The organism is Paraburkholderia sp. CI3, assembly GCF_050436505.1.
In the GTDB taxonomy this organism is placed as follows: Bacteria; Pseudomonadota; Gammaproteobacteria; order Burkholderiales; family Burkholderiaceae; genus Paraburkholderia; species Paraburkholderia tuberum.
This window is the reverse complement of sequence record NZ_JBNDMI010000003.1, coordinates 1,093,486-1,324,171: the sequence shown is the minus strand read 5'-3', so window position 1 is coordinate 1,324,171 and position 230,686 is coordinate 1,093,486. Positions and strand designations below refer to the sequence as shown.

177 protein-coding genes, 1 tRNA gene and 28 pseudogenes (2 of these 206 running past the window's edge) are annotated in these 230,686 nt (G+C 62.1%); 116 read left to right on the top strand and 90 right to left on the bottom strand.

Translation table 11 applies throughout. The features are described from left to right. On the top strand, positions 1 to 2,349 hold the final stretch of the coding sequence (locus OKW29_RS14725) for an NAD-glutamate dehydrogenase (RefSeq protein WP_429291565.1). The gene continues 2,490 nt to the left of window position 1, outside the view; the window shows 2,349 of its 4,839 coding nt (coding positions 2,491-4,839); the start codon falls outside the window, past its left edge; the stop codon is at positions 2,347 to 2,349. A gap of 172 nt (positions 2,350 to 2,521) precedes the next feature. Continuing rightward, positions 2,522 to 3,427 carry a cation diffusion facilitator family transporter gene (locus OKW29_RS14720; RefSeq protein ID WP_429291564.1) on the top strand — a complete coding sequence of 302 codons (906 nt, stop codon included), beginning with the start codon at positions 2,522 to 2,524 and terminating at the stop codon, positions 3,425 to 3,427. A gap of 139 nt (positions 3,428 to 3,566) precedes the next feature. On the opposite strand, the gene OKW29_RS14715 is transcribed toward OKW29_RS14720, so the two are convergent. The 3 genes from OKW29_RS14715 to OKW29_RS14705 form a co-directional block, all read right to left on the bottom strand. Further along, entirely contained in the window at positions 3,567 to 4,547 is a 981-nt protein-coding gene (locus tag OKW29_RS14715; RefSeq protein ID WP_018423448.1) for an aldo/keto reductase, read from the bottom strand. A gap of 326 nt (positions 4,548 to 4,873) precedes the next feature. Continuing rightward, positions 4,874 to 5,179: a DUF4148 domain-containing protein gene (locus OKW29_RS14710; protein WP_429291563.1), complete on the bottom strand. Its 306-nt coding sequence runs from the start codon at positions 5,177 to 5,179 to the stop codon at positions 4,874 to 4,876. Positions 5,180 to 5,390: 211 nt separating this feature from the next. After that, positions 5,391 to 6,395: a LysR family transcriptional regulator gene (locus OKW29_RS14705; protein WP_018423444.1), complete on the bottom strand. Its 1,005-nt coding sequence runs from the start codon at positions 6,393 to 6,395 to the stop codon at positions 5,391 to 5,393. A 175-nt stretch (positions 6,396 to 6,570) separates the two neighbouring features. Between OKW29_RS14705 and OKW29_RS14700 the strand changes: the two genes are divergently transcribed. From OKW29_RS14700 to OKW29_RS14680, 5 genes are read left to right on the top strand one after another with little or no spacing between them, the layout of a single operon-like run. Further along, positions 6,571 to 7,437 (top strand): alpha/beta hydrolase, encoded by an 867-nt coding sequence (locus OKW29_RS14700; protein WP_184025307.1) that lies wholly within the window; start codon positions 6,571 to 6,573, stop codon positions 7,435 to 7,437. A gap of 34 nt (positions 7,438 to 7,471) precedes the next feature. Beyond that, positions 7,472 to 8,692 carry an efflux RND transporter periplasmic adaptor subunit gene (locus OKW29_RS14695; RefSeq protein WP_429291562.1) on the top strand — a complete coding sequence of 407 codons (1,221 nt, stop codon included), beginning with the start codon at positions 7,472 to 7,474 and terminating at the stop codon, positions 8,690 to 8,692. Between the two features lie 43 nt (positions 8,693 to 8,735). Next, positions 8,736 to 11,921, top strand: coding sequence for an efflux RND transporter permease subunit (locus OKW29_RS14690; RefSeq protein WP_429291561.1), 3,186 nt, complete (start codon positions 8,736 to 8,738; stop codon positions 11,919 to 11,921). 13 nt (positions 11,922 to 11,934) lie between these two features. After that, on the top strand, positions 11,935 to 13,596 hold the full coding sequence (locus tag OKW29_RS14685) for an efflux transporter outer membrane subunit (RefSeq protein ID WP_429291560.1): 1,662 nt from the start codon (positions 11,935 to 11,937) through the stop codon (positions 13,594 to 13,596). Further along, complete coding sequence (locus OKW29_RS14680) at positions 13,499 to 14,215, top strand: Nramp family divalent metal transporter (RefSeq protein ID WP_311539297.1); 717 nt, start codon at positions 13,499 to 13,501, stop codon at positions 14,213 to 14,215. The genes OKW29_RS14685 and OKW29_RS14680 overlap by 98 nt, the downstream gene beginning before the upstream one ends. A 139-nt stretch (positions 14,216 to 14,354) precedes the next feature. Here the strand turns inward: OKW29_RS14680 and flhC are convergent, their stop codons facing one another. The 6 genes from flhC to OKW29_RS14650 form a co-directional block, all read right to left on the bottom strand. Next, complete coding sequence (gene flhC / locus OKW29_RS14675) at positions 14,355 to 14,924, bottom strand: flagellar transcriptional regulator FlhC (RefSeq protein ID WP_018423439.1); 570 nt, start codon at positions 14,922 to 14,924, stop codon at positions 14,355 to 14,357. 14 nt (positions 14,925 to 14,938) lie between these two features. Next, positions 14,939 to 15,259: a flagellar transcriptional regulator FlhD gene (gene flhD / locus OKW29_RS14670; RefSeq protein ID WP_184007179.1), complete on the bottom strand. Its 321-nt coding sequence runs from the start codon at positions 15,257 to 15,259 to the stop codon at positions 14,939 to 14,941. A gap of 743 nt (positions 15,260 to 16,002) precedes the next feature. Next, the gene (locus OKW29_RS14665) at positions 16,003 to 16,539 is read right to left on the bottom strand and encodes a GNAT family N-acetyltransferase (protein WP_429291559.1); all 537 of its coding nucleotides are present in this window, start codon (positions 16,537 to 16,539) and stop codon (positions 16,003 to 16,005) included. 41 nt (positions 16,540 to 16,580) lie between these two features. Further along, positions 16,581 to 17,429 carry a helix-turn-helix domain-containing protein gene (locus OKW29_RS14660; protein WP_187626409.1) on the bottom strand — a complete coding sequence of 283 codons (849 nt, stop codon included), beginning with the start codon at positions 17,427 to 17,429 and terminating at the stop codon, positions 16,581 to 16,583. Between the two features lie 88 nt (positions 17,430 to 17,517). Beyond that, positions 17,518 to 17,820 carry an addiction module antidote protein gene (locus tag OKW29_RS14655; protein WP_429291558.1) on the bottom strand — a complete coding sequence of 101 codons (303 nt, stop codon included), beginning with the start codon at positions 17,818 to 17,820 and terminating at the stop codon, positions 17,518 to 17,520. Then, positions 17,817 to 18,206: a type II toxin-antitoxin system RelE/ParE family toxin gene (locus OKW29_RS14650; RefSeq protein WP_221307591.1), complete on the bottom strand. Its 390-nt coding sequence runs from the start codon at positions 18,204 to 18,206 to the stop codon at positions 17,817 to 17,819. Before OKW29_RS14650 ends, OKW29_RS14655 begins: the two co-directional genes overlap by 4 nt. A gap of 285 nt (positions 18,207 to 18,491) precedes the next feature. Here OKW29_RS14650 and OKW29_RS14645 point away from each other — a divergent pair, with 285 nt between their 5' ends. From OKW29_RS14645 to OKW29_RS14620, 6 genes are all read left to right on the top strand, one after another. Then, complete coding sequence (locus OKW29_RS14645) at positions 18,492 to 18,860, top strand: nuclear transport factor 2 family protein (protein ID WP_176379337.1); 369 nt, start codon at positions 18,492 to 18,494, stop codon at positions 18,858 to 18,860. Between the two features lie 22 nt (positions 18,861 to 18,882). Further along, complete coding sequence (locus OKW29_RS14640) at positions 18,883 to 19,164, top strand: hypothetical protein (protein ID WP_429291557.1); 282 nt, start codon at positions 18,883 to 18,885, stop codon at positions 19,162 to 19,164. Positions 19,165 to 19,244: 80 nt separating this feature from the next. Further along, positions 19,245 to 19,709 carry an RbsD/FucU family protein gene (locus tag OKW29_RS14635; RefSeq protein ID WP_429291556.1) on the top strand — a complete coding sequence of 155 codons (465 nt, stop codon included), beginning with the start codon at positions 19,245 to 19,247 and terminating at the stop codon, positions 19,707 to 19,709. 36 nt (positions 19,710 to 19,745) lie between these two features. Continuing rightward, positions 19,746 to 20,153 (top strand): VOC family protein, encoded by a 408-nt coding sequence (locus tag OKW29_RS14630; RefSeq protein WP_090806942.1) that lies wholly within the window; start codon positions 19,746 to 19,748, stop codon positions 20,151 to 20,153. 110 nt (positions 20,154 to 20,263) lie between these two features. Then, entirely contained in the window at positions 20,264 to 20,698 is a 435-nt protein-coding gene (locus OKW29_RS14625) for a DoxX family protein (RefSeq protein ID WP_429291555.1), read from the top strand. An 82-nt stretch (positions 20,699 to 20,780) separates the two neighbouring features. Further along, positions 20,781 to 21,053, top strand: a complete 273-nt coding sequence (locus tag OKW29_RS14620) for a hypothetical protein (RefSeq protein ID WP_184025334.1) — start codon at positions 20,781 to 20,783, stop codon at positions 21,051 to 21,053. A gap of 20 nt (positions 21,054 to 21,073) precedes the next feature. Here the strand turns inward: OKW29_RS14620 and OKW29_RS14615 are convergent, their stop codons facing one another. Together OKW29_RS14615 and OKW29_RS14610 are read right to left on the bottom strand one after the other, a co-directional pair. Next, positions 21,074 to 22,534, bottom strand: coding sequence for an MFS transporter (locus tag OKW29_RS14615; protein ID WP_429291554.1), 1,461 nt, complete (start codon positions 22,532 to 22,534; stop codon positions 21,074 to 21,076). 154 nt (positions 22,535 to 22,688) lie between these two features. Next, on the bottom strand, positions 22,689 to 23,990 hold the full coding sequence (locus OKW29_RS14610) for an MFS transporter (RefSeq protein ID WP_429291553.1): 1,302 nt from the start codon (positions 23,988 to 23,990) through the stop codon (positions 22,689 to 22,691). A 293-nt stretch (positions 23,991 to 24,283) separates the two neighbouring features. Between OKW29_RS14610 and OKW29_RS14605 the strand changes: the two genes are divergently transcribed. From OKW29_RS14605 to OKW29_RS14575, 7 genes and pseudogenes are all read left to right on the top strand, one after another. After that, positions 24,284 to 24,991 carry a response regulator transcription factor gene (locus tag OKW29_RS14605; RefSeq protein ID WP_429291552.1) on the top strand — a complete coding sequence of 236 codons (708 nt, stop codon included), beginning with the start codon at positions 24,284 to 24,286 and terminating at the stop codon, positions 24,989 to 24,991. 282 nt (positions 24,992 to 25,273) lie between these two features. Continuing rightward, a complete protein-coding gene (locus tag OKW29_RS14600; RefSeq protein ID WP_429291551.1) occupies positions 25,274 to 26,230 on the top strand; it encodes a 4-hydroxyproline epimerase in 957 nt (318 codons plus the stop codon). Further along, positions 26,227 to 27,384, top strand: a complete 1,158-nt coding sequence (locus OKW29_RS14595) for an NAD(P)/FAD-dependent oxidoreductase (protein ID WP_429291550.1) — start codon at positions 26,227 to 26,229, stop codon at positions 27,382 to 27,384. Before OKW29_RS14600 ends, OKW29_RS14595 begins: the two co-directional genes overlap by 4 nt. Then, on the top strand, positions 27,371 to 27,646 hold the full coding sequence (locus tag OKW29_RS14590; protein WP_184063018.1) for a 2Fe-2S iron-sulfur cluster-binding protein: 276 nt from the start codon (positions 27,371 to 27,373) through the stop codon (positions 27,644 to 27,646). The genes OKW29_RS14595 and OKW29_RS14590 overlap by 14 nt, the downstream gene beginning before the upstream one ends. After that, positions 27,643 to 28,936: pseudogene (locus OKW29_RS14585) on the top strand (NAD(P)/FAD-dependent oxidoreductase). The gene OKW29_RS14590 and the pseudogene OKW29_RS14585 overlap by 4 nt, the downstream one beginning before the upstream one ends. Positions 28,937 to 29,094: 158 nt before the next feature. Further along, positions 29,095 to 29,862: an AraC family transcriptional regulator gene (locus tag OKW29_RS14580; RefSeq protein WP_090806925.1), complete on the top strand. Its 768-nt coding sequence runs from the start codon at positions 29,095 to 29,097 to the stop codon at positions 29,860 to 29,862. 17 nt (positions 29,863 to 29,879) lie between these two features. Next, positions 29,880 to 30,209, top strand: a complete 330-nt coding sequence (locus tag OKW29_RS14575; RefSeq protein ID WP_184025367.1) for a hypothetical protein — start codon at positions 29,880 to 29,882, stop codon at positions 30,207 to 30,209. Between the two features lie 328 nt (positions 30,210 to 30,537). Here the strand turns inward: OKW29_RS14575 and OKW29_RS14570 are convergent, their stop codons facing one another. The 4 genes from OKW29_RS14570 to OKW29_RS14555 all read right to left on the bottom strand — a co-directional run bounded on the left by OKW29_RS14570 (position 30,538) and on the right by OKW29_RS14555 (position 33,869). Next, a complete protein-coding gene (locus OKW29_RS14570; RefSeq protein ID WP_429292507.1) occupies positions 30,538 to 30,717 on the bottom strand; it encodes a tlde1 domain-containing protein in 180 nt (59 codons plus the stop codon). 349 nt (positions 30,718 to 31,066) lie between these two features. Next, on the bottom strand, positions 31,067 to 31,321 hold the full coding sequence (locus OKW29_RS14565) for a hypothetical protein (protein ID WP_090810191.1): 255 nt from the start codon (positions 31,319 to 31,321) through the stop codon (positions 31,067 to 31,069). A gap of 154 nt (positions 31,322 to 31,475) precedes the next feature. Further along, complete coding sequence (locus tag OKW29_RS14560; protein WP_090806920.1) at positions 31,476 to 31,808, bottom strand: hypothetical protein; 333 nt, start codon at positions 31,806 to 31,808, stop codon at positions 31,476 to 31,478. Positions 31,809 to 31,976: 168 nt separating this feature from the next. Beyond that, the gene (locus OKW29_RS14555; RefSeq protein WP_429291549.1) at positions 31,977 to 33,869 is read right to left on the bottom strand and encodes a bifunctional sugar phosphate isomerase/epimerase/4-hydroxyphenylpyruvate dioxygenase family protein; all 1,893 of its coding nucleotides are present in this window, start codon (positions 33,867 to 33,869) and stop codon (positions 31,977 to 31,979) included. 319 nt (positions 33,870 to 34,188) lie between these two features. Here OKW29_RS14555 and aroQ point away from each other — a divergent pair, with 319 nt between their 5' ends. The 3 genes from aroQ to OKW29_RS14540 are packed head-to-tail and all read left to right on the top strand — an operon-like array spanning position 34,189 to position 37,009. Next, positions 34,189 to 34,644 carry a type II 3-dehydroquinate dehydratase gene (gene aroQ, locus OKW29_RS14550; RefSeq protein ID WP_184063010.1) on the top strand — a complete coding sequence of 152 codons (456 nt, stop codon included), beginning with the start codon at positions 34,189 to 34,191 and terminating at the stop codon, positions 34,642 to 34,644. Next, complete coding sequence (locus OKW29_RS14545) at positions 34,641 to 35,591, top strand: shikimate dehydrogenase (protein ID WP_429291548.1); 951 nt, start codon at positions 34,641 to 34,643, stop codon at positions 35,589 to 35,591. Before aroQ ends, OKW29_RS14545 begins: the two co-directional genes overlap by 4 nt. Before the next feature lie 50 nt (positions 35,592 to 35,641). Then, positions 35,642 to 37,009 (top strand): MFS transporter, encoded by a 1,368-nt coding sequence (locus tag OKW29_RS14540; RefSeq protein WP_429291547.1) that lies wholly within the window; start codon positions 35,642 to 35,644, stop codon positions 37,007 to 37,009. A gap of 215 nt (positions 37,010 to 37,224) precedes the next feature. On the opposite strand, the gene OKW29_RS14535 is transcribed toward OKW29_RS14540, so the two are convergent. From OKW29_RS14535 to OKW29_RS14525, 3 genes are all read right to left on the bottom strand, one after another. Next, a complete protein-coding gene (locus OKW29_RS14535; protein ID WP_090806910.1) occupies positions 37,225 to 37,965 on the bottom strand; it encodes a TetR/AcrR family transcriptional regulator in 741 nt (246 codons plus the stop codon). A 105-nt stretch (positions 37,966 to 38,070) separates the two neighbouring features. Next, a complete protein-coding gene (locus OKW29_RS14530) occupies positions 38,071 to 39,360 on the bottom strand; it encodes an NAD(P)/FAD-dependent oxidoreductase (protein WP_429291546.1) in 1,290 nt (429 codons plus the stop codon). Positions 39,361 to 39,479: 119 nt separating this feature from the next. Next, positions 39,480 to 40,412, bottom strand: coding sequence for a dihydrodipicolinate synthase family protein (locus OKW29_RS14525; RefSeq protein ID WP_184025420.1), 933 nt, complete (start codon positions 40,410 to 40,412; stop codon positions 39,480 to 39,482). Between the two features lie 159 nt (positions 40,413 to 40,571). Here OKW29_RS14525 and OKW29_RS14520 point away from each other — a divergent pair, with 159 nt between their 5' ends. Together OKW29_RS14520 and OKW29_RS14515 are read left to right on the top strand one after the other, a co-directional pair. Then, the gene (locus OKW29_RS14520) at positions 40,572 to 41,510 is read left to right on the top strand and encodes a LysR family transcriptional regulator (protein ID WP_187626426.1); all 939 of its coding nucleotides are present in this window, start codon (positions 40,572 to 40,574) and stop codon (positions 41,508 to 41,510) included. Between the two features lie 309 nt (positions 41,511 to 41,819). Next, entirely contained in the window at positions 41,820 to 44,933 is a 3,114-nt protein-coding gene (locus OKW29_RS14515) for a transglycosylase domain-containing protein (protein ID WP_429291545.1), read from the top strand. A gap of 5 nt (positions 44,934 to 44,938) precedes the next feature. Here OKW29_RS14515 and OKW29_RS14510 read toward each other — a convergent pair whose 3' ends face one another. The 5 genes from OKW29_RS14510 to OKW29_RS14490 all read right to left on the bottom strand — a co-directional run bounded on the left by OKW29_RS14510 (position 44,939) and on the right by OKW29_RS14490 (position 50,813). Beyond that, positions 44,939 to 46,183, bottom strand: coding sequence for an ROK family transcriptional regulator (locus OKW29_RS14510; RefSeq protein ID WP_429291544.1), 1,245 nt, complete (start codon positions 46,181 to 46,183; stop codon positions 44,939 to 44,941). 42 nt (positions 46,184 to 46,225) lie between these two features. Then, the gene (locus tag OKW29_RS14505; RefSeq protein WP_184062996.1) at positions 46,226 to 47,029 is read right to left on the bottom strand and encodes an ATP-binding cassette domain-containing protein; all 804 of its coding nucleotides are present in this window, start codon (positions 47,027 to 47,029) and stop codon (positions 46,226 to 46,228) included. 20 nt (positions 47,030 to 47,049) lie between these two features. Next, positions 47,050 to 48,039: an ABC transporter permease gene (locus OKW29_RS14500; protein ID WP_018423405.1), complete on the bottom strand. Its 990-nt coding sequence runs from the start codon at positions 48,037 to 48,039 to the stop codon at positions 47,050 to 47,052. A 97-nt stretch (positions 48,040 to 48,136) separates the two neighbouring features. Then, positions 48,137 to 49,141 (bottom strand): sugar ABC transporter substrate-binding protein, encoded by a 1,005-nt coding sequence (locus tag OKW29_RS14495; protein ID WP_429291543.1) that lies wholly within the window; start codon positions 49,139 to 49,141, stop codon positions 48,137 to 48,139. 628 nt (positions 49,142 to 49,769) lie between these two features. Beyond that, the gene (locus tag OKW29_RS14490; protein ID WP_184062991.1) at positions 49,770 to 50,813 is read right to left on the bottom strand and encodes a LacI family DNA-binding transcriptional regulator; all 1,044 of its coding nucleotides are present in this window, start codon (positions 50,811 to 50,813) and stop codon (positions 49,770 to 49,772) included. A 193-nt stretch (positions 50,814 to 51,006) separates the two neighbouring features. Between OKW29_RS14490 and OKW29_RS14485 the strand changes: the two genes are divergently transcribed. From OKW29_RS14485 to OKW29_RS14465, 5 genes are all read left to right on the top strand, one after another. Next, positions 51,007 to 52,173, top strand: a complete 1,167-nt coding sequence (locus OKW29_RS14485; protein WP_429291542.1) for an ABC transporter ATP-binding protein — start codon at positions 51,007 to 51,009, stop codon at positions 52,171 to 52,173. Between the two features lie 20 nt (positions 52,174 to 52,193). Continuing rightward, positions 52,194 to 54,173: a beta-galactosidase gene (locus OKW29_RS14480; protein WP_429291541.1), complete on the top strand. Its 1,980-nt coding sequence runs from the start codon at positions 52,194 to 52,196 to the stop codon at positions 54,171 to 54,173. Positions 54,174 to 54,258: 85 nt separating this feature from the next. After that, positions 54,259 to 55,512, top strand: coding sequence for an ABC transporter substrate-binding protein (locus tag OKW29_RS14475; protein ID WP_429291540.1), 1,254 nt, complete (start codon positions 54,259 to 54,261; stop codon positions 55,510 to 55,512). Between the two features lie 57 nt (positions 55,513 to 55,569). After that, on the top strand, positions 55,570 to 56,544 hold the full coding sequence (locus OKW29_RS14470) for a carbohydrate ABC transporter permease (protein WP_187626433.1): 975 nt from the start codon (positions 55,570 to 55,572) through the stop codon (positions 56,542 to 56,544). A 10-nt stretch (positions 56,545 to 56,554) separates the two neighbouring features. Continuing rightward, positions 56,555 to 57,406, top strand: coding sequence for a carbohydrate ABC transporter permease (locus OKW29_RS14465; RefSeq protein ID WP_018423397.1), 852 nt, complete (start codon positions 56,555 to 56,557; stop codon positions 57,404 to 57,406). A gap of 297 nt (positions 57,407 to 57,703) precedes the next feature. Here the strand turns inward: OKW29_RS14465 and OKW29_RS14460 are convergent. Beyond that, a pseudogene (locus OKW29_RS14460) lies at positions 57,704 to 58,459 on the bottom strand (hypothetical protein); the annotation flags it as partial. A 232-nt stretch (positions 58,460 to 58,691) separates the two neighbouring features. Here OKW29_RS14460 and OKW29_RS14455 point away from each other — a divergent pair. From OKW29_RS14455 to OKW29_RS14430, 6 genes and pseudogenes are all read left to right on the top strand, one after another. Further along, positions 58,692 to 59,024, top strand: coding sequence for a DUF2322 family protein (locus OKW29_RS14455; protein ID WP_429291539.1), 333 nt, complete (start codon positions 58,692 to 58,694; stop codon positions 59,022 to 59,024). Between the two features lie 246 nt (positions 59,025 to 59,270). Next, a complete protein-coding gene (locus OKW29_RS14450; protein ID WP_429291538.1) occupies positions 59,271 to 59,561 on the top strand; it encodes a hypothetical protein in 291 nt (96 codons plus the stop codon). Between the two features lie 50 nt (positions 59,562 to 59,611). Continuing rightward, the gene (locus OKW29_RS14445; protein WP_429291537.1) at positions 59,612 to 59,755 is read left to right on the top strand and encodes a hypothetical protein; all 144 of its coding nucleotides are present in this window, start codon (positions 59,612 to 59,614) and stop codon (positions 59,753 to 59,755) included. 97 nt (positions 59,756 to 59,852) lie between these two features. Further along, on the top strand, positions 59,853 to 60,080 hold the full coding sequence (locus tag OKW29_RS14440; RefSeq protein WP_018423381.1) for a hypothetical protein: 228 nt from the start codon (positions 59,853 to 59,855) through the stop codon (positions 60,078 to 60,080). 353 nt (positions 60,081 to 60,433) lie between these two features. Beyond that, on the top strand, positions 60,434 to 61,378 hold the full coding sequence (locus tag OKW29_RS14435; RefSeq protein WP_429291536.1) for a M23 family metallopeptidase: 945 nt from the start codon (positions 60,434 to 60,436) through the stop codon (positions 61,376 to 61,378). Positions 61,379 to 61,995: 617 nt separating this feature from the next. Beyond that, positions 61,996 to 62,715: pseudogene (locus OKW29_RS14430) on the top strand (sterol desaturase family protein); the annotation flags it as partial. Positions 62,716 to 62,898: 183 nt separating this feature from the next. Here the strand turns inward: OKW29_RS14430 and OKW29_RS14425 are convergent. From OKW29_RS14425 to OKW29_RS14405, 5 genes are all read right to left on the bottom strand, one after another. After that, entirely contained in the window at positions 62,899 to 64,044 is a 1,146-nt protein-coding gene (locus OKW29_RS14425; RefSeq protein WP_429291535.1) for an MFS transporter, read from the bottom strand. Then, complete coding sequence (locus OKW29_RS14420) at positions 64,041 to 64,835, bottom strand: DeoR/GlpR family DNA-binding transcription regulator (RefSeq protein ID WP_429291534.1); 795 nt, start codon at positions 64,833 to 64,835, stop codon at positions 64,041 to 64,043. Before OKW29_RS14420 ends, OKW29_RS14425 begins: the two co-directional genes overlap by 4 nt. Before the next feature lie 99 nt (positions 64,836 to 64,934). Beyond that, the gene (locus OKW29_RS14415) at positions 64,935 to 66,437 is read right to left on the bottom strand and encodes a PepSY-associated TM helix domain-containing protein (RefSeq protein ID WP_429291533.1); all 1,503 of its coding nucleotides are present in this window, start codon (positions 66,435 to 66,437) and stop codon (positions 64,935 to 64,937) included. A 70-nt stretch (positions 66,438 to 66,507) separates the two neighbouring features. Further along, positions 66,508 to 68,781 carry a TonB-dependent receptor gene (locus OKW29_RS14410; protein ID WP_429291532.1) on the bottom strand — a complete coding sequence of 758 codons (2,274 nt, stop codon included), beginning with the start codon at positions 68,779 to 68,781 and terminating at the stop codon, positions 66,508 to 66,510. Between the two features lie 184 nt (positions 68,782 to 68,965). Further along, entirely contained in the window at positions 68,966 to 69,376 is a 411-nt protein-coding gene (locus tag OKW29_RS14405; RefSeq protein WP_429291531.1) for a DUF2946 domain-containing protein, read from the bottom strand. Here OKW29_RS14405 and OKW29_RS14400 point away from each other — a divergent pair. Continuing rightward, a complete protein-coding gene (locus OKW29_RS14400; protein WP_429292548.1) occupies positions 69,375 to 69,602 on the top strand; it encodes a hypothetical protein in 228 nt (75 codons plus the stop codon). The two genes, OKW29_RS14405 and OKW29_RS14400, sit on opposite strands and share 2 nt — an antisense overlap. Here OKW29_RS14400 and OKW29_RS14395 read toward each other — a convergent pair. The 3 genes from OKW29_RS14395 to OKW29_RS14385 all read right to left on the bottom strand — a co-directional run bounded on the left by OKW29_RS14395 (position 69,597) and on the right by OKW29_RS14385 (position 72,520). After that, positions 69,597 to 70,193, bottom strand: coding sequence for a molybdopterin-dependent oxidoreductase (locus tag OKW29_RS14395; RefSeq protein WP_429291530.1), 597 nt, complete (start codon positions 70,191 to 70,193; stop codon positions 69,597 to 69,599). The genes OKW29_RS14400 and OKW29_RS14395 overlap by 6 nt on opposite strands. Before the next feature lie 321 nt (positions 70,194 to 70,514). After that, positions 70,515 to 71,822 (bottom strand): LysR family transcriptional regulator, encoded by a 1,308-nt coding sequence (locus OKW29_RS14390; RefSeq protein WP_429291529.1) that lies wholly within the window; start codon positions 71,820 to 71,822, stop codon positions 70,515 to 70,517. Beyond that, a complete protein-coding gene (locus OKW29_RS14385; protein ID WP_429291528.1) occupies positions 71,819 to 72,520 on the bottom strand; it encodes a GntR family transcriptional regulator in 702 nt (233 codons plus the stop codon). Before OKW29_RS14385 ends, OKW29_RS14390 begins: the two co-directional genes overlap by 4 nt. A gap of 391 nt (positions 72,521 to 72,911) precedes the next feature. On the opposite strand from OKW29_RS14385, the gene OKW29_RS14380 reads away from it, so the two are divergent. From OKW29_RS14380 to OKW29_RS14370, 3 genes and pseudogenes are all read left to right on the top strand, one after another. Beyond that, positions 72,912 to 73,754: a gallate dioxygenase gene (locus OKW29_RS14380; protein WP_184007389.1), complete on the top strand. Its 843-nt coding sequence runs from the start codon at positions 72,912 to 72,914 to the stop codon at positions 73,752 to 73,754. Next, positions 73,754 to 74,113 (top strand): protocatechuate 3,4-dioxygenase, encoded by a 360-nt coding sequence (locus OKW29_RS14375; RefSeq protein WP_090806862.1) that lies wholly within the window; start codon positions 73,754 to 73,756, stop codon positions 74,111 to 74,113. Before OKW29_RS14380 ends, OKW29_RS14375 begins: the two co-directional genes overlap by 1 nt. A gap of 47 nt (positions 74,114 to 74,160) precedes the next feature. Continuing rightward, a pseudogene (locus OKW29_RS14370) lies at positions 74,161 to 74,367 on the top strand (MarR family transcriptional regulator); the annotation flags it as partial. Positions 74,368 to 74,532: 165 nt separating this feature from the next. On the opposite strand, the gene OKW29_RS14365 reads toward OKW29_RS14370, so the two are convergent. From OKW29_RS14365 to OKW29_RS14350, 4 genes are all read right to left on the bottom strand, one after another. Next, the gene (locus tag OKW29_RS14365; protein WP_429291527.1) at positions 74,533 to 75,168 is read right to left on the bottom strand and encodes a PqiC family protein; all 636 of its coding nucleotides are present in this window, start codon (positions 75,166 to 75,168) and stop codon (positions 74,533 to 74,535) included. Then, complete coding sequence (locus OKW29_RS14360) at positions 75,165 to 76,460, bottom strand: MlaD family protein (RefSeq protein WP_429291526.1); 1,296 nt, start codon at positions 76,458 to 76,460, stop codon at positions 75,165 to 75,167. The genes OKW29_RS14365 and OKW29_RS14360 overlap by 4 nt, the downstream gene beginning before the upstream one ends. Further along, positions 76,457 to 77,662, bottom strand: coding sequence for a paraquat-inducible protein A (locus OKW29_RS14355; RefSeq protein WP_429291525.1), 1,206 nt, complete (start codon positions 77,660 to 77,662; stop codon positions 76,457 to 76,459). The genes OKW29_RS14360 and OKW29_RS14355 overlap by 4 nt, the downstream gene beginning before the upstream one ends. 210 nt (positions 77,663 to 77,872) lie before the next feature. Continuing rightward, positions 77,873 to 79,063: an L-dopachrome tautomerase-related protein gene (locus OKW29_RS14350; RefSeq protein ID WP_429291524.1), complete on the bottom strand. Its 1,191-nt coding sequence runs from the start codon at positions 79,061 to 79,063 to the stop codon at positions 77,873 to 77,875. 518 nt (positions 79,064 to 79,581) lie between these two features. On the opposite strand from OKW29_RS14350, the gene OKW29_RS14345 reads away from it, so the two are divergent. Continuing rightward, positions 79,582 to 80,358, top strand: coding sequence for a hypothetical protein (locus OKW29_RS14345; protein ID WP_187617359.1), 777 nt, complete (start codon positions 79,582 to 79,584; stop codon positions 80,356 to 80,358). A gap of 142 nt (positions 80,359 to 80,500) precedes the next feature. Here OKW29_RS14345 and OKW29_RS14340 read toward each other — a convergent pair whose 3' ends face one another. Both OKW29_RS14340 and OKW29_RS14335 read right to left on the bottom strand, forming a co-directional pair. Next, on the bottom strand, positions 80,501 to 80,887 hold the full coding sequence (locus tag OKW29_RS14340) for a BON domain-containing protein (RefSeq protein WP_429291523.1): 387 nt from the start codon (positions 80,885 to 80,887) through the stop codon (positions 80,501 to 80,503). A gap of 55 nt (positions 80,888 to 80,942) precedes the next feature. Beyond that, complete coding sequence (locus tag OKW29_RS14335; protein ID WP_429291522.1) at positions 80,943 to 81,485, bottom strand: cysteine hydrolase family protein; 543 nt, start codon at positions 81,483 to 81,485, stop codon at positions 80,943 to 80,945. 229 nt (positions 81,486 to 81,714) lie between these two features. Here OKW29_RS14335 and OKW29_RS14330 point away from each other — a divergent pair, with 229 nt between their 5' ends. Next, positions 81,715 to 82,035 (top strand): pyrimidine/purine nucleoside phosphorylase, encoded by a 321-nt coding sequence (locus OKW29_RS14330; RefSeq protein ID WP_008917257.1) that lies wholly within the window; start codon positions 81,715 to 81,717, stop codon positions 82,033 to 82,035. A 188-nt stretch (positions 82,036 to 82,223) separates the two neighbouring features. Here the strand turns inward: OKW29_RS14330 and OKW29_RS14325 are convergent, their stop codons facing one another. After that, positions 82,224 to 82,871 (bottom strand): DsbA family oxidoreductase, encoded by a 648-nt coding sequence (locus tag OKW29_RS14325; protein WP_184025548.1) that lies wholly within the window; start codon positions 82,869 to 82,871, stop codon positions 82,224 to 82,226. 214 nt (positions 82,872 to 83,085) lie between these two features. Between OKW29_RS14325 and OKW29_RS14320 the strand changes: the two genes are divergently transcribed. The 4 genes and pseudogenes from OKW29_RS14320 to OKW29_RS14305 all read left to right on the top strand — a co-directional run. Further along, positions 83,086 to 83,814, top strand: a complete 729-nt coding sequence (locus tag OKW29_RS14320) for a 2OG-Fe(II) oxygenase (protein ID WP_429291521.1) — start codon at positions 83,086 to 83,088, stop codon at positions 83,812 to 83,814. A gap of 103 nt (positions 83,815 to 83,917) precedes the next feature. After that, a complete protein-coding gene (locus tag OKW29_RS14315) occupies positions 83,918 to 84,820 on the top strand; it encodes a LysR family transcriptional regulator (RefSeq protein WP_429291520.1) in 903 nt (300 codons plus the stop codon). A 133-nt stretch (positions 84,821 to 84,953) separates the two neighbouring features. Beyond that, complete coding sequence (locus OKW29_RS14310; protein WP_429291519.1) at positions 84,954 to 86,909, top strand: aconitase family protein; 1,956 nt, start codon at positions 84,954 to 84,956, stop codon at positions 86,907 to 86,909. A 31-nt stretch (positions 86,910 to 86,940) separates the two neighbouring features. Further along, a pseudogene (locus OKW29_RS14305) lies at positions 86,941 to 87,171 on the top strand (MFS transporter); the annotation flags it as partial. 111 nt (positions 87,172 to 87,282) lie between these two features. Here OKW29_RS14305 and OKW29_RS14300 read toward each other — a convergent pair. The 6 genes and pseudogenes from OKW29_RS14300 to OKW29_RS14275 form a co-directional block, all read right to left on the bottom strand. Continuing rightward, a complete protein-coding gene (locus tag OKW29_RS14300) occupies positions 87,283 to 87,654 on the bottom strand; it encodes a BON domain-containing protein (RefSeq protein WP_184064654.1) in 372 nt (123 codons plus the stop codon). A 492-nt stretch (positions 87,655 to 88,146) separates the two neighbouring features. Continuing rightward, a complete protein-coding gene (locus OKW29_RS14295; RefSeq protein ID WP_429291518.1) occupies positions 88,147 to 90,540 on the bottom strand; it encodes a DNA polymerase II in 2,394 nt (797 codons plus the stop codon). Positions 90,541 to 90,694: 154 nt separating this feature from the next. Then, complete coding sequence (locus tag OKW29_RS14290; protein ID WP_429291517.1) at positions 90,695 to 91,705, bottom strand: DUF2891 domain-containing protein; 1,011 nt, start codon at positions 91,703 to 91,705, stop codon at positions 90,695 to 90,697. Between the two features lie 10 nt (positions 91,706 to 91,715). Beyond that, positions 91,716 to 91,880: pseudogene (locus OKW29_RS14285) on the bottom strand (5-oxoproline transporter, DUF979 family subunit); the annotation flags it as partial. Positions 91,881 to 91,938: 58 nt separating this feature from the next. Next, positions 91,939 to 92,218, bottom strand: a pseudogene (locus OKW29_RS14280) (5-oxoproline transporter, DUF969 family subunit); the annotation flags it as partial. 129 nt (positions 92,219 to 92,347) lie between these two features. Next, positions 92,348 to 92,863, bottom strand: a pseudogene (locus OKW29_RS14275) (LysR substrate-binding domain-containing protein); the annotation flags it as partial. On the opposite strand from OKW29_RS14275, the pseudogene OKW29_RS14270 reads away from it, so the two are divergent. Then, positions 92,798 to 93,606, top strand: a pseudogene (locus OKW29_RS14270) (MFS transporter); the annotation flags it as partial. The pseudogenes OKW29_RS14275 and OKW29_RS14270 overlap by 66 nt on opposite strands. Before the next feature lie 132 nt (positions 93,607 to 93,738). Here the strand turns inward: OKW29_RS14270 and OKW29_RS14265 are convergent. Further along, positions 93,739 to 94,470, bottom strand: coding sequence for a DUF2278 family protein (locus OKW29_RS14265; RefSeq protein ID WP_429291516.1), 732 nt, complete (start codon positions 94,468 to 94,470; stop codon positions 93,739 to 93,741). 141 nt (positions 94,471 to 94,611) lie between these two features. Next, entirely contained in the window at positions 94,612 to 95,289 is a 678-nt protein-coding gene (locus OKW29_RS14260; RefSeq protein ID WP_429291515.1) for an alpha/beta fold hydrolase, read from the bottom strand. Positions 95,290 to 95,347: 58 nt separating this feature from the next. Here OKW29_RS14260 and OKW29_RS14255 point away from each other — a divergent pair, with 58 nt between their 5' ends. Beyond that, the gene (locus OKW29_RS14255; protein ID WP_429291514.1) at positions 95,348 to 97,213 is read left to right on the top strand and encodes an alkaline phosphatase family protein; all 1,866 of its coding nucleotides are present in this window, start codon (positions 95,348 to 95,350) and stop codon (positions 97,211 to 97,213) included. Positions 97,214 to 97,383: 170 nt separating this feature from the next. Here the strand turns inward: OKW29_RS14255 and OKW29_RS14250 are convergent, their stop codons facing one another. The 5 genes and pseudogenes from OKW29_RS14250 to OKW29_RS14230 form a co-directional block, all read right to left on the bottom strand. Next, complete coding sequence (locus tag OKW29_RS14250; RefSeq protein ID WP_429291513.1) at positions 97,384 to 98,838, bottom strand: aspartate aminotransferase family protein; 1,455 nt, start codon at positions 98,836 to 98,838, stop codon at positions 97,384 to 97,386. Positions 98,839 to 98,888: 50 nt separating this feature from the next. Continuing rightward, positions 98,889 to 100,223: a glutamine synthetase family protein gene (locus OKW29_RS14245; RefSeq protein ID WP_184032116.1), complete on the bottom strand. Its 1,335-nt coding sequence runs from the start codon at positions 100,221 to 100,223 to the stop codon at positions 98,889 to 98,891. Positions 100,224 to 100,283: 60 nt separating this feature from the next. Beyond that, positions 100,284 to 100,532, bottom strand: a pseudogene (locus tag OKW29_RS14240) (gamma-glutamyl-gamma-aminobutyrate hydrolase family protein); the annotation flags it as partial. 331 nt (positions 100,533 to 100,863) lie between these two features. Next, a complete protein-coding gene (locus OKW29_RS14235; protein ID WP_316251772.1) occupies positions 100,864 to 101,085 on the bottom strand; it encodes a hypothetical protein in 222 nt (73 codons plus the stop codon). 247 nt (positions 101,086 to 101,332) lie between these two features. Continuing rightward, positions 101,333 to 101,899 (bottom strand): annotated as a pseudogene (locus tag OKW29_RS14230) (rhodanese-like domain-containing protein); the annotation flags it as partial. On the opposite strand from OKW29_RS14230, the gene OKW29_RS14225 reads away from it, so the two are divergent. Beyond that, entirely contained in the window at positions 101,861 to 101,983 is a 123-nt protein-coding gene (locus tag OKW29_RS14225; protein ID WP_429292547.1) for a hypothetical protein, read from the top strand. The pseudogene OKW29_RS14230 and the gene OKW29_RS14225 sit on opposite strands and share 39 nt — an antisense overlap. Positions 101,984 to 102,037: 54 nt before the next feature. Here the strand turns inward: OKW29_RS14225 and OKW29_RS14220 are convergent, their stop codons facing one another. Beyond that, a complete protein-coding gene (locus OKW29_RS14220; RefSeq protein WP_429291512.1) occupies positions 102,038 to 102,454 on the bottom strand; it encodes a cupin domain-containing protein in 417 nt (138 codons plus the stop codon). 177 nt (positions 102,455 to 102,631) lie between these two features. Here OKW29_RS14220 and OKW29_RS14215 point away from each other — a divergent pair, with 177 nt between their 5' ends. Continuing rightward, on the top strand, positions 102,632 to 103,237 hold the full coding sequence (locus tag OKW29_RS14215; protein WP_090806810.1) for a peroxidase-related enzyme: 606 nt from the start codon (positions 102,632 to 102,634) through the stop codon (positions 103,235 to 103,237). 42 nt (positions 103,238 to 103,279) lie between these two features. Here OKW29_RS14215 and OKW29_RS14210 read toward each other — a convergent pair whose 3' ends face one another. After that, on the bottom strand, positions 103,280 to 104,554 hold the full coding sequence (locus OKW29_RS14210) for an MFS transporter (RefSeq protein WP_429291511.1): 1,275 nt from the start codon (positions 104,552 to 104,554) through the stop codon (positions 103,280 to 103,282). Positions 104,555 to 104,650: 96 nt separating this feature from the next. Next, entirely contained in the window at positions 104,651 to 105,583 is a 933-nt protein-coding gene (locus OKW29_RS14205; RefSeq protein ID WP_429291510.1) for a LysR substrate-binding domain-containing protein, read from the bottom strand. A 286-nt stretch (positions 105,584 to 105,869) separates the two neighbouring features. On the opposite strand from OKW29_RS14205, the pseudogene OKW29_RS14200 reads away from it, so the two are divergent. Beyond that, positions 105,870 to 106,124, top strand: a pseudogene (locus OKW29_RS14200) (DUF899 family protein); the annotation flags it as partial. Between the two features lie 629 nt (positions 106,125 to 106,753). On the opposite strand, the gene OKW29_RS14195 reads toward OKW29_RS14200, so the two are convergent. Beyond that, positions 106,754 to 106,838 (bottom strand) — tRNA-Ile (locus tag OKW29_RS14195). A 176-nt stretch (positions 106,839 to 107,014) separates the two neighbouring features. On the opposite strand from OKW29_RS14195, the gene OKW29_RS14190 reads away from it, so the two are divergent. The 4 genes from OKW29_RS14190 to OKW29_RS14175 all read left to right on the top strand — a co-directional run bounded on the left by OKW29_RS14190 (position 107,015) and on the right by OKW29_RS14175 (position 112,094). After that, a complete protein-coding gene (locus OKW29_RS14190) occupies positions 107,015 to 107,557 on the top strand; it encodes a hypothetical protein (protein ID WP_429291509.1) in 543 nt (180 codons plus the stop codon). Beyond that, on the top strand, positions 107,550 to 107,936 hold the full coding sequence (locus tag OKW29_RS14185) for a hypothetical protein (protein WP_429291508.1): 387 nt from the start codon (positions 107,550 to 107,552) through the stop codon (positions 107,934 to 107,936). The genes OKW29_RS14190 and OKW29_RS14185 overlap by 8 nt, the downstream gene beginning before the upstream one ends. A 1,059-nt stretch (positions 107,937 to 108,995) precedes the next feature. After that, a complete protein-coding gene (locus OKW29_RS14180; RefSeq protein WP_429291507.1) occupies positions 108,996 to 109,427 on the top strand; it encodes a hypothetical protein in 432 nt (143 codons plus the stop codon). 432 nt (positions 109,428 to 109,859) lie between these two features. Continuing rightward, positions 109,860 to 112,094, top strand: coding sequence for a LamG-like jellyroll fold domain-containing protein (locus tag OKW29_RS14175; RefSeq protein ID WP_429291506.1), 2,235 nt, complete (start codon positions 109,860 to 109,862; stop codon positions 112,092 to 112,094). A 459-nt stretch (positions 112,095 to 112,553) separates the two neighbouring features. Here OKW29_RS14175 and OKW29_RS14170 read toward each other — a convergent pair. Both OKW29_RS14170 and OKW29_RS14165 read right to left on the bottom strand, forming a co-directional pair. Next, positions 112,554 to 112,739, bottom strand: a pseudogene (locus OKW29_RS14170) (IS5/IS1182 family transposase); the annotation flags it as partial. Positions 112,740 to 113,089: 350 nt separating this feature from the next. Further along, on the bottom strand, positions 113,090 to 114,112 hold the full coding sequence (locus tag OKW29_RS14165) for an IS110 family transposase (RefSeq protein ID WP_429291505.1): 1,023 nt from the start codon (positions 114,110 to 114,112) through the stop codon (positions 113,090 to 113,092). Between the two features lie 815 nt (positions 114,113 to 114,927). Between OKW29_RS14165 and OKW29_RS14160 the strand changes: the two genes are divergently transcribed. Beyond that, complete coding sequence (locus OKW29_RS14160) at positions 114,928 to 115,725, top strand: hypothetical protein (RefSeq protein ID WP_429291504.1); 798 nt, start codon at positions 114,928 to 114,930, stop codon at positions 115,723 to 115,725. 653 nt (positions 115,726 to 116,378) lie between these two features. Then, a complete protein-coding gene (locus tag OKW29_RS14155) occupies positions 116,379 to 116,735 on the top strand; it encodes an STAS/SEC14 domain-containing protein (RefSeq protein WP_429291503.1) in 357 nt (118 codons plus the stop codon). A 200-nt stretch (positions 116,736 to 116,935) separates the two neighbouring features. On the opposite strand, the pseudogene OKW29_RS14150 reads toward OKW29_RS14155, so the two are convergent. Then, positions 116,936 to 117,409 (bottom strand): annotated as a pseudogene (locus tag OKW29_RS14150) (methyl-accepting chemotaxis protein); the annotation flags it as partial. 472 nt (positions 117,410 to 117,881) lie between these two features. Between OKW29_RS14150 and OKW29_RS14145 the strand changes: the two are divergent. Together OKW29_RS14145 and OKW29_RS14140 are read left to right on the top strand one after the other, a co-directional pair. Further along, positions 117,882 to 118,427, top strand: coding sequence for a hypothetical protein (locus OKW29_RS14145; protein WP_429291502.1), 546 nt, complete (start codon positions 117,882 to 117,884; stop codon positions 118,425 to 118,427). A 451-nt stretch (positions 118,428 to 118,878) separates the two neighbouring features. Then, positions 118,879 to 119,061 (top strand): hypothetical protein, encoded by a 183-nt coding sequence (locus tag OKW29_RS14140; RefSeq protein WP_429291501.1) that lies wholly within the window; start codon positions 118,879 to 118,881, stop codon positions 119,059 to 119,061. Positions 119,062 to 119,480: 419 nt separating this feature from the next. Here the strand turns inward: OKW29_RS14140 and OKW29_RS14135 are convergent, their stop codons facing one another. Then, on the bottom strand, positions 119,481 to 124,991 hold the full coding sequence (locus OKW29_RS14135) for a trifunctional serine/threonine-protein kinase/ATP-binding protein/sensor histidine kinase (RefSeq protein ID WP_429291500.1): 5,511 nt from the start codon (positions 124,989 to 124,991) through the stop codon (positions 119,481 to 119,483). A 981-nt stretch (positions 124,992 to 125,972) separates the two neighbouring features. On the opposite strand from OKW29_RS14135, the gene OKW29_RS14130 reads away from it, so the two are divergent. From OKW29_RS14130 to OKW29_RS14120, 3 genes are all read left to right on the top strand, one after another. Continuing rightward, positions 125,973 to 126,350 carry a RidA family protein gene (locus tag OKW29_RS14130; RefSeq protein ID WP_429291499.1) on the top strand — a complete coding sequence of 126 codons (378 nt, stop codon included), beginning with the start codon at positions 125,973 to 125,975 and terminating at the stop codon, positions 126,348 to 126,350. 477 nt (positions 126,351 to 126,827) lie between these two features. Continuing rightward, complete coding sequence (locus OKW29_RS14125) at positions 126,828 to 127,679, top strand: helix-turn-helix domain-containing protein (protein ID WP_429291498.1); 852 nt, start codon at positions 126,828 to 126,830, stop codon at positions 127,677 to 127,679. A 64-nt stretch (positions 127,680 to 127,743) separates the two neighbouring features. Continuing rightward, on the top strand, positions 127,744 to 128,559 hold the full coding sequence (locus OKW29_RS14120; protein ID WP_429291497.1) for a methyltransferase domain-containing protein: 816 nt from the start codon (positions 127,744 to 127,746) through the stop codon (positions 128,557 to 128,559). 341 nt (positions 128,560 to 128,900) lie between these two features. Here the strand turns inward: OKW29_RS14120 and OKW29_RS14115 are convergent, their stop codons facing one another. Next, entirely contained in the window at positions 128,901 to 129,719 is an 819-nt protein-coding gene (locus OKW29_RS14115; RefSeq protein WP_429291496.1) for a tyrosine-type recombinase/integrase, read from the bottom strand. 118 nt (positions 129,720 to 129,837) lie between these two features. On the opposite strand from OKW29_RS14115, the pseudogene istA (OKW29_RS14110) reads away from it, so the two are divergent. Further along, positions 129,838 to 130,695: pseudogene (istA, locus tag OKW29_RS14110) on the top strand (IS21 family transposase); the annotation flags it as partial. Here istA (OKW29_RS14110) and OKW29_RS14105 read toward each other — a convergent pair. Further along, positions 130,690 to 131,142 (bottom strand): annotated as a pseudogene (locus OKW29_RS14105) (IS5 family transposase); the annotation flags it as partial. The pseudogenes istA (OKW29_RS14110) and OKW29_RS14105 overlap by 6 nt on opposite strands. Here OKW29_RS14105 and OKW29_RS14100 point away from each other — a divergent pair. The 19 genes from OKW29_RS14100 (at position 131,041) to OKW29_RS14010 (ending at position 160,227) form a co-directional block, all read left to right on the top strand. Beyond that, positions 131,041 to 133,254, top strand: coding sequence for a DUF4157 domain-containing protein (locus OKW29_RS14100; protein WP_429292506.1), 2,214 nt, complete (start codon positions 131,041 to 131,043; stop codon positions 133,252 to 133,254). The pseudogene OKW29_RS14105 and the gene OKW29_RS14100 overlap by 102 nt on opposite strands. A 1,081-nt stretch (positions 133,255 to 134,335) precedes the next feature. Continuing rightward, positions 134,336 to 137,278 carry an Ig-like domain-containing protein gene (locus OKW29_RS14095; protein WP_429291495.1) on the top strand — a complete coding sequence of 981 codons (2,943 nt, stop codon included), beginning with the start codon at positions 134,336 to 134,338 and terminating at the stop codon, positions 137,276 to 137,278. Positions 137,279 to 137,299: 21 nt separating this feature from the next. After that, positions 137,300 to 137,827, top strand: coding sequence for a phage tail protein (locus tag OKW29_RS14090; RefSeq protein WP_429291494.1), 528 nt, complete (start codon positions 137,300 to 137,302; stop codon positions 137,825 to 137,827). Next, a complete protein-coding gene (locus OKW29_RS14085) occupies positions 137,828 to 138,577 on the top strand; it encodes a hypothetical protein (RefSeq protein ID WP_429291493.1) in 750 nt (249 codons plus the stop codon). A gap of 769 nt (positions 138,578 to 139,346) precedes the next feature. After that, entirely contained in the window at positions 139,347 to 140,612 is a 1,266-nt protein-coding gene (locus tag OKW29_RS14080; RefSeq protein WP_429291492.1) for a Pvc16 family protein, read from the top strand. Next, positions 140,609 to 142,648, top strand: a complete 2,040-nt coding sequence (locus OKW29_RS14075) for an ATP-binding protein (protein ID WP_429291491.1) — start codon at positions 140,609 to 140,611, stop codon at positions 142,646 to 142,648. The genes OKW29_RS14080 and OKW29_RS14075 overlap by 4 nt, the downstream gene beginning before the upstream one ends. Further along, positions 142,645 to 142,902 (top strand): hypothetical protein, encoded by a 258-nt coding sequence (locus OKW29_RS14070; RefSeq protein WP_429291490.1) that lies wholly within the window; start codon positions 142,645 to 142,647, stop codon positions 142,900 to 142,902. The genes OKW29_RS14075 and OKW29_RS14070 overlap by 4 nt, the downstream gene beginning before the upstream one ends. Positions 142,903 to 143,326: 424 nt before the next feature. After that, complete coding sequence (locus OKW29_RS14065; RefSeq protein ID WP_429291489.1) at positions 143,327 to 143,998, top strand: hypothetical protein; 672 nt, start codon at positions 143,327 to 143,329, stop codon at positions 143,996 to 143,998. Beyond that, the gene (locus tag OKW29_RS14060) at positions 143,995 to 144,366 is read left to right on the top strand and encodes a LysM peptidoglycan-binding domain-containing protein (RefSeq protein ID WP_429291488.1); all 372 of its coding nucleotides are present in this window, start codon (positions 143,995 to 143,997) and stop codon (positions 144,364 to 144,366) included. Before OKW29_RS14065 ends, OKW29_RS14060 begins: the two co-directional genes overlap by 4 nt. 1 nt (position 144,367) lies before the next feature. Beyond that, a complete protein-coding gene (locus tag OKW29_RS14055; protein WP_429291487.1) occupies positions 144,368 to 145,513 on the top strand; it encodes a hypothetical protein in 1,146 nt (381 codons plus the stop codon). Next, positions 145,510 to 146,067 (top strand): phage baseplate assembly protein V, encoded by a 558-nt coding sequence (locus OKW29_RS14050; protein WP_429291486.1) that lies wholly within the window; start codon positions 145,510 to 145,512, stop codon positions 146,065 to 146,067. Before OKW29_RS14055 ends, OKW29_RS14050 begins: the two co-directional genes overlap by 4 nt. A 75-nt stretch (positions 146,068 to 146,142) precedes the next feature. Next, the gene (locus OKW29_RS14045) at positions 146,143 to 146,403 is read left to right on the top strand and encodes a hypothetical protein (protein WP_429291485.1); all 261 of its coding nucleotides are present in this window, start codon (positions 146,143 to 146,145) and stop codon (positions 146,401 to 146,403) included. A gap of 29 nt (positions 146,404 to 146,432) precedes the next feature. Further along, entirely contained in the window at positions 146,433 to 146,798 is a 366-nt protein-coding gene (locus tag OKW29_RS14040) for a GPW/gp25 family protein (RefSeq protein ID WP_429291484.1), read from the top strand. Continuing rightward, positions 146,795 to 150,082 (top strand): putative baseplate assembly protein, encoded by a 3,288-nt coding sequence (locus tag OKW29_RS14035; protein ID WP_429291483.1) that lies wholly within the window; start codon positions 146,795 to 146,797, stop codon positions 150,080 to 150,082. The genes OKW29_RS14040 and OKW29_RS14035 overlap by 4 nt, the downstream gene beginning before the upstream one ends. Before the next feature lie 7 nt (positions 150,083 to 150,089). Beyond that, positions 150,090 to 152,999, top strand: coding sequence for a putative baseplate assembly protein (locus OKW29_RS14030; RefSeq protein ID WP_429291482.1), 2,910 nt, complete (start codon positions 150,090 to 150,092; stop codon positions 152,997 to 152,999). 8 nt (positions 153,000 to 153,007) lie between these two features. Continuing rightward, positions 153,008 to 155,323, top strand: coding sequence for a hypothetical protein (locus OKW29_RS14025; RefSeq protein WP_429291481.1), 2,316 nt, complete (start codon positions 153,008 to 153,010; stop codon positions 155,321 to 155,323). Positions 155,324 to 155,431: 108 nt separating this feature from the next. Beyond that, entirely contained in the window at positions 155,432 to 159,367 is a 3,936-nt protein-coding gene (locus OKW29_RS14020; RefSeq protein WP_429291480.1) for a DUF6519 domain-containing protein, read from the top strand. 51 nt (positions 159,368 to 159,418) lie between these two features. Beyond that, positions 159,419 to 160,087, top strand: a complete 669-nt coding sequence (locus OKW29_RS14015) for a hypothetical protein (RefSeq protein WP_429291479.1) — start codon at positions 159,419 to 159,421, stop codon at positions 160,085 to 160,087. Continuing rightward, positions 160,084 to 160,227 carry a hypothetical protein gene (locus tag OKW29_RS14010; protein WP_429291478.1) on the top strand — a complete coding sequence of 48 codons (144 nt, stop codon included), beginning with the start codon at positions 160,084 to 160,086 and terminating at the stop codon, positions 160,225 to 160,227. The genes OKW29_RS14015 and OKW29_RS14010 overlap by 4 nt, the downstream gene beginning before the upstream one ends. 490 nt (positions 160,228 to 160,717) lie before the next feature. Here OKW29_RS14010 and OKW29_RS14005 read toward each other — a convergent pair. Then, positions 160,718 to 160,945: pseudogene (locus tag OKW29_RS14005) on the bottom strand (transposase domain-containing protein); the annotation flags it as partial. Between the two features lie 66 nt (positions 160,946 to 161,011). Continuing rightward, entirely contained in the window at positions 161,012 to 161,224 is a 213-nt protein-coding gene (locus tag OKW29_RS14000; protein ID WP_429291477.1) for an ATP-binding protein, read from the bottom strand. A 22-nt stretch (positions 161,225 to 161,246) separates the two neighbouring features. Here OKW29_RS14000 and tnpA (OKW29_RS13995) point away from each other — a divergent pair, with 22 nt between their 5' ends. Next, complete coding sequence (tnpA, locus tag OKW29_RS13995; RefSeq protein WP_429291476.1) at positions 161,247 to 161,633, top strand: IS66-like element accessory protein TnpA; 387 nt, start codon at positions 161,247 to 161,249, stop codon at positions 161,631 to 161,633. Then, positions 161,630 to 161,821, top strand: a complete 192-nt coding sequence (gene tnpB, locus OKW29_RS13990) for an IS66 family insertion sequence element accessory protein TnpB (protein ID WP_081923009.1) — start codon at positions 161,630 to 161,632, stop codon at positions 161,819 to 161,821. Before tnpA (OKW29_RS13995) ends, tnpB (OKW29_RS13990) begins: the two co-directional genes overlap by 4 nt. A 12-nt stretch (positions 161,822 to 161,833) precedes the next feature. Here tnpB (OKW29_RS13990) and OKW29_RS13985 read toward each other — a convergent pair whose 3' ends face one another. The 3 genes and pseudogenes from OKW29_RS13985 to OKW29_RS13975 form a co-directional block, all read right to left on the bottom strand. Further along, positions 161,834 to 162,991 carry a zinc ribbon domain-containing protein gene (locus OKW29_RS13985; protein ID WP_429292505.1) on the bottom strand — a complete coding sequence of 386 codons (1,158 nt, stop codon included), beginning with the start codon at positions 162,989 to 162,991 and terminating at the stop codon, positions 161,834 to 161,836. An 18-nt stretch (positions 162,992 to 163,009) separates the two neighbouring features. Next, positions 163,010 to 163,720, bottom strand: a pseudogene (locus OKW29_RS13980) (recombinase family protein); the annotation flags it as partial. 174 nt (positions 163,721 to 163,894) lie between these two features. After that, a complete protein-coding gene (locus OKW29_RS13975; RefSeq protein ID WP_429291475.1) occupies positions 163,895 to 164,092 on the bottom strand; it encodes a hypothetical protein in 198 nt (65 codons plus the stop codon). Between the two features lie 300 nt (positions 164,093 to 164,392). On the opposite strand from OKW29_RS13975, the gene tnpB (OKW29_RS13970) reads away from it, so the two are divergent. From tnpB (OKW29_RS13970) to tnpC (OKW29_RS13950), 5 genes and pseudogenes are all read left to right on the top strand, one after another. Further along, positions 164,393 to 164,611, top strand: a complete 219-nt coding sequence (gene tnpB / locus OKW29_RS13970; protein ID WP_429291474.1) for an IS66 family insertion sequence element accessory protein TnpB — start codon at positions 164,393 to 164,395, stop codon at positions 164,609 to 164,611. A gap of 29 nt (positions 164,612 to 164,640) precedes the next feature. Then, positions 164,641 to 165,603: pseudogene (tnpC, locus tag OKW29_RS13965) on the top strand (IS66 family transposase); the annotation flags it as partial. A gap of 83 nt (positions 165,604 to 165,686) precedes the next feature. Then, positions 165,687 to 166,154, top strand: a complete 468-nt coding sequence (gene tnpA / locus OKW29_RS13960; RefSeq protein WP_429291473.1) for an IS66-like element accessory protein TnpA — start codon at positions 165,687 to 165,689, stop codon at positions 166,152 to 166,154. Next, positions 166,154 to 166,507: an IS66 family insertion sequence element accessory protein TnpB gene (gene tnpB / locus OKW29_RS13955; protein WP_166656338.1), complete on the top strand. Its 354-nt coding sequence runs from the start codon at positions 166,154 to 166,156 to the stop codon at positions 166,505 to 166,507. The genes tnpA (OKW29_RS13960) and tnpB (OKW29_RS13955) overlap by 1 nt, the downstream gene beginning before the upstream one ends. Positions 166,508 to 166,594: 87 nt before the next feature. Then, positions 166,595 to 167,533: pseudogene (gene tnpC, locus OKW29_RS13950) on the top strand (IS66 family transposase); the annotation flags it as partial. On the opposite strand, the gene tnpB (OKW29_RS13945) reads toward tnpC (OKW29_RS13950), so the two are convergent. Next, positions 167,524 to 167,874, bottom strand: coding sequence for an IS66 family insertion sequence element accessory protein TnpB (tnpB, locus tag OKW29_RS13945; protein WP_429291472.1), 351 nt, complete (start codon positions 167,872 to 167,874; stop codon positions 167,524 to 167,526). The pseudogene tnpC (OKW29_RS13950) and the gene tnpB (OKW29_RS13945) overlap by 10 nt on opposite strands. Continuing rightward, positions 167,874 to 168,341: an IS66-like element accessory protein TnpA gene (gene tnpA / locus OKW29_RS13940; RefSeq protein WP_429291471.1), complete on the bottom strand. Its 468-nt coding sequence runs from the start codon at positions 168,339 to 168,341 to the stop codon at positions 167,874 to 167,876. Before tnpA (OKW29_RS13940) ends, tnpB (OKW29_RS13945) begins: the two co-directional genes overlap by 1 nt. Before the next feature lie 85 nt (positions 168,342 to 168,426). On the opposite strand from tnpA (OKW29_RS13940), the pseudogene OKW29_RS13935 reads away from it, so the two are divergent. Continuing rightward, a pseudogene (locus OKW29_RS13935) lies at positions 168,427 to 168,687 on the top strand (transposase); the annotation flags it as partial. A gap of 893 nt (positions 168,688 to 169,580) precedes the next feature. On the opposite strand, the gene OKW29_RS13930 reads toward OKW29_RS13935, so the two are convergent. Next, on the bottom strand, positions 169,581 to 170,897 hold the full coding sequence (locus tag OKW29_RS13930) for an IS701 family transposase (RefSeq protein ID WP_429291470.1): 1,317 nt from the start codon (positions 170,895 to 170,897) through the stop codon (positions 169,581 to 169,583). Between the two features lie 113 nt (positions 170,898 to 171,010). Next, positions 171,011 to 172,912, bottom strand: a complete 1,902-nt coding sequence (locus OKW29_RS13925) for an eCIS core domain-containing protein (RefSeq protein ID WP_429291469.1) — start codon at positions 172,910 to 172,912, stop codon at positions 171,011 to 171,013. Between the two features lie 488 nt (positions 172,913 to 173,400). Here OKW29_RS13925 and OKW29_RS13920 point away from each other — a divergent pair. Next, positions 173,401 to 174,403 (top strand): annotated as a pseudogene (locus OKW29_RS13920) (IS110 family transposase). Between the two features lie 274 nt (positions 174,404 to 174,677). Here OKW29_RS13920 and OKW29_RS13915 read toward each other — a convergent pair. Next, positions 174,678 to 174,872: pseudogene (locus OKW29_RS13915) on the bottom strand (IS5/IS1182 family transposase); the annotation flags it as partial. Positions 174,873 to 175,543: 671 nt separating this feature from the next. Between OKW29_RS13915 and OKW29_RS13910 the strand changes: the two are divergent. Further along, entirely contained in the window at positions 175,544 to 176,932 is a 1,389-nt protein-coding gene (locus OKW29_RS13910) for a hypothetical protein (RefSeq protein WP_429291468.1), read from the top strand. A 71-nt stretch (positions 176,933 to 177,003) separates the two neighbouring features. Here the strand turns inward: OKW29_RS13910 and OKW29_RS13905 are convergent. The 3 genes and pseudogenes from OKW29_RS13905 to OKW29_RS13895 all read right to left on the bottom strand — a co-directional run. After that, positions 177,004 to 177,129 (bottom strand): annotated as a pseudogene (locus OKW29_RS13905) (TetR/AcrR family transcriptional regulator); the annotation flags it as partial. 98 nt (positions 177,130 to 177,227) lie between these two features. After that, a pseudogene (locus OKW29_RS13900) lies at positions 177,228 to 177,924 on the bottom strand (IS6 family transposase). Between the two features lie 64 nt (positions 177,925 to 177,988). After that, positions 177,989 to 179,956 carry an alpha amylase C-terminal domain-containing protein gene (locus tag OKW29_RS13895; RefSeq protein ID WP_429291467.1) on the bottom strand — a complete coding sequence of 656 codons (1,968 nt, stop codon included), beginning with the start codon at positions 179,954 to 179,956 and terminating at the stop codon, positions 177,989 to 177,991. A gap of 291 nt (positions 179,957 to 180,247) precedes the next feature. Between OKW29_RS13895 and OKW29_RS13890 the strand changes: the two genes are divergently transcribed. Further along, positions 180,248 to 181,783, top strand: a complete 1,536-nt coding sequence (locus tag OKW29_RS13890) for an extracellular catalytic domain type 2 short-chain-length polyhydroxyalkanoate depolymerase (RefSeq protein ID WP_429291466.1) — start codon at positions 180,248 to 180,250, stop codon at positions 181,781 to 181,783. A gap of 403 nt (positions 181,784 to 182,186) precedes the next feature. Here OKW29_RS13890 and OKW29_RS13885 read toward each other — a convergent pair whose 3' ends face one another. Then, positions 182,187 to 182,546: a helix-turn-helix domain-containing protein gene (locus OKW29_RS13885; protein WP_429292504.1), complete on the bottom strand. Its 360-nt coding sequence runs from the start codon at positions 182,544 to 182,546 to the stop codon at positions 182,187 to 182,189. A 320-nt stretch (positions 182,547 to 182,866) separates the two neighbouring features. Between OKW29_RS13885 and OKW29_RS13880 the strand changes: the two genes are divergently transcribed. The 8 genes from OKW29_RS13880 to OKW29_RS13845 all read left to right on the top strand — a co-directional run bounded on the left by OKW29_RS13880 (position 182,867) and on the right by OKW29_RS13845 (position 188,032). After that, positions 182,867 to 183,340 (top strand): hypothetical protein, encoded by a 474-nt coding sequence (locus OKW29_RS13880; protein WP_429290771.1) that lies wholly within the window; start codon positions 182,867 to 182,869, stop codon positions 183,338 to 183,340. A gap of 134 nt (positions 183,341 to 183,474) precedes the next feature. Next, entirely contained in the window at positions 183,475 to 183,876 is a 402-nt protein-coding gene (locus OKW29_RS13875; RefSeq protein WP_429291465.1) for an HAD domain-containing protein, read from the top strand. A 122-nt stretch (positions 183,877 to 183,998) separates the two neighbouring features. Beyond that, a complete protein-coding gene (locus OKW29_RS13870) occupies positions 183,999 to 184,250 on the top strand; it encodes a hypothetical protein (RefSeq protein ID WP_429290773.1) in 252 nt (83 codons plus the stop codon). A gap of 68 nt (positions 184,251 to 184,318) precedes the next feature. Further along, positions 184,319 to 184,843: a hypothetical protein gene (locus tag OKW29_RS13865; protein WP_429290774.1), complete on the top strand. Its 525-nt coding sequence runs from the start codon at positions 184,319 to 184,321 to the stop codon at positions 184,841 to 184,843. An 80-nt stretch (positions 184,844 to 184,923) separates the two neighbouring features. Further along, positions 184,924 to 186,063 (top strand): helix-turn-helix domain-containing protein, encoded by a 1,140-nt coding sequence (locus OKW29_RS13860; protein WP_429291464.1) that lies wholly within the window; start codon positions 184,924 to 184,926, stop codon positions 186,061 to 186,063. A gap of 266 nt (positions 186,064 to 186,329) precedes the next feature. Beyond that, positions 186,330 to 186,767, top strand: coding sequence for a hypothetical protein (locus tag OKW29_RS13855; protein WP_429290775.1), 438 nt, complete (start codon positions 186,330 to 186,332; stop codon positions 186,765 to 186,767). Positions 186,768 to 187,438: 671 nt separating this feature from the next. Then, complete coding sequence (locus tag OKW29_RS13850; protein WP_090806453.1) at positions 187,439 to 187,690, top strand: hypothetical protein; 252 nt, start codon at positions 187,439 to 187,441, stop codon at positions 187,688 to 187,690. Positions 187,691 to 187,693: 3 nt separating this feature from the next. After that, positions 187,694 to 188,032, top strand: a complete 339-nt coding sequence (locus OKW29_RS13845) for a hypothetical protein (RefSeq protein ID WP_429290776.1) — start codon at positions 187,694 to 187,696, stop codon at positions 188,030 to 188,032. Between the two features lie 402 nt (positions 188,033 to 188,434). On the opposite strand, the gene OKW29_RS13840 is transcribed toward OKW29_RS13845, so the two are convergent. Beyond that, positions 188,435 to 189,073: a hypothetical protein gene (locus OKW29_RS13840; protein ID WP_429291463.1), complete on the bottom strand. Its 639-nt coding sequence runs from the start codon at positions 189,071 to 189,073 to the stop codon at positions 188,435 to 188,437. Between the two features lie 920 nt (positions 189,074 to 189,993). Continuing rightward, a pseudogene (locus OKW29_RS13835) lies at positions 189,994 to 191,141 on the bottom strand (IS3 family transposase); the annotation flags it as partial. A 364-nt stretch (positions 191,142 to 191,505) separates the two neighbouring features. Here OKW29_RS13835 and OKW29_RS13830 point away from each other — a divergent pair. The 7 genes and pseudogenes from OKW29_RS13830 to OKW29_RS13800 all read left to right on the top strand — a co-directional run. Further along, positions 191,506 to 191,997: pseudogene (locus OKW29_RS13830) on the top strand (DEAD/DEAH box helicase); the annotation flags it as partial. Between the two features lie 517 nt (positions 191,998 to 192,514). Further along, positions 192,515 to 194,308: a hypothetical protein gene (locus tag OKW29_RS13825; RefSeq protein WP_429291462.1), complete on the top strand. Its 1,794-nt coding sequence runs from the start codon at positions 192,515 to 192,517 to the stop codon at positions 194,306 to 194,308. Between the two features lie 9 nt (positions 194,309 to 194,317). Further along, positions 194,318 to 195,001, top strand: a complete 684-nt coding sequence (locus OKW29_RS13820) for a hypothetical protein (protein ID WP_429291461.1) — start codon at positions 194,318 to 194,320, stop codon at positions 194,999 to 195,001. A gap of 639 nt (positions 195,002 to 195,640) precedes the next feature. Continuing rightward, on the top strand, positions 195,641 to 197,140 hold the full coding sequence (istA, locus tag OKW29_RS13815) for an IS21 family transposase (protein ID WP_429291460.1): 1,500 nt from the start codon (positions 195,641 to 195,643) through the stop codon (positions 197,138 to 197,140). Then, entirely contained in the window at positions 197,137 to 197,952 is an 816-nt protein-coding gene (istB, locus tag OKW29_RS13810; protein WP_429291459.1) for an IS21-like element helper ATPase IstB, read from the top strand. Before istA (OKW29_RS13815) ends, istB (OKW29_RS13810) begins: the two co-directional genes overlap by 4 nt. 61 nt (positions 197,953 to 198,013) lie before the next feature. Then, the gene (locus OKW29_RS13805) at positions 198,014 to 198,973 is read left to right on the top strand and encodes an MBL fold metallo-hydrolase (RefSeq protein ID WP_429291458.1); all 960 of its coding nucleotides are present in this window, start codon (positions 198,014 to 198,016) and stop codon (positions 198,971 to 198,973) included. An 18-nt stretch (positions 198,974 to 198,991) separates the two neighbouring features. Next, positions 198,992 to 199,414 carry an NUDIX domain-containing protein gene (locus OKW29_RS13800; RefSeq protein ID WP_429291457.1) on the top strand — a complete coding sequence of 141 codons (423 nt, stop codon included), beginning with the start codon at positions 198,992 to 198,994 and terminating at the stop codon, positions 199,412 to 199,414. 9 nt (positions 199,415 to 199,423) lie between these two features. On the opposite strand, the gene OKW29_RS13795 is transcribed toward OKW29_RS13800, so the two are convergent. Both OKW29_RS13795 and OKW29_RS13790 read right to left on the bottom strand, forming a co-directional pair. Beyond that, entirely contained in the window at positions 199,424 to 200,443 is a 1,020-nt protein-coding gene (locus OKW29_RS13795) for a radical SAM protein (RefSeq protein ID WP_429291456.1), read from the bottom strand. Continuing rightward, positions 200,424 to 200,822 (bottom strand): hypothetical protein, encoded by a 399-nt coding sequence (locus tag OKW29_RS13790; RefSeq protein ID WP_184039446.1) that lies wholly within the window; start codon positions 200,820 to 200,822, stop codon positions 200,424 to 200,426. Before OKW29_RS13790 ends, OKW29_RS13795 begins: the two co-directional genes overlap by 20 nt. A 737-nt stretch (positions 200,823 to 201,559) precedes the next feature. On the opposite strand from OKW29_RS13790, the gene OKW29_RS13785 reads away from it, so the two are divergent. Next, positions 201,560 to 202,543 (top strand): hypothetical protein, encoded by a 984-nt coding sequence (locus tag OKW29_RS13785; protein ID WP_429291455.1) that lies wholly within the window; start codon positions 201,560 to 201,562, stop codon positions 202,541 to 202,543. Between the two features lie 1,742 nt (positions 202,544 to 204,285). Here OKW29_RS13785 and OKW29_RS13780 read toward each other — a convergent pair. Continuing rightward, complete coding sequence (locus tag OKW29_RS13780) at positions 204,286 to 204,648, bottom strand: hypothetical protein (RefSeq protein ID WP_429291454.1); 363 nt, start codon at positions 204,646 to 204,648, stop codon at positions 204,286 to 204,288. Positions 204,649 to 204,893: 245 nt separating this feature from the next. Here OKW29_RS13780 and OKW29_RS13775 point away from each other — a divergent pair, with 245 nt between their 5' ends. Beyond that, a complete protein-coding gene (locus OKW29_RS13775; protein ID WP_429291453.1) occupies positions 204,894 to 205,046 on the top strand; it encodes a hypothetical protein in 153 nt (50 codons plus the stop codon). A 31-nt stretch (positions 205,047 to 205,077) separates the two neighbouring features. Here the strand turns inward: OKW29_RS13775 and OKW29_RS13770 are convergent, their stop codons facing one another. Next, positions 205,078 to 205,587, bottom strand: coding sequence for a hypothetical protein (locus tag OKW29_RS13770; RefSeq protein ID WP_429291452.1), 510 nt, complete (start codon positions 205,585 to 205,587; stop codon positions 205,078 to 205,080). Positions 205,588 to 206,579: 992 nt separating this feature from the next. On the opposite strand from OKW29_RS13770, the gene OKW29_RS13765 reads away from it, so the two are divergent. After that, positions 206,580 to 206,873: a hypothetical protein gene (locus OKW29_RS13765; RefSeq protein WP_429291451.1), complete on the top strand. Its 294-nt coding sequence runs from the start codon at positions 206,580 to 206,582 to the stop codon at positions 206,871 to 206,873. A 362-nt stretch (positions 206,874 to 207,235) separates the two neighbouring features. Here OKW29_RS13765 and OKW29_RS13760 read toward each other — a convergent pair. The 3 genes from OKW29_RS13760 to OKW29_RS13750 form a co-directional block, all read right to left on the bottom strand. After that, a protein-coding gene (locus OKW29_RS13760; RefSeq protein WP_429291450.1) for an IS5 family transposase occupies positions 207,236 to 208,188 on the bottom strand; the annotation gives its coding sequence in 2 pieces (ribosomal slippage) (positions 207,236 to 207,696 and positions 207,696 to 208,188; 954 coding nt in all). Positions 208,189 to 208,834: 646 nt separating this feature from the next. Continuing rightward, positions 208,835 to 214,246, bottom strand: coding sequence for a hypothetical protein (locus OKW29_RS13755; protein ID WP_429291449.1), 5,412 nt, complete (start codon positions 214,244 to 214,246; stop codon positions 208,835 to 208,837). A 7-nt stretch (positions 214,247 to 214,253) separates the two neighbouring features. After that, complete coding sequence (locus OKW29_RS13750) at positions 214,254 to 217,151, bottom strand: hypothetical protein (RefSeq protein WP_429291448.1); 2,898 nt, start codon at positions 217,149 to 217,151, stop codon at positions 214,254 to 214,256. Between the two features lie 912 nt (positions 217,152 to 218,063). On the opposite strand from OKW29_RS13750, the pseudogene OKW29_RS13745 reads away from it, so the two are divergent. Both OKW29_RS13745 and OKW29_RS13740 read left to right on the top strand, forming a co-directional pair. After that, positions 218,064 to 218,252, top strand: a pseudogene (locus OKW29_RS13745) (transposase); the annotation flags it as partial. Between the two features lie 731 nt (positions 218,253 to 218,983). Next, positions 218,984 to 220,108 (top strand): patatin-like phospholipase family protein, encoded by a 1,125-nt coding sequence (locus OKW29_RS13740; protein ID WP_429291447.1) that lies wholly within the window; start codon positions 218,984 to 218,986, stop codon positions 220,106 to 220,108. A gap of 680 nt (positions 220,109 to 220,788) precedes the next feature. Here the strand turns inward: OKW29_RS13740 and OKW29_RS13735 are convergent. The 4 genes from OKW29_RS13735 to OKW29_RS13720 all read right to left on the bottom strand — a co-directional run bounded on the left by OKW29_RS13735 (position 220,789) and on the right by OKW29_RS13720 (position 227,200). Then, positions 220,789 to 221,829 carry a GDSL-type esterase/lipase family protein gene (locus OKW29_RS13735; RefSeq protein WP_429291446.1) on the bottom strand — a complete coding sequence of 347 codons (1,041 nt, stop codon included), beginning with the start codon at positions 221,827 to 221,829 and terminating at the stop codon, positions 220,789 to 220,791. 833 nt (positions 221,830 to 222,662) lie between these two features. After that, entirely contained in the window at positions 222,663 to 223,451 is a 789-nt protein-coding gene (gene istB, locus OKW29_RS13730) for an IS21-like element helper ATPase IstB (RefSeq protein ID WP_429291445.1), read from the bottom strand. A gap of 6 nt (positions 223,452 to 223,457) precedes the next feature. Next, positions 223,458 to 224,981, bottom strand: coding sequence for an IS21 family transposase (gene istA, locus OKW29_RS13725; protein WP_429291444.1), 1,524 nt, complete (start codon positions 224,979 to 224,981; stop codon positions 223,458 to 223,460). A 455-nt stretch (positions 224,982 to 225,436) separates the two neighbouring features. Continuing rightward, a complete protein-coding gene (locus OKW29_RS13720) occupies positions 225,437 to 227,200 on the bottom strand; it encodes a tannase/feruloyl esterase family alpha/beta hydrolase (RefSeq protein ID WP_429291443.1) in 1,764 nt (587 codons plus the stop codon). Positions 227,201 to 227,375: 175 nt separating this feature from the next. On the opposite strand from OKW29_RS13720, the gene OKW29_RS13715 reads away from it, so the two are divergent. Next, positions 227,376 to 228,278, top strand: a complete 903-nt coding sequence (locus OKW29_RS13715; RefSeq protein WP_429291442.1) for a helix-turn-helix domain-containing protein — start codon at positions 227,376 to 227,378, stop codon at positions 228,276 to 228,278. A 765-nt stretch (positions 228,279 to 229,043) separates the two neighbouring features. Here the strand turns inward: OKW29_RS13715 and OKW29_RS13710 are convergent. After that, the gene (locus OKW29_RS13710) at positions 229,044 to 229,643 is read right to left on the bottom strand and encodes a papain-like cysteine protease family protein (protein WP_429291441.1); all 600 of its coding nucleotides are present in this window, start codon (positions 229,641 to 229,643) and stop codon (positions 229,044 to 229,046) included. A gap of 491 nt (positions 229,644 to 230,134) precedes the next feature. On the opposite strand from OKW29_RS13710, the gene OKW29_RS13705 reads away from it, so the two are divergent. After that, complete coding sequence (locus OKW29_RS13705) at positions 230,135 to 230,320, top strand: hypothetical protein (RefSeq protein WP_429291440.1); 186 nt, start codon at positions 230,135 to 230,137, stop codon at positions 230,318 to 230,320. Positions 230,321 to 230,547: 227 nt separating this feature from the next. Next, on the top strand, positions 230,548 to 230,686 hold the 5' portion of the coding sequence (locus tag OKW29_RS13700; RefSeq protein WP_429291439.1) for a sulfite exporter TauE/SafE family protein. 737 nt of this gene lie beyond the right edge of the window; only the first 139 of its 876 coding nucleotides appear in the window; the start codon lies at positions 230,548 to 230,550; its stop codon lies off the right edge, out of view.

The window sequence follows — 230,686 nt, the reverse complement described above, 5'->3', positions numbered from 1 at the left end:
CTGATGAAGGCGCAGATGGTGAAGAACGTGGTGATCGTGCCGGTCGGCTCGAAGGGCGGCTTCGTCGTCAAGAATCCGCCGCCGCAGAGCGAGCGCGATGCGTGGATGCGCGAAGGCGTCGCGTGCTATCAGACCTTTCTGCGCGGCTTGCTCGACGTGACCGACAATCTGGCGAGCACCGACGTCGTGCCACCGCCCGACGTGGTGCGCCACGATCCCGACGACCCGTATCTGGTCGTCGCCGCCGACAAGGGCACGGCCACGTTTTCCGACTACGCTAATGCGATCTCGCAGGAATACGGTTTCTGGCTCGACGACGCGTTCGCGTCGGGCGGCTCGGTCGGCTATGACCACAAGAAGATGGGCATCACCGCGCGCGGCGCGTGGGAGTCGGTCAAGCGGCACTTCCGCGAAATCGGCGTCGACACGCAGAGCGAGGACTTCACGGTGGTCGGTGTCGGCGACATGTCGGGCGACGTGTTCGGCAACGGCATGCTGCTGTCGCCCCATATCAAGCTGCTCGCCGCGTTCGATCACCGCCATATCTTTCTCGATCCGAATCCCGATCCCGCGGCGAGCATGGCGGAGCGCGCGCGGCTCTTCATGCTCGACCGTTCGAGCTGGGCCGATTACGATCCGTCGCTGATCTCGGCCGGCGGCGGCGTGTTCCCGCGCAGCGCGAAGACGATTCCGCTATCGACGGCGGTGCAGGCGGCGCTCGGGATCAGCGCGGCGGCGCTCTCGCCGGCCGAGCTGATGCGCGTGATTCTGCAGGCGCCGGTCGATCTGCTTTACAACGGCGGCATCGGCACCTATGCGAAGGCGAGCCGCGAGACCAATCAGCAGGCGGGCGATCGCGCGAACGACGCGATCCGCGTGAACGGCGCGGATCTGCGCTGCAAGGTCGTGGCCGAGGGCGGCAATCTCGGCTTGACGCAACTCGGGCGCATCGAGTTCGCGCAGCGCGGCGGCCGCATCAATACCGATGCGATCGATAATTCGGCCGGTGTCGATTGCTCGGATCACGAGGTCAACATCAAGATTCTGCTGGGCCTCGTCGTCGCCGACGGCGAGATGACGGAGAAGCAGCGCAATGCGTTGCTTGCCGAAATGACCGACGAAGTCGGTCTGCTCGTGCTGACGGACAACTACTATCAGACCCAGGCTTTGTCGATCGCGGGCCGTTTTGGCGTGGAGCTGCTCGATGCCGAAGCGCGCCTGATGCGCTATCTGGAGAAGGCGGGGCGGCTCAATCGCGTGATCGAGTTTCTGCCCACCGACGAGGACATCGCCGAGCGCGCGGCCGCGAAGCAGGGACTGACGACACCCGAGCGCGCGGTGCTGCTCGCGTACAGCAAGATGTGGCTCTATGACGCGCTGCTCGAATCGTCGATGCCGGAAGACCCGCTCGTCAGCGATATGTTGATCGAGTACTTTCCGAAACCTCTGCGGCAGCGTTTCCGCGAACCGATGCAGCGCCATCCGCTGCGCCGTGAAATCCTCGCGACGCATCTGACCAATGCGCTCGTGAATCGCGTCGGCTGCGAGTTCATGCATCGGCTGATGGAGGAGACCGATGCACAGCCCGGCGACATCGTGCGCGCGTGCATCATGGCGCGCGACGTGTTCGATCTCGATCAGATCTGGCGCAGCATCGACGCGCTCGACAACCGCGTTCCCGACGACGTGCAGGCACGCATGTTCGCGGAGGTCGCGCGGCTCGTCGAACGTTCGGCGCTGTGGTTCCTGCGGCATCTGCAAACGGGCGCGGCCGGCGACGACGTGACCGGCCTGCTCGCGCGCTGTCGCGACGCCGCGCAGCGTCTCGCGCCACAATGGCCGGCGCTGTTGCCTGGCGCGGACCTCGAAGCGTTGTCGGAGCGGCAACGGGTGTTCGTCGATGCGGGTGTCGATAGCGATCTCGCGGTGCGGATCGCGAGCGGCGAGGTGTCGGCCGCTCTGCTCGATATCGCCGAAGTCGCGTCGACGTGCGGGCGCAATCTCGAACAGGTCGCGGGCGTCTACTTCGCGCTCGGCACGCTGCTGAATTACAGCTGGATCAGCGAGCGCGCCGCCTCGTTGCCGGCGCCGACGCATTGGGACATGCTCGCGCGCGCATCGGCGCTCGCCGAACTCGCGCGGCTCAAGCGCGCGCTGACCACGAGCGCATTGGCCGGCGCGACCGATGCATCGACGCCCGATTCGCTGGTGCAAGCGTGGCGCGACAAACGCGCGGCACAGCTCGAGCGTTATACGCGTCTGCTCACCGATCTGCGCGCGACGGGCGGCGCGAGTCTTTCGGTGCTGCTGGTTGTCGTGCGGGAGATGGCGGCGCTAGAGAGGGCGTGAGCCGCACGAATGGTGCAAAGGACGCCTGGGGAACTGGCGGCACGACGGCACATCAGGTCCGATTCCTGCGACCGGGTGTGTCGTTGTCATCCATAATATCGAGTACTTGCCGATCACTGCGCTCGTGCAATACCCAACAATACCCAGCCCGCTCACCGACCCCCGCCAGCAGATGAAAGAAGAATCGCCGAAAGCCATTTTCTACGCACTCGCCGCCAACCTCGGCATCGCCGTCTGCAAGTTCGCCGCGGCGGCGTTCACCGGCTCCGGATCGATGTTCGCCGAAGCGATTCACTCCACCGCCGACTGCGGCAATCAACTGCTGCTGCTATTCGGACTGCGCGAAGCGCGCAAGCCGGTGAGCCCTTTGCATCCGATGGGCAGCGGCCGCGAAATCAACTTCTATTCGCTGCTGGTTGCGTTGCTGCTGTTTTTCGTCGGCGGTGCGTTTTCGGTGTATGAGGGCGTGCATCGACTGATTGCGCGCGAGCCGTTGCAATATGCGTTCGTCGCGTTGGCGGTGCTCGGTGTGTCGGTGGTGCTCGAATCGCTATCGTTGTGGGGCGCGGTCAAGGAGATCCGCAAGACGCATCCGGATAAAAATCTGTGGCACTGGTTTCGCGAGACGCGCGAATCGGATCTGCTGGTCGTGGCCGGCGAAGATATCGCCGCGCTATTCGGTCTCGCGATCGCCTTCGTCGCGGTGCTATCGACGATGGTGACTGGCAGCCCCGTGTATGACGCGCTCGGCTCGGTGGGGATCGGTTTTCTGCTGATGACGATCGCGTTGCTCGTCGCGCGGGAAGTGAAGTCGATGCTCGTCGGCGAATCGGCGAGCCCGGAAGTGCGCAGCGCCATCGACGCGCATCTGCGCGCGCGTCCCGAGATTCGCGGCATCATCAACCTGATCACGCTGCAGTGGGGGCGTCACGTGGTGGTGGCGGTGCAGGCGGAAATGATCGACTACGCGAGCGGCCGCGCGATGGTCGATGCGATCAACGTCATCGAGGCCGATCTGCAGGCCACGTTTCCTCAGGTGCGCTGGGTGTTCTTCGAACCGGATGTGCCGCGCAATTAAAGAAGACTTCTCCACTCGGGCATGAATCGGGTCCATGAACCCCGCGGACGAGAGGAGGCGAGCGGAGGCGAAGCGACGTGCGCTGCGATCGCGGGTCATTCCGCCCGTCCCGGCTGGATGCCAGTGCGCTTCACAGCGTTTATTTGAACCCCGCCACCGCATGCGGCACATACAGTTCTTCGAGCCGGCGAACTTCGTCGTCACTGAGCTTCAACGAGAGCGCCGCAACCGCATCGTCGAGATGATGCAGTTTGGTAGCACCGACAATCGGCGCGGTAATCGGCTTCTTCTGCAGCACCCACGCTAGCGCAACCTGCGCGCGCGGCACGCCGCGCTCTTTCGCGATCTCGCTGACCCGCTCGACGATACGCCGATCTGCTTCCTGCGTGTGCGCGTACAGCGTGCGGCCGAATTCATCGGTTTCCGAGCGCGCGCTTTCGGTGTCCCAGTCGCGCGTCAAGCGTCCGCGGGCAAGCGGACTCCACGGAATCACGCCGATGCCTTCGCTTTCGCACAGCGGCAGCATTTCGCGCTCTTCCTCGCGGTACAGCAGATTCACGTAGTTCTGCATCGTCACGAAGCGCGTCCAGCCATTGCGCTCGGCCACCTGCAGCGCCTTGGCAAACTGCCATGCGTACATCGACGACGCGCCGAGATAGCGCGCCTTGCCGGCTTTCACGACATCGTGCAGCGCTTCCATCGTTTCTTCGATTGGCGTGCCGTAGTCCCAGCGATGGATCTGATACAGGTCGACATAGTCGGTACCGAGCCGCCGCAGGCTGTTATCGATCTCCGCCATGATCGCCTTGCGCGACAGCCCCGCGCCGTTCGGGCCCGGATGCATGCGGCTATTGACCTTGGTGGCGAGCACGATCTCATCGCGCTTCGCAAAGTCCTTCAGCGCACGGCCGACGATTTCCTCGCTGGTGCCGTCCGAATAGACGTTGGCCGTGTCGAAGAAGTTGATGCCGTGATCGAGCGCCTGCTTGATGAAAGGCCGCGCGGCTTCGTCGTCGAGCGACCAGGGGTGCGTGCCGCGCGAGGGTACGCCATAACTCATACAGCCGAGACAGAGACGCGATACATCGAGGCCGGTGCGGCCGAGTTTCACATAATCCATCGTGTTGCTCCTATAGTGAAGCGCACAAACCCGCTGCGAGGGAAGGAAGTTCGATTATAGGGAAACGACGGCAAGCGAGTCGTCACGGGCCGCACCGCTTTCGATCGCTTCAATGCGAATGCGCCCGCGAAGCCACTTCGCGGGCGCATGACGGCGAGTGCCGTGAACCAACGCTCAATTCCGTACCGGGCGATACGGTGTCCACACGGGCGTGTCGGTATTCCAGTTGTCGAGTTCCGATGGTGTCATGATGTGCTCCTTGATGAAGAGGCGCGCAGTTTTGCGCCGCAAGCGCGCCGGGTTCTGAATCAACTACTTCTAACTCGTTACTGGCCCTTCGCAATGCGCGTCACTTCGCCGTTCGTTCCTTCCTGCAACGCGATGCGCGCGGCTTGCGTCTGGCCGATCAGGCCTTTGTCCGGATACGAGGTGCGATTCAGTGAGGGCAGCGAGCCGTCGCGATACGCTGCGACCAGTTCGGCCTTGACCTCGGCGCGTGTCTTCGTGCTCGCGGCCGGCGCCGGTTGCGTGTCATACGTTCCCGCGCGGCCGATACCGCCGCCGCCTTGCGCAAATGCCGGAACGCTGACGAGCAGCGACAGAGCGAGGCCCGCCAACAGATTGCGTTTCATGATTCACTCCTGTCGATTCATTGGCAGCGCGATGGCGCTGCGACAGGGTGAAATGTAGACGTCGACGCGGTGTGGATAAATCGCGGTTTTGCGAAATGAATTGTCGCGATTCAGGAACAATCGCGAGCGAGGCTTCACCGGGGCCGTGCGATTGCACGGTTGCCGCGGCATTGGCGCCGCGGCTGGAATTCACTGTTTCACTTCCCGTACTTCATGCGACCCATTCGGTCATCACCGGCGTGTCGAGCGCCGGCGCGGACTCGCGCTGCTCGAATGTGCGCTTCGTGCAGGTGGCGTCGAGAGTGCCGCGTCCGCTCAGCAATGGGCAACGATCGAACAGCTCCGCGATCCAGTCTACGAAAACGCGGACTTTCGGCGACAGATGACGACTGTGCGGATAGACTGCCGAAATCGGCATCGGCAAGGGTTTCAAGTCCGGCAGTACTTCGACGAGCTGACCCGAGCCCAGATGCGGCAGCACCATGAAGCGCGCCGGCTGAATCAGGCCGAAGCCTTCGAGTCCGCAGGTCACGTAGGCATCCGCGTCGTTGACCGACACGATGCTTTTCATCTTCACTTCCACTTCGTTGCCGTTCACCAGGAACGCCCAGTCGAGCGTGCGTCCCGTGCGGCTCGAGAAGTAGTTGACGGCTTTGTGATTGTCGAGATCTTCGAGCGAAGCGGGCACGCCCGCGCGCTTGATGTAGTCGGGCGACGCGCAGGTCACGCCCTCGAACAGACCGATGCGGCGCGCGACCAGCGACGAATCCTGCAACGCGCCGACACGCACCACGCAATCGACACCTTCTTGCAGCAGATCGACGGGCCGGTCGGTCAGGCCCAGTTGCAGATCGATGTCCGGATAGCGCGTGTGGAATTCGCACAGCGACGGAATGACGAGCAGACGGCCAATCGAGCCCGGCATGTCGATGCGTAGCTTGCCGTGCGGCTTCTTGTTGCCGCTCTGGAAACTCGCCTCGGTCTCTTCGACGTCCGCAAGGATGCGCACGCAGCGCTCGTAGTACGCGGCGCCATCGGGCGTCAGCGACAGACGGCGGGTGGTCCGGTGCATCAGCCGCGTGCCGAGAAACGCTTCGAGGTTCTGAATAATCGTAGTAACCGATGCGCGCGGCAGGTCGAGCGTTTCCGCTGCGCGGGTAAAGCTGTTGGTGTCGACGACGCGCGTGAACACTTGCATGGCCTGAAGCCGGTCCATTGCAAACCTCCAGAAGGGGCTGGTGCACAGGCGGGAATGGAGTCCGCGAAAACAATCACAACGGGATTGTTCAAAGGCACCGAATTGTGTTGCCGGATTATAGGCATTTATTTGCGAGTCTGCCGAACCCACAATTCGCACCATTGAAGTTCTATGCGCATTTGCGCGGCTCGACATGGATGCATTCAAATCGCCGTACCCGCCTTTTTCCACCGGCGTTTCCGCCGAAGACACTGGCGCTGAGGCCAATGACGCAACGCTTGAAGTCACCGACGTGGATATCGATGGGTACGCTCAACCCATTACGTTGCGCCTGTATCGGCTGACGAAAAAAACCGCGTTGCCGGTGCTGCTTTATTTTCACGGCGGCGGTTTTACGAAGGGTTCGATCGAGTGCGCGGACTTCGCCGCGCGGTATTTCGCAGAACACTTACCGGCGCTCGTGGTGTCGGTCGGTTATTCGCTCGCGCCGCGGTTTCCGTTTCCAGCCGCGCCGGAAGACGCGCATCGCGCGGCGCTGTGGGTGCAGACGCGGGCGCGGGCGTTTGGTGGCAATAGCAGAAAGATCGGCGTGGCGGGCCATGACGCGGGCGGCCAACTCGCCAATTGTCTCGCGTTCATCGCGCGCGATCGTGGCGACGTGCCGATCAGCGCGCAGGCGCTGTTCGGCCCGATGCTGGATCCGAGCCTGACGCGGCTCGGCGACGAGCAGCGGCTCGGCTCGGACATCACCGCGCGCGAGTGCGCCGCGTGTTATCGCGCGTATCTGCCGCAAGCGTCTCAGCGCATGCATCCGTATGCGGCGCCGCTCGAATCGTCGCGGCTCGCCGGCTTGCCGGCCACGCTGATCGCGACCGCGCAGAACGACGTGCTGCACGTCGAGGCCGAGAAGTATGCAAGCAATCTGATCGACGCGGGCGTGCAGACCCAGGTGGTGCGCTTTCCGAGCGTGTCGCACGCGGCGCTCGCCGATCATCCGCCCGCTTTGCAGGAAGCGGTGCGCTTTTTCCAGTGGCGCTTCGACGCGCGCGCTCATCGATAAACAGAAATTCAATCAACGATACCGGGAGCTACACATGACTATCCTTCCTCTTTCCCGCCGCCGCGTGGCGTTAGCCGCCGTGGTCGTCGTCGTCCTTGCCGGGCTTGGCACGTTCGGCGCGATTCGTGTCGATGCGAGCTCGCCGGCCGCACCCACCATCGTGCCGGAAGTAGACGTGGCGACCGTCGTGCAGAAGACGATCACCGACTGGCAGTCCTATTCGGGGCGTCTCGAAGCCGTGCAGAAAGTGGACGTGCGTTCGCAGGTGCCGGGCACGATCGTGTCAGTCAACTTCAAGGACGGCGCGCTCGTGAAGCAGGGCGACACGCTGTTCGTGATCGATCCGCGTCCGTACGCGGCCGAAGTCGATCGCGCGCAAGCGCAGCTCGCGGCCGCGCAGGCGCGCACCGGCTACACGCAAAGCGACTGGGAACGCGCGCAACGGCTGATCGTCGACAACGCGATCGCCAAACGCGACTACGACGAGAAGCAGAACGCCGCGCGCGAGGCGAGCGCGAACCTGAAGGCCGCACAAGCCGCGCTGGAAACCGCGCGCATCAATCTCGGCTACACGAAGATCGTCGCGCCGGTGTCGGGCCGCGTGTCGCGCGCGGAGATCACGGTCGGTAACGTGGTGGCGGCGGGCGCCAGTTCGGTGCCGCTGACGACGCTCGTGTCGGTGTCGCCGATCTACGCGTCGTTCGACGCGGACGAGCAGACCTACCTGCAATACCTGAGCCGCGCGAAGGACGGCAGCAAGGTGCCGGTCGAACTCGGTCTCGCCGATGAATCCGGCTACTCGCGCAGCGGCACGATCGAGTCGGTCGACAACCGGCTCGACACGTCGTCGGGCACGATCCGCGTGCGCGCGAAGTTCGACAACGCGGACGGCGCGCTGATTCCGGGCCTCTACGCGCGCATCAAGGTTGGGGGCAGCGCACCGCATCCGGCGCTGTTGATCGACGATGCCGCGGTCGGCACCGACCAGGACAAGAAGTTCGTGCTGGTCGTCGATCAGGGCAATCACGTCGTTTATCGCGGGATCACGACGGGTTCGATGCAAGGCAATCTGCGCGTCGTCAAGGACGGCCTGAAGCCGGGCGATCGGATCGTCGTCAACGGCGTTCAGCGCGTGCGTCCAGGCGACATGGTGCGCGCGCACATGGTGCCGATGACGACCGACGACGACCCGAACAGCGCAGCGCTCGCGCAGTCGCGTGCCAAGGCCGAGGCCGGCGCGAAAGGCAATTCGTGAGCCGCATGCTCCAACGCGCATGCTCCAACGTTAAGAGCTTCCAATGAACATATCCAAATTCTTCATCGATCGCCCGATCTTCGCAGGCGTGCTATCGGTATTGATCCTGCTCGGGGGCATCATCTCGCTGTTCAAGCTGCCCATTTCCGAGTATCCGGAAGTGGTGCCGCCTTCGGTGGTGGTGCACGCGCAGTATCCGGGCGCGAATCCGAAGGTGATCGCCGAAGCGGTCGCCGCGCCGCTCGAAGAGCAGATCAATGGTGTCGAGAACATGTTGTACATGCAGTCGCAGGCCAATAGCGACGGCAATCTGACGCTGACCGTCACGTTCAAGCTCGGCACCAATCCCGACCTCGCGACGCAGCTCGTGCAGAACCGCGTCAATCAGGCGCTGCCGCGTCTGCCGGAAGACGTGCAGCGGCTCGGCGTGACGACGATCAAGAGTTCGCCGACGCTGACGATGGTCGTGCACCTGATCTCGCCGAACGATCGCTACGACATGACGTATCTGCGCAATTACGCGCTGCTCAACGTGAAGGATCGGCTCGCGCGGATTCAGGGCGTCGGCGAAGTGCAACTGTGGGGCTCGGGCGATTACGCAATGCGTATCTGGCTCGATCCGCAGAAAGTCGCGCAGCGCGGTCTCACGGCGACCGAAGTCGTCAACGCGATCCGCGAGCAGAACATCCAGGTCGCGGCCGGTGTGATCGGTGCGTCGCCGTCGGTGCCGGGCACGCAGTTGCAGTTGTCGGTGAATGCGCGCGGCCGTTTGAAGACCGAGGGCGAATTCGGCGACATCATCGTGAAGACCACGCCCGACGGCGGCGTGACCTATCTGCGCGATATTGCCCGGATCGAGCTCGCGGCGTCGGAATATGGCCTGCGTTCGCTGCTCGACAATAAGCCCGCGGTTGCGCTCGCGATCAATCAGGCGCCGGGTGCGAACTCGCTCGCGATTTCAGAGCAGGTGCGCGCGGCGATGAAGGAACTCGCCGAAGACATGCCGGCCGGCGTCGAATACCGGATCGTCTACGACCCGACGCAGTTCGTGCGTTCGAGTATCGAGGCGGTGATCCATACGCTGCTCGAAGCGATCGCGCTGGTCGTGATCGTCGTGATCGTGTTCCTGCAGACGTGGCGCGCGTCGATCATTCCGTTGATCGCGGTGCCGGTGTCGATCGTCGGCACGTTCTCGCTGCTGCTTGCGTTCGGCTTCTCGATCAACGCGTTGTCGCTGTTCGGCATGGTGCTCGCGATCGGTATCGTGGTCGACGATGCGATCGTCGTGGTGGAGAACGTCGAGCGCAACATCGAAAGCGGGCTCAGTGCGCGCGATGCGACCTACAAGGCGATGCGCGAAGTGAGTGGGCCGATCATCGCGATCGCGCTGACGCTCGTCGCCGTGTTCGTGCCGCTCGCGTTCATGACGGGTCTCACGGGCCAGTTCTACAAGCAGTTCGCGATGACCATCGCGATCTCGACGGTGATCTCGGCGTTCAATTCGCTGACGCTGTCGCCGGCGTTGTCCGCGCTGCTGCTGCGCAGCCACGGCGAGAAGGAAGACTGGCTGACGCATGTGATGAACCGTGTGCTCGGCGGCTTCTTCAAGCGTTTCAACAAGGTCTTTCATCGCGGTTCGGAAGCCTACGGCCGCGGCGTGACCGGCGTGCTGAGCCGCAAGGGCGCGATGCTCGCGGTGTACGCGATCCTCGTCGGTGCAACCGTATTGGTGGCGCGGGTCGTGCCGGGCGGCTTCGTGCCCGCGCAGGACAAGGAGTATCTGATCGCGTTCGCGCAGTTGCCGAACGGTGCGTCGCTCGATCGCACGGAGAAGGTGATCCGCGATATGAGCGCGATCGCGCTGAAGCAGCCGGGCGTCGAAAGCGCGGTGGCCTTCCCTGGTCTGTCGGTGAATGGCTTCACGAATAGTTCGAGCGCGGGCATCGTGTTCGTCACGCTGAAGCCGTTCAAGGAGCGCGGCAACAAGAAGCTCTCGGCAGGCGCGATTGCCGGTGCGCTGAACCAGCAGTACGGCGCGATCAAGGACTCGTTCGTCGCGGTGTTCCCGCCGCCGCCGGTGCTCGGGCTCGGCACACTCGGCGGCTTCAAGATGCAGCTCGAAGATCACGGCGCGCTCGGTTACGCGGAACTCAACAAGGCTGCCGAAGCATTCGTGAAGCGCGCGGCGCAAACGCCCGAACTTGGGCCGACCTTTTCCAGCTATCAGATCAACGTGCCGCAGCTGAACGTCGATCTCGATCGCGTGAAGGCGAAGCAGCTCGGCGTGCCGGTCACGGACGTGTTCGACACGATGCAGATCTATCTGGGCTCGCTGTACGTGAACGACTTCAACCGCTTCGGTCGCGTGTATCAGGTGCGCGTGCAGGCGGATGCGCCGTTCCGTCAACGCGCCGACGACATCCTGCAACTGAAGACGCGCAACGCGGCGGGCGAGATGGTGCCGTTGTCATCGCTCGTCACGGTGACGCCGACCTACGGACCGGAGATGGTGGTGCGCTACAACGGCTACACGGCGGCCGACATCAACGGCGGCCCAGCGCCCGGCTTTTCGTCGGGACAGGCGCAGGCCGCGGCCGAACGCGTGGCCGCCGAGGTGCTGCCGCGCGGCGTGAAGCTCGAGTGGACCGACCTCACGTATCAGCAGATCCTCGCCGGCAACGCGGGCATGTGGGTGTTCCCGATCAGCGTGCTGCTGGTGTTCCTCGTGCTCGCCGCGCTGTACGAAAGCCTGACGCTGCCGCTGGCCGTGATCCTGATCGTGCCGATGAGCGTGCTGTCTGCGCTGACCGGCGTGTGGCTCACCGGTGGCGACAACAACATCTTCACGCAGATCGGTTTGATGGTACTGGTGGGCTTGTCCGCGAAGAACGCGATCCTGATCGTCGAGTTTGCGCGTGAGCTCGAACACGACGGACGCAGTCCGCTGCAGGCCGCGATCGAAGCGAGCCGTCTGCGTCTGCGGCCGATTCTGATGACGTCGATCGCCTTCATCATGGGCGTGGTGCCGCTGGTGTTGTCGAGCGGCGCGGGCTCGGAGATGCGTCACGCGATGGGCGTCGCGGTGTTCTTCGGCATGCTCGGCGTCACGCTGTTCGGCCTGATGCTGACGCCGGTGTTCTATGTGGTGCTGCGTTCGCTCGCGGGCGGGACGATTCACGTCGCGCAGAAAGATGCGCCGCGCTACGGCGCGCCCGTTACGGACGCCTGAGGAGAAAACAACAATGAAACGCTATGAATCTCGCTTTGTATCTTTGCGCGGATGGGGCCGCGCGGCCGCGAGCGGTTTGCTGATCGCGCTGCTGGCCGCTTGTTCGGTCGAGCCGACGTACAAGCGGCCCGACGTCGATACGCCGGCGGCGTTCAAGGAAGCGCCGGCGATGGCGACGTCGGCGGCGTCGAGCGTGGCGGCTGGTTCGGCCGCGCCGGCGCAAAACACCGGCACGTGGAAGCCGGCCCAGCCCGCCGACGACGCCCTGCGTGGCGAATGGTGGAAGGTGTTCGGCGACCCGCAACTCGACGCGCTCGAAGAGCAGGCCGCCGCCGCGAACCAGGACCTGAAGGCCGCAGCCGCGCGCGTGCAGCAGGCGCGCGCGGTCACGCAGGCGGCGAAGTCCGACTGGTTCCCGAAGCTCGACGCGGGCTTCGGCCCGACCCGGGAGCGTGCGTCGGCGGCGTCGCAATTCCTGCCGGACAGCGCGGGCGGCACGACCGGCACGATCTGGCGCGCGCAGGTCGGCGCGTCGTATGAGGCGGATCTGTTCGGGCGGGTCAGCTCGAACGTGAACGCGTCGCGCTCGGACGAGCAGCAGAGCGAAGCGCTGTTTCGCTCGGTGCAACTGTCGTTGCAGGCCGACGTCGCGCAGAACTACTTCCAGTTGCGCGAGCTCGACACCGACCAGGATCTGTATCGCCGCACCGTCGCGTTGCGCGAGGACACGCTGAAGCTCGTCGAGCGGCGCTTCAAGGAAGGCGATATCAGCGAGCTGGATCTGTCGCGCTCGCGTAACGAGCTCGCGAGCGCGCGTGCCGATGCGGTCGGCGTGGCGCGGCAACGGGCGGCCTCGGAGCATAGCCTCGCGATTCTGCTCGGCAAGCCGCCCGCGGATTTCTCGTTCGCGGAACAACCGCTCGCGCCGGTGGCGGTTCGCGTGCCGCCGGGTTTGCCGTCGGCGCTGCTCGAACGCAGGCCGGACATCGCGGCAGCCGAACGCGCGATGCAGGCAGCGAATGCGCGCGTCGGGCTCGCGAAGTCGGCGTTCTTCCCGAAGCTCGACATCACGGGCGCGTTCGGCTTTGAATCGGCGACGCTCGGCGATCTGTTCATGTGGTCGAGCCGCGCGTTCATCCTCGGTCCGTTCGCGGGTACCGCGCTGACGGTGCCGATCTTCGACGGCGGCCGCCGCAAGGCCAATCTCGCGCAGGCCCGTTCGAAGTACGACGAGGACGTCGCGCAATATCGCCAGCAGGTGCTCGTGGCGTTCCGTGAAGTCGAGGACAATCTTGCCGATCTGCGCTTGCTCGACGATCAGATGCGCGAGCAGAACGACGCGGTCGATGCGTCGCAGCGCGCCGCGCATCTGTCGAGCACGCAGTACACGGAGGGCGCGGTCAGCTATCTCGACGTGATCGATGGCGAGCGGCAGGTGCTGCAGTCGCAATTGCAGGCGAGCCATCTGGCGGGCACGCAGGCGGTCGCGACCGTGAATCTGATTCGCGCGCTCGGTGGCGGTTGGGGCGATGTGAGGGCGGGGGATACGGCGGTGGGGGCGGCGCCGGTGCCGGTTGGTGCTTCCGGCGGCGCGGCGGCTTCGCTGGCTGCGGCTTCCGGCTCTGCGGCCGGTGCCGCATCGGTTTCAGCGCAGCAGCAGGTGGCGAAGCGCTGAATTCCTAAGCCTGTTGGCAAGCGCTTCATCGACCTCATCAACGACGCTTGGCATTCTCGGCGCGACGGTGATGCCGCATAACCTGTATCTGCACTCGTCGATCGTGCAGACCCGCGCGGTGAAGCGCGATCCGGCCAGCATCCGCTCGGCGATCGGCATGTCACGCATCGACACGATCGCATCGCTCGTGATCGCGGCGCTGATCAACATGGCGATCCTGATTCTCGCGGCCGCCGCGTTTTACGCGACGGGCCACGACCAGGTCACGCAGATCGAGGACGCCTACCGGCTGCTAGCGCCGATCGTCGGCACCGGCTTCGCCGCCTTCCTGTTCGCGATCACGCTGCTCGCGTCGGGACAAAGCTCGACGTTCACCGGTACGGTGGCGGGGCAGGTCATCATGGAAGGCTTCCTGAAAATGAAGATTCCGTGCTGGCAGCGGCGCTTCATCACGCGAGCGCTCGCGCTGTATCCGCTGATCCGCATGACTAGCGACCGATCGCTGATAGGCGAATTCGCCAACACGCTGCCGACGCGCCTGCTCGTGTGGACGCTGTTTGTTGCGATCAGTGCGGCGAATCTGTGGCTCGTTGCCCAGACGGTGGGGCTGGCCGGTTGATCTGAACGACCGGTATTCGGCACGCCGGTCTGCCCGGCGCGAAGGCGAAAAAAATCCGCGCAGTTCAATCACTGCGCGGAATCATGTGAGCTTCGGTTTGAATCGGGTCGAGCGCGTCTCGCGACGGCGAATCGATCGGTCAAGCGGCCTGCGCGACCTGCGCCGCATCGAGCGCTTCCCGGCGCGCGGCTGCTGCCTTCTTCGTCTTGCCGGCACGCGACGGCGGCTGGCAGGCGCCGCACACGACGTTGTGCTGCAGGTCGTGCTTGTGCGCGACGAACTTGCCGGTACAGCGGCAGCATCTGGTCAACTGCAGGATGTCGGCGTCGAAGAAACGCACGAGCGTCCACGCGCGCGTCAGATCGAGCACCGGCTCGGTTTCGCTGTGCTGACAGTGTTCGAGATACAGCCGATAGCCCTTGGTCAGCGCATCCAGATGCGAGCAGCGCGCTTCGTTCTTGAGGAACAGGTACGTGTTGTAGAACAGCGACGCGTGAATGTTCGCGAGCCACGTCATGTACCAGTCCGCCGAGAACGGCAGCATGCCCTTGGGCGGCGATACGCCCTTGACCTCGCGATACAGGCGGATCATACGGTCGCGCGACAGCGTCAACTCGCTCTCGAGCACCTGCATGCGGGCGCCGAGTTCGATCAGTGCGATCGCGCGAAATACTTCCTGTGCATCTTCGGTCAGGCTTCGCTTGAGCATTGCAGTCACCTCGATCAGGCAAATTGCTCGGCGGGCTGGCCTGCAAGCAGGATCGCCGTGTGGGTCGGTGCAACTGCGGTGTGCTTCGTCGTTTGCGTCAACGCCGACAGCATCGCGTGGTCGTTGAAGCGGAAGAAGCACAAAAGCTGGTCGGAAGCGGCCAGCTTGACGATTTGCGCGAGCGACAGCCCGGCAAGCAAGTCAGCCAGTTCCGACGATAGTCCCAGCCGGAACATTCCGACCGGTTTGTCCTCGCGCAACATGCGTTGCGCGAGCATGATGTAAGACAAGTTGATCTCGCGGATTGAATCCAGCGTCTCGCTGCTACGGTCCATTTTGTCTGTTTCCGAAGCCCCGAATTACTATGTCGGCTTTGCGCCGTTATGTCTTTTCTGCCTCGCCGGCAACGTGGCCTCCGGCTACATGTTGCTACTTGCTACAGACAGCGAACATTTGATACAAGACGTTACATTTAGTAACAGCTCGGGACGAATTGTATGAAGGCTAAAAGCAGAAATCAATCCCTTCTCAAAAAAATATCTCAAAAAACTACATCATTTTTCGGTAAGTTTTTCACGCCATTGTAATGAATGATGCCAAGTGAATTTATAGCCTTTCGACACTGGCCTCTATTCCATGAAAACCCTTGCTGGATGGGCATCCTACGCGACTGTCCGAGACGTGCGTCCGCACCGCGCGGCGATCGGTAAATTTGTTTTGGATTAGAAAGGAACAGAAAGCGATGGAATGGACGGTAATAAATACTCGCGCTGGGTGGCGCGTGAGGGGCGGATGGAGCCTGTAACCGTATGAAGCGTCCCCCGTTACAAACTACGCAAACGAGGGCCGGATTTGTAACGGCTCGATGAGGATGGGCAGCCGGTCTGGCGCACGCGTGCGACCCCGAGACCGAACAGCGGTCGCAGACGCGTACCGATCACGTTGCGGACGGAGGCTGCGAGAAGCCAGTGCCGTGCAGGCTGCCTGACATGATGTCGGTGCAATAGGACGACATTACAACGTTGACGAGGCGCCGGGAATGGCCGCAAGGAGGCGTTGTCAATGATTCCCGGGGGCGCTATGCGAGGAATCGCGCCATCAGATCCTCGTCATGGAACACCCCGTCGACGTTCAAGGCGCCGACTTCGCACCCATATTTGCGAAAGCCGAGCGATTCATACAGCCTGCGCGCCGCGTCGTTGCGGCTACCCACGGTCAGCTGCACCTGTCGCAAACCGACGACGCGCGCCGCGCGCGTCAGCAACTCGCCGAGCAGCGCGCGCCCGACCCCACGACCAGCCGCTTCCTGTGCGACATACATGCCGACCACGTTCGCCTTGTGCCGCTCCTTGTGGGCTTTATTGCGCAGCAGACCGACGACGCCGATCAGCGGAGCGTCGGCCGACGCATACGCGCCAAGCAGAAACGTGCCTTCCGTCTCCGAGCCCTGCAGTGTCGCGTCATGCTGCCCGGCGCCTTTCGCCAGCGCTTCGTCGTGGCTTTGTCCGAACGAAGCGGGGTGCGCCTTCAGCCCGCGCAGACGAAGCTGGAAATAGGCGTCCCGGTCGGCGGGTCCGAGTTGGCGGATCAGCAGGGTGTCGGCGTTGACGGACATCTCGCTTATTCGTGGTGAGTGGAGTGGAGGTACGCGAGCGGCTAGCCGCGCTGGTGTTCGGCAAATTCGCGCAGCGCCGACGCGGTTTGCTGATCCGCCGGAAAGAACGCCTCGATGGCGAGTTCCGACAGCGTAACGTCCACGGGCGTGCCGAACACCGTGGTGGTGCTGAAAAACGACAGCACGCCAAGCGGCGTACGCAGCCGCAATGGCACGGCGATCTGGTTGAGGACTGCATCGTCCAGCGTCGAGGCGTCTGCATCCGGCGGCGCGGGGTAGCCGGCCAGTTCGTCGCGTAGTGCGCTCAGCGTGTCGTCGCCGCTGACGTCGATCTGCCGTTGCAGGCGGCCCAGCACATGCTCGCGCCACGCATGCCAGTTGACGATCGACGCCGCAATGCCTTGCGGATGCAGACTCAGGCGCAGTGCGTTGACCGGTGGCTTCAACAGTTCGGGACTCGCGCCGCTCAACAACGGCGCAATCGCATTGTTGGTCGCGACGATGGTCCAGTGCCGGTCGATCGCGAGGGCCGGGTAGGGCTCATGTCCTTTGAGCACCAGTTCGACGGCTTCGCGTGCGGCGGCGAGCTGCGGGTCGGAGAGGGGACGTTCGCGAAACAGCGGCGCGTAACCGGCCGCGACGAGCAGAGCATTGCGCGCGCGCAACGGCACGTCGAGGCGCTCGGCGAGATGCATGACCATTTCCCGGCTCGGTAGCGCGCGCCCCGATTCGACAAAACTCAGATGGCGGGTCGAAATGTCAGCCTCCGTGGCGAGCAGCAACTGACTCATGCGCCGCCGCTGCCGCCATTCGCGGAGAAGTTCGCCGACCGCCCGAGTGCCGATCGGCGCGGATGATGGAGCCGCTTGTGCAATAGAGAGTGTGTTCATGCCACCGATCATAGTCAAAGCGTGCAAGCAATCGATTACCTGAGAGGTAATGCCCCGCCAATTTCAGTCAACGAGACGCGTGCCCGGCTCAGGCGGCAGCCAGGCGCAACGGCACGGCGGTGAATTTGACGCCGATCGCACTCGCCAGTTTGAGGACCGTGTCCATGCGTGGCTTGGAGCCGGGCGCGAGTGTCTTGTAGAGGCTTTCGCGGCCCAGGCCCGTTGCCGCGGCGATCTTCGTGATGCCGCGTGCCTTGGCGATATCCGCGATGGCGGCGAGCAGCAGATCGGAGTCGCCTTCGTCGAGGGCGGCGTTCAGATAGGCCGCGACCATTTCGTCGTTGTCGAGGTACTTCGATGCATCGAAGCGTGCCGTTTTGATCTTGCTCATGACCGTTCCTTTCTGATGGTTGTCCACATTGCTCCGGCATGCCTGATATCCGCCTGCTGCGTGGACTTGTTACCCCCGCAGAGCAGCAGATACATCATGCGTTCCTCGCGCGCGTAGTAGACCCGGTAACCCGGCCCGCAATCGATGCGCATCTCGAACACGCCGTTTTCCAGCAACTTCGCGTCACCGAAAAGCCCGCGTTCCGCGCGGCGGAGCCGCACGAGAATTTGCGCCTTCGCCTTGAGGTCGGTGAGGCCGTGAAGCCAACGGTCGAACTCTTCGGTGCAGTTGATCGTGTACACGCGCGGTGTTTCGATCTGCGGATGATTGTATCTCCGGGGATACGGTCGTGCAAGCGAGAAAAGCGTCTCGATAAAGCGGTCCAAGCGGTCCTCCTGTTCATTGCATTGCCCGCCTCGCGATGTCGTCGGCGGGCTTCGATGAGTCACTTGAGGTTAGCGGTGCGAAGGTTTTTTGACGACTCGGCCGAATGACCTATTTGGCGAGAAAAACAGTGAAAAGCGCTGCGTGACAGCGAAGGCTGCATCCGCTTGATTACCTCTCACGTAATCGACGCAATGCGCGCGAGCCGTCAATCTTCATTCCGAGCCCGCCGCATGCGATGCGTATGCCGCGCGAAGTGCTCAGTCCTGTCAATCGAGGAGTTTGAGATGAATGCGCATACCGATTTGATCGACCGTTATTTCGACACCTGGAACGAGACCGATGGCGCGCGTCGTCGCGAGTTGATCGCGGCAACGTGGAGCGCCGATGCCGACTATCGCGACCCGCTGCTGGCGGGCGCGGGCCACGATGGCATCGACGCCATGATCCGCGCGGTGCATGAGCGTTTTCCGCATCACACGTTTCGCCGTACGACCGACGTCGACGGCTTCGCGAATCGCCTGCGCTTCTCGTGGGCACTGACGACCCCCGCGGGCGAGGCGATCGTGAAGGGCTCGGACTTCGGCGTGGTGGACGCGCATGGGCGTCTGCAAGCGGTCACCGGTTTTCTCGACGAAACCCCCGGCGCCGCCTGAGGCGTTTTTCACGGAGACGGTCATGCATCAGCCCGCCGCTGCCAAGCCCGCACAAGTCCATCTCGCGTTGCTGCGCGTCGCGGCCGCGCTCGATGCGTTATCGAGTGCGATCGCCGGTTTCGCGCTGCTCGGCGGCGCGCGGGCGTTCATGTTCATCGCACTGCTCGGTTGGCGCGAGCCGGTGCTCGGCGGCGCGGGGCTCGTGTTGCTCGCTTTGGTCGGATGGCTGCGCTGGCAATGCGGTGCGCGCGCAGCGCCGCAAGACGTCCGGCGCGCTTGCTACAATCGATCGTCGTGCGGATGAAGCGTGACACGCATCGTCTTGCGCAAAGCTCACGACCTCACCCCCTCAGCATGTTCCCAACCGAACGACCTGGAGACCCCGTGCTGAAAAATCTGGACCCGCTACTGAACGCCGATATCCTGCACGCGCTGCGCTCGATGGGCCACGGCGACGAGCTCGTGATCTGCGACGCCAACTTCCCGGCCGACGCCGTCGCGCGCGATACCGTGCTCGGCAAGCCGCTGCGTCTCGACGGCGTCGGTTCGCCGCGCGCGATCCGCGCGGTGTTGTCGGTGCTGCCGCTCGACACCTTTATCGAGCATCCCGCGTCGCGCATGGAAGTGGTTGGCGAGCCGCACACGATTCCCGCGGTGCAGCGCGAAGCGCAAGCCGAGGTCAACGCGGGCGAGGGGCGCGAGGTGCCCTTCGTGTCGATCGAGCGGTTCGCGTTTTACGAGCGGGCGCGCCAGGCATACTGTGTGATCGCGACGGGCGAGGAGCGCGGCTACGGCTGCTTCGTATTCACGAAGGGCGTGTTGCTCGCGCCGGACGCGCCACGCGTATAGTCGCTACCACCTTTCTCGATTCATCACGACAAACCCATGAGCTTCCAGCTAGCCAGTCTCGATCATCTCGTTCTGAACGTCGCCGACGTCGAAGTGAGCGCGGCGTGGTACGCGCGGATGCTCGGCATGCGACGCACCGAGTTCGCGTCGCGCACCGGCACGCGCGTGGCGATGAACTACGGTAATCAGAAGATCAATCTGCGTCCCGCGTCGGCCGATACCGTCGCCTGGTTCACGTCGCGCGAGGCGGTGCCGGGCACGGCGGACCTGTGCTTCGTGACCACCGCAAGCCCGGACGACGTCAAGGCGCACTGGCTCGCGCAAGGCGTCGCTATCGAGGCGGGGCCGGTGGAGCGCGACGGCGCGCGCGGCAAGATGACCTCGGTGTATTGCCGCGACCCGGACGGCAACCTGATCGAGGTCGCCACGTATCCGTCAGCTTGAGCGGGCTTGGAAATCGCGGCCATTGCTCATATGCTCATATGCTCAGGGGCGAGGCGGGGAACTGAGCCCGTCCATTCGGGTCTGCTGCTTATTCATTACAGGAGTCCCCCATGTCGCGTCCCGTCGATTTCGGCATTATTTTCATCGCCCGTCTTGCGCTTTCCGTGCTGTTCCTGTGGAGCGGGGTGATGAAACTGCTGGGCTATGCGGGCTTCGTCGGCTACCTGCATTCGAAAGGCGTGCCGTTCGTGCAGATCGCCGCGCCGATCGCAACCGCGGTCGAGGTGCTCGGCGGCCTGCTGCTCGTGGTCGGCTTCAAGGTACGGCCGCTCGCGCTGGTCATGGCGGCGTATACAGTCGCGACGGCGGTGCTCGGCCACGACTTCTGGAATATCACCGACCCCGTCTTGCAGCACGACATGGTGATTCATTTCTGGAAGAACATCGGAATCGCGGGCGGTTTCTTGCTGCTGTTCGTTACCGGCGCGGGGCGTCTGAGCATCGACAACGCGCGCGCGCCGCGCGGCGGACTCGGCGGGCTGTAAAGCGTGAGCGCGCGCAGTCGGCGCGGCCCGCATCCTGCTACACAGCAGGATTTCCAATCCGCGCCAATCAAGGGAGCAGATGATGATTCAGAACTTCGAGCAAATGATCGGCGGCAAGCTCACGCAACTGTGCGCGAGTCTCGGCGAAGGGCCGACGCCGCATCGTGTGATCATCAGCCTCGCCGAGTCGGCGAAGACGCTGGTGGTTCTGGATGCGTCCGGATTCATCGGCACGCTGAAGGCGGACATCGAGGACCCGGAAAAGCTGGTCGCGGATGCGATCGCCAAGGCGCGCAACGAAGGCCTGATCGAGCGCGCAATCGCGACCGGCACGATTCAGGAGGCGTCGCTGTAGGCGCCTGCATTACACACCGCTTACTTACTCGCGGCGCTCGCGCCGCGCGCAGACGATGCCGCCGCGTGCGGCTCCGGATGCACGAAACACGCGAGCACGAGACCCAGCACCAGCAGTCCCACCGAAATAGCCGTCGCCGCTTGCATCCCCGGCACGATCTGCGTCGCGGCCGCACCGCCCGCGAGCGCGCCGAAGGCCGCCACACCCACCGCGCCGCCGGCCTGGCGCGCCGTGTTCAATACCGCCGACGCCGTGCCCGCGCGTCGCGCTTCGGTCGATGCGAGCACCGCCGTGGTCATCGCCGGCACCGCGAGTCCCATACCCGACGGAATCAGCAAAAACGGCAGCAGCAGGCCAATCAGCGGCGTCTCGGCGTCGACGAGACGCAGCAGGCCATAGCCGAGACCAGCCGTGATCGCGCCGAGGATCATCGGTACGCGCACTCCCAGGCGGCCGATCACCCAGCCGCTCGCGACGTTCGAGATCAGGAAGCCGCCCGTCAGCGGCAGGAACGCGAGGCCCGCCTGCAACGGCGTGTAGCCGCGCACGCGCTGCAGGTAAAGGCTCAGCACGAACACCATGCCGTAATACGTCAGATTCACGCAGATGCCGAACAGCACCGCCGCGCTGAACGTGCGCGTGCCGAACAGCGACAGCGGCAGCATCGGGCGCGCGACGCGCGCTTCGACGAACACGAACGCACCCGCCGCCAGCAGCGCCAGCACGAAGCCGCCGGCGACCAGCGGATGCGCGAGCCCGAGCGGCCGCCATTCGATCACCGCGGCGACGAACGCGGTTAGCGCGACGATCGCGAGACACTGGCCGCCGAGATCGATGCCGCGTGGCGTCGCGCCGGTGTTGCCGCGAGCGGCGGCCGGCACGCCGCGTTGCGAGGCTTGCGGACGCGGAATCCACAGCAGTGTCGCGAGCAGGCCGGCCGCGCAGATCGGTAGATTGACGAGAAAGATGCTGCGCCAGCCGAACGCGGCGATCAGCAGGCCGCCAGCCACCGGCCCGGCCGCGATCGAAATCGCGCCGGAGGCGGTCCACAGGCCGACCGCGCGTGCCCGCAGCTTCGGTTCGTGGCCGAACGACTGGTTGAGCAGCGCGAGCGAATTCGGCAGCATCGCGGCCGCGCCGATGCCTTGCACCGCGCGTGCGGCGATCAGCATCGGGGCGTCGAGCGCGAGCCCGCAGGCCAGCGACGCGAGCGCGAACAGCACGATTCCGCACGCATACATGCGCCGCGCGCCGAAGCGGTCGCCGAGCGCGCCGGCCGACAGCATCAGCACCGCAAACGCGAGCGTGTACGCATCGACGACCCATTGCAGGCCCGCGACGTTCGCGTGCAGGTCCGCGCCGATTCGTGGCAACGCGATGTTGACGATGGTCACGTCGAGTTGCGTGACTACGAAGCCGACGCTGACGGTCGCGAGAACGCGACCGAGGGAGGGCGAAAAGGAGGGTGTGGATGAGTTCATGACTGCATCGTAAGCCCGATGCAGCGCGCCACGTTTCGGCGTGGCGTGAAGTATGGATGTCGCCGGTGCGAGCGACGGCGCGTCGAAAACCGCGCCGTCTCGGAGCGTTCCGTCGACGCGCTAGATGCGGATCGACGAAGCGAGATCCGCCGGATCAACGCGCCCGCGGCGCATCCTTGATGAACAGCGTGGTCAGCGCGCCCAGCACGCAGATCGCCGCGACGTACAGCGGCGCGGCCAGCGGGTTCGACTTCATCATCAGCGATACGGCAATCGGCGTCAGACCGCCGAACACCGCATACGCGACGTTGTACGAGAACGAGATGCCCGAGAAGCGCACCACCGGCGGGAATCCGCGGACCATCACGAGCGGAATCGCGCCGATCACGCCGACGAAAAGTCCGGCCAGTGCATACAGCGGCACGAGCAGGGACGTATCGACGGCCAACTGGCGAAACATCACGTAGTACGTGATCGCAAGCGCAATGCCGCCGACGAAAATCGTGCGACCCGCGCCAATGCGTCCGGCGATCGAACCCGCCACTACGCAGCCGATCGTCAGGCACAGCGTCGCGACACAGTTCGCGAGCAGCGCGGTGGCCGGCTCGATGTGAAATTGCTTTTGCAGCAGCGTCGGCGTCATCAGGATCACGACGACGATCGCCGCCGACAGCATCCAGGTGAGCAGCATCGACACGATCACCGCGCGGCCGTGATCGCGCAGTACGGCCTTCAGCGGCACTTCCGCGGCGATCGCCTTGCGTTGCTTCAGTTCGGCGAACACCGGCGTCTCGTGCAGCCAGCGGCGCAGATAGACCGAGAACATACCGAACACGCCGCCGATGAGGAACGGAACACGCCACGCATATTCGGAAATATCGGCCGGCGTGAAATGGCGATTGACCGCCGACGCAATCAGCGAGCCGAGCAGAATGCCCGCCGTGAGGCCGGCCGTCAGCGTGCCGCACGCATAGCCGACGTGCCGCCCGGGCACATGCTCTGCGACGAACACCCATGCGCCCGGGACTTCGCCGCCGACCGCCGCGCCCTGCATCACGCGGAACAGCAATAGCAGCACCGGCGCGAGCACGCCGATGCTCGCGTAGGTGGGCATCAGGCCCATCAGCAGCGTCGGCACCGACATCAGCAGCACGCTCAGCGTGAACATGCGCTTGCGGCCGAACAGGTCGCCGAAGTGCGCCATGATGATGCCACCGAGCGGCCGCGCCAGATAACCGGCCGCGAAAATGCCGAAGGTCTGCACCTGACGCAGCCAGTCCGGCATCGCCGCCGGGAAGAACAGCTGGCCGATCGCCGGCGCGAAAAAAACGAAGATGATGAAGTCGTAGAACTCGAGCGCTCCGCCGAGCGCGGCGAGACCGAGTGTCTTGTAATCGCTGTGCCCAAGCGGGCCGGGGGTGACAGCCTGCGCTCCACCCAGATTTGTCGCTTGCATTGCCATGTCTTTTGATGAATTGTGAGCCACGCGGGAGACGCGTGGACATACGGCGTTCGTCGGGCGAGAAGTGTGGCAGGCGCTGGGTAGAGCACGGGACACGGGCGCGCCGTCCTGATAGGGCGGGCGCGCTGACGACGGAGACCGGCGCGGATTTTACAGGATGAAAGCGGAAGTCCTGCGGAAGCGCCCAGTTGGGCGAAGAAAGCGGCGGAAAATCGGAATGCTCCGAAGGGAGGGACCGGGGTGCGGCTCGGAGAATGGCCTGCATGTCCTTGTCGAGAGTCCATCCCATGCGCGTTGCAGTTCTTCAGCGTGACCCGGTCATGCGTCAGTCCATTGAATCAAGTCTGGTGAGGGCCGGCCATTTCTGCGCGGCCTATGACGACGGCGTTGCGATGTCGAGGTCGCTCGTGCGCTCCACGATGGATTTGCTGGTGCTCGACTGGCAGGAGATGCGGCCCGCCGGCGCGGACCTGTTGCACTCGGTGCGCCGCGTGGCAGGTGAGCACCTGCCGATCATGTTCGTGTCGAACGACGGCTCGGAGGAAAGCATGGTGCGCGCGCTCGCCGGCGGTGCCGACGATTACCTCGCGTTGCCGTTGCGGGACGCCGAGTTTCGCGCGCGAGTCGCGGCGCTTCTGCGGCGCGCGTATCCGGAGCGTTTCAGCGCCGCGACCTGTTTCGAGATCGGCCCCTATTGCTTCGACACGATCCGCCGGGCGGTCACGCTGCGCGGCGAGCCGGTGCCGCTGTCGCCCACCCAGTACCGGATCGCGGCGCTGTTCTTTTCCAACGTCGATCGCGTGATGTCGCGCGACCATATCTTCGCGACGGTGTGGGGCCGCGAACTGCGCGAGTTCACGCGTACCATCGACAGTCACGTGTCACGGCTGCGTGTGCTGCTCGCGATCGAGCCGCACAATGGTTTCCGGCTGCAGCCGGTATACAGAAGCGGCTACCGGTTGCTGCAGCTTCACGACCATGTGCTCAGGGAGTGAAGATTCGCAGTCGGCGCGCACGGCGTGAGGTCGCCACGGCCAGGTATATGCTGAAATCCGCGTTGCAGCCCGTCGCGCTCGCCAGCGGTGTTCATTCTCCTTGCGTGTCCGTATCGGTTAGCCGGGTTACCGTGTTTGCACTGATGGTCGTCGACGCCGATACCGAATAGCGGGACGTTTCGCGCGCCGCGCGCACGGCGGCTCACACATCGACCCGCTATGCCGAAATCGTCTCAATCCGCGCGTACGCGCACCAAGACCCACCGGCCCGCGATTCCTACCATGGGCGACATGAAAACCCTCAACATCATCGACTCGCACACCGGCGGTGAGCCCACCCGCCTCGTGGTGTCGGGTGGCCCGGATCTGGGCGGCGGCACGCTCGCGCAACGGCTCGAGGTGTTCCGCACCCGCTTCGACGACTGGCGCGCCGGCATCGTCACCGAACCGCGGGGCTCGGACGTGGTGGTCGGCGCGTTGCTCTGCGAGCCCGACGATCCGACTGGCGCGGCCGGCGTGATCTTCTTCAACAACGTCGGCTATCTCGGCATGTGCGGGCACGGCACCATCGGGCTCGTCGTGTCGCTCGCGCACATGGGGCGGATCGGGCCGGGACGACACCGCATCGAAACGCCGGTCGGCATGGTCGAGGCGACGCTGAACGAAGACGGCGGCGTCGCGGTGCGCAACGTGCCCGCGTATCGCCACCGCAAGGCGGTGCAGGTCGACGTGCCAGGCTATGGCGCGCTGACCGGCGACATCGGCTGGGGCGGCAACTGGTTTTTCCTCGTCGCCGAGCATGGGCACGAGCTCGAAGCCGCGAACATCGCGAGCCTGACGGCTTTCAGCTCGGCGATTCGCGACGCGCTGATCGCACAGAACATCACCGGCGCGAACGGCGCGCTGATCGACCATATCGAGCTGTTCGGACCGGGTTCGCGCGAGGGCCTCGACAGCCGCAGCTTCGTGCTGTGTCCTGGCAATGCGTACGACCGCTCGCCGTGTGGCACCGGCACGAGCGCGAAGGTCGCGTGTCTCGCGGCCGACGGCAAGCTCGCCGAAGGCGCGGTGTGGCGCCAGGAGAGCATCATCGGCAGCGTGTTCGAGGCGAGCTATCGCGCGGCGGGCGACGGCGTCCACGTGATTCCGACCATCACCGGTCACGCGCACATCATGGCCGAAGGGCGTCTGTGTTTCGACGAGCGCGATCCGTTCGCGTGGGGTATCCGGACCGCATGAGCCCGGACGCGCTGATCATCGGAGCGGGTATCGTCGGTGCCGCGTGCGCGGCGGAACTGGCCGCGCTCGGCATGCGCGTCGACGTGCTCGATGCGCAGCGCATCGGCGGCGGCGCGACGGCGGCCGGCATGGGCCATATCGTCGTGATGCACGACTCGCCCGCCGAATTCGCGCTGAGCCGCTATTCGCGCGAGCTATGGCTCGAGCTCGCGCCGCAGCTGCGCGCGCGCGACGCGTTCGCGCGCTGCGGCACGCTCTGGGTCGCAGCCGACGACGAAGAACGGCAAGCCGCCCGCGCAATGCAGGCGGCGTTTGGGAGCCAAGGCGTCGCCGCGCAATTGCTGGACTCGGCCGAACTGCGCGCCTGCGAACCGGCGCTCGCACCATCGATGGCGGGCGGCTTGCGCATCGAGCACGACAGCATCGTGTATGCGCCGACCGCCGCCGAATGGCTGCTCACGCAGTCGCCGCATGCGGCGAATATCAGCGTGCGACCTGGAGCGCCGGTCGCGTCGGTCGGTGCGGGTGGCGTGACCCTGGCGTGCGGCGAGCGCACCAGCGCGGCGCACGTGGTCGTCGCGAACGGCCTCGGGGCGGCGCAATTGTTGCCGTGGCTGCCGTTGCAGCCGAAGAAAGGCCATCTGCTGATCACCGACCGCTACCCGGGGCTGATCCGTCATCAACTGCTCGAACTTGGCTATATCAAGAGCGCGCATCACGCGACCGGCACGTCGGTCGCGTTCAACGTACAGCCGCGTCCGACCGGGCAACTGCTGATCGGCTCGTCGCGCCAGTTCGAAACAACCGATCCGGCCGTCGAGATGCCGGTGCTCGCGCAGATGCTGCAACGCGCCGCGCAGTATCTGCCGCGGTTGCCGGCGCTCAGCGGCATCCGCGCGTGGACGGGGTTTCGCGCGGCGTCGCCGGACGGCCTGCCGCTGATCGGACCGGCCGGCGAGTTCGCGCCCGACGTCGGCTCTGGCTCCGCATCCCGCCTATGGCTCGCGGTCGGCCACGAAGGGCTTGGCGTGACGACCTCGCTCGCGAGCGCGAAACTACTCGCGGCGCAGATCGCGGGTCATGCCGCGCCGATTCCGTGCGAACCTTATCTACCGGTGCGTTTTGCAGAGCAGGTGGCCCATGACCGACACTGACGCGGCCCGTATCCGTTTGAGCGTCGACGGCCGCAGCATCGAAGTGAAACCCGGCACGACCATAGCCGCGGCGCTCGCGATCGCGGGTGTGCGCGGCTCGCGGCTGTCGGTCAAGGGCGAACCGCGCGAAGCCTTGTGCGGGATGGGCGTGTGCCAGGAGTGCCGCGTGACGATCGACGGTCGCGCGCACGCGCTCGCGTGCCAGACGCTATGCCGCGACGGCCAGCGCGTGCAGACACGAAACGGGACAGTACACGCATGACGCAGCACTTCGACATCGTGGTGATCGGCGGTGGTCCGGCCGGGGCTCAATGCCGCGCGAGCGGCGGCGCAGGCGGGCGCGACGGTCGCGCAGATCGATGACAACCCGCGCGCCGGCGGCCAGGTCTGGCGCCAGGGGTCCGCCTATCCGCCTAAAGCAGCGTTGCAGGCGTTGCTCGCGGCGTTGCAATCGCAGCAAAACTTCACTTACTGGCCATCGACTCGCGTGATCGCGCCGCTCGGCGCGCAAGGCTTGCTGCTCGAATCCGCCGAACACGGCGGCGTGTCGATCACCTATGACAGACTGATTCTTGCGACCGGCGCGCGTGAGCGTCTTCTGCCGTTTCCCGGCTGGACCTTGCCCGGTGCGACCGGCGCGGGCGCATTGCAGGCGCTGATCAAAGGCGGCATGCCGGTGCGCGACGAACGGATCGTGATCGCCGGCAGCGGCCCGCTGCTGATGGCCGCGCTCGCCACCGCGCGAGAGGCCGGCGCGCGCGTGGTCGCGGTGGTCGAGCAGGCATCGGCGGCCGAGGTCGCGCGTTTCGGCGTGTCGCTGCTGCGCGAGCCCGCGAAGCTGCGTCAGGCGATCAGCCTCACGCGCGGCTTCGCGGGACTGCGCTACTGGACCGGCAGCATCGTGAGCGAAGCCCATGGCGCGCAGCGCGTGCAACAGGTGACGATCCGGCGCGGTGAACGCGAGGTGACGCTCGATTGCGACCGCGTCGCGTGCGGCTTCGGACTGCTGCCGAACGTCACGCTTGCCCAGGCGCTCGGCTGCGCGATCAACGACGCGGGCGAAATCGTCATCGACGACGGACAGCGCACCTCGCTCGAACGCGTTTATGCAGCGGGCGAGTGCACGGGCGTCGGCGGCGCTGAGCTCGCTGGCGCGGAAGGCGAGATCGCCGGTCTCGTGGCGAGCGGCGCGGCGAGCACGCAACGCGCCGTGCTGGCGGCGCTCGTCGCGCAACGCGCTCGCTGGCGGGGCTTTGGCGCGCGCGTCGCGGCGTCGTTCGCATTGGGCGAGGCCGCGCGCACGCCGCCCGCCGACGCGACGCTGTTGTGCCGTTGCGAGGACGTGAGCGTCGGCGAGGTGCGCCGCTGCGCCGACTGGCGTGACGCGAAACTGCAGACGCGCTGCGGTATGGGCCCTTGCCAGGGGCGCATCTGCGGCGCGGCCGCGAGCCTGTACTTCGGCTGGCCGACCGCCGCGGCGCGTCCGCCGTTCAGTCCGGCGCAAATCGGCACGCTAATGAGCGCCGCCGAACCGCCGACTGCGGCGCCATGACGGCTCCGCGCTTACCCTCGGTAGATATTGGCGGGCGACGCGCGGCTCTATAATCGACCGCAATCAACCGCACGAGCGGGCTGCCCGGCCGCACGGCGCAGCGATCCGCGAACGCAACCTAACGCAATCAACCAGGCACGCACCCACGGAACCGCATGATGAACACGCTGGCGCATCCGCTCGAAACTGACGATACGACGCTGTCCGGCATGCTGTCGCATTTCAGGTTGCTCGAGCCGGTATTCGATGCAATGCCGGACGTCGTGTTCTTCGTCAAGGACGCCGACGCGCGGTATGCGCTCGTCAACCGCACGCTCGCTTCGCGTTGCGGCTTCAAGGAAAAGGCCGCGCTGCTCGGCAAGACCGCGGAAGACGTGTTTCCGCGCCGCTTCGGGCGCATCTATACCGCGCAGGACAAGGCGATCATCGGCGTCGGCAACCAGATGCTCGATCAGCTCGAACTGCATCTGTATCCGGGCCGTCAACCGGGCTGGTGCCTGACCTGCAAACAACCGTTGCGCGATGCGACCGGTAAGGTGGTCGGCCTCGCCGGCATCTCCCGCGATCTGAAAGCCGACGAAAGCAGCCATCCGGCATACAGCCGGCTTGCCGCCGTCGTGCAGTCGATCCAGCAGAATTACGTGCAGCCGCTGAACCTGAAGCAGCTTGCGGCGATGGCGGACATGTCGGTCGCGCAGCTGGAGCGGTACTTTCACAAGGTGTTTCATCTGACGCCGCGCCAGGTGCTCCTGAAAACGCGACTCGATGCGGCGACCGCGCTGCTGGTGTCGCACGACAAGGTCACCGACGTCGCCGCGCGTTGCGGCTACACCGATCACAGCGCGTTCACACGGCAATTCAAGGCGACCGTCGGCGTCACACCGACCGAATACCGGATGTTGCTGCACGGTACGCTGCGCGGCTGAACGGCGTCGCACGTGTCATGGCGGGTCGCGCGCACCACTACTACGTGTACGTCGTCGCGCTCGACGACAAGGTGTGGAACGAGGCGCGCTTTCGTCGCGCGAATCCTGGTTACCGTTTCGACAGGCCGTGCGTGTACGTCGGCATGACGGGGCTCGACCCGGACTTGCGCTTCGATCGGCACAAGGCGGGCATTCAGGCGAATCGCTATGTGCGCGACTACGGCCTGCGTCTGATGCCCGAACTGTACGACGTGTTCAACCCGATGCCTTACCGCGGCGCGCAGGATATGGAAGTGGAATTGGCGATCGGGCTGCGCGAGGCGGGGTATGGGGTATGGCAGGCTTGAAAGGCTTGACGCGGCCGAATTCCATTGTGACGAGCGTGCTCAATGTGCTCGCCGCCATGCGATGACGCTGGCCGGCACTACCAATGCGATGGCGACGATATATCCCGAAACGATCAGCACAAAGTTGCCCCAAGCCTCGACATCGTAGGCGTCGGGCTCCCAATTGGGATATAGGCAACGCAGTAGCCATCGAACGGAACCGGCGAACCATAACGGTATCTGGAACGATAGTTGTTGCGTGCCCCATGCGAGTGCAGTGCCTAATGCGACCCATATCCCAAGTGCACTGATGCACCATCGAAGCAATCGGGCGTCTCTCATCGCACGTCTACTCGCCCGTAAGCTCGTATGTTAGTTCCTGGTATTGACAGCGTTGGCGAGTCCGACGGATATAGCGCTGCAGCCGCTCAAAGCCAGCCAGATCTTTTACGGTAATGCAACCTTGGCTTAGATGCCTCGACCCTTCGGGATGAAGGCGGAATTGACCCCGCCGGATGCCTTGAATCATCGTCACGTCGCCGCCGTGAGGATAGGCCTCGACCGCGCCAAAGCCTGAACAGACGAATCGTGAAGTCTCTTTCCGATTGAGCTCGAAGGTACAGCTTACAGTCATTGGTTTTTGCTCCAGAATTCCCTGAGGTAACGGAGCAATGACTATTGCGTGTACGTCGGTGCCAGACAATCGGAGCGTTCTTAAAGATGCCTCGCATGTCTACGAAACTGATGCAGAAGCGCGGCGGTCTGATCTATCGCCAAAAACGTAGGCCACGCTCAATGGCTGTGCCTGAATAGAAAAAAGCCGCGTCAACGCAAAGCGCTGACGCGGCCTCAGATGACCGGGTCGCGAGCCGATCTGCTTACTTCACCCCAAGCCCTCGCAACACCGCATTACCCTCGGACGTCAGACGGATATGCGGCGTGCCCGCATCGTTCGAAACGGTCTCGACGAGACCTGCTTCGTAAAGCTGCGGAATTTCGGGTTTTGCGGATGCATCGATCGGCGCGTGCAGCAGCAGCAGCAGCGTCGCGAGCTCGTGATGGCTCAACAGACGGCGCAGGATAGTAGGCCGTTTGGCCGGTGTTTCGTTGGTGTTGATTTCGGGCTGATTCATGGAGCGCACCTCGTGCGGGGACATGTCCGGGGGATCTTGCGGACGAAGTCTTAAACGATTCTTAAGACTCCATTGTCCTGTAACACCGTGACATGAACGTTGCAATGGATCAGATTCCGGCGCCCGCAACTTCGCCTTTATGCGCCACAAGGCCTTATGGCGCGCAGGTTTTGCTTGCCGATTCGATCCACAGGTTGCTTACATGACGCTTGCCCGCATAGAAACGGTAAGTTGTCGCGCCGTTGTCGCTGCGTACCTTGACGACGTTCGAGTCGCCGAAGTCGAGCATCTGACCCTGCGGGATCCCGGTCGACTTGAACGCGGCGTTGTGATGATTGGCCATCTGCGTCAGACAGGCGACCACGTCGTCGACGGAACGCTGTGTCGTCGTGTCCGTGACGGGTTCGCCGGAATCCGGGTCTTTCTGGAAATACGCGCAAGCGCTGAGCAGTAGCGAAAGGGACAGGACTGCAGCGAACTTCTTCATATCTCTCCTGGCGTTGATTCGGCGATTCGGCTGAGCAGGCGCCATTATATCGAGACGGCGAGCCTGCCCCGATCGGGGACGCAGGTCGCGTGCCTGAAAAGACGAAATCCGTATCGACGCGGCGAGTTCCAATGACGAAGCCGCCGTCGTGCCTCCGGTGTCCGCCCGTTACTTGCGCCGCTGCGCCTGCGCCGCGAGCCGCACCGCCGCATTGGCCGCGCCGTAGCCGTCATAGCCGCCGCGCCGCTCGACGATCTCGAGGAAGAAGCGCTGGTCCAGTTGCTCCGTATAAGCGTGGAAAAACTCGCCGCCGCGTTCGTCGCGGTCGTACAGGATATTGTTCGCGCGCATCGCTTCGAGCAGCGTGTCGGACAGCGCGTAGCGGGCCGCGAGGTCGTCGTAGTAATTGCGCGGAATGCGCAGGATCGGCACGCCGTCGGCGACGAACTCGGGGAGAGCGTTGAAGATGTCGCCGGTACTGAACGCGACGTGGTTCAGTCCGGAGCCGTGATACGTGTGCAGCGCCTCGGCCACCGCCGTATGGCGATCCACCGATGCATTCAGCGCGATCCGCACCGAGCCGTCGGGGCTGCGCAGCGCGCGGCTGCGCACGAGGCCGTACGGATCGGGAACGAGCACCCCCGGCTCGGCCGGGAAGCCGAACGCGGTGCGCAGAAACAGCACCCACGTATCGAGCGCACTCGCCGGCACCGACAGACACACGTGATCGATGCGCTCGAGCGGTCCCACCTCGGTCGGGCCGTTGACGTCGGTCAGCACGAAATCGGCCTCGAACAGCGTGGGCTGATCGGGCGTTTCGTCGACGAAATAGTTGAGACTGCCATCCGGCGCCTGCACGGCCGGCAGCACGCGCTCGTTCGGCCCGATCTGGCCGGAGAACGGCGCGTAGCCAAAGCCGGCCGCGCGCTCGAATGCGTGGCTCGCGTCATCGACACGAAACGCCGATGCGCACAGCGACAAACCATGCTGCTGAAAAAACGCGTGCGCGAACGAATCGGGCTCGGCGTTCAGCACGATCGAGGCCGCGCCGTGCTGATACAGCGTGACGTCCTTCGAGCGATGCTGGCCGGCCTGGCGAAAGCGCAGCTTGCCGAGCCAGTCGGCTAGCTGCGTGCGCGTGGTGTGATCGACCGCGAATTCGAGGAACTGATAGCCGACGTGCGCGGGCGCGGCGGGCGAGCGGTACAGGCCGCCTGTCGTTTTGCGCGGCTGCTGTTGCTCTTCGAGCAACGCGCGAGTTTGCTCTTCGAGGAACAACAACGAGCGATGGCCATCGGCGGCCGTGATCGTGGTGGGGGCGGCGCGAAAGCCGTCGTTGAAGATTTCCAGCGAAAGCGGGCCCTTGTAGCCAGCTTTGACGACCTGCGCGGTGAAGTTCGCGAGATCGAAGTCGCCCTGGCCGGGGAAGCAGCGGTAGTGGCGGCTCCATTCGAGCACGTCCATCGCAAGCTGCGGCGCGTCCGCGATCTGCACGAACGCGATGCGCTCGCCAGGAATGTCGGCGATCGCGTCGGGCGTGTCGTTCAGCGACAGCGTATGAAAGCTGTCGAGCACGAGCCCGAGATTCGGATGATTCACGGCGTCGACAAGCTTCCACGCGTGGCGATAGGTCTTTACGTGCCTGCCCCAGGCGAGCGCTTCGTAACCGGCGACCACGCCAGCCGCTTCGGCCGCGCGGGCGAGCGCGCCCAACTGGTCGATCATCAGCGAGTCGTCGCAGATCGTGTCCGGCGACACGTTGCTGCACACGAGGATGCGGTCCGTGCCTAGCTCGTGCATTACGTCGAACTTGCGCTTCGCGCGGTCGAGATTACGCTCGAGCCGTTCGGGACTGACACCGTCGAAATCGCGAAACGGCTGGAACAGCATGATCTTCAGGCCGAGGTCGTCGGCGATGCGGCGCACGTCGGCGGGCGAGCCGTCGAAATACAGCAGGTCGTTCTCGAAGATTTCGACACCTTCGAAACCCGCCGCGCGGATCGCGCTCAGCTTCTCGACGAGGGTGCCGCTAATCGACACGGTGGCAATCGAACGTTGCATGAACGGCTCCTGCAAAAACGGACAAACGAGGGGGAAACTCAGAGAAAAACCGCGGCGGCGCGCTTGGTGGCGCGGCCTGCCGGGCTTGCTGCAATGCGCAAAAATGAGCTAGTTCGTTACGCACTGAAGCAAGACGCAGGCCCGAATACCCCACACTACCCGGGAGTTTCGACAGTCTATACAAACTAACTAGATGGTACAAATTCGTAGAAACCCCGAATGACGACGACGGCCGATGCGCGCACACTTCGCCATGCGTCGAAGAACCGCCGCGGGTGCCGCGGTTCGAGTCGCGCCTTATTTTGCGGGAGTCGTTGTCATGAGCTTTGCCTCCGTACTGGTCCTGAACGGACCGAACCTCAATCTGCTCGGCACGCGCGAGCCGGCCATCTATGGCGCGCAAACGCTCGACGACGTCGCGAAGCTGTGCCGCGACGCGGGCGAGCGCCTCGACCTCGCGATCGACTTCTGCCAGTCGAACGCCGAGCATCAGCTGATCGACTGGCTGCACGCGGCGCGCACCAAGGTCGACGGCATCGTGATCAATCCGGCCGCTTACACCCATACGTCGGTCGCGATCGCCGACGCATTGAGCGCGATCGAAAAGCCCGTCATCGAGGTGCATATCTCGAACGTGCATCGGCGCGAAGCGTTCCGGCATCACTCGTACGTGTCGGCGGTGGCGGACGCGATCATCGTCGGCTGTGGCACGCAGGGCTATGTGCTCGCGCTGGAACGGATGGCGACGATTCTTAAGAATAGGGCGGCGAAATGAACACTCAAGCGAACACTCAAGCGAACACTCGGGGAAATTCCCGGACCGACGCGCAGATCGCCGCGTTGGCCAATGCGCAGGCGAGCTTGCGGGCCACTCCCCACTCCTTTCTGGTCGGCCTGATCGGCTCGGGCATCAGCGGCTCGCTCACGCCCGCGATGCACGAGGAAGAGGGCAGCAAGCTCGGACTGCACTATGTCTATCGACGCATCGATCTCGATGCGCAGAAGCTCGACACCGCCGCGCTGCCGGAGCTGCTGACGGCGGCCGAACGGATGGGTTACAACGGCCTGAACATCACGTATCCGTGCAAGCAGGCGGTGATTCCGCTGCTCGACGAACTGTCCGACGACGCCCGCGCGCTCGGCGCGGTCAACACCGTGCTGTTCAAGGACGGCAAGCGCATCGGTCACAACACCGACTGGTCCGGCTTCGCGCGTGCGTTCCAGCGCGGCTTGCCGGACGTGTCGCTGGAACGCGTCGTGCAGCTTGGCGCCGGCGGCGCCGGCGCGGCGGTCGCGCATGCGGCGCTGAACATGGGCGCGCAGTCGCTGACGCTGTTCGACGTCGATGCCGCCCGCGCGCAGTCGCTCGCCGACGAGTTGCAGGCGCGTTTCCCGAAAGCCACGGTCAGCGCGGGCACGTCGCTCGAAGAATCGCTCTGCGCCGCGCAAGGCCTGATTCACGCTACGCCGACCGGTATGGCTAAAATGCCGGGCCTGCCGCTGCCGGCCGAATTGCTGCACCGCGACCTGTGGGTCGCCGACATCGTCTATTTCCCGATTCGCACCGCGCTGCTGCAGGCGGCCGAGGCGCTTGGCTGCCGCACGCTGAGTGGCGGCGGCATGGCGGTCTACCAGGCGGTCGACGCCATGCGTATTTTCACGGGCCTCGAGCCGGACGCCGAGCGCGTCTACACCCACTTTCAATCGTTGTTGCAACGCTAACCGGCCGCGTAGAGACCGGCACCCAAGCTGATCGAGGAGACAAGCACGCCATGACGCAATCGTTCCAATCCAGCTCCGCGGGCTCGCCCGCGCAGAACAAGGCGGCGAGCCCCGCGCGCCGCTCGAAAGCCCGTTACAAGATCCTCGCGCTGCTCGCGGTCGGCACGATGATCAACTATCTCGACCGCACCGTGCTCGGCATCGCGGCACCGCAGCTGACGAAGGAGCTCGGCATCAACGCCGCGCTGATGGGCCTGCTGTTCTCCGTGTTTTCGTGGAGCTACGTGGCCTCGCAGATTCCGGGCGGCCTGTTTCTCGACCGCTTCGGCAGCAAGCTCACATACTTCCTGTCGATGACGTTCTGGTCGCTCTGCACGCTCGCGCAAGGGCTCGTGGGGAGCATCGGCGGCCTGTTCGCCTTCCGTCTCGGCCTTGGCGTTTCGGAGGCGCCATGCTTTCCGACCAATAGCCGCGTGGTCGCCACGTGGTTTCCGCAAAGCGAGCGCGCGATGGCGACCGGCACCTACACGGTCGGCGAATATATCGGCCTCGCGTTTTTCAGCCCGTTCCTGTTCATGCTGATGGGCGCATTCGGCTGGCGCTCGCTGTTCCTCGTGGTCGGCGGCGTCGGTATCGCGTTCGGCGTGGTGTGGTGGCTGCTGTATCGCGAGCCGCGCGATCATCCGTCGGCGAATCAGGAAGAGCTCGACTATATCGAGGCGGGCGGCGGTCTCACGCAACGCAACAAGGATGTCGCGGGTGCAGCCGATACGGCGGCATCGAAGAAGAGCGGCTTCCAATGGGGCACGATTGGCCAGCTGCTCAAGCATCGCCAGTTGACCGGCATCTGCCTCGGCCAGTTCGCGGGCAATTCGACGCTGGTGTTCTTCCTCACGTGGTTCCCGACGTATCTCGCCACCGAACGTCATATGGCCTGGCTGAAGATCGGCTTCTTCGCGATCATGCCGTTCATCGCGGCTTCGATCGGCGTGATGTTCGGCGGCGTGTTCTCCGACTGGCTGCTGCGCCGTGGCAAATCGCCGAACGTCGCGCGCAAGCTGCCGATCATCGCGGGTCTGCTGCTCGCGTCGACGATCATTCTCGCCAACTATGTCGAGAGCAACGTCGTGGTGATCGCGATTCTGTCGGTGGCGTTCTTCGCGCAGGGCATGGCCGCGCTCGGCTGGACGCTGGTGTCGGATATCGCGCCAGAGGGCTTGCTCGGCGTGACCGGCGGCATCTTCAACTTCGCCGCGAACCTGGCGGGTATCGTGACGCCGCTCGTGGTGGGCCTGATCGTCGCGGCGACCGGTTCGTTCGTGGGCGCGCTGGTGTTTATCGGTGTCATCGCGTTGATCGGCGCGCTGTCGTATATCTTCGTCGTCGGCGATATCAAGCGGATCGTGCTGGTGGATTGAGTCTTCCCGCTGAGCCGTCGCTTCATGTGACGGTCGTGGTTCCCTTCGAATCCCCGCTTGTCGTCGCGGTGCGGCGGCAACCACGTCGACTGCCGTCACCGGTTTGCCGGGGCAGTAAGCCGCTGAACGCGCTGCGTCTCGCGAAGCGATAAAAAACGGGATGTGGCTTTCACCACATCCCGTTTCCATTTCAGCCGGTCGCCGCGCAACCGGCGTCAATCGTCCTTCTTCACGAACCGCAAGATCGCATCGACGATCATCGCCCGATGCCGCGCCCGCAGCCGCGGATGCGACGGATCGCGCCCAAACGCGGTGCCGAACGTATGCCGGTTGCCCACGCGATGGAAACACAGCGAGCTGATCATCAGATGCAGATCGATCGGATCGATGTCGCTGCGGAACTGGCCCGCCGCGATGCCGCGCGCGAGCAGATCCTCGATCGTGTGAATCACGGTGACGTTGCGTCCTTTGAACGTCTTGACCTGCTCGACGTACTTCGCGCCGTGAATGTTTTCGATCGTCACGAGGCGCACGAAATCGCGCTGGCGGTCGTGGTAGTCGAACGTGAATTCGACCAGCGCGCGCATGCCTTCGACCGGATCGAGTTCGCTGATGTGCAGGTCCTGTTCGAGCGCGCGAATGTCTCCATACACCTTTTCCAGCACGGCCTGGTACAACCCTTCCTTGCTGCCGAAGTAGTAGTACAGCATGCGCTTGGTGGTGTTCGTGCGTTCCGCGATCGCGTCGACGCGGGCACCCGTCAGCCCCATCGCGGAGAACTCCTGGGTCGCGACGTCGAGGATGTTGCGCTTAGTCTGCTCGGGATCGTATTTGCGTGGGGCGTCCACACGCGGGGCGTCGGTACGCCTGGCGCCGGTACGTCGCGCGTCGGCGTGCGGCGTGCCAGACACGATGCCGTTGGTATCAGGCTCGGCGGCCTTGCTTCCCTTTTTCATTGTGGTTTCGAGCGGCAGTGACGGCGCATTCTAGCATGGCGAAACGGGCCTCTGGCGTGGGTCCCGGGCATCGACGAAGGCATCTCGAAGGAGCTTGCGGGGCGCTTACGCGACCGGGCGCGTGGGCCGGCGGCGCGCGGCGAGTGCGTCGCGTGTTTGCATCGCGGTGTACGTGAGCTGCGCGGCCGCGAGGCCGAGCGCGCCGTACGCGCGCGTGAGGCCGAAGGTCGCGAAGGCGTCGGGCACCGGCCGTTCACCGGAGATAGCCGCGGCCAGCAGTTCGCCCGACACCGTGGTCGGCGCCATGCCGTGTCCGCCGAAACCGACCGCGTACCAGACGCCGTCCGTGCTTTGGCCGATCTGCGGCATCTTGTGTCGCGCGTAGCTCATCAGGCCGCCCCATGCGTGCTCGATGCGCACGTCGCGCAGCTGCGGATAGACCTTCAGCAGGTCCTGTCGCAACAGACGCGCGATCGCCTCGGGCTCGCGGTCGCGCACGGAGATGCGGCCGCCCCACAGGATGCGCGTGTCGGGCAACGGGCGGTAGTAGTCGAACGCGAAGCGGGTGTCATAGATCGCGGCGCGGGTGGCGATTGCGTCGTGCAAGCGTTCGCCGAGCGGCTCCGTTGCCATCACGTAGGTGGCGATAGGCAGCACCGCGCGCTCGACGCGCGCGTACACGTTGCGTGCATAGCCGCCGCCCGCCATCACGACGTGACGCGCGTCGAGCGCACCTTGCGGCGTCTCGACGACGAAGCCCGCGCCGTCGCGCCGCAAGCTGACGACCGGCGAGCGCTCGTGTATCGTCACGCCCGCTTGCGCGGCCGCCGCGGCGACGCCGACAACGTACTTGAGCGGATGAAAATGGAACGCGTTGCGCTCGAACAGGCCGCCGTGATAGCGGCTCGTTTTCAGTTGCGCGGCGAGTTGGTTGGCAGCGATCGGTTCCCAGTCGATGCCGAACGAATCGCGCATCAGACGCCGTTGGGCTTCGAGACGCGCCGGTTCGTCGAACCAGTTCGCGAGGATCACGCCGGCATCGGTCGCGTCGCAATCGATCCGATAGCGTGCAATTCGCTTGCGCATCAGCTCGACCGCGTCGGTGGTCAGCGCATAGAGTTCGCGGGCGCGAGTCGGCCCGAGCGTCTTCAGCAGGTCGGCGACATCGAGGCTGTAGCCGCCGAACACGAAGCCGCCGTTGCGTCCCGATGCGCCGAAGCCGACCTGCTGCGCCTCGAGCACGACGACGTCTTCGACGCCGCGTTCGGCGAGTCCCAGCGCGGTGGAGAGTCCCGCAAGTCCGCCGCCGACGATGCAGACGTGCGCGCTGCGTCGGCCGTTGAGCGGCGCGCAGGCGGAGGAGCGGGTGACGGTGGCTTCGTAGAAACTTTGCATGGGGCGCGAGCTTGTGGACACGCTTTTGGACACGCCCTAGGTTAGCGGCAATCGCGTGTGCCCGTCCAGCCCGCGTGAGCCCGCACGTCGACAGGCGCCCCGCCGCGCTTCGTTCTGCGTTATCGACCCCAGCGCAACACCAGCGGATCGAGCCGGCGTGCGATCTTCAACAGTCCTTCGCGCGTCGCCGGATGCATCTGCGGCAGCGGGTGACGCACCGCGTCCGAACCGATCACGCCGCCTTCCTTCATCAGCGCCTTGCACGATGCGAGGCCGCCCTGGCGATTCTCGTAGTTGATCAGCGGCAGCCACTGTTGATAGTGCGCGGCGGCGGCCTCGGTATCACCGGCCGCATAGGCATCGACGATCAGGCGGATGCCATCGGCATAACCGCCGCCCGTCATCGAGCCGGTCGCGCCCGCATCGAGGTCGGCCATCAGCGTGATTGCTTCCTCGCCGTCCCACGGACCGACGATCGCGTCGCCGCCCAGTTCGATCAGCTCGCGCAGCTTGTTCGCGGCCTGCGGCGTTTCGATCTTGAAGTACGACACGTTGTCGATCTCGCGCGCCATGCGAGCGAGGAACGGCGCGGACAACGGCGTGCCGCTGACCGGCGCGTCCTGGATCATGATCGGAATCTGGATGGCATCGGACACCGTACGATAGAACTCGTAGATGCCGCGCTCGCCGATGCGGATCGTCGCGCCGTGATACGGCGGCATGACCATCACCATCGCGGCGCCCGCGGCCTGCGCTGCGCGGCTGCGCTCCGCGCACTGGTACGAGCTGAAGTGCGTGGTCGTGACGATCACCGGCACACGGCCCGCGACGTGTTCGAGCGCAAGATGCATCAGTGTGTTGCGCTCGTCGTCGGACAGGGCGAACTGCTCGGAGAAGTTCGCGAGAATGCACAGGCCGTTCGAGCCGGCGTCGATCATGAAATCGAGGCAGCGCTTCTGACCTTCGAGGTCGAGACGCCCGGCGTCGTCGAAGATCGTCGGCACGACGGGGAAGACGCCGCGCAGGGCGGGAGAGTGTGACGCTTGGCTCATGGCGATGTGGTCCGTACGGGGATGGAAGGATTGCGCTCGAGCCCGCGAACGGGCGGCGCAACGGGATGTATGTCTCCTTCGGCGACTATACGGCGCTGGGCCTCGCGGGTATATTGAATTGTTTCCATATCGTGATCGCTTTTGCGACTCACCCCACCGATGAAAGACACGCTCAGCGTCCTGCTGTCGAAGCTGCGCATGAAGCAGCTGCATCTGCTGATCGCGCTCGACGATCACAAATCGCTGCACAAAGCGGCCGGCGTGATGTCGATGACGCAATCGGCGGCGAGCAAGGCGCTGCAGGAGCTCGAATCGATGCTCGACGCGCCGCTTTTCGAGCGCTCGAAAAGCGGCATGATCCCGAACCAGCTCGGTCATTGCGTGATCCGATACGCGCGCGTCGTGACGTCGGACCTCACCGCGCTCTGCCAGGACGTCGCCGAAATTCGCTCGGGGCGCGGCGGACGGCTCGCGCTCGGCGCGATCATGGGCGCGATTCCCGACTGCGTGGTGCCCGCGCTGAATCAATTGCATGCGGCGCAACCGGGTCTGGCGATCGAAGTGGTCGAGGACACCAGCGCACGAATGCTCGCGCAGCTCGACGACGGGCGGCTCGATCTGGTGGTCGGCCGAGCGGCGGTCGCGGCCGATCCGTCGAAGTATCAGTATCGTCCGCTCGGCGACGAGCCGTTGGCGGTGGTGGTCGGTTATCAGCATGCGCCGTTGCCGCGCCGCGAGATGATGTTGCGCGATCTCGCCGGGCATCGCTGGGTCATGTATCCGTCACACATGCCGCTGCATGCGCTGCTCGAACGCGAGATGGATCTCGCCGGCCTCGACATGCCCGACAATCCGATTTCGACGGCTTCCACGTTCGTGACAGTTGCACTGCTGCAAAGCAGCGCCGAACTCGTTTCGCTGCTGCCGAGCGCAATTGCCGGGCCGTTCGTGCGGCACAAGATGCTGCGCGTCGTGCCGGTCAGGCTCAAATCGCCATCGCAGACGTTCGGCATCGTCACGCGCAAAGGCGGCGTGCTGTCGCCGCCGGCGGAGCGGTTTATCGCGCTGTTGCGTGCACAGACGAAAGCGCGAATTTAGGCGCGGCGCAAACAGGTTGCTCAGCTGTCCGCCCGGTTGCCGGTAAGAATGCCAGCCAAAAAGCGACTTTCTTTCGGCAAGGCCCGCCAGAAACGGCAAAACCGCCCGAAAAGGCGGTTTGTTATTCGTGTGAAAAGAGCTTCAATATCTCATGCCGGTTCGCGTTTTGTCATCCGACGCCAGCAGGTGTTGTAGCCGCGACACTGTCGCATCAATCCGAACCGATGAGGGTTTCTCGTTCCGAGCTACACTGGTTTGAATGAACTGAGCCAGGCTCGACGCCCTGGCCATCGCTCGGGGAGAGCAGCCATGAATCGGCCACCGCTTCGGTTTCCGCTTCGCGTGACCAGCACCGTGCCCGTGCGGAGTTGGCGTTGGCTCAAATGGGGGCTTGGCGCGTTTTTGCTGCTCGCGGTGGCGCTGATTGCGCGGCTCGTGCAGATCGAGATCGAGACCTCGCGACTGCAGGCGCGGTACCTTTCCGAGCTGACCCGCGACGTCGCTTTTTCGGTCACCGACGGTCCCAGTCATTCCATCCGCTTTCCGCAAGCCGACAAGGGCCCGTACGACGCGCGCCTCGGCTACGCGCTGTTGCCGGCTATCCAGCAGCGTCTGTTGCAACATGGCTTCGAAATCAGCTCGCAGGCGCGCGATTCAGAACGCATGCTTTCGCTAGCCGATGACGGCCTGTTCCTGCCTTACGACGAAAAAGACACGGCCGGCCTGCAATTGTTCGACGGCACCGGCGTGCCGCTATACAGCGCTCAGTTTCCCGGTCGCGTGTACGACAGCTTCGGCGCGATTCCGCCGCTCGTAGTGAACTCGCTGCTGTTCATCGAAGACCGCTATCTGCTCGATCCGGATCAGCCGAACCGCAATCCGGCGATCGACTGGGGGCGCTTCAGCCGCGCGCTCGTCGACCAGGGCGCGCGCGTGTTCGATCGTCATCAGCAGACGCCCGGCGGCAGCACGCTCGCGACGCAGATCGAGAAATTCCGTCACTCGGCGGGGGGCCGCACCGCGACGCCGCCGGAAAAGCTGCGGCAAATCGCGTCGGCGTCGGTGCGCGCTTATCTGAACGGACCGCAAACGCTGCCGGCGCGCGAACAGATCGTGGTCCATTATCTGAACTCGGTGCCGCTTGCCGCGCAGCCCGGCGTCGGCGAAATCAACGGTATCGGCGATGGGCTCGCCGCCTGGTATGGGCGCGATTTCCGCGAGACCAACCGGCTGCTGAAGGCGCCGTCGACCGATGCAAATCTGCCCGACCAGGGTCTGGCGTTTCGCGAAGTGCTGTCGCTGATGATCGCGCAGCGTGCGCCGTCGTTTTTTCTGCAGCGCGGCTATCCCGAGCTCGAACGGCTGACCGACAGCTATCTGCGGCTGCTCGCGAGTGGCGGTGTGATCACCGAGCAGTTGCGCGACGCGGCGCTGGCGGCGCACGTCGAACTGCATCGCGCGCCGCGCAGCACACCGGATCTCGGTTCGTTCGTGTCGCGCAAGGCCGTCACGTCGATGCGCTCGCATCTGCTCGCCGCGCTCGGCGTGCGTAGTTTCTATGAACTGGACCGCCTCGACGTGCAGGCGACAGGCACGCTGAACAATGACGTGCAACAAGCCGTTGCCGAGCGCCTCGCCGCCGCCGCGACGAAAGACGGCGCGAAGGCCGCGGGTCTCGTCGGCTACGAAATGTTGCGCGGGTCCGACGATCCGTCGCATATCGCCTACAGCTTCACGCTGTTCGAGCGGCAAGGCGACGCGAACCTCGTGCGCGTGCAGACCGATAGCGTGAACCAGCCGTTCGACATCAATTCCGGCGCGCGCCTGAACCTCGGCTCGACCGCGAAACTGCGCACCGTCATCACGTATCTGCAGATCGTCACCGATTTGCACACACGGTACGCATCGCTGAGCAATGCCGAGCTGAAGGCGATCACGCCCGATCCGAACGATCGGCTGACGCGCTGGGCGATCGACTATCTGCTGCACACTCGCGACCATTCGCTGCAGCCTATGCTCGACGCCGCCGTCGAGCGTAAATACTCGGCGAGCCCGGGCGAAACGTTCTTTACGGGCGGCGGCGCGCAGACCTTCACGAACTTCGAGTCCGACGACAACAGCCGCATCCTGACCGTGCATCGCGCGTTCCAGCATTCGGTGAACCTCGTGTTCGTGCGGCTGATGCGCGATATCGTGCACTATGAAATGGTGCAGACCACCGGGCCGTCGTCGCAATGGCTCGGCGATCCGGCGACCCGCAAGATGTACCTGACACGTTTCGCCGATCAGGAAAGCCGCGTGTACATGAAGCGTTTCTACACGAAGTACCACGGCAAGACGCCTGATCAGCAGATCACGCTATTGCTGCTCGGGGTGCGCAAGTCGCCCCCGAAAGTGGCGACCGCGTTGCGCAGCGTCGCGCCGGATCAATCGAACGCGTGGTTCAACAAGATGATGTACGCGGCGCTGAAGAACACGCCGGCGGCTTCGATGCTCGACGACGAAGATCTCGCGAATCTGTACGACAAGTACGGGATCAACCGCTTCAATCTGAACGACCGCGGCTATATTTCGAGTGTGCATCCGCTCGAACTATGGACGCTGAACTACCTGCGCTCGCATCCGGATGCGACGCTTGCGCAGATCGAAGCCGCGAGCCAGGACGTGCGCCTGTCGACTTACTCGTGGCTCTTCAAGACGCGCTATCACGTGACCCAGGATCACCGCATCAAGCGCATGGTCGAGCTGCGCGCCTACGACGCGATCGGCAAATCGTGGCAGGCGCTCGGCTATCCGTTCGCGACGCTGACGCCGTCGTATGCGGCGGCGATCGGCGCGTCGGGCGATCGTCCGGCGGCGCTCGCGCAACTGATCGGCGTGATCACGAACGGCGGCAACAAGGTGCCGACCGAAACGCTGACGCAAATCGACTTCGCGAAGGACACGCCGTACGAAACGCATTTCAGGCGCGCGGTGGTCGCGCCGCAGCAGCAGGTGTCGCCGGAGATTGCTGGGGAGGTGCGGATGCTGTTGCGCGACGTCGTGACGGGTGGCACCGCGAGGCGTCTCGCGCAAGGCATGACGTTCCCGGACGGCGAAACGCTCGAAGTCTATGGCAAGACCGGCACCGGCGATCAGCGCTTGAACGTGTACGCGAAGGGCGCGCGGTTGATCGAGTCGCGCAAGGTGAATCGCAGCGCGACCTTCGTGTTCGCGCTCGGCGACCGCTTCTACGGCACGTTGACCGCGTGGGTGCACGAGCCGTATGCCGCGCGTTACGACTTCACGAGTGCGCTGGCGGTGCAGTTGCTCAAGTCGATGGCACCGGCGTTGCAGCCGTTGCTCGATAAGCCGGTTCAGAAAACGGTGATGGCGGCGCCGGCGGGATCGACGCCTGCGGCGACGAAAGTTGCCGCGCAGTGAATCGCTCACCGCTCGTCATAACCTGCCTCCGACGCCGCCGGCTTCAGGAACAGCTCATGCACCGGCGCGAAATGCGCATATAGCGGCAGAATCGCACCGCCCATCGCGCGGGCATCGGCGCCGATCGCGCCTTCGAGCAATTGCGGCCGCACCATCCCTTCCCATTCGAAACGATCGAGCACGCGCTCGGTGCGGCGAATGATCTCGCGCAGCAGTAGCCGGTCGAACTCGCCGTCGATCACGACGGCTTCGAGATCGAGCAACGCGGCCGCATTGGTTAGCGCGTTCGCGATCGCCGGGCACGCGCTGTCGAGCCATCGCTCGGTATGCCGCCACAACTCGGGCGACAACGCGCGATGATCATGCGCCGCGGCCGCCGGCGCGCCCGCATCGCTGAACAGTCGTTCGAGCACGAAGCCCGATGCCGCGTGCAGCAACTGCCGCGCGGGTTTGCGTGCGCCGCCTTCGCGCAGCGGGATCGAACCGACCGCGCCCGCGTTGTCGTGCGGACCGCCATGCAGACGTCCGTCGATCACGAGACCCCCGCCGATGAACGTGCCAACGAACAGATACAGGAAGTTGTGGATGCCGCGGCCCTGGCCCATCACGAGTTCGGCCGCGCAGGCGGCCGTGGTGTCTTTGGCGAACTCGACGGGCAGGCCGGTTATCGTCGCGATGCGCGCGCGCAGATCGATGTCGTTCCAGGCGTCGAGCGCGTCGGGCGGCGCGCCGAGAAAGTCGCGCCAGCCGCCGAGCCACAACGGCGCCGCGACACCGACGCCGACCACCTTGCCCGCCTTCGCGCCGAGCGTTTGGTTCACGCGCGCGAGTTTGTTTTCGAGCGCGGGGAACAGCGCGCGCGGATCGGGATACGCATACTCGAATACGTCGCGGCATACGATGCGCCCGGCGAAGTCCATCGCGAGCACGTCGAGACTGCGGCGTCCGACCTTGATACCGATCGTGTACGCGCCGTCCGCGCACAACGCGATCGGCACCGACGGCTGGCCGATCTTGCCGCGCAAGCGCGCGTGCTTTTCGAGCAGGCCGTCGGCGATCAACCGGTCGACGATCATCGACACCGTCTGCATCGAAAGACGCGTGAGGCGGCCGACCTCGGCCTTCGGCAGTGGTCCATGCAAGCGGATCGTTTGCAGCACGATGCGCTCGTTGAATTGCCGCATGCCGACCTGATTCGAACCGACCGTGCGTTTGACCGGCGAACGCCTGCTGGTGCTGGGGGTGTCCATTGTCGTGTACCGGCCTCGTGGCTCAGCGGATTGGGCGGCGCGTCATGCGATCGCCTTCACGTCGGCTTCCTTCGCGCCGGTCATGATCGCGACCGCTTCCGACATGTGCACATCCTTCGTATTGACGAGCGCCGCGCGCCGGCCGAGCCGCTGGATATGGATGCGGTCCGCGATCTCGAACACGTGCGGCATGTTGTGGCTGATCAGAATCACCGGCAGGCCACGCTCGCGCACGCGCCGGATCAGTTCGAGCACCATGTTGCCTTCCTTCACGCCGAGCGCGGCGGTGGGCTCGTCCAGAATCACCACGTGGCGCGCGAATGCCGCGCTGCGTGCAACGGCGACGCCCTGGCGCTGGCCGCCGGACAGCGTTTCGACCGCCTGGCGCATCGAGCGGATGCCGATTTGCAGATCCTTCATGGCGGCGGTCGCTTCGTCGAGCATGCGGCGCTTGTCGATCATCTTGAACAGCGAGCCGCGCCAGCCGGGCTTCAGCAATTCGCGGGCGAGAAACAGGTTTTCGGCGATGCTCATCGCCGGCGCGACGGCGAGTTCCTGGTACACGGTCTCGATGCCTTGTGCGCGCGCATCGAGCGGACTGCGGAACTTGACCGGTTTGCCGTCGAGCAGAATCTCGCCTTCGTCGGGCACCGTGGCGCCCGAGAGCGCCTTGATCAGCGACGATTTGCCCGCGCCGTTGTCGCCGATCACCGCGAGGATCTCGCCGGGCAGCACTTCGAAATCGCAACCGTCGAGCGCGGTCACGTTGCCATAACGTTTGACGAGCCCGCGTGCCTGCAGAACCGGCATCGCAGCGGACATGGAAGAGGAGGTGGAGGTCGACATGACAGGGCTCCTGTGCGGGATCAACGGCCGCGGTGCGAGAGTTTATCGGCGGCGACCGCGAGAATCACGAGGATGCCGGTGATCAATACCTGGTACACCGAGGAAACACCGATCAGCGTCAGGCCGTTACGGAATACGCCGACAATCAGCGCTCCAAGCAAGGTGCCGACGATCGAGCCGCGTCCACCGAACAGACTCGTGCCGCCGAGCACGACCGCGGTGATGCTGTCGAGGTTCTCGGTTTGCCCGGCCTGCGGATCGCCGACACCGGTGCGCGCTACCGACAGCAGCGCGGCGATGCCGTAGATCGCGCCGGCAAGCGTGTAGACGGTCAGCAGAATCCGCTGCGACGACAGGCCCATCAGTCGCGCGGCCTCGGCGTTGTTGCCGAGCGCGTACAGATGCCGGCCGGGCACCGTGTCGCGCAGCACGAACCACGTGGCCAGATACATCAGCAGCGTCAGCACGGTGCCGTACGTGACTTCCGCCGGTCCGAGCCTGAACGTGCTGCCGAGGAACATGATCGCATCGGGCAGGTTCGACACGCTTTCCGCGTTCGAGTAGATCTGCGTGAGCGCAAACGCGATGTTCAGTGTACCCAGCGTGACGATGAACGCCGGCAACTTGATGCGCGTGATCAACAGACCGTTCAGTAAGCCGAACAAGGTGCTGGCGCCGATGCCGCACAGAATCGCGAGGATCGGCGGCACGCCGAGCACGACCGCGAACTTCGTCATGATGATCGAGCCGAAGGCCATTACCATGCCGCAGGACAGATCGATGCCACCGGTCAGCACGATCAGTGTCTGGCCGATCGCGATGACCGCGACGACCATCGTCTGTTGCAGGATCAGCGACAGGTTCTGGAACGATAGAAAGCGGCTGCTCTGCGAGATAAAGAATGCGCAGGCCAGCACCAGCGCGATCAGCGGTCCGATTTCGGACAGCGACGGCAGGTGCTCGGTGAAAGACGGGCGCGGGCGGCCGGCGGGCGCGGAAGGGGTCGACATGATGGCAGTCCTCGGTACATGAGCGTGACATGAAGGTCACGCGGCAAATCAATTGGCGGCCCGGCGCGACGCGCAACGGGCCGCTGTGCAATGCGCGTTACTTGTTGCCCCAGCAGTTGTCGAGGCCGAACTTCGTGTCTTTGCTGTCGATGCCGGACATCGGCTTGTCGGTGATCAGCGTGACGCCGGTGTCCTGATAACCGGAGACCTTCTTGCCGGTTTTCGCGTAGTCGACGCCGGCGGTGACGCCGAGCGCGGCCATCTTCAGCGGATACTGCTGCGAGGTCGCCGCGATCGCGCCGGCCTTCACGTTGCGCACGCCTTCGCAACCGCCGTCGATCGACACGATCATCACCCCCTTGTCCTTACCCGCCGCCTTCAGCGCGCGATACGCGCCGGCCGCGGCCGGTTCGTTGATCGTGTAGACCACGTTGATGTCGGGCGCTTTCTGCAGGCAGTTTTCCATCGCCGTCTGGCCTTTCGCCTGATCGCCGCGCGTGTCCTGGCTGCAGACGATCGACGGATCGCCTTCCTTGACGCCGAAGCCTTCGAGGAAGCCGTTGTGGCGCAGCACGCCGACCGACACGCCCGGCGCGAGATCGAGCGTGGCGATCTTCGCGGGCTTGCCGTTCAGCGCGGCCTTCGCATATTTGCCGATCAGCACGCCGGCCTTGAAGTTGTCGGTGGCGAACAGGGCGTCGGTTGCGTCCTGCGGATCGGTCGGCGTATCGAGGGCGATGACCATCACACCGGCCGCGCGTGCCTTCTTGATGCTCGGCACGATCGCCTTGGTGTCGCTCGGCGTGATCAGGATTGCTTTCGCGCCGGCCGTCATCATGTTTTCGATCGCGGTGACCTGACTCGCGTTGTCGCCGTCGAACTTGCCGGCGGCCGTGATCAGTTTCGCGCCGTCTTTCGACGCGGCCGCGTCCGCGCCCTGGCGCATCTTGACGAAGAACGGGTTCGTATCGGTCTTCGTGATCAGACCGATGACGGGCTGGTCGGCGGCCTGACTCGCGCTTGCGCACCACAGCGCCGCTGCCGCGGCGCACATCGACGCGATTGTCCTGGCGACAGGACGCCTGTGGAAATTCCGATTCATGAGACGCTCCTCCGGTTATTGGCAACGACGTATGGGACTGCAGATAGATCGAAACTGCGAAGCTGCGGGCTTGACGTTTGACGATGACGCTTCGATGCAATGTGGTCCGAAGGAAATCGCCTAAATCACTTTGGTTGATTTAGTACAGCAGGCGCGCGATCGCTCGTCAAGGAAATGTGAACGCGGGAAATCGCTGCGCAGCGAACCGCGTGCAGGCTGAGAGCCTTGTGTGGTAACACTTTGGCGCCGTGCTGCAGTGCGAAGCGGCGCTTCTCGGCTTGGGGAAAGTCCTGGCTCGTCTGAAAGCAGGTTGAAATGTCAACGATGATTTTTCAATGCAATTCGCGGTGCGTAACGCGCTTTTTCAGTGGGCGCTGGATGTTTGCGAGAGGTTGCGGCGGAACAGCGCTTGCTCGCGTCGACAGAATGCGAACCTTTCGGAGAGACCCATGCCTTCGCACTGGTGGCAGCGACGACTTTCTGGTCACCGTGGCGTTGGCGGCGCTCGCATGCGAAACGGTCCAGGCGCGCGTCCGGACGTTTGCACAGGTGTCGTTCGCACCACGCATCGGCGTGCCCGCGCAATTGCGCGTTACTGCAACCTTGCGGCGCGGCTGTAACCGCCACATCAACGCGAACGCGGTGCGGCCGTCGACGCGCGCACGACCAGTTTCGGCTCGGACGAAATCCGCATCGGCACGGGCGCCGGCATGTCCCGCGCGGCGCGTCCCGGCTGTCCGTACGAAGTCTCGATCAGCTCGCGCAGCAGTTCCACTGCAAGTCCGGCGACCTCGACCGTCGGCACCGCCACCGTCGTCAGTGCGGGGCGCGACTCGCGCGCGAGCTGGATGTCGGTGATGCCGATCACGGACAGATCGTCCGGCACGCGCAGGCCGAGATCCGCGGCCGCGTGCATCGCGCCGAGCGCAGGCAAATCATTGGTCGCGAAGATCGCGCTGAGTTGCGGATCGGCTTCGAGCAGCGCGCGGGCCGCCAGGTAGCCGCCGTGGATCGTGTCGGCCGCGTGTCGCACACGATTTCTCGTCACACCGGCCGCGCGCAACGCGTCGACGAAACCTTCGAAGCGCGCCGCGTGAATGCCCGACGCCTTGCTGCCGACGATCGCACCAAAGCGCCGATGCCCGAGCTCGAGCAGATGCTCGCCGGCCAGTTGGCCGGCCAGCCGGAAATCGACCGCGACGCACGGCAGCCCGGGCGGCTCGGTGGGCCGCTCCCACATGCACAGCACGACCGGCGTGCCGCGCGCTTCGGTCTCGTGCAGATCGGCGAAATCGAGGTTCGCGTTGGTCACGAGCACGCCTTCGGACAAGGTGCCGGCGATCTGGTCGAGGTACGCGCGGCCGCTTAGCGGATCGTCGTTGGTATTGCAGATGATCACGAAGTGGCCGCTCGTACGCGCAGCGCGTTCGACCGCGAGCGCGAACTCCGGATAGAACGGATTCGCGATGCTCGACACCATCAGCGCGAGCGTCGGCGCGCGGCCCTCGGCGAGCGCGCGTGCGGCGAGATGCGGGCGATAGCCGAGCGCCGCGACTGCCTCGAGCACGCGTTGCCGGGTCGTTTCGCCAACGCGGCCGCGCTTGCGCAGCACGTTGGACACCGTCGCTGGCGTGACGCCGGCATGACGCGCGACTTCGCTGAGTGTGGGCATGATATGGTCAGTATTTGGGATGGCTGTCCGACATTTGCGTCGCGGCGCGAGGCGCGGCAACATCTGTCATCGAACCAACGTACAAAACGATATCGGAGACAGACCAACGATCGCCTTGCGATCGATTTTTCGGTCATGCTGATTAAGCGCTTAATCTCCGACTTCGCGCCGATTAAATCACGGAGTCGATGCAATGGCGAGCATTTCGTTACGAGGCGTGCAGAAGGCGTATGGCGACGGTGCGCCGGTGATTCGCAACGTCGATCTGGACATCGGCGAAAACGAGTTCTGCGTGTTTCTCGGCCCGTCGGGTTGCGGCAAGTCAACGCTGTTGCGCATGATCGCCGGGCTCGAGGATGTGACCGACGGCGACCTGTCGATCGGCGGGAAGATCGTCAACGACGTGCCGGCCGCGCAGCGTGGCGTAGCGATGGTGTTCCAGAGCTATGCGCTGTTTCCGCACATGAGCGTGTTCGAGAACATGGCGTTCGGCCTGAAACTCGCGAAGACCCCGAAGGATGAAATCGAGCGCAAGGTGCGTGAAGCCGCGCGCATCCTGCAACTCGAGGCACTGCTCGAGCGCAAGCCGAAGGCGCTGTCGGGCGGGCAGCGGCAGCGCGTCGCGATCGGCCGCGCGATCGTTCGCGAGCCCGGCGTGTTTCTGTTCGACGAACCGCTGTCCAATCTCGATGCAACCTTGCGCGGACAAACGCGCGTCGAAATCGCGCGTCTGCATAAGCAGTTTGCGAAGGCGAGCGTGGTCTACGTGACGCACGATCAGATCGAAGCGATGACGCTCGCCGACAAGATCGTGCTGCTGCATTCGGGCAAGGACACCGAGCGCTACGGCAGCATCGCGCAAATCGGCGCCCCGCTCGAGCTGTATCACCGCCCGAAAAGCCGCTTCGTGGCCGGCTTTATCGGCTCGCCGCGAATGAATTTCCTGCCGGGCAAGGTGGCGTCACTCGATACGCAGGGCGTGCTCGTCACGCTCGATCACACCGGCGAGAACGTGCGTGTGCCGGTCAGCAGCGCCGGATTGCAGCCAGCTCAGCCGGTCACGTTCGGCGTGCGTCCCGAGCATCTCGAGTTCGTCGATGCATCGGCCACGACGAATGCGGCCGCGTCGCAAGACGGCGTGCTCGCGCGCACCGTATCGCTCGTCGAGCAGCTTGGCGAACACAGCTACGTGCACCTCGATCAACCCGGCGGCGCCGTTCTGATCGCCAAGGCGCCCGGCAACACGCGCCTCGCTCCAGGCGATCGCGCGAGCCTGCGGGTGTCGCGCACGGCCTGTCATCTGTTTACCGAGGACGGTTTCGCGGCCGCGTCGCTCGAATCCGTCGAACACTACGCTTGAAAAACACTGGGGACATAGGGATGCGTCTTGGAGTCTGTTATTACCCGGAGCACTGGCCCGAGTCGATGTGGGACGACGACGCGCGCCGGATGAAAGCGCTCGGCATCGAGCAGGTGCGGATTGCGGAATTCGCCTGGAGCCGGATCGAGCCGACTCCCGGCGAATACGACTGGGGCTGGCTCGATCGCGCCGTCGACGTGCTCGGCGCGGCTGGCCTGAAGGTCGTCATGTGTACGCCGACCGCGACGCCGCCGAAGTGGCTGATCGATCGTCATCCGGAGATCCTGCCGATCGGCGCCGATGGACGTCCGCGCGCGTTCGGCTCGCGGCGTCATTACGACTTCTCGTCGCCCGCGTATTTCGAGGCGTCGCGTCGTATTTGCACGGCGGTGGCCGAGCGTTACGGCAAGCATCCGGCGGTCGCTTTCTGGCAGACCGATAACGAATTTGGCTGTCATCACACGGTGGTCAGTTATTCGCCGGCCGCAGTCGCGCGCTTTCGCGAGTGGCTGAAGGCGCGTTATCGCACGATCCAGGCGTTGAACGAGACGTGGGGCACCGTGTTCTGGAGCATGGAGTACCGCGGCTTCGAAGAAATCGACGCGCCGGTCGGCACCGTGACCGAGGCGCATCCTTCGCATCGTCTCGACTACCGGCGCTTCGCATCCGACGAAGTGGCGCGCTACAACCGCATGCAGGTCGAGATCATTCGCGCGCATTCGCCGGGGCGGCCCGTCGCGCACAACTTCATGCAGCTCTTCACCGAGTTCGATCACTACAAGGTCGCGGCCGATCTCGACGTCGCAACATGGGACAGCTATCCGCTCGGCGCGCTCGAAGAGCAGTGGTTCGCGCCGGACATCAAGGCGCGCTGGTTGCGCAGCGGTCATCCGGACTTCGCGTCGTTCAATCACGACGTGTATCGCGGCATGTCGAAGCTGCCGTTCTGGGTGATGGAGCAGCAGCCGGGTCCGGTGAACTGGGCGCAGTGGAATCCGGCGCCGCTGCCGGGCATGGTGCGGCTGTGGAGCTGGGAAGCGTTCGCCCACGGCGCGGGCTGCGTGTCGTATTTCCGCTGGCGTCAGGCGCCGTTCGCGCAGGAGCAGATGCACGCGGGTCTCAATACGCCCGATAACCGGCTCGACGTCGGCGGCAATGAAGCATCGCGGGTGGCGTCCGAAATTCACGCGGTGCTCGCCGCGAACGCCGATGCCAATGCGTCGATCCGCTCGAAAGTCGCGCTCGTCTACGACTATGAAGCGAAGTGGTTGTTCGAGATTCATCCGCAGGGCGCGGACTTTCACTATCCGCGGTTCGCGTTCGAGTACTACTCGGCTTTGCGCGCGCTTGGACTCGACGTCGATGTCGTGCCGGCCGATGCATCGTTCGATGGTTATAGCCTCGTCGTCGTGCCGCCGCTGCCGGTCGTGCCCGACGATTTCGCCGAACGTCTCGCGCGCTCGGGCGCGCAGGTCGTGCTCGGTCCACGCACCGGATCGAAGACGCGCGAGCTGCGGATTCCGGCGAATCTGCCGCCGGGCGCATTGGCGTCGGTGCTGCCGCTGCGCGTGTGGCGCGTCGAATCGATGCGGCCGAACGTGACCGAAGCGGTGGTGCTGGAACAGCAGGGCGGTGCCGCCGAGGGCTTCGCGCGACACTGGCGCGATTTCATCGACAGCGATGCATCATCTTCATTCGACGTGCGCGCGCGTTTCGCGGACGATCATCCGGCGTACGTGCGAAGCGGCGCGTATCACTACTTCGCGAGCCTGTTCGACGACGCCTTGACCGTGCGCCTGTTCGCGCGCATCGCGCAGGAAGCGGGCCTCGAAACGCAGGCACTCGGCGACAGCGTGCGCATCAGCCGTCGCGGCGGACTGACGTATGTGTTCAACTATGGCGATCGAACCCACGCGCTCGACGACATTTCCGACGACGCATTCGTGATCGGCTCCCGGGAGGTGGCGCCGCAAGGGGTAGCGGTCTACCGCTCGCAATAGAAGTCCGGCCTTGGCAATTCCACGCAGTCATTCGATATAGAAGCGACAACGACGTAAAAACCATGGAATGAAGGAGACAGTCAGGATGAAACTGAAACCACGCAAGATTCTGTTGGCGCTCGCGCTGGCCGCGGTTGCCGCGGGGACCTCGGTCGTCGGCACCGCGCAGGCGGCCACGCTCGCGCTGAACATCGCGTACAAGGGCGCGAGCCAGCGCGCGGTTTGGCAGCAGGTGGTCGACGAGTTCAAGAAGGCGCATCCCGGGATCGACGTGAAGGTATCGTTCATCGATGAGGAAGCCTACAAGGTTCAGTTGCCGGGTTGGCTTTCGACTGTCGCGCCCGATATCGTCAACTGGCACGACGGCGAGCGTATGGCGTATTACGCGCAGCGTGGCCTGTTCGAGGATCTGACCGGCGACTGGCAGAAGAACGGCTGGAACGACATGTATGCGTCGACGAAGGAAGCATCGTCGTACAAGGGCAAGCAGTATGCCGCGCCGACCGTGTACTACTCGTGGGGGATGTTCTATCGCAAGGACCTGTTCGAGAAGGCCGGCATCAAGGGCGAGCCGAAAACGTGGGACGAGTTTCTCGACGCCGCGAAAAAACTGAAGGCCGCGGGCATTACGCCGATCGCGGTGGCGGGCCGCGATGCCTGGACGCTGGCCGGTTGGTTCGATTATCTCGATCTGCGCCTGAACGGCAATGCGTTTCACCAGAAGCTGATGGCCGGCGAAATTCCGTACACCGATCCTCGCGTGAAGAAGGTCTATACGACGTGGAAGCAACTGATCGACGACGGCTACTTCATCAACAATTCACTGTCCTACGATCTCGACGCGGTGCAGCCGTTCCTGTTCCAGGGCAAGGCTGCCATGATGCTGATGGGGACGTTCATCGCGGCGGGTTTCCCGGACAACGTGAAGCCGCAAATGGGGTACTTCCAGTTCCCGATCATCGACTCCAAGGTGCCGACCGCCGAGGACGGGCCGGTCGAATCGCTGCATATTCCGTCGAAAGCGAAGAACAAGTCCGATGCGCACACGTTCCTTGCGTTCGTCGAGACGCCTCAGATCGGTGCGCAACTCGCAAAGGGACTCGGCTCGTTGTCGGCGAACAGCAAATCGCCGGAGCCTGAAGATCCGATTTCGAAGATCGGCTTCCAGATCCTGTCGAACACGAAGGGCGGCATTGCGCAGTTCTACGATCGCGACATGACGAAGGAAATGGCCGACGAAGGGATGAAGGGGATGCAGCAGTTCGTCTCCGATCCGTCGAAACTGGACGACATCCTCGCGCAGCTCGAGCAGACGCGTCAGCGTATCTACAAGAAGTGAGCGGCGGCGGCCGCAAGGCCGCTGTCCGATGCATCGGATTGGATCGGGAGATTGATCGTGTCGCATTCCGTCAGCCGTCATAGCGTCGACGGTCCTGTTGAACCCGGCGGCCCGGGCTTGCCGGCGTCGAGCGGTGCGCTGGGCGGCGCGTCGGTCGCGTCGCGCCGGCGCGGCCCGACGCCGACCGCGCGGCGGCAGCGGCGCGCCGCGTTCCTGTTTCTCGCGCCGGCCTGCTTCATGGTGGCCGTGTACGTGGTGTGGCCGATCCTCTCGACGATCCGTCTGAGCTTCTTCAACTGGGATGGGATGACCGAGCCGACCTTCATCGGCCTCGCGAACTATATCGAGCTGGTCCATACGCCCACGTTCTATACGGCGCTCAAGAACAATCTGATCTGGCTCGTGCTGTTTTTGCTCGCACCGCCGATGGGCCTCGCCGTCGCGCTGTATCTGAATCAGGCGGTGGCGGGCATCCGTATCGTCAAGTCGCTGTTTTTCGCGCCATTCGTGTTGTCGGGGGTCGTGGTCGGACTGATCTTTTCATGGTTCTACGATCCGACCTTCGGCCTGCTCGCGATGATGCTCGGCCACGGCGTGCCGGTGCTCGGCGATCCGCGCTATGCGACGCTCGGCATCGTGTTCGCGGCGCTGTGGCCGCAAACCGCGTACTGCATGATTCTTTATCTGACCGGCTTGACCACGTTGAACGCCGAGCAGATCGAAGCTGCGCGAATGGAAGGCGCGCAGGGCTGGTCGATGCTCTGGCATGTAATCCTGCCGCAGTTGCGGCCTACGACGTTCATGGCGATCGTCGTGACGATCATCGGCGCGCTGCGCAGCTTCGATCTGATTTCGGTGATGACGGGCGGCGGTCCGTTCGAAAGCTCGACGGTGCTCGCCTATTTCATGTACGACCAGGCGATCAAGTACTACCGCATCGGCTATTCGGCGGCGATCGCGGTGGTGCTGTTCGGCATCATGCTCGTGTACATCGTCTATCACCTGCGGCGGATGCTGCGCGCCGAGCAATGAGGAGCCGCTGATGTTTCCGATTCCGATCGACAAATGGAAGCCGGCCACGCGCCGCGCATACAAACTGACGTTGCCGATTGCACTCGTGATCTGGCTGTTGCCGATGATCGCGGTGCTGGTCACGTCCGTGCGTTCGACCGAAGAACTGAGCGAGGGCAACTACTGGGGATGGCCGAAGCACTTCGCGATGTTCGATAACTATCGCGAGGCATTGACGACGTCGCCGATGCTGCATTACTTCTGGAATAGCGTGCTGATTACGGTTCCTTCCGTAGTGGGTTCGATCGCACTCGCGGCGATGGCCGGCTTTGCCTTGGCGATCTATCGCTTTCGCGGCAATTCGACGTTGTTCGCGACGTTCGTCGCGGGCAACTTCGTGCCGATCCAGGTGCTGATGATTCCGGTGCGGGATCTGTCGTTGCAACTCGGTCTGTTCAATACCGTGAGCGCGCTGATTCTGTTTCATGTGTCGTTCCAGACCGGCTTTTGCGCGCTGTTTCTGCGCAACTTCATCAAGCAGCTGCCATTCGAGCTGGTCGAGGCGGCGCGCATCGAAGGGGCGAACGAGTGGACCGTGTTCTTCAGGATCGTGCTGCCGCTGATTCGTCCGGCGCTCGCGGCGTTGGCGATCCTCGTGTTCACGTTCGTGTGGAACGATTATTTCTGGGCCTTGTGTCTGACGCAAGGCGACGACGCCGCGCCGATCACGGTCGGCGTGGCCGCGCTGAAAGGGCAGTGGACGACCGCGTGGAATCTCGTTTCGGCGGGATCGATTCTGGCGGCGCTGCCATCGGTCATGATGTTCTTTGCGATGCAGAAGCATTTCGTCGCGGGTCTGACGTTTGGCGCGACGAAGGGGTGATGCTGTTCACGCGTGGCGCTGCCGCGTAGAGAAGGGTTGCCCGCGGAAGCGGGCTTTTTTTCGGCGCGGCGAACCGCTGCTCGCACGCTGACTTCTCGATCAACGCTTTTCAGCTGACGCCGGGTTGACCCGCTGCATAACGGCGTTCAACGCCGCGCGCGCACTATCGAGAGGCCGCTTGCCTTCGCCGACTTCGCTCGCGAAGTCCAACTTCTGCTACCGGTATGGCTGCTACCCCTATCAACCATCGAACGAGGCCTTCCTGCCTGAAAACAGGAAGGAACGCGCCTGCCGCTATCAGGCCGGATCAGCGTACTTCAGCGTCCACGTCAGCGTGCGGCTGGCGCGGCCCGTCAACGCGAACGGGTTGGTCGTACAGGCGAAGTTGGAGTGCAACTGTCCAATCGGCGTGGTCGACAGCGGGTTCGTCGCACCGTTCACCGTATCGAACTGTGACAGCGCGCAACTATCGAGACCCATGGCGGCGTAGTTCGTCGCGGGGCTATTCGTGTAGCTGACCGAGTAGCCGTCGCTATTCGCCGTCGTGTTCTGGAAGTCCGCGAACGACGTGTAGTCCGTTTCCACCGCGAGGTTGCCCGTCAACGTGTCCGAGCTCAGCGTATCGGTGCGCGTGATCGAGCCCATGGCGAACGTCATCACGGAGTGCACCTGCAGATCGAGATCCGTCGTGTACAACGCGTTCCTGGCCGCTTGCCTGAACTTCGCGGAGTCGAACGTGACGACCACCTGACCATTGGTTTCCTGCACGTTCAGATTCTACGTGACCGGGATATAGGTTTTGCCGTTGTACGTGACCTGCGGAATCATCAGCGCATAGCCGAGGTCAGTACGTGCCGTACGCGAGATTGTCCGAGAACGGCGCCGGATAGTACGGCGTGTACGAGTTGTAGGCGGGCGCCGGGCTCAGGTTCAGGTTGATCACGCGCTTGCCGTCGCGCACCGTGATCAGCGCGGCGCTATACGGATGCGCGGTATCGCTTGGCTGTTGTACCAGGTCAGCGTGTAGTGCGGGAACGCGTCGAGGTAAGACTGCATAGTCGAAGCATTCACGCGTCGTGGAGCCGACGCATTGCTTTCGCCTCCATGCCGACTTCCTTCGCTTTTCTTTGATCTGTCGAGACCGGGGTCCATGCGAAAAATTGCCAGGAATACCAGGTACCAGATGCGCGTGCCGATCCGTCGTGGCCACCAATTCGCTCGCTCGCCGCCCATCGGATAAGATACGGCCCGCCATGCATTTTTTAGAACGGAAGGAGTGGTTTCAATGATCGAACCGAGCAACGTTTTCAAGGAAAATCTCACCAGAATGCCGGCGATCGACGGCATCGCACGCATCGATCTGGTCAATGGCAGCGGTACCGTGGTCACTAGCATCGAGAACAAACCTGGCAAGCAGGGCTCGCTCGCGGTGTACAACTACCTGCGCGGCGCGTTCGGCACGCTCGACGCGAAGGCGGCCGAACACGGCCTCGCGCTGTTTGCCGAGCATACGGCCGACGCGCGCAACCGTCCGGGCGCGCATCCGAACGTCGATCACCTGCTGGCGATTGCCGCTGGCGGCGAGGCACTGCGCATCGATGTTGTTCCGGCAGCTTGAGGCCGCTCAAAGTCTCTTCCGCGCCGGCAAGGTAGACGTTTTCCTGCCGCTGCCGCGAATTCCAACGCACTGGCGACGGGATTTGCGGCTCACCTGCGCTAATTACTCGGTAAAAACCCTTGTTTTTCCCGAAGCCCCCGGATTGGCTTCAGATTCGGCTTCTGTTCGGTGAATTGAAACGCGGGGGGCGGCGCACACTGGGTTCGTCCCGTCGCGTATATCGCGCTTTTCCGTCAGGAGCCCCGGATGTCTTCCCGTCACAACAAACCCCACCGGTTCGACGCCGACCTGCCGGAACTTACCACCTCGGAACGGGATCAGCCGACGCCGGGTCCGGACGACCCCGCGATGCGCGAACTGCAACGCGGTTCCGAAGCCATCGTGCGTCTCGCCACGCAGGCACACGCAGCCGTCGCCCGAAGCGACGAAGCGGGCGCGCAAGCCGCGCGCCAATCGCTCGAAACGCAGCTGACGTTCACGACCGCCCTGATCGATGAGCTGCTGTTCGGTGCGCCCGAGCGGTCCACGCTGCATTGACAGCCTACGCGGCAGCATCACCGTATTAACCCGCAGTTCCGGAAACTGACATGAGCGCTTTGACCGTCATTCTTTGCATCTGGGCCATGGTCGCGTTTTGCGCGGTCCTGTTCATCCGCGGCGCGAGTCCGCGCGTCGAGCGTAAGGCGGAGCAGCCGCGTGCTCGTCCGTCGCGCTATTCGATCGCAGAGTAACGCGCACGACCAACGACGCGGAACCAACGGGGTAACATGAGGAGCGCCGGCGCCACTGCCGGCCGGCACCGACGATGTTCCCCACGGAGGTTCCCGTATGGACACACATTCGATTCTCGGCATGCTGCATGCCGAAGAGGCTTTGCTGGTCTCCATCGTGCGGTCGCTGCCCGACGATATCAGGCGCAGGATCGCCAACGACTTTCACGAGCAGGCGCAACTCGCCGAAAGCTCGCATCTGAATCCCACCACGAACCGCGAAACGAGCGACGCGTTCAAGGCCCATGTCCGACGGCTGTCGAACATGCTTGCTTCGTTGTCGTAACCCGGTCCACGTCCGCGCGGCCGAGTCGAATATTCCGGCTTGTTTTCTCGTCGGCGCAGCGCGATTGCGCCGTCATGCCCGTCGTGCCTCAGCGGCCAAAGTTCGAGCGCGCGCCCTCGCCGCATCGCAGGCTCATTTGGGGGCAGCTTAAGGCTGACTTAAGAAAGCAACCATAGGCTGCCCCGAGCCTCATGCAGCGTCTTACGCAGTGCCTGGAGACGCTGATTCAACGAAACCACCTCGCCGTGCGTGCCTTTCGCGCATGCGATGGTCGACAGTCGTTCCTGACCATGCCTCTATCTGTAGCTCGTCTTCTGTCGGGGCGCGCCAGCAAAATCATTGTCGTATGCGCAATGAGCTCGGCGTGCGCCGCCTATCTCGTCACTCATGAACGCGCCGCGCGCAACGGCGACCCCGACGTCTCGCTCCTGAGCAAGGACTCGACGCAGGCCGTTGCCCGCGTGCCGATACCGGCGTCGGCACCCGCACCGGTCGTGCCCGCTGCGCAAGCTCCCGCGTACACCGTGAGGGAAGCGCCGGTCGAGCGTACATTCGCGGCGGCCGCGCAGAGCATCGGCGTCGATGTGGGCACTACAGCCATTCTGTCGCGCGCGTTTCGCGACGAGCTCGATCTGTCGCGCGATCTGCAACCTGGCGACCGCGTGCGCGCCGTATTCGACACCGATAGCGACAACAGCAAAGACGCATCGCGCGAACCGCTCGCGGTGCGCATCATGCGAGGCTCGACCGCGCACGACGTGTTCCTTCAGAAAAATCTTCACGGCCAACCGGTCTACTACTCGAAAGACGGCGTCAGCCCAGGGCCTGCGTTCGAGCGCTATCCGCTCGACTTCACGCGCGTGTCGTCGGCTTTCTCGTTGCGCCGCTTCGATCCGGTGCTGCATCGTTGGCAAAGTCATGACGGTGTCGACCTTGCCGCGCCGGTTGGCACGCCCGTGCGTGCCACCGCGCGCGGCGTAATCCGCTTTATCGGCCGTCAGACCGGTTATGGCAACGTGGTCGTCATTCAGAACCCCGCACCGTTTTCTACGACGTTCGCGCATCTGTCGCACTTCGCGAAAGGACTGCGCTCCGGCAGCCGCGTAATGCGCGATCAGGTGATCGGCTATGTCGGCAAGACCGGTTGGGCGACCGGACCGCATCTGCATTTCGAGGTCCACGTGAACGATGTGCCGCAGGATCCGCTCAAGGTCGACCTGCCGCAGAAGAGGTCGCTTGCCGGCGATGAATTACGGCAGTTCGAGTCGCGTGTCGCGCAATTGACCGCGCTGCTGTAAGCCGCTTGCCGTCTCAACTTTGCGACACGCCGGTCCGCATGATTCAGGCGCGCTTTCGTCGCATGACGTGTCGGCATGTTGACTGGTACGGGTCGCAAACCTTGGTCCGTCAATGCGCGTTCGGGTATTCCCGCGCGCGTCGAACGACGTGTACGAGCCAGCACGAAGGCGTCGAGGCATCCCCGCGGCGTCTCATTTCCGATGCATTGCGTGCGATCAGGCCCGCTTCGAAGTGCCCCGGCAGGCATTTCTCCATACGTAGCAAGCCTTCATTCCAGCATGGCATAGCCATTGCAATGACGAATGCACAAGAACTACACATGTTGCAGCCGGGATTTCAAGCAGTGAACAAATGCCGACGGCAGCAAAAGTCTTCGCGATTCGCGCTCGGGGAGCGTGGCGCAACTTGCGAGGTGGGGCGGGGCCAATAGCAAACGGATGTCGACAAACAACGACGACGCAAGCGGACGATACGGCTGCATCTAACGTCCGCTCGCGATCTTGACGGCGTGAAGCGATGACCCCGCCATTTTTTTTCGTGCTCGCGGGTGAAGCCGAATTCGCGGCGGGCCCCCGCTAAAGGGCGCTTGCGCGCCGGCCGGCGGGCTGCGAAGATCATGCTAACGACCGCCGCATCAGGGAATTCCATGTTAGCGTCGAGCCCGTTTCCCGCATTGCTGCACCACGCGAGCCTGTGGCTGCAAGCGTACGCGCTCGTGCTGGTCATGATGGGCGTCGGTGCGTTGCTCGAGCGTCGCTGGCCAGCCGCATTGCTGCAATCGCGCGCGGGGCAGCGTCTGAACATGGCGTATGCGGGTCTGTATCTGGCGTTGGCGGAAGCCACGAAGCCGCTGACGGCGGCCGCGAGCGTCGCGATCGTCAATGCACTCGGCGGCGGGATGGTAGTGCTGGTGTCGCGCGGGTGGGGCGCGCTCGCTTCGTTCGTGATCGTGCTGCTGACGATCGATTTCCTCGAATACGCGTTTCATCGCTTGCAGCACACATGGCCCATCCTGTGGAAGCTGCATTCGCTGCACCATAGCGCGGTGGATTTCAACGTGACGATCACGTTGCGGCATCATTGGATAGAAGTGCTGCTCAAGGGCTGCCTGCTTTATCCGCTCGTCGGCGTACTGTTCAAGGTCGAGCCGTGGATCGTCGGTGCGACCTCGATCGTGTTCATGTTCGGCAACTATTTCGCGCATCTGAATCTGCGCATGGACCTTGGCCGCTACGTCACGTGGGTCAACAATCCGCAGTATCACCGGCTGCATCACTCGATTCGCGCCGAGCATTTCAATCACAACTTCACGCAGCTATTGCCGATGTGGGATCACGTGTTCGGCACGCGTTGGGTGCCCGCGAAACACGAGTGGCCCGCCACCGGTCTCGACGATGGTACGCAGCCGAGCTCGCTGCTCGGCGCGTTCAGCTGGCCATTGGGTCAGCATGCGGCAAGCGATGCGTTACCCGTTCGCAAGCCGCTTGCCGTGCTCGACAAGAAAGCGAAATAACGCTGGCTACGCGGGTTGCGCGGCGCGCACCGCCTTGCCGCCCAGCAGCGACACGATCAGCGTGGCCATCAGGAGCACGCCCAGCGCCGCGCGCAGGCCGAGCACGCCGGCACCGAAACCAATCAGCGGCGGCCCGACCAGAAAGCCCGCATAGCCGAACGTGGCCGCCATCGACACGCCGATCGCCGGCGTCGCGCTCGAGCGACCCGCCGCGCTGAAAATCACCGGAACGATATTCGCGAGACCGATGCCGACCATCGCGAAGCCGACGCACGCGGTCAGCACCGTCGGCAGGCTCAGCACGAGCGCGAGTCCGGCGAGCGCGATCAGACCGCCGAGCGCGACGACCTTGCTCGAACCGAAGCGCCGCACCGATGCATCACCGGCGATCCGGCAGGCCGCCATCGAAAACGCGAACGCGGAGTAGCCGATCGCGGCGACGCTCGCTTCCTGGTTCAACGTGGAGCGCAGGTACACCGCGCTCCAGTCGGCCACCGCGCCTTCGACGAGCATGCACATGAACGCGAGCAGCGCCAGTTTCATCACGCTGCTGTCGGGCCATGCGAAGCCGCTCGACGCGGCGGCCGCGCGCGGACCGATATCGCGCAACGCAAACGACGCGGCGAAAATGATCAGGGCCGCGATGAACAGATCGGGCGCGAACAGTCCGCCCACGACGCCGACGCCGCTTTTCTGCAACATCGCGCCGCTCGCCGCGCCAAGCAGGCCGCCCGCGCTCCACGCGGCATGAAACGACGACATGATCGGCGCGCGCCAGCGTGTTTCGATCGCGCTCGCATGTCCGTTCATCGACACGTCGAGCGCGCCGTTCGACGCGCCAAGCGCAAACAGCACCACGCACAACGTCAGCATGCCCGGCGCGAGCGCGGGCAACGGCAGCGCGATCGCGAATGCCGCGCCGAGCAGCGCGGTGGCGCGGCCGCTGCCGATGCGCGGCGCGAGCTGTCCCGCGAGCGGCATCGCAACGATGGCGCCGAGCGCGAAGCAGAACAGCGCGATGCCGAGCGAGGTGTCGCTGAGCGCCAGGCTTTCCTTGATGCGCGGCACCTCGACCGCCCATGCGCCGATGCCGAAACCGTTGGCGAGAAAGACGGCGAGCGTCGCGATGCGTTCCCTGACGAGTGAGTTCATGGGCGTGCCGTCATCACGTTATCGCAGACGGCCTGGAGGCTCGCGACACGCGCGTGCGGCACGTCCGCTTCGACGAACAGATAATCGACGGCCGAAACAGGCGCTACCGCGAACGGCGCCGCTGTCATGAGCTTTTCCGAGGTCAGTGCGATGGCGATCTGGCTACTCGCTTTGACCATCGCGCGTTTCAGTTCGGCGTCCTCTGCGTCGAATACGGCGACGCCTTCGTCGGGGTCGAAGGCGCAGGCGCCGAGAAAACAGAGGTCCGCGCGGATCTGCTGGATCTGCAGCAGCGCGGTCGCGCCGAGCGAGCCCGCCGCGCCGCCGGCGATGCGGCCGCCGATCAGGATCACGTCGATACCCGGGCGGTTCAGCAGCCGCGCGCAGGCCTCGGGCGAATTCGTGACGACGCTCAGGCCGGCGTTGTCGGGCAGCGCCGACGCGATCGCGACGTTCGTCGTGCCCGCGTCGAGCAGCACGATCTGTTTCGGACGAACGATCGATACGGCCGCCGCGGCAAGGCGTGCCTTGCGATCGACGGCCTCATGCATGCGCAGCGCCGCGGGTTTGTCGGCGGGCGACATCAGTAGCGCACCGCCGTACACGCGCTTGCAGTGCCCCTGATCCGCGAGATCGCGCAGATGACGGCGCACGGTGTGCTCGGAGATCTGCAGCTCGGCGGCCAGCTCGGCCGCGAGCACGCGACCATGCGTGCGCAATCGCTCCAGAATCAGTGCTTCGCGCTGCTCGGGCAGTAGCCCGTTGATCGCATCTTCCCGGGTTCGCTGCATGGATCTCGTCTCCATTTCGGCGTGAATCGATCATAATCGAGCAAAATATATCGTAAACGCTCGTGGCGCGCAAGCGGTGCGCCCCGGCTCGTCTTGATCTCACGCGACGCCGTTCGGTTCCGGTCGTGAGTCACGGCCGAAAACCAGCCGGTCGAGCAGCCACACCGCGACGAGCGTTGCGCCCATCAGCGGGAAAACGACGCCGAGAAGCGCGAGGCCGGTTTTCCAGCCACGCATCGGCGGCGCGGCGCGCTCGCGCGACGGCGCGCCGAGCGAGCGTTGCGGCCGACGTTTCCACCACATCGCGAAGCCGGTCACAGCGAGCGCGCCAAGGCCGAGCGAAATGGCCGCGCACAGTATCTGATTCGCGACGCCGAAGTAGCGACCCATATGCAGCGAGGTGCCGTACGACACGGCCTTCGCGATCGCGCCGTAATCGCCGTAGCGAATGTCCTTCAGGATCGCGCCGCTGTATTGGTCGACGTACAGCGTGCGTTCGTGTTTGGGATTCGCGGGGAACCAGGAGAGCGTGTAGACGCCGGCTGCGGAGTTCGGCAGCACGATGCGGTAGCCGTCCGCGATACCGAGCGACGCGGCGAGCGCGACGATATGCCCGAGCGACAGAGGCTGCGCCGCGTCGGTGGCCGCGGAAGAGGGCACGCTCGCGTTGCCCGCGGCCCACGGCGTCAGCGGCAACGGCAGGTCGTCCATGACCATGCCGGGCATCGAGCCCATGTCGGCGCGCGTGGCATGCGCGAGCGTGGCGCTCGCGTGGTCCGGGTGGTCCGAGGGCGTTCCCGGCACGATGGAGCGCAACGGCAAACCGCCCCACGCGCCCGGCGGAGCGCCAAGCTGCGTCGCGGTCGCGAACGCCTTGAACTGCTTGCCCCACGAGCCGGTCCACGGCAGCCCCGTCAATACGAACGCAAGTGCGCCAAGGGCGAGCCAGATGCCGATCACCGCGTGAAGACTTTTCCATAGCGGACGTCCTTTCAGCGCCAGGCGCGGCAGCAGCACAGCGCGCGTGGTCGTTTTGCCGCGCGGCCACCATAGTGCGACGCCGGTGCCGATCATCACGAGCGTCCAGCATGCGGCCAGTTCCATCAGCAGTTCGCCGGGCTTGCCGAGCAGCAGCTTGCGATGAAGCATGCGATCCACCTGCATCAAGCGATGCTCGACGCTCAGCGTGCCCAGCACCTCGCCGCTATACGGATTCAGATAGATGCTCTGCTGCGTGCCGTCCGCGAGACGAAATACGAATTCCGCGCTGCGTTGCGGATCGCGCGTGATCACGGCGGTCGTCGCGATCGAGCCGGGCGGCATCGCCGCGCGCGCTTTCGCGAGCAGCGCGTTGTCGGCCAGCCTCGGCACGGCTTGCGGTGCGACGACCAGTTGCTGTCGATAAAGCAGCGGCTCGATCTGCGGCTGGAAGCAATACAGCGTGCCGGTGATGGCGAGCACGAGTAGAAAAGGCATCACGAAGAGGCCCGCGTAAAAGTGCCAGCGCCACAGTGTTCGATAGCCTGGATGTGTCGGGCCGCTCGTGGCGGCGGTTGTACCGTTCTGCGCGCGCACGCGTTCGGCGGTTCGAGTCGTGGACATGAAATCCTCGTCGGGCAAATGGGTCGATGGTTCGTGTGCGACAAGCGGTTTGCCGCGTCTTGCGTCAGGCTTAGATATGCAGCTTCGCTTCGACATAAAACGTGCGGCCCGGATACGGGTGGTAGACGAAGTAGCGTGCGTCGAACAGGTTGTCGACGCCGATGGCGAGTTCGCTGAGCTTCGTCGGCTTGAACGTGAACTTCGCGTCGGCGACCGTGTAGGTGCTGGTGCCGCCGAACACGTTGGGGTTCGTGTCGGTATTCGTCAGCGTGTTGTATTGACGACCCGAGTAACGCGCAGCGAGCGTCAGCGCCGCGCGCGCGTCGAAGTGATACGTCGCGGCAAGATTCGCGCGCCACAGCGGAATGCGGTAGAAGTACTTGCCGACCGAGGCCGGATTCCGTGCGTTCTCGAGGATCTTCGACTGCGTGTACGCGACGCTCGCGAGCAGATCGAGCCCGCGCACGAACACGTCCTCGCCCGAATAGCTTGCTTCGACGCCGCGCGAGCGAACCTTGCCGATGTTCTGGAAGTTCGTCACGTTCGGAATCACGGTGGTGTCGGTCTGACTGAAGATCGTGTTCTTCACGTCGTCCTGAAACAGCGAGAAGCGAAACACGCCATTCCAATGCGCCCATTCGGCGCTCAGCTCTTTCGATAGATCGTCTTCGGGCTGCAAATATGGATTGTTGTTGACGATCGCGGAGCCGTTGATTTGCCCCTGGAACAGTTCGCTCGCGGTCGGAAAGCGATACGCGCGAGCGATCGACGCGCGCAAAGTCAGCTCGTCGCTGACATCGAACGATAACGACGCCTTCGGCGAAAGATGGCGCTGGCTGGCATCGCTGTACGCGATCGTCGCGCCGGGCAGCGACTGTGCGCCATCGTAGGCTTGCCAGTCTTCATAGCGCGCGCCGTAGACGAGCTTCCAGCGCGGCAGAAAGCGCCACGCGTCCTGCGCATAAAGAGCTTGCGTCTGCGTCTTGCCGGTGAACGCGTTGGCGAACGAGGTCGCGTCGCCGTCGCGCCAGTTCAGCGTGTTGTAGGTCTGGTTGTCGACGAAGTAGTTGTCGTAGTGGTAGCCGACGCTCAGTGCGTGATTGGCCAGTCCTGGCTGGTTCGTCGCAGGCGTATAGGTGCCGCGCAGGTCCAGCGTCTTCCAGCCGGTGCCGTCGTTGAACAGCACGGTGCCGGGGCCATTGCCCGGGCCGCCGGCATTCGCGGTGCGTGCGACGCCATTGCCGATGTCGTAATACGAGGCGATCGCCTCGCCGTTCCAGCCGGTCGCGTTGCGCGTTTTCAGCGACACGCCGTAGAGCCAGTTCTCGCTGTGCCCGACACCCGGCGCAAACGCGGCCGCCGGAATCGTGTAGTGGTAACCGTTGATCGATACGTTGCCGCTGTACACAGGGTTGCCGGCCGCGTCGCGCAGGAACGTCGATGTTTCGCTGTTGTACGTCTGGTGCCAGTAGCCGAGCGTGAAGCCGCCCTGCAGCGTCGGCGTGAAGTCGTACTGCATCTTCAGCTTGAACTGGTCCTGCACCGTGTGCTCGATGCCTTCGCCGTTCACACCGAGCACGGCCGTCGGCGCATTGGTCTGGTTGTTGTAGAAATAGGCGCCGGTGACGGGCGTGTCGCCGGCCTTGGCGGGCGTGGTCGATTGAGCGAGTGTTGCGAATTGCAGCGGCTGACTCGTGTTCTCGAGATGATTGACGCCGAGCCGGTACGAGAACTTGCCGATGCTATCGCCGATCGACGCGCTCGCTTCGCTGCCGTTGAAGCTCTGGTTCACGCCGAACAGGCTGAAGTGCTGCGTGAATGCCTTCACGTCGGCGTTGGCCTCGAACTGCTTTGGCATGCGCGTGCTGATCAGCACGGTCGCGCCGAGCGAATTGCCCGGATACAGCGCGGAAAACGGCCCGTAGATTACGTCGACCTGCTGGATTTCGTCGGGATACACCATCGACCAGCGCGGTGGAAACGAATAGCTATTGCCAAGCAGGTTGCTCAGCAGCAAGCCGTCCGCATAGACGAGGCCGCGCGCGCTCTGCGTATTGCCGGTGCCGCGCACCGCGATGATCGAATTCAGATCGCCGATAAAGCGCTTGCGTACCGCCAGGTTCGGCATGTACTTGAGCACGTCCTCGGTGTTGACGACGTTCCAGTTCGCGAACTGATCGCGCGTCACGGTTTCGACGGAGGCGGGCAGGTTCGGGTCGACGGCGCGCGGTGTGGCGCTCGCGCTTGCGCTCGCACTGACGCTGACGGCGGGCAGCGTCGCGTCGGTGTTTGCGTCGGCGGCATGCGTGGGTGTTGCGACGAAAGCCGGCACGAAGGCAGGCATGAGCGCGGGCCAAAGAACGGAACGACGAACCGCGCGATGAGCGGAAAAGACAGCGTCACGACGGACGCAATAAGAGAGCCTTCGCAGCGCGAAGTTGAACATGAGCGTTTCCTCGATGCATTGAACAGGCGATCGCAGGCCTCGTCGATGTAGGCGACGAAGGCGCGATCAGAACCGGTAGCGATCAGGAAACGGCAGGTGGGGCGCGCGGACGTCCCGACGGGAAGGCGCCAAGCGGGGTGAAGCGGGTGGACAGCGTGGGCGGCGCGGTGGCGGCCAGCGGCGGCGCGGCCGGCGGCTCGACGGCGGCGAGCGTCGGCATCGCGACGTGATGTTCGAGCAGATGACAGTAGCCGCAGGCGCCGAATGCATCGTCGTGGCTCAGATGCACGGGCGCGGGGCTGGATTGAGCGACGACGCTCGCATCGCTCACATTGCTTGCACCAGCCGGATGAAGCGCCGAACATAGCGCGGCAATCGGCTCGTGGGCGCGGCCCGATTCGAGCAACTGACTCATGAGCGGCGCGAACACGACGAGCCACATGGCGACGAGGCCAAGCCATGCGGTCAGGTGGTTGCGCGAGTGTCGAGTCATGATCGTCGAAGAAAAGACGGGCGCGATTCTAGCATCACCGCGCGATCCTTTCATTCGCAATGACGGCCTGAGCTTCGTGAGCTTGCAGAAGGGCAGGGCGAGGACGAAGCGCGCAATGCGCCGGTACACGCTGCGCCTGTTCCGGCGCGCGCCGGGCGAGGACTGGGCGAGCTCGGTCGAGCGCGTGCGGCAGGCGTGCGTCGAGCGATTGGGCGGCGCGCTATGACGCCTCTGTGAGCTGCATGTGATACAGGCCCCACGGCGACAATTCGAAGCGGTCCTTCAGTGGCTTGGCCGCGAGTTCGGGAATCTGATCGGCGTCGTAGATCGCCCATAACGGCCCCACGCCGCCGAGCGCCAGCGGCTTGCCGTCCATTTGTGTCGCGACGATGAAGTGATACTCGCGCACCTTGTCGAGCGTCGTCAACACCGCGTAGCCATCGACCGCGTGCATGACGATTTGCGTGCTGCCCGCGTCGGGCGCGCCGACGTTTGCGAGCACGTCGGTGAGCAGCGGGCCGCTAAACGTATGCATGTGCGCATCGTATTCGATCGTCGGATGGATCGTCACGGTCTTCATGCTGGCGAGCCACGGCAGATCGACGCCGTACGCTTGCGAAAACTTCACCTGATGCTTCGCCAGCAGTTGATCGAGAGCCGGATTGAGCGCGCCGCGATTGCTGTGTTTGATCGCGCCGGAGATCGTCAGGACGACTGGAGACGGCCCGCATTCGGCGTGCTCACGCTTCGCGCCGAATGCGGGCGCGACCGCCGCGCCCAGTGCCGCGGCGCTGGTCAGGAACTGGCGTTTGTTCATTACGTTTTCTCCGGGTGTCTTCGAGGCGCCGCGTGGTGAGGTGCGCGCTCTTCTATTGTCGGAGAATTGTCGCCGCACGTGATACGGCGATGCTTCATTAACGCGTCATTCGCTATGCTATTTCCGCATGCGGTTCGTGCCGGAGCTGGCACGGTTCCTTGCGCGGCGGTCCAATGCGGTGCGCGTCTTCACAGGTTTATGACGAAGTCCTTTTCCAATGCCACTGAACGCACGAACCAGGCGCAACGCAAGAAGCCTCGCGTACATCTGGGAATTCACACTCGACATCAACTCTTTGTTGCCCCTAATCATTGGAAGTGCTCAGTTCGCGCCGATACTGACGGTGCGCGTCACATCGACGACCGACAGCCGGATCGCGTCGATCAATGCGCGCGCGGCCGGTGACGGCGTGCCCGCCGCGCGCATCGTCAGGCCGATCTCGCGCCGCGTGTTGTGCAGCGGTACATCGAGCACCACCAGTTGCCCGGACTGAATCTCGTGATGCAGCTGCTGCGCCGACAAGGCCGCCGCCATGTCGGTACCGAGCAGCAGGCCGCGAATCACCGCGAGGTCGGCGGTCTCGACGGTCGGCAGAGGCGGCTTCACCTTCATCCGCTTGAATTGCGTTTCGAACAGCGCACGCGCCGGCGCGTTGCTGCGCGGCAGAATCCACTGCGCGTCGCGCAGACCCATGATGGTCAGATCGTGCGCGTGAGTCAGCGGATGACCGCGGCGCACCAGCACCACCATGTCTTCCGACATCAGCCGCTCGTTTTTCAGGCCGCTCGTCGCGTCGTTGTCGCGCAGCGCGCCGAGAATGAAATCGATGTCGCCCGCGCGCAGACCGGCCACGAGCGTCTCGTATGCGCTTTCGTCGGTGACCACGCGCACGCCCGGATTCACCGAGGTCATTCGCGCGATCGCCTTCGGCAGGATCAGCGTGCGCCCGAGCGGCAACGCGCCGACTGTCACCGAGCCCTGAATCTTGCCGTGCAATGCGGCGATATCGTCGGGGACGTGGCGCAGTTCGTTCAGCGCGCGGCGTACGTGAAGCAGGAACGTCTCGCCCTCGGCCGTCAGCAGAATGCCGCGCGGGCTGCGGTGAAACAGACTCAGTCCCGAGCCGCTTTCGAGTACCCGGATCGCGGTACTCACCGCGGGCTGGCTGATGCCGAAGGTTTTTGCCGCGCTCGGCATATGCCGATGCCGCGCGAGCGCCGCGAATAGTTGCAACCGCCGCGTGTTGAGCAGGTACGCGGGCAATGCGCCTTCCGCGACGGGCCGGCGGCGCGTCTGTCGCGCGGTGCACCATCGGGCGAGTTCTTCGAGTTCGGCGAAGATCCGCTCGCAGCGATGCAGCACCGCGCGGCCGACCGGAGTGGGCAGCATGCCCGAAGGACCGCGATCGAACAGCGGTTCGCCGAGCGCCGACTCGAGCTCCTGCACGGAGCGCGTGACCGCCGACTGCGCGCGAAACAACGCGGCCGCCGCGCGCGTCGCGCTGCCCATCTCGGCGACGAGCCGGAATGCGCGCAGTTGCGCGAGATTGAGCAGGTCCTTGCTGCTGACCGACAGCGGCGCTTTGGCGCTCGCCTGGCTGGTGGCGGCGGAAAGCGTGTCGTTGCTCATGCCGCGCCCGCGATCAGATGCAACGACGGCAGCGACAGATTCAGACTTTCCTTCGAGATATGCGTGTGCTCCTTCATCAACGCATCGACGCGCGCGCCTTCGCCTTTTTTCAGCGCGTCGACGATCGCGTGATGCTGGCGATGCGCGTACATCAGCATCATGAATTGACGCTCGCGCGCGGATTCGTCGAACGCGATCGTGAACGGCGACACGAACGGCACCTTGTCGTTCAGACTGAGCGCGGCCGTGACCGCCTGGTTCTGCGCCGCTTCGACGATCAGCGCATGAAAGCGGCCGTTCATCTGCGCGTAGCGCACGTCGTCGCCTGGCTGCAGATGCTTTTGCTCGAAGATCGCGTCGCCTTCACGCAGGCAGTCGTCGAGCGCGGCGGCGAGCGCGGGGCTCACGCCGTTTTCGGCGACCGAGCGCGCGGCGAGTCCCTCGAGCACGCCGCGCACGTCGATCGCGTCGAGTACGTCGCGCACGCTGAAGCGGCGCACGACGTAACCGCGCGAGCCCGAACGATCGAGCAGACCTTCCGACGACAGCACGCTCAACGCATAACGCAGCGGCGTGCGCGACACGCCGAGCCATTGCGCAAGCTGCGCTTCGACGAGCCGCTGCCCGGGCGACAGTTCGCCCGACAGGATCTTCTCGCGTAAGGTCTGCACAATCGCTTGCTGGGTGGTCTCGTTCATCGTTTCGTCGCTCGTCGGAAGCAGCGCAGTATAGCCACGCGTGCAGCACCGCTCCAAGCCTTAAAAATGTGTGTTGCGAGTTGTTTTCCGGGCCATCTGTTTTATTTATCGCGTGACGAGATGCCGAGGCGTCGCGGAAGGCTTGCCTCACGGGCTTGGGATACCGAGGGGGCCCTGCGCGGCGTGGGTCGGGGTGCGCTTCATCCGCGCTCCGGCCGCGCAAATGCCAGGTTTTTACTCGTCAACCCGGCGCTGCCTGAGGTATACCCGTGCTTCCCGTATCGCGACACAATTTCTATCTTTGTATCCCAAGACGGTCGTGGTGACTAGCGCGGTAAACCTGGCGACCTATCCGATTGGCAGCAGCACGAAGTGACGGAAGAGAACGAATATGGCAAGAATCATTGGTGGTATCGGCACGTCCCATGTACCCACGATCGGGTTGGCGTACGACAAGGGCAAGCAGAACGAACCGGCATGGGCGCCGATGTTCAAGGGTTATGAACCGGTGGCGCAGTGGCTGGCCGAGCAGAAGCCCGACGTGATGGTGATGTTCTACAACGACCACGCGAACAGCTTCTTCTTCGACTGCTATCCCACGTTCGCGCTCGGCGTGTCGCCCAACCACGAGTTCGCCGATGAAGGCGCCGGCAAGCGTCCGCTGCCCGACATCGCCGGGCATCCGGATCTCGCGATCCATATCGTCGAGCAACTGGTCGCCGACGAATTCGATCTGACCGTCTTCCAGGACCGCCCGCTCGATCACGGCGTCAATTCGCCGCTGTCGCTGATGCTGCCGCATCAGGGCGGCTGGCCGCTGTCGCTGGTGCCGCTCGAAGTGAACGTGCTGCAGTATCCGCTGCCCACCGCGAATCGCTGCTACCGGCTCGGCCAGGCACTGCGTCGCGCGATCGAATCGTTCGAGCAGGATCTGAAGGTCGTGGTGGTCGGCACGGGCGGGCTGTCGCACCAGGTGCATGGCGAACGCAGCGGCTTCAACAACACCGAATGGGACATGGAGTTCCTCGACCTGATCGTCAGCGATCCGGAGCGTCTTGCCGCGATGAAGCACGTCGATTACGTGCGCCTCGGCGGCGCGGAAAGCGTCGAGACGATCATGTGGCTCGCGATGCGCGGCGCGCTGGGTCAGAAGGTCCGCGAACTGCATCGCAACTACTACCTGGCGACCAGCACCGCGATGGCCGTGACGATCTACGAAGAAGAGGTGGCGTAATGAATCCGCAACTGGTTGGCGTCGAAGAACTGACCGGCACGTATCCGTTCGATATCCGCCAGAGCATGAAGGCGATGCGCCTGAACCGCTTTTTCTGGCAGATGCGCGAAGCGTCGGCGCGCGCGCTGTGGCTCGAAAACCGCACCGCCTCATACGATGCGGCCGGCCTGACGCCGGAAGAACGCACGCTGGTCGACAACACCGACTGGATCGGTCTGATTCGTTATGGGGTGTCTTTCTTCGTGCTCGAGAAGTTCGCGCGTGTAGTGAAGATCACCAATCTCGGCGTGTACGCGAGCATGCGCGGCGAAACGCTCGAAGCGTTTCTGAAGACTCGTCAGGTACCCGACGCCGTTTAAAGGCCGCGCATCGAGGCGCGCATCAAGGCAGCGCTGTCCGCTGGGCAATCCGATTTGACGCCCCCGCCAAGCCCCGCGACACGACGATTCTCGAACTCCGCGAGTTTTCCCGCCGGCTGGTCCGCGAACTCGGTTTCATGCGCACGACCATCGCCGACAGCGATCTGGCGCCATCGGCCGTGCATGCGGTGATCGAGATCGGCATGTCGCCGGGCATCAGCGCCAAAGATCTGGCGACCATCCTGCGGCTCGACGCGGCGCGTCATCTGTACGAGTCATTCGGCTTTCGGCCAAGTGAAGAATCGGAAGGCACGCAATGGGGAACACGCGTGGTCGAGCAGCGTTTCAACCGGCTTTCCGCAAGGAAAGGCGATAACGGTACTGCGTGATCGGCGCGGCAGCGAACTCGACGCCGTCGGTCAGTGCGCGAGGACCGACGCCGCGATCCGGTCGGCCAATTCGCCGAGAACGCGGCTCAACGCGGCCGCCTGCGCGAGCGCATCGTGTCCATCGATCGCGGAGTCGAGCGTCACCTGCTGCCGCAGCGGCGCCTGATCCGAGTGCCCGGCCAGCAGCGTCCACTCCGCTTGCAGCGTCAGCGTGCCGCTCTCGTCGGCCGTGGCATTCAGCACGGTGACGACCAGCCTGCGCGTGCCGGGCGGCGCGGGTGCATCCGGAATGACGAACGACCCGGCGGGCAGCCGCGTGAGCAAGTCCTGGGCAAGCGTTTTGCGCATCATCTGAGCGAGCGGTGCGCCCCACCGGTCGCTATCGTCGATCGTCAGCCGGTTCTGCGAAGCCAGCGTGACGACTTCGAGCCGATCGAGCACCGCGGGAATATGCACGGCAGTCAGTTGAATCGGTGGGATCGGCGCCGTGGCGGCCGGCGCGTCGGCGGGCATCGGGTTCAACGTCACATAGCGTGTCGGTATGCTGTGTCCGCATCCGGCGAGCGCCATCGCCGCGACGGTTACGACAAACGCCGCCGTCCTGACGCTCGTCGCGAGCGATGCCGCGACGGCGCGTCCGACGGGGAACGTGGACCTCGTCATCATTGAGCCTCCTGCTGCCTGCCATGGATCAGCGCCTCCGGATGGCGGTCGAGATAGTCGGCCAGTGCCCGAATCGAGCGTGCGGTGTCGGTCAGCTCCTGCATGGTGGCAGGCAGGTCGTTCTGGCTCGACGCGTCGCCGCCTAGCGTACGGTTCGCCGCGGCAACGGTGCGATCGGCCGCGTTCGCCGTCTCGCGCAATTGCGCGACGAGCGGACCGATCTGTGGCGAGACCTGCTGCAACGTGTGATCGATCTGCGCGACCGAGTGGTCGATGTGCGTCAGGCTGTCCTTGATCTGAGGCGAGGAACTGAGCGCGTTGATATGCGCGGCGATACTGCGGACCTGTTCGCCGGTTTGCCGGATCGGAAGATCGTCGATTTTCTGGATCACCTCGTTGGCCTTGGCCATCGTCGTGTCGAGATTCGCGGCGGCGACACTCGGAATGACGGGCAGGCCGTCCTCGCTGGCGAGCGTCGCCACCGGCGCGCCTTGCACGAAGTCGAGGTTGATCTTGTCCGCGCCGACGAGCGGCGGATCTTGCGACAACCGCGCGCGCAAGCCTGTGGCGACGAGGCGGGTGAGCATGGCATCGACGAGCGGGCGCCAGTCCCCGTTGGCCGGTGGCGGCGCGCCGACGATGCCAAGCTGCGACGGGTTCAGCGCGATCTGCACCGGGGTGCTCAGCGCGCCCGTGCGTGCGTCGTAGTTCAGGCGCACGCTGGTGACGGTGCCCACGTCGAAACCGCGCAATTGCACATCGGCACCACTCTTCAGGTCGCCGACCGCACCGTCGAAGCGCACCAGATAGGTGACGACCGGGCCGTGCCCCGGCGCGAGCGCGGGGCGGCGATCGACACCGTCGAAACGCGATGCCGGCTCGCCGGGCCCGGGCTCCATCACGATCTCGGGGCCGGACAGCACTGCCTTGATCGACGCCGGATCGTTGAGATCAACGTGGGCGCCGCGCAGGAAAAACCTGGTCTCGCTGCGCAGATACTTTTTTTCGGCGCGATCTATCTTGAGCTCGGCTTTCACGTGTTGACCATCGGGCGCGAGCGTAATCTCCGAGACGGCGCCGACCTTCACGCCGCGCAGCGTGACGATCGTGTCGTCGGGCTTCATGCCGTACGCGTTGTCGAAGGTTACCGTGACCGTCTCGCCCTGATGCATCAACGCGCGAACGCCGAGCCATCCGGCCATCGCGAAGGCTGCGACCGGCACCGCCCAGATCCAGCCGGGCCACGCGCTGCGCCGCACCTGGGCCTGCGAACGACGGGGACGCGTGCCGCTCATCGCTTGCTCCGCGGGTGGACGTCCCACATCAGGCGCGGGTCGAAGGCGCGCGAAGCGGCCATCGTCAGCAACACGACCAGCGCGAACGCGGTGGCGCCGATGGCGGGTCTGGCCGCGGCGATGCCGTCGAACCGGATCAGCGGCACGAACGCGGCGATCGTGAACACGTCGACGTACGACCATCGGCCGAGTTCGTCGATCAGGCGGTACAGATGCGCCTTGACCCGCAGATGCCGGCGCGAACGGCGCCGAACGGAGACGACGAACCATGCCATGCCGAGAATCTTCGCCACCGGAATGACGATGCTCGTACAGATGATCAGAATGCCGATCGGCCACAGGCCAGCGTGAAACAGCTGGTAGACGCCGTCGATGATCCGGGTTGAGTGGGTCCGCCCGAGTTGCATCGAAGTGGTCATCGGAAAGAGGTTGGCCGGGATCGTCAGAACGAGCGCGGCGAGCGACAGCGCAGCCGCGCGCACGACGGCGTCGGTTTTGCGAGCGCGCAACGTCAGTGCGCAGCGAGGGCAGGGGCGCCCCTCCTGCGACATCGGCACGACCAGATCGCAAACCGTGCAGGACAGCGGCGCTTCATGTTCCGGCAACTCGTTTTCCGCGGCGATCGCGCGCCACACCGTTCTCCGGTCGAGCGACGCGCGCGTGAGCATCGACAGCAGCGCCGCGGCGATGAAGCAGTAGCCGCCGGGGGCGATCGTGCCGGTCAGATTCTGCGTCACGCGCGCGTAACCGACGAAGCAGCCGACCAGATAGACATCGGGCATGGTCCAGATGTCGAGCGAGGTGGTCCAGCGAAACAGCGCACCGATTCCTCTGGTACGCCGGCCGAGCCGCAGCGCGGCGAGGACGATCACGAGGCCGCCAAAGCGGATGAATGGCAGCACGATACCGAAGGTGCCGAGCAGTACCGCGAGAATGAACCAGCCATCGTTCCACATCTCCACGATGCCCGACGACAGCAGTGATGAGCGTTCGACGCCGAGCATATGGACATACATCAGGGGCGCGAGGTTGGCCGGAAACAGCAATACGAAGGTCGCGCTCGCGCAGGCGAGCGCCGCGGTCTGGCTTCGGCCGCTACGCCGCTCGAGCGGAAAGTGACAGGCGCGGCAACGCGCGTAGGTATGGGCGGTGAGCGGCGGGATGTCTTCGAGCGCGCCGCATTCGGGGCAGCCGATCGTCATGCGACGTTCTCCATCGGCTGTCCGTTTTCAGGCGGGCAGCGCGTTGCGAATGAGGTTTCGCCGATCATCACTCGACCCCTGGCGCCGTTTGGCGCGTGCATGTACGGCAGACGCGCTGGCGCGCGCCAGCTCTTGTCCTGCACTAGCATGGCGCGTTCCCGGCCGGTCTCGGCGCGCCGGGCAGCACGGACGAACGGCGGCGGTGTGGCGTCAGTCGGGTGAGCGGTTCCGATCCGCTTCGCTTTGCGAGCCGGGCGGCGTGCCCGGTTTGGTGTCCGGCGCCGCTGACGGAGCGGCGTCGGCAATGATCAGCAACCTCGAAGACAGCGCGTCGGGATGGCCCGGCTTGAACCAGTTCATCTCGGGAATGCGTGAATCGGTCAGGTAGATCGTGCCGTCCGGCCCTTCCGCGAACGTATCCGGCCATCGCAGGCCGGGCTCGTGCAGCAAGGTCGTCAATGTCGCGCCGTCCCATACCTTCACCGCATGTTCTTCGACCGCGGTAATCAGCAGGCGTCCCGTCCGGTCGATGTGCAGCCCGTCGGCGGGGCGATGCTCGAGCACTTTCTCGACGCGGTTGCCGACTTCATCGGTCGCGAGCGTGGTATCGCGAAGCGCTTCGGTGGGCACGCGGTAAAGCGTTTTGCCCTTCACCGCCTGCCAGTACAGATACAGTCCATCGCGAGTGAGCGCGATGCCGTCGGCCGCCAATTCGACGCCGCGTCCATCGGGACGCCGCAATGGTGCGCCGCCTGCATGGACCGTGACGCCCGGATCCGTTTGCGTCGACGGATGCCCGTCGAGCACGCGGCGCGCTTGACCGGTGCCGAGATCGACCACCACGATCGCCCCGCGTGTTCCAGAGTCCGTGATGTAGGCGAAACGGCCGTCCCGACTGATGCGCACGTCGTTCAGATAGCTGCCCTGAGGCGCGATTTCGAGCGTGAACGCAATGCAGCCGACGACGCTATCCGTCGCAAGATCGATGCGGACCAGTTTAGGGGCACCCGGCACGACGAACGCCTGGGCCGGCGCGCCGGGGTCGAGTACCCACAGGTTGTTTTGGCAATCGCACAGCATCGCCTGCACGCAGACCCAGCGATCCTGCGGGTTCAACTCGTCACGCCTGGCATTGCGCCAGCCGTTCCATCGATCGTCGGGATAAGGACGGACGTCGCCATCGGGCGTGAGTACGCCGACGGAGATCGGCGCGTCTTCTGTCCAGCGCGGGAAGTTGACGAAGATGCGTCCGTCCGCGGCGACGGCGACGCCGGTCACCTGGTGCCCGAACGACGCAATCTCGCGCAGATGCGGCAGCGAGCCGTCGTCACCGGCGCTCGATGCAGGCGCGGCGGTCAGTGGAACCCGATCCGCGGCGGCTGGCGTGGCGGTGTCTTTCATGGGCTGCCTCCGGGACAGGACGGAAATGTCCGTATTCAGCAAAGCGAATGCCGCGTGCAAGGATAAAGTAGATCGTAATCCGCGAATCTTTCGGAAGGTATTCAACGTGAATTGCGGACCGCCCTTTATGCGAATTGTTTGACTTTCGCGCGAGCAGAGAACGGGAGTGCGCGCAATAGGGAAAGCCGAGTTGTCGCGTAGCGCTTGATACGACATGGCGCGCTAAAAGGCCGCGTTGCTACTACGTCATTCAGGGCGAAAAGAATCGCTCCGCGGCGGCGTGCGGAGCCGCCGTACCAAACGGTCCATTTCGGCAACTCTGACTCTCAGGGTTTCTCCTGACTCGCCTTTGGACCCGCCGTGTCACTCGTGCGCTACACCGCTCATTTGCAAAGAAAAAATAATGCCGACGTCAAAGGAATGTGCTAGAAAATAACAATTGCACGCGCAGACGAATAGCCACGCCTGCAAGTAAAAATTTCGGCTTTCAATACTCTTAATCGGCCGCGAGGTGGATCATGAGAACAAGGACGCTTTGGGGGCTCGGGGTGACGACGGTCGCTTCGGTGCTAACGCTGCAGTGTTATCCAGCGTGGGCCGACGGGCCCGAAGCGGCCTATGCGTCCGACGACGAGGTGCCGGCCGGCTCGCTCAGTCCGAACGAGTACAAGGTCAATGCGGACGGCATGAAAGAAGATCCAAATGCGAAGATGTCGGACGTGGCCCGCGCGTATCGCAATGGCTATATCAATCGCGGCAAGCAGGATCAGGCCGATTACCAGGCAATGATCGACTCGCACAATCACGGTCAGCGGCAACCCGCCAGGACCGACGTCGCGCGGGTCGACGTGCCGCCGCTGCCGCCGGGCGTTCCCGAAGACGATAACTCGAAGTACACGAGTATTCCGCCGCAGCCTCAGAAGCCGCGGCCGGTCCAATACGCGCAGCGTCAGGTGCCGCAACCGCCACCGCAACAGCAATATCAGCAGGTGTACCAGCAGCCGCAATACGCGCCGCCGCCAATGCAATACCAGCAGGCGCCGGCCTACGCGCAGATGCAGCCGGTCTACGACAACCAGCCGGTATACGTGCGGCAGGACTATCCTCAGCCGCCCGTGCAGTACGTGCCGGTTTATCCGCAGGCGCAATACGATGAAATGCCGCAGGTCGTGGAAACGGTGGTTCAACCGGCCGCGCCTGTCGCTTATCAGGTTTATCGTCCGCCGGTCTATTGGGCGCAGCCGCGCGTGTATGCGTATCGCGCGCCGGTCTACAGCTATCGTATGTGGCGTTGAGGTATTGCGCGAGTCGTGGCGGCGTTGCGCAACAACGGAGCGCCGCGGCGAATACTCGCACGCATCGACTGATTGGCCGATAGAAAGTACTCAGCCCGCCGCATTCGTGGCGGGCTGAGTACTTTCTTTTATTCGTTTTGCGCTAGTGACCGCTGGCACCTCTCGTGCGCACATTCAGATGGTTATTCACCTGTCTGACTCCGCGCACCGATCTCGCGACACTGCCCGCGCGTTGCACCTGAGCGCGCTGCGGTACCCAACCGGTCAGCGTCACGATACCGCGGCGCGCCTGCACGTGAATCGACGTTGAATGCAGGTTCGGTGTGCGTGCGAGCGCGCGCCGCACGTCGCGCGCGAGCTCGCTATCGGGTCTGTTGCGACCCGGCGATGCCGCGATGGATTGGCTTTGCGCGGAAGCATCGTTCGGCATGCCGCCGCTGGTTTGCGCATTCGCACAGGTCGCAGTGCCGATCGCAATCGCTGCCGCGGCAATGGCGCCAATCAGGGTGCTCGCGCTGTCTTTTCTCACAAGTCCTCCTGTACCACCTGATTGTCGCTCGCCGCGCAGCAGATCGACGTTGCGGCTATTGCGGTTGCCCGTTGCCCAATAGCGCGTCCGTCGTGACGACCGTGCAGTACTCGTGATCGAGATTGGCCAGTGACATCGCGTGAATGTCGTCGGCGCTGCGCGGCGTTCCGTTCCAGTCGGTCCGTGCAAAAGTGAAACAGCCGTCGGCCACGAGATACGTATCGAAACCGAGGTTGCCGGCCATCCGCACCGTGGCCTCGACCGAGTTGTTGGTGATGACACCCGCCACGACCAGCGTCGTGTGGCCGGCGGCGCGCAGGCGGTCCTCGAGTCCCGTGCCGATGAACGCGTTATTCGTGCGTTTCGCAATCACCGGTTCGTCGGGCAACGGCACGTTCGACGCCTTGAATTCGTGTCCCGCCTGACCCGGCCGATAGTGCGACCCAGGCTCCGTCGAGTCGTGCCGCACATGCCACACCGGCCAGCTTCGGCTACGCCAATGCACGAGCAAGCGGCTCACCTGCGTCTCGGCTGCGGGATTGTTGCGCTGGCCCCAGCTCGGATGATCGATCGCGCGTTGCAGATCGATCAACAACAATACGGCGCCGGCGGAAGGAGCGGGAGAGCGCATGGGTCGAATGAGTCTGTGTCGGTGTCTATATGATTCTGGCAGACTTTACCGTATTGGCGCCATCAATAGCCATGTATGATGGCGGGCTCGCGCCCGGCAGGGGCCCTGCGCGGGCGGCTTGCGCGGATCGCGCGCCGTCTGCCGCGCCCACCGGGCCGCAACGCCTCCCTTCACGATGACCCAGAGGAAGACCGCCATGACGGCTGCAACGCAATTCGACCAGGTTTCTGTTGTCAAACGAGCCAACGTGTACTTCGACGGCAAGTGCGTGTCGCACACCGTGCTGTTCGCCGACGGCACGCGCAAGACGCTCGGCGTGATCCTGCCCGGCACGCTGAACTTCGGCACCGACGCGCCGGAGCTGATGGAAGTGCAGGCGGGCAAATGCCGCATCCGTCTCGACGGCAGCGATGAGTGGAAGACCTATGGCGCGGGCGAATCGTTCTCGGTGCCTGGCAAGAGCCGCTTCGATATCGATGTGGTTGAAACGCTGGACTACGTTTGCAGCTATCTGTAAGCGGCTTTAAGGCGCGTGCAGTGGGATAAGAAAGACCTGTTGCAAGCAGCCGGGACGGCTTGGACAACGGGCCCAGGCTATCTTTGCTCAGATGTGTTGAAGAGACAACACGCAAGCATTCGCGAGTGCATGCTTGAGCCAGGTGCTCAGAATGGGCCGTCCATTACGCTTCGCTTCGACGATGAGCCTTACGCCGTCTCTTTCGCCACGATCTCCTCGATCACCTGCACGAATTGCTCGACCGGCTGGCCGCCGGTCACCAGATAGCGGCGGTTGAAAATGATCGACGGCACCGATTGAATGCCCATTTCCTGATTGTTCTTTTCCGCTTCGCGCACTTCATCGGCATACGCGCCGCTCGTCAGCACGTCGCGCGCTTCGTTGGCGTCGAGTCCTACCGACTGGGCCGCTTCGACCAGCACGTCATGATTGCCCGGATTCTTGCCGTCGGCATGATACGCGCGCAATAGCGCGAGCTTCAGCGGCAACTGGTGGCCTTTCAGGCCGGCCCAATGCAGCAGGCGGTGCGCGTCGAACGTGTTGTAGGTGCGGGTGCGCGGACCGAAATCGAAGCCGACGCTCGCGCCGCGTTCGCGGATCATCGCCTGCGTTTCGGCGATCTGCGCGGCCGTGCGGCCGTATTTCTTGCCGAGATACTCGACGATGTCTTCGCCGTCCGGTCCCATCTGCGGATTCAGTTCGAATGGATGCACGACGATGCGCGCGTCGATTTTGTCCTGAAGCCGCGCGAGCGCGAGCTGCAGCGACGACAGGCCGATCGCGCACCACGGGCAGGCGATGTCGGAAACAAAATCGATGGTGAGCTGCTGTTTCATGGTTGTCCTAGGCGGAATGAAGTGCGATGCGGCAGCGGCAAGTGCGGCCGCAACGATACCGACAGCGTAGCGGGAATCGTGCGTCCGTGCAGTGCGGCCGAATTTGACCGCAAGACCCGGAGTGTTTTCGCGCCGCCACACTCGTACACTAAGTTCATCGAGCTACCTACTTTGATGGCGCGGGCGACGAGCCCGCCCCGCCCACTCATCGACGATGAACGCAATCGCTCCCACCCAAACGATCGACCAACGCGTCGACGCACTCGACTGGCCGCGGATCGAACACGATCTCGATCAGTACGGCTGCGCCGCCGTGCCGCAACTGTTGACGCCCCGCGAATGCGACGCGCTGAGCGCGCTCTATACACGCGACGCGCTTTATCGCAGCCGCGTCGTCATGGCGCGCCACGGCTTCGGTCGCGGCGAATACAAGTACTTTGCGTATCCGCTGCCGTCGCTCGTCGGCGGCTTGCGCGGTGCCCTTTATCCGCACCTCGTGCCGGTCGCGAACCGCTGGAACATGGCGATGAGCATCGACGTGCGCTATCCGCCGAAACATGCGGATTTCATTCGACGCTGCCATGACGCCGGCCAGGTGCGTCCGACGCCGCTGATCCTGCAATACGGCGAGGGCGATTTCAACTGCCTGCATCAGGATCTGTACGGCGAACACGTGTTCCCGCTGCAGGTTGCGGTACTGCTGTCGGAGCCGGGGCGCGACTTCACAGGCGGCGAGTTCGTGATGACCGAGCAACGTCCGCGCATGCAGTCGCGTGCCGAAGTCGTGCCGCTCGCGAAGGGCGACGCGGTCGTGTTCACCGTGAACAGCCGGCCCGTGCAGGGTACGCGCGGGCCGTATCGCCTGAATCTGCGGCACGGCGTGAGCCGCCTGCGCTCGGGACATCGGCATACGGTCGGCATCATCTTTCATGATGCGCTGTGAGGGCCGCTGTCGGCGCAATGGCGCAACACCGCGTGCCGTGAGACGATAACGGCCACGACTCCAGCGATCTGCCGCCATTGTCGTAGATCCGTCGCCTCGTCCCATGGAAAACCTGCTCAAGAAACTCGATCTGACTTCGCTGCGTCTGTTCGTCGCCGTTTGCCAGGAGCGCAATATCGCGCGCGCGGCCGAGCGCGAGTTCATCGCGTCGTCGGCGGTGAGCCGGTGCATCGCCGAGATCGAGGCGCTGATCGGCCTGCCGGTGATTCAACGGCAGTCGCGCGGCATTACCGTGACGCCGGTCGGCGAGACCGTGCTGCGCTACGCGCTCGCGATCATCGGCAATATCGAGCAGATGAGCGCGGAGTTGTCGCGCTTTTCGGCGGGCGTCAAAGGGCGCGTGAGGGTGGTCGCGAATCTGTCGTCGATCGTGCAGTTTCTGCCTGAAGACGTGGCCGCGTTCGGCCGCGCTTTCCCGGATGTAGCGATCGAACTCGAAGAAGAAAACAGCGCGGACGTGCTGCGTATCGTCGACGAACACGGCGCGGACTTCGGCATCTGCAATCCGGTTGCTGGCAGCGAGGCCTTCGAGCAGGTGCCGTACCGGCAGGACCGGCTCGCGGTGCTCGTGCCGGGTGGGTATCGGCTCGCCAGCGCGGCGCGGGTGAACTTCGACGATCTGTTGCACGAGAGCTTCGTCGGCTTGCGCAGCGAAAGCGCGCTCACGCGCTTGCTCGCGCAGCAGGCGGCGAGCGCGGGCCGGCAGCTCGACGTGCGGATGCGCGTGAGCAGTCTCGATGCGCTGTGCCGGATGGTGCATGCGGGGCTCGGCATCGCGATCGTGCCCGAGCCGGTCGGCCTGCTCTACGTGAACACGCTCGATGTGCGGCTGCTGCCGCTTGCCGATGCGTGGGCGGAGCGTCATCTGATCATCATCTTCAAGGCGCGCGAGCAGTTGAGCGCGAGCGCGGCCGCGCTGGTGTCGTTCCTCGGCAATCCGCCTTAGACGATTCCACCACCCGCACTCCGCGCCGCGGCTCCGCCATCGAGCATTCGCGAAACGAGACGGCAGCATTGCCGCACCGGCACTTCGGCATCTGCCTTGCGCACCGTATAGTGAGCGCAAGGAGAATGCAGTGATGAGCGATACGATTCGTTTGGACGGCCGCGTGCTGTACCTGTCGCAAGACCCGGCCGTGATCGAGGCGCAACTGGCCGGCGAAAACTTCACTCGCGACACGGCGGGGCCGTTGCGCGACAACGTGTCGACGGACGAGATCACGCCCGTCACCGTAATGCTCACCTACGACGAGCGCCTCGGCCAGTACCCGTACGTCGGCTTCAAGGCCGGCGAGGGTCTGCCGATCGGCCGCAATGCGGTGAAGGACGGCGGCTTTCGCGTGACGGTGGCCGGCAAGCGCTACGGCAAGGGCTCGTCGCGCGAATCGAGCCCGCTCGCGGAGTTGTCCGCAGGTATTCGCCTGATCGTTGCCGAGAGCTTCGAGCGTATCTATCAGCAGAACTGCGACAACATCGGCATTCTGACCACGACCGATTTTTCCGTGCTCGATCGCCTGCTCGCAGGCGTTGCGGTGCCGATCGACGAATTCCTGAAAGGCCGCGACTCGCTCACGCAGCAGATCATCCGCAGCGGCGGGCTGCTCGCGTATAGCCGGTTCGCGGAGTGGCCCGCGCCGGGCGGCCGCGCGAGCGATGCCCCGAACGAGGCGCCGGGCGCCGAGCCGAAAACGCTGGTCGAGAAGATCATCGACCGTCATCTGCATCCGGGCACCGCGAGCGCGCAGCGCGGCGACGGCGTGTTCATCGCCGCCGACTGGCGCTTCAGCCACGACTATTTCACCGGCATGTGCGCGCATCTGATGCATCGGGCGTTCGGCAAGCCCGCGCCGCTGCATGCGCCGGATCACATCATCGCGTTCCAGGATCATCTCGTGCTCGCGCCGCAGAGCATCCCTCACGTGCGCGACGGTCTGTTGCCGGGCGTCGCGAATCTGATGGAAGGCCACACGTCGTTTTCGCGCGACTACCCGGTGCGCTCGCACGGCGCGCTCGATGGTGTGCCCGGCTCCGAGGGCATCTGTCATGCGTTGATGGCCGAGCAATACGCGCTGCCGGGCCAGGTAGCATGCGGTACCGATTCGCACACGCCGCATTCGGGCGCGCTCGGCTGCCTCGCATTTGGCGCGGGCGCGACCGAAATCGCCAATAGCTGGGTCACGGGCTACGTGCGCTGCAAGGTGCCGGAGACGCTGCGCATCGAGATCGACGGCCAGCTGCGCGACGGCGTGACCGCGAAGGACGTCGTGCTGCATCTGCTGCGGATGGAGGCGATTCGCTCGGGCGGCGCGATCGGCCTCGTGTTCGAATACGGCGGCGCGGCGGTGCGCGCGATGTCGATCGACGAACGCGCGACGCTGACCAACATGGTCGCGGAACTCGGCGGCTTCACCGGCATCGTCGAACCGGACGAGCGCACGGTCGCGTTCCTGAAGGAGCGGCGCGGCGTCGATTTCGTGCTGGAAGGCTGGATGAAAAGCGACGCGGACGCGACCTATCGCGACACGATCCATATCGATGCGAACGCGATCGAGCCGATGCTCGCGCGTCCGGGCGACCCCGGCAATGGCGTGCCGGCGCCGCGGCTCGAACAGGACGTCGCGATCGATATCGCGTACGGCGGCTCGTGCACCGCGGGCAAGCGCGAGGACTTCGATTTCTATCACGAGGTGCTGCGCTGGGGCGTCGAGCACGGCCTACGGGTGCCCGAGCGCACGCGTTTGTATCTGCAATTCGGCACGATGGCGGTGCGCGCGTATTGCGAGGAGCAGGGCTATCTGCCGGTGTTCGAGCGCGCGGGCGTGACGCTCGTGATGCCTGGCTGCGGCTCGTGCGCAAACTGCGGACCGGGACAATCGGCCAACCCGAACGACGTGACGATCAGCGCGATCAACCGCAATTTCCCCGGCCGTTCGGGCCCAGGCGACGTGTGGCTCGCGAGCCCGTACACGGTCGCGGCGAGCGCGCTGGCCGGGAAAATCACCACGTTCGAACAATTGCAACGCGCGCACGGCTAGAATGCTGGCCGGACTCCGGCCGACCCATCGTGAGGCCGAACTGTTTCCGACCAGCATCCGGGCGCGCGCGGTCGGCTTCGTCTACTCGTGGAGCCGCTTTTCCGCGATTTTCACGGCCTTTCTGATCGCGGCCGTGTTGCGCTACTTCGGCACGACCGGCGTGTTCGTGTTCATCGCGGGCGCGATGCTGATCGTGATGCTGGCGATTGGCTTGATGGGGCCGAAGACGAAAGGGCTCGAACTCGAGAAGATATCCACCTAGCGAAGGCCGGCTGTCGAGCCGGCCCGCCGCCATGTGCCGCATTGGCTATGCCATCAATGGAATGCACGGTCAGAGCGCCGGCCTTCCTGCAAAGCGGGGTCCAGGACTGCTTCAGGTGCCCACAGGACGGATCGACAGCGCGTTCCTGACCGAAGTTACGCCAGGTACCCCTTTCGCCACCTCGGTTGCCCGGTCGCTTTCTGCCTGAAGCGGTACGCTGCCCTGCAGCGTGACAGCACCATCGCGGGCGCGAACTGTGATATTGGCCGTTGAGATGTTCCTATCTTTCACCAGTGCATTTCGAACCTGACGCTGTAGCGCCCGGTTCGCTGCTTTCATTGACTTGTAATGCGATCGGGCTTCGGGCGTCGTGGTCGGGGCAGACGCAGGGGCGTTAGCGTTGCTCGCCTGCGCATAGGCGTGAATCGAACCCGAAATCAGAAGGGCGGTACCGACCAGTTTGACGGCGTGGATTGCTTTCATGCATCTTCTCCTGTCGTTGCAGATCGTTGGGGCTACAGATTCAGGGATATCACACACACGCCCCCACAATATTTCTGAGGCGGATCAAATGGCACTATAGGACAATAAAGGGTTAGGTCAAGCAACAATGCAAATCCCGCCAATTGCGCGAACAACCGAAGAAATTAGAATACTTCAAATTATGACGGCGCTCTAATTCTGTTGATAGGATTGAAAATCAAAACTAGGGATTAGTTTTTTTCCGCCTTTAATCACGGATTACCGGTGTCTGATTGACATTTTTAGCCATCCCCGATGTAGCGGCACAGTTACATTGCGCCGTCGATTCACGCCGGCCTCGAGAGCGCGGAGCATGCGATACGCGACCCGCGGCAACTCGCTCTGCCGCACCTTTGCTGTGCATAACACGCACTCCGATGAAGAGGCCGAGCCCCCGTCCATGGTGAAGTAGGCAATTCGTCCATGCTCGCAGCCGCGCGTTCGCCGCCACGATCAGAACAACTGCTTCTGCCCCGACATCAGCGTCGTGAAATCGTCGCGTAGCAACGGCAGAATCGCGTCGGCAACCGGCTGCAATTGCCGCGTCAGATAGTGCTCGTAGTCGATCGCCGAGCGCAGCGTTTCGAGCGGCTCGGGGCCGGCCACCGTCATCACGTAGCTGATCCAGCCGCCGTTCTGATATTGCAGCGGACGTCCCTGCTGGCGATTGAACTCATCGGCGACGCGTGCCGCGCGCACATGCGGCGGCACGTTGCGCTCGTAAGCGTCGATCGGTCTGCGCAACTGCTTGCGATAGACGAGCTGATCGTCGAGCCGGCCGGCGAGCGTATCGCGCACATAGTCGCGCACGTAATCCTGATACGGCTGCTGCTTGAAGATGCGCCGATACAGTTCCTGCTGAAACTGCTGCGCAAGCGGCGTCCAATCGGTGCGCACGGTTTCGAGCCCTTTGTAGACCACGTCCTCGCGGCCGTCCGGCAATACCGTAAGTCCTGCGTAGCGTTTCTTGCTGCCTTCCTCGGCACCGCGCACCGTCGGCATGAAAAAGCGCCGATAGTGCCGCTCGAATTGCAGTTCCAACGCACTGTCGATACCGAAGCGCGCCTGCAGCTTCTGCCGCCACGCCGCGTTGATATGTTCGACGAGCGCGCGGCCGATGCGCGCGGCGTTTTCCTCGTCATGCGCGTGCCTGAGCCAGACGAAGGTCGAATCGGTGTCGCCGTAAATCACTTCGTAGCCTTGCGCCTCGATCAGCTCGCGTGTCGTGTGCATGATCTCGTGGCCGCGCATCGTGATCGACGACGCAAGCCGCGGATCGAAGAAGCGGCAGCCGGTCGAGCCTAGCACGCCATAGAACGCGTTCATGATGATCTTCAGCGCCTGCGATAGTGGCTTGTTGTGCTCGCGCTTGGCCGCTTCGCGTGCCTGCCACACCTGCGCGACGATCGACGGTAAGCAGTGACGCGTGCGCGAAAAGCGCGCGCCGAGAAAGCCCGGCACCGAGCTCGCGTCGTCGGGATGCAGCATGCCTTCGACCAGACCGAGCGGGTCGATCAGAAACGTGCGGATGATCGACGGATACAGGCTCTTGTAGTCGAGCACGAGCACCGAGTCGTAGAGCCCGGGCCGCGAATCCATCACGAAGCCGCCGGGGCTCGCGGCGCCGGCCACGTCGCCGAGATTCGGCGCGACATAGCCCTGCCGATGCATGCGCGGCATGTACAGATGCGTGAACGCCGCGACCGAGCCGCCGCTGCGATCGGCGGGCAGGCCGGTCACGGTCGCGCGTTCGAGCAGGAACGGCAGCAACTCGGTCTTCGCGAAGATACGCGTGACGAGCTCGCAGTCCTTCAGGTTGTAACGCGCGAGCGCGGGCTTGTCTTGGTCGAAGCGGCGCTGGATTTCGTCCATGCGCTGATACGGATTGTCGATCGCCTTGCCTTCGCCCAGCACCGAGCGCGACACGTATTCGAGGCTGAACGATGGAAAGCTCCACGTCGCCGAACGCAATGCCTCGATGCCGTCGATGACCCAACGACCCGCCACGCCCGCGAAAAAGTGATTGCGCGTGACGCCGTGTTCGCGCCACTCCATCACCGCGCCGCCTCGTCCGATGCGCAGCGGCACGCGATACTGCTCGGCATGGTGTTGCAGTACCTTCAGATCGAACTGCACGAGGTTCCAGCCGATGATCGCATCGGGATCGTGCCGCTCCATCCACTCGATCAGCTTTTCGAGCAGTTGTGCGCGGGTTTCGCAGTATTCGAGCTTGAAGTCGATGGCGTCGGTGACGTTGCCGATGTTGCCATTCGGCGGCCCAAGCATATACACCTGCCGCTCGCCGCAGCCTTCGAGCGCGATCGAATATAGCTCGGCATGCGCGCTCGTTTCGATGTCGAGCGACACGAGCTTCAACGGCGGACGATATTCGTTGGACGGTTTGAGTTCGCTGTCGAGCCAGGGGCCATCGAGCCCCGGACCATTCTGCTGCGGCACGCCGCTGAACCACACCGGCGCGGTGATGAAGCGCTCCATCATGTAGCGCTCGGGCGGCTGGATATCGGCTTCGTAGACATCGACACCGCCTTCTCTGAGGCGCTTCTCGAAGCCCTTCAATTGCCGGTATTGCGCACAGTAAAGCCCGCTGACCGGCCGATGCTGGAAGTCGCGCAATTCGAGCGAACGCAGATCGAGCGGCGCGTCGCGGCGCAGGATCGTTTCGGCGCGTTCGCGATGTTCGGCCGGAATGAAGGCGACGGACGGCTGAGGGCGCAGACGGATGTGGCGCGGCCCGCTGTCCGTGGCCAGCCAGAACTCGATTTCCGTGCCGGCGGGCGTGTCCCGCCAATGTCGGGTCAAAATGAAACCCTGCTCGAACTCAGTCAAACTTCCACCTTTAAAGCGGCGCAATCGCCTTGCGCGATTTTACCGCCGCAGGCAGGGACTGTTGAATGGGCAGTAAAAAGGGCGCTTCGCATTGAAGCGCCCAATCAGCACGGCTTTATCTCTTCAAAGCCGGTTCAGTTCGTTCCCGGTTCGTTCAAGCTTCGAGCGCCAGCGTCGCGAACGTGGCGAGCCAGTGCTCGCCCATGTAGTCGCCGGTCACATGCGGCAGCGCGCTGTGCAGATGACGCTCGGCCGCATCGAACAGCACGGTGCGACGCACGTCGCCGGCGGGCAGCGCACGCGCGAGCGCACGCTGGCACCACGCGCGGCTCAGATTGAGGCCATCCAGATGCGCGATCTTGCCGTCGCTGCGATCGGTCACGGTGACGGGCTCGAACAGCGTCGCCGGTTTTTTCGCGCCGAGGTCCGGCAGGAAGCGTCCGAACCAGTCGGTGAACTGCGCCGACGGCAACACACGCCGCATCAACTCCGCTTCCATCAGCGACGGCGACAGGAATTCGTCGCCGGCCGGCTCCCATGCCTGACACGCGACGTCGTCCAGATACCAGCGCTCCGCGGTGCTGACGATCAGCGCCTCGAGCGATTCGCGCGAGGTTTGCCGCGCGAAATCGAGCGTCAGCGCGAGCGCGAACGCCATGTTGAAGTGCGTGCCGACGCGCAGCGGATAGGTTGCTTTCGGCAGGAACTCCGCGAAGCGCTCGACGAACGCCTCGGTGAGCGGCGCGAACGTCTTCGCCCAGCGCGCGGCTTCGGAGATTTTCATCGACTGCAACTGCGCGCCGAGCGCGAGCAGCCACGCCCAGCCATACGGCCGCTCGAAGCCGCGGTTGTGCGGCAGCTCCAGATACGCGAGTTCGCCGGCGACGTTCGCCGCGGTGAAATGCTCGTCGACCACGGCGACGATGCGCGCGGCCTCGGGCAGATCGGGGAAGCGTTCGAGCAGATGCAGGATCAGCCAGTAGCCGTGCACGCACGAATGCCAGTCGTAGCTGCCGTAGAAGATCGGATGCAAGGCGCGCGGACCCTGTACGTCCTGCGGTCCTCCAAGCGAGTGCGTGAGCTTGTTCGGATATTCGCGCGTGAGGTGGGCGAGCGCGACATTGGCGAATCTGGACGCGAATTCGCGGGTGAGCTGGGTGGTCATCGGCGGCTCCTCAGAAGCGGAATACGAACACGTACAACAGTATGGTGTTGACGATCAGCAATAGTAAAGCGGTCGGCGATTGCGCCTTGATCACGCCGTTCTGGTCCTTCAGTTCGAGCAGCGCGGCGGGGACGATGTTGAAGTTCGCCGCCATCGGCGTGCCGCAGAAACCAGATTCTTCGTTTCGACGAAGGGCGCGTAGTTGAGCGTCAGCGTACCGACCAGCGTGATGAGAGCACGCGGCCGGTGGTGGCCGCATGCAGGCGCGAGATCAGATGCCGCGCCTGTTCCTTCAGACCGTTGTTCGAGCAGCGCGATGACCGGCAGCTTGAGCCAGATCAGGCCCATGTAGCGGTTATCCGCGAATGCCTTGCCGAACGCGCTGACGATCTCCACCGTCTGCAAGCCGCCGGCTATCCCGGTCGCGACGCCCGCGATCGTCACCACCAGCAGCGCGTCGAAGCTCAATGCGAAGCCGGGTGCCACGATCGGCACGCCAATCAAAACCCCCATCCGGCTCTCCTTGCTTCGTTTCCTCGACGCATGGCGACGGAATCTAACACGAGAATTTATTGATAAATAATCGATAAAATCTACTTATCGGGTAAACGCCGAGAAAGTGGCAGCGTGTGCGGGAAACGATCAACCCGCGGTCATACCCTCCGCCGTCAACTGCCGCAACTGCTCCAGCAGCTTGACCGCCGGGCTCGGCAGAATCCCCTGGCGCCGCCGGAACGCGGTCAACGTGCGCCGCCCGACCACGCCTGGGACGCCGAGCGTATCGAACACGCCGGCCTTGCTTTCGGTCACGTACATGGTCGACGCCATCCAGCTCAGAAAGCCGGAACGCGCGACCAGGCTCTTCAGCGCCGTGACCGAGCGCGTTTCGACGACGACGTTCGGCAGTCCCAGCCCGCGCTCGGCAAACACGCTCTGCATGTGCTCGAACGGGCCGGTGCCGCGTGGCGGAATCGCCCAGCGTTCGCCCAGCGTGTCGGCAAGCGTGAGGTCGGGCTTGCGCCGCAGCGGATGATCGAGCGCGGCGACCACGTAGCTCGCGTCTTCCCAGCGGCAATGGGCGATCGCGGTGATCTCGTCGGTGTCGGGCACGGCCATGCTGAGCGCGAGATCGATCTGACGTTTGACGAGCGCATCGGCCGCCGGCGGGCGGTGATCGGCAGCGTGTTCGTGTTCGGCCTGGCGACCTGCGCGATCAGTCTCGCGCCGAACGTCGTGGCCATTGCGGCGCTGCGCTTTATCGCGGGGCTCGGCATCGGCGGCGCGCTGCCGACGTCGACGACGCTGACCGCCGAGTTCACGCCCGCGCGTTTTCGTACCTTCGCGGTGACGGCGACCATTCTGTGCGTGCCGCTGGGCGGTATGGTCGCGGGATTGTTCGCCGGCCAGGTGCTGCCGGTTTATGGCTGGCGCGGTCTGTTCGTAGCGGGCGGTGTGCTGCCGCTCGTGCTCGCCATCGTCCCGCTCGCGGCGCTGCCGGAATCGCCGCTTTTCTGGCACGCCGTCCGCATCGCTGGCCCGAACTCGTGAAGCTGCTGCGGCGCATGGCGCGCGACGTGTCGGCCGATGCGAGCTTCACCGATGTGCGCGAACAAAGCGCTGAGAAACACGTCGGTTTTGCCGCGCTGTTCCGCGATGGCCGTTCGCGCGACACCGTCGCGATCTGGGGCGCGTTCTTCATGTGCCTGCTCGCGGTGTATGCGGCTCTCGCGTTCGGCCGCGTCGGCGCGATTCTGAGCGCATTCGCTGGTGCCGCGGTGATCACGGCCGGTGGCGCATCGGGCTACCTGCTGATGCTCGGTATCGCAATGGTCATCGTGCTGATCGCGCTGGCGGTGGTGCAGCGGCATATTCCGCGTCGAGGCGCCGCGAGCGCGCGCTGATCGACGCGACGTCTCTCGCGGTGCGTTCGTATCGCGAGGGACTTTGGTGCGCGATCTGATTTTCCCCTTGGCAAGATCCTGTTTCTCGCGCATCGCGGCGGTTTCCACTTGCCCAATGCACGAGCGACGCTATCAACCTCGCTGAATATAAACGGGCAACGCCACTGCATTCGCCGCCGGATCGCCGGCCGCATTGGTCGGCAAATACTGTGTCTGAAACGCGGTAAACATCGCGGCAAACCCATCGGCGCGCTGCACGATCACCGCGCCGTCCTGGAACGTGCCGTTTTCGTTGTAATGCGGGCCACGCGGATTGCCCTGATTCATGTGAGTCTCGTGAAGACCGTCCTTCTTCGGCAGAAACAGAAAGCCGAACCCATAGACCACGATGCCCGCGGTGGTCGGTGTCCAGAAATCGCGGTTGTGCAACTGGCCGCTGCCGTTGTCGTAGGGCAGACTTTGCGACGGTTTGCTTTCGTCGATGGTGAGGATTTCGTCGATGATGTCGTTGACGTCGGCGCGGTTGCCGTTCTGATCCTCGTAGGGGACCGGCCGCATGCGGTGAATGTCGAGCAGGCTGCTGTCCTGGAAGTAATCGAGCCGTGGAAAGCCGCTCGTGTAGAGGCCGAGGTTCAGGGGCTGCAGTTTCGCGGTGAGTGGATCGGCGAAGTTCAGATCGGCATAGAAGTACACGTCGTCGTTACCGCTTGCGCCCGGTTGCGTCGACGCCGAATTGACGACGATGTTGAATGGTGTGTTGTCGTTGCCAGTCACCGTGATCACATAGTGCGGACTGCCTATATACGAATCTTTGAAAGGCGCCGCGCGCAGCAGTTTTCCCTTGAACATGCAGTATTCGTTCATGACTGAATGACCTTCTCGAAGTTGACGAACGGAAAGCGACGTATCCAAGCATACGGTGCTACACGTCGATAAACAACCGCGCCCGCTGTCATACGCTTGCAATGTTTTTATCCCACCGCTATTGCGGTGTGCGAGCAATCATCAACGAGCCGTATCGAACCCGGCCGCCCACCGAGCCCATTTGACCAGCGCTTCGGTCACATCGTCGGGCCGCTCCATCGTGCACATGTGACCGCTTCGTTCTATCACGCGAAGCTCCGAGCCACGAATCTGCGCGTGCATTTCCTCGTGATGCGCCAACGGACTCCATTTGTCATCGCGGCCGCAGACGATCATCGTCGGGCACGCGACGTCGCGAAGCAGGGCCGTTGCGTCGGGACGATCGAGCAGCGTTAGACGGATAAAAGACGGCACTCGATACGAGGCCATCGTCGAATGGTAAGGGCGCGCGCGGAAAACTCTGAACGAAACGCGCACACCGACCTGCGAGTCCTTTCCGGAACACTGCGCAAATGTCATGCCGCCGCCGTCGATAACCGGCCATTCATAGCCATGGTTCGGCCGTTTCGGACACTTGTCAGTAATCAATCGCCCTATCGTGGACGCAATGCGTTCAGGCAGTCCGACGACAGCCAACTGTAATGCGAGCGACTCTCCATGTTCATGAAGGAACCCTAAGGTCTTACCGTTGTAACCAACGGTAAGGAGACGGCAAATGGCGACATTCCACCTGTCACAACGATGCAATAAGCTGTACGTACGACTTTCGATGTCAGCAGTTGCGGGAGCGGCCGCGCTCGCATTCGCTACGATGCCCACAGGGGTGTCTGCGGCAAGGGACGATCATGCGGCCCAGACCCTAACGCCAATCAAGCATGTGATCATCGTTGTCGGCGAAAACCGAACGTTCGACCACGTGTTCGGCACCTACCAACCCCCGCAAGGCCAATCAGTGTGGAATCTGCTGTCGCGGGGCATCGTCAATGCTGATGGTTCGCCGGGCCCGAACTTCAATAAGGCGCAGCAATACGAAGCGCAATTGGTTGGACCGGCAAAATTTGCGTTAGCCCCACCGAACAAAACCCCGTACATGCCGCTGCCGGCCCCCAATACCGGCGGTGCGCCGACGGCGGCCAGCGACGCAAGTCCGCCACCTTTCGCGACTCACGATGCGGCCGTGCAGGCCGAAGGCACGGCACTCGAGGCGTCCGACATCGATCAGTTGCTGAGCGGCGCGACAGGACTGCCGAAGGATGTAAAAGATTCGCGGGTGGCCAACTACAACGCGTTGCCGAGCGGTCCATATCTGTTGCAGCCGCCACTCTACGATGCGTACATGGGCGGTCCGGTGCACCGCTTCTATCAGGCGTGGCAGCAAGCGGATTGTGCCGTCGCACATGCGAGCCGCGAGAATCCGAGCGGGTGCCTCGGCGATCTGTTCGCCTGGGTGGAAACCACCATCGGCGCGGGCAGCAACGGCAAGCCGCAACCGACGCCTTTTACCGATCAGACCACCGGCGAAGGCTCGAATGCGCTCGGCTTCTACAACGTGAACAACGGCGACATGCCGTACTTCACGAAACTGGCCCAGCAATACGCGATGAGCGATAACTATCACCAACCGGTGATGGGCGGAACCGGGGCGAACAGCATCATGATCGGTGCGGCTGATGCGTACTACTACACCGACGGCAGCGGCAATGCGGCAACGCCGCCGTCGGATCAGATCGAGAACGTTGATCCGTTGGCCGGCACCAACAACTGGTACACCCAGGACGGTTACTCGGGGGGCAGCTATAGCAACTGTTCGGACCCGGGCCAGCCCGGCGTCGGCGCGATCCGCCAATACCTTGAATCGCTGCCCTACGATCCCAAGCCGAACTGCGCGCCGAAGCACTATTACCTGCTCAACAATTACAACCCGGGATATAACGGCGACGGTACGGTGCTCGACAGAACGAAGTCGCCGTTCACGATCCCCCCGTCACCCGTGCGCACCGTCGGAGACACGCTGCTTGATCGCAAGATCCCGTGGAAGTACTACGGGGAGGGCTGGAACAGCTTCATCAAGGATCCGTCGACAAGCGTCTACTGCAACATCTGCAATCCGTTCCTGTACGAGACGTCGATCATGACGAACAAGCACGTCCGGGACACACATCTTGCGGACTTGCCAGACCTGTACGCGGATATCCAGGCGGGCAAGCTGCCAGCTGTGTCGTTCGTGAAGCCTGGCGGACTGCTCGATGGGCATCCGACATCGTCGAAGTTTGGGCTTTACGAGGCATTCGTGCGAAAACTGGTCGACGCGGTGAAGAGCGATCCGAAGCTATGGGCCACTACGGCGATCCTCATCACCACCGACGAGGGCGGCGGCTACTACGATTCCGGCTATGTGCAGCCCATCGACTACTTTGGTGACGGCTCGCGTATCCCGATGATCGCAGTGTCGAAGTATTCCGCTGGCGGGCGCATTTCGCACGGCTACGCGGATCACGCGTCGTTGGTCAAGTTCATCGAACGCAACTGGGGGCTGCCACCGATTACCAGACGTAGTCGTGACAACTTGCCGAACCCGGTCCAGTACAGCGATAACCCATATGTGCCGGTCAATGCGCCCGCGATCGGCGACCTGTTCGATCTTTTCGACTTCGACCGGGACTCCGACACGCACGGGCATCATGACGGGTCGCACCCGGACCATGATGCAGGCAACGGCGGTAAGGGCTGGTGGCCTTTCTGACCATAACCTGGAACGCTCGCGCGACCGGTACTACGTAAAGTAGGACCGCCGCGCGTTCCGGCGGCGGTCACGGGGGGCAGATGATTGGTGCGATCCTGCGGCTGATGGGCGATTTGAAGGCTGTGCGGGCACTCGAGGGCTGAGGGAAACTGAATCGCAACCACGCAGTGCTATCGGATGCCCACCCGCCGCGCGGTCGCATCGATCGCCGCTTCTGCCTTCGAGACGATTTCATCGATTTCCGGCCGACTGACCACGAGCGGCGGCGACAGCAACATCCGGTCGCCGCTCGCGCGCATGATCAGATTGCCGTTGAAGCAGAAGTCGCGGCACATCGTACCGACATCGCCGCCATTCGCGAAGCGCTTGCGCCCGAGCGGCTCCTCGGCGAGTTGCACGCCCGCCACGAGGCCCGCGCCGCTGATCTCGCCAACGATAGGATGACCGGCGAACGTCTCACGCAGTTTGTTCTGAAAGTACGGACCTGTATCCGCTTTGACGCGCTCCACGATCCTCTCGTCGCGCAGCAGTTTCAGATTCGCAAGCGCGACGGCCGCCGCGACCGGATGCCCGGAGTAGGTGAGGCCATGATTGAAGTCACCGTTGTCGATCAGTGCGCGGGCGACGCGATCATGTAGACCGACAGCCCCCATCGGCACGTAACCGCTCGTCAGTCCCTTCGCGAGCGTGATCAGGTCCGGCTCGAAGCCGAAGTGCTGATGCGCGAACCATTCGCCGGTTCGGCCGAAGCCGCCGATCACTTCGTCCGCGACGAGCAGCACGTCGTACTTGCGGCAAATGCGCTCGATTTCCGGCCAATACGTGTCAGCCGGAAAAATCACGCCGCCCGCTCCCTGGAAAGGCTCACCGATAAATGCGGCGACATTGTCCGCACCGAGTTCGAGAATCTTCGCTTCGAGCTGCCGCGCGCGAGCCAGTGCGAATTCTTCCGCCGTCTGATCGCTTGCCGCTTCGCCGAAGAAATAGGGCTGGTCGATATGTACGATGTTCTCGACTTTCGATGGCATCTGCTCATGCATATAAGCCATGCCGCCGAGCGTGCCGCCCGCGATCGTCGACCCGTGATAAGCGTTTTTGCGCGCGATGACGAACTTCCTCGCGGGCTGTCGTTGCGTCGCCCAGTATTGATGGACGATGCGCAGCACGGTGTCGTTGCCTTCCGAGCCGCTGTTGCAGTAGAAGAAGTGATTGAATGGGGCGGGCGTCAGTTCGGCGAGCAGGGCAGACAGTTCAATCACGGGCGGATGCGTCGTCTTGAAAAACGTGTTGTAGTACGGCAGTTCCCGCATCTGCCGGAATGCGGCGTCGGCCAGTTCCTGGCGGCCGTAGCCGACGTTCACGCACCAGAGTCCCGCCATGCCGTCGATGATCTTGTTGCCCTCCGAGTCCCACAGGTACACGCCTTGCGCCTTGACGATCACGCGAGAACCCGCGCGATTGAGCGAGCCCATATCCGAGAACGGATGGATGTGATGCGCGGCATCGAGCGCGCGGTATTCGGCGGTGCTGCGCGATGTGGCTTGCGAGGTCGGCGCGTCTTTCGTGCCGCCATGCTGCGACGTTTCCTTTTCCGCATACATCACGTCTTCAGTCTTATAGCTCATACTGCCCTCCGTCTTTTCAAGGTTCTCATTGACCGATTGGCCCGCAGCACTCAAACGTGCAGCAGCAAATGCCGGCGTTCCCACGAACTGATCACGCGGAAAAACGCTTCGTATTCGGTCTCTTTCAAGGCGAGATACGCTCGGACGAACTGCTCGCCGAGTACTTCGGCAATCGGCTCGCACGCGCTCATCGACGTCAAGCCTTCTTCGAGATTGCGCGGTAATTGATAGGGCAGGGCATAGCCGTCGCTCGCCAGCGGTTCGGTTGCGGCGAGCCGCTGCGTGATGCCGAGATAGCCCGCCGCCAAGGTCGCGGCAATCGCCAGATACGGATTGCAATCGACACCCGGAATCCGGTTCTCGATGCGGCGCGCGACCGGCGCGGAATGCGGAACCCGGAAGCCGACCGTGCGATTGTCATAACCCCACGCGACATTGATCGGCGCGGCCATGAAACGCGACAGACGCCGGTACGAATTGATGTACGGCGCGAAGATCGGCATCAGCGCCGGCGTGTATTTCTGCAAGCCGGCGATAAAGCCGGTGAACAGCGAGGTCGGCTCGCCGTCGGCGGCGGTGAAGAGGTTGCGGCCGGTTTCCATATCGACGAGGCTTTGATGCATGTGCATCGCCGAGCCCGGCTCACCTTCCATCGGCTTCGCCATGAAAGTCGCGTACATCTTGTGACGCAACGCCGCTTCGCGCACGGTGCGCTTGAAGAGAAACACACTGTCCGCGAGCTTGAGCGGATCGCCGTGCATGAAGTTGATTTCCATCTGCGCGGCGCCGACTTCGTGTATCAGCGTATCGACTTCGAGTTCCTGCACGTCGCAGTACTCGTAGATGTCTTCGAACAACGGGTCGAATTCGTTGACCGCTTCGATCGAATACGCCTGGCGTCCGGTTTCCGCGCGACCCGTACGTCCGACCGGCGGTTGCAACGGCAGATCGGGATCGCGGTTCATGTCGACCAGATAGAACTCGAGCTCCGGCGCGATCACCGGTTTCCAGCCGCGCGCCTTATATAGATCGAGCACGCGCCGCAACACACAGCGCGGCGAGATTTCGACCGGGGTGCCGTCGAAATGCACGCAATCGTGAATCACCTGCGCGGTCGGGTCGACTGCCCACGGAATCATCCGGATCGTGCTCGCGTCGGGTACGCACACCATGTCGGGATCGGTGACGCCGGTCAGCGAATCGCTTTGCGGATAGTCGCCGGTGACGGTCTGGATCATCACCGCCTGCGGCAGACGCATCGATTCGCCCGATTCGAACTTGCTGCGCGGAATGATCTTGCCGCGCGCGATGCCGGCCATGTCCGGAATAATTGCTTCGATTTCGGTGACATGATGCTTTTTCAGAAATTCGTCGATGTCATGCATGATTGTTCTCTCTGTTCTGGTCCGCGACCTGCGTCATGTGTGCAGGGTTTCGTGTATTCATGCGCTGGCGTTACTGACGCTGATTGCTTCGATCAGGCCGTCCGCTGCGAGGGCTTGGACCTCGTGGCCTACGCCCAGTCGCGCGATGCCCTGACCGTGCAATGAATTCACCCGCGCTTCGTGGGCGCAGCCCGCGAGGCGCTGCAGCATGCCGCCGCGCGTCAGTACGATCGAATGCAATGCGGCGTATTGCGCGTCGAGCGAGTCGTCCTCGTTCCCGCGATGGTCGTTCAGTCCGCCGACCACGTGCGACGGATGAGCGCCGAGCATCGTTCTATCGGCGGTGATTCCTGCTATTGGTTGGTTTCGCATAACGAATAGGCGTGTCGATCCCCCGCCGCACATCACGTGAACGGCGTTAAATAGCGCGCGCGGCGAGGTGGGAAAACGCGAAGGCGAGTCGACGCCAAAGCGAATCCGCGCAATAACGCGCAGCGCTTACCCGATTAGAAGCGGTTCGATTGAATCCGTCGCGATGCGCGGTGATCAGTCAGTGCCGCGCGGACGCAAGCAGCCAGTTCGCGAAAACGCGCGCAAACGGACGAATCGAGCAGCCAAAAGAGATGAAAGAGGAGAGGCGCTACGGCAGCAGCGAAGCGACTTCGTCTGTGCGCACCGCGATGAACGCGCGCGCGGAGAGGACGTTGCGGCGTCGAACGGAACGACGCGACAGGACTGTGACGACGGACAGAAAGCGGCGAAACGCAAGGCTGCCGTTGCTGCCGTCGGCGCTGGCGCCGTCAGCGCAAGTACAACGCGCCTGACTGCGATTCCAATTCACCAAAGGGCCTCGGACTCTCACGATGACACTCGACTGGCGTAGTTGAGGGTATTGAACGGCCTGTTTCGAATCCACAGCGGATATTGAAGAAACAGGACACGGGTTGATCGAGAAGAAACGGTACTAGACGGTAGTAGCTTAATTCGCCGCGCCGCCCACAAGATCTCCCACTAGCTAGGATATACGAGCTAAAAATGCCGTCAATTTATTTTTGGATTTTGGCAAAGCGGCATCGAGCGTGATGCCGCGTGTTTCGTCTACTGTTCATTCACTCCGCGAGACGTGCGCGCAGCGTGTATTCGCCTTCGTTGCCCTTGTCTTCGAGCATGTGTGCCATCGCCATATTGAAGTCGGTCGGCAGTGGCTCGACCGGATAGCCGCGCTTTTCCCACGCATCGAGACCGCCCTTCAGCGCGCGCACATGATGAATGTTCTTCCGATGCAATTGCCTGACGATGCGCTTCGCGGTCGCTTCGTTGGGACACACGCAATAGACGACGATCGGCCGCTTCAGGTATTCCGGATGAATCGGATCGGGCGACTCGAGATCGAGCGGCCGGGCGCCGGCAATGCGGTGCGATTCCTTTTCGCGCACGGTGCTCGGGCGCGCGTCGAGAATCAGCGGCGGTTCGTTCGACTTCATCATCGCGTCGAGCTGATCGGGCGTAATGCGCGTATGCGCGAGCCAGCGACGAAACTGCAAGCGGCGCAGCCAGCGATACACCAGAACCGCCGCGAAGATCACCGCGAACGTATCGAAGATCGTGCCGCCGTTGTGTCGCACGAGCAGCATCATTTGCACGATCTGGTCGTGCAGGGCGCCGCCGCCGATCACCCGCGCGCGACCGACGAATGGGCGCGGCGCACGACGCGGCGCGGCCTGCATGCGCCGCGCGGCAAGTGGATCAAACCGGTTTGAGAAGCATGATTTGCCTCGCTTCAGGCGAGGCGGTCCGGGAAGAGGCCCGTTGCCTCACGCATCCTCGGACGGATCATAGGGCACCACGCGCTCATGCTCGTCCGCGTGATTGCGCGCGACGATCGCGCGCGCCGCGGCGTTCGCGTCGAGATTGAACGGCTGATGCGGCACGCCAGGCGGAATGAACAGGAAGTCGCCCGGCTCGGTGATGACGGACTCGCGCAAGCCCGGGCCGTAGCGCGTCTCGATCTTGCCTTCGAGCATATAGATCGCCGTCTCGTAGTCGGCGTGAAAGTGCGGCTCCGCATGGCCGCCAGGCGGGACCACGACCATGTACATCGACAGGCCGGTAGTGCCCGCGGTGCCCGCCGAAATGCCGACGAAATAGGGCAGCTGCTGCATCGTCGCCATTTCCCGTTCGGGCCGCACCTTGACCACCGGGGCCCGCGCGTCGTACGTAACGTTTGACATGGTCGCTCCTTTCGTCGCCGCCGTGCCGGGCGGCTTCACGCATGCCGAACTGGAAGTCTAGACGATACGGGCGGCAATGTCGGACGGGATCGAGCGGACCTGGTGAAGCGCGGGCGACCGCGAAATCGCGTTGCTACAATGGTCGGCATACCCCGACAGAGATCACGGAGACAGCGCATGGCCACGCTTCAGCCCATCAGCCGCTACCCGGTCCCCGAGCCGAGCGAGTGGCCCGAAGACATCAGTGCCCGCATTCTCGAAGTGCAGGAGAAAGCGGGTTTCGTGCCGAACGTGTTTCTGACGCTCGCGCATCGGCCCGACGAATTCCGCGCGTTCTTCGCTTATCACGATGCGTTGATGCTGAAAGAGGGCGGTCTAACGAAAGGCGAGCGGGAGATGATCGTGGTCGCGACGAGCGCGGTCAACGATTGTCTTTACTGCGTGGTCGCCCACGGCGCGATTCTGCGCATCTACGAAAAAGCGCCGCTGCTCGCCGATCAGGTCGCGGTCAATCACCGCAAGGCCGACATCACGGACCGCCAGAAGGCGATGCTCGATTTCGCGCTGAAGGTGTGCCGCGCGTCGGGCACGGTCGACGAAGAAGACTTCCAGACACTGCGCGGCCACGGCTTCACCGATGAAGACATCTGGGACATCGCGGCAATCACCGCGTTTTTCGGGCTGTCGAACCGGATGGCCAACGTGATCTCGATGCGTCCGAACGACGAGTTCTATCTGATGGGGCGTGTGCCGAAAGCCGCGGCGGATGCACCGAAAAAGTAGCCTCGGCTGGAATCGCTTCAGCATCTCTATCGGCAATTCGCATCACGCCTGCGCGGGGCGAGACGAACGCCGCGCGGGCGTCATCACCACGGTGTCGTCGATCGGGAAATGCAGCAGTGCCGCGATCAATCCCGCCGCGACCGTCGCTACCCATAGCAGTGAGTACGAGCCCGTCAGATCGAACACGAGGCCACCGAGCCACGCGCCGAGAAACGAGCCGATCTGATGGCTCAGAAAGCACACGCCGAACAGGCTGCCGAGGTGACGCGTGCCGAACACCTTGGCGACTAGCCCGCTCGTCAGCGGTACGGTGCCGAGCCACGTGAGGCCCATCACCGCCGCGAAGATCACCACGGACACAGCGCTTTTCGGCAGCGCGAAGAATGCGGCGATCGTCGCGCTGCGAATCAGATAAAGCCAGCCGAGCACATGATGTTGGCGGAACCGGCCGCCGAGCCAACCACATGCCCAACTGCCCGCCATGTTGAACAGGCCGATCAGCGCAAGCGCGGTGGCGCCCAGCCCGATCGGCATATGACACAGCGTCAGATACTCGGGCAGATGCGTCGCGATGAACGCGAGCTGAAAGCCGCAGGTGAAGAAGCCGAGCGTCAGCAAGCGGTAGCCGCGATGGCGCATCGCTTGTGACAGAACCTCGCGCAGCGGCGCCGCGGGCGCGTCCTCGAACCGCGCCTGAGCCGTCGCGTGGATCGGCGCACGCCGGTCGAGCACGATGCCGAGCGGCGCGATGAGCAGCATGGCGAAAGCGAGCACGAATAGCGATGTCGCGATGCCCGAATGCAGCCGGATGCCTTGTACGAGCGGCACCATCAGCACCTGTCCGGCGGAGCCGCCGGCGCTGACGAGCCCCATCGCGACGCTGCGCTTCTCCGGCGACGCAACGCGGCCGACCGCTGGCAACACCACGCCGAAGGTCGTGCAGCTCACGCCGATGCCGACCAGCAATCCCATGCCGGTCACCAGCAGCGCACCGCTCGGGGCGACCGCCGACAGCGCGAGGCCGGCCGCGAATGTCGAAGCGCCGAACGCGACGACCGGCGCCGAGCCATAGCGATCGGCGGCCGCGCCCGCGAACGGCTGCGCGAAGCCCCACACGAGGTTGTGCAGCGCGATCGCGAAAGCGATCAGCGTGACCGGCAGACCGCGGTCGAACGAGAACGGACCGATGAACAGGCCGAAGGTCTGGCGGATGCCCATCGCGGCGCTCAGGATCAGCGCACCGGCGACGATCACGAGCGTCGTGGTGACGGTCGTCGCCGGAGCGAGGGCGGGTTGCTTGCTATGGGTCGTCGACATGGCGGCTTCTCCTTGGCCACCATCGTCGCAGCCCGCCGCGCAGCCGGCAAAGGAAAAGATTTCGACGACAGGTGAGCGTGGCTCACCTATGCGCTGCTATGTCGTCGCCGCCGCCGCGTCCGCGTGCGCGTCGAAGGCCGCCGCCGCGTCGACGAGCCAACGTTTGAAATCGGCGAGCTCGGGCCGCCGGATCGCGCTGTCCGCATTCTCCGCGCTGACCAGCCAGTAGGCGGTAGTCGATGCGACGGTGGGTGCGCAAGCCTCGACCAGCGCGCCGCTCGCCAGATCGCCGTCGACCAGCGGCTTGCGGCCGAGCGCGACGCCGAGGCCCATGCTGGCCGCCTCGAGGGCGAGCTGGATCGTGTCGACGTGCAAGCCGCCGCCTGTATCGATGCCGCCGGTGCCGGTCGCGTCGAGCCACGCCTGCCAGTCTTCACTCGCGGCATTCACGTGAATCAGCGTCGCGCGTCGCAGGCTCGGGACACCGTGCTCGTCGCGCAGCGTTTCCAGATAAGCAGGGCTGCACACGGGCACGAAGCGCTCGCCGAACAGGCGCGTCCATGCCGTGCCGGCGACCGGCGCGCGACTCATGCGGATCGCAAAGTCGAAGCCGTCGACCGGAAAGCCGACCTGGCGACGCGAGGTGTCCACGCTCACGACGACATGCGGCCAGCGCGCGCGAAAACCGGCGAGGCGCGGTAGCAGCCAGCGCGACGCGAAGGTCGGCGCGCAGCTGAGCGCGATCGGCCGATCCGCGCGATGATTGGGCAGACGTTGCGTGCCGATCGCGATCAGCGAAAACGCCTCGGAGACGTACGACAGATAATCCGCGCCAATCGCCGTTAGCGAGATGCCGCGCGGCTCGCGCACGAACAGTTCGACGCCGAGCGCTCCCTCGAGTCCGACGATGCCGTGACTGATCGCGCTCGGCGTGACGTTCAGCTCGGCGGCGGCGAGCTTGAAACTTTGATGCCTGCCGGCCGCTTCGAAAAAGCGAAGCGCGGGCAGGGGTGGCAGACGAAGCGGCATGTGCGTTCCCCAAGGCGCCGCGTCGTGCGTGGCGCGCGTGCCGGGTGGTGTTGGCGGGTGTAACGAGCTTGCTGTTTGGCGCAAGCATACCTTGCGCCGGCGCCTGGCGAGTGGATGGTCAAACCGCCGGCAAAATCCCCGCAAAAAGCCGCCGCTGCAAAATCATGGCGAGGCCTGTCGATTTTCCGCGGCCTCGTTCGTCGTCCCTACAGGAAGGGCGGCAAAGCGACGATGCCCGCTCGTCTTCCGTCCGTTTTTCTGACGATTTCTCGCAAGGAGATGACTGATGAACGACGCAAACACTTCGATGCATACGCTGAAACCGGCCCGCGAACTGGCCGACTTGCCCTCGCGCTTTCCGGGCGAGAGCCCCGAATATCGACGCGCGCGCAACGCGTTGCTCGCCGAGGAGATCGAGCTGCGCCGCCAGATCGAGCGTGTCGCCGCGCAGCGTCGTGCGCTGCCGGCGGGCGGCGTCGTGCCGGAGGATTACCGCTTCGACGGCGAAGCGGGCCCGGTCACGCTATCGCAGATGTTCGGCCGATAGCACCCGTTAGTTGACGTGGTGTGGACATGCCAGAAAGGCCCGCTTGAGAAGGGTTTCAATGAATTGATCAATGTCCATGGAAATGAGTCTTGGGTCGCGACCGGGCGGCTTGGGCAGCTTTGGCGGGAATATTACGTACGTCGGTGGGCAAAGCCTAGGGGATCGTGGCCGCCAGTCCATCGCGAAGCTGTTCGGAGCAGAGGCCCGACCGATCGCCTGCCGGTCGCTTCTCGGCCTGAGCCGTCATTCGAGCATCTGTGCCGGTCAGACGGGTATGGGGCGCTTTCCTGTCATTCACAGGTCGGTGGTCGCGAATGACTCGTCCCGCGGAGAGCGAACGAGTACTTGCGACCCGAAGCGGCCGCACGAGGTGGCTCCTCTTCAACGGCGGCTCTCTAAGCACGAACAGCCATTCGGGCCTTCAGCACTTGGTATCAATCTCGTACTTCCCGTCGAAGAACCTGCCAGTCGCCAGTGCCGACATCGGCCATCTCGCGAATCGGCCGCGGCGGATGCGACGCCGGAGCGAAATGATCGGGCTTGCTCGCCGTGAGCGAGCCGGAAAGGGAGCCGCATTTCAAGCTGTAAACCGAAAAAGCCCCCGTCGCGAGACGGGGGCTTTGCGGAGAGGACGGGATTCGAACCCGTGAACCGCTTAGGCGGCTGGGAGAGTATCAGTCCCCTGCCTTCAACCACTCAGCCACCTCTGGAATACCGTTGCATTCCGCAGCCGACTGAGCACTGCTGATAAGTATATCATCTGACATTTCGCACTGTGCAAATAGGGGTGGCTCGGCAACAACGAACAGCGTGCGCGCCAACAGTCGCTTGATTACAAGCACGTGCTAGAAAGACCATACACACAAGACCAACTTAAAAAAGCTATGTCTCAGACAATTACGATAACGGAATCCAACGAACTGATCCCATACTGGACATCAAAAGGACTCGGCAGGGACAATATTGCAGCTATCACATCCGCAGATATCTTGCTCGTACCGATAGAGCAGTACAGAAATGAAGTTGAGTTCGTATTCCATCAAGGTACGCCACGACTTTTTCAGTTTCTCAGGGAAGCGGCCGCCGCATACAACGTCGAAATTTGCATTGACGATGACCAATATCTAGAACTGGCCTTACATGGCGCTGCACACCGCCTCGGCACAATGCTCGTCACTTATGTCGCTGGCCCGTTGTTAGTGGGCTTACTCACTAACTACCTCTACGATGAGTTGCGCGCCAAACCACAGGACACTGTTGAAGCATCGATCGTCGTACAGGATCACGAGTGTCGCGGCTTTAGCTTTCACTTTGACGGCAATGCGTCTGATTTTCACCTACTTTCGGATGCGGTCGGGGAATTGTCGAAGAAGTGTATGGACCATCAACAGCATACTCATCACGCTCCGCGGACGAAAAATGACTAATAGTATGCCACTTCGAACTTCTCGCGAATTCCTCTCGCTGCTCAAGGCGCCTGAGGTAGAGTCCCCAGAGTGTTTGAGCGACAGCTTGTACGAGGAAATAAACACCGCAATAGCTAATGCCGTTGCTCGAAATGACCAGCCCGAAGCGACTGCGCTTTGGAAATGTCGAACTATCGGAGAAATCCAGCGAACCTTCATTCTGGCGTTCCGCTTGTTGAAAGACCAGAAGTTCTACGAAGCGTGGTGCACCTTTGAACAAGTCGAAATTCAGTTAAAGTTTCTGAGAAGGCACCATCCGCGCGACGAACACGACGAACATTTTCTGAACTATACGGAGCGAATGGTCGAGCGTTGGCAAGACAGACATGTACCCGTATAAAATGTTTTTTAGCCCAGAGTTCCTAAAAAAGAAGATCACTTGCAGTGTTTGCGGTGCCCAAGTTAAGCCTCGCACACCCTGTGGCCACATTGTGGGTGACATATATAACGGCGAAATGTGTTTTCATCGGATAGACGAATGCGACCTATTGAGCATTTCTGCCGTCGAAAGTCCGGTGCAGAAGTATTCGGTCGCCTTTTTGATGGGTGACGATGGAAACAGGGTTGATCAATATAACTACTCTAATATCGACTTTATTGTCGCGAGGCTTGCTTCTCCGTTCCACGAATGGAGCAAGAAGGTTACTTCTCGAGTCATTGATCGCTCAGAGGTAGCCCATCTGAGCGAAGCAGTCCGGTGCCCGTGCTTGTCGGGCAAAATCTTCGGCGATTGTTGCAGTAGCCAAGAGAAGATCACCATCCCTCATCTAGATGTGTGCTTCGAGGTAAGACCGCCCTCGTCACTACCCGAAATCGAAACGATGTTTGATCAACTCAACTGAAAACACTGGGTGCGCCGACTGCGTTGCTGCCACAAGAGCAAAGTGACCGCTGGGTGGAAATGTTCTCGTTGAGCATTGGTAGGTTCCGGAGTGGACCGGTCGTTCGAAAGGCTGCTTTGTGTGGCGGATGACCATCCGCTCCTGGCCGGAAGCACCAGTTCAATAAGGGTGCTGTAGAGCGGCCGTTGAAGTCCTCGACGGCCGCTCTCGGACGGCATCTGTGAATGAGTACAGTCGGCCAGGAACGGTCCTTCGCACTCTGTCGGTGAACGTCTGTTGATGAGCAACGAGCTGCCATTTGGCAAAGCGACGGCGACCGACTCGACGGACGAGCCAGCTCCATTTTCAAGTGCTGTGTGCAGCGGCCCAGATTCGATGGCCATTCCGGCCGACGATGACTTCCGTTCGAGCGATCCGTCCCCGTGCTTCTCGCCAAGACAGCGCTTCCGTAATGTGTCATCACGACCAGCACCTTGATTGTCGTTCTCAATGGCCAGCCTATATGTGATAGAGGACATTATCAGATATATGAACTTGGATTTACATGATCGGCCGCAGTGCATCACTCTAAAATTTTGGCAGATGAGCCTGACGCAGAGGGCGCAAGCCACTTTCACATCCTCAACACCAACAAGCGCCACCGCATCGAGGATCACGAGCGCATGCTCAACGAGGGCGTCGCGGCAGCTTTCTATGCTCCGTGGAAGTTCAACATCGACCGCATCCAGAAGAACGACGTCGTGTTCCTTTATGAAAATGGCAAGGGCATCGTTGCGTTCGGCACGGGAACGGGAAAAACGCTCAAGACCGACCATCAAGGCAACATGGATGAGTGTCATTACCAGAAGCTCTCGGACTTCGTGCGGCTGGATTCACCGCTGCCGGCTGCAGAGAGCCGGAAGATTCTCGGCCGCAACGTGGTTTTTCTGAGAACAATGTCGGGCGCACCCGATGGGCAGAAGATCCTCGACCGGATCAATGCACCGTAAAAATGGCGCACCGGCGGCCTCTGCTTCTCCCGCACCCGATCTGCTCGAGGCGTCGCTTCACGCCTTTCATGAAGCCAGCCCCTGACCGATACGGCGGCACTGTTCCAAGCAATGGGAAATTGCCGCCGGCCCAGCAGCAAACAGCGTGGGCGCAATGATCGCGCGTCGGTAAGACCACGGAGAGAGATGTTTGCCACGCGCTCGAAGGTGCGACCTCCAGCATCCGTGGCAGTGCGGACGCGCGAACCGATTTCAGAAAATTCCTACCCAGTTTTCGCTAAAGGGCCCTGCAATCCTTCCGTTAACCAAAGGGAAGGCGCTTCTCGCCGCGCGGGTGCTCGCGCCGCTTGACGCAAACGTTTGCGGCGCGACCGGCGGAATTATCGGCGGCAGTGCTTTTCAACCATGGCCACATAGCCGGAGTAACCATAGATGGATGAAACGAAGAAGAGCGATTTCGGCGCGGGAATTTCACGCCGCACCTTCCTGCATAGCCTCGGCGCGCTCGCGCTGACGGCATGCGGCGGCGGCACCAGCAGCAGCGGCGAAACCGCAGTGGCGCGCGCGTCGACCACGGCGTTGGGCGACGGCGCGGTCACGACGTTCGCGCAAGCGGCGACGGGCGAGCCCAGCGTGACGACGAGCGGCAGCTTCATTCACCCGGGACTTTCGAATGTGCAGGGTGATTTTGACCGGATGGCCCAGAAGGTCACTGCACAAGCCTCGCCCTGGTTCGCTGGCTGGCAAGCGCTCGTTGCAAACGGCCATTCAAACACGGGTCAAACCCTGCTCGCGCAGGCTGAGATTACACGCACGTCGACCGGGGGCAGTTACCCGCATCTCATGCAGAATATTGCAGCCGCCTACGCGAATGCGTTGTACTGGAAGGTCACCGGCGATACCACGCACGCCGATACGGCCGTCCGAATAATGAATGCATGGTCTTCGACGCTACAGGATCTTGCCGGAGATACCAACGTCGACCTGGCGGCCGGTATTTACGGCTACGAGTTCGCCGTTGTTGGCGAGATCATGCGCACCTACCCCGGCTTGTCGGCAGCCAACCTTGCCGCGTTCCAGTCAATGATGCGCAATGTCTTCTATCCGATCAATTACGCCTTCTTGAACGGTCACAACGGTACGGACATCACGCACTATTGGGCCAATTGGGACCTTTGCAACATTGCATCGATCATGGCAATCGGCGTGCTTTGCGACGACCAGACTCTGTTCGACGAAGCGGTCAACTACTTTCTGTTCGGAACGGGCAACGGAGCGATCCGGCAAGCCGTCTACTACCTCCATCCCGGCTACCTTGGGCAGTGGCAGGAAAGCGGGCGAGACCAGGGACACGCCACGCTCGGCATTGCGCTGGGCGGCATCATCTGCGAAATGGCCTGGAATCAGGGCATCGATCTCTACGGCTTCGACAACAATCGATTCCTGGCAGGCGCGGAGTACGTCGCAAAGTCCAATCTCCATCAACCGGACGGCACGACGTTCTACACCATGCCTTATTTGACGTATTCCAACGTGGACGTCACGCAAACACAATTGTCGACCTCCGCGCAGCCTACGCTCCGTCGATGCTGGGCGCTCGTGTACAACCACTACGTCAATCGAAAGGGGCTGGCAGCGCCGTGGACGGAACAGATGGCGCTGCAGATGCAGCCGGAAGGCGGACCCACGGGCAACACTAGCGGAGATTTTGATCAGCTCGGCTACGGCACGCTCACTTCCACGCTCGATCCCGGTACGCCGGCCTCCGCGCCGAGCGGGCTCACGGCCTGGCCGACCGCGTGTCAGGTTGTGCTGTCGTGGTGGGGCGTGGGCAATGGCACAAGCTATAACGTGAAGCGCGCCGCAACCACGGGTGGTCCGTACACGACTGTCGCCACCGGTATTGCCGGCCTGCTGACCTACACCGACAGTCCGTCGTCCGGCACATGGTACTACGTCGTGAGCGCGCAGACGTCCTCAGGCGAAAGTGCGAATTCGGCGGAAGCCGTCGCCGTAACGGCGGTGCAGTTGCACACCTACCTGCCTTTTGACGAGACGAGCGGTACGAGCGCAGCCGATTCGAGCGGCAACGGCCATACGGGCGCGCTCGTCGGCGGTGTCACGCATGTGGCGGGCAAGTCCGGCAATGCAGTTTCGCTCGATGGTGCCAGCGGCTATGTGAGCCTGCCAGACGACGTCGTCGCCGACGTGTCGGATTTCTCGGCTGCGGTTTGGGTCAACTGGAACGGCGGTGCATCCTGGCAGCGCGTATTCGATTTCGGGTCCGGCACCGGACGCTACATGTTCTTATCGCCGAAGGCAGGCGGTGTCAATGTCATGCGCTTTGCGATCACGACAAACGGCAATCACGGCGAATACCACCTCGACGGAACCGCGGCATTGCCGACAGGCCAATGGACACACGTGGCCGTGACACTCTCGGGCTCAACGCTGACACTCTACGTCAACGGTGCTGCCGTGAAGAGTCTGAGCAACGTCCCATTCGCGCCGTGGCGCATTGGTCCAACCGCGCAGAACTGGGTCGGGCGTTCTCAGTTCCAGGCGGACCCGTACTTCAACGGCTTGGTCGACGAGTTCCGCATCTATCGCGGCGCGTTGTCCGCCAGTCAGATCGCTGCACTGGCGCAGGGCTCACTATCCGTCTGAGCGATCGTCCTGTGCCCTGGCCAGCGATTGGTCTCGCAACGACATGCCTTCCTTCACCGTCAGCTCGCGTCCGCAGCGCGAAATACCGATGTGGTCGAACAGCTTGTGCGTGTCAGTTCATGCAGGGGTGTAACCGGCGGCTGTGGGGTTTCGGCAAGGTGCGCTATCGCGGCCTCGCGAAGAACGCCACGCGCGCCTTCACCGCACTGGCGTCAGGGCGCGGCTCAGAAACCGCCCAATTCGGTAACATGGACGAGCTGGGCCGCGCCGCTCATGAGGGCGGCGTTTTTGTAAGGGGTACGAAACCGGTCGAAGGATTCGACCGCGGGCGGTCAGCCCTGGCGAGGTTGCAGTTCGCCGAGCCCGAGCAGGGTGAGCCAGTGCGGGTGTGGCTCACCGGTCATCAGCTCGCGCGGGCTCCTGCCTTTGCGCTCGGGTCGGGGTGCCGTCAAGATTCGGAGGGTGGTATGCTGGCCGTCCGGTTTTCGCTGGCTGCACGCGCTTGAAACCGAGGCTGGCAAGGTCAAGTTCTTCGACGAAGACATCCACCACACGTACCGGATTGTCCTCGGCGACGTAATCATCCAGTAGCTCAGGAAGCAGCGTCCCTTGCCCGCGATCTTCGCCTTCGATGAAGCGCTTCATTTTGCACCCGCACTGATGAGATACTCGATCAACGTTTACGATCCTGATCCGTTTACCAGGCCGTGCCTTTTTACACGGCCTTATATGGACACCGCCCGGTTTGCCAAGTTGATCTTGATCTGATGTTGAAACGAGGTGCCGGCTGCAGTCTTATATCCGGCCTTTGATGCAAGCCGAAGCCTGCGGGCCCTGATGGAATTCGCCAGGAGCGTCCTCATCTCGGTCACGCACTTTTAAGCGCAAGGCCGTGTTCAGGTTTGCGTTCCTGCGGTCCGACCTGTTTCGCCATCACATTGGAATCAACCTCAGCAACCTATCGGTATTGCACTTCAACGTTCTTCGCCCTTCTGTCACGCAGGTCTAACGCTGACGCGGTCCTTCTCATATCGACAACCATGAGCGAGGATAGCCCACACCGTTCGTGCCATTTTGTTCGCAAGGGCGATCGCCACGATGTTTGCTGGTCGTCGCTCCTGGATCGCCTTCTGCCATGCACTCGGCGGTTTTGAGTGATACATCACCGAGCGCGCGCCGTGGATGAGCAGCGTTCGCAGATACGGATCGCCGCGCTTCGATATCCCGCCCAGCCAGACCTTGCCACCGGTGCCACTTTGCCGGGGTACCAACCCCAGAAAGGACGCAAACTCGCGGCCGGATTTGAATGTCTTCGCATCCCCGATTGTGGCGACCAGCGCCGTCGCGGTGAGCCTGCCGATGCCGGGCACTGCCGCGATCGCCTGGCACTCGGCTTCTCGCTTGTGCCAGATGCCTATCTGTTTTTCCAGCTGATCGATATCCTGTTCGATCCCGTCGATGCGTCTCAACTGGTCCTGCAGGCTGCTGAGCATAGTGCCTGGCAGGGCATCCTCAAGCTCGGTCATGCGTGCACGGATCTCAGCCAACCCTGCCGCTCGTCCCACCCGGAAAGACGCACCAAACTCGTAAAGAAGGCCGCGCAGCTGGTTCACCTGCATGGTTCGAAACTTGATGAGCAACGAGCGCATCCGATGAAGGCCAAGCATCGCCTGCTGATCCTCTGTCTTTGCCGCTACCGTTCGCATCCCTGGCTGATGAACAGCAGTCCAGATCGCGCGAGCGTCAGCTGCATCTGTCTTGTTGGTCTGAACAAACGGCCGGATGAACTTCGGATGTAACAGAACCACCTCGTGCCCCAGCGTCTTGATCTTTCGAGCCCACCAATGCGCACTCCCACATGCTTCGAGTGCTACACGACCTGCCGGCCGCTGCGCCAGAAAGCTGATCAGCTCATCACGGCGGAAGCGCCGGTTGGCAATCTCGCCAGTTTGAACGTCGACCCAGTACATCTGGAACACCTGTTTTGCAACATCCAGTCCGTATGTCGTAGCATTCATTTCGGGCCCTCCGTTCCTCAAGTGGACGTGTCGAAACTCCACTCTGGCACATTGATGCCGATCGGTTCTGGAGGGCCTCCCAGTTCCTGCCAGACCTCGCGTCCCCGAAGGGAGGGCGGTGTCCATTCCATCTGGGTCGGGAGCAGTCTCTGCAATAGAGGGGGGACCAGTTCACCAATCGGGTGCGTATGCGCACTCAAGCGAGCTGGTGTGGTGCTAAAGTGTGGTTCTAACCTAACCCGTTGATTTGTAAGTGCGTTTGCCCCGCCGCGATAGATAGACCGATGAGTATCCCGTCCAGGAACACGTCGATCCCCACCGCGGCGAGCATTGCGCCACCTGTGGAGTGCGCGTCCTCTTCCGGCTACAGATGCTTCAAAGTGAAAAGAACGAGCACACCAAGCGAAAAGCAGTGAAGATGGCGCTCAGCGGTTGCGTCTTTACAGTAAAATTCAGCCCGGTCGTGCTTTGCGTCTGTCCGGCGACGCGTTCTTGTTGCGCTTGGTAGAACCTCGCGGTCCCAGCCCTGGCGCGCGGAGAATTGCTTGTGCGTTTGGCGAGTGAGAAATTGATCGTTGCAGTACCCGTGCTGCGAAGCCTGTTGCAATAAAACGATCGATCATTTTAATTAGGAGAGTCGCAATGAGCAGCTACCAACCGCATGGTCCTGGCGTCGCTCACCCCACGGTGCGGTCTCGCCGTCTAATTTTCGCCTCGGTCATGCACGGCTGAAAGCAGGTTGGCTCGAGGAAATCCTATCACGCTTTGAAGATGCAACAGAATCGATATTTAGCGATTAATTGTGGATTGGTGGAATGAATATATTTGGTCGCTGCCTTGCGATTGCAACTGTTGCATTTGCGTGTGCAATCGCTGGTATATATGTGCATAAACTATCTCCTCCTTATGCTGCCCTGTCCGTGGACTTGATAAGGTCTGTTTCCGGGGTGATCGGCACTCTCTTTGCTATTGTCCTGGGTTTGCTGGTGTCTTCCTCGTACGCGACATTTAATAGCCATCAGGCGGATTTTGATTCTCTTGTGAGTGCGGTGGCGAATATCGACTTTTTGCTGAAGCATTTTCCCGATGAGTCGGACCAGCCTCGGTTACTCTTGAAGAGGATGGTGCATCGGTTGCTGGAACGATATTGGCCGGATAAGAATGGAAGATCTCTTGGGGAAGTAAACTACAACCATCTTTCTAATGATGTAGCGGAAATAATGGCGATCAATAACGCCGCCGAAAAATTTAAAAACATCTCGCGCGACGATTTGAACTCATTCCGAGAATTTTCCAGCAAATTCGTTGGAATTCAGTCGAATATTATCAGAAGTTTATCGAGCGAGATGCCCGCCTTGCTTCTTGACGTTGTTTTTGGTTGGGCGTGTTTATTGTTCTTCCTTTACGGTTGCATTAGCGTTGGCAATCTGTTGGAGGTGTTCTTTCTGCTCCTCGGGGTCATCGCGATTGCGAGCGCGAATTTCCTTTTATTGGAATTGACCAATCCGTACCAAGGCATATTCAAGGTATCGAGTGCTGCATTCGATCTGCTTCTGGATTCGATGATCCAGGACCCGGAGCAATCTTCGAAGCCCAGCGCAACGTCGAACTGATGTGGGTGCCGCGCAGATCATGGCCGAGGACACGCTACTTGCCGTCTGACGAGATCAGCACGGCCCGTTTTTGGTCCTCGTAATGCTTCGGCGGCATTCGTCTACGGCGCTGAGCTAGCCTCTTGGCTTTCCCGACAGTTGGCACATCGTGGGGTGATGACTTCGCAGCCGCAGCACGAGGACTAGGGCTGGTCAAGTGGCGGTGTTACGTTGAGCCGAAGGCAACAAGTCTGTGCGGACGCAACAAAGCGCCTGCCGAAGGTGCCCAGCCACTGGTGCGTGCCTTACTCGATCTACTGACGGAAGGGCCTGGCATCTATAACGTGACTTGGGAGTAAGCGGAACTGAGCAAGTCCAAGGTCTGCTATGGGTCGGGTGCTTCCGATCGCGGCCTTGCGAGGTTCAGGGTGCGTATGCCGATTGCATGAGGTAGGGACCGGCCATGACGCGACGCTCGACGTGTGAAACCGAACGTCCGCAGGCTTGTGTGAAAGGGTCGTTCGCAACGCACGAGCGCCGACAGGCACCAGAACGACGTTACACAGTGCTCGTAAGCTAACCGGGCGAGTGGAAAGGGGTACCATGAGGAACCCGTCGAACGCTAGGCTCATCCGCGCCCGAGCGTGTGACATCTCCCTAGCCAGGGGCCCTCCATGATCCTGTATCACACCACTCCCGATTCGCGGGTCATCGAAATAGCCGTCGAAGGCAAAATCACCGACCACGAACTGCGCGAAGCCATCGAGCGCATGCGTGGTGATCTTGAACTGAACGGTAAGACCCGTGTGCTCGAACGCATTGAGCATTTCAGCGGTATCGAGCCGAAGGCGCTGTGGACCGACATGACGCTCGGCGTCTCCGTCGCCCGCAAGATCACGCGCGCCGCGGTGGTGGCCGACGCGGGCTGGATTCGCGCCTCGATGCATTTGGCGCGATTCTTTACAAAGGCTGAAATCAAGGCATTCCACGTCAACGAGCTGGAACAGGCGCGAGCCTGGATCAACGCCTGAACGTCGCCTCCAGCCGACCGCATCGGGCAGTAGCCGGCCAGTTGCCGCCGGTCAGGATAGAGCTTCGACTGACCGATGACAGGCGAACATGAGACAGGTGCACTCAATGCTTCACGGATTGATTGCAGTAGGATTGGTGCGATTTGAACCGGCGAGTAAGCGGATCACGCCGGATCACGCGGTCGCCGGCATGGTCAGCGTCACACCGGAGCCCGACGCAACTGGAATCGCCCAGCCGCGATCTTCAGCAACTCGGTCTGCTCCTTAAGCGACGCCGCAGCGGCGGCGGCCTGCTCGACCAGCGCCGCGTTCTGCTGGGACATTTCGTCAAATTGCGACACCGCGCGATTCACTTCTCCGATGCCGACGCTCTGTTCGGCGGAAGCCGTCGCGATCTCGTTCATGATGGCCGTCACGTGGCGCACTGCGGTGCGAACCTCGCTGATCGTCTCGCCCGCGTTGCCGACGAGCCGCGAGCCAGCCGCCACCCGCGCGGTCGAGTTGCTGATCAGTTCCTTGATTTCCTTCGCCGCCACCGCCGAGCGCTGCGCAAGCGTGCGCACCTCGCCCGCAACGACCGCGAAGCCGCGTCCCTGCTCGCCAGCGCGCGCCGCTTCCACGGCGGCGTTCAGCGCGAGAATGTTGGTCTGAAATGCAATCCCTTCGATCACGCCTGCCTTCACGCGATCGGCGTATCGGTGCCGACTGAGGCTCTTCGAGGCGCGGGTATTGCGAGCAGGGAGAGACATGGCAGGGTATGAAGAAGCGTCCAGGTCAGACCAGTGTCCCATGGGCCAACGCCGACGCAAGCCGCGAAAAGGCGGAGTGGAGCCGCGCTTTTCCCGTGCTAGATCGTGATGAGACCGTTCAGTGCTGATCTGCCTTGTATTGAGGGAAGATGCACAGCCCGCCGTCGCGTACGTCAGAGGGGACGCTGCTGCGGGGCACAGGTTCGCCTGGTCGAGCAGGGATGTCGATCAGGCGTTACCGACAATAACCACCGCCGCCGGCAGGAATTTAGCGACACGTGTTCCTCGGGCTCACCTGCGCGCCGCCGAGCATCACGGGCAGCGAGGGTCAGCCACTGGTGCCGCTGAGTGGCTGGCGGGTGATTGAGCGCTAGAACGTATCGTGTAGCATGAGGATTTGACCGCGTTTCAGGCACACAACCGTAATCCGATGGCAGCAAGAACGATCCCGTTCGCAAGGAACAGCCAGGCTGCGCGCGCCCGCGTCAGCAAGGCCATGAAACGGACTCTGCCACGCTCGGAGGTCGACAGGATCTGCCTGCAGGTGCATATCGCACTGGATGCGATGCACCGAGGTCAGGGCACCATTGGCGCAACGCAGACCCTCTACCACGTCATGATCCTCACGGGGCTGCTCGCAGAGGCGGGCTACGGCACAGCGACATTCGAGCAGAAGCGGGCAGCGGAAGATGTCATCGCCGCCGCGTTTGATCGGGGGCGTGAATCTGACGCGTGGACGCTTGACGAATCCGGGTTCGAGCAATTCGCCAGAATCGTCACGACATACGACTACCAGATGCTGCATGCGCCCATAGCAGCAGTGGCAGACGCAAGCGACCGTCTGGAGCGTTTCCGCGCAGGTGAGTTCGTTCGAGCAGATGTCGCGCAAGCGCGTGTGATGCACACATCACCGCGAGCACGCTTGCATCTCGGTACCGCGTAGCGAGCCAGCATACGGGGATCGCGTTCATTTTCGACCGATGTCCGCCTCATGCGACAACCCGGATTAACGCGCCGCCGGAGCGCGCCGGCTGGACCCGGCTTGCGGCCGGAATGTTCCCGGTGACGCCACTGTATGCTCAGTGGACTTTTCGTCTACGCAGGGTCGCGGCCCTTTATTTAGCGGTCAAATGCACTCGAACATAGCCTGATTTTCGAGATCCGCACGCGCGCCGCCCGCGATAAGGTCGTGTTGAGCGCCACGGGGTCGCGCCGCGGCATCTCACGTGCAATCGTCCCTGATTGGATGAAGCCGGAGGTAAGGAAAGACTGAAAGCGCGCCGCTGGGGCGTTAGAACCGGGGAGCACTGCCGGGCAGCAGACCGTCGATCTCCCGGCCACCCCTAGGCCGAACGGACGACATTCACGCAACATTCATCTACGGAAACGATATCTTGAACGCATCACAAGCAATTACCAACATCCCGCATCAGTTAGCCGGAAACCTTCTTGACCTTGCCGGACAACACATCCTCGCTGTTGGATTTGTGGCGGTCCTGATCGGTTGCAAGATTTATTACGACTTCGTCCTGGTTCCTCGCAAGAACCGAGAACGACGCGAGCGCAACCGCGCTTAATCCGTTCTGTCGCAGGCGCCCGCTACGACCCAGACCTTAGCGGGCTTTATAGATCGAATGCAATACTGCCGAACAACCTCACGATGACAGTGCTCGCTGCAGCACGACGGTGTTCCAGTACGCCCGCGTGCGCCCCTTGAAGTCAGTCAGGAAGGCACCGCTGTCCCACCCGATCGCCCCCTGTCCCATTGCGACACCCCACCGTCCGGGGAACGACCACAACTATTAGAAAGCGCGGCGGGGCATCCAGCCGGCTCAGTTCGGCCATCTTGAGACACTCGTGTGCGCGCCGCGGCGGGCATTGCAACGTCGGCTTCGAGCCAGACAGCGGACGCTGGCCGATCGACCATAGCTGCCGCATCGCCGGCTCAGCCGGCTCGCGGACCGCAACTGCCAGAAAAGCGCTCGCGCTGTGGCAATCAGGAAGAAACTTGTGGATGGGCGGGCACCGTGAACTGAAAGACAGCGCCGCGCGGCACGTTGGCGCTCGCCCACAATCGGCCGCCGTGTGCTTCGATGATCGAACGGCAGATTGACAGTCCCATCCCCAAACCGGCGGACTTCGTTGTGTAGAACGGGGCGAAAACGTGTTCGGCGCTGTCCGCGGCAAAGCCCGGCCCCGAATCGAGCACCGCCACGAGCACGCAGCCAGCGTCGGCTGTCCCCGTGGTGACCATTATTTCTCGTGCGCCATCGCTGACGCCGCTCATCGCCTCGATCGCGTTGATGACCAGATTGAGGAGGACTTGTTGCAGTTGCACCCGGTCGCCTTCGATATGCGGCAAGCCCCCCGCGAGTCGCGTCTGCACCGAGGCGCCGCGCTTCGTTGCTTCGCCACGCGTGAGCTCGATCACCTCGCGGATCGCCTCGTTGAGGTCCATCCGTTCCTTCCGTGGTGGTGCCTTCTTGATCAGCTCACGAATCCGGCCGATCACGTCCCCCGCCCGATTGCCGTCGTTGACGATACGGCCGAGCGCCTGCCGGACCTTCTCCGCGTCAAGAGGCTGGGCGGCGAGCCAGCGCAGCGCCGCCTGGGCGTTGGTGACCGTCGCGGCGATCGGCTGGTTGACCTCATGGGCGATCGAGGCCGTGAGCTGCCCCATAGTGGCCACGCGGTTCGCATGCGCCAGCTCCGTCTGCACTTCGCGGTAGCGCCGTTCGCTTCCGCGCGCTTCTTCCTCGGCGCGCTTGCGCTCGGTCAGATCGAGCACGAACGCGACGCCTTCGTTCGCACTGGCGTCGAAGGTGGCCAAACCGACCATGACGGGCACGCGGCTGCCGTCCTTCCTGACGTACTCCTTCTCGTAAGGCTGGGCGCGCCCCGTCTGCCCGGCCTCCACCAGAGCCCGTTCGCTGCCCGCGACCCATTCCGGCGGCGTCAGATCCCTCCAGCGCACGTGACCTGACGCGAGATCCTCGCGGTCGTATTCCACGATGCGAAGAAATGCGTCATTGGCCTCAAGAATGTCCCCTTCGGCATTCCAGACGACGATGCCGATGATATTGGCGTCGACGAGGCGCCGGATCTTCCCTTCGCGTTCCGCGAGGTCGCGGTACAAACGGGCATTCTCCAGCGAGATCGCGGCCTGCGAGGCCACCAGCTTCAGCACGGCGATCCGGGCCGGGCTGAACACGCGGACAGTCAGACTGTTTTCGAGGTAGAGCGCGCCGGTCAGCTTCGCCTGATTCATCAAGGGCACGCAGAGAATCGAACGGGCACGATGCTGACGGATGTAAGGGTCCGTCGCAAACGGGGGCTCGGCCACGGCATCGTCGAGAATGACGCTCTCGCGGGTGCGCAGGACGTGGTAGAGGACCGACTCCGGCAGCATCGCCGCGCTCACCGGCACATCGCGCAGCTGCAACTGGGTCGCGTCGCCGCCGGTCGTCGCTTCCGCTGCTATCCGTTGTTCGCCGCCGTCCGACAGAATCAACAGGCCGCGCTCGGCGCCCGCCTGCTCTGTGGCCGTGCGCATGAGCGTATCCAGCAGCTTCTCCAGCACTATCTCGCCCGAGACGGTCTGCGACACCTTGATGACGGTGGCGAGGTCGAGGTGCTCGACCGGCGTCGCGATCGTGCTTGTCGGGTCGGGCGCGGACTCTTCTGTCCTGAGGTGCGGATACATCTCCTCGAGTTGTCGCACCTTGCCGTCGGCGCCCCAACGCAGATAGCCGTAGCGGGCGTCCCGCAAATACAGACGGGCAATCTTCTCAAGACCGCGCGCCGCGTAGAAACGGGACGCGAGTTCGTTCGCGAGTGCCTCATTGTGGACAAAGCCGTTTGCCTGGGCCGAGTGGATGGCCTGTTCGTACAACTGCTCGGCATCAACCACGCGGCCTTCGATGCGGGCGATCTCGGCACCGACCAGCGCCGCGCGATTCTCGAAGTTTTCGGGACAAGTCTCCGCTCGCAATTGAAGCTGTCCTTTATGAGCGGCGATTGCTTCGAGGTACGCCTGCCGCTCGTGGCCGGAAACGGTGTCGCAGCAGGCGCCCAACGATAGCCCGCTGAAGAAATGATATTCCGCTTCTTCCAGATAAGATGCCGATGTCCACAACAGCCGTTGTGCCCTCAACGAGGCATCCAAGGCCGCCGCGTAGTCGCCTGCAAAGAAGCGCGCCTGCAATTTGCGGATCCAGTACCAGCACTGGGCAACCGCCACATCTGGAGTCTCCAGGAAGTGGCCCTCGATCTGAATCTCATCAAACTGTTCGTCGTCAAAACGGCCGAAGGCCGGCGTCAGGCCTCGCAGCGTTCGTACCAGCCCAAGCTGGGTGGCGCTGACGTCGACGGAGAAACCGAAATGTGCTTTTTGCGCGAACGTCAGGCTCGCTTGGGCTTCCTGCTGCGCGTCGGCGAGCCGGTCTCCCGCGGCGAGCATATTGGCAGTCATATGGGTGTGGCAGTAGGACTCACAAATGAGGTCGCCGGTCTTCTTTGCAGCCTCGAAGCCGCGGCGCAACAGTTCCCGGCCAACCCGGACGTGTCTGGCCATGGGCAAAATGACATTTCCAAAATGCATATAGGTTCTGGCCTGGAAACGCGTCAGTCCGCGTCGTTCGACAAGGTCATAACCCAGCTGCCCGAATTGAAATCCGACCTTGTAGTGGCCAAAACGCGCTCCGGCCATCATGCCAAGCCGGACGTAGGCGGAGGCCGAGCCGTCGCAATTGCCGCGCTCGAGGCTCAGGTTGACTGCCCTGGAGATGACCAGAAACCACAGGTTGGCGTCTGTGCACAATGCCGCGGGCACGATTTTGGTCAAGACGTCCATTGTCGCCAGCGATTCCGGGTCGGTCATCAGCGGCAGCTCAATGAGCTCGTCGATTGCGCGGTTCCCAAGCTGGGACCAGATTCGTTCGTATTCCTCTCGCGCGATCTCTTCGGCGGGATGCGGCGACCAGTCGATCCCCAGATGCCCGAGGTAGTCGAGCGCGACCGCAATGGCGCGTCTGGCCTGGCCGAGCGTCACGTACAGGTCGAGGCGCAAGCATGTCACGTTCGCGCGTTCAAGCGTATTTTCAGCGCGGCGTGAAAGCTCGTTCAACCGCTCGTCCGCGGCCGTCAACGCGCCGGTTAAAAACTCGCATTCGGCGAGGAGCAACTGAATCGCGAAGGTCAGCTCATGACGGCGCTCCCAGTCACCTTCCTCGAGCAGCGCCGCAGCGGCATTGAGATAGCTGACTGCCAAGGCGTAGGCTATCGAAGCCTTGGCGCGCTTGCCTGCCAGCAAGTTGAGTTGGGCGAGCTGCTCGCGCTCCTCGCATGAACTGATCAATGCCGCACCGCGGTTGAGTTGATTGACGATCTCGAAGACGGCCTCCTTCTGCTTGTCGGGCGGCGTATAGGCCCAGAGCAGTCTGCCGATGCGCAGGTGCGCCTCGCCGCGCCGCCCAGGCGGAACCAACGAATAGGCGGCCTCCTGAACGCGATCGTGGACGAACCGGTAGGCACCCGGGAGGCGCTCGAGGAATTCCTGCCGGACAGCCGGCCACAATGCCGCGTGGACCAGATCCTCGGACATTTCGAGGACGACCGATAGGGTCGCGAGCTCGGCCACGTTGCCAAGACACGCCAGTTGCTGCAAGGCCATTTTCGTTTTTGCCGGCAGGCGATCGAGCTTCCCTACCATCAGATTCACCACGTTATCGGTGTAGCCCTTGGCGCGTATACGGTCGAGATCCCAGCACCAGCGCGCGGCCTCATGGTCGAAAGTAAGCATGCCTTCGTCGGCAAGCGAAGCCACGAACTGAATCACGAAAAACGGATTGCCGCCGGTCTTCTCGTGCAGCATTTGAGCGAGCGGCGCCGCGCGCGCCGGATCGCAGCGTAAAGCGTCCGCCATCAACTTCGAAAGATGCTCACGGGCGAGCGGCGCCAGTGTAATCTGCGCGACCCTTCCGCCAGCGGTCTGGATGGCAGCGAGCTTGCGCTTAAGCGGATGCTCGGCCGTGACTTCGTTGTCGCGATAGGCACCGATCAGCATCAGGTACTGCACATCCGGCCGGGTCAATAGATCCTCGAGGAGATCGAGCGTCGCCGCGTCGACCCATTGCAGATCGTCGAGGAAGAGTGCCAGCGGATGTTCCGGCCGGGCGAAAACGCCGAGAAAGCGGCGGAAGACCAGCTGGAAACGGCCTTGTGCCTGCTTGGGTTCGAGCGGCGGCACCGGCGGCTGCTCCCCGACGATGAGTTCGAGCTCGGGGACCAGATCGACCATCAGTTGCCCGTTCGGGCCTAGCGCCTCGAGCAGCGCGTCACGCCAGCCGTTCAACTCGGCCTCGCTCTTGCTCAGCAGCGCTCGGACCAGGCTGCGAAAAGCCTGCGCCAACGTCGAATACGGGATGTCGCGCTTGGATTGGTCAAACTTGCCCGCGGCGAAGAGCCCGCGCGGCGGCACGAGCGCCTTGTGCAGTTCATGGACGACGGCGGACTTGCCGATGCCGGAGTAGCCGGATACCAGCACCAGTTCGGGCGCTCCGCCGTGGACGATGCGCTCGAAGGCCGCAAGCAACGTCTCGACCTCGCGTTCTCGCCCGTACAGCGTCTCGGGGATCCGCAGCCGGTCCGGGATGTCGCGTTCGCTGAGTGGAAATGGGTCGATCCGGCCCAGCGTTTCCCATTGACGCAGGCAGCGCCGCAGATCGTGTTCGACGCCGCCCGCGGTCTGGTAACGCTCCTCGGCCGTCTTGGCGAGCAGCTTCATGACGATTTGGGACAGTAGCGCTGGCACCGTCTCCAACCGCTCGCAGGGCGGCACCGGCTTTCGCGCGATATGGCAGTGCACCCACTCCAGCGCGCTGTCCGCCGTGAATGGCAGAGCGCCCGTAAGCATCTGGTAGAGCGTGGCGCCGAGCGCGTACAGATCGCTGCGGGCGTCGACGGAACGGTTCATGCGCCCGGTCTGCTCCGGGGCCATGTAGGCGAGGGTGCCGGCGATGGTCTCGGGCGGCTCAGGTGCCTGCCGCTCGCGAGGCAGGCGTGAGGCGATGCCGAAGCCAGTGAGCCTGACCTCCGTGTTCGCGCGGTTCACCAGAATATTGGCCGGCTTGATGTCCTTGTGAATGAGGCCGCGCCGATGGACACTGCCCAAGGCCGAGGCGATGCCGACCGCGAGGCGCAGGAAGCGTCCCGCCTCCATCGGTGCGCCGAGCAGTCGCTCGAGCGGCTCACCGCCCGGATCCTCGAGCACCAGCAGAGTTCGGCCGCCTTCGCGCACCAGCTCCAGTGGCCGCACTGCCCACCCGCCATCGAGTTCGTCCTTTAAGCCATATTCGTGGGCGAGGCGATCGAGAATGCGGAGTGGTGGATGTTCGGCGGCGGGCCGCGCAATCAGGACATCGTCGCCGCCATCGCCATCGCCCGGGCGCCGCCCTCGACAGAAGACGCGCTCGCCATCGTCCCACAAGATTTGAAAGCTGTTACGCATCGCACCGGAACCATACGTAGGCGTTTATCTGTCGCACTCTGCCGTCAGACTGCTGCCTATTATCGAGTTAAGAGGACGTTAACATCCGTCCGCCTAAACGGGCCGAGTGCGCTCGAAAAGCAAGCGGTGCGACGGCATCGCTATGGGCTGCAACGTTCTATAGCCGCAAGCGTCTCATCAGGATACACCCCGGCGACCTGGCGCCATCGGGATTGGGTCGGAGGGTCGCGGTGAGGACCTGCACGCTACTCGGACTTTGCCGTCGAATGGGTGGGGCCTGGCGCGCCACCGACGCGGCTTCGGCGCCGTGGCCAAGGCCGACCCGAACCGTGCCGCGGAGGTTCGCTGCAGAGGCGCTCTTGGTTCGTGACCCTCCGCCCCTCCATCAGACTTCATGCGGGCGCCGTCAGCGTGGCCCATCTCTCGACAATTTTCCGGCTCGCAAACGCCACCGGACCAAACCGTGAAACACGATCTTTGCGATCCGCGACCGTAGGTAAAGGCAGAGAGCGTACCGGCAGCCGCGGAGGCACGGATGACCGTTGCGCCTCGGAAGCTGCCGTCTACATGATGAGGCGTGCAACGGCAGAAGTGGGTCGAGGCTGTGTGAAAACACACGCCGAACGCTCCCATCGAAAAACTCGACCCATCAGATCGCCCTGTGTTGGCTTGGATGCAACTCGGGAAGGGTAAAGCGACACCCGAAAACCGAGTAGTTTCGCGTTTTCACACAGCCTCGGTCGACTTCTGCCCGATCCAGGCGGATCGACGGTGGTTCCACCGTCGGGTCAGCGTCGGACCGTGTTCGGCCATGAGCGGACGCAAGTGAACGTGGCCCTGTCACCGGACGCTCACAGGATTTCGGGGGAAATGGTTAGACTGCCAAGCGTGGGGTATAGAAAGGGCAGCGGAGGCTTTTCCGCGATGCGCCCCTTGATCATCGGTGGTCGAAGGGCACACTGGTTTGCGGAGGTGACTCAAATGACGATTGAGTACTTTGCAGAGAGCAATCCGGGCACACGAACCCTACCACGCTCGCTAGCGACGAAAGCTGGCGACTTTGTGTTTGTATCCGGTCAGGTAGCCAGAGACGAAGATGGCAGCATTGTCGCTGGCGGGATAGAAGCTCACGCACGTCAGACGTTGAAGAACGTCGCTCATGTACTCGCGCTCGCGGGTTGCACGCTCGAGGACGTAGTGAAGACAACCGTCTGGCTTGAAGACGCCCGCGACTTCGATGAATTCAATCGCGTTTACGGCGAGTTCTTCCGCGAGCGCAAGCCGTCACGTTCGACAGTACAGGCGAAGAACATGGTCGGCACCAAGATAGAAATCGAGGCCATTGCTTATAAGCCTTGAACCCCTGCACTGCGGGTCATGCGCCCCCCCTTGAGAGTCCGCTCCCACTCCAAGCGACCGACTATCTATATCGGGTCGACTACGACCGCCCGCGTCGGGCAGAAGTCGGCCATGAAGGGTCGCTCACGATCCGTTCGCGAACGTCCGCTCATGAGCGCGTCATCGCCCTTCAATGCGATGACGACGATCAGCGCCTTGGGTCTTTGCGGCCAATCACGCCTTATCGTTATCGCCGGTATATGAGCACCCGTTCTAGACTTCATTCGATCTAAGGTTGCCAGCTTTGCAATGAGGGCGCGCGCCCATTGTCCGCTGATGCGCTGATGCGAAGACGGCGGCACCGGCTGGATGACCAGGAGGTCGGCCGCCTCTTGAAAGGAGGCACTGATGGGAAAACGGTTAGAATCGGTTCAAGTGGCCTCCTTGGCGGCTAGCCCGTCGTCCTAGTCTAGGGCACTCTTGCGATCACCCGAATGCATGAAGGCGCCTCCAGATCATCATTGTCGAGTCTTCGGCTCCCCCTTGGAGGGGGTCTACTGCACGTACATCGAGAGTGCTCGTCACTATGGCCGGCACTGGCACGCAACCTACGGGCTGGGACTTCTTGAGCACGGGGCCCAACGCTCGGCCAGTGGACGGGGCCACGTTGATGCATATGCCGGCGACCTGATCACCACCAACCCCGGTGAAGTGCATGACGGCCGTCCGCTTGGTGGCCCTTCGCGCCGCTGGCGGATGGTGTACTTGGACCCCGGCGTGATCGCTTCGATGAAGGGCCACCTCGCCGCTTCCGCCGCACCCGACGTGGAACTGACGCGCCCTGTCATCAAGGACATTGGGCTGAGTCGTGCGTTGCAGCAACTGTTCGGTCGTCTCGAGGACTGGAGTGCCGGGCGATGCCCCACCAGCGCCGATGTGCTCGCATGCGAGGAATCCCTGGTCCAGACCTGCGCGCTACTACTGGATCGCCATGCCACCACCTCACCCATCCGCGAGGCACGGGGCGAAGTGAGGCAAGTGCGCGATCGTATTGCAGACGACCTGCTCAACCCGCCAACGCTCACCGATATGGCAATAATGGCCGGCCTGAGCAAATACCAGCTGCTGCGGCGATTCGAAAAGACCTACGGAGTACCACCCCACTCTTGGCTGCTGCTGCAGCGTGCCGAACGAGCTCGGGGCCTCATCCAGGACGGGTTGAGCCTGGCGCAGGCGGCGGCGTCCTGCGGTTTTGCGGACCAGAGCCACATGACTCGCATCTTCGTTCGCCAATTCGGGTTTACGCCCAGTGCTTGGCGGCGCGCCGTCGCAAGTACGGGTCCGCAATAACGTTCAAGACAAGGGCCTGACCGAGAACGAGACTGGGCGGACCACTTGAAGGAAGTCTGGGCCCATGAACGAAACTTATGTACACGGCTATCATCCGCGGGAGAACGAGCGCCTGAAGGATCAGGCTGGAACGCTAGTTGAGCTGCTGCACTCCGACACTGCATACCCAGCCGGGAGCATGGTGCTCGAGGCCGGGTGCGGCGTCGGCGCCCAGACCGTCACTCTGGCCCAACGGAGCCCGGACGCACGGTTCACGTCGATCGATGTCTGCGCAGACTCGATCGTCGAAGCCAAGCGAAGGGTCGACGGGGCTCGACTCGCCAACGTGGAATTTCGCCAGGCGGACATCTTCGCCTTGCCCTTCAACGCCGAGACCTTCGACCACGTTTTCGTTTGCTTCGTGCTTGAGCACCTCTCGCGGCCAGTTGAGGCTTTGACGATTCTCAACAGGCTGCTCAGGCCCGGCGGCACAATCACCGTTATCGAGGGCGATCACGGATCGACCTGTTTCCATCCCGATACCTCCGCGGCCCGTGCGGCAATCCAGTGCCAAGTCGAGCTGCAGCGGGACGCCGGCGGCAACGCGCTGATCGGCCGACAGCTCTACCCTCTGATGGTCGAGGCGGGTTTCGATGCGGTCCGTATCTCTCCTCGGATGGTGTACGTGGATTCGAGCCGACCCGACTTGGCCGACGGTTTCACGAGGAAGACGTTCACCGCGATGATCGAGGGCATTCGCGAGTCTGCGATATCTGCGGGTCTTATCGCGGCGGAAAATTTCGATGCAGGTGTCCAACATCTCCACCGAACGACCGAGGCCGACGGCGTGTTCTGCTATACCTTCTTCAGGGGCGTCGGCGAGAAAAGGCCGGGCGCCTGACACTGAACGCGGGTATCCACTCGCGACCCGCAAGGCTCACGAGGGGCTGGTCCGGCGGCGTTAGCGAGCGTCCGGTGTGCGGTAGAACAGCGGACATCTCCCGACGGGAGGCGAACGGCAAAAGTGGGTCGGAAGTGTCAGTTCGCCGATCGAGGAAGCTGTCGTTCGGCTGGTCGGTGCCACGACCGTCAGCAATCCGCCTTATCGCTGACGTAGAACACAGCCCGGCCCAATGTCGGCTCTGGCCGAGGAATGGTCAATAGCGGAGGCAGGGAAGTCGATTAGCGGTGAGCTTCAAGCGAAGTGCCAACCAAAACGTATTTCCGTTTTAGCGGGGTGGGTTAAACGTCGTGCGGAAAACTCCCCTCCACAAACGCGCGTGCCTCGGCCTGTCCGGTGCGCGCATAGGCTGCGGTCGTCTGCACCGACGCGTGGCCCAGTAGTGCCTGCGCGACCGGCAACGGCACGCCGTGATCAACTACCAGCGTGCGCGCATAGCCGTGCCGCAGCCAGTGCGTAGACGCCCACTCCAGTGCCGAGCGCATCGCACGATCCTCCGCCGGCAGGCGTTTTGCCGCAAGCGCAAATAACGCCCGGATCTCGTCGTACAGTCCGCTCGGTCCCAGCGCGCGGCTGCGCTCGCTGTGGATCAGCGGCAGGCGTTCCTCGGCGGGCGGATCTTCCGGCAGTCCGATGGCGCGCCGGTAGGCCCGCAGCGCGGGCAGGCAGGTACCGGGCAACGGGATCGCGCGCAGCCGCTGGCCCTTGCCGAGCACGTGCAGCGTCCACTGCCGGGCCGCGTCGACTTCCACGTGCGGCAGCGCCCGTTCCTCGTTCCAGGCGAGTTCGGCGAGCCGCACGCCGCCGTACCGGTAGAGCGCCCAGATCGCGCGGCGCCGCATCCAGAGCACAGCCGGTAGATCGGGTGGCGCGTCACCGGCGGCGACCGCATCGCAGTGCGTGAGCGCGGCGGCGGACAGAAACCGCACCGGGGTCCAGGTCGTGCCCGCGCGGCGTCCGGCAGCGAGGCCTTCGGCCGGGTTGACAGTCAGATACCCCATGCGGTGCCACCACACGAACAGGCTGCAAACTGCGGCAAGCGCGCGGGACACGCTCGCCTGGGAAGCGACAATGATTGCGTCCGGTGTAGCGACATTCATCCTGGCCGGTAGTGAGGAGTCGGAGGCGGCGTAGCCGCCGCAGACGACGAGCTGCCGGCGGCGCCGGGTCGGCGAGGTCTAGGATGGCTGACTGAATCTAAAAAGAGGCGGTCAGCCCATGTCTGGAACCCGCATCACCGACCAACAGGTCCACCTCTACATGAACCAGCGCAAACTTCATCCACAGAAGGTCGCCGCAGCGAAATCGGGCATGAGCGAGCGCACGGCGCGACGCATCGAACGTGAAGCCGGGCTTCCGTCGCAGCAGCCTCGGCGCTACTGGCGCTCGCGTCCTGATCCATTTGCCGACGTATGGGAAGCCGAAGTCGTCCCATTGCTGCGCAGTGCGCCAAAGCTGAAGGCAATCACCCTGCTGCGCAAATTGCAGGACGACCATCCCGAACGCTTTCCCGACAGCATGCGTCGCACGTTTGAGCGGCATGTCAGCCAGTGGCGCGCGCTCGAAGGGCCGAACCAGGAAGTGCTCTTCCCTCAAACGTATCAGCCAGGCGCACGAGGCCTGTCGGACTTCACCCACATGGACAAGCTGTGCGTGAGTATTGGCGGCGTCTCGTTTGACCACCTGCTGTATCACTTTGTGCTGGCGTTCTCGCGCTGGGAATACGCCAGCGTGGTCGATGGCGGGGAGAGCTTCCAGGCGCTCGCGACGGGATTGCAGAACGCGCTGTGGCAGGCCGGCGGCTGCCCACGCGAGCACCGCTCCGACAGTCTGTCGGCGGCCTTCAGGAACCTGCAGGAAGAGGAAGACTTCACGGCTCGCTATGCGGCGCTACTCGATCACTACGGGATGGAAGGTACGCGCAACAATCGTGGCATGGATCATGAGAACGGCAGTGTGGAATCGTCGCATCGCTATCTGAAGGACCAGATCGATCAGGCCCTGGAGCTGCGAGGTCACCGCGACTTCGCGGACCGCGCCGCGTACGACGAGTTCGTGCGCGGAGTGGTGATGCAATTTCATGCCGAAATACCACTGCTTGCCTTTGCGCGTCTGATGCATCTCCGGGTCGCGCGCCTGCTGCCTGTTCTTGGTCGAACTGGGGGCGGCGATCAACGTCGCGTCCACGATGGTGCCGCTGGCAAGCTTCATACCGCTGGCTTGCAGCACCCGCCCCACCTCGGCGAAGAGCCGCTCACCCAGTTGGTGCTTCTCAAGCAGGCGCCGGAATTTAAGCAGAGTTGTCGCATCCGGTACGGCTTCGCAGCCCAGATCAATGCCCACAAAGCGACGCAGGCTGGTGCTGTCATACAGAGCCTCTTCGCAAGCGAAGTCGGCGAGATTGAACCAGTGCTGCACGAAATGAATCCGCAGCATGCGCTCCAAACCAATCGGCGGGCGACCGTTGCCGCGTTTCGGGTAATACGGTTCGATCACCGCGCACAGTCCGGTCCACGGAACGATCGTGTTCTCAACAGCCTGCTGGGCTTTCGACCAGTACCGTGTCAGAATTCCCAAGGCTGCTTGCGAAGGGAGGATATCCCTGTGTTTGCTCCGAAAAACGCCAAGGCAGAAACGAAGTTCGCGACGGGTCCAACCAGCGGCCTGTCGCCCAAGCGCTCGACGCGCGTGGGGCAACGTTTGGGTCTAAACCCGATGGCGAAAAACGTTGGTTGCGATGAGGAGCAGGAGGGCGATCGCGCGGAGAACGAGAATACCCGTCAGGCACCGCGTGGTTCCTCGTGGGATTTCAGCAAGATTCCGTTGTTCCCACCTGCCCATGCAAGCCGGGAGGAGGGAAGGAGAAAGCCGCAGGCCACGCCTCGCAGCCGTGCCGCGGCGTCGGACAACGAGGTGCCCGCACTCGTGCATGACGTGCTCCATTCGCCCGGGCAAGCACTTGACCTATCCACCCGAGCATTGATGGAACCTCACTTCGGGTTCGATTTCAGCCTGGTCCGGGTGCATACCGACATGCTCGCCGCGGAGTCGGCGCGAGCGGTGGGTGCACGCGCTTATACCGTAGGCCAGCACATCGCATTCGCGCCGGGTCAATTTGCGCCGAATACCACAAGGGGTAGGCGACTGCTGTTGCATGAATTGACCCATACGCTGCAACAGAGGCGTGCGTCATGGTCCGACGACGGCGGCAAGGCGATGGACGTCGGACCAACCCATGACATTTACGAAACCGAGGCCGCAAAGGCCGCTTCATCTCAGACGAAGTGGGCGACGGCGATCAGTTCTGCGGAGCCGAGCGTGAGGAACTTGCGTTTGCAGCGCGCCCCCCCGGAAGGCACTGTGGACGTCGACGTGGAGCAAACGCCGGAGCCGCCCGGCGTCAATCTGCCCAAGGTCAGCGGGACGACGCTGGCAGCCGTCGGCGGCACTCCGTATGCGACGATTCTGCCCGGGTACTCGCAGGATGGAGACACCTGCGGCGCTGCGTCGCTGGTCAGCGCCCTTATCATTTGGGACCGGGAGCACTGGAAACCCTCCGAACCGAACAGTCGGGTGGTGACCGCGTGCAATCTCATCTTGGCGGAGTTTATCCGCCGTGGTGACGCGGTCGTCAAGGAGTGGACAGCGCACCCGACTCCAGAAGTCCGTCGTATTGCGGCGGCGGTTCCCGGCTCAAAAGTGAGCGACGTCTTTGAGGAGATTCGCGCAAAGTTGAATAAGGATCTGTCGACCGTCCGCGATACCGGCAAGCGACCTGGCGCAAAAATCTCCGAGGGCGATTACCAGACAATCGGCACCGCGTTGTACTTTCTGTGGAACCTGGGCAGCAGCCACGGCTTGAGTTCTGGCGCTATCGAGGGCATTCAGAACGCACTTGGATTAGCTGAAAGCAAACGGGGCGCCTCTGTCAATATCCAGAGCTTTGACGATATTTTTTCTAGTCCCGTTGTCGTCGGTCTCCAGCCGGATCAGATTGTGCAAGTGGGTTGGTTCGTGAAGACGGGACAGCAGCACGCGTTTCTAATTGGCCGGTTGCAGTCCGGCAGTTGGTTCCTCTCGGATCAAGGTCCTAAGCCGGCTGTCGAGTATATAGAGGCCTCGCTCGTTGGCCTGCAAGGCACAGTGGCTCGCGCTACGCGTTCCGGCAGCTATTGGCTGTACGCCGGCACGGTCGCTGGTTATCTGGCCGCCGGAGGCCTCATCCCGGGTTGGCTGGGAGTCAAGCTTCTCGGATCGGAAAAAGGCGTCGAATCAAAGGCGCAGGATCTGATTGGTTCGGGCGCATTCCTCGGAGAAGTGGATGCTGGAATGTTTGCCTTTGCAAGCCGGATCACACGGGATGCTTTTATCGCACGAGTCTATAGCCTGGGGGAAGCGCAAGCCCGGTTCCCTGCGTCCAGCCGCGGTGGTGGGGTCATCTTGGAAGCGCCAGAAGGGGTCTTCACTCTCTACAGCACTTCGGCTGTTTCCCAAAAGAACGTTTCTCAAACCACGCTCGACGCCAGCGGCTCGAAGGACGGAGTCCTCGGCCGGAAGCCGCCACCGCTTTTACATGGGTGGATTATCCTGGGCACTTCTAGCGGCTTGCATGGAAGCTGGTTTGCTGTTTTCTGAGAACGTACGCCGCCTGCACAGCAGCATCGGCTATTGTTCGCCGCTCGAATTCGAAAATATGAACGCAAAAACGCAAACCGTATCGCGCGCGGGTTGCCCACCGCCGGGCAGCGTCATGGTCGTGAGAGGCGACCCGCGACACAACACATACGGAAGGGAGGACTAACACAGCATTGAACCCAACTGCAGATCTATCCGTCGAAGCGGGTCAACCTCAAAGTTGTATCTAATTGATTGGGTATAGATCAGTGACAAGTCCAGATCAAGGCAGTCCGCATCGCGCTGTCGGAAGAGTGAAATTTCGAGGAAATTTACGTCAATAGGTAGTATTGAAACGCCCAAAAATATTCGCGGGAAACGTCCTTAATATAGAACCGTTCAAACAGCAATTGCGCGTGCGAAATAGTGACCCAAGGGTGAAGGGTGGAAGGTTAATTAACGACCAATCGAAAACCAAGGAACTGTGAATTCGTGAACCGCAAAGGGACCACGATGGAAATGCTCGTGAGACACTCGACTTCAAATGAGTCGTGTTGGAAGCAACCCCATCGGATGGGTGCCTACTGTGACGAGATGCTTGATAACAAAAAGGACCGCAATGCTTTGGAGCGTGACAGCATCCTCACCCCGATGAAGTCACGCAACTGTGCGCGTTGGTCGATGCCTTTCCGCATTTGTGGTAGGCGCGGGAAATCGTTATCCTAATTCGCGCTGGTGCTTCAAGTTTCACCGTCAAGCGCATCAATAAACGCGGTGACGAGTCTACGGACCTTCGGCACATGCCGATGTACTGAGGCAATAGCAGACGGGAGACTTGCCAACGTCAGATATCGCGGATACCTAATCTATCTCGCTACCCGTGAAAGGCACTTGCTCTATTACGAAACTACTACTAGATTTATTGGGCACTTCCATTGCTTCGCTTGGTATTTGCCGCATGCGCTGACATCGCGGTCGTTTCTGATTTGCTCGCCGGGATAGGTCCGGCGTATTCACAGGCTCGGTACACGACACAAGAACGGTACTCAAGCCAGACTCGCCAGCAAAAATTCGATACCCAAATCGGAGGGAGGACGGATTTATGCCCACGCTTACCTACCCTGGGGTCTATGTAGAGGAACTCCCGAGCGGCGTCCACTCCATTACCGGAGTGGCCACCTCTATTGCGGCCTTTATCGGCTGGGCTCCGCAGGGGCCGGTCGATGAAGCGGTGCTGGTGGAGAGCTGGCCCGGCTATGAGGCGCTCTTTGGCGGATTGAACTCGAATAGCCTGCTCGGCTACTCAGTCAATCAGTTCTTTGCCAATGGCGGCCAGCAGGCGTACATCGTGCGGCTGGTGTGGGATGGCTCGCTTCCGCCGGCTCCGGGCACGAATCCGGTTTCCGCGGCGACCGCGGTGGCAACCGGCGCCGGATATGCGACGGCGCAGATTACTGCATCGCTGGGGGCGATTGTTTCACCGGCCGCGTCGGTGAGCGTGGGTGCGCCGGTGCTGCAGAGCATCAGCATCGCGCCGGCCGCGCTGCCGCCGATTCCGCTGGGGGCTGGGCTGACGTTCACCGCTACCGGAAACAGGTCGGACGGGAGCCGCGCCGGGCTGGCAGGGGCAAGCTGGTCTTCAAGCGACACCGGAGTTATTTCGATCGGAGCGGGCGGGGTGGCTACGGCAACCGGAGCGGGCACCGCTACGATTACGGCGACCTCCGGAATGATCTCGAGTGCTCTGACTGTGACCGTGGCACCCGTAGCGCTCAGCGCGATCACTATCTCACCGAAGACGATTCCGGCCTTTGGGCTGGGACATGCGCCGCCGGCAACCGGACAGCCGCTGATCGGCCCTTCGCAACAGCTCTCGGCGACCGGGACGTATCTCGACGGCACAACGCAGGATCTGACCAATGTGGCGACCTGGGCCTCGAGCGTACCGGGCTCAGTCGGGGTCAGCGCTTCAGGGCTGGTTACGCCGCTTGGTGCAGCGGGGAGCTCCAATATCACTGCAAAGTGGATGGGCACGACTTCAGCTCCCGTGGCGGTGACGGTGAACGCTGCTGCAGATCTGATTGGCCTCGCGATTCATCCGGGCGGACCAGTGGCGGTGGCTACGCAACAAGTCCAGTTCACGGCCAATGCATCGTTCTCTGACCTTTCAAGTTCTGTCCTGGGAGCGCTGGTTGCGCCGGACGGATGGGCGTCAAGTAACACAGCGGTAGCCACCATCAACGCCTCGAGCGGGCTGGCTACGGCGGTCGCTCCGGGAGCGACGACGATCACGGTAACCTCGAACGGCGTAACGTCGAGCGCAACCCTTGCGGTGACTGCGGCTGTACTGAACGCGGTCGCGATTAGCCCCACCAATCCCTCGGTGGCGGAGGGCCTGACGCTGCAACTTAAGGCGACTGGCATCTACTCGGACGGGACCAATGCCGACCTGACTTCGAGCGTTGTGTGGAGCTCGGGAAATGCAAATCTGGGTATCGGTGCGGAGACCGGCATTGCTACGGGCGTCACGGTCGACGCAGCCGGTGTGACGGTGCAGGCGACGTGGGCGACCGTCACCGGAAAAACGACCGTAACGGTGACCGCGCCGGTGCTGCAGTCGCTGGCGATTACACCTTCGCCAGTGAATGTGGGCAGTGGCGGGACGGCGCAGCTAACGGCGACGGGCACCTTCTCAGGGGGAGGAACTCAGGACCTGACCAACACGGTGAAGTGGAACTCCTCGGCTCGGGGTGTGGCCACGGTGAGTCCGACGGGGTTGGTTTCCGGGGTGGCGCTGGGCGGCTCGCTTACGCTCTTTGCAGCTAACCCCGGAGCGTGGGGCAACAATTTGCGAGTGAGCATCTCACCACAGCTTGCTGACCCAACCCGGTTTGGGCTGCTCGTGCAGCAGATCACGCCGACCGGCTCGCTGCAGACGCTTGAGAACTTCGTCAATCTGTCGACCGTCACGACCGACTCGAATTATGTGGTCGCGGTGATCGACAACGACTCGAATCACCTGAGCTTCATTCCGCCTGGGTCGACGGTTCCCATTGCGCCGACGGCAGCTCCTTCGGCGACGCCATCGGGGTCGCCGATCGCGCTGAGCGGCGGCGCGGACGGGACTGCTCTGTGGCCGGCTACGGATCAGAATTTTGAGCTGGTGATGTTATCTTCCACGACCGGCGGCCGGCAGTTGCTGGACCGGGTGGACATCTTCAACCTGCTGTGCGTCCCGGGCGAAACGGATGCGCCGGCGATTTCCAAACTGCAGGACTACTGCGCCGGCAGGCGTGCCTTCTATATTGTGGATTCGCCGCCCCACGCGACTATTTCTGGCTTGACTGGTTCCGGGCCGGTGGGCAGCACCGCTGGCCCGATCACCACCGCGCCTAATTCGGCCAACTCTGCGTACTACTTCCCCTGGGTCGAGGCTCCCGATCCGCTGATGGGTAATCGGCCTTCGCTCTATCCTCCCTGCGGATTTGTAGCAGGCATCTATGCCGCCACCGATGGTAGCCGTGGAGTGTGGAAGGCTCCGGCGGGTATTCAGGCGGGACTTACCGGGGTAAGCGGACTGCAGTACACGTTGACCGACATCGAGAACGGCGACCTGAACATCCAGGCCATCAACTGCATGCGCGAGTTCAAGGTGTATGGAGACGTGGTCTGGGGCGCGCGCACGCTGTCCGGCAACGATCAGGCTGGCTCGGAGTGGAAGTACATTCCAATCCGGCGGCTCGCGCTCTACATCGAATCGAGCCTGCTTGACGGCACACAGTGGATCGTCTTCGAGCCGAATGACGCGCCGCTGTGGAGCCAGATCCGGCTCAATGTCGGCGCGTTCATGCAGGGGCTGTTTCTGCAGGGTGCTTTCCAGGGGACGAGCCCTTCGCAGGCCTACTTCGTGAAGTGTGATGCGGAGAACAATCCGCAGTCCAGCATCGATCTCGGGATCGTCAATATCCTGGTGGGTTTTGCGCCGCTCTATCCGGCCGAGTTCGTCGTCATTCAGATTCAGCAGATAGCCGGGCAGCTCTCGTGAGTGCACCCAGGAGGAAATCCGATGGCAATTTTTCCTGCAAATCCGAAGCGGCTGGACCCGTACAAGAACTTCAAGTACCGGCTCAAGTGGGATGGCGCCTACATCGCCGGCATCAGCAAGATGAGCACGCTCAAGCGCACCACCGAAGTAGTGGAGCATCGCGAAGGCGGCGATCCGTCTACCTCGCACAAGTCGCCGGGGCGAAACAAATTCGACGCGATTACGCTGGAACGCGGGCTGACCCAGGACAAGGCCTTTCATGACTGGGCGGGACTGGTTTGGAACTTTGGCGCGGCGCTGGGGGCGGAGGTTTCGTTGGCCAACATGAGGAAGAACATCTACCTCGAGCTCTACAACGAGGCCGGACAACTGGTGATGGCGTACAAGATTTACCGCTGCTGGGTTTCGGAGTACCAGGCGATGCCCGACCTCGATGCCAACGCGAACGCCGTGGCCATCGAGCACATCAAGCTCGAGAACGAGGGCTGGGAGCGGGACACCAGCGTCACCGAACCGGTCGAGCCGACACTGACGAATGTGGCCAGCTAAATGGCCGGGCTGAACATGACAGATGTCGACCTGGTCGCTTTGGGCAATGCCGAGTTCCTGGAGCTTTGGGAGCACGGCTATCGGCTGCATCCCTTGGACCGGGCGCTGCTGGCGATTCGGACTTCGCTGCCACCAGGCGCGACAACCGACGAGCCGGTGGCCGACTGGCCCTTGGGGCGACGCAACCGGGCGCTGGCCCAGGTGCGCATGCTCTATTTCGGACCTCGATTGGAGGGCTGGACCGTCTGTCCGCAATGCGGGGAGAAGCTTGAGTTTGAAGTGGACTGCGCGGCGATTGCCGCGACTCCTTTGCCGGAGATGGAAAGACGGGTTTCGGCGAGAGGGGGCGTGTATCGCTTGCCGACCAGTCGGGACCTCGCGCTGGTGGCGGGCGAGGCGGACGCCGAGCGGGCGGCGCTTCAACTGCTGGAGCGTTGCACGCTCGAACGAAACATGACCGGTGAGGGAGACAGCCTGACGCCCGCTGCAATCGATGAAATCGCAGCGAGGATGGCGGAGGCCGATCCAATTGCTGAGATCACACTCGGCTTCGAGTGCCCCGTCTGCAGCCGTGCGAGCCAGGAGGTGCTCGATCTGGCGGTTTTTCTGTGGTCGGAGATAGAGTCGCGGGCGCGGCGACTGCTCTCGGAGGTGCATGCCCTGGCTGCCGCTTACGGATGGACCGAGGCGGCGATTCTGGGCATGAGCGAGCTGCGGCGCGCCACGTACCTGAGGATGGTGGAAGCATGAGCAATTTCCTTCAACGGATCGCTTCGATGGCGGCGCCGGCTCAAAGCCTGGCCAGGCCGCGACTTCGGCCAATGCTTGGGTCAATCTTTGCCCCTGTGGCGCCTCTGGTGTCTGCTGCGACGGGGCCACCCGATAGCTTGGAGACGAATGCTGAAACGCAGGCGGCCCGCGCGAAAGTTGAGATGAACTTGGGAAACTCCGATCGTCTATTGACTTCGACGCAACCGAGCAGCTCTTCGGCGGGGTCCGCAACGCCTGTCTCGAGACTCGCGTCTCTCAGCGAGCCGCCGCTCCTGCGCGGAGACTACAGCGGCGACACATCGAACCATGCTCGACTCGGTCGCACGGAGCAACACGAAAATTCGATTGTCAGTCGGCCGAGCGAGAAGTCTCGCGGCGAGCAGTCTGCGAGGGGTTCCGAGACGCGTCCATTTGAGGCCGCTGATTCCTCGCCTGGTTCTCGACCCGAGCGGTCGCGGGCGCAACAGAATCCGACAGCCATTCCGCTGCAGGCAACGCAGGCAACGCAGGCAACGCAGGCAACGCACGCAACACACGCAACACACGCAATGCGGGCAACCGCACCGCCTCGCATCGATGCCGTTCTCCGGGCGTCTGCGCAGCGCGTCGAGCCGGACGAGATTCACATTCACATAGGACGGGTCGAGGTCGCGGCTGTTGCTCCACAGCCGCAGCGACTGGCTGCGGCTGCGCCTCGCAAGGGGCTGAGTCTCGATGAGTACCTGCGCCGCGGCAGTGGAGGCCAGCGATGAGCAACGCCTTCGCGGTGCCGGCGGTGACCGCGGTGCTGCAGCATTTTCTAGGCAATGCCTTAGGCGAACTCAGTGCGCTCTTTGGAACGGTGAAGCTTTCCGCCAAGGCGCCCGACCTCGTACAGGCTGAGATTGGCAGCGGGGCAACGGAACAGAACCAGGTCAATCTCTTTCTGCACCAGGTGACCTATAACCAGGGCTGGCGCAACGTCGGATTGCCATCGCTCGGGGCGGACGGACGAACGCTGAATTCGAACCCGCCCATGGCGCTCGACCTGCATTATCTTCTGACCGCTTATGGGTCGGAGGACTGGCAGGCTGAGGCGCTGCTGGGCCATGCGCTGCTGATGCTGCACCGCTTTCCGGTAATTGCGCGGGCCGATATTGCCACCGCGCTGACCGCGCTGCCGGCCACTGCTTTTGCATTGGCCCTCAATGCTTCCGGTCTGGCCGACCAGTTGGAGATGATCAAGATCACGCCTTCGCTGCTCAATCGTGAGGAGATGGCGTGGCTCTGGACGGCGCTCAAGGCTGACTATCGCCCGACCTTTCCCTTTCAGGCTTCGGTGGTGCTGATCGAGCCTGAAACGCAGCTCGGCTTTGCGCTGCCGGTGCTGAGCCGAAACATCGTGGCCAACGCCATTCAGCCGGCGCAGCTGCTTGCAATAGCTCCGCCAGATAAGCAGATCTCGGCGGCCGCCGGGGATACCGTCACGATCACCGGAGAGTTTCTCAATGGCGCGACGACGGTGATGTTGAGCTACCCAAGGCTGGGGGCGCAGGCTCCCGCTGCCGCCATCAACGTCACCGCCAACTCGTTGCAGTTTGTGGTCCCGGCGGACACGGTTGCTTTGCCGGTACCAGCGGGCATCTACTCGATCTCGGTGAACTTTGAGAATCCGCCGGGCAATGTGGTGCAAACGACCAATTCCGTGCCCTTTGCGGTAGCTCCGGTGCTGCAACTGCTGCCCGCGCCGGGGGTGGTGCAGACCGGAACCTCAACGATCATCCAGGCTACGTTCACGCCGGTGGCGCGGCCCAACCAGAAGGTCTTGCTGGCCATCGGCAGCCAGTCGGCGCCATCCGAGCCTTTTGAAGCGAACAGCGGAACGCTCAGCTTTACCTTTGCTCCGCCTCTCGCGGCAGGCAAGCAGCTAGCGAGGCTGATCGTCGATGGAGCGCCCAGCCAGGTGATGGTGAATTGGCCAACGACGCCGGGCGGCACGCCGACCTTTGATCAAAGCTTCTGGGTGACGATATGAACGCGACCCAGATCAGCTCCGCCATTCGAGAAACGGTGCTGCCGGACCAACTGCGGGCGGCTTCGTGGACGGAGGCCAACCAGGCTTGTCTCGCGATGGAGTTCGCGCGGCTGCGACGGCGTCTGGGAACGAGCCTGCCTGCCAGCGGCGATGACGACGAGGCACAAGCGGCTTTGCAGGAGCTCCGGGAGTCGCTCGATCCACCGGCGGCAATCGATCAGCTGGCTGAGACCTTCTCTCTAAGCGAATTCGAGAGACAGATCGTTTTACTGGCTGCGGGGATCGAGATGGACTCGGCGCTGGCCCGGCAGGTGAGCGAGTGGCAGGGTGGGGAGCGGCGCGGGAGTATCAGCTTTGGCATGGCTCTCGGCACTCTCGATCATCCGCACTGGAGCGCGCTTGCGCCGTCGGCTTCGCTGAGAAGCGCGCGCCTGATCGAGATGGAGTCGGGCTTCGGACTGACCGCCGCACCGCTGCGCATCGACGAGCGCATTCTGCATTATCTGGCGGGAGTGAACAGACTGGATTCCCGACTTGAGCCGCTCATGCAGGAGCGCGTCTATCCGCACTGGATCGCCGATGAGCATGCAGGCCTCGCTGGAGAGATTGTTTCTCTTCCCGGTATCGAGTCGGCGCAAGCGCCGATCATCCATCTCAGTGGCAACGACGCGAGCGGTCAGGAAGATGTTGCCGCGCTTGTGGCACATCGGCAGGGCCGGCAGTTGCAGGTTCTGCCTTTCGAGAATTTTCCAGCTCCAGGTTCTGGAGATAGCGCTTCCGACGATCCGGCCCACTCGGCTGCGCAGTTTGTGGCTCTGTGGACACGCGATGCCGCGCTCCTGCCGGCGATGCTCATCGTGCAGTGCGCAGCGGCGCAGCCCAGTGCCGCGGCCCTGAAGGCAATCGAACGGCTCCCTGTTCCGCTTGTCGTAGCGAGCCGTGAGCCGCTGCGGCTCACGCGGCCCTCGGTTCGCTATACGGTGAACAGGCCCGAGCCTGCCAGCCAGAAGCGATTGTGGTCGATGGCGCTGGGACCGGCCGGCGCAAAGGACATGAACGACTCGGGCAATCTCATCGACGATCTGGCCGAGCAGTTCCGGCTCAGCGCGCAGACGATTGCTTCGGTGGGCGCGGCGGCTCATGGCGCGAGGGAAAGCGAATCGTCCGTCGTGCCAGATGTGACCGAGCGACTCTGGGGCGCTTGCCGGTCGCTGTCGCGTCCGCGACTCGAGGACCTGGCTGAACGCATTGTGCCGGCGAGCGAATGGGATGACCTGATCTTGCCCGCCATGCAGAAAGATACGCTCCGCCGTCTGGCCGACCAGGCGCGCTTTCGCATGACGGTGTACGAGTCTTGGGGATTTGCGGCGCGCGGGCGGCGCGGGCTGGGCATCAGTGCGCTCTTTGCCGGTCCGAGCGGAACGGGCAAAACGCTGGCTGCCGAAGTGCTGGCCAAAGAACTGCGTCTCGATCTCTTCCGTATCGATCTCTCCGCGGTGGTGAGCAAGTACATCGGCGAATCGGAGAAGAATCTCAGGCAGGTCTTTGACGCAGCGGAAGAAGGCGGCGTACTGCTGCTTTTCGATGAGGCCGATGCACTTTTCGGCAAGCGTGCCGAGGTGAAAGACAGCCACGACCGCTATGCCAACATTGAGGTCAGCTACCTGCTGCAGCGGATGGAAAACTTCCAGGGCCTGGCGGTGCTGACCACCAATCTCAAGTCTTCGCTGGATAAGGCATTTCAGCGACGGCTAAGATTTTCCGTCGACTTTCCTTTCCCAGGGCCGTTGGAGCGGGAGGCAATCTGGCGGCGTGTGTTTCCAGCACAAGCGCCGACGCAGGGCCTCGATCCCGGCCTGCTCGCGCAGCTCAGAATGACCGGCGGCAGCATCCGCAACATCGCGCTGAATGCGGCGTTTCTCGCTGCGGGAGAGCGGGTTCCTATTGCCATGGTTCACGTGTTGCGGGCGGCAAAACAGGAAGCAATGAAGGTGGAGCGTCCGTTGGCGGAAGCAGAGATTCGGGGGTGGGCATGAGCAGGATTCATGTGAGCATCGACCGGCTGGTGCTGAGCGGGATGGACCCGGCGGCGCGGACAGCGTTTGTGGATGGCCTAAAGAGCCAACTGACCGAAATGCTCGCGCAGCGCGAGGGCCGCGAGGCGTGGGCCCGCAATCATCGAACACCCGTTTTGAAGCTGGGGCAGATGGCGCAGACGCCGGGAATAAGCGGTGCGCGGAGGCTCGGCAATCAGGTGGCGCGCGGCATTGGGAAGGGGCTCAAGCCATGAGCCGCGTCAACGCGACGGCTGCACCCGCTCAAGCCGCCAAAACGGCGATGGCACCGACCTCCAATCGTGCGTCCGCGCGAGGGCGGACGAATACGGACGCGCTTGCGAACGAGGACAAGCTCGACGAACGGATTGCAGAAGAGTGGCAATGGTCGATTGGGCAAATGTCACTTGATGCTCCACCGAAGAGTCCTGCGAGGCCGGCGCGCCGTGGCCTTCCCGCTGAGATGCTGAGGCAGTGATCGACGAATCGAAAGAGAAGCTTTCCAACGGGTGGAAGGTACTTTGTTTTTTGGCGGGACGACGTGCCGTTCACAGCGGACGGCACAGGTGAGGTAGACGATATTGCAGTTCGATCTTGCTAGAGCCTAAAGCCGAGATGAAATTCTGACCCGGTGGAAACACCTCAGGAAGCCGACAGACCGTGAGCACTTTATCTCCTCTCTCGCCTCGCCTAGTCAAAGGCGGCATCGTCACCCTGGACCCGAGCACGACTACGATCCAGAGCGTGATTGCGCTGCAGTACAACCCTGACTCGCTTTCGCGCACGCTGCAGATCCAGTCGATGCCGGGCGGCCAGGATGGCGTACGGGTGGATGCGCTGCGGCTGCGCGGGCCGGCCATTGAAACCATCAAGCTCGAAGCGGAACTCGATGCAACGGACTATCTGGAGTTTCCGACCAGGCAGGAGAACCAGAGCTTTGTGCAGTTTGGCCTGCAGCCGCAACTGGCGCAGCTTGAAATGCTGGTCAACCCCACCGTTGAAACGCTGCTCTCGGACGACAAGATGGCCAACGCCGGAACGCTTGAAATCATCCCGCTGGAGCAGCCTTTGACGCTCTTCGTGTGGAGCAAGAGTCGCGTCGTTCCGATGCGCCTCACGGATTTCTCGATCACCGAAGAGGCCTTCGATACGCAGCTCAATCCGATCCGCGCCAAGGTGTCGCTTGGCATGCGCGTGCTGAACATCGACGACCTTGGATTCCAGCATCCGGGCGGCCACTACTTCATGGCCTATCTGAGCAACAAGGAATCCCTCGCAACACAGGCGAAATCAGTCGCTCTCAATGTGCTTGGCCTGGGAGGCCTGCCATGAACTATCCACTGCAGCAGTTGATTCAGATGGGTGCGGTGCCGGCGGTCAGCTTTCCGCTGGACAGCCGCTATTACCACTATTCGACGCAGCAATATACGTCGCCTGATGGGACAGTAATCACGTACCTTACCCGGCGTTTTGTGCCGAAGCCAGGTGCGCCGAACTATGCCACCGTGGCGCAGCATACGGTGAAACGCGGTGACCGCCTCGATCTGATCGCGGCACGGTATCTGGGCGATCCGCTGATGTTCTGGCTGTTGTGCGATGCGAATGGAGCCATCGTGCCGAATGATCTGGTTGCCGTGCCGGGTGCTGTGCTGAATATCACCACCCCCCAGGGCGTGCCGGGAACGGGCACAGGTGCCTGACATGCTCCAAAGCGTGCAACTCTCGATGATGATCGGCCCGGTCGTGCCGCTCACCGTGCCACGTGTCGTGCTCGACTCGCTGGCTGAGGTCGAGGTCAAGGTCGATGACGTGGGCCAGAGCGGATTTCAACTTGTCTTCAGCATCGACAAACAATCTCCGCTGCAGCTTCTCTTTCTGCTTTCGGGCGGGTTGCCGCTCCTGTTTATGCGCGTGATTCTGGTGGCGACAGTGAATGGCGTTGCCAACGTGCTGATCGACGGCGTGATCACCAACAATCAGCTTTCGCCTGGGGACAAGGGCTCGAACTCGACGCTCACCATCACCGGCAAAGACCTTACCGCATTAATGGACCAGTCTGACTGGAGCGGCTTTCCGTTCCCTGCGCTGCCGCCCGAGGGACGTGTTCTGCTGCTGCTCGAGAAGTATGCGCTCTTTGGCGTGCTGCCCATGATCATTCCCAGCTTGATGCTGGTATTGCAGATACCCATCGAACAGTGGTCGTCGCAACAGGGCACGGACTATTCCTACATAAAGTTCCTCGCGGAACAGGTGGGCTATGTCTTCTACATCGAGCCGGGCCCAGTGCCCGGCTCGAGCACTGCGTACTGGGGGCCGCAGATCAAGATCGGCGTGCCGCAGCCATCCCTGAACGGCGACATGGATGCTTATACCAATGTCGAGAGCCTGCACTTTACTTTTGACCAGGAGAAGAATCGCATTCCGATCATCTACACCTACGTAGAAGAGACGGGAGTCAGCATTCCGATCCCGCTGCCGCCAATTACGCCGCTGAACCCGCCGCTGGGGCTGATTCCGCCGTTGCCGACCAACCTGCTTCCTCCCGATCTGCGGCCACTGCGCGACGACCTGGCAAAGCTGCCCGTTCCACAGGCGGTGATGATGGGGCTCGCTGCTGCCGCACAAGCAGCGGAGGCGGTGACCTGTGAAGGGTCGCTCGATGTGTCGCGATATCGCGGCATTCTCAAGGCACGTGGACTGGTTGGCGTGCGCGGCGTCGGACCGGCATTTGACGGGCTCTACTACGTCAAGAGCGTGACTCACAAAATCAAGCGCGGCGGGTATAAGCAAAACTTCACGCTGACGCGCAACGGATTGGTTTCGACTGTGTCGACGGTGAACATATGAGCCCACAGAATTCAACGGCTGGCGGCAACGCGCAACGCTTCTACGGCAAGTATCGCGGCCTCGTCGTCGAAAATATCGACCCGCTGCTGATGGGCCGCGTGCTGCTGCAGTGCCCCGATGTGCTTGGGGCGATTCCCGGCAGCTGGGCAATGCCATGCGTACCAGCGGCAGGAATTCAGGCGGGCGTCTTTATCGTGCCGCCGATCGGGTCGCAGGTATGGGTCGAGTTCGAGCAGGGCAATCCCGATTACCCCATCTGGACGGGCGGGTTCTGGGGCTCGGCGGCTGACGTACCGGTCTTCGCCACGGCTCCTCCGGCAATTCCGCCGGGGCAGAACGTCGTGATTCAGACGACCGGCGAGAACATGATCCTGGTGAGCGATGCGCCACCGACGCCCGCGACCGGAGGCATCGTGCTCAAGAGCGTAAGCGGAGCCATGATCGTGGTGAACGAGACCGGCATTTACATCAGTAACGGACAGGGCGCCACGATCACACTGATTGGACCGACCGTGGCCATCAACGAAACCGCGCTTACCGTTGTCGGCGCGTAAGAGGGGGAATACAGAATGCCGGGACCGATATTGCATGTGGGAGCGGTAGTGATGTGTTCGCACGGAGGGCAGGCGATGCCGACGATGCCGAGTCCGGTGGTGTTTGTCTCTGGCATGCCCATTGCAACGATCGCCGCGCCTTACTCGATCGCGGGATGCGCGTTCGCGCCGCCGGCGGGGAATGGTCCATGCGTCACCGGGCAATGGATTATGGGCTCGACCAGCGTGCAGTCGAATGGGCAGCCGGTCGCGATCCTGAGCGGGACATCGATTTGCACACCAACCGGCACGCCGATGCTACCCATCTCGGCTCAAACACTGGTGCTGGCGACCTAACTGGCTTCTCAAGGATAAAGGAGTACCGGATGAGCACGAACGTGAATTTCCCGTTCCAGTTCGACGGCCGCGGCAGAACGCTCGATCCGCAGCAGGATTACGTGCGCCAGCTGGTGGAGCAGGTGCTCTTCACTTCCCCGGGAGAGCGCGTGAATCTGCCTGACTTCGGCAGCGGACTTTTGCAGCTTCCTTTCGCGCCGAACAGCATGGAGATGGCTGCCGCGACGCAGTTCAGCGTACAGGCCGCGCTGCAGAAATGGTTGAGCAATTACGTGCGCGTGCAATCCGTTGTAGCTGCTGTCGATGAAGCCGTGCTCACCGTCACTGTGACTTATTCACCGCTCAATACCGACGTTACCGAGATACAGACCTTTGTGTACGGAGGTCCGCAATGAGCCTGACCTACGCATGCTGCAATGAGAATCGCAAAGCGGCAGTGCTGGGCAATCCTACGCTCAACGGGATCGATTACCTCGAGGTGCTGGATCATGATGCGATCGCGCTGGGCATCCCGCGCCAGCAGACGCTGGTGGTGCATTGTCTGAATGCGCTGGCGGCGAATCTCGCTGTAGCCAACATACTCATAGGCGGCGGTGAGAGTATCACCAATGTCGGAGTCGCCTGGGTCGGGCTCGCCTCCGATCCGACCACGCTGCCAGCTTCAGCGACCGCTGCCGAGACAGCCTATTACACGTGCCTCGCCGACGCGGCGAAGGTGCTCATCGTTCGGACCAAGCTCGCCGGCGATTTCTCGCCTTACACGCTACGGCTGGTGACCGGTGCGCAGCAGGCCACCGAAGATCCATTCGATCTGACCGAAGCGCTGACGGGATTCGATCCTGAATTATCTGAAGTTGAATTTTCTTTCAAGGTGGAGTGTCCGCCATACTTCGACTGCGCGCCGGCAGCGCCCGATTGCGCACCCGATTTGCCCGACCCTCCTCCTATCAATTATCTGGCCAAGGATTACGGGGCTTTTCGCACTGTACTGCTTGACCGGCTCAATCAGCTCGTACCCAACTGGAGCGCAACCACCGAAGCCGACATGGGTGTGGTGATGGCCGAGCTTGTCGCCTACGTGGGCGACTATCTCAGCTATCAGCAGGATGCTGTCGCGACCGAGGCTTATATCGAGACCGCGCGCAGCCGCATCTCGCTGCGCCGCCATGCACTGCTGGTGGATTATGCAGTCCATGATGGCTGCAATGCGCGCACCTGGATGCACCTCGAGGTCAACGCGCAGGCTATTGTCGATCGCACTCTGACGCGTTTCTATACCTTTGCGCCGGGCATGCCTTCTTCGCTTGCCGTGGGCGCGGGCAATGAAGAAGCCGCGCTGAAGGCGGGCGTAATTGTCTTCGAGCCGATGCAGGATGCCACGCTTTATCCCGAGCACAACCAGATGAGTTTCTATACCTGGGGCGATACGGATTGCTGTTTGCCCAAAGGCGCAACCGAGGCTACGCTGCTCGGCAGCTATCCGAATCTGCAGCCAGGCGATGTGCTGATCTTTGAAGAAATGCTGGGGCCTCGCACAGGTGACCGAGCGGATGCGGATATTCGCCATCGCTGCGCGGTGCGGCTTACACAGGTAGCCACGCAAAACAGTCTCGGCGAACTGCTTGTCGATCCACTTTTTACGCGTCCGGGAAGCGACGGCATGGGCGATGCTGTCACTTCGGCCGCGCAGAGCCCGGCCGCGGTCACCGAAATTCAGTGGTCGAGCGAAGACGGGTTGCCTTTCCCCGTGTGCCTGTCGTCGAGCTTTATCGACTCGACCGGCAAATTGCAAAATCTTGTCGATGTAAGCGTCGTGCTGGGCAACATCGTGCTTGCGGATCAGGGCCTGCATCTCGGCGCGATCTCGCTAGGGGCGGTGCCTGAGCCTTCGATCTTCCCTCCGGATGACAGCGACCATTGCAATCCGACACAGCCGCAAGGCCTTCCCGTTCGCTATCGGCCGGTGCTCCCTGATGCACCCATTACGCAGGCGGTTCCTCTGCCTCTCGCAGGCGCGCCCGCTGCTACTTCCATCGTGCCCCTGGTCACATCGGGCTTCGCCAATCTTCTCGACGCGAACGGCTATACAAGCCTCAGCGTTCAGGCGGCCGATCCGTGGAGCTGGCCGCAATATTTTGGTGTGAGCGTGGTTGCGAATGCCGTGCATCCGGCCAACTTCGACCTGTCAGTCGTGTATGTCCCCACTGGCGGGCCGCATGGAGTCACGGGGCCGGTGGTGCTAGAACTGTTCCCTGATCTTTCGCTGACCAACACCGATCCCAACTACGCGCCTACGCAGATCAACGCCTTTTCGCGATTTGTTCAGGTGCCGGCCGGCTTCACTCCGTTTGGGACTGCACCCACGGCGTATCCCGCGAGCCCCACGCGGTTGCCGAATGCGGGCTCAATCAACCTGGTCGACTCGGGAGGCAGCGCCTATCTCGTCGTGCAGGCATCGAATCCGCTGGCATGGCCGCCAGCCTTTGGCGTGATCGCGCAGGGGAGCCTGCTGCATCCCCAGCAGTTCAACCTGCTGGTGGTCTATAACCCGTCCTCGGGCGAGGGCGTTCAAGTACCGGTGCTTGTCGAGCGTTATAGCAATCTCACACTGAATGATGCCGCATCGACTATCGCGCGCGACTCGGCTCTGATTCGGGTGCGGAGCTACTCTGAGCAACCCGACCCTGGTCTTTGCGCTACCGCGCTGATGAACTATGACGCAGATGAGGCGCTGCCCGCAGTTACGCTGTCGAGCTTCTTCGACAACCGTACGACCAACTGGACGGCGCAGTCGAATCTGCTGCAAGCGGGGCCGGCGGATGCCAGCTTTGTCGTTGAGATCGAGTACGACGGCTCGGCGCATCTGCGCTTCGGCGACGATACGAATGGGCTCGCGCCGCAGAGCGGCGCGGCTTTTAACGCAACGTATCGCGTGGGCAACGGGACGGCGGGTAATGTGGGTGCGGAGAGCCTGGTCTTTCTGGCGACAGGCGACGCCCGTATTGTGGGTTGCACCAATCCGCTGCCTGCAGCAGGTGGGGTCGACCCGGAGACCACGGAGCAGATTCGGCGGCGTGCGCCCGAGGCCTTTCTGACGCAGGAGCGGGCCATCACCATGCCCGATTACGTGGCGATCGCAGAGAGGAACAGCCAGATCGACGAGGCTGTTGCAACGCTGCGTTGGACGGGGAGCTGGTACACGGTCTACATCGCTGCGGAGCCCAAAGGCGGGGGTGATCTCACGCCGGCGCTGCGCAAGTCTCTTACCCGTTTTGTGAATCGCTACCGATTAGCCGGGCAGGATCTGCAGCTTGAGTCGCCGCGCTATGTGGCGCTCAATATCAAGCTCACCGTCTGCGTCGATCCAGATTACTTCCAGGCCAATGTGCGAAAAGGATTGCTGCAAGCGATCGGCGGTGCCCCGGGCGGACTCTTCGCTCCCGATACTTTCCGCTTCGGACAGACAGCGTATCTCAGCCCCATCTATGCGGCGGCGCGCAAGGTGCCCGGAGTCACTTCTGTGGCAGCTACCCTCTTCAGCCCGCAGGGAGTAAACGATCCCGCCTATCTTGCCGATGGCGAAATTCCTCTCGGTCCGTTCCAGATTGCCCGGATGGACAACGACCCCAGTTATCCCAATCACGGGCAGCTCACCCTGGTGCTGCAAGGTGGAAAGTGAGAGGTGCATGACCATGACTTCGCCCTGCACAAATACGTCCGACTGCACCTGCGGCTGCTGCTTTGGCATCGGCATCGAGACACCGCAAGAAGAAATGAATCTGCCCGGCTTGCCGGCGATCCGATATCGCGCGGGCACTTGGGCGACCTTCCGCGAATCGATGCTGGCGCGGCTGTCGAGCGCGGACTATCCGGCGCTCGCCTATCTCAAGACACGCGATACGGACGACTTCAGCATTGCGCTGCTTGACGCGAGCGCGGTGGTCTTCGACATTCTCACTTTCTATCAGGAGCGGCTGGCGAACGAGAGCTATCTGCGCACGGCCACGCAGCTGCGGTCATTGACCGAGCTCGCGCGGTTGATCGGCTATCAGCCTGCTCCGGGTGTGGCTGCGCAGACGTATCTGGCCTTTACGGTCAAGGCGGCCACTGGCTTGCCGGCCGATCCCACGACGACGGCGATCACTATTCCAGCGGGCACTCAGGTGCAGAGCGTACCCGCACAGAATCAGGCGCCGCAGACGTTCGAGACATCGGCCGACATTCTGGCAAAGGCGGATTGGAACTCACTCCCGATCAGCACCAGTCTGCCGTGGATCGCGCCCGGGACGAATGGGCTCTATCTTGCCGGCACGACGAATCAGCTCAATCCCGGCGACTCGCTGTTGATCCTCGGCGTGGCCCGCGAGCTTTGGACGCCCAGCTCCACCCCCAACGAGCAATGGGACGTGGTGACGCTGGATCAGGTCGTCATCGACACGCAGAATGGCGTGACGTGGGTGGGCTGGGACGTCCGGATGGATCACGGAACGGGAAGCGGAACTTCTCCCCATCCCTCGACCTGGACGACCGCCAAGGTCTTCGCCTTCCGGCAGAGGGCCGCGCTCTTTGGCAGCATCGCGCCCGATCCGAACCTGTTCGTGAACGCGAAGAAGAACACCAAGACCAGCTTGCCGAAGCTGATCAACGACAAAATGACTCCCTGGATCTGGAAGAACTTCAAGACTGCCAACGCGAGCCAGATCGATCTCGACTCGACTTATTCGAAGGTGTCGGTGAATTCGTGGTTTGCGCTGGCGGTGAATGGTCTGGCCCAGCTATACAAAGTGACGGCAGCCAGTGCCAGTTCGCGCTCCGCCTTTGGCATCAGCGGCCGCATTACCGAGCTGGCGGCCGATTTCAATGACCCCGATGTTTCAGACTTTCCGCTGCAGGGAACCGCTGTTCTTTCCCAAAGCGAACAGCTCACCGTGGCGCGGCAGCCGCTCGATCACCCGCTTTACGGGACGGTGATCGATATCGATGCGCTGAGGCCGGACCTGGTGGGTGTCACCGCCGTGGCCGTTACCGGTAAGGCGCAGAAGCTCCAGGTGACCACCGCGGCCGCGCCGCTGAGCTTCGTGCCCGACGACGGACCGGAAGACGGCTCCGCCAACCTCACGCTCAATCCGGGCGATGTGGTCACGCTAATCGATCCTGGGCCGCTGCCGGAGAATGGCGACGGCAGCATTCCACCATGGCTTTCCGATACCGGCGCGCGGAATCTGCGTGTGGCGGATTCGAGTAGCCGCACCGGTGCAGTGGCAGCGACGGTTGGCAGTTTCACCCCTGCTGCCTCGACCAGAATGGACCCGGACATTCAGGAGTTTGCTCTGGTCTCGTCAGTCGTCGCGGTTACGTCACCGTATCCGCATACGCAGGTATTGCTCAAGAATCCGCTGACGCAGGTGTATGACCGCGGCATGAGCTCGGTGAATGCCAATGTGGGTCTCGCCACTGCGGGCCGCTCGGTCGCAGAGGTGATGGGCAACGGCGCTGCGGCGATACCCAACCAGCGATTCAAACTGCGCCAGCCACCGCTTACCTATGTTCAGGCTCCGACTCCGACCGGGCGGATGAGTACGCTCAAGGTCACGGCCAGCGGGGTGACATGGAAAGAGGTCCAGACGCTTTACCAACAGAAGCCGGGGGCGTCGGTCTTCGCGACTCTCAACCAGGCGGATGCGACGACCGATGTGCTGTTTGGCGACGGTGAGGAGGGTGCAACGCTGCCCACGGGGCAGAACAATATCGTAGCCACCTACCGCGTGGGCTCAGGTGTGGCGGGCAACGTGAGCGCGGGCAGCATCTCCACGCTGATCGACCGGCCGTTGGGAGTGACGGGCGTCATCAACCCCGAGGCCGCTACTGGCGGGCAGGACGCGCAGTCAGTGACCGATGTTCGCGCCAATGCGCCGAGCTCGGTACTGACTCTGGGCCGGGCGGTTTCAATCGAGGATTATCAGAACTTCGCGGGCAGCTTTGGCGGCATTGCCAAGGCGACGGCGCTGTGGATTCCGAGCGGGCCGGGGCGAGGTGTCTTCCTCACGGTTGCCGGAGCGGGCGGGGCGGCGCTACCTCCAGGAAATCCAACGCTGGGGAATCTGGTCACCGCGCTGCAGTCGTATGGCAATCCGCTGATTCCGATCCATGCGATGAGCTTTCTGGAGACGCTGTTCTCGCTGAAGGCAGACGTGGCCTATGACCCGGATTACGATTCGACCGCGGTCAACGCCGCCATCATTGCCGCGCTGCGATCGCAGTACAGCTTCGCCAACCGCGGCTTTGGTCAAGGAGTGTCGGGAGACGAAATCTCCGCGCTCATTCAGGCCGTGCCGGGCGTGGTGGCGTCCAACGTGACAGCGCTTACGGTCGGCGCCACCAGCCGCGCGGGCGATCTGGCAAGCGGTGGGTGGTCGGTCTACGCCGCGCACCAGTGGCTCACGCAGACCGTCACGCTGACGCGGCCTCCAGCAGGCGTACAGCTGCGCGTCTGCCCGTGGATTCCAGTGGCCACCACCAACGGGTTGCCGCTGCCCGCCGAAATCCTGGTGCTCGATCCCAATCCCAACGCCATTGCCTTGGGGGTCATGTCATGAGCCTTCCCATGAGCCCGCAGGGCCTCGATCTGTTCAGCCTGCTGCCTGCTGTCTATCGCATTCGCGACATGCAGCTGGCGCAGTCGCTGCCGCTGCTTACCGACCTCGAGCAGGCATCGCTGGCGCAGCTGAAGCTGCTCACCGCCCCTGGGATGCCTCCGCTTGCCGCCGACCAGCAGGCGCTGCTCGACGCACTCAACGCCAAGGCTTCTCGCGGTCCGCTGCAGTCGCTGCTGCTGGTGATGCAGGAGCAGATCTCGATCGTGGCCAACGATCTCGATCAGCTATACGACGACCAGTTCATCGAAACGTGCGCCGAGTGGGTGATTCCGTACATCGGCGACCTGATTGGCTACCAGGCGGTCAATGGCATCAACGCGACCATCGACAATCCGCGCTCCGAGGTCGCCAACACCATTGCATTCCGCCGGCGCAAGGGGACCGTGCTGGTGATGGAAGAACTGGCCCGCGACGCTACTGGCTGGGGAGCGCATGCAGTCGAGTTCTTCCGCGTGCTTGGCGATACGCAGTACATGAACCACATTCGCCGGGGCAACCATTACGCGCCCGATCTACGCAAGTGGAAGCCAGGCCTCTACATCGACACCGGTTTCGACCGCACCGCGCACAAAGTCGATGTGCGCCGCGTGGGAGCGGCCATCTCTTCAGCGCCGCGTGAGCAGGGGCGATACAACATCCAGAACATCGCTATCTTTCTCTGGTCGCTGGGTGCCTGGAGCATTACGGATTGCCCAGCGACGCCGTCTGCAAGCGGTAACGGATGCTATCGGTTCAGCTCACTGGGCATGGACATGGCGCTTTTTCACAGAGCGATTCCGCCCGGATTCGAACCGGATGACACGAACATCAACGACCCGGTGAAGCCCTTCAACGTCGCGGACCGGCTGCGGCGGGGAGCGTTTTGCGATGACATTCAACTCGGGGTCGGCGCGCACTATTACGGTGAGACCGGGAGCCTTGTCGTGTGGCTCGACGGCACGCCGCTCGACCCGTATCAGATTCGGGTCTGCGATCTTGCCGGGCCGGAGGGGGCATGGGCGAATACGCCTGTCCCTGCCACCTATGCTGCGGCTATCGATCCCGAGCTGGGCCGGCTCGCTCTGCCTGTCGCCGGCGGGACACATCAGCCCGCGGTGAGCGTTTCCTACGAATACGGCTTCAACGCCGACCTCGGCGGCGGCGAATATCCGCGGGCTACCGGCGCCGACGGCTTTCTCGTGACGGACCCGGCGTGGGTCGTGCCGTTTCCGGATCCTCGCTTTGCCGACCTGCAGAAAGCCGTCGACTTCGCTATCGGAGAGCTGGCGGAGAACGGCTTGGTCGCGATCGAAATCGCGGGCTCCAGGATAGTCTCCGCAGGCCCGCTGATCATCGATCTCCCGGCCGGAACGACGCTTGAAATGCGCGCAGCGGACCAAGCTCGGCCGACGCTGCTGCTGGACGGGGAGATCTCGATTACCGGCGATGCCTCGAGCACGTTTGTGCTCAATGGAGTGCTGATCGCGGCTGCAACCGCGATGGCTCCAGCCACGCCCGCTCCCATCGCGCTGGTCCATGCACCGGAACTGAAGGCCGATGGCAGCTACAGCCGGCTTGGTCAGCTCAACCTCACGCACTGCACGCTGGTTCCCGGCTGGTCGGTGACGCCGCAGGGCGAGCCTGTCTTCCCCGATCAGGTGACGCTGGTAGCGGAACCGGCGGGACTGCAAATGACGGCGGCCCGCTCGATACTTGGCCCGGTGCGCTGCAGCCGGATGTCGGCATTCACCGCGACCGATAGCATCCTCGACGCGGCCGATCCCACAGGTGTGGCTTACATGGCGCCCGATTCCTCGACCACCGGTCCGAGCGGCGGCGCGCTCACGATGGTTGGCTGCACGGTCATCGGCAAGATTCACGCGGCCCTCTTCTCGCTGATCTCGGATTCGATTCTCTGGTCCTGGCTCGCGCCTGCGGACGACCCGAAGCTGTGGCCCGCTTCCGTCATCTCGGATCGCCGCCAGGCAGGTTGCGTACGCTTTAGCTATCTGCCCACGGGGGCCATTACGCCACGGCGCTTTCAATGCGTGGAGAAGGCTCCCGAGAACCCTCAGCCGCTCTTCTTCGCGCTGCGCTATGGACGCCCCGGTTACTGCAAGCTGCTCGCGTCCACCAGCGACCGCATCCGCCGCGGGGCCGATGATAGCGGCGAAATGGGCGCCTTCCACTATCTGCTCAACCCCGAGCGCGAAGCCGACCTGCGCGTGAGGATGCAGGAGTATCTGCCAGTCGGCATGGAATTCGGCCTGATTTACCAGAACTGAATTGGCACAACTGACTTAGCAGAACTGACTTCGTCGATTCACGCAAGCAAGCGGCGCGCACTATCCCCCGGGAAAACGCGCCGGAAACAGATGAAGGGAGGCGTTACAGTGAGCTTCGATACAAGCCGTTTTCGCTTTGACCCCTGGAAGAACTACTCCGGCGTTGTGATGGAGCAGGGGCGCGTGCAGCTGGACTCGGACTGGAACGAGTGGCTGGCGCAGATGGTCCGCCGTGCCCAGGCTGAAACCCTCGATTTCATCGGCCGGGCGACCTATCCGGCGACCACGCCTTTTGCATTCTTGCTGAAGTTCGACGGCGCAGGCAAGCTCACCATCGGTCCGGGAAGAATGTACGTCGACGGGCTGCTGGCCGAGAATCATGGCGACCCCACGACAACCGTGTGGGATCCGGCTCTGGGCGAAATGTCGAATACGCCCCAGCCTCCGCCAGCTTCGGAAACTGGCGCGATCGCCTACACGGCCCAGCCATGGATGCCCGGCGTGGTTCAGCCAACCGACGGGGGCACCTATCTTGCCTACCTCGACGTGTGGACCCGGGCGGTCGACTATCTGCAGGACCCCTATCTGATTGATCCCGCCGTCGGAATTGATACCACCGGGCGGCTGCAGACGGTGTGGCAGGTGCGGCTTGCGAAAGTCGAGTCAGGCGCCGATTGCAGCAATGCTGGCACGCCGTGGCCTGGTCCCTCGAGTGGTCTGCTTACTACAGCCCCTGTGAGTTCGGCGCCCGCAGGCCCCTGCTGCCTTACCTCCAATACTGGATACACTGGGGCTGAAAATCAGAACTACCGCGTCGAGATCCATACTCCCGGCCCGATCGGCACGGCTACCTTCAAATGGTCGCGCGACAATGGCTCGGTCGAAACCGGCGTCACCGCGATTATGCCGGTCACGAACTCTGTGCTGGTCTCGGCGAGCCAGCTCAGCGTTTTGAGTATGGGACGCGATCAGGTGCTGGGCTTTGCATCGGGCGACTGGATCGAGATTCTCGACGACGACTCGGAACTGGCCGTTCTGCACGGCGTCCTGCACGGCGACCTGCACCGTATCGACACGATTGACTTCGCGGGCAAGACCATCACCCTCGATTCGCCCGCCGATGCGACGAAGTTCCCAGTGACGGGCGGAACGACGCCGTATCAGACCGATCCGGCGCGGCATACCCGTATCCGCCGCTGGGATCAGTCCGGCAAGGTCTACCAGAGCGATGGGACAACCGTGGTCGTAGATCTCGGCGCGGCAGGCAGCAGCGGCGAGATTCCCGTGACCGCCCCCGGCATCGCGGTCATCCTTGAGAATGGCGTCACGGTCAGCTTCGATGTCAGCACGGCCGGCGGCAGTTTCAACAGCGGCGACTACTGGACGTTTGCTGCGCGCACCGACGGCTCGCTCGATCAGCTTTCGGCAGCTGCGCCGCGGGGAATTCACCATCACTACACGCCGCTTTCGGTGGTCGATTTCGCTACGGGCCAGGCCAGCGATTGCCGCCCGCCGCTGGCTTCCGGCGGCCAGAACTCCTGCTGTTGCTGCAGCGTAACCGTTGGGGCGGGAGCTCAGTACCAATCTATCAACGATGCGCTGGCTGCGCTGCCCGCAAGCGGCGGCGAGGTCTGCATCCTGCCGGGACGCTACTTTGAGCACGTCTTGATCAATGGTCTGCGGAACGTGGTGATCCGTGGCTGCGGATATCAGACAAGACTAGCCTCGCCCTCACTCGCGCCAACTTCCGCACTGTCCGCAGCTTCCGCAGCGGCAGGTGCCACGACCGGCGGCAATAGCGATGGCACCTTCACCGCCGTGATCTCTATCGCCGGATCAGAGCACATAGAGCTGCATGATTTTGCTGTCGAGGCGGATACGAACGAAGTCGGCATCCTTGTGGACGGAACGGGGAAGCTGGTTGCGCCGCCGCCGGGCCCTGACAATCCAGACGATCCCAACGAAACCGTGCGATCAAAAATATCGCTGAGCGCTTACACTCCGCCTCGCGTAATCGATGTGACGATCAAGGATCTGTTCCTTACCGGCTCCACGCTTCCTGCCATCCTTGCGAGGAGTACCGAGCTGCTTCGCATCGATGACAACCGGGTCCTTATGGAGGATGTCCCCAGCCTCTGGCCGTCGATTTACGTATCCGGCATTGAGATCCACCTCGACCGCAATTATGTCGGCATCCAGGGTCTCGCGACGATGCGGGAACGGTTGCCCACAACGGTGACCGGCGACCTGACACCGGACACCAATTCGAACCCTGGCAGCACCGCGAAGACCGAATCCGCAACCGGCGCAAAGACTCAGGCGGTGTCGAAAAAAGGCGCGAAGAAAAGCGTCGCGGAAAGCGCCGGTACCGGGCCTGTAGATGCGGGTGGGCCACTTCCCGTCGAGGCCATCAACCTGGCGGGCATCAAGATCGAAGTTGCCCGCCACTGGGGCGGGATCATGATTGCCGGCCCTTCGCGCGAAGTATTCGTTTGCGAGAACCTGATCGAGGGCGGACGTTTCAACGGCATCACGTTGGGCAACTACGGCGTCGTTGACGCGAATGGCCATGAAACCGGCGCAATCATCGGCATCACCACAGTTCATGAAGACCCGTGTTCAACCACCGGCACGCTTGAGCCGCCAAGCTCGTCTACGATCGGTACACAAGGCACCGGACTTGTGGCCGGCGGGCTGCTTGTCGATATCACCATCGACCGCAATCGCATCAGCAACATGGGCCTGTGCGGCATCGGACCGGTTGGGATCTTCGACCTGCGGCGCATCTTCGAGATCATCTCAATCACGAGCCTGACCATCACCAACAACACGATTCGCAACACCGTTCTGCGCTCGACCGCAGCGTTGAGCACCTTCGGCTCGCAGGCCTCGCAGGAGACATACAAAGCGTCGAGCACGAGTGCCCAGGATGCAGCAGGCAATTTTACCGACGTCAACGTCGGGCAAGGCAGCTTTACTACTGCCGAGCCTATAACGAGCGGTGCATCTTTTCCCTACGCGGCTATCTGCGTGCCTGCTGTTGAGAATCTCGTCATCCGCGATAATGCGATCGCCAATTTCGGCGCCAAACCCGGCGTAGGTGCGAACGGCATTTTTGTGTTGATTGGAGAGATGGTCGACATCAGCCGCAATCAGGTGCTCGAAACCCGCGACTGGAGCGAGGTCTCGCGCGAGGCGGGACCCACCAGCGGGGCCATGCACGGGGGAATCGTGCTGGCGCTGGTCACTCCGCCCAGACTGCCGGACACGACCACTGAGAAGGTTGTGCTGACCGGTGAGAGCGCAGCCTCCAGCAATAACATTTTCACCACCATGATCTATGAGCCCGGACTGCCCGCGCTGCGCGTCGAACAGAACGTGGTCCGCATCGGGCTGGGGCAGGCGTTGCTGGCCATTGGCTTTGGTCCCTTCGCCATTTCAAACAACCACTTCAGCTGCGGCGGAATGGTGGGCGGTCGTGACTTCCCGATCGCGCAGACCGTTCTGATTCTCAACCTCGGCGCGGCCATAGAGACCGAAAATTCCCTGAAGATGATGGACATTTACAACTATGCGACTCAGAAATCCACCGGCACGAACCCATACATGTACAGGGGCGGTGGACTAGCCCGCAGCGCCTTCGCCGCATCGAGCAATGGAACGGTGCTCTTCAGCGACAACATCTGCCAACTTGAGGCGCGCGCCAGCCGGGAGCCATCCGTCACGTCAATTGCCATCATGTCGGTAGATCACCTGAACTTTACGGGCAATCATTCCTGGGTCGATGCCGTGGCCACCGACGCCTTTTTCGACGCAGTGCTGGTCGCAGGGAGTGTCAATGTCACCAACAACCGATTCCAGGAGTCGCCCCAATCCGTGGTGGTCTCGGGCCTGACGGCAGGGGTAGTCAACATTACCTCGCAGAATATTTCCACGTTCTGCCTGGTGGTGGACGGCACGCCCGGCTTCACTATCAATCAGTCCAACCTTGCCCTGATCAGCATGGCGCTACCGAAGCTGTGCGATAGCCTGAGTCGCCAGTAATAGGCCCGGCCGAGCAGCCGGCATCGTCACCAGAGTGAGAGGATCGCCGCAATGAGCATCGATACTGGTAACAGCACCGACACTCCCACGCCCAACCGTGCGCAGCTTGACGCCGCGGTAACTACCGCCGTGGGCTGTGCCGATGCGGGCAGTTCGCAGAGCATTCACAATCTGATGCTCGTGCATAGCGCGCGCCTATCGCAATTGAAGCGGACCGCAGCGGCGCTCAGGCAGCAGTATGGTGCGAGCGACCCCAACGTGAAAGCGGCAGAAGCAGCCGTCAAAACCGGTGCCGCGCGGGTCGCACGGCTCTCGGCAGCGCATCAGCAGGCATCTACGCCCGCGCCACAGGTGTCGGCGACGGGCTGGGCGCTGCAGGGGCGAGTTTTCAGTTCGACATTGCAGCCGGTGCAGCATCTGACCGTATTTCTGGTCGATGCCAACAAGAAATTCGTGCGTGAATACGGATTCGCTTACACCGACAGTACCGGCTATTTTCTGATCAATTTCTCAGGCAATGCAGACGGTCAAACGAACACTCCGCAATTGTTTATCGAGATCGCGAATGCCAGCGGCAAACCGATCTATCTTGGTACGGATGTTTTTTCGCCCGCACCGGGCAGCACCACTTATTTGAACGTCGCGCTGCCGGCAGGCGAGCATCCCATCGGAAACCCGCCTGCGGATGTCCGGGCAGGAGCCATTCCCGGCAAAGGATGACAAAAGGCGCCGGCTTCAAGGCGAGCGGCGACGTGAACGAAATTCGTCCGGGCTCGCCGACTCGGTTCGAATACTTCCCGGCCGACAGCACATGGGACGTCGCGGCCACGCAGTTGTGCGAGCCGGGTGCACCGCAGTAGGGTCCGATTCCGACTTTGCGTTGCTCTCGCTTCACTGGCAACGATGCACGTACATTTGGCCGTTGTATCCATTCCCGCCGCACTGCTCGCCACTACATGATCAGGGTGCATCAAAATAGCCGTCGTACAACCGCCGGGCTATAGTGGCCGAATTGTGCACGCAGCCTGACCGGCACGCTATGAACTTTGGCGGCAATAGAAAGAAGATAGTCCTTTTATGAGGAGACGGCCGAGGTCGGCAGTCTGATCTGAGAGATACATGGGAACGCGAATCGTAGGAGGCGCTCCCCGTGGCTGCGGCTGTCCGCGCAGCCGTGCACCGCAAGGTTCACAATGACGATTTGAAATCCCCGAGCGACTTAACGCGAACGAACGACTGGCCGATCAAAAGTAAGCGCTAATTTGATCGCACGCGCACGCGCATGAATGTCGCCTAGCGCTGCAAATCTGCTGGCGCGGAAGCGGGACGTCTGCGTATGATTTTCTTTGCTCAGGCGGCGTTGGTCGAAGCCTGAGACTGCATGAACCGAAACGGCAGTAGGTCGCTTATGTCGGCGTCATGTGCCCGTTAGGGCAGTTGAGTCAGGACGTGAAGCAGGTACGTGTATGGCTCGACGTTGCACGCGCGGCATGTAAGCACGAGACTGTAGATGACGGCGCTGGCTTTCGCTCCAGCGACCGTGTCGCTAAAGAGCCAAACTTTTCTGCTGGTGGCAAACGGTGTGAGCAGCGGCGTCAATTTCGTCTAGAACAGACGGTTTGAAACTCACCATGGCGCAGGCGATCACAGGGTAGCGGGATCGGTGCCGTCCTGGTCTTTCATGCGGTAGCTTTTGCCTTCGATGACGACGGTCTCGGCATGATGCAGAAGCCGGTCGAGCAGCGCGGAGGTCAGTGTGCTGTCGTGATTGAAGATCTCTGCCCAGTGCTTGAACGGTAAGCGCGTCTCCATCACCGTGTAGATTTCGTCGTTGAGTTTGGCTACTTTGGTGCCCACCAAATGAATGGTGGACGCAACAGTGGACAGCTCTGCGCAAACCAAACGATCCAAGCGACCCAATTTTTCGGTCGAGTTCAAGCGACAGATCGTCGAGGCGACGCTCAAGCCGGGCGCGTCGGCTGCGCTCATCGCTCGCGAGCACGACATCAATGCCAATCTGCTGTTCAAATGGCGTCGTCATTATCTTGCCGGCGATTTCGGCATGCCCGACGTGCCTTTGCCAGAGGTGCCTGCGCTCAACTGGCTACCAGTGGCCGTAGCTGAGCCTTTACCGGAAGTGCCGGCGTGCCCCTCGTCGGACAGCGCCGGCACCTACGAGGTCGAATGCGGCGACGTCCGGCTACGCCTGAGCGCTGACACGCCCATCGCAACCCTGATCAAGATTGTGCGGGGTCTTGCCCGATGAGCCTTCTGATGCTGCCGTCCGCCGTTGGCCTGCCGTCCGGATCCCGAGTGTGGCTGGCCGCTGGGGTCACCGACATGCGAGCCGGGTTCAACAGTCTCGCCGCCAAGGTGCAGACCGTGCTTGAACGAGATCCGTTCTGCGGGCACGTCTTCGTGTTTCGGGGCAAACGCGGGAGTCTCGTGACATAGTGCATCCTTTGGTTAAAAGCCGGGCAGTTTGAGTGACTTATCTGCTTCCTGTCGGGCCTTGAAGTGAGGTGGGCGCCGTTCCTTGATAGCCCGTACACCTTCCCTGACGGCTTCGGAATCGAGTGCAGCAACAGGAACCTGCCAGGGCGCCGAGGGCATGAGCTGGGTCGCCGGCAGTATTCCCTCACGTATCAGGCGGTGGATCGAGCTCCCGTAGATTCCCAGTCGTCGTGAGGCCTCTTCCACGCTGATCGTCTCCGCATGCGATGCCCTTGGATCGAATGGCGCAATTCCTAGCCGTTCGCGCAGTTCGGTAACACGGACCGTGGTCCAGGTCTTGCCGTCTGGCGATTTGCATCGCATGCGGTTCATGGTCACCGCAAGCTCCCTGTCCGGCCACTGCCCACCGAGCTTGCGCATGACCTCAACAGCACTGAAGTGTTGGCTGGATGGATATCGACCAACATTTACCCGTGCGACGCGTAGCTCAGTGTGCCGACCACCCGTCCAGTGAACGGTTGCGACCGCTTCATTCGTGATGTCGTCCAGATCAATCACGACTTCATGAATGAGAATACGGGTCAGCCGCTGCTTTGTCCGCATGTCAGTGCCCGGTGCATTCCACGTCGCTGGGAGATCGTGTGCGAGCGTCATCAGCTGTGCCTGGTCGATCGCGGGCCGACTTGCGACCTCGCGGTCCAGAAGCGCTGCGCGCTCTTCGAGGTGAGCGACACGCTCGAGGGCCGCATTCCAGCGCGCTTCAAGCTCGCGCGCAACCAACCGCCTCATCGGATCGACAACCTCATACCGGCGTGCGGCGAGAGATGCGTCGTAGCGCGCTTCCTCGATCTCGCAGGCCAACGCGCGACGCACATCGTCATCTGCGCGCGATGTTTGCTGTGCAGCACGAATGGCTGCTTCCACTGCATGCTCCGAAACGGCTTCGATAATCGCGGCCGCCACCGCCTTGTCGACACGTACTCCACCGATTCCGATACAGAGAATCGCTCCGACATGTGCCTCGTCGCCGCGGCAGTAATAGCGATGCGCGTGACCGGCTCTCATGCCGTAGTTCACCCGCATCATTCGACCGCATCGGCCACATCGCGCCAGGCCAGTCAGCAATGCGCGTCCGCCACGAGCAGATCGGCGGGAAGCCCGCTTCTTCATGTGTGTGTTCTCGGCAATCATCCTTTGATGCTCCTCGAACTGATCCCACGTGATATACCCAGGGTGATGGTCTCGCAACAGGACGCTCCAGTCCTTCATCGGTTTGGAGTGGCCTTCAGTCTTGCGAGCCCGTCCGTCGACGACGGCAGTGCGTTGGGTCGTCCTTCCAAACACATACGCCCCAGCATAAACCGGATGTTCCAGGATCTGGACAACCGTATGATATGCAGGCCGGCTCCATTCGATCCGGATGCCGGCGGGGCCGTGCCGCGTTACGGGCAGCTTCACGTCGGATTGTATGGCCCATAGCAGCACCTGACGGGCACTGCCAAGTTCGCGGAACTTACGGAATAGCACCCTGATGGACTCGGCAACCCGTTCGTCTGGATCCATCTCTATCTGCCCAAGCTCGTTCCAGCAGTAGCCGGGAGGTAGCGCGAAGCGCAATTCCCCACGCCGGGCCTTCGAATCACGGGCGGCAATGCCGCGCTGTCGCAGCAGACTGAGTTCGTACTCCGACATCGTTCCTTTGAGTCCAAGCAGGAGTCGATCGTTGACCAGCCTCGGGTCATAAATACCGTCGTGATCAACCACGACCGTGCCGACCAGTGCGCAAAGATCAATGAGATGGTGCCAATCGCGGCCGTTGCGCGCGAGTCGTGCAGCCTCGAGACAGTACACGGCGCCGACGGATCCTGCGCACACTGACGCGACCAGCTTCTGGAATCCGGGCCGCTCGACACTGAACGTCCAAGATCATCGTCGATGGTTGTTACTGAAGCAAAGCCCATGGCTCGCGCAGATTCGGCGAGCGCGTACTGACGATTCTGGCTCTCCGTGTGCTCCACTACCTGGCTCATGGTTGACTGCCGGACATAAACGACTGCACCGCGGCAGAGGTGCTCAGCGGAAATCTTCTGGCTCATCGCGATCTCCTGAGTCGTTTGTGTTCACGGGTCTGCCCAGCGCTTCCAGCAGAAGTGCCGCGAGCGCGTCGATCACTTCCTCCCGTCGATTCCCAACTATGGCTGCGTTGAAGGTTGGATCTCGATGCAGTTCCAGCGGAAGTTGTACGCCGGGTTCTCTTTGCGGTCGTCTCATCGGAATGGCCCTCCGTTGACAGAGGTTTCGATGATCCTCCTTCGACGGAGTGGCGCTTTCGATCAGACAGGACGCGGTACAGGAAGGCCAGCGCTTCGGCGCTCACTTGCGGTTCGCCGAGCGACATTGCCGAGCATATCGACGCATCGAGCATCCAGGCTGGCAGCTCGCGGGAGATCTGTTGCGGAACGTCGAGGTGAACCATCTGATTGCCGCGGCGCCCGGTACGGCGGACCAGCCTGTATTCCTGGCCGTAGGCGGGATGCCAGCGGTATGCGATCGTAACAATTTGCGATCGGTATGTTGAATATCGTGCGGCTTGGCGATCTGCTCAAAGTGCTGTGGTGGAGCGGCGATGGCATGTGCCTGCTGATGAAACGACTCGAGAAGGGGCGCTTCGTATGGCCTCAAGCCGACGGTGGGATTGTCTGCCTGAGCCCGGCGCAACTATCGATGCTGCTGGAAGGCATCGACTGGCGGCAACCGACGAGAACGGCACGACCGACCTCGGCGTTGTAAACGTCGTTGCCCGCGCGTAAACTGGTCGCATGACGCGCGCGAGCCCACTTCCCGACGATGTCGAAACGCTGAAGGCGATGCTGCTCAGCCAGGAGGCGGCGCTGCGCGAGCGCGACGCGCAGGTGGTCAAACTGCAGGAAACGGTCGACTCGCAACAAGCCGCGCTGGCCTCGCGCATAGCCGAGGTCGAACACCTAAAGCTGCTCATTGCCAAGCTGCGCCGTATGCAGTTCGGTCGCAAGTCGGAGAAGCTGGACCATCAGATCGAGCAACTCGAGCTGCGCCTCGAAGAGCTTGAGGCCGACGAAGGCGCGGCGCCGGTCGAAATCCCGAAGACGCCGCGCACGGTTGCGGAACAGGCGCCGCGCAAGCCACTGCCAGAACATCTGCCGCGCGAGCTCCGAACGTACTTGCCCGAATCTGCCGGGAAATGCTCCGAGTGCGGTGGCGAGATGAAGTCGCTGGGCGAAGACGTGGCCGAACAGCTTGAGTACGTACCGGCCAGCTTCCGGGTCATCCGTCATGTGCGCCCGAAGCTTGCGTGCGTGTGTTGCGATCACATCTCTCAGGCGCCTGCACCGAGCCGGCCCATCGAACGTGGTCTCGCCGGCCCAGGGCTGCTGGCACACGTGCTGGTCTCGAAGTTCGCAGACCATGTACCGCTTTACCGGCAGTCGGTCATGTACGCGCGAGAAGGCGTCGAGCTTGGTCGCTCGCTACTTGCGAAGTGGGTCGGTCACGCGGCGATGCTGCTGCAGCCGCTCGTTGAAACGCTGCGTCGACACGTGATGTCGGCGACGAAACTGCACGCCGACGACACACCGGTTCCAGTGCTTGCGCCGGGCAACGGCAAGACGAAGACCGGTCGCCTGTGGGTGTACGTGCGCGATGACCGGGCATCGGCCGACACGACGCCGCCGGCGGTGTGGTTTGCCTATACACCGGATCGCAAGGGCGCCCATCCGCAGCAGCATCTCAAGTCGTTCAACGGTAAGCGCGCGATTTCCCCCACCTGGCTTTTGCGTCTGGCAGGATCCACGATTGCGTCCGCAACCACAACTTGCGGACGCAATTTATGACCCAGGATGACCTTTCATTTTTGCCGTTGCGGGTGACACGCGTTGGGGTGGGCGGCAAGCGCAGCTTCGATTCTATGGACAAGCGACGGCTGGTGGAGGCCTGCCTGCAGCCGGGTGCATCTTTGTCTGCGCTGGCGCTGAAGGCCGGGGTGAACGCCAACCAGCTGCGTAAATGGGTTCGGCTGCATCGGCAGGCGGAAATGCCCTTGAGCGACAACGACATGGCCGCTTCAGCGTCGGCGTTTGTGCCGGTCGTCGCGATCGCCAATCCCGCACCGGCGCGTGCTTCGATGCCGTCTGCAAGCGCGCAGCAACAACATCAGTCGTCGCATCTGTCTTCGCGCTCGCCGACATCAGCATGGCTATCGGCCCAGTTGCCCAATGGCGTGAAGCTTGAGCTCGAATGCTCGGAACGCGATGCCGCCCTCGTGAGCGCCATGATCGCGGCATTGGGACGGTGCTGATGTTTCGCTTCGAAGCTGATTTGAAGGTGTTCCTGCACCGCGAGCCGATTGACTTCCGGGCAGGCATCAACAGTCTGGTGACGCTGGTCGAGCAATCCATGCAACTGGACCCGTTTGCGCGCGCCGTATACGCCTTCCACAACCGCAGACGCAACCGGATCAAGCTGCTCTTTTACGAGCGCAACGGTTTCTGGCTGATGTTGCGGCGCCTCGAGGAAGATCACTTCATCTGGCCGCGCCGGCAACAGGCGGTAATCGAGCTGACGACCGAGCAGCTACGCTGGCTGCTCGAGGGCATCGACATCGATGCAATGCACCGTCATCCGGCGCGGCGGTACCGCCACGCCAGCTAACGACCGGCATGCAGGTCAATACGCAACGGGGGACGGTTACAAATCTCCGTAAACCTGTAGCGCGTTGCATTCGGCTATCCTGGGAGCATGAATGAAGATGACTTCTCCCGGTTGCCGCCGGCCGCCCAGGCCTATATCCGTGAACTTGAGTCAAGCAATCGTCAGCTGGGCGAACGCATTGCCCAGCTGGAGGAGCAGTTCCGCCTGGCGCAGAGCAAACGCTTCGCCCCGGGCAGCGAGAAGCTACGCGATCGTGTGTTCGACGAGGCTGAGCAGATCGCTGCTGCCACCGAAGCGCATGACGAGGACGTCGCTGACAACACCTTTACACTGCCCGATACTGGCCTTCCGGATGCGCCGGAACCGGTACGGCGCAGTCCTGGACGCAAACCGCTGCCGGCGGATCTGCCACGTCAGCGCATCGAATACGACCTGCCTGATGACCAGAAGATATGTCCGTGCTGCTCGCACGAGCTTCACCGTATGGGAGAAGAGGTCAGCGAGCAGCTGCATATCGAGGCGAAGGCGTCGGTGTTGCAGCACGTGCGTTTCAAGTACGCGTGTCGGCATTGCGAGCGCCACGCCGAACGCACGCCGGTGATCACCGCACCGATGCCGCCGCAGCCATTGCCGGGCAGCAACGCCAGTGCGGCGATGATCGCCACCGTGACTGCTGGCAAGTATGTTGACGGAACACCGCTATACCGGATGGCAAACGCATTGGGGCGCGCCGACATTGAAGTTGGACGCGGCACACTGGCCAACTGGATCATCCGGCCCGCCGAGCTGCACTATAGCCGGCTCTATGAGGCCCTACGCAGGACGCTGCTGGCGCAGTCGTTGATTCACGGTGACGAGACAACGGTGCAGGTACTCAAGGAACCGGGCCGTGCGGCGCAGAGCACCTCGTACATGTGGACGTATCGCAGTGCCGAAGACAGCACGCAGCCGGTCGTGCTGTTCGACTACCAGCCGGGGCGCGGGCAGGAATATCCGCAGGCGTTCCTCGCGGGCTATCAGGGCCTGCAGTACTGCCGGGCCGGATGACGTCGTACAGCGTCGATTTCGATGCCATCTAAGAGCCAATGCAGCTGCTCGGTCGTCAACTCGATCACGGGCTGCTTCCGGGATGGCCACGCGAAGTGGTCTGCCTCAAGGCGTTTCAACATCAGCCAGAAGCCCGAGCGTTCGTATAACAAGAGCTTGACGCGGTTGCGTTTGGGATTATGGAACGCGAACACGGCGCGAGCGAAGGAGTCGAGCTGCATCGACTGCTCAAACAACGCCGTGAGGCTATTGATTCCCGCCCTCAAGTCAATCGGTTCGCGATGCAAATAAACGCGAAGGTCGGACTCAAGGCGGAACATCAACGCTCTCCCAGCGCGGCGATCAACGCCGCGACGAGCGTCGCATCGTGCCGTGAGCACTCAAGTTCGACTGTTACCCCGTTCGGGAGATGCGCTGACAGGCGCGCCGTTGGTCGCGACGCAGTCGCTGATTGCTTGTGACTAGACGCCGCCGGTAGCGCCGCAGGCTCGAGAGCGGGCTGCGCAGAGCCCGGTTCAATAGCAAGGACCGGGATGAAAGCCGCCGCTGACGGCTCGACCGTGCTTCGTGCTGCACGAGCAGAGTTTGCCTTCTCATGTAGCCTTATCCACTTGTGAAGCTGGTTTGCGTTCACCTGAGCCCTGAGTGCGAGCCCAGCGATTGACGCCCCTGGTCGAAAGCACGCCTCAATCAGTCGGCGCTTCCCGTCAGGGTCGTATCGTCGTTTGCCGTTGGAGCATTCTCGAATGACTCGGAGTGGCAGAAAGTCAAACTCATCGTCGCTCATCGTCTGCGTCCGCAATGTGGGTTGCGGACGCAATCGTCGCTCTTAGAAGCCGACAAAGTTAGATGTGCTAATTTTAGCGCTTACGGTCATCCCGTTCTTCGTCTATCCGCCGGAAGTGCGCAAGATCATATACACAACGAACGCGATCGAGAGCATGCACATGCAGTTGCGCAAGATCGTCAAGAACCGCGGCCACTTTCCCAGCGACGAAGCAGCCAGCAAACTGCTGTATCTCGCCTTGCGCAACATCGAAAAGGACTGGAAGATGCCGCCCATCACCTGGCGGCAGGCGGTCAGTCAATTCGCCCTCCTGTTTGGCGAACGCTTCACGAACGCCATGAGCTGAGACCTTTTAACCGACCTCGGCACACAAGATTTCTGACACCTCCTCGAGCGATGGTACCCGACGCTCGCGAGCAACGATCGCGCTCACCATATCGCGGCATAGAGCCCCAGCTTTGGCGCGGTCTCCTACACCGACACGCCTTGATGACCATGATCGCTTACGCCTTTCTCCAATCCCGCCGCCTCAGAGCAGCGGGACGGAAAAAAAGAGTCGGTGGACCGCCGCGACAACCGAGCATGCCGGCCATCAGGCAAGCCATCCTCGATCTCTTCGCACGGCCTCCGCCCAAGCGATGCCCTCACTGTGAGAAACTTCTCACCGAACCTGGCCAGCCGAAACTGCCAAAGTAGTGCTAGGAACATCCTTACCTTGCTCGACATTGATGATGCGAGAAGATCGACTTAGTTCTTCGGCTACCCGCAGTTGATGAGACACCGTGCTACGCGGCGAGAGCCGCCGTTTGAAGCTGGTTTTGTCAGAAGGCTGTTGGCGTGATGAACCGAAGCTCGCCGCCCCTGGTGGCGAAGACTCGCGGGCTGACTTAGTGACCATCGGCCGAAACCGGCGCGCGGTCGCCGAGGGGTGGGTCGAGCTTCGCATGAGCGACGGCGCTTCGATCCCCCACGCGGACAAGAGCTTCGGCAAAGCGCTCGCGGTTCACACGTTGTATTTTTGGGGGATCCGACGGTATGTCTGAGACGTGATGCGTCATTCAGTTATTATTATCAATAGGTTAATGTTTGTGATCCCACAAGGCTCTGTCTCCCGGAGTGATCCCACATCTCTAATCTTACTGTGTCACATAATTAGTTGCGCGCTCTATTGCCGTACAGGAAGAGAGCCATCGTTGCATGAGCCTTAGTCCAAGCAGAATGCGCAACGTAGTAATGGAATCAGGAACGTGGCGTTGAGCGCGCTGGACTGCCCCGGGGGATGTAATCCGGGGGAAGGGCAGGCAGCGCGCGTTCAAGGAAGTTTTTTTTATCGCGTCCATCTGATTGCATCCGGAGTCGCTGAGCCATCAGAAACCCATACGCAGCGATACTCAGTGTGGCGTGGTGGTGAAAGCCACGCCAGCCTCGCCCTTCATAATGACCGAGCCCGAACTCCTGTTTCAGGTCCTGATAGTCGCGCTCGATGCGCCAGCGCATTTTGGTCACGAACACAAGCTGCTCAAGTGTCGCCTCCTCGGGGGCGGTAGTGAGAAAGTATTTGAGCGGCTCCGGATCGCCATCAGGCCATTCAATAAGCAGCCACTCTTCGTCGCGAACGGTGCTTCGCCAATAGTCGCGATGTGCGGGACGAACCCGTACGGCGGCAAAGCGCGAGGAAAGTGCTGCGTTGCTGCCTTCGCGCCAGGTTACGGATTGCCAGGCGCTTACGGGTAATTGCATGGCCAGTTCCTTCACGGCGATCGGCTCGTGGCCGGGCGCACGGCGCAACAATGTCGGTGGCTTGCCGCGCCCGCTCCAGGGCTTGGGCGGAAGCGGCGCCGTACCTGGTGCCCACACAGAGGTGCCCGGCCGGATCCCTACCGCGTACAACAAACCCAGTTCCGTTACGCCCTCCCGGAAAGCGGTTTCGTCGCCATACCCAGCATCGGCCAGCACGATGCCCGGTGCAATGCCGGATGCTATAGCCTCGCGAAGCTGGGCCAGCGCAATCTGAGGCTTGGTCTCGAAGGCCAGATCGTCGGGAATGCCCGCACGACGGGCACGTTCCCGGTCGTCAATCCATTCCTTGGGGACATACAGCTGCCAGGCAATCGGCAGGCTGCCGCGTTGCGTCGCGATCGACAGGCTCACTGCAACCTGGCAGTTGTCCTGCTTTCCGAGTTGCCCACAGTACTGACGTGCCACCCCGACCGAATGACGTCCCTTCTTTGGAAAGCCGGTGTCGTCAATGATCCAGTAGTAGCCGCTTTCTTCAGCAGCGTGCGCGTCTAACGCTGGCATCACCCATTCGCGTACCCGCTGCAGGACCGCCCGGGCAGACCATTCTGCCTTGGCCACAAAGTGATGGAGTGACTGGTGCTTCGCACTCGCGTGAAGTGGGTCAATGTGCGCGGCCATCGGCTCGACGCTCTTGCGCGACAGCGGCAACACCAGGCCCGAACAATAGCCCTTGAGGCCGGCATGACGATCGGCGTGTCCTAACGCCTGCCCCAGATGATTCAGATACGCGTCAAATTCGTCGACATCTGCGCTCATCGCGATCGCCCGAAGTCTGTATTATTCAATACTACCAGGTATCACCTTGCTGCAAATGAATTTTGTGACACAGTAAGACTAAGACGAGATGTGGGAGACCCAAAGAGACGTTTTCAGGGCTTGGCTTTGGGAGCCGTCGACCAGACGGTGCTGGGGGCGTTGAGCTTGGGATCGCGGACAGCTTCCCATTCATAGGCTACAAAGTAGTTGTAGAGATTTGGGCGGAGCGCCTGGAAGGTCTCCGGCTGCTGGATAAAGAGCGAGAGATTCTCGGCGTAGAACTCTTTGTCACTGGTCTTGCCGTAGTCGGTGATGGCCTTGGCTCGGCCTCCGTCTTTCTTCGCTGCTTCGAGGAATTTGGGGAGATTATGGGCCTCTCCCTTCGCGATCTGCCCCCCGGGTTTCTCGGCCGGAGCGAAGTCGATGGCGTGGCCCAATTCATGATCGAGGAGGCGGGCGAAATCGGCATCCTGGGCGGTAACCATCTTCTGGAACAAGGTGATGCTTTTCTTCCACGGGCCGGTGTCGGATTTCTTGAAGCTGAAGTCGAAGGAGGCTGGTTCGCCGTCGGCGCCGGTCTGCTTGGGTGAGGTCTCGAAGGTGACGTCTCGGATGCGCATAATAAGCGCTTCGTCGACCGTGCCGAGTGAGCGCTCGATCTTTTCCCAGAGGGCGTCGTCGGTGATGGAGGAGCCCCGCTTGAGCCGGTAGGGCACGACTTTGCGCTTTTCTATGTCCTTGACCGCGCCGGGATCGGACATTCCCTTGGCGGGGGAGCCGATGGCTTCGACGAGGATCTTGGCTGTGATCTTGCCGGCGGCTTCGCGGCCGACACATGTGAATCGGAAGCTGCCCTTGGGGCCTCCGTACCGGGTGAGATCGAGGCTCTCGATGTGAACCAGATGCAGGCGATTGGAGTGGGCTTTGCCGTCGCTTCCAGGCTGGAGGTCGAAGACACTGAGAGCGACCTGGCGCAGTCCGCTATAGAGATCGGACTTGACCTTGTCATCTTTGAGGGCTTCGATGGCCGGGACTTCGATATCGATATCGGCGTTGAGGTTGGTGGCGGCGACGACGGTTCCCTTCAGCCCGAAGAACTGTTTCAGAATTAGAGGACTGCTCAGGGCGTCTGTATCGAACTTGAGGCTTTGCCGGTCGGTTTCGGAGAACTGGGCGAGCGAGGTCGGTGTGGGGTTGGGTGCGCGCATGAGGACGCTGGGCGGTCCGGGAGCGCGCTGCTGCTGGACGACATGGGTGAGCTCGTGCGCAAGAAGATGGCGGCCGGCGGCGGTGTGCTGCGCATACTCTCCTGCGCCGAACACGATGTCACGACCTGCGGTATAGGCACGAGCCTGGATGACACGTGCGCCGGCGGCGGCGCTGCTATCGGTGTGGATGCGGACCTGGCTGAAGTCGTGGCCGAAGCGCGGCTGAAAGTAGGAGAGCTGGTCTTTGGGCATCGGTGTGCCGCCGCGCTGGGCTGCGTCGACTGCTGTGGTTGTATCCAGATTTACCGTAGAGCGCACCGTCCTCGCAGGTGTGCTGCGGATGGAGGACTGCTGCAAGGATACCGCTGGACGCACGGTTTCGGTGGCGACGTGATCTGCTTCCTTCTTTGAGGCATGGGATGGAAAGCTTACAGTCGCTTTGCGCTGGATTGGCGCGAGGTTGATGCGGGCGAAGTCGCCAACAGGAGGCGCACCGTCGGGCGCCGGCATGCGCATGACCTCATCGGCGATCTGATCGGCTTCCTGCTCCGCCGCGTCACCCGGCGAGCTGATGGAGAGTTTCGCCTGGATATCCGCGCTCCTGGAAGACACCGGTGTGACCGGCGAGTGGACCGGTATCTTTGCAAAGTCGAAGCCCTTGGTGGCCGCATACGGCGAACCACGATCCTTGCTTCCGCGCCCCGCTTCCAAGCCGGCGCATGGCGGTGTTACCGAGTGCGCGGGTGCGGGCAGCAGGGAAGAGCGCTTTGACGGGGTGCGGGCCGAAATTAGGAGGGGCGCTTTCATCGGGTCAACCTTTCAGCGCAGGACGAAGGAGGCGGGCCCGCGGATCGACAGTCTCGATATTCCTCTCATCCTGTCTCCCACTGCCATGGGCTAATCCTAACCGAACCACTTCTGCCGACCGAGCATTCATTTCGTGGTACTCCCGACTCCTTGGCATGTGTTGTTGATAATCTTTTTCAACCCTTCGAAGAAATGCTGGTGCATTTGACGTTTCGGGGCTCAATCCCAGGACACGTTCGGCATCTGCGTGGTTGGCGGGCTGCTCACGAATTTTTTGAAGGCCTCCTGATGCAGGCGTCCCCCGGAAACGCCAACTAGGCAAGATGAACGAGACCCATAACATATAAGACTAGCATACTCACGACCGCAGGGGCGTTCATGTCATTCAAATTGGCCGCGCAACAAAAAGCCCGCGATGCAGGCAGGCTCGTGTCTGATCCCTGCGGCCGGCGCAGTTGCGCCTCGCGAACCCGCCAAGGGGATCTGTCATGGCGGATACGATTGTGGGTGTGGACATTGCCAAGAACGTGATGCAGGTCCACTGGGTGAATCCGGATACCGGAGATTGTGAACCGGGCGATCAGGAGAGAGGCGTTTCTTGAGTATTTTGCGAATCGGGAGAGATGTCTTGTTGGGATGGAATCATGCAGTGGGTCGCAGCACTGGGCCCGGCGGCTGATCGAAATGGGGCATCAGGTAAAGCTGATGCCGGCGAAGTTCGTCAAAGCCTTCAACATCCGTAAAGAATGATGCTGCCGACGCGCGTGCGATCTGGATGGCGACCCAGGTCGAGTGCAAGCAGGTTGCAGTGAAAACTGAAGCGCAGCAGGCCGTGCTTGCTTTGCACCGTATGCGTCAGCAACTTGTGAAATTCCGTACGATGCAGATCAACAGTCTCCGCAGACTGTTAAGCGAGTACGGCGAGGTGATGGCAGGAGGTAGGGCAGCGCTTGAAAAGGGGATGGCCGGAGTTCTGGAAAGGTTGTCAGGACGTCTTCCCGCGATATTGATCGACTCGCTGCGAGAGCAATGGAGAGGCCTGGATACGATCGACCGGCAGATCGGTCAGATCGAGCGCCGGTTGCGGGAGTGGATGAAGGACGATCACTCAGCCAAAGCGATCGCAGCAATTCCTGGCGTAGGGCTACTCACTTCGACGGCGGCAGTGGCAACGATGGGACACGCCGAAGCCTTCAGATCCGGCCGCGAGTTCGCTGCATGGCTGGGTCTTGTGCCGGGCCAGACTGGCTCCGGCGGAACTATCAGGCTGCTCGGAAGTATCTACGGACGCTGTTGATTCACGGAGCCAGATCTGTCCTGATACGCGTGTCCGGCAAACTCGATGCCCGAAGCCGCTGGCTGCAGGAGTTGATTGCGCGTCGAGGCTATAACAGGGCGTGCGTTGCACTTGCCAACAAGAACGCGCGCATCATTCAGGTACTTCTGAGCACCGAAGCCACCTACAAACCTGTTGCACTTGCCGATTCGTGAAGGTACTGAAGCTATGAAGGGCTCATGTTAGTCATAGTCACATAACCATCATTGGTTTGCGAAGCTTCCTGATTGTGATGACAAAACCGGTTAGACCAGCGTCCCAGGATCCTGTACTTTCTGCCGGCCGATAAAAAAGGCCGAACTGCTGCCAAGGACGGGACGCGCGGATCTCATCAAGGCTGCGGGCATGCAGGCAAGCCCACCAAGCAAGCCGGATACATGTTTGCAGACTGTTTTACATCACGAAAGAAGCTTGCAAAACGCGTCGGATCCATACATGCATGAAGTGGATCTGCAGGGTCGTCGCAACCGGAAACGGCGGCCTTCCAGTCTTACCCTTCGGATAGTGCGGTTCGATCAACGCAATCAATTTCGACCATGGCACAACGCGCTTCATCTCATCGAGAAATTCCCGCTTGCGCGTGCGTTTCGTTGAAAGATTAAGACCAAGACCGACCTGTGTCATCGACGAACTCCTTTAACTCGCGTTCATCTAGGATAGGCCAAGCAGACTTCAATGCCCAGGACTTTTGCAGACCCTTCCTAACACCCTCTATAACTGGGGCATCGCTCTTGAGAACATGGGTTGCGATAATGAAGCGCTCGAAAAATATCGCTGAGTAACCGTCAAGATCGCTTCGCCGCCGGACACGATGCGCTCGGACGCGAGTACGCTTAAATACGCAAACCGCGAATACATTTCGACAGATTCATCGTTGCGACTAAACACTCGGCCAGCAGAGTTGGCCCAGCACGAGTTCGAATCGGCCATTCTAAACGACCCTATGTCCGCTGCGGCATAGTTATCGCAATAATTAGGTTTGCTAACGACGAATTGCTTATTCCGTACTTTCTATTTATGGAGATTGTCATATCCACGGCCAATCACCCACACAAACCAGAACTTTGATGTCGATAGGGCGATGACCTATAGTCAAGCCATCCGTCCGAAGCTCAGTTCTCAGAGATTCAGTCGACCGCTCGCTGGTTTTATCCATGATTGCATTCGGAAGAAAGAGTTAATGCACCAATACGGTGCCGATTCAGCAATCGAACTTATTGAGCGTGGAAACCTGGTCCTGGTCGCGATTTCCTGTTTGTACTCAATCGAGTTATCGGAGATTGGCTTTGTAAATCATGGCACCCTCATCCGAACTCGACGATGCAGCGGCTGAACATCCCCGCCAATCGGCCGAACTGCCGTGCACTGCGTCGCTCCTGAACGATCTGCGCGCCTGCGAGTGGATGATCTCCTATGCGGCGCACAACGGCTTGGAGGTCAGCCGGGAGGACGTCGCGGCGGTCGGTGCGGCGCAAGCCGCGTGTCGTGATCAAGGGTTGACGCCAGAGCTCAAGGGAAGCTTTTATGAGGCAATGAGCCGGATAGCACGCTGCGTTGCGCCGGCTACCGCGGAAACACTCGACCCTTGCAACCGGCCCGAGGCGAAGCGCGCGCTTAGATGCTACAGCCATCTCACCGCGGCCATGACTGTGATCGTCATTCTGCTGTCCTCGGCGCTTCTCACCATGACGCGGCTTTCCGACGAGATCACAAAGATCGTCAAAGAAAACGACGACACCGCACGCACCCTTCATAACGAGCTCCAAGGCTACATTCTCGCGATGGGAGACTCGAAAACCGGAAATCCGGGTGGACATAATCTACTTGTTAACGCTCCTTCGTCGCTCGAACTCAAGGAGCACTTACAGTCATTTGCGCGCAACAATCGCCAGTTGTACTCCGATATTAAATACCTCAACAATCTCTGGGCGCCGGTGGCCGATATTGGAAACCTTATCGTCGAGCACGAACTGCGCTGGGATGTGAAGAGCCGCAATCCTTATGCAGGCCGATGCAACGCCAACCACTACATGGCGTATCTGGTAATCGATCCCAACCCACTGGTATACGAGGTACAGGACCAGGACGCGAAGAACTACCCGTGGAACATGAGGGTCAATCCCACGTTCAATCGATATCCGTTCTACAGCGTGGAAAAGCCTTATGGGACTCCGTGGATGTGCGACCCGGACCTTACCCGGGCGGCGCTGGAAATCAAGCTGCCGCTTTTGCGCGTGGGTTCTGTCGACCCGCAGGACCAGTTCGAGCCACCTCTGGCCGAGTTCGATGTGCAGCAGGGATTCAGCAAGATCGCGGTCTATCAGGACATTCGCGCGATCTCGCTGATCCTCGTCAACGAGATCGCGACATTTGCGGGCGGCATCTCGGGCTTCGTGCTTCCGATCCTGTATGCCACTCTGGGCGCATGCGCGAAGATTTTCCGCGAACTGCGCGTCGCCGTGTTCGAGGATACCTACGACCCAAAGCATGCCAGGGTAGTCCACACCTCACGCTTCATAGCGGCGAGCATCGTCGGGATCTCAATCGGTTTGTTCACGACCTTTCTGAAAGGCGAAAACGAATTGCCTCCGCTCGCAGTCGCTTTTGTAGCGGGATATGCTTCCGATGAATTCTTCGACTTCATCGAGCGCATCGTCAAAGCGATGTTTCCGCCCAAGGACTAGACGATTCCCACCAATCCCGCCAGCTTCACCGCACCTCACCGCTAAACGAGGAACTCAAATCCACCAGCCTGTTAAGCCTCCACAGAGGGAGACCTGGCGCCGCACGCGCGAATCACGAGCTGCACGACCTGTTCGGTGGTCGCATCGAAGGCCTTTTGCGACAGCGCACGCTTGCCGCTGAGCGCGCGTATCTGCGCCCGCTCCGCCATCATTTCCTCGAGGTTGCGTAGGCTCAGCGAAGGCGTTGTCAAGTTGGCTGCTGCTGGCTAACTGTGGGGCTGAATCTTAGTTATCCTTATAAGATAATTGTTGCGATTGCGGCTGGGCCAGTCCAATCATGCCATGCGTCGAGGCGTTCTTTGAGTATCAGACGATGACGTGCCGCATTCATTTGATGTCTGGGCAGCGCGAAGTGCTGACGGATTGGGCCGAAGTATGAAAGGAATGTCTGCGTGCGATGAGCATCGCGAAAACCGCACATCTGGCGTTCCCGTCTGCGGGTCGGCTGGTGGTTGTTCTCGGCGCGATTGTTCACGCGTGCGGCCGTTTTGACGAAGACATGCTTCATAGCTACGCAGCTGGTCGGTAACGATCCTCTGCGGTGCCGGATTTGAACGCAGCATACGCCGGAAGAAGCGCTTCGCAGCAGCCTTGTCGCGCCGCTTTTGCACCAGAATGTCGACTTCGGCACCATGCTCGTCGACCGCGCGCCACAGCAGATACGGCTCGCAGCGCAGTTTCACGAACATCTCGTCCAGATGCCACGTGCTGCCCCGCTTGCGCCGCGCCGCTTTGGCGCACTGAGCGAATCCAGCGCCGAATTTGTCGCACCAGCAACGGATCGTTTCGTACGTGACGACGACGCCACGCTCGAGCAGTAACTCCTCGATGTCGCGCAGACTCAAGCTGAACCGGAAGTACCAGCGAACGGCGTAGCTGATGACGACAGCAGGGAAGCGGTGGCCGTGATAAAGCGATTTCGCCTTCTTCATCATCTCATTTTACCGCCACGTCTCCAGCAGCCTGACAGTGCCGTCAGACAGTCGACGGTCGGAATCAGCCCCTCACGAAGATGAGTGAGCCGGTCGCGGGCACCGCGAGCCATGCGGACGCCACAAAACCATCCAACGGCGGCCCAGATGCCTCGACACTGCCACCATTGCCAACCGGTGCGGGATTCGGATAGCCGTCGTACACGTCGCTATTGAACACTTCGCGCCACGTCCCCGCCATCGGCAGTCCGATCTGGTATGCCCGCTTGGGGAGTTCGTCGAAGCTCACCACAACGATCACGTCGCCGCCGACGCCTTCGATCCAGCGATGCATGACCAGCACGCGATCGAAATCGTTCGCGCGAGATACCCGCACGCTCGTCGAGCATAGTGCCGGCAACGCGAGGCGCAAGTGTACGAGCTCCGTCGAGCATCGCAGAAAATCGCGCATCGACGAGTCCGCCGCCGTCAGGCCCGCCCAGTAGATCAGTCCGTTAGCGCTGCGGTCGTCGCTCCAGTTCTTGTCTTCCAGGCACTCCTGGCCCATGAACAACAACGGAACGCCCGGTGCGCAAAGCAACAGCGTCGCGGCCGAGCGTACGCGGCTGCGTGCATACCACGAGCGTCGGTCGGTCGAATCCGCGAGAAACGGCAATCGCGCTGCGCCGTCATGGCCTGCGTAAGTCAGATCGTGGTTTTCGAGGCACGTGTTGAGCCGCCACGCCTCGACAGGTGTCGCTGTCAAAGCGCCCGCGACCGCGGACAGGTCGAGGCTCGCCGACAAGCCGTAACTGGCCTGTTTGAGCAGGGCACGCACACTATCCCGCAAGCCGTCCGCGAGTTCGGCGTCGAAGCCCAGGCCGCCAGGAGGCGGCTCGATCGCGCGTGGCCGATCGCCGTTCCAGTACTCCGCAATCTGCACCGCCGAGCGTCGCGTTGCGCGCGCGGTTTCGCTCAGGTGTTGCGCGAACGTTTCGCCGCCGTGATTCACAATTGCGCTGACTTCGTCATAACGAAGGCCGTCGACGTGATACTCGACGAGATAGAAGCGCGCATTGTCGATCAAGAACTGACAGACCCCGTCTTGCCAATAGGCGAAGATCGGTCCTATCCATGTCTGGTCAGTGAAGTAAAGACTTCGATTGGGATCGGGACCCTGCTGGCAGTCGTAGAACCAGAGACTTCTTGGGTCGAAGGTGCCCCGGCTATCATGGCCGAACGCGTGGTTGTACACCTGGTCGAGAATCACTGCGAGGCCCTTCAAATGGCACAGATCGATGAGACATTTGAGCTGGTTGATTCCCGGTGTCAGGTCCGTTTCCGTCAGCGCCGGCTGACCGCTACTGGCGAGCATCGCGTTGATTTCGGCAAGCCGCCAGCGCAGGTCGTCGGGTGAAACGCAATAGGGAATTTCGGGGGAATACGGGTCCGTGCCGTTATAGCCGAGGCTATAACCCGTTTCGAACTCCTGGATCGGTAGTAGCTGGATAGCGTTGATGCCGAGGTCGATCAGGTAATCGAGCTTCGCCACGACATCGAGGAACGTACCGCTGCGCATACCGCGCACGTCATTGCCCTGCTCGTCTTGCGCCCACCACGTGCCGACGTGCAACTGATAGACGATCAGCTCGCGCAGGGCGGGAGGTTGCCACGCGCTGTCATGCCACGGATAAGTCGCCGGATCGCGCACGAGGCACCAGGAAGCCGGATAGGCCGGAGCAAAGCTGAGTTCGCGCGCGAAGGGATCGCGTTTCCATCCGCTGCCGCCCGCGCCTTCGACGTAGAACAGGTAAGGGTCACCTTCCTTGATCGAAAGCAGCAAGCCGCCCCACGTTCCATCGCCGAGCGGCTCCATTGCGTCATCCGACGCGGGCTGCCAGCCTTCTTGCGCGAGCGTCGGTTCGAGCGCCGCACCCGCCACGACGAACACGGCCGTTGCGTTGGGCGCCCATGTGCGAAAGCCGGTGCCATCCGTCATAAGCGATGCGCCCATCGGACTTGTACGGCCGACACGACCTTTCACCACGCTCATGTTCGCTCCAGGGTAGGGGGCCAGTCGATGCAGTATAGGAAATCGGCTGGCGTACGCGCAGATTTGTCAGCATTCTGATCGATGAAACTGGGGCAGCCCGTCGGCTAAATTGCCGTTCGTCATCCCGCATGCCCCTTCAGTGTGCGCGGTCCATTGCTTTGCACCTGGCGAACGCGTCGTTTCTCGCCACCGCTTGCGCAACTTGTCGTGTGCGATGCGGTGCATCGACTACGCTGACAGCCACGGCTTCCATGCAAGGGAAGCTTGCACCAGGAAACGAGGAGGCCCGTGATGAAGAACGAGAACGCACGAGCTAAGGTAGTTCGTCTGGCTATCGGCGCGTGCTGCATTCTGGCGCCGCTGATTGCGTGCTGGCCAAACGCCGCACTTGCCCAGTCACTCAAGGCGTATGACGTCAAGTTAGACGAGACGACGGTCTCCGGCATTTCGTCCGGCGCCAACATGGCAGTGCAATTTGCCGTTTCGTATTCGTCAATTGTGAAGGGCGTCGGAGCCACGGCAGGCGGCCCATACTTCTGCGCGGGAACATTCCTGAACCGGGATCTCACGATCAGGAGAGTGATCGCTCATTGCATGCAGGGCGATCCACGCTATCCGGTGATTGCGATCACATCCGCTGATGCCGCCGGCTTCATACATCATGTGCAAGCGCTTTCCACGAGAGGTGACATCGATCCCGTCGAGAATCTCGCGCGTCAGAGAGTCTGGATTTTCCACGGCTACAACGACGGTGTCGTGAAGAAACCCGTGACCGATGCTCTCTATGATTTTTATGCGCACTATGCTGGCACGCAGGTGTTCTACAAAGACAATCTGCGTTCGGGACATGCTCAGATCATCGGTTCCTGTCCGACCGGCACGGGTGGGCCACCGCCGCTGCAAAACTGCAATTGCGGTGTCACTGGCAATGAATACATCAAGAACTGTGATTACGATGCAGCTGGCGTCCTATTGCAGCACCTTCTTGGCGACCTCCACGGCAGGACCTCAACGCCGCACGGAGAACTGCTGACGTTCACGCAGGATGAGTTCGCGCTCGACAGCCTCGGGCGCAAGGATGCCGCCGCGATTTCGATGGGGGCGACCGGCTATGTGTATGTGCCCGCTAGCTGCGCGGCGATGGAGCCTTGCAGGGTGCACGTCGCGCTGCACGGATGCAGCCAGAACGCCGACACGATCGGCGGTCGCTTTGCGCAATACGCGGGATATAACGAGTGGGCCGATGCGAACCACCTTATCGTGCTCTATCCGCAGACGGCATCAAGTCCTTCGTTTGACGACCCCTTCGTGAACAATTCCCAAGGCTGCTGGGACTGGTGGGGATATAACGAGCAGACGGATACGAAGGGCGTGTATGCAACCAAAGCCGGCTTGCAGATCGCAGCGATCAAGAGGATGCTCGACCGGTTGTCGGGCGGATATAGCGGCTGGCAGACACCGCAGACAGCAGGCGCGCTCGCGCTAACCGATTTCACTGACAGACAGGTTGCACTCAGGTGGGGAAAGGTAGCGAATGCCGTCGCCACCAACGTCTACCGGGGCAGGTCGGCGGGCGGTCCGTTCATGAAGGTCAATAGCGCGGGCCCTGTAGTGGGCGGGGTCTTTGTGGACACCATGACCGCGCCCGCGACTACCTACTTCTATGTGATCAGGAGTGTCGACAACACCGGTGGCGAGTCGCAACAGTCAGCCCCCGTGATGGTGACGACCGCGTCCCCACCGCCAAAGTGCGATCCGTACTTCAGCATTCTCGCGGCTCATGCCGTGACGAAGGCTGGCATTCCTACGGACCAGACGTGCCCTTAGAGCGTGAGCAAAGATTGGAATCGCATGAAATGGAACGAAACTGCAACGCCAGTTTTCCTTCTGTTCGGATCAGATAACTGCTGATCGGGCTTCACCTAATCAGCGAGATGCATCACGCGCTCCAGTGGAGGTTGGCACAAGACTGAATTTAAACCAATAATGGTCCAGCGGGATCCGTCGTGCGTCCGGACGCCACAGAACTTGACATAAAAGGAATTGCCACCGGTTGGTATGCTGTATGTGGTTGTGCGAGCAACCTTATATGCTTCCCTAAGCTATTTTGACTTGCGCTATTTCCCGGTAAACATGTCAATATCGTCTGGTAGGGTGAACCGGAGGATAGCCGCCATTGGGCCGCCTTCGCGTCACGAGGTAGCATTGGTGCCGCCGATGGCGGCCCCATTCAATGTCGCCGTCGTGCGGCTGGTTTGGCTAGTCGTTCGCAGAGTTCTGTCACGACGCCGGTTACCCAGACAAGGTCCTCTTCGCCGAGCTTTGCCAGATGTTCATTGAGGGTGCTTTCGGCATCAAGAGCCCGCGGCGAACTCGGTCCTATCAGCTTCGTGATGGGAACCGCGTAGAGATTGGCGAGGGCAATTAGACGGGGTAACGTCGGCCAGTTGGTACCTCGCTCAAATCGACTGATGGTCTCCGAAAACACGCCTAACTCGGCGGCAACCTGGTCCTGCGTCAGCCCAGCTTCGGCCCTGGCTGAGGCCAATGCGCGACCCAGTCTGCGGGCAAATTTATCTTCGTCGATCATTGCCACCGGGGCATCACCTCATGTTGAAAGTCAACATGAATCGTCTACTTACTGGTTGCTTCTGGTAACATCACAAAATGTTGAGTGGCAACATGTGATGTTGATTTTTTCGGCGCTTGGCAGTTGTCGGACGCGGGCTTGAGTGGAAGAGCGGGGACTTAGCTGTCCTTGCAGCAAACGGCCGGCTCTCGGGTTCTAACTGGCCGGTACGAGTTTCGTGGGTCGTCTATCCGTATCTCCTTGTCGGCGGCATGTGCTGCGGAGCCCACGTGTTTGGGGAGCAGTTCGTTGGTAATGAAAGCGTTTGAGGTTGTGGTTGAATGTTTGTGACAAGTGAAAAGAACCGTTTGCCTTCGTCGGCAGTGCCGTTTGAGCCTGGTGGCGCAGGGGTGTGGGGGGTGATCTCGCAATTGATGCCGCGGGATGTACTGATCCTCCGGGTCTCGCCGCGGGGTTCGCGGGCCGTGCCGACGATTGTGATGATGGACCTGACCGGCAGCGCGCAGTCGCTTGACCAGTTCGCGGGCGGGGATGTCGTGCTGCGCGACGCGGCCGTGCTGAGCACGAAGCTGGCCCGGGAGGTCGACCAGTGGACGCTCGAACCGCTGAGCGAGACCCGGGTGAGGGCAACCGAGCCCGAACAGTACAGCCGGGGCGAGCGACTGGTGACGGTGACCCGGTTCACGACGGCGACTGGCCGCACGTTCTCGGTGCCGTACGCGCTGGCGACGCGCCCGGCGCGCGGCAGGCGGCTCTGGCGGGCGAAAGCGGCACGCACCCCGGCCAGCGGCTGAGCGACGCCAGCTGTGGGCGCGCGTTGGGGCGTAAGGCCGGCCATGGCCATTCAGGAGTCGGACAGTCTGCCGCGCCGGCGTGGTGGCCTCGTGCTGTATCGCGATTTCCATGGAGGGTACTTCACCCGGAGGACATGTGGCGCCGTCCGGGCACCGGGCCGTCTGTCGCGAGTCCGCCGGGCCACGCGCTGTTTGAACACGCGGCGCTGCCGGCGCGCTGTCTCGAGCCGCACCCCGCGCTGCGCATCGTGCTGTCGACGAGCCGGGTGCGCGTGTTCCGCAGTGTGCGCAAGGTTGCGCGCCGCCTGCCGCTGGCACTGCGCCAGCGGGTGGTGCGCGCGACCTTCCACGGCCGGATGGATCCGGTGTGGTTCCGGTCTGTGCCGTGGGGCGTGCAGGTGTGGGGCGACGTGTGCCGGCGTCAGCCCGCCGCGTGGCTTGCGCTTGACGACGGACCGCGGCTGGCCGGCCGTGTGCCGGAACCATCTGGTAAGGACTGCTCCGGTGCTGGGGATCAGCGCGCCGGCCGTGTTTAGGGAACTGCAGGCGCGGCTCGCGGCAATGCACCGGTCGGCGGAGGGCTGGCCGTGATAATCCGCTACTTATCGCGGCCAGCGCACCACCGGCGCATCGGCTGCGGCTTCAAGAAGGGATCGACATGAGCAGACGCAAGCGGGCGATAGAGCTTCCAGATGAAACCTCCGAAGCGCTGCGCGCGCGGCTGCGGCGCTTCGTGCGTGCGACCCGCGACGACGTGACCGGGGCCGTCCCGATCCCGTTTCCCACACACGTGACGGTGCTCGCCGGGCCGCTGCGGCGGATCCGCGGCGCGCGCGAACACTGCATGGTGCCGGGGCCGGAGGTGCGGGCCGGGTTAGCCGCGCGCAGGGAGGACGGCGACAAACCCTGATCAGCCTCGGGCGGGTTCGCGCTGGATGACACGGGACGAGCCGACGGCAAAATGACGAAGTAGCGGACATGACGGATACACACTTTCACGGCGCATTGCGCTGGCCACTGCCGGCCGAACTCGAGCCGCAGGCCGGCTGGAACAACCGGTATTTCCTCGACACGGAATTCACCGACTTCCGGCAGTGCCAGCTGCTCAGTCTCGCCCTCGTGGGCGAGAACGGGTACGAGTTCTACGGCGAGCGGACCGATTTCGATCCGGCGCTGTGCAGCGACTTTGTCCGTGCCGTGGTACTGCCGCAGCTCGGCCAGTTCGAGGGGCGCGCGATGCCGTTTGCAGCGCTGCGCGAGGCACTGCGCGCATGGCTCGTGGCGGTGCCGGGCGACTCCGGGCCGGTGCTGTGCTACGACTACGAGACGGACCTGGCCCTGTTGCGGTTCCTGCTGGGCGGCCCGCTGCCGCGTGGCTGGCGGCTCGGGAACATCGCGGGCACGCGCAACCCGGAGCGACGCGCCGCCTACTACGCACGCCATGGCGGCGAGCACCATGCGCTGCATGACGCGCGCGCCAATGCCTATGCGTGTACCGGTTGAAGCCGGGCGGCTGCCGGCCGGGCCGTCGTCCGGTCTCCGGACGGGCGGACGCATTTCTTCGCTCAAACAGAAACAGCCTCATGAAGGGGATCAGGATGGCCGGGATGCGTGTGTGGATGCCACGATCCGATGTACCGCGGATAGCACGGCGCCTGCGGGACCGACGCAAGGCATCAGCGATGACACAGGACGATCTCGCGGTCAGGGCGGGGGTGGCGAAACCGACCCTGGTGCACCGGGAGAAGGGAAGGTGGCCGCGCACCGTCGCAGCCGCCACCGTGAACGCGCTGGAGGCGGTCCTGCAGGTGCCGCCCGGTTGGCTGCTCGGTCCTGAAACGCAACCGTTGCCGGACCCCGTGTTCAATGCAGCGGATGCCGTCGCCCGCGCAGACAGCGATCCCCAGTCACGGATCCCCGCCGCCCGGTGCCGCGAGATCGGCCCTCACGCGCGGCGGCTGCGCAGTGAACTGGGCCTGTGCGTTGCGGAGGTGGCGCGCGCCTGCCACGTGTCCCGTCCCACGCTGTTGCAGTGGGAACAGGGGACGTTTCCGAAGGCGCTCACCGTGGCGCGCCTTCGCGGCTGGGAGCGCGCCCTGCTGCTCGCGCCCGGGCAACTGCTGGCGCCGCCGGCGTCGCATCCCGGGGTAGGCGATGGCCGCTGGCGCGTGACGATCGGCACTGAAACGCTCGAGGCTGCCATCCATCGCGTCGCGGCGTGCCTCGCCACCCGCGGACGCAACCTGCTCCAACCGGAGCAGCCGCTCGATGCAAAGGCCGCGCGCGACGCCGACCTGCTGGCCCACCGCTATGGGGTGGGCGCGCATCGGCGGCCACTGGTCGACCTCGCCGTCTCATACGGGATCGATCCGTCGCACGCCCGCCAGACGGTGGCGCGCATGGTCGCGCGCGCAGCCGGGTTCGCCTTCAGGATTCCGGTGCTGGATGACATGCTGGCGGTGGGCGCGGCGGGCTTTTCGTTCACGACCGCGGTTGCCGATGGTCGCATGCGTGACCTGCTGGGGCCGTCGCTGTCCATGGGACGCGCTGCGGCATTCGCCGGCGAAATACTGTCCCGGCGGATCACCGGTGCGGATCCTGGCAAGGCGGTGGCCGGCACCCGCAGGCCGGCGAAAGCGGCGAACCCTTCGCTGGCCGCGGACGTCGTCTGCGAAGGCACGCGACCGGCCTTCAACAGGTCGCAAGTGGCGCAAGGGGCGTAGCCAGCCTCGCGCCGGCCCGGCAGGGCGGGGTATCGCGGAAGGAGAACGCGAAAGCCATCGAAAGCGAGAACGCCTGCGTGGCGCAGCAGGGGCTTCCACTCGATGGGTACTGGAAGTTCTGACGGGGCGTTCTGCTGTCCGGGCGGAGCCACCGGGACGGCCCGATTTGCTGGGGGGCAGGCGATCGCGGCGCAGGTTCGGGACCTCGACCCGATGCGCGTCCGCGCAACTGCGGTACCGGATGACAAGATCACAAGGAAAGGCGAATGCTTCGAATCACCATTGAATTGCTGCCCGGTGGACGGGAAGACGGAAAGCGGGTCATCGCGACGGCGGACATCGCGCGCGTGAGTAGCGGCGCACTCGCGGACTACAGGGTGGCCCTGGACGATGCGGTGCTCGGGCAGGTCGGCGAGCGGGCCACGGTGCGCGGCTATCCGAGATGGACGGGCAGCGTATGGGATCTCGTTGCGCGCTGTGTTGCCGCTGCGCTGAATCAGGGCCGCGAAGCCCTGCCACCGCGGCCCGCGTCACCGCAGGTGACGGTTCACGTGAATGACGCAGGCTACCGTTACGTGCGTCTGGATGAGATTCCCGAGCCTGCCAGAACGTACTTCGACAGGAAACTGGCCGGTTCGGGCATTCCTGACCACGGCTGTGCTTTCGCGCATGACTGGTTCGACTTTCTCAACGGCCAGCGCTGATGCCAGAGCGGTGCGCCGTGCTTTGTAGCAGGTTGCAGCCTCGCACAACATGTCGATCAGATCGAACCAGCCGTCGCCGCACTCGAAACCCGACAGGGAGAAAACCGTTGGGATGGCATCCAGATCATCAGCGACTGCCGGGTTGACGTCGAAGATGAGCGGGTATTTTGCCCGCAGGATGCCTGACAGTTCTCACGCACCGTTCTCTCGCTCCCATTCCTGCACCGCCATTGCAGCAACGGGATCGATTGTTCCATAGTGAAAGGCTCTCCGGAACCCGAGTGCGGTGCACGGTCAGTGATCAGCGATGATGGCGTTCTGGAATGCGCTGTAAATTTTATAAGCGTCAGGCAGCACGGCCGCTCGGCCAACCTGCTTCTCGCCATACACCCTATACGCCGGGCATCGGAGATTGCGACAACGGCGCTCCCTGGAGCATATTGCGGTTATCGACTCGAGTCTGTCATGGCCGCATTCAGATCGGCTGCTCCATCGGGAAGAAGGAATAAGGCCGGCGCACCTGCGAACCTTTCTGGCCAGCCGGGATCGCATGATGAACAGTGAAATGAGAGGCGGCTGTCAGTGACGCCGCGGACCGCATCCAGTATCTGCGCGATTGGCCACCGACAATCAGGGCATCGGCCAAACGCTCGCAAAAGGGACAGGGATTCATGAGTACCAGGAACCACATCAGGTATCAGGCGAAAGAGGGTGATCAGCCCGGCTGGGATCTCTACACCGAGATTCTTGAGCCGGACGACGTCGTGTATCTCGAGCTCGACGGTGTAGCCGCTGAAGTCACGATGCTCGGCAACATGGAGCGCGGCCCGGGCGCGGTGCTGTTGCGCCTGCCGGTCGACACCGCGAAGCAGCTTGGTCTGGTGCCGCCGGACTGGGAAAATTCTGACTGGGGAAAAGGATAGGTCATGCGCGAATACCGGGACAGGACGGTGCAGGAGGTCGCGGCCTGCACATGCGACCGCTGCGGCCGGCGCATGACGCCCGTTGACGATCAGTGGGAGTGGTACGAAAAGATGTCGCTCGATTGGCGTGGCGGCTTTGGCTCGATTTTCGGCGCCGGCGCCCATGTGAGCCTTGACCTTTGCCAGCAGTGTGTCCGCGATACGCTGGGGCGTTGGCTTCGCGTCGATCCGCCGTCCGCACCGGATGGCTCAATGCAAGCCCTGAAGGGCGTCGTGCCCCGACCCAATGCGCCGGTATCTGTCGACAGGATGAATCCCGGGGAATTTCACGAGCGCGACTAGAGGGCTTACCGCCCCATGCGGCTCCGCGCGTCGCTCAGACTGCCGATCATGGATTGCCGTTTCTCACGGGGCATCCCGAACTCACCGTCGCGACACTCAGGCGGCTCGTTACCTTCGGTTGAACAGGTTAGCCTTATCGCTGAACGAGTCTTGTCGACCGCATCGCCGCCGGTGCGACGTTCATTGTGTTGCATCGACCGGTTGAATCCGCCGGCCATTGCGGACACTCGCCGGTCAGGCGTCGTGTGGCGGCTGCATGTCCCTTTGCTGTCGTTGGCAATCAGGTGCCGGTGAATGTCGGCTTCCGGGAAATGTGAACGTGTCTTTAAGACCCGGAGCTGTCTCTTGAACCTCCACAAAGCGGCCGGATAGGAGCGAGACCACGCCTTGAGCGCGCTGCGCTTACTCGCTATAGTCACCGAGCTTGTCATACGCGGTAGTGGGGTCAGCCAGCGCATCGGCAATCTTGGCCAACTCCTCCAAGACTTCGGCTGTCTCTTCAAAGGTAAGGTGCGTATCTATGCTGCGGATTCCTTGAATTTCCAACCATACTGGTACCGTTGCATTGCAAAGAATTTGGCCGTTTTCGATTCGCGACTCAACGTGTTTCATTTGGTTATACAGCGCATTCAGTCGCTGCTGTACTGAGCCATCGTTCTTGTCGAAGACGTTGCTATCCCAAGTTTTTGCGAGCAACGCGTACGCATGCCAAGCTTGCCCCAGAAAAGACTCCCAGTGATAGAGTGCCGCGACGTAGCGCCTTATGTCCTTTCCGTCTGGGCCTATGAAGGCCAAAGTATGTTCGCGCGCAAGTCGGTGCTCTATGAATGCATTTTGCGCCCGACGCAGAAAGTTGTATGCGTACGCGTGCATCGGCGGCGCGAACGCACCACGGAAAGTGCAATTAAGGAAAAAATTGGTAACCCAATGCTCCGATTCACGAGAAAATTGGGATGCGTTGGGAATCTCTGCGGCGACGAAATCCGAGGCCCCCGGACCGATGTTCTCGTTGAGTATTTTGGCGGAGTAACGCAAAACCATATTGTCCTCGTTATCAATGTGGAGCGCGAAGCTTCTTTACCTTGCCCGACGTCGACTGGCGACGCTCTTGAGGCCGTTCATGACCGCCCGTTTCTGGCCAACTATACACTTTCATTACCGTGTCTCATAAGCCGCCGCTCGACAAGCGCGGGCCGCCTTATGGCGCCAGAGCTCAGTGAGTGCAACCGGCCAAGAGGCGATCTTCGCGACTATCTGGGTGCCATCGTTGACGTGGCCGCAACACTTTAACAAGAGACGTATGGTTTGGTGGCACGGATCGGCTCCGGGTCAGGCTGCGGCCATTGGCGTCAGACGCCGGCCTATGAAGCGCACGTGGGCCCGTGTTCAATTAGACGACCGGGGGCTGTAATCGGCCGGATTATTTTGCTGTTGTCAACGCATACAGCTCTTGTTGGTATCCACGGCACAACAACAACGTTGCGATTAGCGTGCTTCGATATGAGAATTTTAAGCACCAAACCAGACAGACGACAGGGGACGCGATGTTCGTAACTAAGTTTGGCACGTGGACGATGGCAGGCGTAAGAGCCGGGAAAAAATTTGCTCTCAAATCGATAAAATCTTTGAGGCGATGAGCCCGCAAGTATGGTTTGAACCCGTAAAGGACGGTTACGTACGGAGCTACCAGTCGCCCGTGAAGAAGGCCTATGGCGCTACTCGCCGCCGCGCTTGGACCGAAAGTTCGATAGTTGACTTCGTCGAGAGCTGAGGTTGACCCGGTTCGACGGATAGATTTGCAGTTGAGTTGGATAGATTTGCAGTTGAGTTTAGTGCGGTGTGGCACCTCCCGATAAGATCAAATCGCGGGTTGTCCACGGCCGGGCGGCGGGTCGCCTGTCACGACCACGACGCTGCCTGGCGGTGGACAACCCGCGCGGCGATAAGCTTTGACCTTGCGCATGCAGGTTTTCGAACTCGAGCGGCGAACAGTAGCCGATGCTGCTGTGCAGGCGGCGTATGTTGTACCAGCTCTCCAGAAACGAGAACAGACGCCGCCGTGCCTGTTCGTGGGTCGCGAAGTGTTCGCGACAGAGCAGTTCGGCTTCGAGCGTGCCGAAGAACGACTCGCACATCGCGTTGTCGTAAGCGTCGCCGGCGGTCCCCATCGACGGTTGTACGCCGGCTTCTCGGCAGCGCCGCCCGAAGGCAATGGAGGTGTATTGACAGCCTTGATCGGAATGTAGAATCACACCGTCATGGCGTCGTTGCTGCAACGCCATGTCCAGCGCGCGTAACATCAGTTCGGTGTACAGATGGTTGGACATCGCCCAGCCGATGATGCGACGGCTGAACACATCCAGCACGACTGCCAGATAGAGGAATCCTTCACCGGTGGGTACATAGGTCGCATCTGCGACCCACAGCACGTTTGTCGCGTCGGCACTGAAGTGCCGGCGCACCAGATCAGGCGCACGCCGGGCGCCTGCGCGTGGCCGTGTGGTGCGCGGCCAGCGCCGCCGGCTTGCCCCGCGCAGACCCGCCATACGCATGAGGCGCGCCACCCGCTTGCGCCCCACGTGTACGCCTTCGCGCGCGAGTTGCGCATGGATACGCGGTGCCCCATACGTGCCGCGCGAGCTTGCATGGAGCGTGCGGATATGCGCGAGCAGTTGCGCATCGCTACGCGTGCGCATCGCGGGCTCACGCACCAGCCACGTGTAATAGCCGCTCGTCGAGACGCCGAGCAGCCGTGCCATCATCGCGATGGGCCAGCGGGCCCGGTTCGCTTTCATGAATCCGTACCGCCCTTCGGTGGAATGGATCCCGTCTCCCTCGCGAACCAGGCTGCCGCGTGAGAGAGGATGTCGCGCTCCATCTTCAGTTGCCGGACTTCGCGACGCAACCGTGTGAGCTCCTGCCGTTCGGCTGTGGTCAGACCGTCATGCCGCACACCTGTGTCGCGATCAGCCTGCGCCACCCAGTTGTAGATGGTCTGTGCAGTCGGCTCGAACTCCTTTTCCAGTTCCTCCGGCCTGCGTCCGGCCTTCACCAGCCCGACCATTTGTGCCCGAAATTCCGCCGGGTACGGGGTACGATGCTTGCCCATAATCGGCACCTCCTTCTCCAAAGGATAGATGTCCGTTTTTCTGGGTCAACTTCAAGAGCATGATCTCAAGGCAAGATGGCGGTTGGATGGTGCGCGCGGATGGTCGCTGCGTCGTCAAACGCGCGGCGGCGGCTCGCTTGGCCGATGCGTTGAACGAGTTTCACAGCAGCAGCGAAGCGTTGTGGAACCTAGTGGCGATCGCAAGTGAACTCGTAAACGACTCTATGGTCGGTGCTTTGAAGTTCCTCCATTTCTGCTTTGCCTCACCGTTATGCGATCACTGACCAGTATCTGCGTTTGGTCAGCGGTACACCTCCTCGCAACCCGAAGAGTGAAACTGAGTATTACCATACCTATATGGCGCGTTGATCTGCCGATCGTGGCGCAAGACTATGTGCACCGTATTGGCCGTACCGGCCGCGCAGGCGCCAGCGGCGTGGCGGTGTCCCTTGTGTGTGCCGATGAAGCGCCGCAACTGGCCGCGACTGAAGCGCTGATCCGGCAAACGCTGCCCCGTGAAGAAGAGCCGGGTTTTGAAGCCGAACACCGCGTGCCGCAAACCAGCGCGACGGGCCAGATCATCAAGAAACCCAAAAAGCCTAAGAAGCCCAAAGTGCCGCAAGCTGCACCGGGCGCCAAGCAGGTGCTCAGCAAAAAGCCGCGCCCGCAAAGTGGCGAAAACAAACGCAAGCCTGCAGCGCAACGCGCTGGGGCCGCGGGTAAAGGCACAAGCTTGTCCAGCGGTAGCCCATTCAGCGTGCAAAAGCCCCGCAGCAAACCCGCCAGCAACCCAGCTGAGGATTCACGTAAGCCGGCTGGCAAACCCGCTGGTGGCCGTGGCAAACGCCAACCCTGATCCGTGGGGATGAGTGTCCCGTTCTGCCAGCAACGGTAGAGGATGCGTATCCATTTGAACGCCAGCGCGCGGGCGGGAGCTCCTGCATCGCGAACTCATACTCCCGACCCTCAGCGGGCCGCGCGTGCTCCTGGCGATGTGCGCGGCGCTCGTCGGGCGGTTTGCCCCTGACCGTTTCCTCAATTCTGTGCCCGGCTTTTGCAGCCGAGCTTGTTTTGCTTTCTTGAGTCGGCTCGATATTCTTGAGGCTAGATCACCTGCGCAACCGATGCCTTTCGGGCAGCGTTGCCAGCGCAGCGACAGAGGTCGGGATGGACTCGGATCAAATGCCACCACTCCTTGGTACCGCAGGCCAAAAAGGGCGCAATTTGAGGTGATTCCGTTCGCCTTCGACTAGATCGTCTGAGCATTTGTCGTCCAACGGCAGGGTTTTCACGCAGCGACACCCCTGAAAAACCGCCTATAACCCAACGAATGCCGCGGAGACGTTGCGGGGCTGCCGGTACATGGAGCTTTGATGAGCGGAATTTCAGCAAGGGAATATTGGGCCGCAAAGCTCGGCGAAGAGTTGCATATTGGCTACCTCGCCGTACATCACATCTGGGACGCTGCGACGAACCTGTTTCCGCTCGTCGTCGCGTGCTGGTTGTACATTCACCACGTTGGCATGTTTGACTCCGTCTTGGCATCGATCATCACCGCCTTCGTCGCTGTCGTTTTTGCTATTTCTCCTGCCCTATGGCGAAAAACTGACCGAATCGAGCGGACGCTCGAGAAGATTCAGCCGGCATTTGACAAGTGGTGCTGGCGTTCGATGGCGGCCGTGCTTCTGCTCAGCGGAATCGATTTGATGAGCCGCGCGCTACTCAATCTTCCCATTGTCGGCATAACTGCGGAGGAATACCAAATCAACGCTTTCCCGCGTGAAATCTTCAACCGGCTTGACTTTTATTCGTTGCTAGTCGGTGCCATGACCATCCTGAGTCCGCTGATCGTCGGCCTGATCGCGCGGTACACTCCAATAAAAAGGACACGCTCGCTGAGGACGCTCGCCGATTTCCTCACGCCGATCCTGATTTTGGTCGCCTGCGTCGTCGCCTATAAGGTTCTGCAGAATCCGCAGCTGGTCTCAGCGGTCGATGAGGCTCGACACCTGCGTCTGCAAACCCCGGATCGGATCTCACCGGCTCAACTTTTCGACAGTGCGGCCAGCTACTGGTCACGCTCCATCGACGTTCGCGAGTTGTCTTGGGCTTCGGGGGGCACCGCGGTGTTCCTCTTCAGCTACTTCACGAATGGTGCTTCGTTAGTGGACGTCGCGGCGCACTTCCGCAGGCATCCCCGGCACTGGTTCACCTCGTATCACGAGCACGCCGGGGATAGCGAGTCCTGGCGACGGCAACTCAGGGCCCTGATCTTCGAAATGGTCGTATTGCCCCCGCTGATCGTGTCGGCAGCTCTCGTCAGTGGGACTCTCGATCCAGGCCAAGCCGTCGTTTATGGACTGTTCGTCTACAGCGGCTTCAGCGTCTGGAATCTTGCGTCAAACCTCGTTGCCACCCGGAAGCGGCTAGGTGTTTGGGCCGTCCTGCTTCAATTCGTCTACGCCATGGCACTAACTGTGCTTTGGTCGTCGGTGCTCGCAGGCCTAGAATCGTTCGTCGAGGATCGCGACACAGTATTCAAGGCGATTTTTCAAGTCACGGTCGCCGCGATCCTAATTCATTACGTGTACGGGGTGGTTTATCGAAACGCCTTCAGGAGTCTGAGCGACCGATGGCTGCTGGAGGGGCCCGAGTTCGCCGTAGTCGCGACGGCGATCTGTCTCGTCGTGGGCGCGGTCCGTGAGTTCCACTTCTGGTTTGTCGATGCACGATGGCAGTTAGTCTGCTTCATCGTATTGCTGCTCGTTCTTGGCCCGGCGTTCCTTTTGCGCCGCAGCGTCACTGCCTATGTTCTTATAAGGACGGCGCCGGGCACGACGGGAGCCGTACGTAGCGCGCTCAACGCGGCCGAAATAAGCTCATCGGTCGTCTATGGCGACTACGACATCATCGCGAGAGTCGAGTTGCCCGCAACGTCTGTCCCGATCCTTGTGCGGGCCGACGCCGATGCCCTGAATCTTCAACGTCTCGCGAGGATCGTAAAGGACGCGATCAGGGTCCAGGAGCCGGTGGCAGGAGTCGTGGCGACGGAAACGCTGCTTGACTGCACGGATCATGTCCCGCCCGAGAGCCTCAAGCATGTCTGGGCGCTCTTGAGCGGGCGAAGGAAGGGCCAACCCTCCCGGTCGAACGAGACAAGGCAATAAGGAGTGACGATGCCTGTGTGCTACAGCTTTGCGATCGCAAAAAAGAAAGAAGCCGAAACGTGCGAAAAGGTTCGCACTGCTGGCGCGAAACTCATGGATGACCTAAAAACAAAAAAGCTGGGGACATGTCATCATCTCTGCGCCACGCTGCACGACGGTCGCTACGATTTTTTGCTCAAGTTCAACTACCGCACGCTCGCCGATGTCGCGCGCGCTGTTCTGAACAACAGCCGGCACTTCAGGGAAGACATCGAACGGACGATAACGATGCTCGAATATCCTGGCGAACAGGATTCGCACCGGTTTATGAAAAACGCACCGTTTGACGCGAATAGCATACATCTTAGGACGATCCTCCTGGTCAGGGAAAAATTGGAAGCCGGGAAACGCTTCGAAAATTCGGAGCACCTCAAAAGCATAGTCAAGCGTGCGCTTCCAGAAATCGACCACAGCTTCACGGAGTGCATCGACGTTTTCGGGACTTTCGACTATATCGTCGAGTTTGCGGTTTGTGATTCCAGTGATTCGAAAGGCAAGACCGATAGGGTCCTTGAGGCGATCGAAACGCACGAGGTGTCTCATGAGGTGCTATTTTGCAGGCCGTTCAGGCCGAAGGTCATTGCCGAGTCGGCGACCGAAGCGGACCAGGTGCCGGATTCTGCGAACGGTGGACGTTCAAGCAAACAGATCTAACTGACGAGGATCTGTCTCGCGAAAAACGGGCTCTGCAGGTTGCTGCGGAACCGCTGCCGGTGCTGGCTTCGCTTCATTGCGGAAAAATCCGGATGGCTGCGACATACACGGCTACAGATACCAAGTTTGCACTGTTCGGCAAACGGCATGTTGAAATCATGCTCCTGGCCGCGCCGTTGGCGGAGTCAAGAAGATCGATATTGAAATGACCGCAACTCAAGCAATCGCTGACGATTGACTGTCCGGTAGCGGGCAAGGTGGATGACGGTTTCTGGCCGAGAGCACCAGTTCAATGAAGGTGCTGTAGAGCTGCCCTTGAAATCTTCAACGGCAGCTCTCGGGCGGCTTCCATGAATGCGTGCAGTCGGCCATGAAGAGTCGTTCGTTGGCTTCGTGGACCTGACATTCAGGTGTCGGCTTCGCGAAGACGGATGTCCAGAGCACTCCGGAAGCCGCCATTGATGTCCTCCCGGCCCGAGGTGGGCGGCGACAATGACTACGTCCGGTGTACCGACATTCATCTTGGCCGGTAGTGAGGAGTCGGAGGCGGCGTAGCCGCCGGAGATGACGAACTGCCGGCGGCGCCGGAGCGGCGGGGCTTAGGATGGCTGACTGAACCTAAAAAGAGGCGGTCAGCCCATGTCTGGAAGCCGCATTACCGACCTGCAGGTCCGCCTCTACATGAATCATCGCAAACACCATCCGCAGAAGCTCGCTGCGGCGAAGTCAGGCATGAGCGAGCGCACGGCGCGGCGTGTCGAACACGAAGCCGGTCTACCGTCACAGCAGCCCCGGCGCTACTGGCGCTCGCGCCCTGATCCGTTTGCCGATGTCTGGGAGAGCGAAGTGGTCCCATTGCTACGCGCTTCGCCAAAGCTGAAGGCGATCACCCTGCTGCGCAAATTACAGGAGGACCATCCCGAGCGCTTTCCTGACAGCATGCGTCGCACGTTCGAACGGCATGTCGGCCAGTGGCGCGCGCTCGAAGGGCCGAACCAGGAAGTGTTCTTCCCTCAAACGTATCAGCCGGGCGCGCGAGGCCTGTCGGACTTCACGCACATGGGCAAGCTGGGCGTGACGATCGGCGGCGTCCCGTTTGACCACCTGCTGTATCACTTCGTGCTGGCGTTCTCGCGCTGGGAATACGCCAGCGTGGTCGATGGTGGCGAGAGCTTCCAGGCGCTCGCGACGGGACTGCAGAACGCGCTTTGGCAGGCCGGCGGCTGCCCACGCGAACACCGTTCCGACAGTCTGTCGGCGGCGTTCAGAAACCTGCAGGAAGAGGAAGACTTCACGGTTCGCTATGCAGCGCTGCTCGAACACTACGGGATGCAAGGCACACGCAACAACCGTGGCATGGGTCATGAGAATGGCAGCGTCGAATCCTCGCATCGCTATCTGAAGGATCAGGTCGATCAGGCCCTGGAGCTGCGAGGTCACCGCGACTTCGCAGACCGCGCCGCGTACGACGAGTTCGTGCGCGGGGTGGTAATGCGCCGCAACCGGCGCAATGCTGCAGCGTTCCAGATCGAGCGCGAACACTTGCTGGATCTGCCTGAGCACCGTACCACCGACTTCGTTGAGGAAGAGGCGCGCGTGACCCGTTGCGGAACCTTCACCGTACGTTGCGTCCTGTACAGCGCGCCGTCGCGGCTGATCGGCCATCGCCTGAAGGTGCGCCTTTACAGTGACCGGCTCGATTGCTATCTGTCCGGCGCGCTCGTGCACAGCACGACGAGGGCCACGCACACCAGCAAGCGGCGCGGTCGCGGCATCGACTACCGGCACTTCATCGATTCGCTCAAACGCAAGCCGCAGGCCTTCAGGGGTCTCGCGTTCCGTGACGATCTGTTTCCGCGTGAAGCCTATCGTCGCACCTGGGAACGGCTGGATCAGGCACTGACGCCGCGTAGCGCCTGCAAGACCATGGTGGGCCTGCTTGAACTCGCCGGGCACCACGGCGTTGAGGCGCAACTGGCCGAGCGGCTCGATGCATTGCTCGAACTCGGTGAACTGCCCGATCTGAAGGTGTTGTTCGATGAGTTCGCGCCGCGCCAGGCCGAGTGTCCGGTGGTTGTCGTCGAGATGCCGTCCGCCGCGCTTTACGACACGTTGCTCGATGAGGAGGTGCTCGCATGAACGCCGCCTACGATGCTGGCCGTATCGCGCTTATGCTCAACGAACTGCGCCTGCCAACGATCGGCCGGTTGTGGCCGGACTTCGCTGAACGCTCGGACAAGGAAAGCTGGCAGGCGTCGCGGTTACTCGGTGCATTGCTCGAACATGAACTTGCCGAGCGCGCCAAACGAAGAATCGAACGTCATCGTGCCGAGTCACATCTGGATCCGACCAAGACGCTCGCCACCTTCGACTTCGGTGTTGTGCCTATGGTCTCAAAGGCGCATGTGATGGCGCTGGCCACCGGCGATTCGTGGCTTGAGAAAGGCGCCACGATTCTACTGTTCGGGCCGCCTGGAGGCGGGAAAAGTCATCTTGGAAGCGCAATCGGACATGCACTGATCGATGCCGGCTATCGCGTGTTGTTCACCCGGACCGGCGAAATCGTGCAGAAGCTCCAGGTCGCACGTCAAAGTTTGCAACTGCCTTCGGCGCTCGCCAAACTCGACCGGTTCGACCTGATCATCCTGGACGATCTGTCGTATGTGAGGAAGGACCAGGCCGAAACCAGCGTGCTGTTCGAGCTGATCGCCGAAAGATACGAGCGGAAAAGTCTTCTGATAACCGCCAACCAGCCATTCTCCGGCTGGCATGACGTCTTCCTGGACCCCGGCATGACGGTGGCCGCCATCGACCGGCTCGTCCATCACTCGACGATCTTCGAGCTGAATGTCGAAAGCTATCGGCGCCGCACAGCCAGCGACAAACAGAAAGAGCGCCGCCGTCAATTACCCACTGACAACCCGAACGGAGCGACAACCATGACCCCATGACGCAGCGACAATCACCTCGGCCGACCGGCCAAGATGTTTGTCGGTAAACCGGACGTCCTGCTTGACGCTATCCACCGAAGGACTGATGCGGGTCGCGTGGCGTCGCTCGGCGTCGGGCAGCCGCCAGTCAGGAGAGGTGCTTCGCTTACGCCAGGTAGCTATACTCCAACTCGACGAGATCCTGAACCTGCAGCGGGAGATTTTTCCTACCCGTGGATCAACTTCCGATAGTTCGAATCGACTACCCATGACTATGCTGCCAATTGCCGACCGTTGGTTTGAACTGAAACGCATCAGTGACGAAATCACCCTGCTGTGGGAACCTCATGTCGTGCCACTGATGCGGTGCAATATCTGGCACGTGCGGGGCCGCGACCGGGACCTGATGATCGACACCGGAATGGGCATTGCCAGTCTGCGTGACGCGGCCCGGCATCTGCTTCGAAAGAAAGTGACCGCAGTCGCGACACATACGCACTCGGATCATGTGGGCGGACATCATGAGTTCGAGCACACGCTTGTCCACGAACTGGAGGCCGACAACCTGCGCTCGCCGCGCGAGCGCGGCACGCTCCTGGCATCGGTATTGGGCGATGCCGCGATTCGTCGATACCACGAATTTGGCTATCCGTTCGATGGCGATCTGATCACCGCCCTTCCAAAGGCCGATTACCAGATGTCCGACTACCGCGTGCGAGCTGCGACCGTCACGGAAATCGTCAAGGAAGAGAATATTGTCGATCTCGGTAACCGGCATTTCGAAGTCCTGCATCTGCCAGGTCATTCACCGGGGAGCATCGGTCTTTGGGAGCCGGCCACCGGCACGTTGTTCTCCGGCGATGCGATCTACGATGGCCCGCTGCTGGACGAGATCGGCGGTGCGGATATCCCGACCTATGTGCGTACGATGAAGCGTTTGCGCGAATTGCCCGTGCAAGTCGTCCACGCGGGACACGACGCGAGCTTCGGGCGGGAACAACTGGTCGCGCTGATCGACGCCTATCTGGCGAAACGCGCATGATCGTTATCGAAAAATAGCGTGGGACGACGATCAACCATCACCATCGGTCCGTTTTCGGCCACTTTCGGCCGTTCGACAAGGCCGTTCAGATCCGCGACAATCGCCTCCGATGCCGAGGTTCGGTTTTCCAACTCAACGGTTCGACTTTCCTATGCGGGTGGCATTTTGAATGACGAGAGCTACATCGGTTGGTTAAGACAGAAGGTCGGTAGTGGTTTGATACTGAGCCCGTCGGTTGGGGCCGTGATTCACGATCACGAGGGCAGACTTCTCTCGCAAGAGAAATCTTCGGATGAGGCTTGGAGTTTGCCAGCTGGGGGAATTGAACTGGGTGAAAGCCCCCAAGAAGCAATTGCCCGGGAGGTGATGGAAGAGACCGGATACCAGAAGCCATACTCCCAGCTTCCGGGAACCACCGGAAAAGCGCGGAAGACCATCTAGCAAAGGATTCTAGGTTGCCAACGCAGGCGAATATGTCCGCGCTGCGACTTCATCGAACCAATACACGGCAGGCGTGCCAGACTCTACAGTTCTTGCCCACGTTCGTGCACAAGCGTCGACCAGTTTGTCTGCTAAGCCCGAGCCCAACCAGCTTTGGGCAAGACAGGCAAGGGAGCGCTCATTGAGTGTTCCGAGCCAGAATGCTGGATTGATGTCGTGTGTCAGGGGAAGTACATAGGCGTCTGATCTCACGATGAGCACGGGTAAAACGTTCGTCAAGCTCGTCACAGGCAGCGACGGAATAATCAGATGCCGGTGTTGGAGTAGCTGTTCCATTGTGAGTACATCGACATGGACCGCAACTCCGCAAGTCTCCCCGAGGCGGGTTGCCTCACATAGCGCGGCTATCAATTCAACGTTGTCAGGCCTAGACTCAGGAAGCTCGCCGATGGCCCTGCCTTGCAACGAGAGTGGGTGGACCTGCACGCTACGTGCACCCACTGTCGCCGCCAACCTCACGACGAAGTCGAGACTATCAACGTTGTGCTGGGTGAGCGTAAACAGGATTCCAAAAGGAATGCCCGACGCCCGAATAGTTTCAAAATTTGAAACAGTGATATCGAATGCCCCTCGTCTTCTCCTGATTGCGTCATGCTCTTCGGGACGTCCGTCGACTGATATCGCTGCAAAATCGAGGTAGGGTGTGATTCGTTCCCAACGTTCACCATTAGCTAACATACCGTTCGATACAAGGGTCGTTAGCATCCCAAGATCACGTGCCCCTATCAACACTTCACGCAGATGTCCGTATAGCAGCGGCTCGCCGCCTGAGATGGCAACTTGGCGATACCCGAGCTGGAAGGCATCTTTAAGGCAAGCCACGAGCAGGTCAATGGGCAGTTCGCCCTTCGCGTGCGGTCCTGACGAGGAGTAGCAGTGCGCACACGCGAGGTTGCAAAGGCGCAGTGGATGCACGTGCAAAACAGGCGCAAGTCCCGTCAAACCGTCGCTAACCACCTGCCGGTCCACGGTTTAGATCTTGTGGGACAGACACGCCTTCCGTGGGGACGGGACTCGCGTGGCCGAACTCCAATTCAAGGAGCACCGAATCGGGAAAGGGGATCCCGTTGATAATGATTTTCGGAGGAGTGATCACACCGCCATGAATGATGTGCCACTTTAGCCAGAAAGCGATGTCGTTGCCACAGATTGGTATGTCGTCGCCGTCGTAACTCAAAGCGACGCGAACACTCGTTGCATTTTCGCCGCCGAGTACATTTGCACTTTGGACTGTCGCCGGGGACTTCTCGAATGCGTCAGAAATTTCTTTTACGGATTCTTCGGTGAGCATCCGGGCCTTCCACGCGTCGAGCAGTTTAGTTGACCCACGCTTCTGTTTCGGTGCCATGGCTGTTCCTTTGACGAAAACGGACAAGATTCCACGGAGTTGGCCGTTGAGATAACAGTAGGCGATGAGGTTGACGAATTCAATCCAAGGATTTCGATTGCGCAGAGACTGGCGCCATGGATATTCCTTTAGTTTATTTCTCGACGCCGCGCTATTTGCTTGTTGACCACAATTGGAGACTATCCGTCCACCAATGTCGTCTGACGAGGGTCCGCCGCGCTTTGCGAGAGGACTCTAATACCTCGGCTGAACGAGAGTCCAAGGAAGACCCTGGATTACGAAACACCGGCTGAACGATTCCATCGAACTATTGCATCGACCGGTTGAATCCGCCTTTGCAAGAGGTCGTCACACTGGCGCAGGCGCGTATAACCGGAGAGGGTCGCTTTATGCCGGTCGCATATCGGCATCGAGCGGCGGTAGACTGAGGTCCGCATCGGGCTGGGTTCGGCCAGATGCTGCCGGTCGCCCGACCACGAGCCTGTCATTGGGAGTGGCTGGGCTTACTCTGGAACCTGCCGGATGCCAGTGGAGCGATCGCGCAATGCATGGCGGCCCTAGCACGTAGATTGGCCGCCGCAATGCTTCAGGGTTAACTACCTTTGTGCGAGTCGGCCTGCTCCCTAGCCGAAGGAACGCTTCACGTACCAGCGCAGTTGTCCCAGCCCTGCGGATCATTGGGAGTGTGATACGTGACGGCAGAAAGGCGTATGGTCGCGCATTCTGTGAGCATCCCCATGGCTACTGTATACGAGCCCTTCAAACTGTCCGATTTCGAGGTGCAGCGCGCGCAGATCAAGCCGCTCATCAGCTCGCTTCGGTTCGCCAATACGCTCATTGATATGGTCTTCTATGACGTCACTGCTTTTCAACGCGCGATGAAACTCGACGGTTTGGACGTGACCATCCACGGCCCCTGTGACTTCTGCGCGCAGTTTGCTCGAGCGCTTCAAGAGGTCGACCTGAGCGCGTTAGCAAACCCAGAGGGTGCCATTGTTATCGTTGACGCCAGCACGACTCCTCACATCCAGTGCTTCTTCGATGTCTCCGAGTTCCTCCGCGCCAAAGACGGCGTGAGCCGTATTGACTCAATCTCGGTAAGTGGCGTGGGAAGCTCCGCCCTCGGATCTGCGGCCTTGGCGTGGAATGTTTCCCGCGCAATGGGAAAGCCCGTGGCAGGCATTGTTCCCGGCTACGGATTAGCTGACGTCGTCCAGCAGGCACTGGGTGGTTTCCTCGGGTTCGGAATTTTTACGTACTGGATGAAGCAGCCTCTTCAGAACACACTGGCGGTGTTGTTGCCGGGAGCCGCATCTGTAGGAAGGAGTCTGGTCGCGACCGTGCCGGGAGCGAAAACGGCCCCACCCGAGGCTCCAGTGTTCCAGCATGGCAGCGGCTCTTCTGACGTACTTCACTCCGTTCTGAAACACACCGACCACATCAGGACGCTGGTTGGACACAGTAAAGGAGCGCTCGTTATCGAGAACGCTATCGCGCACCTGGAGGAGGAAAAGCTGAGCCGTCTCAGGGTTCTGACCTTTGCATGCAGCATCGCTGAGCAGCCAGCTGTCGGCGAATATGAGCAATTCCTTGGCACCATCGACGCGCTGGGGCTGCTGGGCTCCGTCGGCAACCGCCCGGAGCACGCGGTCCCGACGTGGCATAGTACGAATACCGAAATGCCCTTCACGATGCACGTCGCAACGCTGGCGCAGCCTTAAGGACTCCCTTTTTGCTGCCGTCCGTTGTCGCACACTTTGTGGGCGGCCTATGAATTCCACGGTTTGAAAAGCCCGCGTGGGAGTCAGGTAGCGAGCGCAATAGCGGCAAGCCGTGTCGAGCCCTAGCGCTCGCCGCGGCCTCACCCTGATGGTTGGCTGTCAGCATGAGCTCCATGCGATCTTCTAAGGATTCTCCACAGACACCATGGGCCAAGCCCGGTGTGCGGGCCCACAGTGGTTGGCGGTATTAGCATCCGGTGCAGCGAGCGGCTGTTGTACCCCTGTGAGCAGCCGTAGACCTGGCGCCTAGCTAGTCGACAGAGCCGGGTGGCCCTATGCCCTCGCGCTAGAGGCCGCTCCCGCGGCGATCGCCGCGCTCGGTCATGGGGCGCTAGCCGGTCAATTGCTGACGTTGCCCGCAGCCGGATCGCGGACATTCGAATGTCGGCTTCCTGGCAGACGATGGCTTGGTCCCCTGTCGAGTTGCGCGATGCACCGACTACATATACCGCAGTACCTCCCGAACGCGAAGCACTCTATCACCCTGCCGTTGGTGGCGTCGCCAATAGTGCGTACGCGCTGAATGCTCCTGGGTCGGCGACTTTTCTCCGCTCGCGTAAGCCAAGTAGGAGTGGTCCAAGCGGCTGGATCTTCTCCAGGATCGACCGACTGCTCTGCCGCAGTCGCCAAGATGACCCTGTTGCCGACGCGTCAGCGGTCCGTGTGGCGAAGTTCAAGCTGCAATCCATTCCGATGCGGGGCCGACTTCCGGTCGGTTCATGCGCGTCTCGGTATCCGACCAAAGCGGAGCATCGCCAACGTCGAACACCATGGTTGAGATCATCGACTAGACCCCGAAGCACGCGGAACGCCGACACTGTCGCCGACCTTTCTGCCTGAACATCGATTGCCGCCGTATTCGAACTCGCATTGTTGTCACGCTTCCTCTCGGTGGCAATCATGCGGCTCATCGTCAAACTCGTCGTCGGTAAGATCGAGCGCTTCGAGTTGGCCAAGACCGCGTGACGAAGGGCGTGGGTCGGCGCGCTCGACTGGGCCGCGGCGTCGGACACCGCGTCGAAGGAAACGAGGGTATGTGCGGGGCGCTCTTCAATACCTTCGGCAATCGGGCAATGAGACCGCGGTTCTGCATCGCCCGGCGAGGACCGCCTACGGAGAGAAGGGAGCGGGATCCCAGCGCATGCCGACCTGACGGTCGGCATGCGTCTGGTGGCGGTCAACTGAGGCAGGCAGCACATATTCCCGCTCATTCATTAAAGAAAAATCAACTGGGTCCGACATTACTTCTACTTCCATCGGCTCATGGGCTGGATAGTAGACACGTGCCTGCTGGCTGCCTTGGCCGGATAGACCAAGTAGTGCTGCATCGTCTGGATGACGGTATGCTGCCCGGGCGGCGGCTATTGTCTGCGACCTGTTCACTCGACGCGCGTTGCGCTATCGCGGGTGTTTGCTTGCCGTTGATGCCTCTCAATAAGATGGGCTAGATAAACCCGCGGACGGAGGGGCGGTGAAATCGAAGTTGACAAGGACCTGATAACCGCGGTTGTTCGATGCGAGCGTGCATGCTGGACCAAGTGGCGCACGAAGCAGAGGGGCAAAATGAAAATGATGCAACCCGCTCCATGACCCGGGCGCGCGAATGTCACGCGGCATTCTCAAGCGGACCCCAATCGAGGCCCGCTATTTTGGTGACAGCGCTGGCTGTCGGAAAGGGCAACTCATTCCCTGTAACAAGGCATTCGAACGCCGAAGAGATAGTAAGCGAAGCCAGCCTGGTCATAGAGGACATAGCGTTTCCTGCATCCGACCGTAAAGGTGATAATGACCATCGGTTTCGGTCCGCTCCCTTCGTCCGGACCCTCCCCCAGTTCGGCTGTAACGGAAGCCTCACCCTCAAGGCCGAGATGGGCTCGCAAGTCTCCTGCCACCGAGAGCGCCAAATCGTTCACCGCAGCGGACACCTTTCCAAACTCAGGGTGCCTCGGTTGAATCGACGCGGCAAAAATGTCGGTGTGCTCGTGCAGACGCTGAAGCTCCTCGAAAAAGCTCTTTGTCTCACGAGAGAGGGGAAACTGTTTCATCGTTGTCTCCGTTGGTTTGCCGCGCGGATATCCAGAAGGAGGGCGTTCCAGAAGCATAGGAGAACGATGTCCGAAATGCACGTTTTGTGCCGCCTGACATCGAACGGCTTGCCGTTGGCAGGGCTCGACCCTAGGTTCGCTGACCAGTACCAACTGTAGCGCTGCACGTAGCGCAACACTGAGACAATTTTGGTAGGGGAGTCCGTCATCGCAGCTGTGAACTGCTCGCGCAGACGCGGAGCCTGATGGCGCCGGTCGGCCTGCGGCAACGGAAGACGGTTATGCCCGCCCCGGTGATCCTCGCGCAATGGATCGGCGACGCGCTGCGTGCGCTTGCGCGACGAGTACGCATTACGACGCGCCGCGCGCAACGTAAAGGAACGCTCAATCCATTTTGAGACGCCCCTTACCGCTCTCAACGACGCGTCATTAAGGGCTGACCGTTCCTTCGAACGTACGCACTGGCCCCCCCGGATGAGGGTGCGGTGTGAAGTTCAGAATCTCAAGGTGGAACGACCAACCGAATCTGAATCCCGATTGAATCTTTCCCTCCTCGCTAGCATCGATATTTTGGAAGTGTGTCTGCGATTCCGGCTCACCCATATAAAGGTCATATGCGCCGGCGCCGCCACCTAGCGTTTGCACGATATGAATTGGCGAGTATGGAGCAACCTGGTCGCCATATATTTTCCGCGCGGGATTGGAGCCTTCTCGGAAAATGACAGACGGCGATACGCCACTCAGGCGTTTCTGCAATACAGTACTCGGCGGTATGACGAGGTCGTCCCGCTTAAGGCTTACATGGGTCCAGAAAGATTCGATCACGTAAGCCCCAACAACAGGTGGAGGTTTGATACCCGTGAGAGATGCCGAAAACGTTACGAACAAGGTCTGCGTCCCTTCTTTCCCCTCGAAGTACTTGTCGAGCCACGTAGCCATACGTCCTCCTGTCGAAAAGCTGCGCCTTTTGGAACCTTATGAAGAAAATGAAAGGAGTATTTGACGGAAAAAGCAAGCAAACGATAGTGCTATTTTTCCTTTGTAAGCAGCTACCGCTGCGTGCTCAAGATCGTCGCGCTCCGCCGAGGAGAAGCTGGAATAACACAAAGGGCGGTGAATCCGTTCTGACGGTAGCCAGAATGAAAAAAGCGAGCCGAAGGTTCGCTTGGACGGGAGTTGTGGCGCCCGTCAGAAGTTATTGTTGGTCCCGAAAACGTTCCACCGACGTCCATAGGGCTTCCGCCGCCCATCATCGGCAAGCCCGATGCGGGATTCACCCTGCCAATAAGGATCCGGGCCGCCTCGCTGCTCGTGAAGGGATATGCTGCGGTCACGCTGATCTCCGTTATGCATTGTTTGCTTAGTTGGGAATGGCCGTCTATCCTTTGAACGTCCCGCACTCTGAACGCGCGGCGCGACGTTTCGCCCTTGCCGGAGATCAGCGATGATGTTACGAGATCTCTCTTCAAATGCATGGTAGTGGATAGCGGGAATCTCAATCTCCGCTCTGCTGATTTTCGCACTTATTTCTGTACGCCACTCGTCGCAATACAAGTCTGCCAGACGGTGCCGAGGACCTGGCTAAAAGACAGAAGTTGCTTGAGATCGTCCGGATCGGCGAAATACGACGACTAAAGCAAAGCCAGGAGGTCGTTGCGCGTTGGGCTGGCAGGGCTAACGCCACGCTGCAATTATTCAAGTGGTTGTGAACGGCATTATTGCCACATCTTTTGTACAGGTCAATGTCAATAAAGGATTGGTATCGACGCTGGGAGTTTCCGTTCTCACCGCGACACTGATAAGCCAACAATTCAGACCGGACATCAAAGATCGCAATGCTCAGGAGCGATCCGATGAATTGTCGGGGCTTCTTCTAAGGACTAAAACGGCCGTAGATTTCATGCGGCGTACCAACACATTCACGACCAACGATGTCCAGAGGCCAGAGGCTTGCAGGAATCGTGGACAATGAGCTTGCGAAGTTCGCTCGCTGGATCATAAGCGACGCTTCGGGCCAGTCCGGTATCCGGCGAGCGACGACGAAAGCCGACGATGACGTGGATGCTTTGACGGAGGAAATCCACAACCGTAAAGTGCAGGATACTTCCGCGACCATTAGGCCCGGGGCGACTGAACAGATCGAGATTCCGGCCACGGCAGATTTAGGCGATCTCGAAAGCAAAACTGGGGATGGTGCTTCGAAACAATCGGACGCGCAGATATGAATGGCATTGGTACGTAAGCAAACATACGTTTTCACGTCGGGCGTGTGGGCTATTTGCTTTAGCTAACTTGGTTTTCGCGAATCGACACTCGAGCCAACTACTGTTGCTATGGGCTGCTTGGGTATGGGAAGCAGTCACTGCGGAAAAAGCCGGCCGAACGGCGTCTTTGGGTGGATCAGGGACATTTGCATTCGGCAGCGATCGGCCCATTAAGGACGGTCTGCACAACCCGCTTTCCACGCGTTATTTTTCACATCCAGCACAGCCTCTGCGTTCAGATATTTTTTGGTGAGTTGATCGCCGTTTTTTTTCGCGCGCCGGAGCGCTTCAACCAGACATACGGACTTTATCGGCTCGGTGTTTCAAGCTTTGCGCAAAGCTCTACGCGCCATCCATGAATTGCCCAAAGCAAACAGCGTAGTGATCTGGGCGGTGTTCTTCATCAAACCACGATAGCGGGTCTTCATGTAACCGAACTGCCGCTTGAGGATGCGAAACGGGTGTTCGACCTTGGCTCGAATACCCGCCTTCAGGCGTTCGATCTGATCGTATATCGCGTCCACCGAATCACTCAGATCCAGTTTCCTGCGCTTTGCCGGTCGCATTGCAACATGCCAACGAACCGCGCCTGCCTCACAGCGCTTTTCGATACCCTGATATCCGGCGTCCGCGTACACGTCCGTTTCTTTACCATGTAGCAACGCCTGGGCTACGTTGATGTCGTGAACATTGGCCCCCGTTCCGATGACCGTATGGACCAGGCCCGACTCGGCGTCCACGCCGATATGCATCTTCATCCCGAAGTACCAGTTGCCACCTTTCGCGTTGATTGCATTTCCGGATCACGCGTGCCGGAGCCATTCTTTGTCGAACTGGGTGCGGCAATCAGAGTGGCGTCGACTGCCGATCCAGCCTTGAGCATCAGGCCTTTCTCCGTCAGGATGTCATTGACCAGCGCCAGCATTTGCACCGCCAGTCCGTGTGTTTCCAGCAGATGGCGGAACCGGAGAATCGTGCTTTCATCCGGCAAGCGAACCATCCCGCCGTCGAGACCCGCGAACTCGCGATACAGCGGAACGTCATAGAGTGCCTCTTCCATGGCAGGGTCTGACAGACCGAACCATTGCTGCATGAAATGAATCTGCAACATCGTTGCAATCGGGAACGGCGGCCGACCGGTATTGCCCGTGGGATAGTGCGGCTCAATCAACGCAATCAGCTTCAACCAGGGCACAACACGTCGCATCTCATCGAGAAATTCCCGTTTGCGAGTGCGCTTCGTTGACAGATCCAGACCAAGACCAAGTTGCGTCATCACACTGCTCCTCACCTAATTCGCTCTGTTTCCAGGATAGCTCAGCAGCAACGCAATGCCAGGACTTTTGCAGACCTTCCTTAAGTGTCATTCGCCCGTACCGCCGGTCGGACGTTCAGACGTCGGCTGCGCCCAGCAAAAGATCATTGATCTACGGAAGACGAACGCCGATTCGCCGCAACTGACCCAGACGCGCACTCGGCGCGTCGCGCCGAGATATGGGATGAGTGCCCAGACCCTGTCGTGCTCGAGCGGCTGTGGGAGATTCACAGGCTGCGCGCGACGACTCGGCGCGCCAACCAGATTCGCTGCTTTCTTGGGAAGGTCTGATGCTGCACGGTGCTGTCAACTGCTGGGAGTGCTCCCACTGTGAGTTCGATGCCGAGCCCTGTCTGACTGACGGGCCGACCTCGCGGCAACAAGCGGCAATCGACCAGGATCGTGCTGCGGCCGCGCGAGGGCTAGCGGCACGGCCGCGTGCTGGTTGCTGCGTTACCAATGGCGTAGACGCTGGAGCCCCTATCTTGAAAGAGCGGCATCTGATCGGGACTCTCATTAGCGATCGTCGCTATGCGGCTTGCGCAGGTCATTTGAAATACCTATGCGCTTGCTCGCCGCGCCGGCGTCCCCGCGGATGTTTCCGGGACTACGACCACCACGCACGCCACAGCCGTTGATCGTCCGCCTGAGTCAACACCTCTACTTGGCCCTTGATCCGCGAGATCGCCGCCAAGCGGCCAAGGGCCATGGGCGTGAATCCCTGAGCGTCGGCCTCGACGGCCGACCAAGCCGGGGAGGCGGCCCAGCCGGCTGCGGCGTCGCAGGTTACGTCGTAGATCCGGCCGTCGGCACCGACGGCAAGGAACCTGGCCGAGCCGGTCGAGGGGACCGTCGCGGCCAGGGTCGAGCCGGGCGCCAGCGTCGTCCCCGGCAGGTCGAGCGCCACCCACGGTGTCGGGATCTCCGTCTGATACGTCAGCGCCGTCAAATGCCCTTCGGGCGACGCGAACATGACCTGGCAAGTACCGTCACTGTCCGACGTCGCGATGACCTGGGCTACTGCCACCCCCGGCGGCGAGAGCAGTTCCCAAGCGGGGACCAAGAGCCGGCTCGAGTGGTCGATCGTCGTGCCCCATAGCTCTCCGTCGTCGGCCAGGACGAGGAGCCGATCCCCCGCCATGACCAGGTCCTGGCCCGCTTTGAGCGCAAACCCGACCACGTCGATCTTGCGCCAGGGGTCGGTCGAGAGGGGCCACCAATTGGGATGGGAGTAGATGTGACCGTCGGCGCCCACGACGAGGATCTCGATCCCGTACGGCCAGGAGGCTGACGGCAGGGCCGCGACCGGGCTGGTGGGCGCCACATCAATCGGGATCGCCGGCGACGACGGGTCGGGAAACCCGAGGGCGCCATCGGGCCGAATGAACACGTCAAGCGGCTGCCATCCCACGTGCCACCACTCGGGGGCGCTGGGCCAAGTCACGAACAGGCGACCGGCGCTTTGGACGATGACCCGCGGGCCGCCCGTCGAGGTGGTCGCGGCGGCTGCTTGCAACGGCGACGCCGTCAGATCGGGCCCGCCACTTCCGCCGGAAGGCAGTGCGAACCAGCCCAGTTCTTCGTTCCGGCACGACCGCAGGCGCCAGTGCCAGAGTGCGCCTGCGGCGTCGCGCCCAATCAGGTCGACGCCGTCTTGGTAGCTGGTGTCGAAGGTCGGCGGCTGGGCGATCGTCCACCAGTTGAGCGGCTTGTCGTCAGAGACCATGTCCCATGGCCGCCACTCCTCCAGCGGGATCGAGAACGGGAACGCGGGCGACTTTCGCTTCTCGTCAACGAACTCGAACGAGGAGAACGAGAGCGCGCAATCGCGCAGCGCCCGGTCGCCCATCAGGGCACGCAGGGTGAAGCTTATCTTCCAGTGGGGCTGATCGTTTCCGACGACGCTCGCGGCCGGGTGTTCGAGGGTGAGCGTCATGTCGGGCGCGCGGACGGCCGGGGCGTCGAGGAAGATCCATTCGGCGTCGTGGTCGGTGTTGTCGGCGACCGGCCCGGCGGCGACGACCTGGCCAAGCGTGCCCTGGACGCACCCCAACTGGACGTCGGCGGTGGCCACCGTCCACGTGTCCATGTTCTCGTCCCCGGTGCGCAGGAAGATGAGCAGGGCACGGACCGTGTTCCGGTCGTCGCTCGTCGCGGAGGGCGCAGGATCCTGTCGAACGGGCTGGGAGAACTCGCTGATGTCGTGCAGCAGCGTCTTCCCGTTGTAGTCGAGCACATATTCGCGCTGGCCCCACTCGACCCGCCCGCCGCGGACGAACGGGTTCTCGAAGCGTGGGTAACGATCGGTTTGGAAGGGTCCGCCGTCGAGCTGGAACTGGCCGCCGTCGCCATAGTCGACTGTCAGCCGACGGCTGGAGCCGTCAGGCTGGGGGATGTCGTACGAGCACTCCTGGTCGCCGTTGTCACTGATGTGGACCCGCGCCTGGCTGACGCGGTCTTTGAACGTCTGGTATTCGCCGAACTCCTGTTTGCTTCCGACCTGAAGGATCCAGATGTTCTTGCCGTCGACCGACCAGTCTCGATCGGCGAAGTAGTCGCGGGGAAGCGGATCGGGCCAGACACGTTGCTGGATCTCCAGATCGACCTCGACACCGGCGATCGCCTTCGCATTGGGCAGGTTCGCCTTGACCTGGGGATCGGTGGAGGCGTCCAGGATCGCGTTGGCGGCGTCCTTCCAGGCTTGCGCGGAGATGCCGTCGATATAGGTCGCTACGACGGCCTTGTCCACCGCGGCCTTCACCGCGTCGCGACCGGCGGAGCCCGAGTCGCCGTCCTCGATGTCGTCGAGCAGCTTCTTCAGGTTGCCCATGCCGTCGTCGAACGGCTGCCGCGCCACGGCGTCGAGCTTCTGCTTGTAGAAGTCGGACCCCTGGTCGAGCCACTGGGGGTGGTTGTTGGAGAAGACGCCGATGTAACCCTCGCCCGGCTCGGCCTGGCCCACGGCCGGATGGATGACCTTGCCGAATAGCCAGAACCCCTTCTTCCCGATGTGGCCGATGTCCAGCAACGGGAAGTCGGCGTTGTCGTAGGCCGAGGTTCGCCGCTCCTCCACGCTGTCGAAGCCGTCCTTCGGAAACCAGACGTGGGAACGGGTGTCGGACAGGAGCGTTTGGATCTCATGGAAGTCGTAAATGATGATCGAGGCCGAGTCGTGCTGGACCACCATCGGCAGTGCCCAGTAGCCGGTCCACCAGCCGGGGCCGTCCTCGTCGTTGGCGATTTGTTTTTTCCCCTTGAGCGCCGCCTCATTCGCGATCACGGCCGCGGCCGCGCCGGCGACGGCCAGTCCAGCGATCAGGACGGCGCCGGCCCCGCCCGTCACTACGCTCAGGCCCACGGCAATGGCCGCGCCCAGCAGGCTGCCGCCGATCGCGGCGGTGAGGTCCGAGATGTTCACGTCGTCGAACGCGCCTGTCGTGAACACGCTCAGAGCGGGATGGATTGACGCCTGGTGTACGCACGACTGGAAGTTGAACTGGCCGGCCCGCCAGTTCTGGATGCTGGAGAGCATCACATCCGGCGTCCGGAACGTCAGGATGTTGGCGCGGGTGCGGGTCGAGCCTTCGAGCAGCACCGACAGGTCATCGCCGGCCGCCTCTTCCAGGTCGTTGCCGAAGAGATCGTCCTCGAAGAACCCGATCGCCGCGCCGGCCACCGTGCCCACCGGGCCTGCGAAGCTGCCGATCAGCCCGCCGATCAGGCCGTGCTTCGTCTTCTCGTAGGCCGCCACCAGCTTGATGAGCCCGGGCAGGGCCGTGCCGAAGATGCCGGTATTCTGCAGACCGTACTTGTTCACGGCGTTGAACGTACCGCGAACCACCTGGTGGTTGAACCAGGCCGAGGTGCCCCACCAGAAGACGATGTCGTTCTCGGCGGCACCGTAGCCGGTGTGGGTTCGGGCGATCTCGTCGTTGACCTGCTGCATGAACGCAAAGAACCGCTGTCGCTTTGGCAGGTAGCCGAGCCAAACCGAGTCGCGCTGGTCGGTCTTTTGGGAGTAGCCGATTCCGTACTTGGGCGCCTCCTCGAAGGTAATCGAGACCCGCGACCGGTCGGTCCACCGCCCGGGCGGTCGTGAGCCGATCTCGAGGAGTACGTCCGGGACCTGGTAGGTGGACGTGGCCAAGGCCATGCCGATCTGGCTGTCCACGTCACCGAAAATGCCGCGCGGGCCCCATGCGATCTCCACCGCGTCGCACAACGCGTTGTCCCAGCCGGAGCTATGCGACTTGAACTGCGAGCGGCCGCCGGCGGCGCCCATCGTTCCTTTGTGCAGGTATCGCGCCACGTCGAAGAGCAGCAGATCCACCGCCATCCGGGCCTTCTCACGCACCTCCTGGTCAAGCGCGAAGTCTGCCAGATTCAGGATCGACCAGAGGTGCTCGCGGTAGTAGCCCGACGAGTTGAACTCGGTCCAGCCAAACATCAACCGGTTATTGAGCCAGCGAAGCACCCGGGCACGCCCCCGTTCCTTGCGCTGCTGGCCGGTGAGAATCCCTTGCTTCGGATCGCCGAGGAACTCCTTCGCTGGCTGGAACTGGTCTTGCTCCCAGAGCTGCCCGGCCAGGTACTCCGACGAGGCGAACATGATGTAGTGGTTTTCGGACCAGTACTCCATGTCGCTGGTGATTTCGTCGTCCTTGGCGATCCCCGTGTCGCCGCGGGCCTTCTGGAGCTCCGAGTTGTCCGAGGGGCGGAATGGCTCGTCCATCCAGAACTTGAATGCACGCACCCCCTGACGCACGACCTCCTGTGCCAGCGGCGAGAACGTGGGAGGCGCCACCCGGGGATGCACTGCCGCCTCCTCCAGGATCACCCGCAGCTTCGCCTGGGCGACCTGGAGCCGGCGGGCGAGGGTGGCGTCGTTCTTGAGCGCGTCATCGTTCGCCTTCTGGGCGAAGAAGGCGTCGAACTCGGCACCCGGCGGCTGCCGTCGCCGCCAGGCGAGATCGGCGTCGGCGCCCAGCCCAGCAGGAAGGGTGCCAAGCTGGTAGATCACGCGCAGGATCGAGCAGAGGCCCATGTCGGAGTTGGCCTTGCTCACATAGACTTCGCCGAGCGAGCCCTTGAACACGCCGCACCAGTACCCGACCCCCGGCGAGAAGGGAAACCTGTCTGCCGCGCCCATCGGATAGCCGTTGGTCTCGATCTGGATGACGTCATACTTGAACGTGGTCGACTTGCCGTCCGCGGTCGGTATCGAGGTGAACATCCGCGCCTTTAGGGCGTCGGCTACATCGCGCGCCGGGGCGACGTCCATGAGGAACTTGATCCAGTCGCGGTAGGCGTCTCCCTCGGTCGGGTCGCCTGGCACTGGGACGCCGGCGACGCCGCCCACGGCGATCGCCAGTTCTGACTCGTAGGCGGCGATGAACAGCTCCAGGTTCTCGATCCACTTGTCCACCGGCCGGGTATCGACGTTCTTCCCGTTGTAGAGCTCGGGGATGAGCCAAGGCCTTGTCTCGGCGAGTTTCGCTCGGCTGACTGCGCGGCCCATGGACCCGTAGTCCACGCCCGGCCCGAAGCGGGCGAACGTGACGAGGTCGGGGTCGAGGTCGCCCGCGGGGCCCGAGATCGACGCGAACCGGCTCTTCTCGAACTTCACTTTCAGGTCGGTCGCGGCCGCCGCGAGTCGTGTCCCCGCCTTGTAGCCGAGCCAGTTGTCGATGTCGCCAATGAGCGTCGAGGAGAAGGCGTTGCGGCGGGTGTGTTCGTCGGCAGTCCAGACCGCCTCCTGGCTGTCGAGGTAGACCGGCCCGAGATCCTTCAACGTCCCGAACTGACCGGCAGGGAAGCCCCAGGAGTAGAGGTGCTCTGAGATGAGCTCGATGCGGCGGTCGGGGAACGGATCGCCCGGGGCCACCTGAGGTCCGGGCGTCGCAATGTCGCGGAAGCTCTGGGTGTTCAGGCCGCGAAGCTGACACTCGTAGAACCACGTCCGGCGCTTCTCCAGCTCGGCCCGGAGATCGACCGTCCCCGGGTCGTGCGGATCACTCATGGCAGGTTCAGGGATTTGGCGGTGGCGCGGGCAGCCATTCGGGCAGCACGGCATCGTCCTTGAGCATCACAAGTGTGGTCGGCAGCTTGACCTCCCACTCCTCGACCAGGACCTGGTCGCCTGGCGCATCGTTGCGTGCCTTGATCTCTTCAATGATCGAGACGTAGTAGTCGCTGAACATGTCGGGCATCTCCTCGCCCATCCACACGTCACCGGTCTCCTGGAAGTGGGCGAGGGCCGCCTCGAACCCCGGCCGTACGGGCACGACCACGCGCGCGGCGCCGGCCTTGAGGAAGGCCTCGAACTGCGGGTCGGCGTCCTGGATCAGGATCAGGTCCCCCCAGCGCCCAGGGCGGCCCCAGAAGTAGGGGTAGTACGTGTACATGATGTTGGGCCACTCGAAGGCTCGCTCGAAGAACGCGACCATTGCTCCCCAGTCGCGCACGGCCGTCGGGTCCGGTGGAATCGCCTCGGGGTTGGGCGTTAGGTGGTAGGCCTGCCAGAAGTGCTCGCCGAGGATCAGGAAGAGAAACGCCTTCTTAAGTTCCTCCTCCTCGATCGACGGGTCGTGCGCGAAGTTCTGGGCCAGCGCCATCTGTCTGCGCACTGCGGCCTGGTAGCTCGCGAGCTTGTCCTGGAAGGCGGCAAGCTGGCGCTGATAGCCGGAGGTGATCGTCGCGTGCGTCTTGAGTTGCCATTGCTCGTATGCCTTGTCCGTGCGCTGACACTTGATGCCAATGGCGTAGTTGAGCTGAATCACGTTCAGGAGCGAGTTCATCGTGACCGGGACGACCCCGGTCTCACCGTTCATCGCGAAGCCGACGTTCAGCGCGTCGTTTAGGCTGTACCGGATGAATGTGTTCTCGCCAATGAAGAACTCCAGTATCCGATCGGTGCCGGGTGCGCTGACGGCCACGTTGGTGCGCTGGATGTAACCGCTGACGGCTTTGTAGGTGTCGGGGATCGGGATCTGGAATGCGTTGTAGTAGACGCGGAAAAAGTTGCCCCCGAACGCGGCGACTGTGCCCGTGACGTCCTTGGCCTCCTGGTACGACACGGTCTGGAGGAAGTCGTCGGGTGGCGGCGAGACCGAGCCCGTCACGCCGTAGAGGGTTGCGTAGTCCTGGTAGTTCGAGGCGTTCAGGCCCCACGGCTCGAGCGTGAAGTCGGGCGGCTTGGTGAGCTGAAAGCTCTCGGGTTGCACGGCGTTCTTGAGCGCATCGAGCAGGAACGAGGCGGGCTCGGGCACGACCACGTCGTAGAGCAGCCGCTTGCCGTAGTTGTAGATACCCGTGTTGTATCGTTTGTCCACCCACTGGTAGATCCCGCGGACCTTCGCGTTGCCCTTGCGGTTGTCCAACTCGTGCATGGCCTCTTCGGTAAAGGTCTTGCGCTCTCTCTGCACGCGCTGCTGCTTGACCATCTGAGTGACGGTATTGACCGCCCGGTCTGTGACCGACTTCGCGTAACTCGTCTTGCTGTTCTCGACGAGCTTGCCGTAGTCGGTCGAGGTCGTCTGGTCCTGCACCGAAGTCGTCTGTTGGCTCGCCTCCTTCTGTGCCTCGCTGGAGAGGTCGTTGCGGGTGGTCGATTGCTGGTCCCGTTCGTCGACCTGGCTGGTATCGGTCTCGTCGGTGATGGTCAGTTCGTTGACCTCCTCCCGGCGGGTAGAACGCCGCAGCAACTCGCCCTCCAGGACATTCTCGATGTGCGAGACCTCGCCCGCCTCGTAGCCGATGAGCTGCTGGCGCACGACCAGGAGGTCTCCGACGCCAATGGGGCGGATGATCGGCGGCCGCGGCGCGGGCTGCGGCGGCCCGGCGAGCATGGGTAGCGACGACGGGGCCGTTGTAGGCTGGATGGCAAAGAGGTGCGCGCCAACGCGGAAGACCGGCACCGGGGCGGGAATCTGCACTGGCGCGAGTTGGCGGGATACGTCGCGCCAGCGCAGTCGGATCGCGGCCACGACGTCGGGCACCGGCGCGGTAGCCGGGTCGATGGACGCCTGGCTGAGCACCCGGAGCACGTCGGGTCCGAGGCGATCAAGCGCGGCCGGGCTCACGACGAGGGCGGCTGGCACGGCGGCGTTCGCGTGGCCTGTAAAAGCCCCATTCTCGCGAGCGACCGGGGCGTGGCCGGGTGGCTCGGACGCCGGGCCCGCCGGAGGTGCCGTCGCTGCCTGCTGCGTGGTCGGCCCGCTGACCGGCACGGGCACCATGCGCAGTTCGAGCGGGGAAAGCCCCATGAGAGTCTCATACGCCGTTTGCAGGGACCGCTGCTCCGTCAAAAGCGCCGCATTCCCCCCATCCGCCGGCGTGGTCTGCGCGGGAGGCGGGTTGGGATCCGGGCTGGGCTTCAGTCCGTCCACGAGCGCCTGGGGGATCCGCACCGGTCGGCTGAATGCCGCCCGGATCCCCTTGGCCGAGAAGTCCGTGACTCTGCCGGCCGCCAGGTCGGCGACGTACGCCGCGGCGCGGCGCATTTGGAGCAGGTCGTTGGCGTTCACCCGGTCGAACCCCGAGACGAGCTTGACGCAGACCAGCGTGTCGTCGAGCAGCCCCGTATCGGACTGGAATGGCCCTGAGGCTGCCAGCGCGGCAGCCGGGCTGCCGAAGGCCTGCTGCACTGCGGACTCGATCGAGCTTTGGTCGGGGTTTGGGGGCGCGAGTAGCGCAGTCCGCAGCTTCCGCAGTGCCGGGCCGAGCTGGAACGGATCGGCGACCGGCGAGGAGAACTTTCCTTGGAGGAATTCCCCGGCGATCGAGCGGAGCCGCTCCGGTGGCGCTTGGTCGGCCAGCGCCCTCGTCAGGAGTTGCTGGAGACCCGACTCGCGGGCGACGTTGATCGCGTCGGTCGCCGCAGGCACGACGAACGCCTGCTGGATGTAGCGGAAGAGTTCGGCCATGGCCCGTGAAGTTCAAGAGTTGCTGGAAATCCGAAGTGGGTTGCAATCCTTCGGATTGAGAGTTCGGCGGCGTTCGATCAGTCGTCTGGGAGGAGCACCCCTTCTCGAGAAAGGCCTTACCAAATGACGTCACGACCGGCTCGCCTCGCCCGAACAAGTATTCATACGGGGAGACAGGATGCTTCTCGATGGTAGTCGAGTGCGCCTCAAAGGCAATTAGTAAGGATGGGGCCAATGTGCAGCGGCGCACGTTCTATTGGCACGCCATCCTCCCTCACGGATTCGAGGCAACGATGCTTGAAAAATGCTAGTGCACTAAACTCTTTGTAGCATTCGTAAATCGCACGCGTAATCCCGAGCTTGTAGCAATTCGAGTGACAACGTCTGCAGCCAGCAAGGCCGGAAAAAGCGATGTGGCACTCAGTTTCTTTAGCTTTGCTGTCGAAGGTTGGCCGGGCTACCGACAGCCTAGTTGACCTAAAGGCCGATAATGGCGTCACTCTGTCTGCCCGGAGAGCGATCAAGCAGGGTAAGTCGCAAACAACTACGTTTCTTAACCGCACAATTATTTCGCACTTCTATACATCGAGCTTGATAAGAAAAAAATTTGCAAAACAACATGTTTCCATGTCGACCAGCGTACCACCAGTTTTTTCCCGAATCTTGAAGTCCCACTCTAGGATGTCGGTGGATGCATTTCAAGGATATCGGTCATGAAAAAATTTGGTCCATTGAGGCGCTTCGTTAATTCTGTGAGGCATCTTGTCACCGCGCGTGATCAGGCTGAAACGCTTATGCCAACGACTGCTTGGAGAACGACGATTCGCGACTAATGGAAAAAATGAAAATCGGTTGATCTCTGCGCCGGGATGGTGTTCCGTACTTTCGGCCAGACTTGGTACTTCTGGCGGGATGAAAAAACGCAGACCCTACCGAGCGGATGTATCGGATGAAGAGTGATACTTCGCTGCTCCGTACCTGACATTGATGAATCAGGACGCGCCTCAGCGTCGCTACGAAGTGCGCGAGATGCTCAATGCCTTGCGCTGGATTGTCCGCGCGGGTGCGCCGTGGCGTCTGCTGCCCAATGACTTTTCGCCTTAGGGCAACGCTGAATAAGTACCTGATTTTCGCAAATGCCCACGTAGCGACAAGGCTTTGCGGGGAGCGAAAAGGACTTAATCAGCGTAGCCTTAGGAGGCGGTCTACCAGCAGGCGCAGCGCTGGATTCAATAAACCATTCCACTGCTGGCCGTACTATTGTCTAGATGCCATCGACGTGGCCGACCACCTGTCACCGAGTAACGCTCGGAGTGACGGCTCCGCGCTAATACCTGCCTATGGAACTGTGATGGCTCATCCGGCGTTCATTGTGTTGCATCGACCGGTTGAATCCGCCGTCGAGTCCTGCCGGCCGCGTCAGGCAGCAGGCGATCGTATATCCATTTGTCGGCGCCTTCATCAGGGAATCCGTTAACCTGCGGACGGGACACCCTCGAACAAGACGCTTCAGCGCGAGCCGAGAAATTCAGGAGTACGGAGCCACCTCAGGGTAAATCGGACAACGCGCAGAACTTTGCGCCCCCGATCTTTACTTTCTCCAAACACCATTCTACGGTGAATGGGGAGCAATCCGAGCAGTGGGCGTCGTTCCTCTTGCTCCGCGCCATTGCGGCCAACTGATTCAGTCTGGCTCGGCGGCGCACGGCTGCCGAACTCGCGCAGAGCAGCGATTAGTGCCTCTCTTTGCTTTTCGTTCATAGGACAGGTTCTTCAAGTGTGCCCGCCCGTCCGAAAACGATGGAATCCTTAGTCGCACGATGGAGGTCGGGATGGCTGAGACGAACGGCATACCGAAAGTCGGCCTTGCACTCCAGGGCGGAGGCGCGCACGCGGCGTTCACATGGGGCGTACTTGACCGCCTGCTAGACGAAGTCGACAAGGGTGAACTGTCGATTGTCGCGATCAGTGGTACGAGTGGCGGAGCACTAAACGGCGCGGCATGCGCATACGGATTGCACGATAGTGTGCCAGAGGCAAAACGGGCGCTCGATCAGTTGTGGACGCTGGTCGGCGAGGCTTCTCCATGGCACTCGTTTTATAACTTTCCCAACGACGTCCTGAAGAAGCCTCCCGAACGCTGGAACGTTGACTCCAATCTTATGGTGATCTGGCAAGGCATGCTCCAGCAAGTCAGCTCACCATACGCGACACCATGGTTGAGCAATTCGATCGGTTCGATCATGGAAAAGGTCATTCCCGATTTTGACGTCATCAATCAGAAAGTGCCAAGGGCTGGTGTTCCTAAACTCTTCGTGGCGGCGACTGATATCAACCTGACCGCGTTGCGCATCTTCGGACCCGGCGATCACTCCGAAAAAGCGCTGATGGCATCCACCTGCTACCCAACCCTTTACGAGGCAGTAGAGATAGACGGCCGTTTTTACTGGGACGGCGGGTACATGGCAAATCCGCCACTGAATCCGCTGGTCGATGACGTCGACGACATCTTAAGTGTCCTTATCGATCCGCTTTTCGTTGAGAATGGACCTCCGCACCTTCCTAGGCAAATAGTCAACCGGATCAACGAACTAAGCTTCGGTGCGTCGTGGGTGACGGAAGTCAGTCAGATTGAGCTGATCAACGAACTCCTCGATGAAAACGCCAATCTCATGCACCGTGGAAAACCATACAAGAAAAAGCGCTTTCACGTGATCCGGGCAGACGGCTTCATGGACAAGGTCGGCGCCTCGTCGAAAAGCACGCCCTGCATGGAGTTTTTTTGCGCCTTGCGAGACGCGGGATGGGCCGCTGCAGAGTCATGGGTTCGCGATTGCCTTCCGAGGGTCGGCAAGGCCACCACCTTCGAGCTCAAAGAGATCGTGAAAAAGCGGACCGAAGGGACAGACGAAGCAATTCATACCGTTCATCAGGCAGAGCGCCTAAGAATGCACTAACCGTTGCGCCGCGTCACGCCCGGAGGCGACATGGCGCGACGTTTGAGTTGCATATCGGGCCCAAATCGGCCAGGAAGCGTCATTCGCCCGTCGCGTCGCTCGGACGTTCAGACGTCGGCTCCGCCCAGTAAACGGCCGTTCGATTGGCGAAGACGAATGTTGCTTCATCGGCCATTGCGGACGTTGGAGAGGACTGGGTCCTACGTCGGCAGTGGGACGGATTGCCGACGGTGGCGACATCGGGCAGCCGGGCGGCAGCTTCCTGCATCAGCGAACTCACACTTTCGACCCACATCCGCCGTTCGACCAACCACGGCTCCACCGGCAGCTTCCAACGCCCAAACGGCCATTCGGTCGTTCATATTGACTGGCTGGTACTTGTCCGTGTCTCTAATTGGCTTGTCCAACTTGCCGGCGATTCTCGTAGGCAGGCTCGCCGTTGCTGCACTAAACCTCGTCACTGGCACGCGTTGTCGTGTCTCGACAGGAGAGCAAGTCGGTTAACGGCGGCGGTTGCTCTATGCGACCCACGGCGTGGGCGTGTGCTCGCTAAGAACGTCCTCGATTTCCCCGCAGACATCGTTTGAATGGCGCGACGGTGTCCTGCCATAAAGGTATCGGACCACCACCGTCGTTGGCTGAGAATGCGCACGCAGGTTCAGTAACCCAAGATGACGTCATCACTTGAGGCTATCAAGGTCCAATGCGTCGGCGATCGCCTGCATGCCAGCGTCGTTCGGATGCAGGTTGTCACCACTGTTAAAAGCCGGCAGGAAGGAGGCTGGGTCAGCGGGATTGCTCACGGCGCGAGCCTGGTCCAGCACGGCATCGCAGCCGCTCGACGGGCTCAGCACAAACGCGTTGATCGCTTCCCGTGTAGCTTCGATCGCGGGTGTCCAGAACGGCGTGCCGCGAAACGGCGTCAGCGTAGAGCAGATAACCTTGACGTCGACCACATGCGCGCGGGCGATCAACTTTTGAAACGCGGCGATCAGATCCTGCGCGCTGGCTGGTGCCTCGGTGTTGAGGTTGTTGACGGCATCGTCGGAGACGATAGTCCACTTCACTCCCGGCTGGGCCAACGCGTCGCGACTGAAGCGATTGAGGCCCGCTTCGCCCCAGCCATCGGTCAAAAAGTTATTGCCACTGATTCCCTCGTTCAGTACACCGACCGCCATGCCGGCGTCGAACAGGCGCACGGCAAGATCGTTCGGCCAGCGGCGATTAGCGTTGCTGCTGGATGCAGACCCCTCGGTGATCGACGCGCCGAATGCCACCACCGCGCCCGTTGCCTTGGCGTTTTGGACATCGACGTTCGTCAAAAAATAGTATGCCTGACCGGCAGGGTTAGGGGTGAAGCCGGTGAAGCTCGGATCGGCACCGACGTTGCCCGGCGCGACGTAGACGTCCTGTAGCGAGCCGTCGTGGCCAGTCGAATGCGGTGGCGTTCCGCCGGGCAGATACAGGCTGACGGCAATATCCGCGAGTGACGGCACGTCGAAGGGAACAGGGTCGCTTGCGATTGACGCACCTGCGGGCAGTGTCACGCTTTGTTGGCCTCCGAACGTCACCGTTCTCGTGCTGCTGGCGACCGTAATGGGACCGCTGTCACGCAGGGCAACATAAACGTTGCCGATCACGACTGCCTCGCTCCCGTAAAGGTTCGACAACTGCACACGCACGGCAGAACCGCCAATGCTGGTGTGTACGATCTGGCGCACAGTCTCGTTGTTAAACCCCGGTGCATCAGTGACCCATGGTGCGACAGCCCAGGTACCGGTCCACGCGATCGATGCCGTGCCATTAGACATTCCTCCGGAACTACTCCCCGATGTTCCGCCAGAACCACTCGCCGATGTTCCGCCGGAGCCAGCTCCCCCACTCGCGCCGGCTCCGCCCGCGCCGCCACCACCACCACAGGAAAGACAGACCGCCGCCAAAAGCGCGATCAGCGCGCGCCGAGGCCACGCGCTAGTGCTATCGGCCAAACCTTGCAATCGGTTCATGAGTGCCTCTCAAAGCGGTCTGGAGGACCGCAAGAACGTCAACCTATGCTTGAACAAACACTTCGACGAAACGTGCACTTTTTATACCCACGAGTCTCCTTGCGTCGGACAATCACACCGATAAACACGCCAGCTACGATCAGCTTGCGGACGTCCATTGTCCGGGGCGGAGCCGACGTTCTAATGTCAGCTTGAGAGAAAGGTCGAACGGCAGAAGATGGCCGATTGCGCCAGTTCAGCGAACTCTCTCCAGAGGGGGCATTGGAGTCGTCATCGGCAATTTTCCTGCAGGTTGGGTCAATGCGTACTTCCGGCCAACATCTGACGTTGGCCGGCAGGGAAGCCGAGCCCGTCAGACGTCTCATTTGCCTCCGCGAGCAGCCCTTCGCAGCCTCAAGGCTCGGACCACGAGCAAGGTCCAATTGACCTGATTTTCGCGCCGCCATTTTTCGCCAAAACGGCCTGTCACGGATCGGCCTAATCGAGCCGGGGATGATCGGCATAATGAGGCCACTCAGAATGGCCCCGAAACGCGATTTCGAAGGGACTCAAGAATGCGGTTTTTTGCCGGATTTTGCAACGAGGTTTTCGCTGTTTTCCGGCATGGGTTTAGGCTTGCGGAAGCTCTCGCCCTCGATGACGACGCGATAGGCGCCGTGGCGTAGACGGTCGAGCGTGGCGGCGCCAAGGACACGGTTGTCGGGGAAGGCGTCGCCCCATTCGCTGAAGTCGAGATTTGACGTCAGGATTGACGCCGCACGTTCGTACCTGGCGGCGACCAGATCGTGGATGTCTTCGTCGTGTGGTGCGCGCAGCGGTTTGATGGCGAAGTCATCGACGATCAGCAGCGGCACACGCACGAACTGCTGGAACTTGCGTTCATACAGACCGGTGGCACGGGCTGCGTGCAGCTTCTTGAGCAGATCGGTCTGGGAGATGAACAGCACGTCGCGTCCTTGACGGGCTGCGCAGTGGCCCAGAGCCTGGGCTAAATGGCTCTTGCCGACGCCTGTCTGGCCGGCCATCAGAATGCAGACCTTCTCGTCGATGTAGCGGCCCGTGGCGAGATCGTGGATGTGAGCGCGGTTGAGTCCGGGCAGCAGATCGAAGTTGAAGGTCTCAAGGGTCTTGCCCAGTGAGAAGCCAGCGCGTGCAAGCCGCGCGCCGAGCTTCTTCTGGTCGCGGCGCGCAACCTCGTCGTGCAGCAGCATGGCGAGGAACTCGGTGTAAGCGAGCTGTCCGTCGATGGCCTGGCGGTTACGCTGCTCGAGCGAGTCGAGCACGCCGGACAAGCGCAGTTGCTTGAGGATCGTGTTCAGTTCGGGACTCGGGTTCATGGGTGGTCAATGGAGCAGAATGGAATGGAGATCACGGCCGAAGCGGCCGCCGTTGGCATAGGTGTCGGCAGGCGTCGGCGTTTGCACCGATGCCGGCGCGGGCTGGCTGTCGAGCCCCTTGTCGAGGATGGTTTTGACGGTGCGGTACTTCGGACTCGCGAACACAAGGGCCCGCTCGCAGGCGGCGTCAAGACGCGCGTCGCCATACTTCTCGCGCATGCGCACGATGCCCTGTGCGCCGCGCAGGTTCACCAGCACCTTGTCGTTGAACAGCGCGAGGATCACCGCGTGGCAGGCCGGACCGATTTCCTTCGCGCGCGCCATGCACCACTGCGGATCGTGTTCGAGCCAGGCCTGTGCCTCTGGCGGCTGGTGATCGCGTACCGTCTGGCGATCGCCGGGCTTGCGCAACCGCGGATGGGTCGCGACGAGTTGGTGCCGGTGGAATAGTTGCACGACGGTGTCGGTGGCTTTGAGCCACAGTTCCTTGCCGACCAGCGTGAACGGCACCGAGTACAGCACCTTCTTGTAGACGACGTGCCCGTCCGTATGGACCTTGACTTCGCTCCAGACGGCCAGCACCGGCGGCACGTCAGGCAGCGTGGTGAGCAGCGGCTTCTCGACGGCGAAGCGCGCGAGCGGCTGTTCACGGGTCGTGCCGTGCTCGCGCGTGCCCGCCTGTTGCATCACCCAGTCGCGCAGTTGCCGGTTGGCGTCAGTCAGATCGCGGAATTCGCGCAGCGGCACAAAGGATTTCTTGACGTATTTCACGCCCGATTTAACGATTCCTTTTTTCTGCGGGTCATGCGGCGGACAGGCGTCGATCCGGAATCCGTATCCCTCGGCAAGCGAGGCGTACGAACGCTGGACCTCGGGGCTGTACATGCAGGCTTTGGTGATCGCGCACTTTGCGTTGTCGATGATCACGCGGCCTGGACAGCCGCCCAGCCATTCGAAGGCACGCCGGTGACAGGCCAGCCAGGTTTCGACTGTCTGGTCCAGCACGATCTCGGCGTACTGATGCCGCGACCACGCCAACGTCATCACGAAGATCCACGTCTTGAGCGGAATACCAGACTCGTGCGTGAGCACCGGCCCGGCGCCGAAGTCGACCTGCACAGCATCGGCCGGGGCAAACTCAAGGATCGTCGTCGCCCTGACGCCGCGCTCGGCCTTCAGATTCAGCAGCATACGGCGCACCGCCGAATAGCTGCCCGCGTAGCCGTGGTTGCGTTTGAGCGCGTTGTGAATCGTCGTGCCCTGCACGTCGGCGTCGAACCAGCCTCGTACCAGATCGCGGAATGGCTCGAGCGTGGAAATGCGGCTGCGTGGCACCTTGGGGTCGCGCCCAAAGATGCCGGCCAGCTCAGCGTCATCCGGCAAGGGCCGCCCGGGATCAAGCCAGCCGTGAGCGAGCGCGACCTGCCGTACGGTCTTCAGCTTCCCGCGTCCCATCAGGTGCGCGCCGGCAATGTCGCGGTCGGAATCGCCCTGACGCATGCGCGCCAGAACCTGTCGATACTCAAACACTTCGAACCTCCTGTTACTCATCGGCCCTCCGGGCAAAGACGCCGAAGGTACCGGGTTACGGAAATTCGAAATGCGTTTCGGGCTAGCACCCGGCGTGACAACGAGCCTGCAGCGTGGCTCGATTACGCCGATCCTGAGGTGGCTCCAATACGCCGATCATCGAGTGGCCCGACTGCGCCGATCATGCACTGGCTCGATTACGCCGATCCCGGAATGGCCCGATTACGCCGATCCGTGACACGGCCCGAACATTCCTCATACCGCACGGCATGTGGAACGTCATACCACTTTAAAAACATATGTCGCACCCCGGCTCACCACGAAACGAGACGCGTTGTTCGGATCGCTGAATGGGCTCCGCGCACAACCTCCTGTTGTTTCAAGTTTTGCGCAGCAGCCGTAGATTCTGCGGAGCCCCCAGCCCACGCAAAAAACCCGGCCGCTGGCTGCGTTTGCTACTGACTCAGGCCTGCGCGCACCCCGTTCGGACCCAGGTGCAATAGGGATTGATCACGGGAAGGGCAAGACCAGTTTGCTGCGTCATTGACGTTGCCTGATCCCGAGTAGGCAGCCTTTGCGGGGAAAGGACAAAGGGGCATTGTCCTTTGAACGCTCGCAGCCGGGTCATCGTTCGCATACTTGGTCGCCAGAATGCTGTCGGGCGCTTTTCCGCCCTCCACCCATTGATCGAGGGCGGTAAGCGCGTCAAAGCTGTTTGGACCAGAGCCGCCTACGCAGTGCTGCATCTCCGGTACGGGGAAAAACCGAACGGTCTTCTTCAAATTTTCGTACCCCCCGTTTACACCTGCAAGACTCTTGTAGATTTCGACCTTATCGAAAGGGTTCAAGACAGCATCAGCGAAGCCATCGTAGATGATTAGCTTCCTTCCCTTACCAATGAAGCTGGCGAGTTGAGACGGATTCGTCAGCGATCCACCTTTTACTGCGGAGAACAATTGTTGGCTGACAGCAGAGTTGACTACGTTCCCATTGATGAAAGCAGGGTCAGTCATATTGAAGGTCGGCTGATGGAAGCCCAACATCGCTACAACCCCATAGGCGAGTTGCCAATCCACCGGCTGGGTTGTTATGGAACCGCCCGACCAGGGGAGATAGCCGTTCGCATTCGCAACAACCAGATCGTTCACGGTGTGCGCGCCAAGTCCCAGAATGTTGGAGCTTGGTCCGTTGGAACTTGGCGAGATTACGTTTAAGCCGGACACCGAACCGCCGTGAGCAATGACATTTCCTGCGTCGTCTTTCACCGCTGTGAAATAGTCGTTGAGAGCCGCTGCTTGGGCTGCGGTTAATGTTCCATCGTTGACAAGGGACGTCGCATCGAAGTTACATGCCGACGGGTTTTGAATGAGCCCATCGCTTACCCCGTCAGCCGCGTCGCATTGCTTGAGAATCGCGGCGTTGATGGCGTCAAACTTGTCGTTGGGAATCGGCGCTGCCAGGAAAGACTTGAAATTGCGAACATTCCAGATACTTGTTGCCGCCTGGCTACTGTATGCATTTCCCGCTACGATCCCGTCGTAGTCGTCTGGATAGACGCTTGCCGCCATCAGTCCTTCTCGCCCCCCGCCAGAACAGCCCTGCATGTAGGAGAAACGTTCGTGCGACCCATAATACCCGCGAACGATCTGCTTCGCGGCGACACTCACTTGGTGATTCGCCCGATAGAAATAGTCCGTGACAGTTGCGTCGTTACGCGTTCCGTCAGACGAGACCGCAAAACTGCTGTCGAGGTTACCGACGAAGCCAGCGCCGTTACCCAGGTGGCCCGCGTCGCCAGCCGCAGTGGCGTAACCCTTGGTCAACTGTTCAGCCGATGCTGGCTGGACATTTCCGTCGAAACCGGCATTACCGTTGAAGAGAAATTTCTGATTCCAGTTTGCAGGGAGATAGACCGCGAAATTCGCATGCCCTTGAGGACCGCCATCTCCTTCCGTCACGACACTGCCCGTAACTTGACAATGTGCGGGCAGTGCGCCGGACGCAGGAATCTCCGTAGCCGCAGTTATTGTAACGTTGGAGACGTTGAGCGCCGAAATGCTCTTCGCGGTACAGGTCTGCGCGGTCACTGATGGAGGCTCTAAATCATCATCACCGCCGTGACATCCGCTTAGCGCCGTGGCGATAAAGGAAAAGGACGCTATTTGTGTCAGGACGCCGAGCGGGCGTCGCCAGTTCGCACGATGATTTGAGCATTTCATATGCATGTCTCCTGGTTGTGAGCGGTCAGTGCCGCTTCAGGCATTAGGAGACAAAGCGTCGTTAGTTATCTCTCAAAAACTTGCGGATTGGCACAATCTTGCTGTTGATATCGTCGTGGTAAACACCGACCGAAGGTGTAAGTTTCTAGTCAGATCATCAGCGTTGAATGCGAACATGGACACCTCGAAATTGCGGCGCTTCAACGTTGAGACCGGAGAGACCGAAGCATTCCAGTCTCAACGGCGGACATTGTGCAGTCCCGGCGCGTGGAATGGAATCGTCTTTGAACGCTGGCAGCATGCAGGCAAAGCGGAGGCATTGGATGAAACCATACTGCACGATCACGTCATAGCACTGAACCTCGGACAAGCAGCGGACTACGAGATCGCCTGGGAAGGAAATCCAATGCTGCGTCGGCGCTGCAACGGTGGGCAGTTTGCCCTGTTTCCGGCCCAGTTGCCGTATCGTGCTGTGAGGTACAGCGAGTGGGATGGAATTATCGTTGGAATCAACCGAACGTTGTTTGATGCTGCGATCCTTGGCTCCACGTCATTGGATCGGCTCCAACTAAGACCCTGTATTGCGGCCACAGATGGGCTCATACACCATCTTGTCCTCGCACTTCTCCAGGATGCAGTTGCCGACTGTCCCCAAGGCCCCGCATACGGCGAAAATCTCATCCTGACGCTTGCCGCGCAACTCTGCCGTGGGTTCGGCCAAGTCGATATTGAGCCGACTGCTCCAGCCCTCGGCATAACGCAGCTTCGGTCGGTACAAGATTATGTCGAAAGTAATCTTGAGCGCGCTATCCACCTTCAGGAGCTTGCGGAAATAACCGGCATGAGCCTGTATTGCTTTGCGCGCGCATTCAAGGCTGCCACGACATTCTCGCCCCACAAATACATCACACAAAGACGCCTAACGACCGCGAAGCGGCTCCTCGCTACGTCGAAGCTATCGCTGGTTGAGATTTCCCTGCGGTGCGGATTCAGCAGCCAGAGCCATTTCGGAAATTCATTCGCGCAGGAGGTGAAGCTTACCCCAGGCCAATACCGAAAATTGGCGAAAAACGGATAAAGAGATAACTGCTTCACCGGCTGCACCACACGAGCGAGTGTCCACACAGGGCGGCTCGCGTTTTTGTTTCTGCCGTGGCCGTCGCACTACTCTTTCGTCGGCGCGAACGTCACACCACCATCCCACTCAAGCGAAGCCGCCCCGTCGCATGATGCACAGATTACCGCTTCGCCTTCGTGCGAGTCGTCCGCAAAATAAAGCTGGCCGCGATAGCCGCACGCGGCGCAGCGGTAGACATACAAAACGAGCCCTTCGGCTCCCGGCGCAGCGTTTCGACCGTCCATAAATCCTTCCGAAAAGACTATTCTAGACCGCTGCTAGGGCCGTCAGCGGCTTCCGTGCATCAACCCTGCCGACATTGCGCGAGCGGCCCCTGGACCGTTTTATCGCGTCTGCCATGGGCGTGCATACGCTGTGCAATGTCCTGCGTGTCGTGCTGACGAGGAACCGCGATGTTTTTCAGCAGTGCGAGCAGCGAAGTCGTCAAAGAGGGCTTTTCGATATTCTAATCAACGAGGCTTGTCTGAGCGAGCGCTCGAAGCTCCACGGGACTATGCAATGACCTGTGTACACGCGATACCGGCCATATATTTCGCACTATGTCGGACGGCCGAAGTGGGTCGACTACGGAAGCTCGGCACCACGAGAGGACCGCGCGTCACCGACCGACGATGAACTTCCGGGTTCGGCCATGAGAAGTGGTCGCTTGAAAACATAGCTCGACTGTCCGCTTTTCGACGACATTCTGCGCATCCGCGCCTAGATTTAAGGCGCGATTCGGCCCAGCTGATTTCGCACCGAAGCGCCCCAGTTCGGCGCACCGAGGTCCACCGCGAGCCGAGGCGGCCGGGCCGGCAAGTCCTCCGCAACTTGCCAGAACGGCCCGCCGAGGCCGTAGCTTTCGGCGCGCAGTCGGTACACATCCTTGATCGCGATATAGGTCTCCTTGCTTTGCGGATGCGGCATTACGGCGAAGACGTTCGGGTTCATGTAGATGAGCTTGCCGGACCGGCTGATGCCCGTGATCAGTATCACATGCGCGCCGATGCCGAAGCGCGCCCAGCCGTAATCGCCCTCTGCTAGCACCGGGCCCGAGCGCAGCGCAAGCGACCACTCGTGCAGACCCGCCATCGGCGAGTCCAGTGCGGCGTTGGTCGCGAGGCCGTAATGGTCCGCGTGAAGGTAGATGTTACTGCCGGCATTGGCGCGAAACTCCTCCATCGCGCGGGCGCTGTGTGCCGTCTGGTTGCGTCCATAAATGTTGCTGTACTTGCAGTGCATCAGCATCTCGATGCACGTCAGCCAGCAACAGCTCTTCACGCCCTGAAACCGCCAGGAAACATGCCTGCCGATCACCATTGCCATATCAATCCTTTGCCTGTGTAAAGCCTGCGTTCTGCGTGGAGTGCGAAAGTTCAGACATCTTGAACGCCCTTAAACGGAACACCCGTCGGCCGGGAATATTCCGTCGATCGGCGCTTCACGGATCACATCGCTCATTCACCGGTTCGCGGAAAGGCTGCTGTAGACTCATTGTCGCCAGGCTTCGATCGGATTCTAAGCCTCGAGGAGATCGTACAAACACGGGATACGTAGGCGGACCGCATGTGTCGCGATCTAACCCACAGCGCCAGACGGAGAGTTGGATCCGACCCACCAGCCGCAGCGCGCACGTCTGTCTACCAATTCGCACTGATCGCCATTAAAAATCCAATATTTTCAACTAGTTGTGTGATCGCTTACCGCGGCGCAACCGTTTGGCACGCACTTTGCCTTGATCCTGATCGAGGCGTGGCGACACCCTCAAAACAGGCTCTGACGTTCCTGACTGACTAATTTCCCCGTGGAGAATCGAAATGAATACGCTGGTAATCAAAGACCTCGCCGTAGCCGTTGAGATGGACCGTATCGCAATGACCGCCGTCAGCGGCGGCAGGTTGCCGCAGCAGATCGTGAACATCATCCAGGCCGTTAACGACTATGCAAATGACTCTCCTACCCAGCACAGTTTTACTGGCAGTGGGACTTCTGTGACGTACTAACAGAAACACAGTGATTTCGTAGCTCAAGGTCCCTCCGAAGTTGGGATTTCGTTATAGCACTGCGGAGGGTGCGCGTCGGATACGCGGTGATGTCGGTCGCGCGGAACATGTCGTAGCCGACCTTCGTGGCGGTCTAGGTTGCGTGTGCACGATCTGCACCCATGGGCATTCGCCAGCGGCAAAGGTCGGGCCTTCCCGGTGGTGTCCAAAATGGAGAGACATGGCAAATGGATAGCGAACCTCAGCCCGCGCCCGAGAGCGCCGCGGCATCAGTCCGGTCATTGACCCCGGCGCCGGGATGGCACCCCTGGCAGGTCAAACTTCAGTGGGCGGTGCTCGTGCTCGCCACGGCACTTTGCCAGGCCT

Excerpts from the sequence above, each read along its gene's own strand:
- tnpB (WP_429291474.1), top strand. The coding sequence starts at position 164,393 with ATGTTGAATATCGTGCGGCTTGGCGATCTGCTCAAAGTGCTGTGGTGG.
- istB (WP_429291445.1), bottom strand. The coding sequence starts at position 223,451 with ATGAACCCGAGTCCCGAACTGAACACGATCCTCAAGCAACTGCGCTTG.
- aroQ (WP_184063010.1), top strand. The coding sequence starts at position 34,189 with ATGAGCTTTGCCTCCGTACTGGTCCTGAACGGACCGAACCTCAATCTG.
- tnpA (WP_429291471.1), bottom strand. The coding sequence starts at position 168,341 with ATGAGCGACGATGAGTTTGACTTTCTGCCACTCCGAGTCATTCGAGAA.
- OKW29_RS14575 (WP_184025367.1), top strand. The coding sequence starts at position 29,880 with ATGGCGGGTCGCGCGCACCACTACTACGTGTACGTCGTCGCGCTCGAC.
- OKW29_RS13850 (WP_090806453.1), top strand. The coding sequence starts at position 187,439 with ATGAGTACCAGGAACCACATCAGGTATCAGGCGAAAGAGGGTGATCAG.
- OKW29_RS14080 (WP_429291492.1), top strand. The coding sequence starts at position 139,347 with ATGAGCAACGCCTTCGCGGTGCCGGCGGTGACCGCGGTGCTGCAGCAT.
- OKW29_RS14070 (WP_429291490.1), top strand. The coding sequence starts at position 142,645 with ATGAGCAGGATTCATGTGAGCATCGACCGGCTGGTGCTGAGCGGGATG.
- OKW29_RS14385 (WP_429291528.1), bottom strand. The coding sequence starts at position 72,520 with ATGAACGAGACCACCCAGCAAGCGATTGTGCAGACCTTACGCGAGAAG.
- OKW29_RS14495 (WP_429291543.1), bottom strand. The coding sequence starts at position 49,141 with ATGAATCGGAATTTCCACAGGCGTCCTGTCGCCAGGACAATCGCGTCG.
- OKW29_RS14165 (WP_429291505.1), bottom strand. The coding sequence starts at position 114,112 with ATGAATGCTACGACATACGGACTGGATGTTGCAAAACAGGTGTTCCAG.
- OKW29_RS14375 (WP_090806862.1), top strand. The coding sequence starts at position 73,754 with ATGAATCCGCAACTGGTTGGCGTCGAAGAACTGACCGGCACGTATCCG.
- OKW29_RS13710 (WP_429291441.1), bottom strand. The coding sequence starts at position 229,643 with ATGGCAATGGTGATCGGCAGGCATGTTTCCTGGCGGTTTCAGGGCGTG.
- OKW29_RS13925 (WP_429291469.1), bottom strand. The coding sequence starts at position 172,912 with ATGAAAGCGCCCCTCCTAATTTCGGCCCGCACCCCGTCAAAGCGCTCT.
- OKW29_RS14605 (WP_429291552.1), top strand. The coding sequence starts at position 24,284 with ATGCGCGTTGCAGTTCTTCAGCGTGACCCGGTCATGCGTCAGTCCATT.
- OKW29_RS14040 (WP_429291484.1), top strand. The coding sequence starts at position 146,433 with ATGAGCACGAACGTGAATTTCCCGTTCCAGTTCGACGGCCGCGGCAGA.
- OKW29_RS14545 (WP_429291548.1), top strand. The coding sequence starts at position 34,641 with ATGAACACTCAAGCGAACACTCAAGCGAACACTCGGGGAAATTCCCGG.
- OKW29_RS14520 (WP_187626426.1), top strand. The coding sequence starts at position 40,572 with ATGAAAGACACGCTCAGCGTCCTGCTGTCGAAGCTGCGCATGAAGCAG.
- OKW29_RS14220 (WP_429291512.1), bottom strand. The coding sequence starts at position 102,454 with ATGTCAAACGTTACGTACGACGCGCGGGCCCCGGTGGTCAAGGTGCGG.
- OKW29_RS13855 (WP_429290775.1), top strand. The coding sequence starts at position 186,330 with ATGCTTCGAATCACCATTGAATTGCTGCCCGGTGGACGGGAAGACGGA.
- OKW29_RS13790 (WP_184039446.1), bottom strand. The coding sequence starts at position 200,822 with ATGGCACCGAAACAGAAGCGTGGGTCAACTAAACTGCTCGACGCGTGG.
- OKW29_RS13870 (WP_429290773.1), top strand. The coding sequence starts at position 183,999 with ATGAGCAGACGCAAGCGGGCGATAGAGCTTCCAGATGAAACCTCCGAA.
- OKW29_RS14045 (WP_429291485.1), top strand. The coding sequence starts at position 146,143 with ATGCCGACGATGCCGAGTCCGGTGGTGTTTGTCTCTGGCATGCCCATT.
- tnpB (WP_081923009.1), top strand. The coding sequence starts at position 161,630 with ATGAGCCTTCTGATGCTGCCGTCCGCCGTTGGCCTGCCGTCCGGATCC.
- OKW29_RS14010 (WP_429291478.1), top strand. The coding sequence starts at position 160,084 with ATGACAAAAGGCGCCGGCTTCAAGGCGAGCGGCGACGTGAACGAAATT.
- OKW29_RS13715 (WP_429291442.1), top strand. The coding sequence starts at position 227,376 with ATGGACACCTCGAAATTGCGGCGCTTCAACGTTGAGACCGGAGAGACC.
- OKW29_RS14610 (WP_429291553.1), bottom strand. The coding sequence starts at position 23,990 with ATGCAAGCGACAAATCTGGGTGGAGCGCAGGCTGTCACCCCCGGCCCG.
- OKW29_RS14625 (WP_429291555.1), top strand. The coding sequence starts at position 20,264 with ATGTCGCGTCCCGTCGATTTCGGCATTATTTTCATCGCCCGTCTTGCG.
- OKW29_RS14485 (WP_429291542.1), top strand. The coding sequence starts at position 51,007 with ATGGCGAGCATTTCGTTACGAGGCGTGCAGAAGGCGTATGGCGACGGT.
- OKW29_RS14035 (WP_429291483.1), top strand. The coding sequence starts at position 146,795 with ATGAGCCTGACCTACGCATGCTGCAATGAGAATCGCAAAGCGGCAGTG.
- OKW29_RS14360 (WP_429291526.1), bottom strand. The coding sequence starts at position 76,460 with ATGAGCGGCACGCGTCCCCGTCGTTCGCAGGCCCAGGTGCGGCGCAGC.
- OKW29_RS14700 (WP_184025307.1), top strand. The coding sequence starts at position 6,571 with ATGGATGCATTCAAATCGCCGTACCCGCCTTTTTCCACCGGCGTTTCC.
- OKW29_RS13765 (WP_429291451.1), top strand. The coding sequence starts at position 206,580 with ATGTCCAGAGGCCAGAGGCTTGCAGGAATCGTGGACAATGAGCTTGCG.
- OKW29_RS14315 (WP_429291520.1), top strand. The coding sequence starts at position 83,918 with ATGGAAAACCTGCTCAAGAAACTCGATCTGACTTCGCTGCGTCTGTTC.
- OKW29_RS14580 (WP_090806925.1), top strand. The coding sequence starts at position 29,095 with ATGAACACGCTGGCGCATCCGCTCGAAACTGACGATACGACGCTGTCC.
- OKW29_RS14015 (WP_429291479.1), top strand. The coding sequence starts at position 159,419 with ATGAGCATCGATACTGGTAACAGCACCGACACTCCCACGCCCAACCGT.
- OKW29_RS13750 (WP_429291448.1), bottom strand. The coding sequence starts at position 217,151 with ATGGCCGAACTCTTCCGCTACATCCAGCAGGCGTTCGTCGTGCCTGCG.
- OKW29_RS14130 (WP_429291499.1), top strand. The coding sequence starts at position 125,973 with ATGACGATTGAGTACTTTGCAGAGAGCAATCCGGGCACACGAACCCTA.
- OKW29_RS14600 (WP_429291551.1), top strand. The coding sequence starts at position 25,274 with ATGGGCGACATGAAAACCCTCAACATCATCGACTCGCACACCGGCGGT.
- OKW29_RS14175 (WP_429291506.1), top strand. The coding sequence starts at position 109,860 with ATGGATGAAACGAAGAAGAGCGATTTCGGCGCGGGAATTTCACGCCGC.
- OKW29_RS14185 (WP_429291508.1), top strand. The coding sequence starts at position 107,550 with ATGACTAATAGTATGCCACTTCGAACTTCTCGCGAATTCCTCTCGCTG.
- OKW29_RS13825 (WP_429291462.1), top strand. The coding sequence starts at position 192,515 with ATGAGCGGAATTTCAGCAAGGGAATATTGGGCCGCAAAGCTCGGCGAA.
- OKW29_RS14535 (WP_090806910.1), bottom strand. The coding sequence starts at position 37,965 with ATGAAAAAGGGAAGCAAGGCCGCCGAGCCTGATACCAACGGCATCGTG.
- OKW29_RS13755 (WP_429291449.1), bottom strand. The coding sequence starts at position 214,246 with ATGAGTGATCCGCACGACCCGGGGACGGTCGATCTCCGGGCCGAGCTG.
- OKW29_RS14440 (WP_018423381.1), top strand. The coding sequence starts at position 59,853 with ATGGACACACATTCGATTCTCGGCATGCTGCATGCCGAAGAGGCTTTG.
- OKW29_RS14405 (WP_429291531.1), bottom strand. The coding sequence starts at position 69,376 with ATGACTCGACACTCGCGCAACCACCTGACCGCATGGCTTGGCCTCGTC.
- OKW29_RS14615 (WP_429291554.1), bottom strand. The coding sequence starts at position 22,534 with ATGAACTCATCCACACCCTCCTTTTCGCCCTCCCTCGGTCGCGTTCTC.
- OKW29_RS13875 (WP_429291465.1), top strand. The coding sequence starts at position 183,475 with ATGTGGCGCCGTCCGGGCACCGGGCCGTCTGTCGCGAGTCCGCCGGGC.
- OKW29_RS14365 (WP_429291527.1), bottom strand. The coding sequence starts at position 75,168 with ATGATGACGAGGTCCACGTTCCCCGTCGGACGCGCCGTCGCGGCATCG.
- OKW29_RS13930 (WP_429291470.1), bottom strand. The coding sequence starts at position 170,897 with ATGAGCGCAGATGTCGACGAATTTGACGCGTATCTGAATCATCTGGGG.
- OKW29_RS14630 (WP_090806942.1), top strand. The coding sequence starts at position 19,746 with ATGAGCTTCCAGCTAGCCAGTCTCGATCATCTCGTTCTGAACGTCGCC.
- OKW29_RS13820 (WP_429291461.1), top strand. The coding sequence starts at position 194,318 with ATGCCTGTGTGCTACAGCTTTGCGATCGCAAAAAAGAAAGAAGCCGAA.
- OKW29_RS14480 (WP_429291541.1), top strand. The coding sequence starts at position 52,194 with ATGCGTCTTGGAGTCTGTTATTACCCGGAGCACTGGCCCGAGTCGATG.
- OKW29_RS14510 (WP_429291544.1), bottom strand. The coding sequence starts at position 46,183 with ATGGACACCCCCAGCACCAGCAGGCGTTCGCCGGTCAAACGCACGGTC.
- OKW29_RS14660 (WP_187626409.1), bottom strand. The coding sequence starts at position 17,429 with ATGAACACACTCTCTATTGCACAAGCGGCTCCATCATCCGCGCCGATC.
- OKW29_RS14030 (WP_429291482.1), top strand. The coding sequence starts at position 150,090 with ATGACCATGACTTCGCCCTGCACAAATACGTCCGACTGCACCTGCGGC.
- OKW29_RS14310 (WP_429291519.1), top strand. The coding sequence starts at position 84,954 with ATGAGCGATACGATTCGTTTGGACGGCCGCGTGCTGTACCTGTCGCAA.
- OKW29_RS14085 (WP_429291493.1), top strand. The coding sequence starts at position 137,828 with ATGGCCGGGCTGAACATGACAGATGTCGACCTGGTCGCTTTGGGCAAT.
- OKW29_RS14075 (WP_429291491.1), top strand. The coding sequence starts at position 140,609 with ATGAACGCGACCCAGATCAGCTCCGCCATTCGAGAAACGGTGCTGCCG.
- OKW29_RS14090 (WP_429291494.1), top strand. The coding sequence starts at position 137,300 with ATGGCAATTTTTCCTGCAAATCCGAAGCGGCTGGACCCGTACAAGAAC.
- OKW29_RS13860 (WP_429291464.1), top strand. The coding sequence starts at position 184,924 with ATGAAGGGGATCAGGATGGCCGGGATGCGTGTGTGGATGCCACGATCC.
- OKW29_RS14710 (WP_429291563.1), bottom strand. The coding sequence starts at position 5,179 with ATGAAACGCAATCTGTTGGCGGGCCTCGCTCTGTCGCTGCTCGTCAGC.
- OKW29_RS14655 (WP_429291558.1), bottom strand. The coding sequence starts at position 17,820 with ATGAGCAAGATCAAAACGGCACGCTTCGATGCATCGAAGTACCTCGAC.
- OKW29_RS14205 (WP_429291510.1), bottom strand. The coding sequence starts at position 105,583 with ATGCCGCTTCGTCTGCCACCCCTGCCCGCGCTTCGCTTTTTCGAAGCG.
- OKW29_RS14250 (WP_429291513.1), bottom strand. The coding sequence starts at position 98,838 with ATGAGCTATAAGACTGAAGACGTGATGTATGCGGAAAAGGAAACGTCG.
- OKW29_RS13880 (WP_429290771.1), top strand. The coding sequence starts at position 182,867 with ATGTTTGTGACAAGTGAAAAGAACCGTTTGCCTTCGTCGGCAGTGCCG.
- OKW29_RS14125 (WP_429291498.1), top strand. The coding sequence starts at position 126,828 with ATGAAGGCGCCTCCAGATCATCATTGTCGAGTCTTCGGCTCCCCCTTG.
- OKW29_RS14100 (WP_429292506.1), top strand. The coding sequence starts at position 131,041 with ATGAATCCGCAGCATGCGCTCCAAACCAATCGGCGGGCGACCGTTGCC.
- OKW29_RS14210 (WP_429291511.1), bottom strand. The coding sequence starts at position 104,554 with ATGTCGACGACCCATAGCAAGCAACCCGCCCTCGCTCCGGCGACGACC.
- OKW29_RS14425 (WP_429291535.1), bottom strand. The coding sequence starts at position 64,044 with ATGAACTCACTCGTCAGGGAACGCATCGCGACGCTCGCCGTCTTTCTC.
- OKW29_RS14055 (WP_429291487.1), top strand. The coding sequence starts at position 144,368 with ATGCTCCAAAGCGTGCAACTCTCGATGATGATCGGCCCGGTCGTGCCG.
- OKW29_RS14695 (WP_429291562.1), top strand. The coding sequence starts at position 7,472 with ATGACTATCCTTCCTCTTTCCCGCCGCCGCGTGGCGTTAGCCGCCGTG.
- OKW29_RS14265 (WP_429291516.1), bottom strand. The coding sequence starts at position 94,470 with ATGAACGAATACTGCATGTTCAAGGGAAAACTGCTGCGCGCGGCGCCT.
- OKW29_RS13705 (WP_429291440.1), top strand. The coding sequence starts at position 230,135 with ATGAATACGCTGGTAATCAAAGACCTCGCCGTAGCCGTTGAGATGGAC.
- OKW29_RS14570 (WP_429292507.1), bottom strand. The coding sequence starts at position 30,717 with ATGATTCAAGGCATCCGGCGGGGTCAATTCCGCCTTCATCCCGAAGGG.
- OKW29_RS14715 (WP_018423448.1), bottom strand. The coding sequence starts at position 4,547 with ATGGATTATGTGAAACTCGGCCGCACCGGCCTCGATGTATCGCGTCTC.
- OKW29_RS14190 (WP_429291509.1), top strand. The coding sequence starts at position 107,015 with ATGTCTCAGACAATTACGATAACGGAATCCAACGAACTGATCCCATAC.
- OKW29_RS14435 (WP_429291536.1), top strand. The coding sequence starts at position 60,434 with ATGAGCTCGGCGTGCGCCGCCTATCTCGTCACTCATGAACGCGCCGCG.
- OKW29_RS14450 (WP_429291538.1), top strand. The coding sequence starts at position 59,271 with ATGTCTTCCCGTCACAACAAACCCCACCGGTTCGACGCCGACCTGCCG.
- OKW29_RS14345 (WP_187617359.1), top strand. The coding sequence starts at position 79,582 with ATGAGAACAAGGACGCTTTGGGGGCTCGGGGTGACGACGGTCGCTTCG.
- OKW29_RS14645 (WP_176379337.1), top strand. The coding sequence starts at position 18,492 with ATGAATGCGCATACCGATTTGATCGACCGTTATTTCGACACCTGGAAC.
- OKW29_RS14120 (WP_429291497.1), top strand. The coding sequence starts at position 127,744 with ATGAACGAAACTTATGTACACGGCTATCATCCGCGGGAGAACGAGCGC.
- OKW29_RS14050 (WP_429291486.1), top strand. The coding sequence starts at position 145,510 with ATGAGCCCACAGAATTCAACGGCTGGCGGCAACGCGCAACGCTTCTAC.
- OKW29_RS13975 (WP_429291475.1), bottom strand. The coding sequence starts at position 164,092 with ATGAGACGACCGCAAAGAGAACCCGGCGTACAACTTCCGCTGGAACTG.
- OKW29_RS14215 (WP_090806810.1), top strand. The coding sequence starts at position 102,632 with ATGGCCACGCTTCAGCCCATCAGCCGCTACCCGGTCCCCGAGCCGAGC.
- OKW29_RS14330 (WP_008917257.1), top strand. The coding sequence starts at position 81,715 with ATGACGGCTGCAACGCAATTCGACCAGGTTTCTGTTGTCAAACGAGCC.
- OKW29_RS13780 (WP_429291454.1), bottom strand. The coding sequence starts at position 204,648 with ATGAAACAGTTTCCCCTCTCTCGTGAGACAAAGAGCTTTTTCGAGGAG.
- OKW29_RS13895 (WP_429291467.1), bottom strand. The coding sequence starts at position 179,956 with ATGAGCGTGGTGAAAGGTCGTGTCGGCCGTACAAGTCCGATGGGCGCA.
- OKW29_RS14530 (WP_429291546.1), bottom strand. The coding sequence starts at position 39,360 with ATGCAAAGTTTCTACGAAGCCACCGTCACCCGCTCCTCCGCCTGCGCG.
- OKW29_RS14620 (WP_184025334.1), top strand. The coding sequence starts at position 20,781 with ATGATTCAGAACTTCGAGCAAATGATCGGCGGCAAGCTCACGCAACTG.
- OKW29_RS14390 (WP_429291529.1), bottom strand. The coding sequence starts at position 71,822 with ATGAGCAACGACACGCTTTCCGCCGCCACCAGCCAGGCGAGCGCCAAA.
- OKW29_RS13770 (WP_429291452.1), bottom strand. The coding sequence starts at position 205,587 with ATGGCTACGTGGCTCGACAAGTACTTCGAGGGGAAAGAAGGGACGCAG.
- OKW29_RS13720 (WP_429291443.1), bottom strand. The coding sequence starts at position 227,200 with ATGAAATGCTCAAATCATCGTGCGAACTGGCGACGCCCGCTCGGCGTC.
- istB (WP_429291459.1), top strand. The coding sequence starts at position 197,137 with ATGAACGCCGCCTACGATGCTGGCCGTATCGCGCTTATGCTCAACGAA.
- OKW29_RS14095 (WP_429291495.1), top strand. The coding sequence starts at position 134,336 with ATGCCCACGCTTACCTACCCTGGGGTCTATGTAGAGGAACTCCCGAGC.
- OKW29_RS14350 (WP_429291524.1), bottom strand. The coding sequence starts at position 79,063 with ATGAAAGACACCGCCACGCCAGCCGCCGCGGATCGGGTTCCACTGACC.
- OKW29_RS14320 (WP_429291521.1), top strand. The coding sequence starts at position 83,086 with ATGAACGCAATCGCTCCCACCCAAACGATCGACCAACGCGTCGACGCA.
- OKW29_RS14400 (WP_429292548.1), top strand. The coding sequence starts at position 69,375 with ATGATCGTCGAAGAAAAGACGGGCGCGATTCTAGCATCACCGCGCGAT.
- OKW29_RS13845 (WP_429290776.1), top strand. The coding sequence starts at position 187,694 with ATGCGCGAATACCGGGACAGGACGGTGCAGGAGGTCGCGGCCTGCACA.
- flhD (WP_184007179.1), bottom strand. The coding sequence starts at position 15,259 with ATGGACCGTAGCAGCGAGACGCTGGATTCAATCCGCGAGATCAACTTG.
- OKW29_RS14380 (WP_184007389.1), top strand. The coding sequence starts at position 72,912 with ATGGCAAGAATCATTGGTGGTATCGGCACGTCCCATGTACCCACGATC.
- OKW29_RS13885 (WP_429292504.1), bottom strand. The coding sequence starts at position 182,546 with ATGATCGACGAAGATAAATTTGCCCGCAGACTGGGTCGCGCATTGGCC.
- OKW29_RS14705 (WP_018423444.1), bottom strand. The coding sequence starts at position 6,395 with ATGGACCGGCTTCAGGCCATGCAAGTGTTCACGCGCGTCGTCGACACC.
- OKW29_RS14290 (WP_429291517.1), bottom strand. The coding sequence starts at position 91,705 with ATGACCACCCAGCTCACCCGCGAATTCGCGTCCAGATTCGCCAATGTC.
- OKW29_RS13775 (WP_429291453.1), top strand. The coding sequence starts at position 204,894 with ATGGCGCCGGTCGGCCTGCGGCAACGGAAGACGGTTATGCCCGCCCCG.
- OKW29_RS14505 (WP_184062996.1), bottom strand. The coding sequence starts at position 47,029 with ATGTCGACCTCCACCTCCTCTTCCATGTCCGCTGCGATGCCGGTTCTG.
- OKW29_RS13840 (WP_429291463.1), bottom strand. The coding sequence starts at position 189,073 with ATGGTTTTGCGTTACTCCGCCAAAATACTCAACGAGAACATCGGTCCG.
- OKW29_RS13865 (WP_429290774.1), top strand. The coding sequence starts at position 184,319 with ATGACGGATACACACTTTCACGGCGCATTGCGCTGGCCACTGCCGGCC.
- OKW29_RS14560 (WP_090806920.1), bottom strand. The coding sequence starts at position 31,808 with ATGAAGAAGTTCGCTGCAGTCCTGTCCCTTTCGCTACTGCTCAGCGCT.
- OKW29_RS14060 (WP_429291488.1), top strand. The coding sequence starts at position 143,995 with ATGAACTATCCACTGCAGCAGTTGATTCAGATGGGTGCGGTGCCGGCG.
- OKW29_RS14245 (WP_184032116.1), bottom strand. The coding sequence starts at position 100,223 with ATGCATGACATCGACGAATTTCTGAAAAAGCATCATGTCACCGAAATC.
- OKW29_RS14500 (WP_018423405.1), bottom strand. The coding sequence starts at position 48,039 with ATGTCGACCCCTTCCGCGCCCGCCGGCCGCCCGCGCCCGTCTTTCACC.
- tnpB (WP_429291472.1), bottom strand. The coding sequence starts at position 167,874 with ATGTTCCGCCTTGAGTCCGACCTTCGCGTTTATTTGCATCGCGAACCG.
- OKW29_RS14420 (WP_429291534.1), bottom strand. The coding sequence starts at position 64,835 with ATGCAGCGAACCCGGGAAGATGCGATCAACGGGCTACTGCCCGAGCAG.
- OKW29_RS14665 (WP_429291559.1), bottom strand. The coding sequence starts at position 16,539 with ATGTCCGTCAACGCCGACACCCTGCTGATCCGCCAACTCGGACCCGCC.
- OKW29_RS14555 (WP_429291549.1), bottom strand. The coding sequence starts at position 33,869 with ATGCAACGTTCGATTGCCACCGTGTCGATTAGCGGCACCCTCGTCGAG.
- OKW29_RS14445 (WP_429291537.1), top strand. The coding sequence starts at position 59,612 with ATGAGCGCTTTGACCGTCATTCTTTGCATCTGGGCCATGGTCGCGTTT.
- OKW29_RS14160 (WP_429291504.1), top strand. The coding sequence starts at position 114,928 with ATGAATATATTTGGTCGCTGCCTTGCGATTGCAACTGTTGCATTTGCG.
- OKW29_RS13910 (WP_429291468.1), top strand. The coding sequence starts at position 175,544 with ATGGCACCCTCATCCGAACTCGACGATGCAGCGGCTGAACATCCCCGC.
- OKW29_RS14590 (WP_184063018.1), top strand. The coding sequence starts at position 27,371 with ATGACCGACACTGACGCGGCCCGTATCCGTTTGAGCGTCGACGGCCGC.
- istA (WP_429291460.1), top strand. The coding sequence starts at position 195,641 with ATGTCTGGAAGCCGCATTACCGACCTGCAGGTCCGCCTCTACATGAAT.
- OKW29_RS13785 (WP_429291455.1), top strand. The coding sequence starts at position 201,560 with ATGGCTACTGTATACGAGCCCTTCAAACTGTCCGATTTCGAGGTGCAG.
- OKW29_RS13985 (WP_429292505.1), bottom strand. The coding sequence starts at position 162,991 with ATGAAGAAGCGGGCTTCCCGCCGATCTGCTCGTGGCGGACGCGCATTG.
- OKW29_RS14355 (WP_429291525.1), bottom strand. The coding sequence starts at position 77,662 with ATGACGATCGGCTGCCCCGAATGCGGCGCGCTCGAAGACATCCCGCCG.
- OKW29_RS14595 (WP_429291550.1), top strand. The coding sequence starts at position 26,227 with ATGAGCCCGGACGCGCTGATCATCGGAGCGGGTATCGTCGGTGCCGCG.
- OKW29_RS13890 (WP_429291466.1), top strand. The coding sequence starts at position 180,248 with ATGAAGAACGAGAACGCACGAGCTAAGGTAGTTCGTCTGGCTATCGGC.
- OKW29_RS14690 (WP_429291561.1), top strand. The coding sequence starts at position 8,736 with ATGAACATATCCAAATTCTTCATCGATCGCCCGATCTTCGCAGGCGTG.
- flhC (WP_018423439.1), bottom strand. The coding sequence starts at position 14,924 with ATGCTCAAGCGAAGCCTGACCGAAGATGCACAGGAAGTATTTCGCGCG.
- OKW29_RS14415 (WP_429291533.1), bottom strand. The coding sequence starts at position 66,437 with ATGTCCACGACTCGAACCGCCGAACGCGTGCGCGCGCAGAACGGTACA.
- OKW29_RS14640 (WP_429291557.1), top strand. The coding sequence starts at position 18,883 with ATGCATCAGCCCGCCGCTGCCAAGCCCGCACAAGTCCATCTCGCGTTG.
- OKW29_RS14135 (WP_429291500.1), bottom strand. The coding sequence starts at position 124,991 with ATGCGTAACAGCTTTCAAATCTTGTGGGACGATGGCGAGCGCGTCTTC.
- OKW29_RS14565 (WP_090810191.1), bottom strand. The coding sequence starts at position 31,321 with ATGAATCAGCCCGAAATCAACACCAACGAAACACCGGCCAAACGGCCT.
- OKW29_RS13740 (WP_429291447.1), top strand. The coding sequence starts at position 218,984 with ATGGCTGAGACGAACGGCATACCGAAAGTCGGCCTTGCACTCCAGGGC.
- OKW29_RS14325 (WP_184025548.1), bottom strand. The coding sequence starts at position 82,871 with ATGAAACAGCAGCTCACCATCGATTTTGTTTCCGACATCGCCTGCCCG.
- tnpB (WP_166656338.1), top strand. The coding sequence starts at position 166,154 with ATGTTTCGCTTCGAAGCTGATTTGAAGGTGTTCCTGCACCGCGAGCCG.
- OKW29_RS14300 (WP_184064654.1), bottom strand. The coding sequence starts at position 87,654 with ATGAAAGCAATCCACGCCGTCAAACTGGTCGGTACCGCCCTTCTGATT.
- OKW29_RS14410 (WP_429291532.1), bottom strand. The coding sequence starts at position 68,781 with ATGCCTGCCTTCGTGCCGGCTTTCGTCGCAACACCCACGCATGCCGCC.
- OKW29_RS14685 (WP_429291560.1), top strand. The coding sequence starts at position 11,935 with ATGAAACGCTATGAATCTCGCTTTGTATCTTTGCGCGGATGGGGCCGC.
- OKW29_RS14490 (WP_184062991.1), bottom strand. The coding sequence starts at position 50,813 with ATGCCCACACTCAGCGAAGTCGCGCGTCATGCCGGCGTCACGCCAGCG.
- OKW29_RS14720 (WP_429291564.1), top strand. The coding sequence starts at position 2,522 with ATGAAAGAAGAATCGCCGAAAGCCATTTTCTACGCACTCGCCGCCAAC.
- OKW29_RS14395 (WP_429291530.1), bottom strand. The coding sequence starts at position 70,193 with ATGAACAAACGCCAGTTCCTGACCAGCGCCGCGGCACTGGGCGCGGCG.
- OKW29_RS14115 (WP_429291496.1), bottom strand. The coding sequence starts at position 129,719 with ATGAATGTCGCTACACCGGACGCAATCATTGTCGCTTCCCAGGCGAGC.
- OKW29_RS14455 (WP_429291539.1), top strand. The coding sequence starts at position 58,692 with ATGATCGAACCGAGCAACGTTTTCAAGGAAAATCTCACCAGAATGCCG.
- OKW29_RS14025 (WP_429291481.1), top strand. The coding sequence starts at position 153,008 with ATGAGCCCGCAGGGCCTCGATCTGTTCAGCCTGCTGCCTGCTGTCTAT.
- OKW29_RS14465 (WP_018423397.1), top strand. The coding sequence starts at position 56,555 with ATGTTTCCGATTCCGATCGACAAATGGAAGCCGGCCACGCGCCGCGCA.
- OKW29_RS14475 (WP_429291540.1), top strand. The coding sequence starts at position 54,259 with ATGAAACTGAAACCACGCAAGATTCTGTTGGCGCTCGCGCTGGCCGCG.
- OKW29_RS14540 (WP_429291547.1), top strand. The coding sequence starts at position 35,642 with ATGACGCAATCGTTCCAATCCAGCTCCGCGGGCTCGCCCGCGCAGAAC.
- OKW29_RS14515 (WP_429291545.1), top strand. The coding sequence starts at position 41,820 with ATGAATCGGCCACCGCTTCGGTTTCCGCTTCGCGTGACCAGCACCGTG.
- OKW29_RS14525 (WP_184025420.1), bottom strand. The coding sequence starts at position 40,412 with ATGAGCCAAGCGTCACACTCTCCCGCCCTGCGCGGCGTCTTCCCCGTC.
- OKW29_RS14155 (WP_429291503.1), top strand. The coding sequence starts at position 116,379 with ATGATCCTGTATCACACCACTCCCGATTCGCGGGTCATCGAAATAGCC.
- tnpA (WP_429291473.1), top strand. The coding sequence starts at position 165,687 with ATGACCCAGGATGACCTTTCATTTTTGCCGTTGCGGGTGACACGCGTT.